The following is a 230,686-nucleotide window of genomic DNA, read 5'->3' as shown; positions in this document are numbered from 1 at the left end:
GAACAGGCCCGTGCACTGATCCGCAAGAACTTCAACGATTTCGACATTGTTCCGGCCGACCTCAACGGTCAACCGGTGCTGCGTCTGGCGATGACCCCGGCCAAGCTGGCGGAAATCCGTGAATACTCCATCAAGCAGAACTTGACCACGGTACGTAACCGCGTCAACGAGCTGGGTGTTGCCGAACCGATCGTGCAGCGTCAGGGCGCCAACCGCATCGTGGTTGAGCTGCCGGGCGTGCAGGACACTGCCGAAGCCAAGCGTATTCTCGGCAAGACGGCCAACCTTGAGTTCCGTCTGGCTGCAGAGCCCGGTGCTTCGAAAGCCACTTCGGAAACCTTTGAGTTCCGTGAGGGCAATCGTCCGCCAGCACAGATCGAGCGTGGTCTGATCATCACCGGTGACCAGGTCACCGACGCCAAGGCCGGTTTCGGCGAGCACGGCACACCTGAAGTGAACATCCGTCTGGATGGTCACGGTGGTGAACTGATGAGCCGCGCTACTCGTTCGAACGTCGGTCGCAGCATGGCGGTGATCTTCATCGAGCAGCGTCCGGTCACCACTTACACCAAGCAAGTGGTCGATGGCGTCGAGAAAGACGTTGCGGTGCAAACGTTCAAGGAAGAGAAGAAGATCATCAGCCTGGCGACCATTCAGTCGCCGCTGGGTGCTCAGTTCCGCATCACTGGCCTGAACGGTCAGGGCGAATCGTCCGAACTGGCGCTGCTGCTGCGTGCCGGTGGTCTGGCCGCACCGATGTACTTCGCTGAAGAACGCACCATCGGCCCGAGCCTGGGTGCTGACAACATCACCAAAGGTATCGATGCGTCGCTGTGGGGCATGTTGTTCGTGTCGCTGTTCATCATCGCCATCTACCGCTTCTTCGGCATCATCGCCACTGTCGCACTGGCGGTGAACATGGTGCTGCTGCTGGCCCTGATGTCGCTGCTGGGTGCAACGCTGACCCTGCCGGGTATCGCCGGTATCGTGTTGACCATGGGTATGGCGGTCGACGCCAACGTGCTGATCTTCTCGCGGATCCGTGAAGAGATCGCCGCCGGCATGACCGTGCAGCGTGCAATCAACGAAGGCTTCGGCCGGGCATTCACCGCGATTCTCGACGCCAACCTGACTACCTTGTTGGTCGGCGGGATTCTCTTTGCCATGGGCACCGGCCCGGTCAAAGGTTTCGCAGTGACCATGTCCCTCGGGATCTTTACCTCGATGTTCACGGCCATCATGGTGACCCGCGCAATGGTCAACCTGATCTTCGGCGGACGTGACTTCAAGAAGTTGTGGATTTAAGGGGCTGCCATGTTACGTACAATCAACTTCATGGGCGTTCGCAACTTCGCGTTCGGCGTCACAGTGTTTCTCACGTTGCTGGCTATGTTCAGTGTCGCTACCAAGGGCATGAACTGGGGCCTGGACTTCACCGGCGGTACGCTCATCGAGCTGACCTACGAGCGTCCGGCCGACGTTACCAAGGTGCGTGAGCAGCTGGCGACGTCGGGTTACCACGAAGCCATCGTGCAGAGCTTCGGTGCGACTACCGATCTGCTGGTGCGGATGCCGGGTGAAGACCCGCAGCTGGGTCATCAGGTCGCGGAAGCGCTGCTGAAGGTCGGCGGCGACAACCCGGCGACGGTCAAGCGTGTCGAGTTCGTCGGCCCGCAGGTCGGTGAAGAGCTGCGCGACCAGGGCGGCCTCGGCATGCTGCTGGCGCTCGGCGGTATCCTGATCTACCTGGCTTTCCGCTTTCAGTGGAAGTTCGCGGTCGGCGCCATTGTTTCGCTGATTCACGACGTGATCGTAACCATCGGTATCCTGTCGTACTTCCAGATCACTTTCGATCTGACCGTGCTGGCGGCGGTGCTGGCGATCATCGGTTACTCGCTGAACGACACCATCGTGGTATTCGACCGGGTTCGTGAGAACTTCCGTGTGCTGCGCAAGGCAACGCTGATCGAGAACATCAACATCTCGACCACGCAGACTTTGCTGCGCACCATGGCGACGTCGATCTCGACTTTGCTGGCGATCGCGGCACTGCTGTTCTTCGGCGGTGACAACCTGTTCGGCTTCTCGATCGCGCTGTTTATCGGCGTTCTGGCGGGTACCTACTCGTCGATCTACATCGCTAACGTGGTGCTGATCTGGCTGAACCTGACTACCGAGGATCTGATTCCTCCGGCCAACACCGAGAAGGAAGTCGACGACCGTCCATAACGGCCATCGTTTTCCCGGCTGTCAGCCCAAGAAAGGCGCGAGTTGAACTCGCGCCTTTTTTTATGCTCCAAGGCTGGGAGAAGCGCGGGCGCGTCCCGCATGTGATGGTCAGGAGGTTCATGTGAACAAGTCGTTGCTGGTTGGTGCGGTATTGGGTGCTGTCGGTGTGACTGCCGGGGGTGCTGTTGCCACCTACAGCCTGGTTAAAAGCGGCCCTGAGTATGCGCAAGTATTGGCCGTTGAACCGGTTAAAACACAGATCAAGACTCCACGTGAAGTGTGCAAGGACGTGACAGTGACTCGTCAGGCACCGGTAAAAGATCAACACCAGATTGCCGGTACCGTCGTCGGTGCGCTGGCAGGTGGTTTGCTGGGTAATCAGATTGGCGGCGGCACCGGCAAGAAGATTGCCACGGTAGCCGGTGCGGTCGGTGGCGGTTATGCGGGGAACAAGGTGCAGGAAGGCATGCAAGAGCGTGACACCTACACCACCACGCAAACCCGCTGCAACACGGTCAATGACATCAGCGACAAAGTCGTCGGTTACGACGTGCGTTACTCGCTCGATGGCAAGGAAGGCAAAGTGCGGATGGATCGCGATCCGGGCAACCAGATTCCGGTCGACAAGGAAGGCAAGCTGATTCTGTCGCAGAATGAGCCGGCTCAGTAATTACCGGCTGTTTTAAAAAGAAGCACCCTGCGGGGTGCTTTTTTTGTGCCCGCCATTTAAGCCACGCAACAAATCCCCTGTAGGAGTGAGCCTGCTCGCGATAGCTATTTATCATTCGATGCAGGTGGTGGCTGATACACCGCTATCGCGAGCAGGCTCACTCCTACATTGGTCCCGTGGTGTGGCGGGTGACGAATTCCAGACATAAAAAAAGCACCCCGAAGGGTGCTTTTTTCGTCTCGCCGGAAGCTTAGCGCTTCAGCGAAGCCGGCAGGTGCGGCTGGATCGCCGTCAGTACTGCCTTGAAGCATTTGGTGTTGCCGGCAACGATGTGGCCTTTTTCAAGGAAATCGTGACCGCCGGTGAAGTCGCTCACCAAGCCGCCAGCTTCTTGAATCAGCAGGGCGCCTGCAGCCATGTCCCACTCGGACAGACCCGATTCCCAGAACGCGTCGAAACGACCGGCAGCTACATAAGCCAGGTCCAGGCTAGCCGAACCGGCGCGGCGGATGCCGGCAGTCTGGCCAACCAGGGCGCGGAACATGCCCAGGTAGTTTTCCAGGTTGTCCATTTGATCGTCACGGAACGGGAAGCCAGTGCCGAGCAGAGCGCCGTCGAGGCTGGTGCGACCGCTGACGCGCAGACGACGACCGTTCAGTTGGGCGCCGCGACCACGGCTGGCGGTGAATTCTTCCTGGCGAACCGGGTCCAGAACCACTGCGTGTTCCAGGCGACCGCGGTATTTGCAGGCGATGCTGACAGCGAAGTGCGGAATGCCACGCAGGAAGTTGGTGGTGCCGTCCAGCGGATCGATGATCCACAGGTACTCTTCGCCTTCGATGCCGGTGCCGGCGTGCAGGCCAGTCTCTTCACCCTGGATCGAGTGATTCGGGTAAGCCTTGCGCAGGGCATCGATGATTTTCTGTTCAGCGGCGCGATCCACCTCGGATACATAATCCTTGGCGTCTTTTTCGTCGACCTTGATGGTATCCAGGCGCTCGATGGAGCGGAAGATCAGTTCACTGGCGCTGCGGGCGGCGCGCAGCGCGATATTCAGCATGGGCTGCATGGATGTGTCACCTAAGGTTGTTAAAGAAAGCCGCGCATTCTATCAGAACTTTTCTTCAGGTGAAGGACGCTGTTCGCTTTCATAGCTTAACGGTAGGCTGTTCTGTAAGATTTGCACCCCTTTCCTGTGTCCGAGAGCGCCTCCCTTGCTGCAGAACATTCGTGTTGTCCTGGTCAATACCAGCCACCCCGGCAATATCGGCGGGGCCGCGCGCGCCATGAAAAACATGGGTCTGTCGCGACTGGTGCTGGTCGAACCGCGCCTGTTTCCGCATCACGAGGCCGATGCTCGCGCCTCTGGTGCCGGTGACATCCTTGAAAACGCGCAAGTCGTCGCCACCCTGGAAGACGCCTTGGTCGGCTGCAATCTGGTGCTCGGCACCAGCGCCCGCGATCGCCGCATTCCGTGGCCACTGCTGGATCCGCGCGAGTGCGGCACCAAAGTGGTTGAGGAAGCCGGGCAGGGCGCCGAAATTGCTTTGGTGTTCGGTCGTGAAGATTCCGGCCTGACCAATGACGAACTGCAGCGATGTCACTTTCACGTGCACATCCCCTCCGACCCGGAGTTCAGCTCGCTGAACCTCGGCGCGGCGGTGCAGGTGTTGAGCTACGAAGTGCGCATGGCCTGGCTGGCCGCTCAAGGTCAGCCGAGCAAGATCGAGAAAGAGGAAGTGGCTTCGGTGAAAAGCGCCGAGCTGGCGACCATGGATGAACTGGAACGCTTTTATGAGCATCTGGAGCAGACGCTGGTCGCCATCGAATTCCTCGATCCGGAAAAACCGCGACACTTGATGGCGCGCCTGCGCCGGTTGTACGGACGCAGCTCGGTCAGCCGGGCGGAAATGAATATTTTGCGTGGCATCCTCACGGAAACCCAAAAAGCGGCCCGTGGTGAGCTTCTTAAGCGGAAGGACTAAATGATGTTTGAGCGTTTGCGTGAAGATATCCAGAGCGTGTTCCATCGAGACCCGGCGGCGCGTAACGCTTTTGAAGTCCTGACCTGCTACCCCGGCATGCATGCGATCTGGATTCATCGATTGGCCGGCATGCTGTGGCGCAACGAACTGAAATGGCTGGCGCGGCTGGTGTCGAACTTCGGTCGCTGGTTGACCGGGATCGAGATTCATCCGGGGGCCAAGGTCGGTCGTCGCTTCTTTATCGACCATGGCATGGGCATCGTTATTGGTGAAACGGCTGAGATTGGCGATGACGTGACCATTTATCAGGGCGTGACCCTGGGTGGCACAAGCTGGAACAAAGGCAAGCGCCACCCGACGCTGGGCGATGGCGTGGTTGTCGGGGCGGGCGCCAAGGTGCTCGGCCCGTTCACGGTCGGCGCCGGTGCCAAAGTCGGTTCCAATGCCGTGGTGACCAAGGAAGTACCGCCGGGCGCCACTGTTGTCGGTATTCCCGGGCGCATCATCGTCAAATCCGACGAAGAGCAGGACGCCAAGCGCAAGGCCATGGCCGAGAAGATCGGTTTCGATGCCTACGGCGTCAGCGAAGACATGCCTGACCCGGTGGCGCGCGCCATCGGTCAGTTGCTCGATCACCTGCAAGCGGTGGACGGGCGTCTGGAGGGGATGTGCGGTGCGCTGAAGGATCTTGGCAGCAATTACTGTGCGAAAGATCTGCCTGAACTGCGTGAAGAAGACTTCGCCTGCGTCAAAGGCAAAGACGAGTCCAAAGCCAGCTAAGCCCTGTTTAGGAGCTGCCGAAGGCTGCGATCTTTTGATCTTATGGAAGGCAAAGTCAAAAGATCGCAGCCTTCGGCAGCTCCTACAGAGGCTTGCGCCGGCCGGTGTGCCATTAGGCCGCAGACCCTGCTATCATTCGCGCGCTCTTTTGCGGGTAATCCTGACTAAAGTACTAGGTCTTAAAGTTGACTTAAATACTCGGGAATTGCATACTCGCCCCATTCTGAACTCCGTGGTAACTGTCCATGCGACTGACTACAAAAGGCCGATACGCCGTGACCGCCATGCTTGACCTGGCGTTGCACGCGCAGCACGGGCCGGTGTCCCTGGCCGATATCTCCGAGCGCCAAGGCATCTCCCTGTCCTACCTCGAACAGCTGTTCGCCAAGCTGCGCCGCAGCAACCTGGTTTCCAGCGTTCGCGGTCCGGGTGGTGGCTACCAGTTGTCCCGCGACATGCAGGGCATCCAGGTCGCCCAGGTGATCGATGCGGTAAACGAATCGGTTGATGCCACCAAGTGCCAGGGCCAAGGCGATTGCCATTCCGGCGACACCTGCCTGACCCACCATCTGTGGTGCGATTTGAGCCTGCAGATTCACGAATTTCTAAGTGGTATCAGCTTGGCTGATCTTGTGACTCGCCGTGAGGTGCAAGAAGTAGCCCAGCGTCAGGACCAGCGCCGTTGCAACAGCAAGGCGCCACGCCTGGACAAGATTGAAGCGTCCGCCGTCGAATGACAGCCAGAGAGCTAGCGGCACGCCAGCCCTGATTTAGGAGATAGTCCATGAAATTGCCGATTTACCTTGATTACTCTGCGACCACCCCGGTTGATCCGCGTGTTGCGCAAAAAATGAGTGAATGCCTGCTTGTCGACGGAAACTTCGGTAACCCGGCGTCCCGTTCTCACGTATTCGGCTGGAAGGCTGAAGAGTCCGTCGAAAACGCCCGTCGTCAGGTGGCCGATCTGGTCAACGCCGACCCGCGCGAAATCGTCTGGACCTCGGGCGCTACCGAGTCCGACAACCTGGCTATCAAGGGTGCGGCACATTTCTACGCCTCCAAGGGCAAGCACCTGATCACCTCCAAGATTGAGCACAAGGCTGTCCTCGACACCATGCGCCAACTGGAGCGTGAAGGTTTCGAAGTGACCTACCTCGAGCCGACCGAAGACGGTCTGATCACTCCGGCGATGATTGAAGCTGCACTGCGTGAAGACACCATTCTGGTCTCCGTGATGCACGTGAACAACGAAATCGGCACCGTCAACGACATCGCTGCGATCGGCGAAATGCTCCGCGCCAAGGGCATTCTGTTCCACGTCGACGCCGCTCAGTCCACTGGCAAGGTCGAGATCGACCTGCAGAAGCTGAAAGTCGACATGATGTCGTTCTCCGCCCACAAAACCTACGGCCCTAAAGGCATCGGTGCGCTGTACGTCAGCCGCAAGCCGCGTGTGCGCATCGAAGCGACCATGCACGGCGGCGGTCACGAGCGTGGCATGCGTTCCGGTACGCTGGCGACCCACCAGATCGTCGGCATGGGCGAAGCGTTCCGTGTGGCCAAAGAAGACATGGCTGCCGAAAACGTCCGTATCAAAGCCTTGAGCGACCGCTTCTACAAGCAGGTCGAGCATTTGGAAGAACTGTACGTCAACGGCAGCCTGACCGCCCGCGTTCCGCACAACCTGAACCTGAGCTTCAACTACGTTGAAGGCGAGTCGCTGATCATGGCGCTCAAGGATCTGGCGGTATCGTCCGGTTCGGCCTGCACCTCGGCGTCGCTTGAGCCTTCGTACGTACTGCGCGCTCTGGGCCGCAACGACGAACTGGCACACAGCTCGATCCGCTTCACCTTCGGCCGTTTCACCACCGAAGAAGAAATCGACTACGCCGCGCAGAAAGTCTGCGAGGCCGTTACCAAGCTGCGCGCTCTGTCGCCGCTGTGGGACATGTACAAAGACGGCGTCGATATCTCGAAAATCGAGTGGGCGGCACACTAAATATAGAAGCCGCCAGATACAGATCCTGTAGCGACGCGGCGGTTTACGCAGCGCAGTTGCAGGGTCTCAAGAGCGGCCCTGATGAGTGAGGATTGAGAATCATGGCTTACAGCGAAAAGGTCATCGACCACTACGAAAACCCGCGCAACGTCGGCAAGATGAACGCGGAAGATCCTGATGTCGGCACCGGCATGGTCGGCGCTCCGGCGTGCGGCGACGTGATGCGTCTGCAAATCAAGGTCAACGACGCTGGCATCATCGAAGATGCCAAGTTCAAGACCTACGGCTGCGGTTCGGCTATCGCTTCCAGCTCCCTCGCCACCGAGTGGATGAAGGGCAAGACTCTGGACGAAGCAGAAACCATCAAGAACACTCAGCTGGCCGAAGAACTGGCCCTGCCGCCAGTGAAGATTCACTGCTCGGTACTGGCTGAAGACGCTATCAAAGCGGCTGTTCGCGATTACAAGCAGAAGAAAGGCTTGATCTGACTTTCAGGATTTGGCGACGAGTAAGGAGTCACCGATGGCTATCAGCATGACAGAAGCGGCTGCTCGACACGTGCGGCGCTCCCTCGACGGGCGCGGCAAAGGTGAAGGGATTCGTCTGGGTGTTCGCACCACAGGCTGTTCCGGCCTTGCCTACGTGCTGGAGTTTGTCGACGAGGTGGTTGCAGAGGATCAGGTGTTCGAGAGTCACGGCGAAAAAGTGATTATCGACCCGAAAAGCCTCGCCTACCTGGACGGCACCGAGCTCGATTTCGTCAAGGAAGGGTTGAACGAAGGCTTCAAGTTCAACAACCCCAACGTACGCGGTGAGTGTGGCTGCGGCGAAAGCTTCAACATCTGAGGCTTGTCGTGGGTATTCCTTGTCATTTCGCTTTATTCGAGCTGCAACCGGGTTTCCGTCTGGATCTCGAGCAGTTGGCCGCGCGCTATCGTGAGTTGGCGCGCGGCGTTCATCCTGACCGCTTTGCCGATGCTTCCGAGCGTGAGCAGCGCTCGGCACTCGAGCAGTCTGCTCGGCTCAACGACGCCTATCAGACGCTCAAGAGTCCGGCCCAGCGCGCACGCTACCTGCTGACCATCAGCGGGCATGAAGTGCCGATGGAGGTCACGGTCCATGATCCCGAGTTTCTTCTGCAGCAGATGCAATGGCGCGAAGAGCTCGAAGACCTCCAGGACAGTGCCGACCTCGACGGTGTCGCGGTGTTCAAGCGGCGCTTGAAAGTGGCTCAGGAAGAACTCAATGAAAGCTTCGCAGCCTGTTGGGATGATGCAGCGCAACGTGAGCAGGCCGAACGCCTGATGCGGCGCATGCAGTTCCTCGACAAGCTCACCTACGAAGTGCGCCAGTTAGAAGAGCGCCTCGACGATTAACCCAGTGCCGCTCCGGTCGCACGCCTGATATACAGATAAGTCCTGATCACGATGGCCCTACTGCAGATCGCCGAACCCGGCCAAAGTCCTCAACCGCACCAGCGTCGTCTGGCTGTGGGGATTGACTTGGGCACTACCAATTCGCTGGTCGCTGCGTTGCGCAGTGGTCTTTCCGAGCCGCTGGCTGACGCAAGCGGGCAGGTCATCCTGCCGTCCGCTGTGCGTTACCACGCCGATCGCGTCGAAGTCGGCGAGTCGGCCAAACTGGCTGCCGCCTCCGATCCCTTGAACACCGTGCTGTCGGTCAAGCGCTTGATGGGTCGTGGTCTGTCCGACGTCAAGCAATTGGGCGAACAACTGCCATACCGCTTTGTCGGTGGCGAGTCGCACATGCCGTTCATCGACACCGTGCAGGGCCCGAAAAGCCCGGTCGAAGTCTCCGCCGATATCCTCAAGGTCCTGCGTCAGCGCGCTGAAGCGACGTTGGGTGGCGAACTGGTTGGCGCGGTGATCACCGTTCCTGCTTACTTCGACGATGCTCAGCGCCAGGCCACCAAGGATGCGGCGAAACTCGCCGGTCTCAACGTGCTGCGTCTGCTCAACGAGCCAACCGCAGCCGCTGTGGCCTACGGTCTGGATCAACACGCTGAAGGCCTGGTCGCAATTTATGATCTCGGCGGCGGCACCTTCGATATTTCGATTCTGCGTCTGACTGGCGGTGTTTTCGAAGTTCTGGCCACTGGCGGCGACAGTGCGCTGGGCGGCGATGACTTCGATCACGCGATTGCCGGCTGGATCATCGAAAGCGCGGGCCTGTCTGCCGATCTCGATCCGGGCGCACAACGCAATCTGCTGCAAACCGCTTGTGCGGCCAAAGAAGCCCTGACCGATGCGGCCAGCGTTGAAGTGGCTTACGGCGACTGGAAAGCACCGCTGACCCGTGAAGCCTTCGATGCGCTGATCGAGCCAATGGTCGCGTGCAGCCTGAAAGCCTGCCGTCGCGCCGTTCGCGATTCCGGCATTGAGCTGGAAGACGTGCACGCCGTGGTCATGGTCGGCGGCTCGACGCGCGTGCCGCGTGTTCGCGAAGCCGTTGCCGAAGCCTTTGGTCGTCAGCCTTTGACTGAAATCGATCCGGATCAAGTGGTGGCCATCGGTGCCGCGATCCAGGCCGATACCCTGGCTGGCAACAAGCGTGATGGCGGCGAACTGCTGCTGCTCGACGTGATTCCGCTGTCCCTGGGGCTGGAAACCATGGGTGGCCTGATGGAAAAGGTGATTCCGCGCAACACCACCATCCCCGTCGCACGCGCACAAGATTTCACCACGTATAAAGACGGTCAGTCGGCCATGGCGATCCACGTCCTGCAGGGTGAGCGCGAGCTGATCAGTGACTGCCGCTCGCTGGCGCGCTTCGAATTGCGTAGCATTCCAGCGATGGTGGCCGGCGCAGCGAAAATTCGCGTGACCTTCCAGGTCGATGCCGACGGTCTGCTCAGCGTGTCTGCCCGTGAGTTGGGTTCGGGCGTTGAGGCGAGCATCCAGGTCAAACCGTCCTACGGTCTGACCGACGGCGAAATCGCCAAGATGCTCAAGGATTCGTTCCAGCACGCCAATGACGACAAGGTCGCCCGCGTTCTGCGCGAGCAGCAAGTCGATGCCCAGCGCCTGATCGAAGCGGTGCAGGGGGCTCTGGAGGCTGATGGCGAGCGTTTGCTCGACGCCGAAGAGCGCATGGTCATCGACCTGCAACTGCAGGAACTGGCCGAACTGATGAAAGGTACCGATGGTTACGCCATCGAGCAGCAGACCAAGCGTCTGTCGCAAGTGACCGATGCTTTTGCTGCCCGCCGCATGGATCTGACGGTGAAAGCCGCTCTGTCGGGGCGCAATCTGAATGAAATCGAGGATATCTGATGCCGCAGGTCATTTTTCTGCCCCACGAGAAGTTCTGCCCTGAAGGCATGGTGGTCGAGGCTGCGCCCGGCACTTCGATTCTCGAACTGGCCCACGAACACCACATCGAGATGGAAAGCGCCTGCGGCGGCGTCTGCGCTTGCACCACTTGCCACTGCATCATCCGCGAGGGTTTCGACTCGATGGAAGAGGCGGACGAGCTGGAAGAAGACTTCCTCGATCGTGCCTGGGGTCTGGAAGCGCAATCGCGTCTGGCTTGCCAGGCTATCGTTGGTGAAGAAGACATCACCGTCGAAATTCCGAAATATTCGCTTAACCATGCGGCTGAAGCGCCGCACTGACTGGTAAGACTGTCATGAGCTACGGTTGGAATGATGTTCAACGTATTGCAGAAGAACTGGCCGAGGCCAAGCCGGGTGTAGATCCGTATTCTGTCAATTTCGTCGAGTTGCAGCAGTGGATCAAAGAGCTGCCTGACTTCGACGCTAACTCTGGCCGTGTCGGCGAGAAGGTGTTGGAAGCGGTTCAGACGCTCTGGGCTGAAGAATTGGACTGATCGTCCTCGCAGGTTAGGCAATACCCAAGAACCCGCGTATAATTCGCGGGTTTAATTTTTCGCAAATTACCGTTTCTGGAGTTACACCATGGCTGTTCAACGCACTTTCTCCATCATCAAGCCTGACGCTGTTGCAAAAAACGTCATCGGCGAAATCACCACTCGTTTCGAAAAAGCCGGCCTGCGCGTTGTAGCTTCGAAACTCAAGCAACTGTCCAAAGCTGAAGCTGAAGGCTTCTACGCTGAGCACAGCGCTCGTGGTTTCTTCGGCGACCTGGTTGCTTTCATGATCTCCGGTCCTGTTGTTGTTCAGGTTCTGGAAGGCGAAAACGCTATCGCTCTGAACCGTGAGCTGATGGGCGCTACCAACCCTAAAGAAGCTGCTGCCGGCACCATCCGCGCTGACTTCGCTGATTCCATCGACGCCAACGCTGTTCACGGTTCGGACTCCGAAGCCGCAGCTGCTCGTGAAATCTCGTACTTCTTCGCAGCTACTGAAGTAACCACTCGCTAAGCATTGGCTTAAGAGTGAAGGTGAATCCATGACTACATCGACTGTAAAAACCAACCTGCTGGGTCTGACTCAACAGGAAATGGAAAAATTCTTCGACTCAATCGGGGAGAAGCGTTTCCGTGCCGGTCAGGTAATGAAATGGATTCACCACTTTGGTGTCGATGATTTCGACGCCATGACGAACGTCAGCAAGGCCTTGCGCGACAAGCTCAAGGCTATTGCTGAGGTCCGTGGTCCGGAAGTGGTCAGCGAGGACATCTCCAGCGACGGCACCCGTAAGTGGGTGGTGCGCGTGGCGTCCGGCAGCTGCGTCGAGACCGTGTACATTCCCCAGGGCAAACGCGGCACTCTGTGCGTTTCGTCCCAGGCAGGCTGTGCCCTGGATTGCAGTTTCTGCTCCACCGGCAAGCAAGGCTTCAATAGCAACCTCACCGCCGCCGAAGTCATCGGCCAGGTGTGGATTGCCAACAAATCTTTTGGCAGCGTCCCGGCAACCGTCGACCGTGCCATCACCAACGTGGTGATGATGGGCATGGGTGAGCCGCTGCTGAACTTCGACAACGTCGTCGCCGCCATGCATCTGATGATGGATGACCTCGGCTACGGGATCTCCAAGCGCCGCGTGACCCTGTCCACCTCGGGCGTGGTGCCGATGATCGATGAGCTGGCCAAGCACATCGACGTGTCCCTGGCGTTGTCGCTGCACGCACCGAATGACGCATTGCGTAACCAATTGGTGCCGATCAACAAGAAATATCCGCTTAAGATGCTGCTCGAGTCGTGCCAGCGCTACATGTCCGCCCTTGGCGAGAAACGTGTGCTGACCATCGAGTACACCTTGCTCAAGGACATCAACGACAAGGTTGAACACGCCGTCGAGATGATCGAGCTGCTGAAGAACATTCCGTGCAAGATCAACCTGATTCCGTTCAACCCGTTCCCGCATTCCGGGTACGAGCGCCCGAGTAACAACGCGATCCGTCGTTTCCAGGATCAGTTGCATCAGGCCGGTTTCAACGTCACTGTCCGCACCACCCGTGGTGAAGACATCGACGCCGCATGTGGTCAATTGGTAGGGCAGGTGCTGGATCGCACCCGTCGCAGCGAACGTTACATCGCCTTGCGCGAGTTGAGCGCCGACAGCGATCTGGCACAGAACGCCGCGAACACTAACTAAGAGAGGATCTCTATGTCCCTGCGCTTTGCGCTGCTGTTGCTGTTGGCCAGCCTGTGTGCTGGTTGTGTCCTGTCGGGTGACTACAACCCGATGAAGACCAGCAAGGGCCGCGATGAAGCGCGGGCTGCCTACGTGCAGCTGGGGCTGGGATACTTGCAGCAAGGCATGACCGAGCGGGCCAAGGTGCCGCTGAAGAAGGCGCTGGACATCGACGGTTCCGATCCTGATGCCAACGCGGCCCTCGGCTTGGTGTTCCAGTCCGAAATGGAGCCTGAGCTGGCCGACGAACACTTCCGCAAGGCTTTGTCCTCCCGTCCCGCCGATGCGCGCATCCTCAACAACTACGGCAGTTTTCTCTACGAACAACAGCGTTATAAAGAAGCCTACGAGCGTTTTGAACAGGCCGCCGCCGATACCCTGTATCCTGAGCGTTCGCGTGTGTTCGAAAACCTCGGCATGACCGCCGCGAAGCTCGGTCAGCGTGATCTGGCGCAGCAACAGCTGGAAAAGGCACTGCGTTTGAATCGTCAACAACCGCGCGCATTGCTGGAAATGGCTGAGTTGTCCTTCGAAGACAGGCATTATGTGCCCGCACGTGACTATTACGACCGTTTCAGCCTGCTGACCGAACAAAATGCACGTAGTCTATTGCTCGGCGTTCGGCTGGCAAAAGTGTTTGAAGATCGCGACAAGGCCGCCAGTTATGGCCTGCAACTAAAACGACTCTATCCCGGTACGCCGGAATATCAGCAATACCTGTCGGAGCAATGATGAAAGCGGCGCATCCCGAAGTTGTAGCAGCGAATCGCGTTAACCCCGGTGAGACCCTGCGCCAGGCCCGCGAAAGCAATGGCTGGTCGCTGGCTGAAGTGGCCCTCAAGCTCAACCTCACCGTGACCTCCCTGAGCAACCTTGAAGCCGGCGCTTTCGACAAGCTGCCGGGGCATACCTTCGCTCGCGGCTACATTCGCGCCTATGCCAAATTGCTCGGCATGGACCAGACCGTTCTGGTTCAGCAGTTCGACCAGTCCACTGGCACCGATTCCCAGGGCAGCAATGTTCACGCCCTCGGCCGTATCGAAGAGCCGGTGCGGGTTTCCCACACCATTTTGCGTATTGTCAGCCTGCTGTTGCTGATTGCGGTCATCGGCGGCGGCTTTGTCTGGTGGCAGGATCAGACGTCGCTACGCACCAAGGATCTGGCTTCTCTTGCGCCTGAGCACGTTGAAGTCGAAGGGGCTGACGGCACCACCCAGATTCACCCGATCGATGAGCCGGAAGATCAGGCCGTCGAGGAAAATCAGACTGACAGTTCGACTGCATTGGCATTGCCGCAGTCTGAAACTACCGCTGAATCGACCGGCGCCGAAGCGGCCTCCCCGGCAACCGCTCCAACTGCACCGGCTGCTCCGGCTGTAACGCCGACCGCCCCGGTTCATACGCCAGCCCCGGTTGTCGTCAATCCGGCCACGCCGGCGCCAAGCGTTCCTGCTACGCCAGCGCCAACCGTTACCGCTCCGGTAGTGCCAGCAACTCCCGCCCCAACCGCAGAAGCGGCCGCTCCCGTTGCTGGCGAAGGCCAGGTGCAATTGCAGTTCAGCGCCGATTGCTGGGCACAAGTCACCGATGGCCGTGGCAAAGTACTGTTCAGTGGTCTGAAGCATAAAGGCGACAACGTATCGGTTTCCGGCAAGCCGCCGCTCAACGTGCGTCTGGGCGTTGCCCGCGCCGCACAGGTCAGCTACAACGGCCAACCGGTCGATATCGCTCCGTTCACCAGTGGCGAGACTGCTCGCCTGAAGTTGGGTCAATAAGTCATGCACGGCGAATCTCCAATCAAACGTCGCGTTTCGCGCAAGATCTGGGTCGGCAACGTACCGGTGGGCGGCGATGCGCCGATCGCTGTGCAGAGCATGACCAACAGCGACACCAATGACGTTGCCGCCACTGTTGCGCAAATCAATCGTCTGGAAGCCGCCGGCGTCGACATTGTTCGCGTTTCGGTACCGGACATGGACGCCGCCGAGGCGTTCGGCAAGATCAAACAACTGGTCAAGGTGCCGCTGGTTGCCGATATCCACTTCGACTACAAGATCGCCTTGCGCGTGGCCGAACTGGGTGTGGACTGCCTGCGCATCAACCCGGGCAACATCGGTCGCGAAGACCGCGTGCGTGCCGTGGTTGATGCTGCGCGTGATCGCGGCATTCCGATCCGCATCGGCGTCAACGCCGGTTCGCTGGAAAAAGACCTGCAAAAGAAATACGGCGAGCCGACGCCAGCCGCGCTGGTCGAATCGGCCCTGCGCCACGTTGAACACCTCGAGCGCCTGAATTTTCAGGACTTCAAGGTTAGCGTGAAGGCCTCCGACGTGTTCATGGCCGTCGAAGCCTACCGCTTGCTGGCGAAAGAAATTGTCCAGCCGCTGCACCTGGGCATCACCGAAGCCGGTGGATTGCGTTCGGGCACAGTGAAATCCGCCGTGGGCCTAGGTATGCTGCTCGCCGAAGGGATTGGCGATACTATCCGCATCTCGTTGGCGGCCGACCCGGTCGAAGAAGTGAAAGTCGGTTACGACATTCTCAAGTCTTTGCATCTGCGTTCCCGTGGCATCAACTTCATCGCCTGCCCGAGTTGCTCGCGGCAGAACTTCGATGTGGTGAAAACCATGAACGAGCTGGAAGGGCGCCTTGAAGACCTGCTGGTGCCGCTGGATGTCGCGGTGATCGGTTGCGTGGTCAACGGCCCCGGCGAAGCCAAGGAAGCCCATATCGGCTTGACCGGCGGTACGCCAAACCTGATTTACATCGACGGCAAGCCGTCGCAGAAACTGACGAATGACAATCTGGTGGACGAGCTGGAAAAGCTGATCCGCCAGAAAGCGGCCGAAAAGGTCGAAGCTGACGCTGCGGTTATTGCGCGCGGCTGAGCCTGACTGAAGCGCCGAACGAATTTAAGGATTTAAAGTGAGCAAGTCTCTGCAAGCCATTCGTGGCATGAACGACATCCTGCCCGAACAGACCCCGCTGTGGCGTTATTTCGAGGGCACCGTCGCGCGTCTGCTGGATAACTACGGTTACAAGCAGATTCGCATGCCGATCGTCGAGTTCACCGAGCTGTTCAAACGCTCGATCGGTGAAGTCACCGACATCGTCGAAAAAGAGATGTACACCTTCGAAGACCGCAACGGCGACTCCCTGACCCTGCGTCCGGAAGGCACCGCGGCGTGCGTGCGAGCTGTGCTCGAGCACGGCATCACCGGCGGTGGCCAGGTGCAGAAACTCTGGTACATCGGCCCGATGTTCCGCCACGAGCGTCCGCAGAAAGGTCGTTATCGCCAGTTCCACCAGATCGGTCTGGAGGTGTTCAACCTCGACGGTCCGGACATCGACGCCGAGCTGATCACCATGACCTGGCGCCTGTGGGGCGAGCTGGGCATTCGTGATGCGGTCAAGCTCGAACTCAACAGCCTCGGCACCAGCGAGTCCCGTGGTCGCTACCGTGAAGCGCTGGTCGAGTATCTCTCGGCGCACCACGACAAGCTCGACGAAGACAGCCAGCGTCGCCTGAAAACCAACCCGCTGCGCGTGCTCGACACGAAAAATGCCGACACTCAAGCGGTGCTGGTCGATGCGCCGAAGATGGCCGACTACCTCGACGATGAGTCCCGTGCGCACTTCGAAGGTTTGAAGTCGCGTCTGGATGCCGTCGACATTCCATACGTGCTCAACCCGAAACTGGTTCGCGGCCTCGATTACTACAGCAAAACCGTTTTCGAATGGGTCACCGACAAGCTCGGCGCTCAGGGCACTGTTTGCGCGGGCGGCCGTTACGACGGTTTGGTCGAGCAAATGGGCGGCAAGCCGACCACCGGCGTTGGTTTCGCCATGGGCATCGAGCGTCTGGTGTTGATGCTGGAAACCCTGGAGCAGATCCCGGAAGAAATCTCCCGTCAGGTCGATGTCTACCTCTGCGCCTTCGGTGAAGAAGCCGAGCTGGCCGGTCTGGCCCTGGCTGAACGTGTTCGTGATCAACTTCCAAACCTGCGTCTGCAAGTCAATGCCGGCGCCGGCAGCTTCAAAAGCCAGTTCAAGAAGGCCGACAAGAGCGGTGCGCTGTACGCACTGATCCTCGGTGACGACGAAATGGCCCAGCAAGTGGTAGGTTTCAAACCCCTGCGTGGCCAGGGCGAACAACAAAGCATTGCCTGGGATGCGCTCGCCGCTCACCTGGCCACCTGCGTCGTGCAGGGTTGAAGCTGTCCAAACAGCCGATTTAGCGATTAAGGAGTATTGGGGTGTCGAGTACCGAAGACGAACAGTTGGCGGATTTGAAGGACTGGTGGACACGCAACGGCAAACCTCTGGTCACCGGCGGCCTGTTGGCGCTGGTCATCGTGTTCGGCTGGCAGGCATATCACAAGTACCAGAGCAACCAGTCGCAAGGCGCCTCGGTGCTCTATCAGCAATTGCTGGAAACTACGCTGACGCCTGACGGCAAGCCTGATGCTGCCCGCGTTGCGGATCTGGCCGGCAAGCTCAACAGCGAATTCGGCGGTTCTGCCTATGCGCAGTACGGCAGCCTGTTCGTGGCCAAAGTGGCCGTGGACAGCGGCAAGCTGGACGACGCCGCTACCGAGCTGAAAGCCATCGTCGACAAACCGGCCAACCCGGCGCTGGGCGAAATCGCCCGTCAGCGTCTGGCGCAGGTACTCGGCGCACAGAACAAGGCTGAAGATGCTCTGAAACTGCTCGACGGCGACGCCGACAAAGCGTTCCTGGCGACTCGCGAAGAACTCAAGGGCGACCTGCTGGTGCAGCTGGGCCGTACCGATGACGCGAACAAGGCGTATCAAAAAGCCAAGGCGGCACTGTCGGATGAAGCGGCGGTCGGTGGCCTTCAAATCAAGCTCGACGACCTGGCCAAAGGGGATGCGTGACGTGATCCGTTGGAAGCATGCAGCATTGCTGGCTCTGGCCCTTCTGGCCGCGGGTTGCAGCAGCAACAGCAAAAAAGAATTGCCACCAGCCGAACTGACCGACTTCAAAGAAGAAGTGGTTCTGCACAAGCAGTGGAGTCGTTCGATCGGTGACGGTCAGGGCGAAACCTACAACATGCTGGTGCCGGCGATCGACGGTGACACCATCTACGCCGCCGATGTGACCGGTGTGGTGATGGCCATGGATCGCGGCAATGGCGATGTGAAGTGGAAGCAGGATCTTGATTTGCCTGTCTCCGGCGCCGTTGGCGTGGGTTACGGTCTGGTTCTGATCGGCACCCTGCGCGGTGAAGTCGTTGCTCTCGACACCAGCAACGGTGAAGAGAAGTGGCGCGCTCGCGTCAACAGCGAAGTCCTCGCGCCGCCGGCCAACAATGGCGACGTGGTGGTGGTGCAGACTCAGGACGATCGTCTGATCGGTCTGGATGCATCGACCGGTACTCAGCGCTGGGTGTATGACAGCACTCCGGCTGTATTGACCCTGCGTGGCACCAGTGCTCCGCTGGTCACCAACCGCCTCGCGGTGGCTGGCCTGTCGACTGGCAAAGTGGTCGCTCTGGACATTTCCAACGGCGTGCCGGTCTGGGAACAACGGATCGCGATTCCACAAGGTCGTTCGGAACTGGAACGCGTGGTCGACATCGACGGCGGTCTGCTGCTGTCCGGTGGCACGCTGTACGTTGCCAGCTATCAGGGTCGCGTGGCGGCACTGGATCTGGAAAGCGGTCGTCAACTCTGGCAGCGCGACGCGTCGAGCTACGCCGGTATCGCCCAGGGTTTCGGTAGCGTTTACGTGAGCCTGTCTTCGGGCACCGTTGAAGGCGTCGACGAACGTTCCACCACTGCATTGTGGAGCAACGATTCGCTGGCTCGCCGTCAACTGTCGGCTCCGGAAGTGTTCTCCAGCTATGTAGCAGTAGGTGACCTGGAAGGTTATCTGCACCTGCTGAGTCAGGTTGACGGCCGTTTCGTCGGCCGTGAGCGCATCGACAGCGACGGCCTGCGTGCCCGTCCGCTGGTGGTGGGTGACACGATTTATGTGTATGGCAACAGCGGCAAACTGGAAGCCCTGACCATCAAGTAACAACTATGCTTGGGGATAACACCCCAGGCAGCTTCACTCGTGGAAGTGGACCTGTTCACTCCCGCAGTGTTGCCCCGAGCACCAGCCGCTGCCTCGCAGCGGCTTTTGTATTTTCTGAAATAACGAAGTGGAGAGCCGCATGGTTCCCGTAATCGCCCTGGTGGGCCGACCGAACGTCGGCAAATCCACCTTGTTCAACCGCCTGACCAGGACTCGCGACGCCATCGTCGGCGACTTGTCCGGTCTGACCCGTGATCGCCAGTACGGTGAGGCCAAGTGGCAAGGGCGTTCCTACATTCTGGTCGACACCGGTGGTATCTCCGGTGACGAGCACGGTATGGACGAAAAAATGGCCGAGCAGTCGCTGCTGGCCATTGAAGAAGCCGATGTTGTGCTGTTCCTGGTAGATGCCAAGGCCGGTTTTACCGCCGCCGACCAGATGATCGCCGAACACCTGCGCAAACGTAACAAGCGTTCCTACGTGGTGGCCAACAAGGTCGACAACATCGACCCGGAAATGGCCCGCGCTGAATTCGCGCCTCTGGGCATGGGTCATGCGATCCCGATCGCCGGTGCTCACGGCCGTGGCATCACCCAGATGCTGGAAATCGCCCTGGGTGATTTCCCTAAAGACGAAGAAGAGCCGGAAGAAGGCGAAGAAGAGATCGTTGCCGAAGGCGAGGAAGCCAAGCGCATTCCTGGCCCGAGCGAAAAAGACGGGATCAAGATCGCGATCATTGGCCGGCCGAACGTCGGCAAGTCGACCCTGGTCAACCGCATGCTCGGTGAAGACCGGGTAATCGTTTATGACCAGCCAGGCACCACGCGCGACAGTATCTACATCCCGTTTGAACGCAATGAAGAGAAGTACACGCTGATCGACACCGCTGGTGTGCGCAAGCGCGGCAAGATCCACGAAGAAGTCGAAAAATTCTCCGTGGTCAAAACCCTGCAAGCGATCAAAGACGCCAACGTAGTGATCTTCGTGATGGACGCCCGCGAAGGCGTGGTCGATCACGACCTCAACCTGCTGGGCTTTGCCATCGAGTCGGGTCGTGCGCTGGTCATCGCGATCAACAAGTGGGACGGCATGACGCCGAGCGAGCGCGACTATGTGAAGGTCGAGCTGCAGCGTCGTCTGTTCTTCGTTGATTACGCCGACATCCACTTCATCTCGGCCCTGCACGGCACTGGCGTAGGCAACCTCTACGCTTCCGTACAGAACTCGTTCAAATCGGCGGTTACCCGCTGGCCGACCAACCGTCTGACCCAGATTCTGGAAGACGCGGTTGGCGAGCACGCGCCGCCGATGGTCAACAATCGCCGGATCAAGCTGCGCTACGCCCACTTGGGTGGTGCCAACCCGCCGATCATCGTGATCCACGGTAACCAGATCGAGAAAGTGCCGAAGTCGTATGTGCGCTATCTCGAGAACACCTACCGTCGTGTACTGAAGCTGGTCGGTACGCCGATCCGCATCGAGTTCAAGGGCGGCGAGAACCCGTACGAAGGCAACAAGACCACGCTGACCGACCGCCAGGTCAACAAGAAGCGTCGTTTGATGTCGCACCACAAAAAAGCTGACAAGAAGCGCCGCGACAAGAAATAAAAGCAGCTGCGAGTTTCGAGCTGCAAGCTTCAAGTCAAAGCAAAAAGGGCTCTTTTCAGAGCCCTTTTTTGTGTCTGACAGTTTGATGCTTGAAACTTGCAGCCTGGCGCTTGAAACTTGCAGCTCACCTGCAAGGGGCTACCGATGATCACCAGTAAGCTGCCGAATGTCGGCATCACGATTTTCACGCAGATGTCTCAGCTCGCGGCGCAGACCGGCGCGATCAACCTGTCTCAGGGCTTTCCTGATTTTGACGGCCCGCAGTCGTTGCGTGACGCAGTCGGTCGACACATCGCCAGTGGCCATAACCAGTATTCACCGATGACCGGTTTGCCGGCGCTGCGCGAGCAGATTGCGGCGAAAATCGCTCGCAGCTATGGCGTACAGGTCAATGCCGACAGCGAAGTGACGGTGACGCCGGGCGCGACCCAGGCGATCTTCTGTGCGATTCAGGCGGTTATCCACAGCGGCGATGAAGTCATCGTGTTCGATCCGTGCTACGACAGCTACGAACCGGCGACAGAGCTGGCGGGCGGTCGCTGCGTGCATGTGCAGTTGAACCCGGACGACTTTTCCATCGATTTCGACCAGCTCGCTGCGGCCCTGAGTCCGCGCACGAAAATGATCGTCATCAACACCCCGCACAACCCCAGCGGCGCGCTGATCAGTCGTGCCGAACTCGATCAACTGGCGGCGCTGATCCGTGATCGCGACATCTACCTGATCAGCGACGAAGTCTATGAACACCTGGTGTTCGACGGCGTGCCCCACGTCAGCGTGCTCGCCCATGAAGAGCTGTATCAGCGCGCGTTCGTGGTCAGCTCGTTCGGCAAGACCTATCACGTCACCGGCTGGAAGACTGGCTACGTCGTCGCGCCGCCAGCGTTGACGGCCGAACTGCGCAAAGTCCACCAGTACGTCAGTTTCTGCGGTGTCACTCCGCTGCAATATGCTCTGGCCGATTACATGGCCGAGCACCCGGAACACGTCGAAGAACTGCCGGGTTTCTATCAGGCCAAGCGCGACCTGTTCTGTGATCTGTTGACGCCGTCGCGCTTCACCTTCAAACGTGTCACCGGCACCTATTTCCAACTGGTCGATTACTCACAGATCCGTCCTGACCTGAATGACGTCGAGATGGCCATGTGGATGACCCGCGAGCACGGCGTGGCGAGTATTCCGGTGTCGGTGTTCTACCAGAATCCACCCGAAGGCCAGCGCCTGGTGCGCCTGTGCTTTGCCAAACGCGAGGAGACGCTGCGCGAAGCGGCGGCAAAACTATGCGTGATCTGAGTGCATTACCCGATCTCAACCTGGCGCTGATCCAGACCAGCCTGGCCTGGCACGATCGTCAGGCCAACTTCGAGCATTTCGAGCAGTTGCTGGAGCAGGCGCAGGGCGCGGATCTGATCATCCTGCCGGAAATGTTCACCACCGGATTCTCCATGGAGTCCGAAACCCTCGCCGAAACCGAGAATGGCCCGACCAGCAAATGGCTGCGGGCACAGGCTGCGAAGCTCAATGCGGTGATTACCGGCAGCGTGATCATCCAGGCCGCTGACGGCAGCCATCGTAATCGCCTGCTGTGGGCGCGACCGGACGGCGAAGTGTTGCACTACGACAAGCGCCACCTGTTTCGCATGGCCGGCGAGCACAACCACTACACCCCCGGCGAACGTCAGGTGCAGTTCGAACTCAAGGGCTGGCGGATTCGGCCATTGATTTGTTATGACCTGCGTTTCCCGGTGTGGAGCCGCGATGCGCAAGACACAGATCTGTTGCTGTATACCGCCAACTGGCCAGGCGCGCGACGTCTGCACTGGAATCGCCTGTTGCCAGCGCGAGCGATCGAAAACCTTTGTTATGTGGCGGCGGTGAACCGCGTCGGCACCGATGGCAAGGGTTTTGCCTACACCGGCGACAGTCAGGTGCTGGATTTCCAGGGGGAAACCTTGCTGGCGGCGGGGGAGGCGGACGGCGTGTTCAAGGCTGTGCTGGAAGCGGCTCCGCTCGCGGCGTATCGCGAGCGCTTCCCGGCGAATCTGGACGCCGACACCTTCGAGTTCACCTGAAAAGCAAAAGATCGCAGCCTTCGGCAGCTCCTACATGGCGTACGACATCACAATGTAGGAGCTGCCGAAGGCTGCGATCTTTTGATCTTCAACAAAAAGGCCCCGGAGTTCAAACGCCGGGGCCTTTAGCGTTTCAGCGATGGCTTACGCCGCTTTCGCCTCAGGCTGGCTCAGCGAGCGGTTCAGCGCGCTGAACAGGGCCTTGAAGCTGGCCGTGGTGATGTTTTCATCGATACCCACGCCGTGCACCGCACGTTCACCGTTCACACGCAGTTCGATATAGGCCGCCGCTTTGGCGTTGGTGCCGGCGCCGATCGCGTGTTCGTTGTAGTCCATGATCTCCACCGGAACTGGCAGGCCGGCCACCAGTGCTTCAAGCGCACCGTTACCCTTGCCGCGCCAGTGCAGGTTGGTTTCGCCCTGACCCTTGCTCGCCACTTCCACTTCAACATTGCTGTTGCCGTTTTCTTCCTGCAGGCGATGGCTGACAAGCGCGTACGGGGTGTTGGCTTGCAGGTATTCGCTGATCAACAGCGAGTGGATCTGCTTGGCGGTCATCTCCAGGCCCAGACGATCGGTTTCACGCTGCACGACCTGGCTGAATTCGATCTGCATGCGACGTGGCAGGCTGATGCCGTATTCCTGCTCCAGCAAGTAAGCGATACCGCCCTTGCCCGACTGGCTGTTGACGCGAATCACCGCCTCGTAGCTGCGGCCAATGTCGGCCGGGTCGATCGGCAAGTACGGCACTTCCCACAGTGCATCGGGTTTCTGCTGGGAGAAACCTTTGCGGATCGCATCCTGGTGCGAGCCGGAGAACGCGGTGTGCACCAGGTCGCCAACGTACGGGTGACGCGGGTGCACCTGAATCTGGTTGCACTCCTCAACCACTTTGCGCACGCCGTCGATGTCGGAGAAATCCAGTTGCGGGTCGAGACCCTGGGTGTACATGTTCAGCGCGACGGTGACGAGGTCGACGTTACCGGTACGCTCGCCGTTGCCGAACAGGCAGCCTTCGACGCGATCGGCGCCAGCCATCAGGCCCAGCTCGGTAGCGGCGACGCCAGTGCCACGGTCGTTGTGGGTGTGCAGGCTGATGATCACGCTGTCACGACGGTTGATGTTGCGGCCGAACCACTCGATCTGGTCGGCGTAGATGTTCGGCGTTGCGCATTCAACGGTTGCTGGCAGGTTGAGGATCATCTTGTGCTCAGGCGTCGGGTTCCACACCTCGATCACCGCATCACAGACTTCCTTGGCGAATTCCAGCTCGGTGGCGCTGAAGGTTTCCGGCGAGTATTCGAAGGTCCACTCGGTGTCCGGCTGCATCGCTGCGTATTTCACGAACAGTTTGGCCGCGTTGACCGCGATGGCCTTGATACCGTCCTTGTCCTGGTTGAAGACGATGCGACGGAAAGACGGCGAAGTGGCGTTGTACAGGTGAACGATGGCTTTCTTCGCCCCGCGCAGGGATTCGAAGGTGCGCTCGATCAGGTCTTCACGGCCCTGGGTCAGCACCTGAATGGTGGTGTCGTCCGGGATATGGCCCTCTTCGATCAGGGTACGCACGAAATCGAAATCGGTTTGCGAAGCGGCGGGGAACGACGCTTCGATTTCCTTCACGCCGACTTGCACGAGGGTTTTCCAGAAGCGCAGCTTCTTCACCGCGTCCATCGGTTCGATCAGCGACTGGTTGCCGTCACGCAGGTCGGAGCTGCACCAGATCGGCGCGGTGTCGATGGTTTTCGACGGCCAGGTACGATCCGGCAGGTTGATGACAGGAAACGCGCGGTATTTCGAAGACGGATCTTTGAGCATGCTCATCGGGAAATTCCTTATTGTCTGGGCCGAAAAGAGGCGGCCTGCCGGTGTTACGAATGTTCAGGGAAAAGCGTGGGACGAGGTGCCGCGATTCAGCCTGGCAGTCGTGCGCTGACGAGGCACAGGCTGCGGTGCTGGCGAAGCTGAATGAGGGTGTGAGAGGTTTTCATGCCTTCAACCCTAACCGCGAGGGGAGAGGATGGCAAGCAGTCGAAAAAAATTGAGAGGAATACTCGGAAAGCGGGTTTTTGCGGGATTTTATTGCGCTGGAGATCGCTGATCGTTGTGATATTTGCGCGAGGTCAGATTGGCGCGCAATTGAGGTCGATGGGGTGTCAGGGGTGGTTGAGTACAGCATAAGCCGCCATCGCGAGCAGGCTCACTCCTACAGTTGATCGTGTTCACAACACCGGTCCAATGTAGGAGTGAGCCTGCTCGCGATGAGGCCATCAGCTTCGCTCTATTTTTTAAGGTTGGAATGCACCAATAAAAATCGCCGGATCCACCCGCGCATCATTCAGGCTGACATTCCAGTGCATATGCGGCCCGGTCGCGCGGCCGGTCATGCCAACCTTGCCGACCACCGCGCCCCGCGCCAGTTGATCGCCGACTTTCACATCAATCTTCGACATATGGCAGAACATGCTGATAAAGCCCTGTCCATGGTCGACAAACACGGTGTTGCCGTTGAAGAAGTAGTTGCCGGTGAGGATCACCTTGCCCGCCGCCGGGGTCTTGATCGGCGTACCCGCCGGCACTGCAAAGTCGAGGCCCGCGTGGGGATTGCGTTCCTCACCATTAAAGAATCGACGCACGCCAAACTTGCTCGACAGCGGCCCGTTTACCGGTTTGTCCAGCAGCAGATTGCTCGGCGTGTTCGGGCTGAAGCTGCGGTAGGCCTTGATCTGCTCAGCTAGCTCACCCTCGATGCGCTTGAGGTTCGACTGATCCGGATTGACCTGCTGCTTGTTCTTCAGAGTAATGCGCTGTTCCGGGTACTTCTTGTTGCCCACGGTGAACGGCAAGTTGCGCCCGCCACTGCTGATCTGTTGCGCGCCTGGCTTCACGGTCAGCGGCACACCGACAATCGCCAGCCAGTTGCTCTGTTCTTTTACCACCAGCACTGGTTTGCCCTGATACGTGGCTTTCGGCGCCTGCGCGGCCGCGCCCAGATCAACCACCGCCACGCCGCCCGGCACCGGTTTGTTCAGCAGCCGGGTGATGTAACTGTCGGCGTGGGCGTTGAAGGTCAGGCACAGCAGAAACAGTGGAGCCAGAAAACGTGGCATGGATCAGTCCAGTAAAGAGAGGGTGACAGGCGTCAGGTGATTGTCCTCGACGCGCACTTGCAGTTCGCCTTCGCCGAGTTTGGCTTTCAGGCGCTGGCCGGTGTGGGTCTGGGCGGCGTTGCGGATTGCGTGGCCACGCTCATCGAGCAGAATGCTGTAGCCCCGTCCGAGGGTTGCCAGTGGGCTGACCACGTGCAGCGTCTGCATCTGGCTGTGCAGTTGCAGACGACGGTTTTTCAGGCTTTCACGCATGGCGCGGGGCAGGCGTTCGGCAAGGCTGTCGAGACGCTGGCGCAACATCGCCAATTGCCGTCCCGGATGCTGGCCGGCGAGGCGCGTCTCCAGGCGGATCAAGCGTTCGCGGCGAGTATTGAGATGGCGCTCGAACGCCCGGCGCATGCGCATGTCCAGATCGTCCAGACGCTGAGCCTGCTGGCGCAGCCGTTCGCCGGGATGGCGCAGGCGACGGGCCATGCCTTCCAGACGCAGGCGATCACGCATCAAGCGGTCACGCATGCGCATCACCAAACGGCGATGCAGGCTTTCGACCTGGCGGATCAGATGGCTGGAATCGGGTGCGAGTAGTTCGGCGGCAGCGGACGGCGTTGGCGCACGGACGTCGGCAACAAAGTCGCTGATCGATACATCGGTTTCATGGCCGACGGCGCTGACAATCGGCGTCACGCAGGCATCGACGGCGCGGGCCACGGCTTCTTCGTTGAAGCACCAGAGGTCTTCCAGCGAGCCGCCGCCACGGGCGAGGATCAACGCGTCGAAACCACGCGCATCGGCCATTTTCAGGGCGCGGACAATTTGCGCGGTGGCTTCTCCGCCCTGTACGGCAGTCGGAATCAGCGTCAGTTGCACCTGCGGCGCACGGCGGCGGAACACGCTGATGATGTCGCGGATTACCGCACCGGTCGGCGAGCTGATGATGCCGATGCGTTGCGGATGCGCCGGCAGCGGCACTTTACGTTCGGCGCTGAACAGACCTTCGGCGCTGAGCTTTTCTTTCAGCGCATCGAAGGCCAGACGCAGTGCGCCGTCACCGGCAGGTTCGACGGTGTCGAGGATCAACTGATAGTCGCCACGGCCCTCGAACAGCGAGACCTTGCCACGCACCTTCACCGCCAGGCCATCCTTCAGCGCCTGACGCACGCGCGCGGCGTTCTGCCGGAACAGCGCGCAACGCACCTGCGCACCGCTGTCCTTGAGGGTGAAGTAGATGTGACCGGACGCCGGGCGGGCGAGGTTGGAGATTTCGCCTTCGACCCAGATGTTGCTGAACACGTCTTCAAGCAACACCCGTGCGCGGCCGTTGAGCTGGCTGACGGTCAGGACTTCACGGTCCAGGCCAAGTCTTGCAAAGGGATCTTTAATCATGGGACGCAGTTTAAAGGCATTTGCTGATCAATCTCCATGAATCACCGCAAATCCCTGTGGGAGCGAGCCTGCTCGCGAAGGCGTCTTATCCTTCGACATCTTCAGTGGCTGACAGTCCGCTTTCGCGAGCAGGCTCGCTCCTACAGGGGGGAGGGGTGAAAGTCCGGAGGAAGTGCTGGATCAACGGGGTGGGGTTCTGGCGATAGGCGAGGGCGACGGTGCTTTGGCAATCGGGATCAGTCAGCGGCAAAAACCGTACGCCGCTCGGGGCGATGTCCTGCATGGATTCAGGCAGCAGGGCAATGCCGAAGCCGGCCTGAATCAACTGTAGCTGCGTGGTTTTGCGCGACATCACCCGCGCAGCTTTCGGAAAGAAGCCCTGACGCATGCACAGATCTGCACACAGATAACTCAAACCGCCGCGTTGCGGATGCGGGATCGAGATAAACGCTTCGTCCTTCAACTGTGCCAGATCGACACGCTCGGCCTCGGCCAATCGATGAGTCATCGGTACCGCCAGCAGCAACCGTTCAGTAAACAGCGGCACAATCTGAATGCCTTCGCGCTGGCGCAAAACCGGCAGGCGCAGCAGGCCGATATCGAGGCGTCCTTCGGCCAATTCTTCCAGTTGCGCCTCGGAAGACAACTTGCCGATGTCCAGCGACACACCGGGTTGTTGCTGCAGATAAGCGCCGATGTCACTGAGCAAACGACCGCTGATCGACACGGTGCTGGAGTGGCTGAGGCGCAGGGTGCCGAGTTGGCCGTTGCCGACTTCGGTGGCCATGGCGCTGGCCTTTCCCAATTCATTGAGCAGATTGCGCGCTCGCGGCAGAAACGCTTCGCCCGCCGCAGTGAGCCGGGGCTGGCGTGCTGTGCGCTCGAACAGCGGCGTTTGCAGACGCGTTTCCATGTCCTTGATCTGCCGGCTCAGCGCCGATTGCGCGATAAACAGGCGCTCGGCCGCCGCACTGAAACTTCCACATTCGGCGATTTCCACGAAGTAGCGCAATTGACGAGTCGAAAGCACAAGCAATGCCTTTTTGAGATGGGTTGGTGGCTTTGAAGATATTAGTCGCAACCCTCGACGCTGGCTAAAGTCATCGCAGGCTTATTAAGGAAGCGAATCGATGAGCGTGGCGGGATTGTTGAGTGAGTGGACATGGGGCGCCGGCGGCTGGGCGGTGGTTGGGCTGGGGATCGCCCTGGCCTATATCGTTTTCGGCATTGCCGGGTTCGGCACGGCGTTAGTGGCCGGGCCGATTCTGATTCTGTTCATGCCTTTGTCGAAAATTGTGCCGTTGCTGGTGCTGCTGGATTTTGTCGCGGCGTTCGGCAATCTGCTGCCGTCGCGGCGGGATGTGGCCAGACCGGAATTGTTACGGCTGCTGCCGTGCATGGCGGTGGGTTGCACATTGGGGGTGATTTTCTTGCTCAACCTCAAATCCGATCTGTTGCTGTTGTTGATGGGGCTGTTTATCAGCGCTTACGCGGTTTACAGCCTGTGGGTGAAAGTTCGGCCGGCGCAATTGTCGGCGGCATGGGCGGTGCCGATGGGCACGGTAGGCGGGTTGTTTGGCGCTTTGTTTGGCAGTGGCGGCTTTCTCTATGCGATCTATCTCAACAGTCGGCTGCCGAAAGATGCGGCCCGGGCCACGCAAAGTGCGCTGATCAGTTGCAGCACGGTGGTGCGTTTGAGCCTGTTCGCCATCGCTGGCGTGTATGCCGAGCTACCCTTGTTGATGCTGGCGCTGTGTCTGTTGCCGGCCATGGCGCTGGGGCTGTGGATTGGCCGGCGGTTGACCATGCGCCTGTCGCGCGAAGCGTTTGTGCGACTGGTGACGTGGCTGGTGCTGGCGAGCGGGCTCGCATTGATCGGGCGCTACCTCAGCACTTGACCGGATTTTGTCAGGGATTAAGCTGCCGGCCGCACTGACGCCATCGCGGGCAAGCCCGCTCCCACAGGTTTCTCTGGTGTACACAACATTTGTGACCGGCCGAGATCCCTGTGGGAGCGGGCTTGCCCGCGATGGCGGCGGAGTGAGCACCGCAGAACTTCCATTTGACGTCGCAGGCTGCACCATGAATTCGCAAAGCATCATCGTCCCGAAAATCTCCACCCTGCCGGTCCACGAACCCCGGGCCCGGGCGATCCTGCGCTGGCTGGTACGCAAGAACATCGTCAAGGAAGAGCTGAGCACCTGCGGCCGTACCGGCAACCGCATGGCTTACGCGATTGCCGATGGCGCGCGCGCCGTGGTCCTGCACCCGCAGGCTTTGCCGTTTGGTGAGCCGATCAACGGCTTGGAGATCGTCACCAAACGCTGCATCTACACGCCGGCCAAGGGCTTTCTCGAAGAGGCCGGTTGTGCTGAGTGCCGTCGTGAAGTCGGCGAAGCGCTGTTCGAAAGCCTCGAAGACTGGTTCCCGGGCCGCACTGACAACTTCACCTGCCCGGAATGCGGGCATGAAGATGACATCAACGGTTTTCTGTTTTTGCAGGAATGTGCGTTTTCCAACCTCGGTTTCATCTTCAACAACTGGCTGGAGGCGGGCTTCAAGCAGAGCTTTATCGATGAGTTCGCCGATTGGCTCGATCAACCTGTCTCTTGGGTCAAGGTGGAGCTGTAACGGCGGGGATTCCCGTACATCAGCAACATTGATATTAAGCTGAGTTTTACATTGAACAGCAGGGGGTGTCTGACTATAATGGCGCGCTTCCATTTTCCCGCTCGGGAGCCCCCGCGATGCTGCGTATCAGCCAAGAAGCTCTGACATTCGACGACATTCTCTTAGTGCCCGGTTATTCCGAGGTACTTCCTAACGAAGTCAGTCTCAAGACCCGCCTTACCCGTGGCATCGAGCTGAACATTCCTCTGGTTTCTGCCGCCATGGACACCGTGACTGAAGCCCGTCTGGCAATCGCCATGGCTCAGGAAGGTGGCATCGGCATTATCCACAAGAACATGACCATCGAGCAGCAAGCTGCCGAAGTGCGCAAGGTCAAGAAGTTCGAAGCCGGCGTCGTCAAGGATCCGATCACCATCGAGGCTGATGCCACGGTTCGTGATCTGTTCGAATTGACCCGCATGCACAACATTTCCGGCGTTCCGGTACTGCACGATGGCGACCTGGTCGGCATCGTCACTTCCCGTGACGTGCGTTTCGAAAGCCGTCTGGAAGCCACCGTCCGTGAAGTGATGACGCCCAAAGAGCGTCTGGTCACGATCAAGGAAGGCGCGAGCAAGGACGAAGCACGCGAACTGCTGCACAAGCACCGCATCGAGCGCGTGCTGATCGTCGACGACAAATTCGCCCTCAAAGGCATGATGACCGTCAACGATATCGAAAAAGCCAAAGCCTACCCGCTGGCCAGCAAGGACGATCAAGGTCGTCTGCGCGTGGGCGCTGCTGTCGGTACCGGTAAAGACACCGGTGATCGCGTCGCTGCTCTGGTCAACGCCGGTGTGGACGTCGTGGTAGTCGATACCGCGCACGGTCACTCCAAAGGTGTGATCGACCGCGTTCGCTGGGTCAAAGAGAATTTCCCTGAAGTGCAGGTGATCGGCGGCAACATCGCCACCGGCGCCGCTGCCAAGGCTCTGGCCGAAGCTGGCGCCGATGCAGTCAAGGTCGGTATCGGCCCTGGCTCGATCTGCACCACCCGTATCGTCGCCGGTGTCGGCGTCCCGCAAATCAGTGCCATCGCCAACGTTGCCGCTGCCCTTGAAGGCACTGGCGTACCGTTGATCGCCGACGGCGGCATCCGTTTCTCCGGTGACCTGTCCAAGGCCATCGTTGCCGGTGCTTCCTGCGTGATGATGGGCTCGATGTTCGCCGGTACTGAAGAAGCGCCGGGCGAAATCGAACTGTTCCAGGGTCGTTCGTACAAGGCGTATCGCGGCATGGGTTCGCTGGGCGCCATGTCCCAGGCTCAAGGCTCTTCCGACCGTTACTTCCAGGACTCTTCGGCAGGCGCCGAGAAACTCGTTCCGGAAGGTATCGAAGGCCGTGTTCCTTACAAAGGCACCCTGAGCGCGATCATTCACCAGTTGATGGGCGGTCTGCGTTCCTCGATGGGCTACACCGGTAGCGCCAACATCGAAGAAATGCGCACCAAGCCTGAGTTCGTGCGGATCACCGGCGCTGGCATGGCCGAATCCCACGTTCACGACGTGCAGATCACCAAAGAAGCGCCAAACTACCGCGTAGGTTGAGCCTTCAAGCAATAAAGTAAGCAACCGGGGCTGTTTGATTCAGCCCCGAGTTGTTTCTGAATCACGACTGTTTCTGAACGACTTAGACGAGACTGAATCATGGCCCTCGATATTCACGCTCACCGCATCCTGATCCTCGACTTCGGCTCGCAATACACCCAACTGATTGCCCGCCGCGTGCGCGAAATCGGTGTGTACTGCGAACTGCACCCGTTCGACATGGACGAAGATGCGATCCGCGAATTCGCTCCTAAAGGCGTCATCCTCGCCGGCGGCCCCGAGTCCGTACACGTCGCCGACAGCCCGCGCTGCCCACAGGCAGTGTTCGATCTGGGCGTACCGGTTTTCGGTATCTGCTACGGCATGCAGACCATGGCCGAGCAACTGGGCGGCAAGGTTGAAGGTTCCGAACTGCGTGAGTTCGGTTACGCCCGCGTTGACGTGGTCGGCAAGAGCCGCCTGCTCGACGGCATCGAAGACCACATCGACGCTGACGGCCTGTTCGGCCTCGACGTATGGATGAGCCACGGTGACAAAGTCACCAAGATGCCGGAAGACTTCCACATCCTCGCCAGCACCCCGAGCTGCCCGATCGCCGGTATGTTTAACGACGACCGTGGCTACTACGGCGTGCAGTTCCACCCGGAAGTGACCCACACCAAGCAGGGCGGTCGCATCCTCTCGCGCTTCGTCCTCGACATCTGCGGCTGTGAAGCCCTGTGGACGCCGTCGAAGATCGCTGAAGACGCCATCGCCAACATCCGCGCACAAGTCGGCACCGACAATGTGCTGCTGGGTCTGTCCGGCGGCGTTGACTCCTCGGTCGTTGCCGCGCTGCTGCACAAAGCCATCGGCGACCAACTGACCTGCGTCTTCGTCGACAACGGCCTGCTGCGTCTGCACGAAGGCGAGCAAGTGATGGCCATGTTCGCCGAGAACATGGGCGTCAAAGTCATTCGCGCCAACGCTGAAGAGCAGTTCCTCAACAACCTGGCCGGCGAAGCCGATCCAGAGAAGAAGCGTAAAATCATCGGTCGCACCTTCATCGACGTCTTCGATGCCCAGTCGAACAAACTGGACAACATCAAGTACCTCGCTCAGGGCACCATCTACCCGGACGTGATCGAGTCGGCTGGCGCGAAAAGCGGCAAGGCCCACGTGATCAAGTCGCACCACAACGTGGGCGGCTTGCCGGAAGAGATGAACCTGAAACTGGTCGAGCCACTGCGCGAACTGTTCAAGGACGAAGTCCGTCGTCTGGGCCTGGAACTCGGCCTGCCGTACGACATGGTCTACCGTCACCCATTCCCGGGCCCGGGCCTGGGCGTGCGTATCCTCGGTGAAGTGAAAAAGGAATACGCCGACCTGCTGCGTCGCGCTGACCACATCTTCATCGAAGAACTGCGCAAAGCCGACTGGTACCACAAGGTCAGCCAGGCATTCGTGGTGTTCCAGCCAGTGAAATCGGTTGGCGTTGTTGGCGATGGCCGTCGTTACGCCTGGGTTGTCGCCCTGCGTGCCGTAGAAACCATCGACTTCATGACCGCACGTTGGGCACACCTGCCTTACGAACTGCTGGAAACCGTTTCCGGCCGCATCATCAATGAAATCGAAGGCATTTCGCGCGTTACTTACGACGTGTCGAGCAAGCCGCCAGCGACGATTGAGTGGGAGTGATCCCGCTGCAGGTTGATTAACGAAAAACCCTTGGCCTGAAGCTAAGGGTTTTTTCGTTTCATACCCTGAAAACAGTTAGCTTGGCAGGCGACTTTGCAGGGTCAAGCCGATCTCTATCAGGCGCTGGGATAACGCGCCGATGTCACGGAACATGATGCCGCTGATCCGCGGCAGCGACTGTGCCCAGATGTAAACCTGACCATCCCTTCTGCAATTCACTATTGTTCGAACAATATTGCCGTCGCTGTTGCGACGCACGAGCGTGTATGCATTCTGCGTTTTTTCGAACATGAACGTGCCGTTGCGATTCAGCAGTGTATTCACCGTTGCCTCCGTCCACTGCGGCACAGGTGTTTCGATCTGCAAGCGCAAATCAGCGAATAGAAAGTCGGATGAGTTGCGCGTCGACGCCCCGTTATCAAACGGGCCCCGAGCGACTTCCAGTCCCGGGTCGATTCTGATGCCGGGCACTTCGGTGGACGCCGCTTCTTCAATGCGTAAACCGATGCCGCCCCTGAGTTCGCTGATGCCTGGCAGATTTCTGAAGTTATTGGTGTTCGTTGCTTCGACCAAAGCAACCCATTTTCCTGGCCTGTTGAGCAGCTCGTCACCCCACATGATTTGCGAGGCAAGCCGGGCATGGATCATCTGCTCTTCGATCGAAGTCAGCGGTACCTTCAGCTTGTAACTGTGCGCGCTTTCAAGACCGTGAGGCCGGATGCCGTTGGCCTGGGCAGCCTTGATCAGTTCAAGCATGTTGAACCGGCCATCAGGGTCGGTACCCAGGCTGGACAGGTAGCTTCGAAGACCCTCTGACATCTCTCCCGACAGGTAAAAGTCGTTGAGATCTGCCTGGGCAAAATCGCTGAGCAAACCACGTACGTAAAGTGTGTCGATATGCCGTGCCAACGCCGGCATGTTTTCGATCATGAATCGCATGCTGGCGATGCGATCCAGCGATTCGCCGACGACCAGTCCATTGGTATTGGCAAAGATGCGATCAATCAACTCAGCCGTCTGCATCTCGGCATCGATTGGCGGGATGACTGGCCGTGCGGGCAGGTTGGTCCAGTTCAGCTCTGAGTAATACTCTTTGGCCTCATTCAGCAGGGACGAGCGTCTGTCGCGAAAATAGGCCGCATACGTATCGGCCGTTGATGGTTTACCGCGGTTTGCACTGGAGAGCTCAGCGAAAGTCTCGGGCAGGTTCATCGCCCATCTTTTCATTTTTGCCATGTCCATTCCTGCGATGTCGTTGAGGGGAGTCACCAGGCGCAGTGGTCGCGCGACCGGTGAAACCGGCTCGACGAGGGGAAGCTCCGCTGACGGCGTTGATGCAGCCGGGGCCGAGGACGAGGAGAAGTCACTGTCGAGGAAACAGGCCTTGCCCATGCATTGGCCGCCTCCCCTGAGACGCAACGCGGGTAGGCGTTCCCACTTGCCGCCCTTACTGAAGCGTACTGGCAATGAGTAAGCGAACTGATTGGGGCGCTCGGGATTGACGATGGCCCAGTTGCCAGCGTCCTCGGATTCGGCAAAGTAGCGCACGTAGTACGCGTCACCGTCCATTTCGATGGCATAGCCCGGCTCCCTGTCCAGGCGGTAAATACCCTCATATTTGCCTGGCACGGCCTCTACAGATCTCTGTGCAAGTAACTCGTTGCATCGATACCTGGCAGGAATCTTTGGAAAAGACCAACCTTGGCGCACAGCAGCCGTGGCCAATTGCCGGGTGGCTGCGATGGTCGTCTCGATGGGGATTTCGTTGGTCAGCTCAACGCTCGCCTGTGTATCAACCGCCGTGACAGGCGCTTGATCTACAGGCGGCAAGAACGGTGCCTCCAGCGATGTGAACTCGAGCAACCCGCGCATTTCTTCAGCTTCGGCAAACTCCACTTGCGGGCCCACTTCAAGTTGCGCGCCAGTGCTGATCAGAAACGGAATGTTGAACACAATGTCGATGGCGTTGAGCACTGCGCCGGTAACACCGGCTTTGCGCTCGGTTAGCGTCGTGCCGTTGATGGCCTGATCGATGTTCAATCCCATGTTCGCGATGCTGGCGCCAATCAAAGGCAACGCCAAAGGCCAGCCTACAGCTGCCATCGGGCCGAATACTTTCAGACCGGCACTCAAATAACCTATCCAGAGTTTTTTGCGCAGGTCACTGTTGGACGTGAGCACCAGGTGCGCCTCGGCAAGCATGCTCGTGCGTGCCGACTCGCTCAACCAAGTGAATGCGTCACCGCTGATCGCGACGTTGCGGCGATTGATCATTTGGTGATCGCTGTGACCCCAGGCGCTCACCAGGCGATTCATCAGATCGGTGAGGTTTTCGCTCAGGTGATTGCGGTCAGCCAGCGGAAAATGTTTGAGAAACGCCGTGCGCTTGTCCTCCGAATTCATCTGTTCAAGCATCCACCAATGCAGATCCGCTTGATCGTCCATCAAGAGGAATGCCGGGGCTTCGCCTGGCAAGTAAAGCGTTTGGCGGCCACTGTCCTCCACCAGACGAAGCGCATTGGAGGCTATGCGGCCATCGAGATCCAGCGTCCGCACTTCAGCACCGACCGGGTGTAACGCTTGCAGCATTGGCAAGGTGACGGGCCAGGTGACGGGCCCGATTACCGCGCTGACGATGCGCTGAAAATCAGTTCCATCAAGGTCACCTTGTTGCAGCGCCTGCACTGCCAGACTGAGAAAGTTGCACTTGGCCAGGGCGCGGAAGTCATCCGACGAGGTTTGCCAGAATGTCGTCAGTTGACCTGTGTAGCGTGCGCTGAAGTCGATGTCCCAGAACGCCTTCAGCACATCGCTGCCGAGCAGCCGCACTTCATTGCGCTGATTGAAGTTTTCCGCCTCCGGGCCATCCGAGTAGAAACCGCAGTAGAGGCCAAGCAGATCTGCGTTGTCTTGATCGGTCGCGCGAAAGCGATGGATCACCAACTGCGTGAGGGTGAGCGTTTCGTAAGGCTTTTCCAGCAAATGTTCCCAACCCGTGAAGGTCAGCGCACTGCTCTGAGCCGCTTTGAAACGGTGGAAGTAAACCCGGTCGGGATCAAGGCTGGACAGTCCTTTATCCGCCAGGATTTCGTTGGCGACTTGACGGGCAGCGTCGTGCAGACTCGGGCAGGTCTGCACGATAGTCGCGGCAATGGCTTTGAGGGCAGTTTTATCCGCTGCGTTTGGCAGGAGACGGCGTTCGGGGGAGGTCATGCGTTCTTCATCCTTGAGAAGCAAAGACTAAGCATGGCCGATTCGCGCAAGGTGAGTGCACTACCCGGCTACCGCATAGTGCCTACTATTGATAATTGCGTGGGGGTGCAGGAGGACGGCTTGTCCGGCGTCTTTCAGGCGCTGGCTGGCTCTACAAGCGCAGAGAAGGGTTGATGAAAAATGCCAGTCAGTGTTGCTGACTGGCATTTTTTGTTGTCGGGTTTCCTTTGCTCCTGCTTAACCGGAGAGCCTCAATCAGGAATCCGGCTACGCAATATCAGTCCGGTATCGGACAACCGCTGAGACATGTCCTTCAGGTTGGCGAACGCGATGTCATTCACACGCTGCCACGCAGGGCGGTGGATGGAGACCTTGCCCTCATTCAAGCGAGCGATCGGTGTGCGTTGCAGCATGCCCTGCTTGCTGCGATGGATCAGCGTGTAACTGTCGCCTGTTTTTTCGAACAGGTACATGCCGCGTCGGTACAAAAGATTTTCCAGCGTCTCATCGGTCCAGGTCACCTCGGGTGCCTGGACTTTCAAGCGCAAGTCGGCGCGCAGAAGATCCGGATTACCTTGCCTGGCGGTGCCACCGGGCGAGCTGCCGCGTGGGACTTCAATACCCGGATCGACATCCACCCCCAGCCCTTCACCGGTGCCTACTTCATCGATTCGCAGGCTGATTCCTCCCTTCAGTTCGCTGATGCCCAGCAGCCCTCTGAAGGTGTTGGTGTTGTGGGCATCCGTCACCACGATCCACTTCTGCGGGCTGTTGAGGTAGACGTCACCGGTCATGATGTCGTTTGTCAGGTAGGTGCTCATCATTTGTTCGTCGACGGAGGGCAGCGGGGTTTTCATTTTGTAGCTTGCCGCGCAGTCGATCGCCTGGACCCGAACCCCGTTCGCTCGCGCGACCTGGACCAGTTCCAGTGGGTTGAATTGACCACCGGGATCGCTGCCAAGACTGATCAGGTAAGCGCGTAAATCCGCGGTCATCTGGCCGCTGGTGAAGTAGCGGTTAAGCTCAACCTGAGCGAAGTCACTGAGCAGACCGCGCATGTACAGGGTCTTCGCGTGGCGGGCCAGCGCCGGCATGTTTTCAATCAGAAAACGCAGGCTGGCGATGCGATCTAGGGTTTCTCCGACCACCAGCCCTGAAGCCCTTTCAAAAATTCCATCGACAAGATCGGCCAATGACATCAGGCGGTTGATCTCTGGCATTGCCGGACGCGCAGGCTGGATGATCCACGGCAGGTTCTTGAAAAAGCCTCTGGCTGAACTCTGCAAGAGTTGGCGCTTACCGGTGGCATATAGCTGGAACGGGTCGTCCATGCCGAAACCGCCATTACCGTCGGGCTGCAACTGGGCATGGGTTTCGTCGAGGTTCAACGCCCAGGCTTTTATCGAACGGCGCACCAGCGGGTCGATGTCGTAGGCGCTGGTCACCGGACGTGCGGGGCGCGATGTTGAAGGTTGCACTTCTTGCGCCGGTTGGGGGGACGCCTCGGGTGATGCAGGTTCGAAGGTGTCGAGTTCGATATCAGGGGCGCATGGCTTGCCCATGCACTGGCCGCCGCCCTTGAGACCCAGTGCAGGCATGCGCTCCCATTGACCTTCGCCATTGAGGCGGATCGGCAAGGCGTGGACGAGCTGGTTGGGGCGCTCCGGGTCAACGATGGCCCAGTCACCACTGCCACGAGAGTTGGCGAAGTAGCGCACATAGTACGGAGCATCGTTCATCAGAATGGCGTAGGGCGGATCGGCGTCGAGACGGTAAATGCCTTGGAATTTCCCGGACTCTTCACCGAGTGCTGTGCCATCGAGCAACTCGTTGCATTGATAACGTTCGGGCACCGGGGGCGGTGGAGTGGTCTGCGCTGGAACCAGCACCGTTTCATCAAGGTTCGGTACGGTGATGTCGACATCGTCTGGCACCATGATCTGCAGTGGGTTGTCGGCCTCGGCCCCGGCGTCAGAGCTCAAGGCTTCGCTGTACTCGGCCATTTCTGCGGCCTCTGCCGCCTCGACCTCGGCGCCAATCTCCAGCATCGGCCCGGTGCCGATCAGCAATGGAAGGTTGAATAACAGGTTGATGCCACTCAAGACCGCACCCAGCACGCCGGCCTTGCGTTCGGCGTTGCTCTTGCCGTTTTGGGCCTGATCGATATTCAGCCCCATGCTGGCAACGGTGGCACCAATCACCGGCAGCGCCAGCGGCCAGCCGACAGTGGCCATCGGTCCAAACACCTTGAGTCCCGCACTCAGATAACCGATCCACAGCTTTTTGCGCAGATCAGCATTAGATGTCAGGGACAGGTGGGCTTCTGCGAACATCGCCTGGCGGGTCGAGTCGCGCAGCCAACTGAATGCATCATCGGTCAGCAGCAGGTTTGTGCGGTTGATCAGGTGATGGTCGGCCCGGCCCCAGGTGCCGACGAGCCGATTCATCAGGTCAGTCACGTTCTCGGTCATCTGCTGACGGTCGGCGAGTGCAAAGTGCTCCATGAAGGCCGCGCGACGGTTCGCGTCGTTCATTTGCTCAAGCACCCACCAATGCAGGTCTGCCGCCGTATCCTTGACCACGAACGCCTCGGTTTCACTGGGCAGGTAGATAATCTGTCGGCCACCGGGATCGACGATGCGCAGCAGCTGCGTGGCGACATGGCCGTCAATGTCGAAGACGTATACATCTCCCGTCGGCGTGTGACTCGCTTGCAGCATGCTCAGGGTTACCGGCCAGCTGACAGGCCCCACTACCGAGTCCAGCAGCCATTGAAAGTCACTGCCGGTGAGTTGCCCAAGGTCCCGCGCCTGCACCGCACGGCTGAGGAAATTGCACTTGGCCAAGGTGCGGAAATCGTCGGCGTGGCTGTTCCAGAAGTCCGTCAGAGTGGCGCTGTAATGACCACTGAAGTCGAGGCTCCAGAACGCTTTCAAGACCTCATTGCCGTGCAGGCGCACTTCATTTTTTTCGTCGAAATCATCGCCCTGTGGGCCTTCCGTATAGAAGCCGCCGTACAGATCGAGAAGATCGGCGTTGTCCTGATCGGTGGCGCGAAAACGATGAATCACCAGTTGTGTCAGCGTCATCGATTCGTAGGGTTTTTCACGGATGTGCTCCCACCCGGTAAACGAGCGAGTGCTGCTCTGGGCAGTCTTGAAACGGTGGAAATACACCTGATCCGGATCAAGGCTCGACAAGCCTTTGGCTTCGAGCAGATCACGCGCGGCTTCACGTGCGGCATCCTGCAGGCCGGGGCAGTTTTGCACGACAGTAAAGGCGATCCGCTTGAGAGCTGCTTTGTCTGCCGGGTTCGGCAGAGGAGGTTGCTGGGCTGCGTTCATGCTTTCTCCATCCTTGAGAAAATGAAGGCCGAGCATGGCCTGTTCACTCAAGGGGAGTGCACTACATATGTACCGCACATTGTCGTTCGAAACGTGCGGGGGTCAGCGTCGTGCCACGTCGGAGAAGTAAAACTTGTCCAGGGTGTGCCGCGACTCGGTGTACTCGAACTGACGACCGTCCTGGAGGAAGGTCTGGTTACTGACCACGATCACATGGCTCTGGCCGTCGAGGTCCAGGTGCAGTTGATCGTCCTTGCTGCGCGGTACGGCTTCGATGGTGCGCTGGGCGTAGGCAATCTGTAACTGCAGGGTCTGTTCGATATGGGCGTAGATCGACTGCTCGGCGATGTCGAGGGACAGCCCGGGAATCACGTCGCTGACAAAGTGGTTGATGTCGAGGATGACCCGTTTGCCGTCGATCCGCCGTACGCGCTTGATCCGCGTGATTAGGCTGCCGGGTTCGGCATGGATGTGTTCGAGCAGGGTGCCTTCGAGCGGGATCTGGCTCAGCTCGACCACTTCGGTGCTGACGTCGTTGCCCAGGCGCGGGTAGGTCTCCTGGAAACTGACGATGCCGCCGAGCTGAAACTCGATCGGGTTGGTCGAAAGCACGAAGGTGCCTTTGCCATGGATTTTCTGCGCAAAACCGCGTTCCTGAAGCAGTTCGATAGCCTTGCGCACCGTGCCGCGACTGGCCTGATAGCTGTCCATCAATTCGGTTTCGGAAGGCAGGCGGGCGCCGCGCTCCAGGCGCTCGGTCGTGATGCTGGCCAGCAGATCGCTATAGATCTGGTTGTATTTGCTCATGGGGAGGCTCGGTGCCGACGGTGCTCAAAGCTTCGAACCTTACGGCCAGGGTAGGGCTTTGTCCATGTGGACGATGGAAATCACCTTAGGGTTCGGTAGGAAAATTCGCCTTCGGTCTGGCGAGAATATACATAAACAAACTCGTCTGTACGAGTTGTTGCATTAACTCGTACAGACGAGTATTTTTCGCTTCGGCGTGCTGCCAATAACAACAATCCACAGCGGAAGAACAAGCATGAGCCACGACTATCCGAACATCGCCGCGCAGTTGCTGCACAGCCTCGGTGGCAGCGACAACCTCGAACAGGCCGCCCATTGCGTCACGCGGTTGCGACTGGCCCTGAAGGACCCGAGTCGGGTCGACAGCGCCACGCTCAATCAGATTGATCTGGTCAAAGGCTCGTTCTTCACCGGCGGCCTCTATCAGGTAGTGATCGGCCCGGGCGAAGTGGAAAAGGTCTATGCCGAACTGCGTCGGCAGACCGGTCTCGCCGCGTCAACCATCGCTGACGTCAAACAGAAGAGCGCCGAAAAGATCAACGCCATGCAGCGGCTGGTGCGGGTGTTTTCCGATGTGTTCATGCCGATCCTGCCAGCACTGATCATTGCCGGCTTGCTCATGGGCATCAACAATCTGCTCGGCGCCAAAGGCATGTTCATCGAAGGGCAGACCCTGCTCGATGCCTACCCGAAACTCGACGGGCTGTGGAGCCTGATCAACCTGATGGCCAACACCTCGTTCGTGTTTCTGCCGGCGCTGGTGGGCTGGTCGGCGGCCAAACGCTTTGGCGGCAGCGAGATCCTCGGCATCGTGCTCGGTCTGATGCTGGTGCACCCGGATCTGCTCAACGCCTGGAATTACGGCAAGGCCGTGGCCGGGCTGGACGGGCAGCAACTGCCGTACTTCGACATTCTCGGTCTGTTTCAAGTGGAAAAGGTCGGTTACCAGGGGCAGATCCTGCCGATTCTGCTGGCGGCCTACGTGATGAGTGTCATCGAAAAATGGTTGCGCGCACGCGTGCCGAACGCCATTCAATTGCTCGTGGTGCCGATCACTACGATTGTCGTCACCGGTGTTTTGGCGCTGGCGGTAATCGGCCCGGTGACCCGCCACATCGGCATCTTCATCACCGAAGGGCTGGTCATGCTGTTTGACCTGGCGCCGATGGTGGGCGGAGCGATTTTCGGTCTGCTGTATGCGCCGCTGGTGATCACCGGCATGCACCACATGTTTCTCGCGGTCGATCTGCAATTGATCTCGACCCAGGGCGGCACCTTCATCTGGCCGATGATCGTCATGTCCAACCTTGCCCAAGGCAGTGCTGCGTTGGCGGTGTTCTGGATGACCCGCAATGCGCGGGACAAGAGCATGGCATCCACCTCGGCGATTTCCGCTTATTTCGGTATCACGGAACCGGCGATGTTCGGCGTCAATTTGCGCTACAAGTTTCCGTTTTACGCCGCGCTGACCGGCTCGGCGCTGGGCTGCGTGTTCCTCTCGCTGAACAAGGTTCAGGCCTCGGCCATCGGCGTCGGTGGTCTGCCGGGATTCATCTCGATCATTCCGCAGTACATCCCGATGTTCGTCATCGGGATGCTGATTGCCATGCTCGTGCCGTTTGTTCTGACCTGTGCACTGAGCATGAAGATTGTCCGGCCCGGTTATCGGGTTGCCTGACATTATTGAAGGAGTTTCGCCATGCAAGACTGGCAGCGTTCGGTGATCTACCAGGTCTATCCGAAGAGTTTTCATAGCCACGCCGGCAACCCGACAGGGGATTTGCTCGGCATCGTCGCCAAGCTTGATTACCTGCAATGGCTGGGTGTCGACTGTTTGTGGATCACGCCATTTCTGCGTTCGCCACAGCGCGATAACGGCTATGACATCAGCGATTACTACGCCATCGATCCGAGCTACGGCAGCATGGCCGACTGCGAATTGCTGATCGCCGAGGCGGGCAAGCGCGGGATCAAGCTGATGCTCGACATCGTGGTCAATCACACCTCGATCGAACACGCATGGTTCCAGCAGGCGCGCAGCAGTCTCGACAACCCTTACCGTGACTTCTACATCTGGCGTGATCAGCCGAACAACTGGGAATCCAAGTTCGGTGGTTCTGCCTGGGAATATGAAGCGCAGACCGGCCAGTATTACCTGCACCTGTTCGACCACACCCAGGCCGACCTGAATTGGGACAACCCCAAGGTGCGCGCTGAAGTGTTCAGGATGATGCAGTTCTGGCGGGACAAGGGCGTGGGTGGTTTTCGTCTCGATGTGATCAATCTGATCTCCAAGCCCGCAGACTTTCCCGAAGACAGCAGCGATGGCCGACGCTTTTATACCGATGGGCCGAATGTCCACACGTACTTGCAGCAGATGCACCGCGAAGTATTCGATGGCCACGACTTGATCAATGTCGGCGAGATGTCCTCGACCAGCCTCGAACACTGCATCCGTTATTCCAATCCGCAGTCGAAAGAACTGTCGATGACGTTCAACTTTCATCACCTGAAAGTCGATTATCCGAACCTGCAGAAGTGGGTGCGCGCCGATTTCGATTTCCTTCAGCTGAAGAAAATTCTGTCTGACTGGCAGACCGGCATGCAGGCCGGTGGCGGCTGGAACGCGCTGTTCTGGTGTAACCACGATCAACCGCGAGTGGTCTCGCGCTTCGGCCATGACGGCGAATACCGCGAAGTCTCGGCGAAGATGCTCGGCACTGCGCTGCATTTTCTCCAGGGCACGCCGTTCGTGTATCAGGGCGAAGAGTTGGGCATGACCAATCCGGGGTTCGAATCGATCGAGCATTATCGCGATGTCGAGACGCTGAACATCTTTCGCCTCAAGCGCGAAGCCGGCAGCAGTGATGCCGACAACATGGCGGCAATCATGCAGAAATCCCGTGATAACGGGCGTACGCCGATGCACTGGGACGGCGGCCCGAACGCCGGTTTCAGCAGCGTCGAGCCGTGGATCGGTGTGCCGGCCAATGCTGCGCAGATCAACGTCGCCCATCAACTCGACGACCCGGACTCGGTGTTGCATCACTACCGCCGTCTTATCGCGCTGCGCCGCAGCGAATCGTTGATCACCGACGGGCTGTACCAACAATTACTGCCTGAACATCCGCAGGTCTGGGCGTATGTGCGTGAAGGTGACGCCGAACGTTTGCTGGTGGTGAACAACTTCTACGGAACAACCTGTGAAGTGCAGTTGCCATCGACGGTCATCAGCGAGTCGATGAGTCAGCGTCTATTGATCAGCAATTATCCGGACGGGCCGTTGCGCAAGCGCCAGATGACGTTGCGGCCTTACGAGTCATTCGTTCTGCACCTGATCGATCCCTGACCTTTAACTAGAAAAACCAGCTTGCAAAAAAACACGCAGAGCACTGCGCGGGGGATTTCTGCGCGCCGAATTCATGCAACCAGACAATAAAAACAATGGGGTGGCTTATGAAAACAACAATAAATCGCAGCCTTGCAGTCGCAGGATTTTGCCTGGCTTTACCGCCGGGTTCACAAGCGCTGGAGTTCGGCGGTTACCTGCGTAGCGGTGTCGGCACGTCGGTCAATAGCAGCGGTCAGTCGTGCTTCCAGTTACCCGGTGCGCAAACCAAATACCGCTTGGGTAACGAATGCGAGCAGTACGGTGAACTGGAGTTGCGCCAAGATCTGTACACCCTCGATGACGGTTCGGTCCTGAGCGTGGATGGCATGGCCTCGCTGTATAACCGCTACGACCGCAGCCCCACGTTCAAAGACGACAATGGCTCGATACGCTTGCCGCAAGCCTATGCACAGTGGTCGGCAATGCCCGCGCTCAATGGCGGTTCTCTGTGGGCCGGGCGCCGTTACTACAAGCGCAATGACATCCATATTTCCGACTTCTACTACTGGAACCAGAGCGCCACCGGGGGCGGGATCGAGGACGTATTGATCGGCGACCTTAAATACAGCTACGCCTTCTCGCGCAAGGACAACCTGTACCAGAAGGACTACATCAATCGGCACGACTTCAACGTCGCTGGTTTCAAGACCAACCTTGGCGGTGAGCTGGAGTTCGGTTTGAGTTATATCGACAAACCCGACAGCCGCGATGCCCACCAGGGCTGGGCGATCACCACGCAACATGTGCAAAAAGATTTTCTCGGCGGCAAGAACAAACTGGCGCTGCAATACGGTGAAGGGCCGGGCACCGGGCTGGGCTACACCGGCAACGTCAAACTGGACGACAGCAATAAAAGTTACCGGATCGTCGAGTTTTTCGACTGGCAGGTGACCCCGCGCTTTGGCGGTCAGATAGAGGCGGTGTATCAGAAAGACATTCGTCCGGACGGGGCGAATCAGAACTGGATTTCCTTGGGTGTCCGGCCTGCCTACGCGCTCAGCGAACACTTCAAACTGGTGACCGAACTGGGCCACGACCAAGTCGAAGCGCCGGGCGGCACGCGCAAGCTGAGCAAGTTCACCTTTGCCCCGACCTGGTCGCCCAAGGGCCCGGAGTTCTGGGCGCGTCCCGAGGTTCGTCTGTATTACACGTATGCCACCTGGAACGAGGCCGCCAAGCGTGCAGCCAATGAACTGGCCAAAGGTTCGGCGTTGTCCGACACCGGCGCCTTCGGTAATGCCCGTCACGGTGCGAATGTCGGATTGCAGGTCGAATACTGGTGGAAATAAGCGATGCTGATGGAGCATCGCGCTCCATCGGCACTTCAAAGCATAAAACTGCAGGTGACGTCATGGCCACACCCCAACAATTGCAACTGCTGGCTCCCTTGTCAGGTGTCCTGATGGCGCTGGACGAGGTGCCCGATCCGGTATTTTCCGGGCGCGTGATCGGTGACGGTCTGTGCATCGATCCGACCTCATCGACCCTGTGCGCACCGCTGGCCGGGATCATCAGCAACGTGCAGGCCAGCGGCCATGCCGTGAGCATCACCGATGACCATGGCGTTCAGGTGTTGATGCATATTGGCCTCGATACGGTGAACCTCGCCGGACAAGGCTTCACTTCTCTGGTCGAAGAGGGGCAGCGGGTTGCAGCCGGACAGGCGCTGATCGAGTTCGATGCCGATTACATTGCCCGCCATGCGCGCAGTCTGATGACCCTGATGTTGGTCGTCAGTGGTGAGCCGTTTACCTGGCTTGGCGCGCCGAGCGGACGGGTCGAAAGCGGGCAGCCGCTGCTTGAGCTCGGCGCAGTGCAGGCCATCAGCGAGGCGCCAGTCACGACCGAGGGGCAGGTGGTGTTTTCGTAAACGTTGAAACTGCCCAACCCCAATGGTCTGCACGCGCGTCCGGCTGCGGTGTTCGCGCAAGCAGCAAAGGGGTTTAGCGCAAACATCTGCCTGCACAAGCAACAGGCCCAGGCCAACGCCAAATCCCTGGTGGCAATCATGGCGTTGCAGACCGCTTTTGGTGACAACGTGCAGGTCAGCGCGGTCGGCGAAGATGCAGACGCTGCAATCGATACACTGACCCGCATGCTGGCCGAGGGCTGTGGCGAAGCGGTGACGGCGGTAGCGCCTGCCGAAATTGTCGCCACTGAAACGCTGACACTTCTGCGTGGGGTCTGCGCTTCACCCGGTTCGGCGTTGGGCCAAGTGGTGCAGATCAGCGAACCGGTCTTCGACGTCAGCGAGTTCGGCGGCGGAGCAGACGTCGAGCGCGAGGCCTTTGCCAATGCGCTGATCGAAGCGGATCTGGCCCTGCAGCATTTGCGTGACACCGCCGCTGGCGAGGCCGAAGCCGAGATCTTCAAGGCGCATCAGGAACTGCTCGAAGATCCGGGTCTGCTCGATCAGGCTCAGGCACTGATCAGCGCGGGCAAAAGTGCGGCGTTCGCCTGGCGCGCAGCCACGGACGAGACGGCGGCCATGTTTCGGCAACTGGGCAGCGCGTTACTGGCCGAACGGGCGGCGGATCTGACCGATGTCGGGCGTCGTGTGCTCAAGCTGCTGTTGGGTGTTGGCGAGCAGGCGCTGGAGCTGCCGCAAGCGTGCATTCTGATCGCCGATCAACTGACCCCATCGCAAACTGCCCGGATCGATACCAGCAAAGTGTTGGGCTTTGCCACGGTCGGCGGCGGTGCGACCAGTCACGTGGCGATTCTCGCCCGCGCCTGTGGCCTGCCGTCGATCTGCGGGGTGCCGGTGCAAATGTTGGCGTTGAGCAACGGCACTCAGGTGCTGCTTGATGCCGACAAGGGCGAACTGCATGTGCATCCGGACCCCACGGCGATCAAACAGTGGCACGCTCGCCACGCGCAGCAGCGTCAACGCCATGAGCATGAGCTGGCCAATGCAACGCTCGCCGCCAGGACCCGTGACGGACACCATGTGGAGGTGTCGGCCAACGTCGCATCCTTGCCTGAAACCGAGCAGGCCATGGCTTCGGGGGGCGCGGGCGTTGGCCTGCTGCGTTCGGAATTTCTCTATCTGGGGCGCAATCATGCGCCGAGCCATGACGAACAGGTCGGCACTTACAGTGCGATCGCTCGCTGCGTCGGATCTGCCCACAATCTGGTGGTGCGTACCCTCGATGTTGGCGGCGACAAACCGCTGGCCTATGTGCCCATGGACCGCGAAACCAACCCGTTCCTGGGTGTACGCGGCATTCGCTTGTGTCTGGAGCGCCCGCAGTTATTGCGCGAGCAGTTCCGCGCCATGCTCGGCTGCTGCGATCTGACGCGTTTGCACATCATGTTGCCGATGGTCACACAACTGTCGGAGCTGCGTCAGGCGCGGCAGATACTCGACGAGGAAATCCACGCGCTGGGGCTAACGCAGCGGCCGAAACTGGGGATCATGATCGAAGTACCGGCCGCAGCACTGATGGCGGATCTGTTCGCGCCGCTGGTGGATTTCTTCTCGATCGGCACCAATGACCTGACGCAATACACCTTGGCCATGGATCGCGATCACCCGCGCCTGGCCAGTCAGGCGGACAGTTTTCATCCATCGGTCTTGCGCCTGATCGCCATGACCGTGAAGGCCGCGCACGCCCATGGCAAATGGGTCGGTGTGTGCGGGGCGATGGCTTCCGAGCGTCTGGCGGTGCCGCTGTTGCTGGGGTTGGGTGTGGATGAGTTGTCGGTGAGCGTGCCGATGATTGCACCAGTCAAGGCAACGGTGCGCGAGCTTGCGCTGGCGGATTGTCAGATCATCGCGCAACAGGTACTCGGCCTGGAAAGCGCCGGGCAGGTGCGCGAGGCGTTGCAGCTGTATCACGAGGCCACCGTCGATACTTTACGGGTTCTGGAGAACTGAACATGTTCGATCAATTGCAGAAGGCATTCTGGAAAGCCCTGACACCGGATCTGGTCGCGGACACACCGAAAGCACCGGCCGAGCCGACTGGCGAGTTGAGCGCCGCTATCGTTGCGGCGCTGGGCGGAGTGGATAATCTTCAATCGCAGCAACCGCTAGCGCTGACGCGGGTGCGGGTTGTTTTGCGTGATGTGTCGAGCATGGATCAACAGGCGTTGAGCGCCGCTGGTATTGCGGGCGTCATGCCCTTGGAGGGTGGTGTGGTGCATTTGATTACCGGGCTGCGACCGTAAGCCGATCAGTGGCGTGCGGCCTCAGGTCGCCCTTACTGTTTCTCAACCGCAGGTGTATCGTATTCGCCTTTTACGGGCCTTCAGGGGTCTGTCGCTGATACGTGAGGTAGTTGAGTTCATGTCCTTTACCCGTCGCCAAATCCTCGGTGGCCTGGCCGGTCTTGTTGTCGTTGGTGTCGGAGCGGGGGGCGCGTCGCGTTATTGGCTCGGGAAAATGGCTGACGCTGAGGCTGGGCACGATTACGAGCTGATCGCCGCGCCACTGGACGTGGAGCTGGTGCCGGGGCACAAGACCGAGGCTTGGGCATTCGGCCCGTCGGCGCCGGGCACCGAGTTGCGCGTGCGTCAGGGTGAATGGCTGCGGGTGCGCTTCATCAACCATCTGCCGGTGGCGACGACCATTCACTGGCACGGCATTCGTCTGCCGCTGGAAATGGACGGCGTGCCGTACGTGTCGCAACTGCCGGTGTTGCCGGGCGAGTACTTCGATTACAAGTTCCGCGTACCGGATGCCGGCAGCTACTGGTATCACCCACACGTCAGCAGCAGCGAAGAACTCGGGCGGGGGCTGGTCGGGCCGCTGATCATCGAAGAGCGCGAGCCCACTGGTTTCAAGTACGAAAAGACCCTGAGCCTAAAGAATTGGCACATTGATGACGAAGGCAATTTCGTCGAGTTCAGCATTCCCCGTGAAGCGGCGCGTGGCGGCACGGCGGGGCGTTTGTCGACAATCAACGGTGTGCCGACCCCGGTGATCGAACTGCCGGCCGGGCAGATCACCCGGGTGCGTTTGCTCAACCTCGACAACACGCTGACTTACCGCATCAACATTCCCGGCGTTGAAGCGAAGATTTATGCGCTGGACGGCAACCCGGTCGAGCCGCGCCCACTGGGCAAGGAATACTGGCTCGGCCCGGGCATGCGCATTTGCCTGGCAATCAAGGCGCCGGCAGCGGGTGAAGAGTTGTCGCTGCGTAACGGCCCGGTGCGTCTGGGCACGCTGCGTTCGGTGGCCAATAACGATGCGCCGACTGACTGGCCGAAAGCGCTGCCGGCCAACCCGGTAGCAGAGCCGGACCTGGCCAAAGCCGAGAAACTCAACTTCAATTTCGAATGGGTCGGTTCGGTGTCGGTCAATGTCGACAACGGCAGGCCGCCGAGCCTCTGGCAGATCAACGGCAAGGCTTGGGACATCACTGACAAGACCTGTGCTGATCGACCGATTGCCAGTCTGAAACTGGGGCAGAGCTACATCTTCGAATTGAAGAACATGACCCAGTATCAGCACCCGATCCACCTGCACGGCATGAGTTTCAAGGTGATCGCGTCGAATCGGCACAAGATTATTCCGTACTTCACCGACACTTATTTGTTGGGCAAGAACGAGCGCGCGCAAGTGGCGTTGGTGGCCGATAATCCCGGTGTGTGGATGTTCCACTGCCACGTGATCGACCACATGGAAACCGGCCTGATGGCCGCCATCGAGGTGAAGTGATGCGCCAGATTCGCCCTGCGGCGATCGTTGACCGCAGCCGTGACCGTGATTTCATGCGCGAAGCCCTGGCCCTTGCCGCGCAAGGTGCTGCGCTGGGTGAAGTGCCGGTGGGTGCGGTGCTGGTGCAGGACGGTGAGATCATCGGGCGCGGTTTCAACTGCCCGATCAGCGCCAGTGACCCGAGTGCCCATGCGGAGATGGTCGCTATCCGCGCGGCCGCGCAAGCGGTGGATAACTATCGGCTGCCGGGAAGCACCCTGTATGTGACGCTGGAACCGTGCAGCATGTGCGCCGGTTTGATCGTGCATTCGCGGGTGGCGCGGGTGGTGTACGGCGCGCTGGAGCCGAAGGCGGGGATTGTGCAGAGTCAGGGGCAGTTTTTCACCCAGGGCTTTTTGAATCACCGGGTGTTGTATGAAGGCGGGGTGCTGGCGGAGGAATGTGGCGCGGTGTTGACCGAGTTCTTCCGCGCCCGAAGAGCCAAAAGCCCCTCACCCTAACCCTCTCCCGGGGGGAGAGGGGACTGACCGAGCTGGATGGGCCAAGTCCGTCGACCTGAGATACCGAGTCGAACTCAAGTTTTGAAAAGCTCAACGATCAGCTCCCTCTCCCAGAGGTACAGGGGACTGACCGAGGTGATTGGTAGAAATATGGCGACCAGGATATCGAGTTGAGCCCAGCTATTGAAAAGCCCAAAAGTCGGCTCCCTCTCCTTGGGGAGAGGGCTGGGGTGAGGGGTGGGCTCAGCGCGGTGTTTGAGAGGTTGGATTACTTCTTCGCGACAATCACCGCACGCATCGGTGCTGGCAATCCTTCAATCGTTTTGCTGTGATCTTCCGGATCAAGGAAATCACTCAACGACTGATACTTCATCCACTCCGTACCACGCTGCTCTTCAACCGTTGTCGTGCTGACATCCACGCAACGAATGTCGGTGAACCCCGCACGACGCAACCACAACTCCAGCGCCGGCACCGACGGCAGGAACCACACGTTACGCATTTGCGCATAACGATCTTCCGGCACCAGCACCTGATGCTTGTCGCCTTCGACCACCAGCGTTTCCAGCACCAGCTCGCCGCCCTTGACCAGGCAATCTTTCAGCGCCAGCAAATGCTCGATCGGCGAACGACGGTGATAAAACACGCCCATCGAAAACACGGTGTCGAATCCTTCCAGATTCGGCGGCAGGTCTTCGAACGGGAAGGGCAGGTGCCAGGCATTTGGCTCTGACAGATAGCGTTGCACGGCCTGGAACTGGCAGAAGAACAGCCAGTTTGGGTCAACACCAATCACGCTGTCCGCACCGGCACCGAGCATGCGCCACATGTAGTAACCGTTGCCGCAGCCGACATCGAGGATGCGTTTGCCTTTCAGATCCAGATGCGGTGCAACCCGTGACCACTTCCAGTCCGAACGCCATTCGGTGTCGACGTGCACACCAAACAAATCGAACGGCCCTTTGCGCCACGGCGACAGGCCCATCAATGCGGTGTGCATCTGCGCGCGGGTTTCATCGTCGCAATCGGTGTCGAGTTTCAAACCGTTGAGCAGATCGATTTCGCTCGGCTGAATCTTCGGCAAGGCATCCAGCGCACTTTGCCAGCGCTCCAGGTCGCCGTGACCTTTCTCCATTTTCTTGTCGAGTTGCGCTTGCAGGGTGTTGGCCCATTCGGCCAGCGGTGTACCGGCCAGACGGCGGGCGAGGGGGGACAGATCAATCATGGCAAGGCAATCAACGAGGCAAAGTTAAGACACTGGAACCACGGCACGACTTTCGAGAACCCGGCGGCCAACAGACGATCGCGGTGTTCTTCGAGGCTGTCGGGCTTCATGACGTTTTCGATGGCGCTGCGCTTCTGGGCGATTTCCAGTTCGCTGTAGCCGTTGGCGCGTTTGAAGGCGACGTGCAGATCGGTGAGCAACGCATGTTCTTCGGCATCGTTGAAGCGCAGCTTCTCCGACAGAATCAACGCGCCGCCCGGCAGCAACGATTGGCGAATGCGCGAGAGCAGCGCAGTGCGTTGATCCGGGGCGATGAATTGCAGCGTGAAGTTCAGCGCCACCACCGAAGCAGGCTGGAAATCGAGGGCGAGGATGTCGCCTTCGATCACTTCCACCGGCAGCAACTCCTGGAACATCGAGTCCTGACCGTTGAGGTACTCGCGGCAGCGTTCGACCATCGCCGCCGAGTTATCCACCGCGATAACCCGGCAACCGTCCGTGCGCACATGACGGCGCAGGGCTTGAGTGACCGCGCCCAGCGATGAACCGAGGTCGTAGAGCACGCTGTTCGGCTGGGCGAACTGCGCCGCGAGCACGCCGAGGTTTTCGACGATGGTCGGGTAACCCGGCACCGAGCGCTTGATCATGTCCGGGAACACCCGCACCACGTCTTCATTGAAGGCGAAGTCAGGCACCTGGGCCAAAGGCTTGGCGAAAATACGATCGGGTTCTTTGCTCACGGCGGTTCCGGCGGTGTCGGGGGAAAAGGCCGGCATTTTAGCCAAAGTGGCGGCGGGATGCTTGGGTTGTCTGATAAAGCGGCAAATCAAAAGATCGCAGCTCTCGGCAGCGCCTACATGGGAATGCGGTTTTCTGTAGGAGCTGCCGCAGGCTGCGATCTTTTAAAGGCTAGCGCGTTTGCTTTGGGAGAACGCGGAGGCCGCAATGCCCCACTGGCCCAGCCAGTAGCTGAGGATGATGATGTATGGCGCGGCGTGGAATGGCGATACAAAGCGATCAACGCCGATCACGCTGTCAGAGAACACAAACGCCAGCGCACCGCCCGCCGCCAACAGTGCCGAGCGTTTCGGCACATCTGTACCGAGGCGGGCAAGGGCGCGCCAAAGCATCGCGCTGATCGCCGTGCCGTAAACAATCACCGGCACCAGCAACGGCCCGAGCCCACTGGAAATCAGAAGCCCCAGCAGCACCGCACCGACTGCGAGGGCAAGTACCAGCGGCAATATCGCCAGACGCTTGCAGTCACTCAGATAAGCCTTCAGGTACGCCAGATGCGCGACCAGAAACGCGCCAAGACCGAATACAAACAAATCCCCCGGCCACGCCAGCAACACATCACCGAGCAGCGAGAAAATCAGGCCGAGGCTGATCCAGCGCCGGTAGTCGCTGGGCGGTGCATCGTGCAGCCAGCCGAGCAGCGCCAGCACCGGCAACGGTTTGACCAACAGACACAGCAACGCTGCATGCGTGCTGACACCGTAGAGAAATGTCACCGCGCCCATCAGCGCCAGAATCAGCCAGCCCACGATCAGTTCACCGAAATGGCGCAGTCAAAGGTTTCCACCGGCAACACTTCTGGTGCCCACGGCTGCTGCGAGGTCAGGCGCAGACGCCCTGTGCCGGGGGCAAAAGCCTGGAAGCGCCAGGTCGACAGACCCGCAGCACCAACGACACCAGCATCTTCCGGATTGCTGTAGACCTCGGGGCTGAGCGCGCGCAGCACGCCACCGGCGGAATCCTGAATGGCCCAGCGATAACCCGTGGTCGGGTTGCTTGGCAGCATGATGATGAGGTTTTGCCCGTTGGTGAGCCGTACGGGGCATTCGCTTTGTTTTTCCACGGTCACGTTGTGTTTCGGTTGCGTGGCGCAAGCGGCCAGCAACGAGAGGGCGAAGGGGAGAAACAGGCGAGTGGGGGACATAAGGTCAGCGGCTCCGGGCGTTCACGACGAACGGCGAGCATAACTGAAGATGAGACAAAGTGTGACAACGCCAAGCCCTCACCCTAGCCCTCTCCCAGAGGGAGAGGGGACTGATCGGGGGATATTGGCGAGGTACGCCGACCTGAGCGTGCGTCAGCGAATCCATAATCGACCCGGTGTTTCAGGTCGGCGCATAGCGCAAGACCGCTCGGTTGGCTCCCTCTCCTGGGGGAGAGGGCTGGGGTGAGGGGCTACCGGCTACCGGTCAGAACAGTACCTTCGCCACATCGGCAAACCGCTTGGCGAAATGCACGGTTATACCTTCCTTCAGATAATCCGGCAGTTCCTCAAAGTTACCCCGGTTCGGTTCCGGCAAAATCAATTCGAAAATCTTCTGCCGCCGCGCCGCAATCACCTTCTCGCGCACGCCGCCAATCGGCAGTACATGCCCGGTCAGGGTCAGTTCACCAGTCATCGCCACACCTTTTTTCGGCGGCTGATTACGCGCAAGCGAGAGCAGGGCGCTGGCCATGGTTACGCCGGCGCTCGGGCCGTCTTTCGGCGTTGCACCTTCGGGTACGTGCAGGTGGACGAAGGCTTCGTCGAAGAACTTCGCGTCACCGCCGAATTGTTTCAGGTGCGAGCTGACATAGCTGTAGGCGATCTCCGCCGATTCCTTCATTACATCGCCCAGTTGCCCGGTGAGTTTGAAGCCACGATTGAGCGTGTGGATCCGCGTCGCTTCAATCGGCAAGGTTGCGCCGCCCATGCTGGTCCAGGCCAGGCCGGTAATCACGCCAGTGCCGGACAGCACTTGTTCGTTGCGGAATACCGGATGGCCGAGTGACGCTTCGAGGTCTTTCGGCCCGAGTTTGATCACCGCTTTCGGCTCGTCGATGAGTTTCATCACCGCTTTGCGCACCAGTTTGCCCATTTGCTTCTCGAGCTGGCGCACGCCGGCTTCACGGGCGTAACCGTCGATCAAGGCTTTGAGCGCGCTGTCGCTGATGCTCAGGCTGCCCTTGGACACGCCGGCCTTTTCCAGCAGTTTCGGCCACAGGTGACGCTTGGCGATGGCGACTTTCTCTTCGGTGATGTAGCCCGACAGGCGAATCACTTCCATGCGGTCGAGCAACGGCCCCGGAATCGAATCGAGGGTGTTGGCGGTGCAGACGAACAGGACTTTCGACAGGTCCATGCGCAGGTCGAGGTAGTGGTCGAGGAATTCGACGTTCTGCTCCGGGTCGAGGGTTTCCAGCAGTGCCGAGGCCGGGTCGCCCTGGTAGCTCTGGCCCATCTTGTCGATCTCGTCGAGCATGATCACCGGGTTCATCACTTCGACATCTTTCAACGCCTGCACCAGTTTGCCCGGCTGTGCGCCGATATAAGTGCGGCGATGGCCCTTGATCTCGGCTTCGTCGCGCATGCCGCCGAGGCTGAAACGGTAGAACGGCCGGCCGAGGGATTCGGCGATGGATTTGCCAACGCTGGTTTTACCCACGCCCGGCGGGCCGACCAGCAGCACGATGGAACCGCTGATCTCACCTTTATAAGCACCAACGGCGAGGAATTCGAGGATGCGATCCTTGATGTCATCGAGGCCGGCGTGGTGTTTGTCGAGGATTTTGCGCGCGTGCTTGAGGTCGAGTTTGTCCTCGCCGTAGACGCCCCACGGCACCGAGGTCGCCCAGTCGAGGTAGTTGCGGGTCACCGCGTATTCCGGCGAGCCGGTCTCGAGGATCGACAGTTTGTTCATCTCCTCTTCGAGGCGTTTCTGCACCTGCGCGGGGAGGACTTTGCCTTCGAGGCGTTGTTCGAACTGTTCGAGGTCGGCGCTGCGGTCGTCTTTGGTCAGGCCGAGTTCCTGCTGGATGACCTTGAGTTGTTCCTTGAGGAAGAACTCGCGCTGATGCTCGCCGATCTTGCGGTTAACTTCCGCCGATATCTCTTTTTGCAGGCGCGCGACTTCGACTTCCTTGCGCAGCATCGGCAGGACTTTTTCCATTCGCTTGAGCATCGGCACGCAGTCGAGCACGCCTTGCAGCTCGGGGCCGGTGGCGGAGGTCAGGGCGGCGGCGAAGTCGGTCAGCGGCGACGGGTCGTTGGGGCTGAAGCGGTTGAGGTAGTTTTTCAGCTCTTCGCTGTACAGCGGGTTGAGCGGCAGCAGTTCTTTGATCGCGTTGATCAGCGCCATGCCGTAGGCCTTGACCTCGTCGGTCGGCTCGGTGGGCTGGTGCGGGTATTCGACTTCGACCAGATACGGTGGGCGGTGGTGTTTCAGCCAGGTTTTGATGCGCACGCGGCTCAGGCCTTGGGCGACGAATTGCAGTTTGCCGTTTTCGCGGCTGGCGTGGTGGACTTTGACCAGGGTGCCGTATTGCGGCAGGGCGCCGGTGTCGAAGTGGCGCGGGTCTTCCTGGGGCGTGTCCATGAAGAACAGGGCCAGGGAGTGGTGTTCGGATTTGCTGACCAGTTCGAGGGTTTCGGCCCACGGTTCTTCGTTGACAATGACCGGCAGGACCTGGGCTGGGAAGAACGGGCGGTTGTGGATCGGGATGATGTAGACCTTGTCCGGCAGGTTCTGGCCGGGCAGGGCGAGGCCTTTGCCGCTGGAGGTGTGTTCGATGTGTTCGGCTTCGCTGTAGTCGTCGGGGTTTTCCGGGAATTCTTGCTGGTCGCTCATGGGGCACCTGCGCAATGGGGTATGGGTCTTAGATGGGGCAGGCTGTTGGTGGTTTCAATGGCGGGGGATGTTTCTGCTTGTGTGTTCAGGGTTTTGACAGGCGTCACGCTTTGGGGTTGGCGGCCTTTGGGCCGACCATGTTCTTTGGGGTTGGTGTGTATATCCGTTGCTGCGGTAACGGCTGCTTAGGGTTTCGCCCTGACGGCGACTCACTTTTTTGACAAACGCCTCAAAAAAGTAAGCAAAAAAACGCTTGCTCCTACGTGCGGCCCGCTCGCTGGGGCTCGGGGTTCCTTCGCTCCGGGATCGATCCGGGGGGCATCGCCTACGGTTTGCTTCGCTGCACCTCCTCTCGATGTGTTTGGCTGCGCCAAACGGTCGCTGCGCTCCCACCCCCGGATCAATCCCTCCACTCAGCCTTCCGACGTCGCTCGTGGATCAAGATCAAAAGCAGGCGAGCTGACACTCGGCCTATTGAGTGGTGAAGAGCGGGTGTTCGGCTTTGGATTTGTGGTGGATTTTCCCCTCACCCCAGCCCTCTCCCGAGGGAGAGGGAGCCGATTGGTGGGCCTCTCAAAATTTGCGTTCAACTCGGTATTGCACGTCGGCGTACCTCCCCCAAACACCTCGATCAGTCCCCTCTCTCTCCGGGAGAGGGCTAGGGTGAGGGGCTTTTGATCTGATTCAGAATCTGAGTTCAACTCGGTATTGCACGTCGGCGTACCTCCCCCAAACACCTCGATCAGTCCCCTCTCTCTCCGGGAGAGGGCTAGGGTGAGGGGCTTTTGATCTGATTCAGAATCTGAGTTCAACTCGGTATTGCACGTCGGCGTACCTCCCCCAGACACCTCGATCAGTCCCCTCTCCCTCCGGGAGAGGGCTAGGGTGAGGGCTTTTAGCTGTGTGGCGGAGGTTGGGATATTTCGTGGTTGTCCAGCACGCGATTCACGGCCAGTTCGGCGAGCATGATGATTTGCTGAATCGCCAGAATCGTGCGCCGTTGCGGCAGGTCGATGTAGGCGGCGATGTCGCTGGTCATGAGGCTGGCCTGGGCCAGGGATTCGCAGGCGTGTACCAGAAGGCTTTCGCTGTCCTGCTCGGGGGCGACCTGGAACATGGTGCTGGGTTTGTGGAAGCGCAGGGTTAAGGCATTGGGCTTGAGGTAGTGGTCGAGGGCGCGTTCGGCGGCTTCATGGAATTTCTTGGAATCAGGGGATTCGTAGGGTGAGGTGTCGTCGGTTTCTGGCGGATTGGGTGTTGGCTTTTTCATAGTGAAACTCCGAATGATAAGTGGGGCTATCACTCTCAATCACCGCGACGCGACGGAGGGTGGCAGCTGTACGCGGGTTCGCGGACCGAGCCATTCGGCAATCTCGGCATACCCGAAGGTATCCCGCGCACAGCCACCATCAAACCAGACAACAAGCACCTGAGCGCTCCAGTTTGGGCCGGCGATTATGCATCAAATCGAATGAACTGCTCGGGCCGCGACGCCCGTTCGCTGAATTTGCAGCGACCCCCCGAGCCTATCCAGCCGATTTCCGAGGCACAACCGACGCGACTTGTCGGAAAACTCCGCGCAATTAGCGGCGTCTGTAGGACGAGCGAAATTCCTACAACCCACGCTGATCAAACTGTGGGAGCTGGCTTGCCAGCGATTGCGGTCTATCAGCCGGCCTATTTGCTGACTGACCCACCGCTATCGCTGGCAAGCCAGCTCCCACAGGTTTCTTTGGTGGACTCAGAAGTTGCGTGCACAAAAAAGGCGATGTCCCTCACGAGACATCGCCTTTTCATTTACCGCCGCTAAATCTTATTCCGGCAGTTTGTACGCAATCACATAGTCACCCATCTTGGTGCCCAGCGAACCGTGACCACCTACAACCAACAGAACGTATTGCTTGCCGTCCTTGCCGGTGTAGGTCATCGGAGTCGCTTGGCCACCTGCCGGCAGACGCGATTTCCACAGCTCTTTACCGCTGTTCACGTCGTACGCGCGCAGGTACTGGTCGAGGGTGCCGCTGAGGAAGCCGACGCCGCCAGCCGTGACCATCGAGCCGCCCATGCTCGGCACGCCCAAGGTGAAGCCGATCGGGATTGGCGAGCTGTCGCGGCTGGTGCCGTTTTTGCGTTTCCACACGACTTTGCCGGTGGTCAGGTCGATACCGGCAACGTAGCCCCAGGCCGGGGCCTGGCACGGTACGCCGAGTGGCGACATGAACGGGTGCATGATCACGGCGTATGGCGCGCCAGTGTTCGGTTGCACGCCAGCGGTTTCGCTTTCGCGTTTGCTGCCGGCGGCGACTTGCTCGCGTGGCACCATTTTCGAAACGAAGGCCATGTAGTTCGGGCTGGTGAACAGCATTTGGCGAACCGGATCGACCGAGACGCCGCCCCAGTTGAACACGCCGACGTTACCCGGGTAGATCAGGCTGCCCTGTTCCGACGGCGGGGTGTACTGGCCTTCATAACGCAGTTCTTTGAACTGGATGCGGCACAGCATCTGGTCGAACGGGCTCGCGCCCCACATGGCTTTTTCGGTGAGTTCCGGGGCCAGCAGGTTGAGGTCCGAACGGGCCTGGGTCGGTGCGGTGTGGTCGCCTTTCACGGCGCCCTGCGGTACCGGGATTTCCTTGATCGGGATGATCGGCGTGCCGTCACGACGGTCGAGGACGTACAGGCTGCCCTGTTTGGTCGGAGCGATCAGCGCCGGTTTCACGCCGTCGGCGGTTTTCATGTCGAGCAGGGTTGGCTGGCTGCCAACGTCCATGTCCCACAGGTCGTGGTGGGTGAACTGGTAGTTCCAGCGCACTTTACCGGTGGCCAGGTCGAGGGCTACGACGCCGGCGCTGAATTTCTCGGCGCCCGGGGTGCGGTCAGCGCCCCACTGGTCTGGGGTCTGGTTGCCCAGTGGCAGGTAGACCATGCCGAGTTTTTCGTCGACGCTGGCCAGCGACCACATGTTGGCCGAGTTGCGGCTGTAGGTTTCGCCCGGAGCCAAAGGCTCGGTGGCGTCTGGCTTGTCGCTGTCCCAGTTCCATACGAGGTGGCCGTCGCGCACGTCGAAAGCGCGAATCACGCCCGATGGCTCGTTGGTCGATTCGTTGTCGGTGACGTGACCGCCCATGATCACCAGATCACGGGTAATCGCCGCTGGCGAGGTGGAGTAGTAACCACCAGCGGTGAACGGGCCGATGCCTTGGGTCAGGTCAACCACGCCTTTGTTGCCGAAGCCTTCGCAGATCTTGCCGGTGTCGGCGTTCAGAGCGATCAGACGGGCATCAGCGGTTGGCAGGTACAGACGACGCGGGCAGGCCTGAGCAACGGCTTTGCCAGCTTCGGAAATCACCGCCGAGGCTGCGTTTTCAGTTTTCGCGTAAGCGGCTTCGTCGTAGTACGACACGCCACGGCAGGTCATGTGCGCGAAGCCTTTGAAGCCGACCGGGCTCTTGATCTGCGGGTCGAAGCGCCACAGTTCTTTGCCGGTGTCCGGATCCAGGGCCAACACTTTGCTGTGCGCGGTGCAGGCGTAGATCATGCCGTTGGCTTTCAGCGGAGTGTTTTCGTTGGTCAGCTCGACCGGGTCATCCGCCGTTGGCAGGTCGCCGGTCTGGATGCGCCAGGCTTCTTGCAGCTTGCCGACGTTGGCCGGGGTGATCTGCTTCAGCGGCGAGTAACGGTCACCGAATTCGGTGCGGCCATAGGCCTGCCAGTCGCCATCCGGCATCGCTGGTGCGGTGCTGGTGGTGTCTGCGGTGTCGCGACCCAGTTCGCCGAAGGTTTCGCCCGGATGGGTGAACAGGCTGATCAGCGCAGTGAGGCCGGCCAGCACCACGGCCACGGTCAGGCCGCGAGTGCCCATCGGCGCCGGGCCGTCAAGCAGCAGTGGACGACGGAACCACGGCAGCAGCATCACGAAGCCGAGGACAAACCACAGGGCCAGACGTGGCACCAGTTGCCACCAGTCCAGACCGACTTCCCACAGCGCCCAAACGGTGCTGGCGAACAGAACGATGGCGTACAGGCCCAGCGCTGCGCGACGGCGCATCAGCAGCAGGATGCCGCTCAGCGCAATGCCAATACCGGCCAGCAGGTAGTACAGCGAGCCGCCAAGCATGCTCAGCTTGACCCCACCGGCCAACATGGCCAGGCCCATCAGTAGAAGCAGAATGCCGAGCAGGCTCGGTAGCAAACGGCCCCGACTCGAAGCACTTTCGGTGCTCATAGTGTGATTCTCCGTGACGTTTTATGTAGTCCCGCGCTGTAGTCACTTTAGATGACGATTTGGCACAGGCATGGTTCAGATAAAAACTTGTCTGGCTAACGAATTTCATGTGGGAGCGAGCCTGCTCGCGAAAGCGGTGTGTCAGACGACTTCTTTGGTGAAGTTGAAATTGCTTTCGCGAGCAGGCTCGCTCCCACATTGGATCTCAGTAATTTTTTAGAACGAGGACTGGATCTTGATCCCGCCGATCAGGGCGTCGTCGACGTTGTTCACGCCACCGGGGTGGCGGATGTATTGCAGGTTGGGGCGTACGGTCAGCCAGTTCGTTACATGCACGCCGTAATACAGCTCGGCGCTGTATTCGGTGTCCTGCGGCGGCAAAAAGGACGGATCGTCATAGTCGTAAACCGCGTTGGCCTGATTGCTCGCTTCGGCGTTTTTGCGGAAGGCCGGGTTGACGTGCACGCGGGCGAGGGCGAAACCGATGTCATCCTTGGCGCGCGCGTCGAACGGGCCTTTGTAGGTGATGCCGGCCTGCACGTAGTTGTCGATCGCGTTGGTTTTCTTGTCGTGCATGGTGCCGTTGGCGAACACGCTCAGACCGCGCGAGTTGTCGCTGGCCATGCTGGTGATCTGCTGCTGAATGCCCAGCCACACACCGTGCTTGCTCGACGCGCTGCGGTAGGCTTCGCCGCTGAGGGCGGCCGGTTGGCCGTGGCTGTCTTTATAGACGTCGCTGGCCTTGGCGTTGCTGTAGTAGTAACCGGCGCGATATTCACCCGGCAGGCCGTTGAGTTTCGGCGTCCACACCAGTTCGATCGGCAGGATTGCGCCCTGGGTGCCGCTGCCGCTGAGTTTGAAGCCATTGCCGCGATCAAGGTTCGAAGGGTTCTGCTCGTACGCGCCGACCTGTGCGTACAGCTCAGGAGTCAGGTGATATTTGACGCGCAGCGCCCATTGGCTGACCGGCCAGTTGTACCAGATGCCGCCGACCCAGTTGCCGACCTGCGAGCCGCAGAACGCGAGGTTCTGGAAGTCGCACGGGAAGCTGTTGAAGTCTTCGCCTTCGCCGAAACGGCCGACTTTGATGTCGAGTGTCTGATCGAAGAATTTCTGCTGGTACCACATCTGCGTCAGACGCGTGGTCTGGCCACGGCCCCAGACTTCCTGCGCCGAGGTGAAGCCACCCACGCGCGGGTCATTGATGCGGTCGTTGCTGATGTTGTTGCCGCTGCGTTTGGTGATGGTCAGTTGAAACTCGGCGTCGTCCCAGCCAAGGATCTTTTCCAGGTCCAGATGCGTGCCCAAGCCGAACTGATCGCTGTAACGCGCAGTGCGGTCGTGGTCGTAGCCGCCGTGCAGGTTGCTGCCCATTTCGCCGGTGTAATCGAGCTTGAAGTCGTAGCCTTTTTCCGAGAGTTCGGTGCGCGTGCCGTTCCAGTCACCGAGCATGTACGGTGATTCGCTGTCGAAGGCGGGCGCCGCTTGTGCGCAAGCAGCGAGGCCGAGGGCGGTGCAGCCACCAAGGATGCGCAGGGTTGAGATAGCGCTGTCTCGGGAGAAGGAAAAATCGGGCATGGCTAAGTCTTTTTTTGGTGTTTTCGGGGTGCGGGCTGAGTGCTTCAATAAGTCGCAGGCAGTGAAGCGATTCAGCGGAAGGGCGGCAGGATAATGATCTGTTACAAAAAGACAAAGGCCTTTTGTGAACATGCAGCATTTCGGATTCGGTAACAGTGCGGCAAACGGGCGCATTGTGAGGCGGGTCGTGGCCTGCGATCTTTTCAGGTTGGCCTACATTTGAAGTCAGGCCTTCCACCCGACCAGCCCCTCGGCTAAGGTGCGCGGCTTCTGCATTTTCACTTCGCCCAAAGGCCTGGCATGAACGAACAAACCCCCGATCCACTGCACGGCGTCACCCTCGAACAGATCCTCAATGCACTGGTGAGCCATTACGAATGGTCGGGGCTGGCCGAGCGCATCGATATTCGCTGCTTCAAGAGCGATCCGAGCATCAAGTCGAGCCTGACGTTCCTGCGCAAAACCCCGTGGGCGCGGGAGAAGGTCGAGCGTCTGTACGTGAAGTTGATGCGCACCAAGCGACCGCTCTGACATGGACGCCGGTTGTTGGCGCCGCCGCCTGATCACCTGCGCAGCCATATTGGGCTGGGCAGGGTTGGGTATTCAGCTGTACCTGATTTTCTTCGCGCGCTTGAGTGTCGGCGCCAGCCTGTTGGGCGGGTTGGTGAGTTTTTTCAGTTACTTCACGATATGGACGAATACGCTGGTGGCGACGGTGCTGACGTGTGCAGTGACCGAGCGTGAGTCCGCTGCACGTCGCTGGTTTTTACAGCCGTGGGTGAGCAGTGGGATTGCTGTGAGCATTGTCGTGGTCGGTCTGGCCTACAGCCTTTTGCTGCGGCATTTGTGGCATCCGCAGGGTTGGCAATTTATCGCTGACGAGTTGCTGCACGACGTGATGCCATTGTTGTTTCTTGGCTATTGGTGGGGATGCGTTCCGAAAGGCACGTTGCGCTGGTGGCATCTGCCAGTGTGGCTGATTTATCCGCTGGTGTATTTCATCTATGCCTTGCTGCGCGGGCATTGGCTCGGCGCGTATGCGTATCCGTTCATTGATGTGGCGGTGTTGGGTTATCCACAGGTGCTGCTCAATGCCGGGGGGATATTGCTGGGGTTTGTGGTGATTGGCTTGATCGTCATCGGTCTGGATCGCTGGCGGCCAGTACGAAGTTAAAGTTCATGTGGGAGCGAGCCTGCTCGCGAAAGCGGTGTGTCAGTCACCATGGATGTTGAAGGTGCTGACGCATTCGCGAGCAGGCTCGCTCCCACAGGGTTCTCATTCCTCTTCGGGAGTGCCTTCGGCGCGCCAGTAGCCGACGGCTTTGATCAGTTGCTCATCCAGCCCGTGCTCATCGATCAGCACCCGGCGAATCTGCCGTGAAACTTTCGTTTCGGTCGCCACCCACGCATACAGACTGCCCTTGGGCACCTGCAACTGCTTCACGGTGGTCAGCAGGTTGTCCCGGCCCCCTTCGCGCAACACCCAGATCACATTGACCTGCGCCGGGCTTTCCAGCACTTGCTGCTCGGCGCCGTTTTCCACCTCAATCACGACCAGCGCCTTGCGATTGGCCGCCAGGCCTTCGAGGCGACGGGCGATGGCGGGCAGGGCGGTTTCGTCGCCAATCAGCAGGTAGCTGTCGAAAATGTCCGGCACGATCATCGAACCGCGCGGGCCGCCGATGTGCAGGAATTGCCCCGGTTTGGCTTGCTCAGCCCAGGTCGACGCAGGGCCGTCGCCGTGCAGAACAAAATCGATGTCCAGCTCCAGCGCATCGAGGTCATAACGGCGCGGGGTGTAGTCGCGCATCTCTGGCTTCGGCCCGTCGTCCTTGCCGGCGCCGAGCACCATGGTCTCCAGCGCGGCCACCTGTTCGGCGTTCTGCGGGAACAACAGTTTGACGTGATCGTCCGTGCCCAAGCTGATAAACCCGGCCAGCTCCGGCCCGCCGAGGGTGATGCGGCGCATGCGTGGGGTCAGGTCGACCACGCGCAGCACTTCGAGCTTGCGGCGTTTGATTTCGTGCATCACGCGGTGAATGGTTTGGGTATCGACTGCAGTCATTCGGCTTTCTCCGGGGCAGGTTGAACGGCAGGGCCGTCGACGATGGCTTTGGCGGTGTCGTTGAGCAGGTCACGCACGCGCAGGATTTCGTCGGCGCTCCAGCGGCCATGGTGCATTTGCAGGGCATGGCGCAGGTTGTGTACCGCTTCGTGGATTTCCGGCGGCCGATCATGGCCACGCAGCGAACGTTTGCTGACGTCGATGCGCATGCGTACACCGTCCAGTGCCACGGCTTGTTCGCTTAACGACAAACGACCGGCCTCGGTGACGCTGTAGCGTTTTTTACCGCCCTCGGCGTCGCCAGTGATCAGCTCGCTCTCTTCAAGAAAGGTCAGGGTCGGGTAGATCACCCCGGGGCTGGGGCTGTAGGCGCCGTCGAACATGCCTTCGATCTGGCGGATCAGGTCGTAGCCGTGGCACGGCTGTTCGGCGACCAGCGCCAGCAACAGCAATTTCAGGTCACCGGGGGCGAACACTCGGGGGCCACGGCCGCCGCGCTCGCGTCCGGGGCGCTTCTCGAAGCCGTCACGGCCATCGCCGTGTTCGCGGTGGGGGGAATGATGGTCTCTCATTTCTGTCTTCTCTCGTCGTGTTTAGATACAACTTAAGATATATCTTTAGCCTTGCGCAAGACGTTTTTCCCGGCGCGATGACCTGGGCTGACGAGCGGCAGCGATCCCTCGAATGCAAGCGATGATTTTTCAGACGGGTTTTGCAAGGGATAACCTGGAAGTTAAAGTCATCGCTCTATTTGCTGTAGAGTATATGTTCTAAATAACTGCAAGTTACCGTGCTCTCGGGGTGAAGTTACTGTATGGTTTTTTAACTTAAACTGTTTGTAGGGCATAACTTACAGTTACTGTTTCGGATATCGTTTTTTTGTTCTTTTTTCTTGCGGGTCATGAGGTTGTTTAACTACGAAGTTGTCGGAAGTTGCCTGCTTACTTTCCAGAGTTAACAGTCGATGATGCTCCGGCATTGAAAGTTCAAGTTCACCTGGTTCAACTCGGGCAGCGACTCGGGCAGGTATTTTCTTGAACTTTCAATGCTCATCCCCCTATCAAGAAAACAGGTACATAACGATGTTCAAGAAATTCGCAATCGCCGCTCCACTGGCTCTTCTGGCACTGGGTTCCACTGGCGCATTCGCCGCGGGAGAAGCGTCGCACTCGATCAGCCTTGTCGCTCATGTGCCGACCAACGGTTTCTATGTGGTGCCGACCGATCCGGATCTTGTCAACAAGGACCAGGACATGAGCTACCAGCCAACCACTGGCAAGATGCGTGATGTCAATGGTTTCTTCGACGTGCGCAACAACAACGGTTCGGTACACGCCAGCCTCGAAAGTCAGCCGAAACTGGTCGCGGGTAATACTTCGATCGACCTGCAAGTCCTGCTCAACAACAAGGAACTGACTCTCACCCCGCAAATGGTGGTGGGTGAGTCCGAGTCCGACGTCAACTACCGCGCACCGCTGAAAATCACCGCACGTGGCAGCAACTTCCAGCCTGGCGATTACACCGGTTCCGTGGCGATGATCTTTGATGCCGTGCCACCGGTTGCGACCAACTGATCACAGTGATCGGGCACTAAGCGTGCACTTTTACACGTCGCGCTGACCGACGGGGCAGGCAGCAGTGCCTGCCCCGGCGGACTTTCCTTGTTTGTAAATCAGAGTACGAGTTCATGTTCCCGATGACACCCATCGCGGCTGCGCTTGCGCTGTTGTTTTGTGCCAGCGCAGCCGTGGCGTCCAACTCCGCCGGTACTACACCACGCAGTCTGCTGGCGCAGGCCAAAGGTTTACCGGCAGATTTCGAAGAGCATTTCTTTGATGTGCCTCTGGCGGTACGGGTCGAAGTCGACCAGCAACCGCTGGGTGAGGCCATGGTGGTGTTGTCCCGCGACGATCGCATCACCCTGCTCGAATTCACCGACACCAGCGAAAACCGTTTTGGTCCCGCCGAACGCGAAAAGTGGGCGAGCTTTCTTAAACCCGGCGCAGCGCTGGGTGCTTGCAGCGGTTCTTGCCCGGACCAGTTTCTGGCGGTGCACTACAACCTGGAGAGCTCGCTGGTCTCGATCGTCACCGAAAACGCCGAGCGCGATGTCGAGGCCAAGCGTTACTACGATCAGCCCGACGGCGGCAGTCATGGCTTGATGGTGCGCAATCAGCTCAATCTCAATGGCGGCCAGGACCAGGATCTCGGCGGACGCTTCGGCCTCGAAGCCACCTCGAGTCTGGGTAATTGGAGCCAGACGCTCAACTTGCAAATGGCCCGTCTCGGCGGTCCGGATGACAAGCTTTATCATGCGGTGCATGAGTTGCACACCCAGCGCGAACTGCAAGGCAGTTTTTTCCGTCTGGGCTATTTCACCCCCAATTCCGAAGGACTGACGCGCCAGCCGCGCACGTTCGGCACCAGCCCCGATACCGCTGTCGGCGTGATGTATGGCAGCTCCGACAGCCTGGCCATCAACAGTGCGATGCCCAGCGTTTATCCGATTTATGTCACCGCCAATCGCCAGGGCTCGGTGGAGATCTGGCGCGATGGCCTGTTGATCAATACCCAATCGGTGCCAGCCGGTTTGCAGACCCTCGATACCCGCCCGTTGCCCGGTGGCATTTATGAGGTGGAAGTACGGCTGATCGAGGACGGCCAGATCACGTCCACCACTCAGGAGCTGGTGTACAAGCCCAACAACTGGCGCAACCTCGATGAACGCTGGCGCTACAACGTGTTTGCCGGCGAAGAAAGCAAGCTGCTGAGCAACTGGGATACACAGTCCAGCGGTAGCCCAACGGCCGGTGCATCGCTCAATTATCTGTTACACCCGCGGGTGATTCTCGGGCTGTCAGCGCGGCATATCCGTGAAAAGCTGCAATACGGCACGTCCATCGACTGGACGCTGGCCAATCACATCAGCCTGTATGCCAACGTTTACAAGACCGAGGACTATGGCACCGGCCTTGACCTGCAAAGCCTCTATAACTATGGCTCTGGCAGCATTGTGGTCAGCCATACCCGCAGCTGGCTCGACACCACCAATACCTACGACACCTTGCCGGACGGCACACGGGTTCGCCCGCGCAATGTGTTTATCGGCCAGACCAGCAATTCGTCGCTGGCGCTCAATCATCGCGTCAACAGCAAGAGTTCGGTCAATGCGCGGGTCTCGCACAGTGAAGGCAACGTCGAAGGCATGGGCGTGGATCTTGGCTGGACCCAGCGCACTGTGTTGTTGGGCAGCGATGCCAGTTGGCGTTTGTCGGTCTTCGACAGGCCTGGCAGTTTCAGCAGTGGCGATGCGCGCAATCGCGGGGTCGACTTGAGTGTCAACCTGGCGCTCGGCGCACCCGGTCAACAGATCACCGGCAGCATCGGTTCACGCACGGCACGTGATGGTGCGCGCGACAACAATGCTTCGCTCGGCTGGCGCAAGGAACTCAAGGATCACGTACTGCAAAGTGTATCCGTCACCGCGTTGACCGACACCTATGGCCTGGGCATGTCCAGCCTGGCGCATTTCCGTACCGATGCGGTCAATGGCGACGGTTTTATTCAGCGCTCCTCCTACAACGGCAACTTCACCGGTGGCCTCAACGTTGACAGCACGCTGGTGGTCGGCGCGCAGGAAATGCTCATGACCAGCCAGAGCGAAGTACGTGGCGCCGGGTTGATCGTTGATGTCGAGTCGGACATCGAAGACATCGTTTTGCGCGCCGACGACTACACCGGCAGCGGCGCGGCGTTGAAGCCGGGACGCAACTTCATTCCCATCACCGCGTACCGGAACAGCTCGGTGAGTTTCGACTTCGAAGGGACGAGTGTCCCGGCAGCCACCATCGAACCGGCGCGCACGCGGTATCACCTGAACAAGGGCGGCGTCGAGTACCGCAAGGTCCGCGTGATGAGAACCCTGACCGTGCTCGGTCGTCTCGTCGACGAACAGGGCCGGCCGCTCAAGGGGCACCACGTGATCAATCACGCCAGCCGTGGTGTCACCGAAGTGGACGGCTTCTTCTCGATGGAGATGAATGCCGGTTCGCCGACGCTGGAAGTGCGCCAGGGCAATCAGTTGCTGTGTCAGTTCCGCCTCAATGCCGACAGTCATCGCAGTGAAAACAACGTGCTGATGATCGGTGACCTGCGCTGTACGCCGGACACCTTGGCCGATGTCACGTCCACCGAACAGAAGGCGGGTTGAATCGATGAACAGAATCACAGGTGGCGTCGGCTTGGCGCTGGCACTGACCATGCCTGCGGCACAAGCGATAAATCAGGAAATCCACGCGTCGTTTCAACCTGATTCGTCGCAGCCGGGTAAAAACGTATTCGTCAACAAGACACCCAGCAGCGGGTATTGCGCGAACTATCCAGCGCAATGTGCCGAAAACAACATGTTCAGCATCGAGTTGCCCATTCGTTACAGTTCAAATCGCGCCCTCATATCCGGTGACGGTGTCTCGCTTAAAGTACCCGCCGGTTGGCGACGATTGACCGTCACCAACCAGGATACCCAGGAAACGGCGATCGTCGAGGTGCGCATCACGGGCATCGGCTCCTCCTTCTTGTTGAGCGATACAGCGTCCAACCTGACCGGTGCCCCGAATGATCGGGAAGGACATGACAAACTCTGGACCTCCGATGGTTGGCTTTATGCCCCATCGCCCTGCATCGGAACCAGCGTATCGGGATATGGCCCGCGCAATTATCGTTTTTTCTGGCGAACGCCGGTGGAGGCGTCATGCACCAAGACCGTCGCTTTCCCTTTCCGCATCCCATCGATGTCTTTTGAAAAGCTCGATTTCGCTTATGAATTGAAAACCCCCAACCCGCTGGACATGTCGAGCGGTCTGTATACCGGGGCCATCGCCTATTCCATGGGCCCCGGTGCGGATTTTCATATGGGGTACATGATGCAACCTGACGACACCAACCTGACCCTGGACTTCGTGCTCGACGTGCAGCACACCCTGAAGGTCGACCTGCCGCCGGGCGGCGACAAGGTGTCATTGGAACCCGCTGGCGGATGGGCGCGCTGGATCGAGGGCGGGCGAAAACCGACGAGGATTTTCCGCGATCAACTGTTCTATCTGTCGGCGTCGTCACGTTTCAAGGTGCTGATGTTGTGCAACTCCACTGGCGGTACAGCTTGCAAGCTGGGCAGCCCGAAAGGCGATACGACCGAGGTTGAAGTTTTCCTGACCTTGCCGCCGGGCATCACGGGCCCCAGTGGAGGCAATGTCACCCGCTTGCCATTGCGCTTCAACGATTGGGCGGGCCCCTTCCAGCCCGGCATCTATGTCGATCGCAAGCCCGGCTCGCTGCTGTTCGAAATGACCCCGTTCGCCATCGATTTTCTGCTCCAGCCCGGCAAGAGCGACCGGCTGCGCGGCAACATCACCATTATCTGGGACTCGGACGTGTGACCGCTCCGGTCAGGGCATTTTTCAATATTCATGGAGTTGAAAACGATGAACCGTGGTTTTTTGCTGAGCGTGCTCAGCGTGTTTTGCCTGACGGCGCAGGCCGGGCCGCAGATCAATGTCGGCACGGTGTACGACTATCTGGATGCCGATAAAAGCACCTACCTCAAACGGGTGTTCAACAGCGGTGACGCCACCGCATTCGTCAAGATCAATGTGCTGGAAATCGTCTACGGCGCCGACGGCACCCCGCAGGAAATTCCTCTGGTGAATGCCGCCGACGGTGCCTCGCGCAATGGCCTGATGGCCAGTCCGGCGCGGCTGATCGTGCCGGCCCAGGGCATGCAGGGTACCCGTCTGCTGTACATGGGCGTACGTGATCGCGAACGTTATTTTCGCGTGCGCTTCGTCCCGGTGGTGCCGGAAAAGGAAGACGATTTTGTCGTCAGTGGCGAAGAGCGTGATGAGTATAAAAAGTCGCTTTCGGCTGGCGTGAACGTGATGACCGGGTTCGGCACGATCTTTTTCGTGCGACCCAAAGACGCCCGTTTCGCCACTGTCATCAATGACACCGACAGTCGTTATGAGCTGCGCAACAACGGCAATACCGTGGTGATCGTCGACGAGTTCAAAAGCTGTTCGCTGATCAAGGAAACCGAGTGCGGCGCGACCACCAAACACCATGTGCTGGCGGGCAAGACCTTCGCTTTCGATAAAGAAAAGGGCCGCGAGTACCGCTTCTTCCTGATCGAAGGCGACGATAAGAAAACCCTCAAGGTCGCTAGCCACTAGGGCTGTTTTCCATTGACGCATCGGGTAACCCAACATGATCAAGCAATGCACCGTCATCGCGCTGATGGCCGCTACCGCTCTGACTGGCGCGGTGGCGTTGGCCGCTCGCGAAGAGCACACCTTCGAGGTGTCCCTGACGATCCCCAGTCGCCCGTTTTACATCATCCCGGCGGAGCCGGACTGGATTCACCGGCCGCAGCAGCTTTTTTGGGATTACCCGCGTGCGACCCTGGGGAGTCTGGAGAGGAATTTCGATGTACGCCACGACAGCAGCGCAATTGAAGCGCGCCTGGCCAACGACGCCTATCTGGAAAATGGCCGGCCCGGTGAGCTGATCGAGTTGCGGGTCACCTTCAATGGCGTTGAGCTGAGTTCGCACGTCATCCCACGCATGGTGCTCACGCAGGAAGAAGCTGCTGCGGGCAAGCGCGTGGCATTGAAGATCGAGCCGATCGAACCGCTGGGGGGTTATCGCTCCGGGGATTACAACGGCAACGTGGTGCTGTTGTTCAATGCCAAGACACCCGGTGCCGAATGAACCCGGTAAATCCGTTCCTCCACAACCAGGATCACGCATGAAACAGTTGAATTGGCTGGGCTTGCTGGTGGCGTTGAGCTTGCCTCAGGCGCAGGCAGCCAATCAGGAGATCCGCGCGCTGTTTCAGCCGGACTCCGCCAAACCGAACAAGAATGCGTTCGTCAACAAAACGCCGAACAGTGGTTACTGTGCGACGTATCCGGCGGAATGTGCCGGATACGGGATGTTCAGCATTCGATTGCCGGTGCGGTTCACCTCCAGTCGCTACGTCTCGACCTTTGATTGGGTGGGCGCCAAAGCTCCCGCCGGCTGGCGGCGCCTGACCGTGACCAACCCCGATACGCAAGCTACGGAAACGGTGGAAGTACGCATCAGCGGGATGGGTTCCAGGTACGTACTGAGTGATGCCGCTACCCGACTGGCCGGCGGCAGCACCAGCCTTGAAGGCCATCGCAGATTATGGACCACGGACAGTTGGGTGCACGGGATACCCGCGCCTTGCCGCTACAGCGGCGTTGGGGCATACGGTGCCGAGGACTTCCGGTATTTCTGGAAAACCCCGACGGAGGGATTCTGCTTCAAGATTCCTACGGCGCACATTTCCTGGATGTACTTCGATACCCTGGATTTCGCCTACGAGCTGCGCACCCCCAATCCGTTGGGCATGTCTTCCGGCCGCTATACCGGTTCAATGGTTTATACCCTCGGCCCCGGCGGTGATTTCGATATGGGGCCACTGATGCAACCGAACGACAGTAACCTGACGCTCGATTTCGTACTGGACGTGCAGCACACCTTGAAAGTGGATATCCCGCCGGGCGGCAACAGAGTCGTGCTGGAACCGCAGGGCGGGTGGCAGCGCTGGCTCGATAGCGGCCGCAAGCCTGTACGTCTTTATCGCGATCAGATTTTCCACATCTCCGCTTCTTCGGCATTCACGATGAAATTCGAATGTGAGCATGGTGTGGGGTGGGGGACTGGCTGTGCCATCGTTAACGACGCGGGTTACGCAGGGCTGGTCGAGGTCAGTGTCAGTTTGCCTGACGGCTTGACCAATAGCGCCGGGCAACCGGTCAAGCGCCAGCTTTTGGAACGCAGTACCAAAACCACGTTTCAGCCCAGCCGCTATGTCGATCGCAGGCCGGGAACCCTGCATTTCGAAGTGAGCGAACAACAAACCGGCTGGATGATAGAAAAATCCACAGACAGGCCCTACAGCGGCAACATCACCGTGATCTGGGATTCGGAAGTCGGTTAGCTCAGTACCGCTTGGCCAGCACGCAGACACTGGCCAAGTCGAGCACCCATCTCGTCAGAGGCCAGCCTTGGCCAAGGCTTGACGGGTCAGTTGGCGGGACAGTTCCTCGCGTTTGTAACCGATCTCGTTCAACAGCTCGTCGTAACGTTTCTGGCTCATGGGGGCGTCGTCAAACAGGCTTGGTTCGTCAGGAATATCCAGCTGGTCAGCCAGTGTCTGGATTCTTCGAGCCAGCGTGTGTGGATTGGTTTGCTCGTTCGGGTTGGCCCATTCGGCTTTTGCTTCGCGCAGTTCATCGAGCAGGCCTTCCATGGGATCGAACCTGCGACTATTGCTCTCGTATTGATCCGGGTACGTCTTGCGCAAATGTTCGTACCAGAAATTATCCGAATACAGGTTGAGCATCCCGTTGACCAGACCATCGCCGCTTTCACCCTTGATGATCGTTGCATAGGCGGCGTCGAGTTTCTTGTCGGTGACACCCGAGCGAGGTCGATAAAGCATGTCCTCGTTTTGCCAAGGCAACTGCAGACGTCCCGCCAGCCCTGTCTCGAACGCCATATGAACTTCGACTTCATCCGGCGGGTCGTTGCTCGGGTCGTTTTTGTTCAGTTGCTCTTGGGTTTTGTATTCAAAAGCGGCTTCGTCGGTCACTCTGTTCAAGCGCGCCGCGCTGCGGGCCAGGCTCACGAGCCTGTCCTCAAGCACTGCCGGTGATGTTGACTCTGCGTAGACTTTGGACACCAGAACCTTCATCCCCAGCGAGTTGAAAAGCTGCGCACCGAGATCGCCACAGTCGTCCGGAGAGACAATCTGCTTGAACAGCGTTTCGCGCAGTTTCGTGTCCACGGCCGCCGCATCGACCATGTCCCAGACGCGTTGGGTCAACCGTCTGCGGCCCTGATCGGTGCGATAGTCGGCGCTTTCCCTTTGTTTGCGGATCACGCTGAAAAAACCGCTGGAATCAGGTTCAGCCATCAGGTCGTGCCAGGATTCTTCGCGATACTTGCTGAGCGATCCGGACGGGCTGAAAGCGATGGATTCGCGGGGGAACAATTGCCAATGACTGATCTCGTCACTGGCCGCCCTAAAATAGTCCTGCACAAACGTAAAGCCTGTGGACTCGCGGTATAGGCCATAACGCACGCGATCTTCGTTGCTCAGTCGGGACGTGTCAAAGCGCGCCCGGCTGAGGATGTACGCCTGATCGGAACCGGCGGTGACCTCCGGCAGGGCTTTGATGGGGGTTCTGCGCATATCCAGCAGGAAGTTACGTGGCCGCTGTTTAGGCACGCCGCCGACCTCGAACAAACCTTCGGGCCAGCTCTCGATACGGCTGTTGGCCAGGCGCAGTTCTGTCAAATGATCCAGCCGCCCGATGTCGGGTGGCAGGTTCAGCGGGTTGCCGTTTAGATTTAGCGTGCGCAGTTGCCGCAGCTCCCCGAACTGTTGGCGGTTGTCGGCGCTCAATTTGATCTCGTTATCGGCCAGATCCAGCGCCTCCAGACGGGGCATCAGCCCGAGGATGGAAGGCGCTTCTTGCAAGTTGCACTGGCGGGCGCTCAATTGGCGCAGGTCACGGAAACTGCTCAGCAGCGCGCTGGGGTCTGGCGCAAGCTTTGCGCGATTCAGGTTCAACGCAGTGATGCGATCGAAGTATTTCTTCATTTTCGGACGCCTGCGCAGATCCCTCCACCAGCGTTCCAGATCGTGCCCGAAGAACTCGGTGGACAAATCCAGCGTATAGCCTTGGTCGGGATGGACGCTGCGCTCGCCAAAGATTTCACTTTTGCGATCGAAGCACTCGATCAATTGACTCTCGATAAATTCGCCACCCTTGTGCAAATAGTCATCTGTGGGGGATATGAAATTGGTATCGGGGTCTGTATAGGCGGGATAACCGTTACGCCAACTCTGCAGTTCTGCGTGCAGTTCCCGGCGTTCGGCTTCAAGCTGTGCGATGGCGTTCAACGGCTCACCCTTGCGCGCCAAGGCCTCTTTGAACGCGGTGACTTCGCGTTCATTCATTTCTGGATAGAGATCCTGGATTCTTTCCTCCGGTGTCGAGGCACGAAGAAACCTTGGCAGGCCGCGTACCAGTGTTTCGGTTTCGATGCTCGCCACCGGGCGAATGGGCGGTTCTGCCAGCACTGTACGGCGATCGGCAGGGGCTGCGGATTTCTCCATGATCCACAGCTTGAACGGACGGCCCTGACCGCGCTGATAACCGACACTCGACAACGTTTTAGCGGGCAGGGCCTGCAGGATCGCTTCGTAGAAATCGTCGGCGCCGTGCAGCGCCTGGTGATTGGCGTCGAGCACTTCGTAGCGACCCAGTTCGTCACGAATCAGACGCCTGACGGTGGTCGCGTCCTCCGCGCCTGCGCTGCACCGCAACGGCCCATCGTAGGTGCCGTCACGCACTTCGATGCGCAGGTCGGCAAAGCTGTCGGTGTTGATTCGCAAGGTATTGAGCGCCAGCCGCTCGGTATCGGCGGTCAGCGATGCATCGCGGTAAAACCCCTCGTAGGCGCGGGCGGTGCACGCTTCAAAAGCCAGCTCCCGCGCCTGAGCCTTGAGCCGCAACGGCAAGCGCTGTTCGCTGACGGTGCGTTGCAGTTCGTCAGCACTGGCCTGCGCCAAGAGCTTTTCGCTGAGCGGCAATGGCAAATCGGGAAAGGTCTTTCGCACAACGCGAACGTCGTCCTTGGTTGCGCGATCGGCCGCTTGATAGAGACGGTTTGCGACGTCCGTGCGGCGCTCGTCGACAGCATCGGCAAGGATATTGCGCAGCGCTTGCGGACGCTCCAGCGAGGGCACGTCGCGTCCCAGCAGCGCGCGCATTTCGCCGTTATCCAGAAACCCTGTCAGACGTTCCGGCAACCGGCCGGCATTGAGTTCGGTCTGGGTAAGGGTCAAGGTGTCGGCTGCGCTGGCGCTCGGGTTGCCGTACTGGCGCGAATACCCATCGAGGTGTTCGTACACCACTTTCATCGCCCGCCTGGGCGGCCAGCCGGGCAAACCGCTGACGATCGGTTCGAACCAGTCCGAATCGGCCGCGATCGACCGCCCCGCGCGGATATTGGCGCTGGCAATCTTTGCATCATCGTCAGCCGTGTAACGCTTGAGACTGTCGGCCAGCAAGGGCGGCGGCGGGCTGCTGTCGTTGTGCATCCGGCGCAGCAGATCGGGCTCGGTGCCACTGCTGATACGGATTTCCTCCAGTTGCGCCGGCGTGAAGCGCTCGGCGCTATGGCCCAGGCGCGGCATCAAGGTGTTGTCTGGCCAGTGCGCCGGGTTTTCCGCTTCATGTCGCCAGGCACCGTGCTCGTTGTGCTCCAGCGTCGGCCGGTACGCGTTCGGGCGTTCTGGATGTTTGATTCGGTGGGTTTTGACTTGCGGGCGATTCGAGGCTTTTTCGACGCTGTAGAGCTTGCCCTCCAACGGCAGAATGCTCTGGCCGCCATGGACATGCAGACCGTGCGGATCGGGTTTCGAGCTGGCGTCCAGTTGCAGGTTTTTTTGTTCATACGGCGTCAGGTCCGGGTGCCACAACGTTGGTTTGCCATCAGGCAAGCGTACCGGCTTCATGTTCTCGACCAGTGGCGACAATTTGATTTTGAAGGCGCTGCCGATTTCGGCGGCGGCACCGAAAGTGGCCAGTTCGATCACGCTGGTCACCACCCCGATCACATGATCGGCCGCCTCCTGCCATAAGCCTTCGGCCAGATCGACAATGCCCTCGATCACCTCGGTGGTCAGTTGATAAGCGGTGTAAGCCATCATCAACTCGCCCAGCCCGGGCACGAAAGGTGTGGCAATCAATAGGGCCACGTTGAAAATGTCCGAGACGATTTTCTTGAAATTGTCCCACCACGCCCAACGTGCCTTGCTGTCGGTGTCGGCGGTGGAGACGGCGATTTCCCGGGCGTCGTTGAGAATCTTGTTGAGCTTTTGCTGATAGGCATGGCGCCAGTAATCGCCTTGTAATTTCAGGCGACTGAATTGCAGGTTGGGGTTGGCCACCGGGTCCTTGCGCCACGCCGGTCGCTGGTCGGTCGGGTCGACGCGCGGGTGATACCTGACGGTGAACAGCCGCTGTTCAAGCTCGGCAAAGAAGTGCCCGCGTTGCTGCTGATCGACAAACTGGCTGAAGAACTGGCGATAGGTTTGTTGGGTCGAGGCGCTGAATCGGTCTTCGCGAAACTGCCGCGCCAGTTCATCCCTGAACGCCCTGAGCGAGTCGTACTCTTTGAGCGGGTGATCCGGGTCGTGAGGGATGTAGACAATCAGGCGCCGAACCCCGCGACTGTCCTGCTGCGCGTGCGTCAATAGCAGGACACCGGTCAGCGCAGTGCCAAGCAGTGACAGGTCAGAGCACAGCATTGAACGACCGTTGAGCAGCAGTTGCGGTTTGTCTTCGGCCAGGCTCAACAGCATTTTGTAGGCGTCGTACTGGATATCTTCCTTGATCAACGCCAACTGCGCCGCGACGGCGAGCGCATCTTTCTGGCTTTCGCTGACTTTGTACCGCAGCACGCTTTCGGCCAGCGGTTCGCCGGGCAGCAGGTAGCTTTCCAAGTGTTTTTTATACTGCGCGCCGATGTCCAGATCCCGGCACAGCGTTTGAAACTGAGTGATCGACATTTGGCTTTTGATCGGTACGACGTCGAACAAGCCTCGCTCATCGGGTTTGCTGATGTAGGTCGAGCCAGGATCGACTGTTTCACTGCTGGCGAAATTGTGCAGCGCCGCATCCAGCAGGGAGACGGTGCGCGTAACGACGCCTGCCGACAGGTCGATTGCGTACCAGGGTTTTTCTTTTGGCAGGTACAGGCGCAGGTACGTGGCTTTGACATCCGGCTCGATGCCGTGTCGTGCCTTGATTTTTGCCTTGAGCAAAGGTTCGGCAAACGCATACAGGTCGGTTTTGGCCAGCAGGTGATCAACCTGGTTCTGCGAATTCCAGGCCTTGAGGTTGGCAGTGGCCAGTTTGTTCAGGTAGGCGGCGGGCGCGGTGGTGTACCAGGATTCATTCTTCAGTGGCGAGGCTGCCAATGCGCGGCCCCGGCTGACGGTGGCGGTTTTGAAACTGTCGTTGACGGCGGATTTGATGAATTCGTAGTGCCGTCCTTTATCCGCGTTTTCCGCAGGCTGGGGAGAGAGAGACATGGCCAATCATCCTTGATTGTTGAGGAGTGATCAGCCTACTCAGGGCAGGGCAAAACAAAAGTTCAAAGATCGGGAGGCAAACAGCGCTACGAGTCAGCAACCCGACGAAAATTCGAATCTGAAAAATACATAAGTACCACCCGCCACACCGAAAAAGCGTCACCCTGATGCAGAAAAGCCCGACACGATTTGTTACCTCGCGGTAGGGCGCGGCGCCTCGAGCATCGCCACGCTGGCGGTTTGCGTTGGCGTGCATTGTGAGGCGCTGCCCGGTTGCAAGTACGGTGTCAGAATCGGTGCCATGCCCTTGAGCACCTGCACTGGCAGGGCCGAAGTGAATTTGAAGTTCTCCGCCGAGCGCCCTGGAACGAATGCGGTGAGGGTGCCGAAATGGTGGTCGCCGATGTAGAACACGAAGGTCGCCGTGCGGTTGATCGACTTCGAACTGAGGATGCGTCCGCCCGAACCGATGGCCTCGATGCGGTTGTCACCGGTACCCGTTTTGCCACCCATGGCCAGTGGGCTGCCATCAGCCAGTTTGAAACTGCCGGAAACACGTTTTGCCGTACCGGCGTCCACTACTTGCGAAAGAGCCTCGCGCATGGCCGTGGCGACCTCTGATGGCATCACTCGTTTGCCGACATGCGGGTCGTTGACCAGTTGCGTTTCGTACGGCGTACCGGCGGCGAAATGCAGGCTGTCGATGCGCAAGGTCGGCATGCGTACGCCGTCATTGAGGATGGTGCCGATCAACTCGGCCAGTGCGGCAGGGCGGTCACCTGAGCTACCGATAGCGGTGGCCAGCGACGGCACCAGGTGATCGAACGGGTAGCCGACTTTCTGCCAGCGCTGGTGAATCTCGAGGAACGCCTCGATCTCGAGCATGGTGCGAATACGGCTGTCGCGGGCGCCCTTGTGTTTGCTCTTGAACAGCCAGCTGTAGACTTCCTGACGTTCGAAATGGCTGGCTTTGACGATCTCGCTGAAGGTCGCGTCCGGGTGGTTCAACAGATAGCCCATCATCCACAAGTCCAGCGGATGCACCTTGGCAATGAAGCCTTGGTCGGGCAAATCGTAGCTGCCAGGGCCGTAGGAATCATAGAGGCGGATGAGGCGATCATCGGTGAGTTTTTCCGTGAGCTTGGCGCCTTTGAGGTGTGAGCGCACAAACGTGTTGAAGTCTTCCTGGCTGGCATCGGGCAGCAGGTAGCGATGCACGGCGGCCATGCGAATCGGCGTCGGGCGCATGCTGTCGAGGAAGGTGTCGAGGCGCGCCTGAGTGTCTTTGTTTTTGTACTTTTTCCAGAACTTGAGCTGGAACGAAGTGCCTTCGCGGTCGGCGAAATTCGCCAGGTATTCCTGACGACGCGGGTCACGATCGTCCTTGAGCAGTTCGGCACTGTTGTTGGGGCCGGAGTAGGTGGTGTAACGCACCAGATCGCGCATCAGCCGAATGAACGGCAGGTTGATCGATTCGCGCAGGGCATCGCGCAAGGTCGGCAAGCGGCCGTTGTCTTCCTTGCGAAAGTTGTGGAACGTGTGCAAGCCGCCGCCGGTGAAAAACGCCTCGCCGGGGCTCGCCGAATACTTGCGATCAAGTGCTGCGCCGAGCAGCTTCGACAGGTCGTGATCCTTGTTCTGGATCAGGTAATCGATGACCCACTGGCTCAGGCGGTCCTGATCGGGGACTTCGACTTTCTTCAGTTCCGGCACGCTCATCGCGCCGTACTTGTCATGCAGTTCGGCAATGATTTGCAGGTACGTGGTGAGCACGCGCATTTTCGCGGTTGAGCCGAGTTCGAGTTTGCTGCCTTCGTTGATATCGAAGGGCTGGTCGGTGCTGTCGGTCTGCACCCGCACGCGGGAGCCGTCCGGGGTCAGTTCGAAGAGGGTGAAGCTGTAGCGCACTTGCGTGGTGCTGGTGGGGGTCAGCAAGCGTTCACCGAGCAGGCCGACTTCGGCGGCGTAGGCAGGGTCGGCGAGTTTCTTCAGGTACGCAGTGGCCTGGGTTTGCAGTTCGCCCTGCAGGGTGCTGGTGGCTGACAGATCGAGGCGGTCGAGATCGTACAGCGGCCGGTTGAGCATGCTCGCCAGACGACTGCGGGCGACGCTGATGCCCTTGTTGGTTTCGATCGGTTGAATGGTCGGCTGGGTCTGCCAGTCGCGATAGGTGACTTTGCTGGTCAGGGCGGCATCGGCCAGCGCGCTGTCGATCACACCGTTCTGCTTGAGCAGGCGCAAGTGGCTGTCGGTGAGGTTGGCGAGTTCTTCGCGGCCCTTGGTCAGATAATGCGAAGGGCGCCGCTGAGCGATCATCAGCGAGAGCATTTCACGCAGGACCAAGCCTTTGGCTGCCATGGTTTTCGCATCCGTGGCCGGGCTGTTCAACTGTGCGTTGGCCTGGTTGAAGTCGCTGCCGTACCAGACGCGCAAGCCTTCCGCCATGCCATGCACTTCACCATGCCCCGGCACCGCCGACAGCGGCACGCTGTTGAGATAATCGCGCACGATGTTTTGCCGTGCTCCCAGGGTTTGCGGGCCGGGCTGATAGGCGCGCACGCTGGCGGACATCATCTGCCGTAGTTTTTCGGCACCGGACACCGTCAGGCCATCCGGTGAGTGGCGGTACTTTTCCAGCTGCGTCGCCAGCGTGCTGCCGCCCGCCGACTGGCCGGGCAAGCGCAGCAATTTCGCCACTTGCGACCACGCCGCCATGCCGAAACGCGGCCAGTCCACTGCCGGGTTGGCCAGCGGTTGTTTCGGGTCGAGCAGGAAACGGTTTTCGATGAACAACAGGCTGCTGACCACCACCGGCGGGATGGATTCGAAGCTTGAGTAAAGCTGTTGCGGGTAGTTGTACTTGTACAGCGGCGCAGCCCGGCAATCGGTGATCGACAGCCCGGCCTGGATCTTCTCGGAGTACGGCACGAACAGGCCTTTATCGGTGTAGCTGAGCAACGCCGGGGAAAAACGCGTCTGCTCGGTAACGACATAGTTGCGTTTGAGCAGGCGTGGCAGGAATTCATCGAGGGAGCTGTAACCCAGGCGCAAGTCGAACGGCCCGTTGCCCGGATAACGAATGGCTTCGCTGGGACCGGGTTCGAGATGGTAAGTCAGCGAAGCAGCGTACTGGCTCAGTTCGCGTGACTGAAAGCGTGAAGTGCGCATTTCCTTGGACGCGGCCAGTCCTACCACGATCGCGATAATCAGCAGCAACAACCAGAAAGCCTTCCACCCGTGCCGATTGCGGCGGGGTTTTTCAGGGACAGGCGCTTCATCCACACGGTCAGTCGGAACCACGGCTTTACTCGAATCGGTTTGCCACAAAGCGCCCATAGTCGATTGATCCATTCACGCAGATTGATCGGACTTGTCTGAAGCTTAGACGGTGGTTGGGGCTGGTGAAAAAAATGTGAAGGGTTGGCCAGGGGGGGGTTGCTGAATAAATCTGAAAGGCTGGCGCCAGGGCGAAGTGAGCCTAAAGCCAACTTTGTGGCGAGGGAGCTTACTCGCCTGAACCTGCCAATCAGAGCGCGCTGCAGGGCAATGCTGCCAAAGCAGGGGCATGACGGTGCACCAATGCTGTGCAATACTCGGCGGCTTTTTCGGTGGCGATTATTCCTACGCAAAGCAGGGAATGCCTCTCCGCAAACCGGGTTATTGCCGAGAGTTGTCGCTGAATGTTGTGGCTTATAGAGTGAAAAATCCTGCCCAAGGCTTTTTATACTGCACGCCCCGCTGATCTTTCAGGTTGCCCTGCAAGACGTGTCTGCCCACGAAGCAGACGCGGTTTCAGTTCAAGCCAAGGCTTATCGGCCGACGCTTCGACACTCGGTGGTCATATCCAATAACAAGACGAGGTTGCACCCCTATGCCAGTCGGCAATCAACTGCCTCACGGCGACACCGCTCAGGGCGGTCCGCTCAAACGCGAACTCGGCGAACGGCATATTCGCCTGATGGCGCTCGGTGCCTGTATCGGCGTCGGTCTGTTTCTAGGTTCGGCCAAGGCCATCGAAATGGCCGGCCCGGCGATCATGCTGTCCTACATTCTCGGTGGTCTGGCGATTCTGGTGATCATGCGTGCCCTCGGCGAGATGGCCGTGCACAACCCGGTCGCCGGCTCTTTCAGCCGTTATGCGCAAGACTACCTCGGCCCGTTGGCCGGCTTTCTCACTGGCTGGAATTACTGGTTCCTGTGGCTGGTGACCTGCGTCGCGGAAATCACTGCGGTGGCCGTGTACATGGGCATCTGGTTTCCCGATGTGCCGCGCTGGATCTGGGCCCTCGCGGCGTTGATCAGCATGGGTTCGATCAACCTGATCGCGGTGAAGGCTTTTGGTGAGTTCGAGTTCTGGTTCGCCTTGATCAAGATCGTCACGATTATTGCCATGGTCATCGGTGGCGTCGGCATCATCGCTTTCGGTTTCGGCAATGATGGCGTGGCGCTGGGGATTTCCAACCTGTGGGCGCATGGCGGCTTCATGCCCAATGGCGTGACCGGTGTGCTGATGTCGCTGCAAATGGTCATGTTCGCCTACTTGGGCGTCGAGATGATCGGCCTGACCGCCGGTGAAGCCAAGAACCCGCAGAAAACCATTCCTGACGCGATCGGCTCGGTGTTCTGGCGGATTCTGCTGTTCTATGTCGGCGCGTTGTTCGTGATTCTGTCGATCTACCCGTGGAATGAAATCGGCACGCAGGGCAGCCCGTTCGTGATGACCTTTGAGCGTCTGGGCATCAAGACTGCCGCCGGCATTATCAACTTCGTGGTGATCACTGCGGCGCTGTCGTCGTGCAACGGCGGTATCTTCAGCACCGGGCGCATGCTCTACAGCCTGGCGCAGAATGGCCAGGCGCCGGCCGGTTTTGCCAAGACCTCGAACAACGGCGTGCCGCGTCGTGCGCTGTTGCTGTCGATGGCGGTGTTGCTCTTGGGCGTAATGCTCAACTATCTGGTGCCGGAAAAAGTCTTCGTCTGGGTGACTTCGATTGCCACTTTCGGCGCAATCTGGACCTGGGTGATGATCCTGCTGGCTCAGCTGAAATTCCGCAAAGGCCTGAGCGCCAGCGAACGTGCCGGCCTCAAGTACAAGATGTGGCTGTACCCGGTCAGCTCGTACTTTGCCCTGGCGTTCCTGGTGCTGGTGGTCGGCCTGATGGCGTACTTCCCGGACACTCGCGTGGCGCTGTATGTGGGGCCGGCGTTCCTGGTGCTGCTGACCGTGTTGTTCTATGTGTTCAAGTTGCAACCGACCGGCGAAACGCAGGGTGCTGTGCGTTCGGCCTCTTAAGTCGTAGCTGCTGAAAAAAACGAAGCCCCGGTCGAGAGATCGGGGTTTTTTTTTGCCCGTGCCGCGGATCGTCTCCAAGGTTGGCCCACCTGCGCTTGCTGCAGTGGCAGTGTGGTGACCACTCGTCGGAAGTGGCCGCCCACCTGTAATTTCTGACAGTAGACCAGGCACCTGCCTTGGCCTAGGTTGAAGCTTCGCCAAACGTGGTAAGGGCAGGGCACCGGCATGAAGGGATTCTCGGCATTGACTGTGATCGAAATTGCCGATGGATTTATCCATTGGCAAATCTTTTTCGTCCTGTACAACGCCATCGAGCTGTCGCAAGCCGCCAGTAACTTTGCCGCGTTTTGCGTTGCAGCTGCGTTCTCTTTTTACGTGAACATGCTGTACACCTTCGAGAGCAGAACGTCGGTGTTCGGCTATCTGTTGTTCATTGTGCTGATGGGCGGAGTCAGTTTCGGCATCGGTTCGATTGCCGATGCGCGTCATTGGCCGGGACTGATGACTGTGGTGGTGTTCACGCTGATCAATTTTCTGGCCGGATACGGCTTTTTCAGGTACGTGCTATTACGTGAGCAACGGTGATGAAGCAATTGTTGGCTATTGGGCTCTTTGGACGGTCTCCTGCGCCAGCGCAATGGGATCGACTGGCTTTGGTTGCGGTGTTGATCATTGCACTGTACGTACGCTTCCACTCCATTACGGTGCCGTCGATATGGGGCGACGAGGCCTATGGCCTCCTGCTTGCGCGGGAAACGCCGGCACGCATCTGGGCGTTGACGAGCCTGGACGTTCATCCGCCGCTCTACTACATGTTCTTGCATTACTGGGGCGCAGTGTGGGGCGATGCCCCATTGCCGGCACGAGCCTTGAGCGTGTTAGCGGATGTCGGCACGTTATTGTTGTGTATCAAGTTGATGAGCCTGATCTCAACGCGTCGGGCGACGTGGATTGCGGCATTGCTGTTGGCGTTGTTACCAATTTCGATACGTTTTAGCCAGGAAGCCAGGATGTACACCTTGCTTGGATTCTGGCTGATGGGAGCTACCCTGGCATTGGTGTGCTGGGCACGGGCGCCGAAGCAAAAACGCTTTGCGGTGATTTACGCGTTGCTGATGGTTGCTGCGTTTTATACGCATTACTTCGCCGGTTTGTGTGTGTTGGTGCATTGGTTGTTCTGGTGGCAGAGTCGCAGTTCCCGGACCGTGGTGACCATTGGGCCTGGGGAGTGGCTAATCACCAACATTGCCGTCGTGTTCTTGTACCTGCCCTGGATTCCCCATCTCTTCAATCAATTGGCTGACACGGGGGTATTGGAGTGGATAGCTCCCGTGACGTTGCAGCAAGCCTTGATGATTGTCTGGCAGTTCTCCGTAATCGGTAGCGACGCCTTCCAGTCGCCGATGTTGAGGCTGCTTCCGTTGGTATTGATGTTGCTGTTTGCTGCGACAATCATTGCGAACAGCTCTGCTGAACAACGCTTCAACTGGCTGCTGGTCAGCTATTTTTTTGTGCCGCTTATTGCTCTCTATCTGATTGCCTTGGTGCATGCGCTATTTGTACCTCGATACCTGTTCTTTTCGGCTCCGGCTTTGGCAATGATGACAGCGGTCGCGCTGGATATCTGGGGGAAACGTCGAATTTGGTTGGCGAGGGCAGTTCTGTTTTTTGTGGTGGTTGTCCAATTGCACGGGCTAACGATGGTGTACCGACAAAACGATGAACTAAATGGTACAGATGTGCGCAAAGACGCTGGGTTTGCTTCATTGGTGATGCAGTTGAATCAGAACGCGCTGTCGGGTGACCAGGTCATCATCGCTTCTGCGTACTGGTTTTCGATCTTCTCTTACTACAGCTCCGCTGGTGTTGATCTGAGGATTGAAGTGCAATCTTCACTGGATGATTTTTTGAAGCTTACCCGTCGCGGTGTTCTGAGTCTGATCAGCGATCCAGTTCGCCTCACCTACATTGACGGCGTGACTGTTCTTGATTGCCGCAACCTAAGAACCTGGTGGGTAACGGATGCTGGTTTACATGGCGAGAGACCACTGTTTGCGAAGGGGCGTTCGCCCCGTCTCACCCTTCATGGGGGGCAAATTTCGGCGTATTTGTTCATCGCAGAGCCAGTACCGAACGCAATAGCGACCGGCACGTACTCCACGCTTGGGCCTACGCTGCAGCCACTTCCTGCGGCTCGAAACTGTCTGCTCGCGCCATCTGCCACATCCGCGAATAGAACTCGCCGTTGACTTCCCCGGTGAGCAATTCGCCCGGTTTCAGGAACACGTGCAACTGCGAGAACAGTTTGATCTCGGTCGCCGACATGCGCCGCACCAGATGCTTGGCCGACAGTTGTGATGGATGTTCAAGCCCGGCCGCTGCAAGCATTTCCGCCAAGGCTTTTAGCGTGTTGCGGTGGAAGTTGAATACCCGCTGCGCCTTGTCTGGCACTACCAGCGCACGTTGGCGCAGAGTGTCCTGAGTCGCCACACCGGTCGGGCATTTGTTGGTGTGGCAGCTTTGCGACTGAATGCAGCCGATGGCGAACATGAAGCCGCGCGCGGAGTTGGCCCAGTCGGCACCGATGGCCAATACGCTGGCGATGTCGAAGGCGCTGACGATCTTGCCGCTGGCGCCGAGTTTGATCTTGTCGCGCAGGTTGAGGCCGACCAGCGTGTTGTGGACAAACAGCAGGCCTTCGCGCATCGGCACACCGATGTGGTCGGTGAACTCGACCGGTGCGGCACCGGTGCCACCTTCCTTGCCGTCGACGACGATGAAGTCCGGGAGGATGCCGGTTTCCAGCATGGCTTTGGCAATGCCCATGAACTCCCACGGATGGCCGAGGCAGAACTTGAAACCCACCGGTTTGCCGCCGGACAGCTCACGCAGTTGCTGGATGAAATGCATCATTTCCAAGGGCGTCGAAAACGCGCTGTGACGTGACGGCGACACGCAGTCTTCGCCCATCATGATTCCACGGGTTTCGGCGATTTCCCTGGTGACTTTGTGCTTGGGCAGGATGCCGCCGTGGCCGGGTTTGGCGCCCTGGCTCATCTTGATTTCGATCATTCGCACTTGCGGATTCTGTGCCTGGGTGGCGAAGCGTTCCGGGTCGAAACGGCCGTCACTGGTGCGGCAACCGAAGTAGCCGCTGCCCAGTTCCCAGGTCAGGTCGCCGCCATGTTCGCGGTGATAGGGGCTGATGCTGCCTTCACCGGTGTCGTGGGCGAAGTTGCCGAGTTTCGCGCCTTGGTTCAACGCGCGAATGGCGTTGGCGCTGAGCGAACCGAAGCTCATCGCCGAAATGTTGAACACCGACGCCGAGTACGGCTGGCTGCACTGCGGGCCGCCGACGGTGACGCGGAAACTGCTCGGGTCGCTCAGTGGCGCCGGGCGCATCGAGTGGCCAATGAATTCGAATCCGGATTGATAGACATCGATCAATGTGCCGAACGGTTTGTCGGCGGTTTCGTTTTTCGCTCGCGAATACACCAGCGAACGCTGGGCGCGGGAGAAGGGCAGGGCGTCGCTGTCGGACTCCAGCAGATACTGGCGGATTTCCGGGCGGATGCCTTCGACCAGATAGCGGATGTTGCCGAGGATCGGATAGTTACGGCGTACGGCGTGCGGGCTTTGCAGCAGGTCGAACAGACCGAGCAGGCTCAGCACGCCGGTGACGGCGGTGATCGGCCACAGCCAGTCGTGTTCGAGGAAAGGCAGGCTGGCGAGGGTGAAAATCACGCAGACGGCAAAGAAGGCGTAGCGGCTCAGGAGTGACAGGCTCATACGGTTTCCTTGGTTCGGACTCAGAGATTTCGGCGAAAAGCTCAGGGATGTAAAAAATCCCTGTGGGAGCGAGCCCTGCTCGCGAAAGCGACCTGTCAGTAGAAAAATTATTGTCTGATCCGACGCATTCGCGAGCAGGCTCGCTCCCACAAAAAACAATTCCACCAAACGATCAGGCGTTTTGTGCCTGAAGAAAAATCGAAAACAGCTCGGACTGGGATTTGATCCCCAGCTTGCTGTACATGTGTTTCTTATGGACTTTCACGGTTTCTACGGAGATTTCCAGCTTACGGGCGATTTCTTTACTGGAGCAACCGCTGAGCATCAAGCGCCCGACATCCAGTTCCCGGGCGGTCAACTGCGCGCCCTTGAGTTGTTGCACCGACGCTTCCAGTTGCACCCGCCAGTCGGCCCGGACAGGGGCGGCGGCGAGGGCCACGGTTTCGTTGATCTCGTACGGCAGGCGCTGGCGCAGCAGGCCCAGCACCCAAGGCTGGATCAATGACAGCAAGGCGATATGTTCGCCAGTGAAACGTTTTTCACTGCCCAGCGACAGACACAACGTGCGCTCGCCTTCGAGCTGACAATTGAACTGGATTTCGTCGGCCACCACATTCAGACGAAAGTATCGCTGGTAATACTCGGTCAGTTCGAAATGCTCCGGCGCTACCTCCGACAGGCGATACAGCCCGGTGCGCGTTTGCTCGCGGCAGGCGATGTAGAACGGGTCGAGCAAGTACAGGCCACGCAGATAATCCTGAAACAACGGGTCGGGACTGCCGTCTGCGCCCGGGCATTCGGCGAAGACTTGCGGGTGCTGGTCGGCGCTGAACAGCAGCACCACCCAGCTATCGAACGGCACGTATTGGTCGAGCAGGCGCAGCAGTTGCGCCCAGAAGTTCGGCTTGTCGAGTGCGTCGATCAATTGCCCGACGGCGCGGTGCCAGGTGATGTCATCAAACGAAAGTGTCATCGATCTACCCCTATCGGGTTACCCCAGCCGCGTAATTCCCTGGCCGGCTGCTTGCTGCGCATACTGGCCCACAGACAGCCACCGGGCAATCTTTCAGCGCCCGACGCTCATCACAAGGAATTCCCATGAAAGTCGAACTCGCCCAATTGGCGGGCCGTGACAATGCCACGGCGTACAACCTCGAACGCGCACTTGCAGCGATTGCCGCGTGTGCGCCGGACACGCAGCTGATCGTGTTCCCGGAAACTCACTTGATGGGTTTTCCAAGTGCTGAAACCGTGGCGCAAACCGCCGAACCCCTCGACGGCCCGACCGTCAGCGCGGTGCTCGCCGCCGCGCGCGAACGCAACATCGCCGTGGTGATCGGCATGGCCGAGAACGACCACGGGCGCTTCTACAACACCACGCTGCTGATCACCCCTGAAGGCATCGCCTTGAAATACCGCAAGACGCACTTATGGGCGTCGGATCGCGGTGTGTTTGAGGCTGGCGACCGCTATGCCACGTGCGCGTGGAACGGCGTGCGCGTCGGTTTGTTGATCTGCTACGACATCGAGTTTCCGGAGTCCGCCCGTGCCTTGGCGCAACTGGGTGCCGAATTGCTCATCGTGACCAACGGCAACATGGATCCGTACGCGTCGACTCACCGCACCGCGATCATGGCCCGTGCTCAGGAGAATCAGGCCTTTGCGTTGATGGTTAACCGCGTGGAGTCGGGGGATGACGGTTTGGTGTTCGCAGGTGGCAGTGCGCTGGTCGATCCGCTGGGGACGCTGCTGTTCGAGGCCGGACGGGAAGAGGGGCAGTTCAGTGTTGAGCTGGATTTCGCTCAACTGGAGATTGCACGCAGGGATTATCGCTATCTGGATGATCAGCGTTTGAAGTTGCCGGGGGAGGTGGTGGAGCGTGGCGATGGTGTTCGTGAGTTGTTGATTCCACGCCGTTGACTGCGGCCCTCACCCTAGCCCTCTCCCAGAGGGAGAGGGGACTGACCGAGTTGATGAATCGAGGTACGCCGACCTGAAGGACCCAGTCGCACTCAGGATTTGAAACTGCGGATTCAAGGTCGTACTCAGCATTTGAAAGCCATGGAGATCGGCTCCCTTTCCCCCTCTACCCCCTGGGGGAGAGGGCTGGGGTGAGGGGGAAAAGATTTCAAGTCGTACAAAAAACTCAAACAACACCAGAACAACAAAGCCACACCCGAAACATTCGCCGAACCCGGCTCTGCCATAAATCCAATAAAATTCGGAGTAAGTCGCCCATGGCTCGTTTGCAACGCACCCTGTCACTAGGCTCGGTGGTGCTGTTCGGTATCGCCTACATGACGCCGATCATTGTCCTCGGCACCTTTGGCATCCTCGCTCAATCCACCGCCGGCATGGTGCCCGCCGCGTATCTGGCGGCACTGATCGCGATGTTCTTCACCGCCATGAGCTACGGCCGCATGGCCGCTGCATTCCCGGTCGCCGGTTCCGCCTACAGCTACGTGCGCAAAGCGATCAGCCCGAAACTTGGCTTTATCGCCGGTTGGGCAGTCTTGCTCGATTACCTGTTTCTGCCGATGGCGATCTGGCTGATCGGCGCGGCGTATCTGGCCTCGGCATTCCCGTCGATCCCGCAATGGATCTGGGTGCTGGCGTTCATCGGCATCACCAGCGCGATCAACATCATTGGCCTGAAACTGGCCAACGGCATCAACGCCTTGCTGATGCTCGTGCAGTTTCTGGTGCTGATCGCCTTCGTCGCGCTGTGCGTGCATTACATCGGTGGCGATGCGAGTACGCCGCTGTGGTCGATCAAACCGTTTTTCAACGGCGACATGCAGATGCCGTTGATCATGAGCGGCGCAGCAATTGCCTGCTATTCGTTCCTCGGCTTCGACGCGGTCAGCACCCTGACCGAAGAAACCCGCGACCCCCGCCGCACCATTCCGCGAGCGATCATGTTGATCACCTTGATCGGCGGACTGATCTTCGTCGGCGTGTCGTACTTCGTGCAGATCGCGCACCCGTCGTTCCAGTTCGACAGTGTCGACTCGGCCGCCTATGAAATCGCGCGCAACATCGGCGGTGATCTGTTTGTGTCGATCTTTCTGATCGGTTTGATTGTCGGCCAGTTCGCTTCGGGGCTGTCGGCACAGGCCAGTGGTTCGCGCCTGTTGTTTGCCATGGGCCGTGACGGTGTATTGCCGAAATCATTCTTCGGCACCTTGCATGCGCGCTTCGGCACGCCGGTCAACAGCATTCTGCTGTGTGCGGTGGTGGCGTTGCTGGCGCTGAAACTCGACGTGACGACCTCGACTTCGTTCATCAACTTCGGCGCATTTCTGGCGTTCAGCCTGGTCAACCTGTCGGTGATCTTTCATTACTGGATCGGCGGCGAGAAAAAAGGCCTGCGTGAGCTGGTGCTGTTTTTGCTCTTCCCGTTCATAGGTCTGGTCGCGGATTTGTGGCTGATGGTCAGCCTCGATCATCTGGCGGTGTATCTGGGTCTGAGCTGGCTGGCGATCGGCGTGGTGTATCTGGCGGTGCTCACCGGTGGCTTTCGCCGGCAGCCGCCGGAGATGGATTTTCAGGAAGCGAGCTGAGCCTTGCGGCTTGGCACACCGTTGACCGGCATGTGATCCTTGGCGCTTTTGCGCCAAAGGACACCCAGCATGCCGACGCCTTCCCAGACCATTCGCATCGCCGCCGCTCTGTTGCTCAATCCTCAAGGGCAGACCTTGCTGGTGCGCAAGCGCGGCACGACGGCGTTCATGCAACCGGGCGGCAAGATCGAAGCGCATGAATTGCCGGTGCACGCGTTGGCCCGTGAGCTGGAGGAGGAGCTGGGCTTGCAGATCGATCCTGCGCAGGCGTCATTCCTCGGGCAGTTTTCCGCTCCCGCCGCGAACGAGCCGGGATTCCTTGTACAGGCGCAAATCTTTCAACTGACGATCGACGCTGCCGTCACCCCGGCGGCGGAAATCGAAGAGGTGATCTGGGTCGATCCGGCCACTGATCCTGAAGTCGATCTGGCACCATTGACACGCGACCTGATCCTGCCGTTTTATCGCAACTCGCTGAGCGCAATCGCCTGATCATCCACGCAAAGGACTTTGCCATGATCCCGCTGCAAGACTTGCTGATCTTCGCTGCCGCTGCCTTGTTGATGGTGCTGACACCGGGGCCGAACATGATCTACCTGATCTCGCGTTCGATCTGTCAGGGACGCAAGGCCGGGGTGACGTCGTTGCTCGGCGTAGTGGCGGGGTTCTTTGTGCATCTGTTTGCGGCGGCAGCCGGTTTGACCGCCGTGTTCCTTGCGGTGCCGATGGCTTACGAAGTGTTGAAATGGGCCGGCGCGCTGTACCTGCTGTGGCTGGCCTGGCAAGCGGTGAAACCGGGGGCGCGCTCGCCGTTCGAAGCGCAGCAATTGCCTGTCGATTCCTCGCAAAAGCTGATCACCATGGGCTTTCTCACCAGCGCCCTGAATCCGAAAATCGCCGTGTTTTATCTGTCTGTTTTTCCGCAGTTCATTACCCCGGAACACGGTTCGGTGTTCAGCCAAAGCATCGTTCTAGGCCTGACCCAGATCAGCGTCAGCTTCTGCGTCAATTTGTTGATCGCGCTGTTCGCGGCGGGCATCGCGTCGTGGTTCGTGCGCAACCCGACGTGGCTGATGCTGCAGCGCTATTGCATGGGATTTGTGCTGGCGGGTCTGGCCGTGCGCCTGATGCTTGAACAACGCAGGACGGTTTGAACATGTGGATAGAAAGGCTGGACGCCACGCATGCCCTGGCTTACCGGGAACTGATGCTCGAAGCCTACGACCGTCATCCGCAGGCGTTCACTTCCAGCGTGCGCGAACGCGCGGTGATGCCATTGAGTTGGTGGGAAGGGCGTCTGACCAGCAAACTCGATGTGGTGCTTGGCGCGTTCGAAGCAGGCACGTTGGCCGGCATCGTCGGCCTGGCTTTCGAGCCGCGCGAAAAGGCCCGCCATAAAGTGACGCTGTTCGGTATGTACGTCTCGGCGGATTTTCGTCAGCACGGTCTGGGCTTCGAACTGGTACAAGCGGCCATTGCCGAAGCGCAAATCCACCCGGCGTTAAAACTCATCCAATTGACCGTCACGGCTGGCAATGACGCCGCGCTCAAGCTTTATCAGCGCTGCGGCTTTATCCAGTTCGGCCTCGAACCGCTGGCAGTGCGGGTGGACGAAGATTATTTCGACAAGATCCACATGTGGCGCGAGATCTGAAATCACACTGATCCCTGTGGGAGTGAGCCTGCTCGCGAAAGCGATGTGTCAGTCAGCAATATTGGCAACTGACCGATTGCATTCGCGAGCAGGCTCGCTCCCACAGAGGTCGCGCTGTACTTGAGTCAGCGCACGGCGCTGACCCCGTCCAGGGTCGAGAACGACGTGTCCTTGGCCGTCAGCAGGAAATCGCGCATGTACGGCGCATCGAGCATGTCGGTGCGAATCGCCGCGTACAACGTCGCAAACAAACCCTTCTCTCCCAGCCGTTTGCCTTTCACGTAACCGCGCGAGCTGTATTCGTGCAGCGCCCAGTGCGGCATGCCGCAGACGCCGCGGCCGCTGGCGACCAGTTGCATCATCATCACCGTCAGTTCCGAGGTGCGCACCTGGGCCGGTTCGATGTCGGCAGGTTCGAGAAAACGCGTGAAGATGTCGAGGCGGTCGCGTTCCACCGGGTAGGTGATCAGCGTTTCCGTCAGCAGGTCTTCCGGGACAATGTACGGCTTGCTGGCCAGTGCGTGCTGGTTGGCCACCGCGAGCATGGCTTCGTAGGTGAACAGCGGGACATAGGTAATGCCGGCGATTTCCAGCGGGTCGGACGTCACCACCAGATCCAGATCACCACGGGCCAGTGCCGGCAGCGGGGCGAAGGCAAAGCCCGAGGCGAGGTCGAGTTCGACTTCCGGCCAGGCATCACGGAACTGGTCGATGGTCGGCATCAGCCACTGGAAGCAGCTGTGGCATTCGATGGCCATGTGCAGACGCCCGGCGGTGCCACCGGCCAGACGGCCGATATCGCGTTCGGCAGCGCGCAGCAGCGGCAGGGTCGCGTCAGCCAGTTGCAGCAGGCGCAAACCGGCGCTGGTGAAACGCACCGGTTTGGTCTTGCGCACGAACAATGCCATGCCCAGGCGCTCCTCCAGTTCCTTGAACTGATGGGACAACGCTGACTGCGTGAGGTGTAAACGATCAGCGGCGTCCACCAGACTGTCGGCTTCGCGCAGGGCGTGCAGGGTTTTCAGGTGACGGATTTCAAGCACCTAGTGGCTCCATGAAAAAAACTTGTGATAAACAGCAAAGTGTTGAGTTTGTCTCATGGCCGCCGGGCTGTCGACCAGCACTCATCTTTTACTCACATGGGCAGCGATATATGCCCGTGATTCATCCCGTGTTTTTTCGCGTATCGGCCTCAGCGAGTTGATGGCAGGGCTTCGAAATGCCGCAGAACAACCGACTGGTGAGTCATCCCGGAGTAGGGCAGTTCGGGGATGTCGGCGTGGGTGAGGAAGCGATGTGCCGGGAGTTTCAAATGGCCCGTTTCGAAGCGGCGGAACACGGCAGTGGCGCTGCGGTAATGAAAGTGGGCGTACCACAACAATCGCGCAGGCTCCAGGGTGATGTTCCAGATCTCATACTCTTGCATGTAGTCATTGCGGCCCTGGTGTTTGCCGAGAAGCTTGATCGGGTTTGTCCGGCGGATCTCCACTGCACCCTGAACAATGAGGTCATCGAGCATGCCGTCAGTCGGCTTCTGGCTGGTCAGTGAGCGTTGGGTGCGGATAGCCCGGCCATCGATCGTCAGTGCGTTGGCCTTGTTGCGCAATTGCTGGATGAGCGGGTGTTGCGCCGCCCTGCTCTCGATCAGGGTTGCGCGTCTATTGAGTTCGGTTGCCTGGCTGTCCATCATGTGTTGCAGATCCACCGGAAGCATCCCCAGGTCAGCGTTTTTTTCGACGGTGGCTCGGTAGGCTGTCAAAGTATCCAGACGCCGTTGCGCGTCGTGCAAAAGTGAGGGCAGGTTTATTTGCGGGGATTCAGGCGGCGCGGCGGCCCGCGGATTGGTCAGACGAAACTTGCCATCGGCGCTTTGCTCCCAGATTTGTTCGTGTCCGCCTCGCCCTGTGATTTTGTATCGGCGTGTCTGGGTCGCTGCGTCCCATTGTTCGACCCCGTACAACAACTGGTTATCGTCCGTCGTGAAGACGCGTTGCACCGGTTGTCCCGCAGTCCTGGGCGAAGGTGGATCGACAATGCCTTTGCGCGCCCGATCTGCAATCTGCTCGATGCCGTCGAGCAGTGGATTAACGGTAGCCATATGAAAGTGTTGCGGGTAGTTGGCCGTCCAGATGGTCATTTCGAGACGAAAGCGGTCGTACAACTCTACGCAACGTTTCAGAATCAGACTGCGCTGATCGGGCGTCGCGGTGATATTCGGCAGGTGATAATGCGTGTGCAGGGCTTGATCGACTTCGATGCGTAATTCCGCCGACTGGTCTATCAGAAAGAACCAGGAAGCGTCATCCGTCTGACCATAGCGTTTGATGATTTCGAGCTGGTGGCTGGTTCTTTGAAACAGCAGCTTGGTGTCGCTGTGCTTGCTGTTTATATCCATCACGGAAACGGTAATTTTCTGTCGGTCGGTTTTGCTGCGGATGCGCTCATACCATTGATTGAGCTGATCTCTGAGCGCCTCGATCTGGTCGAGTTTTTTCACAACATCGGCACGCAAGGTGCGGACTTCTTCAAGGACTCGCAAACGCTCAGTGAGCCGATCGAGCGGTAGAACGTCCAGCGCCAGGTTCAGCTCATCAATCTTTTTCGTCAGGGTCTGGATACGGTATGAAACGTGGTAAGCCCGTCGCCAGTATCGGTCAGTCAACAGCCAGGCGTTTTTGCTTTGTATCTCAAGCAAAGTCCGCTTTTTGTTGCCATGGGTCAAAGGCAACAGTTCGCTCAACTTCTGGTAGTGTCGAGTCGCCATTTGGATATCGCCCAGACACGCCGCTTCGGCGGCCGCGTGCAGGGCTGAGACATCCGCGCCCGTGGGGACTGCGGATCCGTATGCGTTGATCGCGACCTCGCTTACCGGTCCTCGGGCCTGCATTTGATCAGCCAGGTCGTCGGCCTCCGCGGTCAATTGAAGCTGGCGACGCAAATTGCGGTCGGTCCACCAATGGGGCAAGCGTTGCCGAACGGCCGGGGGCCAGTAAGGGTCCAGCGCATCGGCCAGACGCCCGGTGATGTTGCCACCGCCGAGCAGGCCACCCTCCAGCGTGGTCCCGTAGACCCCGAACCAGGTGTCCCACTCGCCGGTTTCGTCCAGGGCGATCGGTTGTTTGTAGGTTTTTCGCGAGTTGCCGGACAAGCGCCAGCTGCGCGAATCCTTGCTCAGTTCGACCTGAAAGAGTCGTCCCTGGCGTTCGATGAAGTCGCCGTCGGCGTGCCGGTAAACACCACGGTAGAGCCCGTGAGTGGCGGGTTCCAGGCCGGTCAGGGAAAGCGGTCGCTCGTATTCGTAATCGACAAAGCGTGCCAGCACATGCCTGACCTGACGCTGACTCTTGCCGTGCAGGGCCGCCACATTGGCGACCAGTCGATGAAGCTGGCGAGCGACGGTGAGCGCACGGGTGGTCTTGGCAAGGGTCGAAGCGACTGCTTCGCCCGGGAGAAAATCCATTAATGCGTCGATCAACGACAGCAGCATGGACTCGATTGCCGCCAGGCCATCCCCCACATCTCCGCGCAGAAAAGCCGTCACAGCCTGATTGGCTGCAGCCCAGGCATCATAGAGAGCAACGGCGGTACCGACGAAGGGCACCATGCCTAGAGCCATTTTTATGTAATTGAAGGCGCGAGGGCCTTTCAATGCCTGGCGCTCGAAAAACAGCTCATCGTTGGAGCGCGACGTGCCGCGATGGGCTTCGATCAGGCGCCCCATATGAGCGTCGAGCAGATGGGTAGCCAGCGACGTGCTGGCTGGCCAGCGCACGCCGACACCGATCATGGCATCGAAATTTTTTTCCACGGCCTGATTGATACGACTGACATGTGCCCTGACGTTACCTTGCAAGGTTTTACCCGCCACATAGGCAATCCACTTGTCATTCCCGCACAAGGTGTAAAGCCCTTTGCGCGCCGCTTCCAGGTTGTCGTACTGGCGGAAAAACTGCTCATCCGGACTGTCCGGCAGGTACAGCAGGGTGACACCGCTGACCTGTTCTTCGATGAAAGTGACGCCCGACAGAGTAACGGGTCCTTCCTGCGGGGTGTCCTTGCCGCCGACTGTCAGGGACACCGGCAGCAGGACAACGCGCTTGCCCTTGCTGAGCCAGGCCTCTGCAGTGGTCGCGTCGATGGCGATGTTCAACACCTCAACGTCATCATCGTTGAGGTGTTTTTGCAGGCGCGCGATATCGCCTTGTATTTTCAGCATCAGGCGCCAGGGCTCGATCAGACTTTCGCGGCGATGCTCTTTGACGAACACCGGTTCGCTCGCTGTGCCTATGAATGCGTCGCGGATCTTTTGTTCGTAGGCCTTGGGCAGATCCAGCTCTGGCAAGACTTTGCGCAGGTAGGTCAGATTGATGCCATTTTGCAGGCGATAGCGATCCTTTGTCTGTGTCGCGGTGACCTCCGCGCGCATGAAGACCAGACGCTGCGACAGCGCATCATTGAGCACCGATTGGACGTTATCGATATTGAGCTGAGCAAGATCTTCGAGCGACATTGTGCTGCGCTTTGCGCTTGGCACGATGACAGTCGTCTTCCTGTTTCCGGCGGGTCCTGATTCATAAAAGGGTTCGGTGCTGGTCGAGTCGGGCAGGCTGACCTGCACGGCAAAATGTCCGCCGGTCGAGAAGTCTTTGCTGAGTCGGGCGTACAACTGTTTGCGGGTGAAGTCGTCGCGGGGCTCCAGCGCGAGGGTCATGAGCTTGTGACTCTTGCGCATGGCCGAGATGTACGCCCCGATGTTCTCTCTCAGACGTTTACGCTCGGTTCCCTTGAGCTTGATCAGCCAGTCCGGAAGATGCGAGGCGAGCTTGCCGCTACGGTCCTGTTCGAGCAAATGGGCAAACGACAGGCTTCTGGCGGCGTGTACCGGCACCTGCACCATGGCGAGGTTTTTTGTGCGCAGGATGTCCAGTGCGTCGGCGTGTTCGGTTTTATCACGCAGCGTGGCGGCTTTCGCGGCAAAGTCGCAAATCAGTTCATGGAGGCTGTGATGCACCGGGTCGGTGGCGATGCTGCTCAGGCTCAGGGTGAGTTCGGTATCCTCTTCCTGAATCATGAACACCTCTCGCTCCAATGCCTTGCGGTTGGCGAAGCGCTGCAAACCACCGCCGTCGCCAGGCCAGTAAAGCATCAGGCTATGGATTGAATCCCTGTCGGACAGCGCATTTTGTCGTGTGATGACAAACGGGCCCTTGAGTGTTTCCGTGTGTGCGGTGGTGATGGCGTTAACCGTTTCTGTCATCGACAGGGTCAGGCTGGCCACGGTGAAATCGCTGTCGCGATCGGCCGCGACGGGCGTGTCGAGCAGCGCTTTGAGCAGATCGTGCTCATCATCCGGCAGATGCCCCAGCGTCCGTTGCAGTTTGGCTTCGGCATACAAACCGTCCTTGTGAGCCTGGTGCATGGCAATGAACGCTTTGTCGGTCGCCACCAGGTCGCAGGTGAGTTCTTGCTCAAGGAGGATGGTGGCCGCTTTGTCGCAGGCTTGTTCCGCCGCCTCCAACGCGTCGAGCGCGTCTTCGCAGTCTTTCTGACGCGTCCCGTCGCGGTCATTCTCCAGCAACTGTGCGAGTGCCTCGCGCTCGCGCTTGAGCACCGCATGCCGCACAGCCAGCGGGACACCGGCAGACAAACTGCCGAACACGGGCTTCTGGTCCATCTCGATTTCGGATGGCGCAGCCGCCGGGTCCGGCGCAGCCGCCACGATGCGCGTGTTGCCGCGTTGGCGATCGATCAGGTCGGCCTGCACCAGCGATTGCGCGCCGTGCGCCATCAGTCCGGGTTTACCTCTGTTGGCATTGCGTAAAGCGCTGATCTGGGCCTGTTGGCGCACCGCGAACAGATCGCTTGAACCTGTGACCATCGGGAGCGTGTCTGCGCTGTACTCAAAGCGCAGCGCTTTGCTGGATAAACCGGTGGGTACCAGTCCCTGAGCCGTCAGCCAGTCCTGCATGGCTTGGCGCGAGTCGAAGGGCTGGATGCATACCGAGCGAGAGGGCAGATAAAGAAGAGGGCTGGCAGTTGCCGGATCACCGACGCTGATGACCCAGGCGCCAGTGAGTTTGACTTTGCTGTGGTTGCTCAGGACCAGCGCAAGTTTTTCCGTATGGATGGGTTGATCGTTCAGCGTTAGCGCCCCGCTGCGGGCGTCGATGATATGTTGCAGCGCTTTGAGCTGTTCAGTGCTCAGGATTTTGCGCGCGAAAGCGACATTGGCAGCGGCTTCGAAATGCTCGCGGTACAGCTGGGTGGCGAGCTCACGTCGCGCCATCGGTGTGCGCGGTGCACGGGCGTCCCAGAAAGCCGCCCAGCGTGTGGCGTGGGCTTGCTCCGGTTCAAGCCGTTTGAGTTTTTCGAGCAATTGCAGCGGTTTCAAGGTGTACAACGGGTGATTGACAGCCAGGCCAGTGACCTGGCTGCGCTGATCGAGCGAGGTTTCCAGCGTCGGATGTTGCACAACGAATGCGCAGGCATCGGTGAGGCTGACGAAGTGTTCCGCTCGCTCATCCGTGGCGGCGAAGCGCAATCCGACGGTTTCGCCGTCGAGTTTCAGCTGTTGTTGCAGCACCTCATTGAGCGTATCGCGCAGCCCAGGGCTGGCCGCAAACAGCTCACGCAAGCCTTCGCTGCTATCGCGCCAGCGGTTGCCGGCCTGCTGCAATAAACTTTCATCGATGTTTTTCGGCAGTCGTATGGCCGCCGCCAGTGACGGTGCGGGTGCGGCGGGTAAATCGAGAGTCAGGCTATCGTGCATGGTGACGTGGCTCGCAAGAAGAGCGGCGGATCCGCTCCTGAGCCAGCCATTGAAGAGAAATTGCGCAAGACGATGGCGGTAGATAGATATCGTATGCAACGGAGAAGGGTGACCGCTCGGCACTCTTCATCAAACTGTCATGGAACTGTGGCAGCGCGCTTGTACAAACTTCATCAGACTCGCGCTCTACTGGGGTTCTGCGTTTCGGTGTTTTTCATGGCTAAGGTTTTTCTGTCTGTCGCGGCTTTGTTGGCCGCGATTTTTTTCGGTCCGTCGTCATGGGCAGCAGCGCGCTGCGATGTGGATGTGCCAACCGAGCATGTCGATCTGCAGCAAGTGAACATTGCTTACCAGAGTATTGGTCGCGCCTCGGATCCGGCGTTGTTGCTGGTCATGGGCCTGGGTGGACAGTTGATCCACTGGCCGGACGAAGTGGTGATCGCGCTGTGTCAGCAGGGCTTTCGGGTGATCCGCTACGACAACCGCGATGTCGGCCTGTCGACCTGGCGTCAGGCGCCGGTTGAAGCCAATCTGACGTTCGAAGTGCTGCGCTACAAGCTCGGTCTGCCAGTTTCGGCGCCGTACAGCCTGACCGACATGGCTGACGATGCACTGGGGCTGATGGATGCACTGCACGTCGAGCAGTTCCACGTGCTGGGCGCGAGCATGGGCGGGATGATCGCCCAGCACATGGCCGCGATGGCGCCACAGCGGGTCGAGAGCCTGACATTGATCATGACCACGTCCGGCGCCGAGGGTTTGCCGGCGCCGAGTGCGGCGCTGGTGCAATTATTGGCACGGCGTGGCGCACCGAATCGGGCAGTGGCACTTGAGCAGCAGGCCGACTTGCTGGCGGCGCTGGGCAGTCCGGCCGTCAGCGATGATCGACAGGCGTTGTTGCATCAGGCAGCGCTTTCGTATGATCGGGCGTTCAACCCCGAGGGCGTCAAGCGACAAATCATGGCGATTCTCGCCGAGCCGAGTCGAGTGGCGTTGCTCAATCAATTGCGGGTACCGACGCTGGTGGTGCATGGCACGGCGGATCCGTTGTTGCCGGTGATGCACGGCGTCCACCTGGCGGCGCACATTCGTGGCAGCCAGTTGAAGCTGATACCGGGTTTGGCCCATCGTTTTCAAGAGGCGTTCAAGGAGCCGTTGCTGGCGGCGGTGTTGCCGTACTTGCAGGCGCATCGTGAAGACACCTCGCATTGGGCGCAGATTGAGCCGGTGGTGGGTACAGGTCTGTTGTAATAAACGAGCTTATAGAATTGGAGAGTTGTAATTAATACATGGGCTTCAATAGAGGGTATGTGTTTGGGTTGAATGGAATAAAAGTATTCATTGATATTTGTAATGGGTCTTTAAAACTGTAATTTCTGACAGTGGTTGAAAAAGGATCGGCAGAATATTCTTGGCTTATGTTCTCGCGAAGCGGGATTGATAGAGTGGAGAATAAAATGAAATGCCAATGCCATAGTCTTGTAGCGGTTATCGCAATATGTTCTCTTTTTGCAGGCTTTGTCACTGCAGACGAATTTGACGATGACATGGCCGTTCGGGATAAGGAAGCCGCTAGAGTGGAGGCTGAGATCGAAGCGTGGAAGGCTAATCGAACATCAAAACCAGATACACCTTGTCAAACCGCCTGGAAAAGCAATAGCGCAAATCATAGCTGTACTTCTTCCACAATATTGGATGAGCCAAACGATCAATGCAGGTTTGTAAGTATCGCCTGCGCGAATACGAGTGCTTCACCCACCGATGATTGGAATGAGTCGGAGAACCAAAAAGGTGAGTATTCAGCGACCTATGTGAAAACATCAAAGGTTTATGAAGATTTTACCGCGCCGCTTAGTGAAGTCGGCAAATACAATAACTGTGATGGAGAATTAACAATAAACGCATGCAATAAATAGGGCTAGGTCATTCGATTAAGGTTTGAATGAAGGTACGGTTAGTTGATATCGGTCAGGAGCCAAAAGCCCCTCACCCTAACCCTCTCCCAGGGGGAGGGGACTGATTGGGGGATGCCGGAGTGATACGCCGACTTGAAAGTGCTTCGCTGAATCCTTAATCGACTCGGTTTTTCAGGTCGATGTAACTTGAACGACACTTCGGTCGGCCCCCTCTCCCTTTGGGAGAGGGCTGGGGTGAGGGTGGCTTTTGAACTTAGCTGTGCAGGCGTACCCAAACAGTCACCAACACAGTGGCGGCCATCAACCATGCTACTGCCGCGACGGCCAGCGACGCCTCCAGTCGCATCCGGTCCACCATCACATACAACGTCGCCAGATACACAAAATACGGAATGATCGACCACATCCCGAACACGATCGTGGTCTTCAGATCCTCAATCGAACGCCCCTTGCCGACGATGTAATGCGCGATCAGCGCAAACGTCGGAAACAGCGGCACTAGCCCCGCGATGTAGTAGTTTTTGGTCTTCGACAGCGCCGCGATGATCAGCACCACCGCGGCGCCCAACAGGGCTTTGAAAAACAGGTCCACATCGTTCTCGCTTAATGGCTCAGGCCGTATTTTTTCACTTTATCGAACAGCGTGGTCTTGGCCATGCCCAGCTCAAGACTGGCCTGAGTCAGGTTGCCACCGCTGCGTTGCAAAGCGTCGCCGAGCAGGTTGCGCTCGAAGGCTTCCACTGCTTCGGCAAACGCCAGCCCTTGGCCGCCCGCGCTGGTGCCGGACTTCTTGAACGCTGGCAGACCGAGGGCAAAACGTTCGGCGACGTTGCGCAGTTCGCGCACATTGCCCGGCCAGTCATGGCTCATCAGGTTCGACAGGGTCTGATTGTCCATCTCCGGCAGTGCGCGGTCGAAGCGCAGTGCTGATTGCTGGGTGAAGTGTTCGAACAGTTGCAGGATGTCTTCGCGGCGCTCGCGCAGCGGCGGCAATTCCAGCGTCACCACATTGAGGCGGTAGTACAAGTCGCTGCGGAACTCGCCGGCCTTGCTCGATTCGTCGAGGTCGGATTTGGTCGCCGCGATCACCCGGCAATCGACCGCCACGCTCTGGTTTGATCCGAGGCGTTCGAGCGTGCGTTCCTGCAACACGCGCAGCAGTTTGATCTGCAATGGCAGCGGCATGCTTTCCACCTCGTCGAGGAACAGCGTGCCGCCGTCGGCGTGTTCGATCTTGCCGATCCGCCGTTTACCCGCGCCGGTGAAGGCGTTGGCTTCATGGCCGAAAATTTCGCTTTCGAAGAGGTTTTCCGGCAGGCCGCCGCAGTTCAACGCGACGAACTGTTTGCTGTGGCGCCGACTGAAATCGTGCAGGCAACGGGCGACCAGTTCTTTGCCGGTGCCGGTCTCGCCTTCGATCAGCACGTTGGCCGAGGTGTCGGCGACGTTGGCAATCAATTCGCGCAGGTTCTGCATGGCTGGCGAGCGGCCGATTATCCGCCCTTCAAGGGAATCGCGCTCGGCCAGTTGCCGGCGCAGCGATGACACTTCGCGGGCGAGACTGCGTTGCTCCAGCGCCCGCCGCGCGACATCGACCAGACGCTCCGGCGAGAACGGTTTTTCCATGAAGTCGTAGGCGCCTTTCTGCATCGCGCCGACGGCCATGGAAATATCGCCGTGGCCGGTGATCAATACTACCGGCAGGCTGCGATCGCGTTGCTTGAGGCGGGTCAACAGTTCCAGGCCATCGATGCCCGGCAGGCGGATATCGCTGATGACGATACCGGCAAAGTTGTCGCCGACACGTTCCAGCGCTTCCTCGGCACTGCCGACGCCGACGCAGGGAATGTCTTCCAGGGTCAGCGCCTGCTGGCAGCCGAGCAGCACATGGGGGTCGTCTTCGACGATCAGCACACTAAGGTCGTGGTTCATATTGGCTCGGCAGGAGTAGGGCTTACCAACGGTAAACTGAGGACGAAGGTGGTGCCACCGCTGGCCGGGTGTTCAACACCCAGGTGTCCGCCGGTGGCGGCCGCGAGGCTGGCGGAAAGGGTCAAACCAAGGCCCAGGCCTTGTTCGCCAGGCTTGGTAGTAAAAAACGGTTCGAACAGATGCTTGCGCGCTTCGGCATCGATGCCGTGGCCGTTGTCGCGTACGCGCAGGCGATATTTGCCGTTGAACTCTTCGCCCTCCAGCCACAGCTCGGGTTGCGGTTGCGCCTGCATGGCGTCGAGGGCGTTGCCGATCAGGTTGACCAGAATCTGTTCGAGGCGGGTCTGGTCGATCTGCACCTGCACATCAATGAACTGCCGATGAATGTTGAGCGCCGAACTCTCCAGGCGTGCACCCAGCAACTGCAGTGCTGCCTCCACGGCTTTGCCGAGGCTGGCCTGGCCCTGATTGTCACCGCGCCGGGCGAACGAACGCAGGCTGGCGGTGATCCGGCCCATACGGTCGATCAATTCGTTGATGGTCTTCAGGTTGGTGCTGGCCACATCCAGCTGACCGCGTTCGAGAAACCGTACGGTGTTGCCCGACAGCGTGCGCATGGCGGCCAGCGGCTGGTTCAGTTCGTGGGCGATGCTGGTCGACATCTGGCCGATGGCGGCGAGTTTGCCGGCCTGCACCAATTCATCCTGAGCGCGGCGCAACGTCTCTTCGGCCTGACGACGTTCGCGGATCTGGCTCTTCAAACGTTCGTTGCTGGCGCGCAAGTCGGTGGTGCGTTCGGTAATCCGACGCTCCAGTTGATTATTGGCTTCCTGCAAGGCTTCACGGGCTGCGAGACGGGTGGCGATGACCTTGCGCCGCTCGTTCCAGGCAATCAACAGGAAGGCCACCAGCGCAAATGCGACCGCGACGAGAATGCCTTGATTGATCGCTTCGCGGCGCAGGTCCTGCAACGGTGTGAGCAGGGTGAAATTCCACGGTGTGTCGCTCAATTGCCGGGTTTGCGCGAGATAGCTGATGTTGTCTGCATCGGACTGCACTTCGCTGTTGGCAGGGAAGGTGAGTTTTTCCACGCCTTCCGCCAATGTTTCTCGAGCCAGCGGTTGCAGTTCATTGAGCGGGAACCAGTAGTACTGCAGGCTGCGCGCGAGTTTTTCCTTGATTTCGTCGGTGAGCGGGATCACTGACTTGAGGCGTCGCGCCGGATCACTGGAAAGAATGATGATGCCGTTCTCATCGCTGACAAAGGCTTCGAGACGCGCGCGTTGCCAGCGTTCCTCCATGGCTTCCATGCGCACTTTGACCACCGCCACACCGATGATCTTGCCGTGCTCTTCGAGGCCATGGGCGAGGTAGTAACCGGGTTCGCCGTTGGTGCTGCCGATGCCGTAGAAGCGTCCGGGCTCGCCGCGTATGGCTTTCTGGAAATAGGCGCGAAAGGACAGGTCTTCACCAAGGTAACTGTCGACATCGCGCCAGTTGCTGGTGGCCATGACGCGGCCGGTGGTGTCCATGACGTAGATGGCCCGACTGCGGCTACGCCGGTTCAAGCCTTCGAGGTAATCGTTGACGGTTCGCCGGTGTTCCGGGGTCGGGTCGGCCAGCAGTTGCGAGACACTCGTCTCAAGCTCCAGCAGGCTGGGCAGGTAGGTGTATTTGCTGATTTCGCTTTCGACGGCGCGGGCGTTCAGTTCGAGCTGGCGCTGACCGTTTTCACTGAGGCTGCGAATGCCAAAATGCTCACTGGTCCAGAAGCCGGCGTAACCCAGCCCGATCATCAGGATGATGACCAGCGGCGGCAGAAACAGATGGCGAATCAGACGAGGCTTCACGGCAAGTGATGGCGGCGCGGCGCGATAGAGAGTGGGGTCGCATTTCATCACAGTTGCCTTGGGTCAACCACCACACTTGCAGGCTCACCGCTGTCCCTGTGGGAGCGAGCTTGCTCGCGAAGGGGGCGGATCAGTCAACATCAATGTTGAATGTCAGTCCGCTTTCGCGAGCAAGCTCGCTCCCACAGGGATCAGTGTGATGGCGCAAGTACTCGGTTTTAGTGCTGCAGGATTTTCTCGAGGAAGTGCTGCGCGCGTTCGGAGCGGGCGCTGATGTCGCCGAAGAATTCCTCTTTCGGGCAGTCCTCGATGATCTTGCCGGCGTCCATGAAGATCACGCGGTCGGCCACTTTACGGGCGAAGCCCATTTCGTGGGTCACGCACATCATGGTCATGCCTTCGTGGGCCAGTTGCACCATCACGTCGAGCACTTCGTTGACCATTTCCGGGTCGAGCGCCGAAGTCGGTTCGTCGAACAGCATGACGATCGGGTCCATCGCCAGCGCACGGGCAATCGCCACACGCTGTTGCTGACCACCGGACAGTTGCCCCGGATGCTTGTGGGCGTGGGCCGACAGACCGACGCGCTCGAGCAGTTGCAGACCTTTCTTGGTCGCCTCTTCCTTGCTGCGGCCCAACACCTTGATCTGCGCGATGGTCAGGTTTTCGGTGATGGTCAGGTGCGGGAACAGTTCGAAATGCTGGAACACCATGCCCACGCGCGAACGCAGTTTCGGCAGGTTGGTCTTCGAGTCGGCAATCGAGGTGCCGTCGACGACGATGTCGCCTTTCTGGAACGGCTCCAGCGCGTTGACGCACTTGATCAGGGTCGATTTGCCGGAACCCGATGGGCCGCAGACCACGATCACTTCGCCTTTTTTGACCTCGGTGCTGCAATCAGTCAGCACCTGGAAGTCGCCATACCACTTGTTGATGTTCTTGATAGAGATCATACGGCAAACCTTTTTTGCAGACGCTTGACCAGCAGCGAGGCGGAAAAGCTGATGATGAAGTAGACGACACCGGCGAAGATCAGGAACTCGTTGGAACGACCGATGATGTCGCCGCTGGAGCGGGCGGAGTTGAGGAAATCCACCAGGCCCACGGTGTAGACCAGCGAGGTGTCCTGGAACAGGATGATCGACTGTTGCAGCAGCAATGGGGTCATCTTGCGGAACGCCTGGGGCAGGATGATCAGACGCATGGTCTGGCCATAGGTCATGCCCATCGCTTGCGCGGCGGCCATCTGGCCTTTGGGGATCGACTGCACACCGGCCCGGACGATTTCGCAGAAGTACGCGGCTTCGAACATCATGAACGCCACGACGCAGGAGGTGAACGCACCGATCGGCGTGTCTTCGCCAGTGATCCAGCGCAGCACGAACGGTACCGCCAGGTAGAACCAGGTGATCACCAGCAGCAGCGGGATCGAACGGAAATAGTTCACATAAGCGCCGGCCACCCGCGACAGCAGTTTGCTGGATGACAAGCGCATCAGCGCGAGGATCGTCCCCAGCACGATGCCGCCGACCACGCCCATGACCATCAACTGCAAGGTCATGACCATGCCGTTCCACAGGCCCGGGATAGCGGGGATGATGCCGCTGAAATCGAAGTCCATTATTTACCCCCCACGGAGATCAGGCCGGGCACGGCGACTTTCTTCTCGACCATGCGCATCAGCAACATCAGGCTCATGTTCAGGGTGAAGTAGATCAGCGTGGCCAGGGTGAAGGCTTCAAACAGGTTGGCCGAGAATTCGGCGGTCTGTTTGGTTTGCGCCAGCAATTCCATCAGGCCGATCAGGGACGCCACGGAGGAGTTCTTGAAGACGTTGAGGAATTCCGAGGTAAGCGGCGGAATGATGATCCGGTAGGCCTGGGGCAGCAGCACGTTCCAGTAGATCTGCGGCAGTTTGAAGCCCATGGCGCGCGCAGCGGATTCCTGGCCGCGTGGCAGCGCCTGAATACCGGTACGCACTTGTTCGCAAACGCGGGCAGCGGTAAACAGACCCAGACAGACGACAACGCTCAGGTAAGCCGAGGTGGTCGGGTTGAGGTCCTGTTTGTACCAGTCCTGCAGGTTTTGCGGCAGCAGGTCGGGTACCAGGAAGTACCAGATGAACAGCTGAACCAGCAGCGGCACGTTACGGAACAGCTCGACGTAGCAGGTCGCGATGCCCGATACGATGCGGTTCGGCACCGTGCGCATGACGCCCAGAATGGAGCCCAGCAGCAAGGCGATGATCCACGCCACGATGGCGATGGCAATGGTCCAGCCCAAACCGGTGACGTACCAGTCGAGATAAGTCTCGCTGCCGACGCCGGTGGACTTGAAGAACACGCCCCAGTCCCAGTTGTAATTCATTAGGGTCTCCCCTCGAGATCGATCGATGTACAAGCACCCGCTTGGGGAAGATCCTTTCCCGCCTGACGTTGAACGTCAGGCACACGCGATCGGCTCGAAAACCGCCAGGTCGAGTGTTCCACAGTACAGCCCGCAGGTAGTAACAGACGCCTGAGGGAAAGTGGCCCCTCAGGCAATAAGGTTAGTCAGTAATCAGATTTTTACGTCAGGCGCCGGCTTGTCGCTCGGGTTGGCGATCAGATCTTTCACCTTGTCGCTCATCGGGAAGTTCAGGTTCAGACCTTTTGGCGGGATCGGGCTCTCGAACCACTTGCTGTAGATCTTGTTGATCTCGCCAGACTTGTACAGCGCAACGATGGCGTCATCGACGGCCTTCTTGAAGGCCGGGTCGTCTTTACGAACCATGCACGCATAGGCTTCGAAGGACTGTGGAGTTCCGGTGATGATCCAGTCGTTCGGCTTCTTCGCCTTGGCTTCTTCGCCGGCCAGCAGAGCGTCGTCCATCATGAAGGCAACGGCGCGACCGCTTTCCAGCATGTTGAAGGATTCGCCGTGGTCTTTGGCGGAGATGATGTTCATGCCCATCTGCTTGTCGGCGTTCATCGCTTTGATGATGCGCTCTGACGTGGTGCCGGCGGTGGTCACGACGTTTTTGCCTTTCAGGTCGGCAAAGTCAGCGTAGGACGGCTTGCCATCCTTGTCTTTCTTGACCAGCAGACGGGTGCCGATTTCGAAGATGTTGACGGTGAAGTCGACTTGCTGAGCGCGTTCGGCGTTGTTGGTGGTGGAGCCGCACTCGATATCCGCGGTGCCGTTCTGGATCAGCGGGATTCGGGTTTGCGAGGTGACGAGGTTGTACTTGACCTGCAGATCCGGCTTGTTCAGGTCTTTTTTCAGGGCTTCAACGATGGCCACTTGAATGTCGTGGGAGTAGCCCACTGGTTTGCCGGAAGCATCCGCGATGTAGGAAAACGGAATGGAGCTGTCGCGGTGAGCGAGCGTGATGGTGCCCGAATCGTTGATTTTCTTCAGGGTGCCGGTGAGTTCGGCGGCGAAAACTGGCGTGCTGATCAGAGCGGCCGCAATGGCTGCGCCCAGGATATGGGGAACGATGCGCATCAAATTTTCCTCGAATTGTTTTTTTTATGGAGCCAGTTCGTCGGCCCTTTTGTGCTTCGAATGCCTGACGGCTCCTGAAGTGTTGGCGCAACAGGCATTCGTCGAGAGAGTGTAGAGCATGAGTCGTGCCATACCAGTCGCCAATGATTAACTCGTTGTTTTATAACGTTATTAAGCTTTTGTGGCGGTGTTTTTCTGCCGGACTGATCCGGTTATCCGAATCGACTACAAGGTCGCGTTCGGAAAACCGAACGCGACGCCTCAGCGCCACACCGGCAGGTAATCAAACACGAACAGCAGATGAGCGACCGCGCAGAGCACGCCGAAAAACAGCACCAGCACGATCATCGGCGTGCCGCCCCACACGCGATAGCGCGGGCTGCCAAAGCGCTTGCGCGAAGCCCGCGCCAACAGCGCCGGGGTGATCACCGCCCACAATGTCGCCGCCAACCCGGCGAAACCGATGGCATGCAGAAAACCTTCCGGCCACAGAAAACCACCGAGCATCGGCGGCCCGAACGTCACGGCCGCCGTCTGCAGACGACCGACGGGGCTGTCGTCGAACTTCAGCACATCGGCCAGGTAATCAAACAAACCCAGAGTTACCCCGAGAAATGAACAGGCCACGGCGAAGTTGGAGAAAAACGTCAGCAGCAGATCTACGTTGGCGCTGTTGAGCCGTGAACCCAGCGCGCTGATCAAGACATCGATGTTGCCGCCGCGCTGAGCAATGTCCTTGAACGCGTCGCGGGGAATGTTGCCCATGCTGCACAGCATCCACACCAGATACAGCGCCAGCGCGATCAGGGTGCCGCCGACCAGGCAGGCGCGAATCCGTTGCGGATCCTTGCCGTAATGCTTCATCAGGCTCGGTACGTTGCCGTGAAAACCGAACGAGGTCAGGCAGAAGGGCAGGGTCACCAGCAGATAGGGCCAGTAATGGCTGTCGCCGTTGTTCAGATTGAGCAGCGTGGTGCTTTGCACATGGCCGAGCAAACCGCCGAAGGTCAGGAAGAACGCGAGGATTTTTGCCCCGAACACCAGCGTGGTCATGCGGCTCACCGCCGTGGTGCTGAGCCAGACAATGAACGCCACCAGCAGGGTGAAACACAGGCCACCGGCGCGCGATGACAACGCCAACCCAAGCGATTGCGCGGTGTGATGAATCACCGAACCGCTGGCTGAAATGTAGGCGTAGGTCAGGGTGTAGAGGACAAACACGATGCTCAAGCCGTTCAAACGGTTCCAGCCACGCCCGAGCAGATCGCCGGTGATCGTGGAGAAACTCGCGCCTTCGCGGTAGTTGAGGTTGGCTTCAAGAATCATCAGGCCTGAGTGCAAGGTGCAGAACCAGGCAAACAGCAGCACGGCGACCGAGCCGTAGAACCACAGGCCGGACATGATCACCGGCAGCGAAAACATACCGGCACCGACGATGGTGCCGCCGATGATCATGGCGCCACCGAGGATCGATGGTGCACGCTCGACAGCGGGAACGGAGGATATTGAGGTGGAACGCATGGCAAGGCCCGCAATTTGAATTGTTATATGGCTGTGGTTGCACGGTTCCTGTGGGAGCGGGCTTGCCCGCGATAGCGGTTGTTCAGTCAACAGTGATGTTGATGCTGATGGCCTCTTCGCGGGCAAGCCCGCTCCCACAGGGTTTTGTACAGGATGGCGGGTCAGCGGATAGCCAGCAGACGCCGCACGTTGGCCAATAGAAAGTCGTCCTGCCCCGGCAACGCATCGAACGACAAACCCACTGGCAACTCATCCGCCGCTGCCACCGGAACGCTGATACTCGGCGCCGCCAGATTGCTCGCCGGGTCGGTATTGCGCACGAACGTTTCAAAGTTGCTCTCGTCCGCGCAGGCGCTCAGCAGCGGTGCGCTGCACGTGACGGTCGGGTAAGCCAGCAGATCCAGTTGATGGCGGCTGAAGAGGGCGCGGTACTCCTTCTCCAGACACAGCTTGCTCATCAGTGCCTGCACGTAGTCGGTGTAGGAAATCGCTGGGCTTTCCAGTTGGGCGGTGAGGATTTTCTTGATCGCCGGATCGCGAATCTGCGCGAGGATGTCGAAAAACTGTTCACCGCGTCCGGCTTTCATCAGGAACCGTGGAAAGTCGATAAAGAACTCGTAGATCGGCAGCGGAAACTGGATGCGCTCGTTGATCTCGCCAATCATGGCGTCGTCGACCGGCACGATGATCGCACCGCGATCGGCGAGGGTATCGATGGCCGCGCGGCAGTCACGCTGCACATTGTCGGCGAGCTCGGTCCAGAGGAAACGCTCGGGAATGCCGATACGCAACGCCCGCGTTTCTGCCTGATGCAGGCTGCCGCTCAGTTGCGTGTGAACGAACTGGCAATCTTCCACCGTGCGGGTCAGCAGGCCCGGGGTGTCTTTGGTTTGCGACACCGGGACGATGCCGTCGACCGGATAAACGCCGGTGGTGGGGCGAAACCCGACAATCCCGCAGAACGCCGCCGGGATACGCACCGAGCCGCCGGTGTCGGTGCCGACCGCGCACGCCACCAGCCCGGCAGCGACAGCCGCGGCACAACCGCCGCTGCTGCCGCCGGCACTGTGGCGCTCGTTGGCGGGGTTGAGCACGGCGCCATGAGCATGGTTGGCCGAGGTCACGCCGAACGACAGTTCATGCATGTTGTTCTTGCCGACGATCTGCGCGCCCAATTGGCGGAAACGCTGAACGATGCCGGCATCGGCCGGCGGCACATAGTCGGCCAGCCCGGGGGTGCCGGCGGTGGTCGGCATGCCGCTGACGTTGATGTTGTCCTTGAATGACACCGGCAGGCCATACAGTGCGCTGTCGCGTTCGGCAGCATTCGCCTTGAACGCTGACGGGTCGAAGGTGATGAAACTGTTCAGGTGTTGCAGGTGCACATGACGCTCGCGCAGGGCGTGCTGCCAGGTGTCCGGGCAGTGTTGACCACTGCGAAATCCGTTGACGAGCTGTTCAATGGAAAGCTGGCTGTACATGGATGATTCTCGGCGTGGAAAGGGACAGGGTCAGCAGTAGCGGTACTGCGAGTGCAAGTCGTCGAGCGGGTTACCGGCAATCAAATCGCCGCCCAGACTGCTGATCACCGCACATGCGCCATTGAGCGCAGTTTGAATCGCGCCTTCGGCCCAGCCGCCGGTGAACGAGGCGCCGCAACCGGCGAGGTACAAACCGGTGTCCTGTTTCGGATCGAGGGCGGTGCGGAACTGGTAGAACAGGCGCTCGGAGTAAATGTCGTCGCCGGGGAAATTCAGCTTGAAAGCGCCGAGTGCGTGCTTGTCGGTCAGCCAGTCGTATTCCAGAACGTAGCGCTGGTAGTCGCCGTCGAGCGGGAGCAGGTGGCTGGCAAATTCCGGCGCGCTCATCGCCAATTCATCGACCAGACGCAGGCAGCGTTGCACCTTGTCGGTCATCGAAACCATCTTGTGCGAGTCGTCTTCCCAGGTGTAACTGATCAGCACCACGCCCCAGGAGTCCGGATCGTGCGGTGCGTAGTCGAGGCAATACACGCCCTTGACCAGGGTGTCGGTCTGGATGTTGTGCGCCAGGCCATGTTTGAGCCAGAACTTGTCCTTGGTCAGGATAAACAGCTTGGATGAGCCGACCATGTGCGTTTCATTGATCGCCCGCGCCACGTCGCGATTAACGAAGGCCTGGTTCTGCGTGAGCTTGAGGTTCACTTGCAGGGCGCGGGTCGTGGTAGTGGTGATGACGCGATCACAGGCATAGGTTTCGCCGTTGCTGCCGGCCAGCAGGATTTCGCCTGTGGGCCCTTTGTTGATCGATTCAATGCGCGTGCGACAGATCATGTCGCGCACCTGAATGCCGTTGAAGGAGGTGTCGGCAATGCGCTCGGCCAGCGAGGAAATACCGTTGGGCACCAGACGCTGATTGACCTCCAGCGCATTCACCACCAGGCGCAGGATCTCGGTGAACGAGGCACGGTACACCGACTGGAAACCGCCGGAGCCAATGCCCAGCGAGCCGAACAGATGGAAGTCTTCAGGCTTGCGCCACGGCTTGCCGCCCGGCGGGTTTTTGCCGGTGAAGATGCGCACCATCGCCGAGTAAAAGGAGCTGTCGCCGAAGCAGTCCAGATAGCGTTGCCACTCGGGCTGCACTTCGCAGTAATTGTGCTGCTTGAGCAATTCGGTGATCAACAGCGGTGGCGCCAGGCACGTGCCGTCATCGAGGGTGACGCCTTCGCTGAGAAAGGCGATCCAGCCCTGGTGCACGGTGCTGAACAGCGCCGGCGGCGGCTGCATAGCCGCCCAGTGATGAGCCTCGCCACGGTAGTGGATTTCGGTGTCGACGACGCCTGGGTCGGGAAACGCTTCGGTGGTCTGGATGCCGAAACGATTAAGGTAGTGAAACAGCCCGACCTCACTCGGCGGAAAGCGCATGGCGCCCATTTCCGCGATGAATTGTGGCTGTTCCTCATCAAAACACTGGGTCAGCAGACGCCCGCCGACATGCGCAGGTTCGGCTTCAAACAGGGTGACGCGACGTGCCCCGGCGCGCAGCAATTCGTAGGCGGCGACCAGCCCGCTGAGGCCGGCGCCGACGATGCCGATGTGTTTCTCGGCAGTTTCCGCTGGCAGGTAACCGATGGCTTCATCGGCACTGCGCAGGAACTGGCCATAGTCATACAGCAGATCGACGTAGGGAAAAGACAGGCACGCGGACGCCTGACTGACATCATGGGAAATAGGTTTCACAGGGGGACTTCTCGATCGATCAGATAATGAGCTGCAGGCTTTCAAGGGCGCGTGCGGGGTTGAGCAACAGGATTTTCTTGCCGTGAATCTTCCAGGTGCCATCGATATTGATCAGTTGATGTTCGACGGTCACCGGGTAGTGCCATTCGCTGTCGCCGCGCGCTTCGCAATAAAGCATGTTGGAGCTGGCGAAAGCGCTGAACGAGGCTGCGTCGAGGGTGATGCGCGGGCGCTGGGCGATGTGCAGGCTGCGACTCTTCGGCTGCTGGGAAAAGTTGCGCGCGTTGGCCAGCCGATTGATCCGCAGCGTGGTCAGAAAGCGGTCCTCATACACCAGCGATGATTCGTGCAACGGGCTGACCTGTTCGCGGGTCATCGGGATCCAGTAGTGGTAGTCATCGCTGAGCAATTGCTGCCAGGCGGCGAAATCCTGCTGGTCGAGCAAGTGCAGTTCGGTCTCGATCAGTTGCTCGATGGCGTGGTGATTAGATTGATCGTGTTGCATGGTCGTCCCGCATCAAGTGCTGCCAACTGTTATAGAAATTACGCATGGCCATTTCGCTGGTGCCGGACACCACTTGGCTCTGCGCGTAGGATTCGTTCGGGCTGAACAGGCGGGCGACGTTGACCCATTCGTTGGCGTCGCTGCCCAGGCCTTCCATGGCCCGTTCGTACATTTCCACGTCGTCGTGGGCGACCATCGAGCAGGGCGAGTTGATCAGGTTGTTGTACTGCACGGTTCTTTCCAGCAACTGCACGGGCGCGCCTTGCAGTTCGAAGATCCACGACTCGACGATGGTCTCGCGGGCGCTGACCGGTTTGATCACGCGCAAGGTCTGGATCGGCCCCTTGACCATCAGGTTGGGGAAATACACGGTGTTGTGGCGGGTGTCGTCGAGGATCGCCCGGGCCTGCTCTTCACCGTAGTTTTCGACCATCAATTCCCAGTAACCGGGGATGTCGGTGTAGGCCTTGTGGATCGAATTGCTGACCCCGGTGTGCCCGTGGCCATTGGGCCAGACCCGAATGCCCATGCCGGCGAAAAACTCGTAGGAGGCCATGAACGGCGAGAACAGTTCGACGGCCATCGGTGGCTTGCCCTGATCGCCGGATTCCTGCCACAGGCGTATCGCTTCGCCGGCCGAAGATTCGTGGGCGATCATCGGATGGCAGGTGTCGGTCTGGTTGTCGACGACCATTTTCCAGTTGCAGCGATGACGGTGCAGCAGCGGCTGGCCGATCACTTTCAACTGACCCAGCGGCGAGCGCATGACCATGTTGTCGAGCGTCGACAGCGACTCACCGAAAAACGCCTCGAAGCCGATGCCGTCTTCCGTCAAACGGACAAACACGAAGCCGCGATAGTTGTGCACCGCGTTCACCGGGCGCATGCCCTTGTGCGCGGAACAACTGCTGAGGTCGCAGTCGTCGTACTCCTTTTTCACCGGAATGCTCAGCAACTCGCCGTCAGTCTTGAACGTCCAGGCGTGATACGGGCAACGCATGAAGCGGCCGACATTGCCGCGCGCTTCGGCGAGGACTTTCACACCTTTGTGCGGGCAGCGGTTGTGCAGCACGACGATGGTGCCGTTCTTCTGCCGAACCATCGCCAGTGGCTGTTGTGCGAGGGTGGTGGTGAAGTAGTCACCGGTTTCGGGGATCAGGCTGTCGTGACCCAGGTAACACCAGCTCGCGGCGAACACGCGCTGCTGTTCCTGTTCGAAAAGCGCCTGATCAAGGAACAGAGATTTATGCACTTCCCTGCCATTGAAATAGTTGTCCAACGGGGTGTCCTCTCTCAGATCGCCAGTTTCAGGCGCGGGCTTTTTGCGCGCGAGACGCAGGGGTAGATTCGTGCACTGCAGGCCGCTTCCTGTTCGCTCATGATGAAGTCGCGGTGATCGACTTCGCCTTCCAGTACATCCAGCGCACAGACGCCGCATTCACCACGACGGCAGTCATAGAGCGGATCGAGTCCGGCCGCTTCCAGGGCTTCGAGCAACGACTGTTGCGGGCCGACATTGACGCTGACGCCGGAGTCTGCCGCCTCGATGACACAGCCTTGTGCGGCGTCATCGCGGGCAACGTTGAACACTTCCAGATGGATCTGCTCACGGGCCAGGCCAGCGTTTTCGGCGTGGCTGAGCACTTCACCGAGCATTGCCGCCGGGCCGCAGACATACAGACGGTCATCGGCGCGCAGATCGGCGAGCACTGCGCTGATCGCCGGGCGACTGCCGGAGAGGTGCAGTTGCATGCGTTCCTGCAACTGGTCTTGCAGGTATCGGGCATAGACCGCGTCGTCGGCGCTCTTGGCGAAATAATGCAACTGCGCCGGGCGGTTCAACACGCTCAGGTGGCGCAGGATGCCGGTCAGCGGCGTGATACCGATGCCGCCGGCAATCGCGATATCACGCCCGCTGTCAGCGTCGAGCGGGTAGTTGAAGGTGTTCAACGGACCTTCAAGTTCCACGCTGTCATTGACCGCCAAGGTGCGGATGTACTGGCTACTGATGGAGTCTGGCGAGAGGCGGATGGCGAAGGTGAACCGGCCATCCGCAATCTCGTCCACGTGCACCGTCGAGTAATGCCGACAGTCGTCCAGGCCCGGAATCAACCATTTGAAGTGCGCACCGGCATGAGTCATGTCCGACAGGGAGGCGGGACCGCTGACGGTGACTTCCTTGATCGATGCCGAGAGCATCCGGCAGTGGGTGACGGTGTACTTCATGCAGGTTTTTCCTGGTTGATCGGTGTTTCGTGCAGGTACAACCACTGAACGTCGTGGTGCTGGACACGCAGGATCGCCAGCGAAATACGTGAGGTTTCACTGTGGTTCAGGCGATGGGTTTCCTTGTAGCGCAGGGCCACGGTCGAACCTTCGTGCCAGACCGTGTGCAGGTCGCTGATCAGAATCTCCAGACCTTTGCGGGCACCGACGGCGCCGTTGAACAGTTGCTCGACTTGTGCCCGACCGACCACGGCGGCCGAGGTGGTGACCATGCTGAAGTGCTCGGCGAACACCTCCATCAGCGGCGCGATGGCGTTTGCGCCGGCACCGTCGGCGTCGGTGAAGACGCGGTGAATCAGTTCGTGCACGTGGTGAATACTGTGTTGCGCTCGTTCAACCAGGTTGTTGTTCATGGCATTCCTTTGGAGGGTTCAATTGACTCATCTGAAACAGCGGGAACAGCCCGACCAGAGCGGCAATCGCGAAGGTCGCGTGGTAAGCCTGTGTGGTATCGAACTGCTTGAGCAGCACATTGAAGATCATCAGAAACAACGCGGCACCGAGGCTGAACGACATCTGCCGATTGATGTTCCAGATCACGCTGGCCTTGTGCGTATCGCCGCCGGCAAAGTCCATCAGCGAGGTGGTCTGCGCGGTGTTGGCGCCGATGCCGCCACCAATGCCCATCAGGCTGTAAGCGATGACGATCACCCACAGGTCCGCCGGGTCATTGACCAGCATCAGCGTGGCGATACCGGCGCTGTGCAGGAGCATGCCGAGGGTGAACAGGCGTTTCGCGCCGACGCGGTTGTAGACCCGACCACAAATCGTCATCGCAATGAACGCGCCGATGGCGTAGAGGATCATGAACATCCCGGTCAGCCGGGCGCTGAAGTGCAGGGTGTTCTGCAGGAAGAAAATGCTCATCAGGTTGACCCCGGTGAACACGCCGGGAATCGCGTAATAGATGAAGATCGAGGTGCTGAGCTTTTTGCTTTTGAGCAGGCTCAATTCGATGATCGCGTTGCTGCAGCGGCGGTAGTGCCGCAGGTACAGCACGATGAACAGCAAGCCTGCCGCGACACAGCTCAACGCGGCCAGCGCCGGGTAGTCGCCGCCGTACAACGACATGCCCATCAGCAGGCTGGCGAGTGCGGCACTGACCAGCAACAAACCTTTGATGTCCGGGCGTGGCAGGTGCGCTGGTTTGCTTTCCTTGATCCACAACCACGACAGCCCGGCCGCGATCAACGAAAACGGGATGTTGCTGTAGAACACCCAGCGCCAGGAGCTGCTGTCGACAATGATGCCGCCGACCGTCGGTGAAATGGCCGGAGCAATCAGCGCCACGGCCATCACCAATGTGGAGATTTTGGCGCGTTGTTCACCCTGAAACAGGTTGAAGGTCAGCGCCTGACCGACCGGAATCAGCAGCCCGCCACCGATGCCCTGAACGAAACGCCAGATCACCAGTTCGTGGAAACTGTCGGCCATGCCGCACATCCACACTGAACCGCTGAATACCAGCATCGATGCGGTAAGAATATCGCGGCTGCCGAAGCGCCCGGCCAGCCAGGTGCTCACCGGAATAATCAGGGTCAGGCCAAGAATATAAGCGTTGGCGACCCACGCCACCGATGAAGTACTGACTTGCAAAGTTGCCGATATACTCGGCAATGCCACCGCCGACATAAATATGTTTATACAGTCAATAAAGAAGCCGATCAGAAAGATCAGCGCGATCTTATAGCGATAGTTCATGTTGAATCCCCTTTGCCGCGCAGCATAGGGGCGATGGACTTGAAGTGTCGATACGACTATGCTTAAAACAATGTTTGACAGGATTTAACAGTGAGCCATAGCGCCATGCACTCTCATCTTAATCGGGTTCAGACCTTCCTTGCGGTGGTGGATTTTGGTTCTTACACCAAGGCTGCGAATTATCTGAGTATCAGCAAAGCCATGGCCAGCCTGCATGTCAAGGCGCTGGAAGAAGTTTTGTCGGCAACCTTGTTGATCCGCAATACCCGCAATATTTCGCTGACCGAAATAGGTCAGGAGTTTTATGAAGAGTTCAAGGGCATTGTCGCAGACATCGACAATGCCTTTGATAATGTCCTCAAAGGTAATAATCGGGTGTCCGGAAAGTTACGGATTAGTTCGACCAGTGAGTACGGTGAGAAGTATATTCTGCCGTTGATTCCGTTGTTCTCCGAGCGTTATCCGGAAATTCGTTTGTGCTACAACTTTAACTCTTCATTGAACGATCTTGTCGCGGAAAAGCTTGATCTGGTGATTCGCCTGGGCAACTTGGCGGATTCGGCATTCAAGAGTCGCAAGTTGGCCGATTATGAAATCGTGCTGGTGGCCACCGAGCAATTTCTCGCCCGACATCCGGTGCGTGAACCGCAGGATCTGAACAATGTGCCGTGGATTGCCAACAGCAATTTACAGGCGCCGACCCAGTGGACATTGCGCCTTGGGCAAGGGCAGGGTGCCGAGGTCGGCGGCACCAGCCACTTTGAATCGAATTCTTCGACGGCGATTCGTTCGATGACGTTGTCGTCGCTGGGGGTATCGGTTTTGCCGGCGTGGGTGGTCGCAGAAGACATCGCCGCCGGGCGTTTGGTGCGCTTGCTGCCGGAGTATTCGCTGCCTTCGCAGTCGATCAATGTGGTGTTTCCCAATACTCCGCACCTGCCCCACAAGTCGCGGGCGTTCATTGATTTTCTGTTGTTGCATTTGGCGCAGTGATGCAGCCCTAAAAGCCCCTCACCCTAGCCCTCTCCCAGAGGGAGAGGGGACTGACCGCGTCGTCCTTGCGAGTTACGCCGACCTGAAATATCGAGTCGACCTCAGAGTTTGAAAAGCCCTGATCGACTTTCCCTTTTCCCCTCGCCCCCTTGGGGGGAGAGGGCTGGGGGGAGGGGGGCCTGGATCTTGTTGGCACAACAAAAAGCCCCTGAATCTCACAATTCAGGGGCTTTCGTTCAAGCGACGGTGCGAAGATCAGGCCGCTTCAGTCTTGCGGTTCTGTTCAACCTTGCCCAGATAAGCCGCCAGTTTTTCCTGCTCCGCCGGGGTGGTGAACAAACCGAGTTTGCTGCGGCGCCAGAGAATGTCATGCGCCGTGGTCGCCCACTCTTCGCTGCACAGGTAATCAACTTCGCGGGTGTAAAGCCCGCCACCCAGGTGTTCGCCCATGTCGGCCAGGGTTTCCACCCCTTCAAGCATGCGCCAGGTGCGGCTGCCGTAAGTGGTGGACCAGCGACGGGCGATCTCGGTCGGCACGAAGTCGAACTTGTCGCGGATCAGCGCGCTCAAGGCTTGCGGGGTGGTCATGTCTTCGCCGCCGGGCAGGGTGGCGGTGGCCGTCCAGCTCGGGCGCATCTGGGTGAAGAATGGCAGCAACTGCGCCATCGCCGACTCGGCGAGTTTGCGGTAGGTGGTCAGCTTGCCGCCGAACACCGACAGCAGTGGCGCTTCTTCCGTGTTGCCGGACAAGGCCAGGGTGTAATCGCGGGTGACCGCCGACGGGTTGTCGGATTCGTCGTTGCACAATGGGCGCACGCCCGAGTAGCTGTGCTGGATGTCGTCGCGGCTCACCTGTTTCTTGAAGTGGGCGTTGACCACTTTCAACAGGTAATCGGTTTCACCGTCAGTAATCGCCACTTTCGCCGGATCGCCGGTGTATTCGCGGTCGGTCGTACCGATCAGGGTGAAGTGGTTCAGATACGGAATGGTGAAGACGATGCGCTGATCTTCGTTTTGCAGAATGTGCGCGTGATCACCTTCGTACAGTTTCGGCACGATGATGTGGCTGCCCTGAATCAGGCGGATGCCGTACGGCGATTCCATCTTCAGGTCGTCACGGATGAACTTGGCAACCCATGGGCCGGCGGCGTTCACCAGCGCTTTGGCGGTGATCGAAAACAGGCTGCCGTCGGCGCGCTCCAGATTCAGGTGCCACAAGCCTTTGGCACGACGGGCGCTGACGCAACGGGTCTGAGTATGCACGTGGGCGCCTTTTTCGCGGGCGGCCATGGCGTTGAGTACCACGAGGCGGGCATCGTCGACCCAGCAATCGGAATATTCGAAGCCTTTCTTGATTTCGCTTTTCAGCGCGCTGTCGGCGCCGAACTTCAGGCTTTTCGAACCTGGCAGTTTTTCGCGCTTGCCGAGGTTGTCATACAGGAACAGGCCCGCACGAATCATCCACGCAGGGCGCAGGTGCGGACGGTGCGGCAGCACAAAGCGCATCGGTTTGACGATGTGCGGCGCTTTGGCCAGCAGCACTTCGCGCTCGGCCAGCGCTTCACGCACCAGACGGAATTCGTAATGTTCGAGGTAGCGCAGACCGCCGTGGATCAGCTTGCTGCTGGCTGACGAGGTGTGGCTGGCCAGATCGTCCTTTTCGCAAAGGAACACCGAAAGCCCGCGACCGGCGGCATCCGCTGCGATCCCCACGCCATTGATCCCGCCGCCAATAACGGCGAGGTCGTAGATCTCGGAGAGAGGGGGCGTACGCAAGGTAGAGGTGGACATCGGCTGGCCTCGGGCTCTTTGATTTTCTATATTGGAAATCGAACATGAATGTTCATTTGCGAAAATGGTAGCCCATAAAGACGCGCGCAGCCAGTCGCATTCGATTGAAAAAACTCATCGAAGGGCGGTTAAAAGAAAATTTTCGAACATTAAAAGCAAAAGATCGCAGCCTTCGGCAGCTCCTACAGGTCAAGTGAACCCATGTAGGAGCTGCCGAAGGCTGCGATCTTTTGATCTTGAGGGTTTTTAAACGACTTCCAGGCGAATCTTGTGCTGACTCAACAACTGCGCCAACGCCGGCACCGGCTGCTGATCGGTCACCAGGCAATCGATCAGACTGATCGGCCCCAACCGGATCATCGCGTTACGGCCGAACTTGCTCGAATCCGCTGCCAGAATCACCTGTCGCGCATTGGCAATGATCGCCTGCGAAACCCGCACTTCCTGATAATCGAAATCCAGCAAACTGCCGTCTTCATCGATCCCGCTGATCCCGACCAGGGCGAAATCAACCTTGAACTGATTGATGAAATCCACACTCGCCTGGCCGACCACACCGCCGTCACGGCGCACATTGCCGCCGGTCAGCAGCACATCGAAATCATCCTTGGCACTGAGCATCGACGCTACGTGCAGGTTGTTGGTGATGATTTTCAGGTGATTGTGATTGAGCAGGGCGCGGGCAATCGATTCGGTGGTCGTACCGATATTGATGAACAGCGAGGCGTGATCGGGAATCTGTGCCGCGATGGCTTCACCGATGCGTTGTTTTTCATCGCGCATCTGGTCGGCGCGCATTGCATAAGCGGTGTTTTCGACGCTGGAATCGTAAGCGGCGCCGCCATGATAACGGCGGAGCAGATTGGCTTCGGCGAGCTGATTGATGTCGCGGCGAATGGTTTGCGGGGTAACAACGAACAGCGTAGCCATTTCCTCGATGCTCACATAGCCGCGTTCGCGGACCAGCTCGAGGATTTGCTGCTGACGGGGAGGCAGATTCATGGGGCTTCCTTTGGGCTGCCGTGCAAAATTTGCCCATGATGCCGCAGGAATCCGCTCCCGACCAGTTAGTTACCTGTCAGTCTCTGCAGGTTGGCTTATTCGGCGTCCTCACGCGCCCAGTCACGGGTGCGGCTGACGGCTTTTTTCCAGCCTTTATAGAGTTTCTCTTTCTCCACTTCGTCCAGGCTCGGTTCGAACTCGCGCTCGATTACCGCTTTGCCGCGCAGTTCTTCCAGGCTGCCCCAGAAACCGCACGCCAGGCCGGCCAGGTACGCCGCGCCGAGTGCCGTGGTCTCGCGCATTTGCGGGCGCTCGACTTGCGTGCCGAGGATGTCGGCCTGGAACTGCATAAGGAAGTTGTTGGCCACCGCACCGCCATCCACGCGCAGGGCTTTGAGGCGTTCGCCGGAGTCCTGCTGCATGGCGTCGAGCACGTCGCGGGTCTGGTAGGCGATCGATTCCAGCGCAGCACGGATGATGTGATCGACGCGCACACCGCGCGTCAGGCCGAACAGCGCGCCACGGGCATACGGGTCCCAGTACGGAGCGCCGAGACCGGTGAACGCCGGTACCAGGTACACGCCGTTGCTGTCCTTCACTTTGTTGGCGAAGTATTCGGTGTCGTGGGCGTCGTTGATGATTTTCAGCTCATCGCGCAGCCACTGCACGGTCGAACCGCCGTTGAACACTGCGCCTTCCAGCGCATAAGCGACTTCGCCACGCGGGCCGCACGCGATAGTGGTGAGCATGCCGTGCTGGGATTTCACCGCTTTGTCGCCGGTGTTCATCAACAGGAAGCAGCCGGTGCCGTAGGTATTTTTCGCCTGACCCGGCTCGACGCACATCTGGCCGAACAGGGCGGCCTGCTGGTCGCCAGCGATACCGCCGATGGCAATGCCGCTCTTGGTGCGACCGTAGATTTCCGAGGAGGCCTTCACTTCCGGGAGCATTTCGCGCGGGATGTCGAGGATCTCCAGCATCTTCGAATCCCACTCCAGCGAGTGGATGTTGAAGAGCATGGTGCGCGAGGCGTTGGTGTAGTCGGTGACGTGCACCTTGCCACCGGTGAATTTCCAGATCAGCCAGCTATCGACGGTGCCGAACAGCAGTTCGCCGTTACGCGCACGTTCGCGGCTGCCTTCGACGTTGTCGAGGATCCACTTCAGTTTGGTGCCGGAGAAGTACGGGTCGGTGACCAGACCGGTGTTGTCGCGGATGTACTCTTCGTGGCCGTCACGCTTGAGCTGCTGGCAGATCTCGGTGCTGCGGCGGCACTGCCAGACGATGGCGTTGTACACCGGCCGGCCGGTGGTCTTGTCCCAGACCACGGTGGTTTCACGCTGGTTGGTGATGCCGATGGCAGCAACCTGGTCGTGGTGCAGACCGGCCTGGGCCAGCGCTTCAACCATCACTGCGCTCTGGGTGGCGAAGATTTCCATCGGGTCGTGTTCGACCCAACCGGCCTGTGGGTAATGCTGGGCGAATTCGCGCTGCGCGGTGCAGACCACGTTCGCATCGCGGTCGAAAATGATCGCGCGGGAGCTGGTCGTACCCTGATCGAGGGCAATGATGTAGTTCTTATTCTGAATGTCGGTCATGTCGATTGCCTTGGACGAAATAAGGGAGAGTGGGCCGTGGCGCAGGCTCTATTGGGCAGGAGCCTGCGCCGACTGTTTCAAGAAGTTCTTGGTTTGCCGTCAATGGCCGGTTCTGCATCCTTTGTAGCAGGTGTGGCGCCGGTCAGGTGACGGGCGATGAGCCCGCGATACCCGGCAGCGCCGAGGCAGGCACCGACAATCGGTGCAAAAATCGGAATCAGGAAGTACGGAATATCGCGACCGCCAGTGAAGGAAATTTCACCCCAGCCGGTGAAGAAAGTCATCAGTTTCGGGCCGAAGTCACGCGCCGGGTTCATCGCGAAACCGGTCAGCGGGCCCATCGAGCTACCGATCACGGCAATCAGCAAACCGATCAGCAGCGGCGCCAGCGGGCCTTTCGGCAAACCGTTGTTGTCGTCGGTGAGGGACATGATCACGCCCATCAGGATCGCGGTGATGATCATCTCGACCAGGAACGCCTGGGCGGTCGACAGCACAGGATTGGGGAAGGTCGAGAACACCGAGGCCAGCTCAAGGCTGGCAGCCGAGCCGCGAACCATTTGGTGAGTTTGTTCGTAATCGAAGAAAAGATTGCTGTACAGCGTGTAAACCAGCAATGCACCGCAGAACGCTCCAGCGATCTGCGACAGAATATAGAACGGTAGTTTGCGCTTTTCGAAGTCGGCGAAAATGGCGAGTGCGATGCTCACGGCCGGGTTCAGGTGCGCGCCGGAAACACCGGCGGTGAGGTAGATCGCCATGCTCACGCCGACGCCCCAGATGATGCTGATTTCCCACAGGCCAAAGCTGGCGCCCGCGACTTTGAGCGCGGCGACACAGCCTGTGCCGAAAAAGATCAGAAGAGCAGTACCCAGAAACTCGGCCATGCATTGGCTCGAGAGCGTTGGTTGCTGTAAAGCAGTTGTCATTGAAAACCTCGGTTTTTGTTGTTGTCTGGCGTCGTGCCGATAGGGCAGGGCGCGATTTTCACCAAGTAGGAATCCCCATTCCGTTCCCGGTTTACTGCTGGGTGCTGCGATGACGATAATTCTTACATTATTCAGATTCGAAAAAATATAGACAAGAAACAAACCTGTCAAAGGTCGAAAGTGAACCGTCGGTCACAATAAAACTATTCGCTGTGTGAATGATCCTCTGTCATCGGCGCGAGATGGTGCTTGTGGAATGCCTGCAAGCCGCGGGAATCGTGGCTTGGGATAGAGCCTTTTGGGGGCTGATCGCCTAGAATCCGACGCAGCATTTTTCTGTCACTGCCGAGCCTGGAGCTGCCATGACCCCTGCGTTGGACTTGTTGAAAAAAGTTCGTGCCGAACATCGCGTGCACAGTTACGAACATGACCCCAAAGCTGCCTCCTATGGGCTGGAGGCCGCTGAGAAACTGGCGCTGGAGCCGGCGCAGGTGTTTAAAACCTTGCTGGCGGCCAGCGAAAAAGGTGAGTTGCTGGTGGCGGTGGTGCCGGTCGTCGGAAGCCTCGATCTCAAAGGTCTGGCGCATGCGGCGGGAGTGAAAAAAGTCGAGATGGCTGACCCGGCGGCCGCACAGCGCTCCACCGGTTATCTGTTGGGAGGCATCAGTCCGTTGGGGCAGAAAAAGCGCCTGCGCACCTTCATTGATAACTCGGCTCAGGGTTTTGCGACTATTTATGTCAGCGCCGGTCGGCGAGGCCTGGAGGTCGAACTGGCACCCGCCGTGCTCGCCGAGCATACCCAGGCGAAATTTGCCGATATCGGCCGCGCGTGAACGTGATCGCTGTATGCAGAAAATTCGCCGGTTCTGTCACTGGCGCTGATCGCCTCGTGGTTGCATGCTCTGGCGACTGACTTAGGGAGAAGGTTATGCAGCTCGAGTTTCATCAGGTTGACGCGTTCAGTGATCGGCCGTTCAGTGGCAATCCGGCGATGGTCTATCGGCTGGACGCCTGGCTCGCGGATGAGCTGATGCAGAAGATCGCCGCCGAACACAATCTGGCGGAAACTGCGTTTCTGGTACGCGAAGGTCAGGCCTGGCATATCCGTTGGTTCACCCCGACCACCGAAGTGCCATTGTGCGGGCACGCTACGCTGGCCAGTGCTTATGTGCTGTTCGAGATTTACAAGGAAAGCGCCGAACGTATCGACTTCACCTGTAAATCCGGTCCGCTGAGCGTCACACGGGAAGGTGATCGGTTATGGCTGGATTTCCCGTCGATCGTGCCGTCTGAGATTGGTGTGACTGTCGACGTTGAGCGGGCGCTGGGTGTCGAAGCGGTCGATGTACTTGGCTCCAACGAACTGTTTGTGGTGCTGGAATCAGAGCAGGCCGTGCTCGATTGCCAGCCGGACATGGTTGCCTTGGCCAAGCTGCCGTGGCTGGGCGCGATCGTTACGGCGCGCGGCAATCAGCACGACTTCGTCTCGCGCTATTTCGCACCGGCAATCGGTATCAATGAAGACCCGGTGACCGGCTCGACGCATTGCAGCCTGATCCCGTATTGGTCCAAGCGTCTGGGCAAGTCGAGCCTGACTGCTTGCCAGCGTTCGGCACGGGGCGGGGAGTTGTTTTGTCGGCTAGAGGGCGAGCGGGTGAAGATTGGCGGCAATGCGACACTGGTTGCCAGCGGCACATTGTTGTTGGGCTAGTTCAAAAACACCTGTGGGAGCGAGCCTGCTCGCGAATACGGTCGGTCAGTCAAATCATCTGTGACTGATACATCGCATTCGCGAGCAGGCTCGCTCCCACAGTGTTGATCCGGGCTGGATCAGAGGGCGGTACTGTAGCGGCGGACGCCGTTTTCCACTGCCGGGATTTGTGCGGCGGTGCTGCCCGATGCCTGGAACAACACCAGATGTTCAGCGGCTACGCGAATCCCCACCTCCGCCCCCACCTGATGATCAGCATGGCTGGGGAATATCGATTCCAGCTGCGCACCCGTCGGCAGCTGCAGGCGATACAGCGTCGAAGCACCCAGGAAGGTCTTGCCGACAATCCGTGCTTTCAAGCCACTGTCCGGCGCATAAACGATGTCATCCGGGCGCAGCAATACATCCACCGCCCCGCCAATCGGCCAGGTATAAGCCCGATTGCCACGCAGCTCACCCAGTTCGGTCTGCACCGATTCCGGGCTGTCGAGCTGGCCGCGAATGAAGTAACCCTGACCGATGAAGCTGGCCACGTACGGCGTTGCCGGTTCGTGATACAGGTTGTACGGCGTGTCCCACTGCTCCAGGCGACCTTCCTTGAACACACCAACGTGGTCGCTGACAGCGAAGGCTTCTTCCTGATCGTGGGTCACGAGGATCGCGCTGGTGCCACGGGCCTTGAGAATGTCGCGCACTTCATGACTGAGCTTGCGGCGCAGTTCGCCATCGAGGTTGGAGAATGGCTCATCGAGCAGCAGCAATTGCGGTTCCGGCGCCAAGGCTCGGGCGAGGGCGACACGCTGTTGCTGGCCGCCGGACAATTCGTGCGGGAAGCGCTTGCCGAGGTTTTTCAGGTTGACCAGTTCAAGCAGCTCTTCGGTGACCCGCTCTTTGTGCGGGTGCTTGCGAATGCCGAAGGCAATGTTGTCGGCAACGCTCAAGTGCGGGAACAGCGCGTAGTCCTGGAACACCATGCCGATCCGGCGTTTCTCCGGCGCCAAGGTGAAACCGGCGCTGGAGATGGTTTCGCCGCCGAGGGTGATTTCGCCCTCGTGCACCGGTTCGAAACCGGCGATGGCGCGCAGGGTGGTGGTCTTGCCGCAGCCGGAGGAGCCGAGCAGGCAACCGATGTCACCGGCGTTGAGGTGCAGATTGAGGTTCTGCACCACACGTTGATCTTGATAACCGCAAGCGAGGTTGCGCAGGTTCAGCAGTAATTCATGGCTCATGCGTGGTGATATGCCGGTTCAACGAGGAACTCGAGCAGGGCCTTCTGTGCGTGGAGACGGTTTTCTGCCTGATCCCAGGCGACGGAGCGCGGGTCATCAAGCAGGTCGAGACTGATTTCTTCGCCACGGTGCGCCGGCAGGCAATGCATGAACAGCACGTCCTCGGCAGCGAGGTCGAGCAGTGCACGGTTGACCTGGAACGGCGCGAACAGCTTGAGGCGCTTGGCAGTTTCCTCTTCCTGGCCCATTGAAGTCCAGACATCGGTGCTGACCAGGTGCGCGCCACGTACGGCGTCTTGCGGGTCGCGAACGATGGTCACGCGATCACCGGCCTTGGCGACGAATTCAGGGTTGGGCTCGTAGCCTTCCGGGCACGCGATGCGCAACTGGAAGTCGAACTGCATCGCGGCTTCTATATAGCTGTTGCACATGTTGTTGCCGTCGCCAATCCAGGCCACGGTCTTGCCCTGAATCGAGCCACGATGCTCAAGGAAAGTCTGCATGTCGGCCAGCAACTGACACGGGTGCAGATCATCGGACAGGCCGTTGATCACTGGCACGCGCGAGTTGGCGGCGAATTCGGTCAGGGTGCTGTGAGCAAAGGTACGGATCATCACCGCATCGAGCATGCTCGACATGACGATGGCGCAATCGCCGATCGGTTCGCCACGGCCCAGTTGGGTGTCACGCGGCGACAGGAAGATCGCCTGACCGCCGAGCTGGATCATGCCGGCCTCGAAGGAGATGCGCGTACGGGTCGAGGACTTCTCGAAAATCATGCCCAGTACGCGGTTTTTCAGAGGCTCGAACAGTACGCCGCGGTTACGCAGGTCCTTGAGCTCAACGCCTCGACGGATCACGCTGACCAGCTCTTCGGGCGTGCAATCCATCAGGGAGAGAAAGTGCCTTGCGCTCATCATTGACTACCTTTTGCTACAAACCGCAGATGCTCAAAGCCTTGTTTAACGGAACAACGGGCGAGACCTGCGGCGTAAGCCGCACGGGGCGACGAAATAGGGGGAGGCGCGATATTGACACTAAATGTCGCGTTACGCCAATAGGCTACGGTTTTTGCGGGATTCGGAGGGCGCACCGGATGTTGCAGTCGCGCATTTGAAGCCGGGTTCAGGACAGCAGCGAGTCCCTTTGTACACTGGCCTCGCAGGGCTTGGCAATGCGGTGTGGCGGGGATGGAGCACGCTGAGTCGGTTTACGACCGTGGCGCCATGCCACCACTTGGTCGGATGCTCGAGCTGAAACATTTGCTAAAGCAAAGTGCTGGGTTATAAATAAGTTTCGAGCGACGCAGGAAGCCTCCGCATGGAATCGAAAGAAAAACTGTTAATGGAATTGCTGGGCCACACGGCTCGCTCTCTGACCCATCTCACCGCGTCGGTCACCTCAATGTCGTTCGAACTGCTGCGCAGCGAAGACGAAGTCGTCAAGAGCGCCGGCCGCCACATGATCGATCGCATGGCAACCATCAGCGCCGGGCTCGACGAGCACTGGCGATTGATCGGCGAACTCACTGGCGTTCACGTCGCCCATGAGCAGATCGAAACCATCCAGGAAATCCAGCTGGCAGCACCTCCGCAGCTTCCATCGAGTTGAGCGCGGCGGTCTATCGGCTCGCCTGATAACCGTCGATTCACAAGACGAACGTCGCTGGCGCCGGACCTGCGCCGGGGCCATAGTTTTGTTCCCGCGGGCGTGATTGCCCGCCCAGAACAAGACAGAGACTGGCCATGACCAAGACTCTCCATCACCGTGCCTGCCACCTGTGCGAGGCCATTTGCGGGCTGACCATCGAGACTACCGAAACCGATGGCAATGTCGCGATCACCTCGATCAAAGGCGATGCGCTCGACACCTTCAGCCGTGGCCACATCTGCCCCAAAGCCGTGGCGCTGCAAGACATTCAGAACGATCCGGATCGCCTGCGTCAGCCGATGCGCCGGGTTGGCAGCGAATGGTTGCCAATCGAGTGGGACGAGGCCTTTGCGCTGGTGGCCGAGCGGCTGGCGGCGATTCAGGAGCGTCATGGGCAGAACGCCGTGGCGGTCTATCAAGGCAACCCGAGCGTGCATAACTACGGGCTGATGACCCACAGCAACTATTTCCTCGGGCTGTTGAAAACGCGCAATCGCTTCTCGGCGACCTCGGTCGATCAGTTGCCGCATCACCTGAGCAGCTATCTGATGTACGGCCACGGCCTGCTGCTGCCGATTCCGGACATCGACCACACCGATTTCATGCTGATCCTCGGCGGTAATCCGCTGGCGTCCAACGGCAGCATCATGACCGTGCCGGATGTAGAGAAACGTTTAAAAGCGATTCAGGCGCGTGGCGGCAAAGTGGTGGTGGTCGATCCACGGCGCAGCGAGACGGCGGCGATAGCCGATCAGCATTTGTTCGTGCGCCCGGGTGGCGATGCTGCATTGCTGTTTGGCGTGCTCAACACACTGTTCAGCGAAGGCCTGACTCGCGAAAGCCATTTGCCCGTTGATGGGCTGGATGAGGTTCGCGCGGCCGTCGCAGGTTTCACTGCTGAAGCCATGAGCCCGCTGTGCGCCGTGCCTGCCGAACAGATCCGCCAACTGGCCCGCGACTTCGCCGCCGCGCCAAGCGCGGTGTGCTATGGCCGTATGGGCGTGTCGACGCAGGCTTTCGGCACGCTGTGTCATTGGGTGGTGCAGTTGATCAATCTCGTCACCGGCAACCTCGATCGCGTTGGCGGGGCGTTGTGCACAGAGCCGGCGGTGGACCTGGTGGCATCCACCTCGGGCGGGCATTTCAACAAATGGCAAAGCCGTGTTTCCGGGCGTCCCGAGTACGGCGGTGAGTTGCCAGTCTCGGCGCTGGCCGAAGAGATGCTGACTGAAGGCGAGGGGCAGATTCGCGCGTTGATCACCGTCGCCGGCAACCCGGTGTTGTCGACGCCGAACGGGCGGCAACTGGAGCAGGCGCTGGACGGTCTGGAGTTCATGCTCAGCATTGATCTGTACATCAACGAGACCACGCGTTACGCCGATCTGATTCTGCCGTCGACCTCGGCCCTGGAAAATGATCACTACGACACCACGTTCAACCTGTTTGCGGTGCGCAATGTCACCCGCTTCAACCGTGCAATCCTCGCCAAACCCGAGGGCGCGTTGCATGACTGGGAGATCTTTGTGGGCCTGGCCAAGGCCTTCGCCGAGAAAACCGGCAAAGAACTGAAGCCGACCATGCCGCCCTCGAAGATGATCGACATGGGCCTGCGCATGGGTATGTACGGTGACGCGTGCGAACAAAAACTCTCGTTGGCGACGCTGTTTGATCATCCTCACGGGATCGATCTCGGCGCGCTGAAAGCGAATCTGGCGCCGCGTCTGAATACGCCAAACCAGCATGTACAGGCCGCGCCGCCAGAGATCCTTGCCGACCTCGCACGGTTTGCAGCGTTGCAGGCGCCTGCTGCTGATGAGCTGTTGATGATCGGCCGTCGCCATGTACGCAGCAACAATTCGTGGATGCACAACTATCACCGTCTGGTGAAAGGCAAGCCGCGCCATCAGTTGCTGATGCACCCGGACGACCTCGCCAGCCGTGGACTCAACGATGGTCAACGGGTGCGCGTCAGTTCACGGGTCGGGCAGATCGAGGTGGAAGTGCTCGGTAGCCTCGACATGATGAGAGGCGTGGTCAGCCTGCCGCATGGTTGGGGCCATGCGCGTCCGGGCGTGCAGATGGCGATTGCCAGCGGTCAGCCGGGGTCGAGTGCCAATGACCTGACCGATGAGTGTCAGCTCGACGAGTTGTCCGGCAATGCGGCGCTGAACGGCGTGCCGGTCACTGTGGCGGCGGCTTGAGCGTGACCGTCGGGGAGACCGAGCATGGCGCTCGGGATTCCGTTACAATGCGTCACCGTGCCGACCCATGAGTCGGAAAGTTCAGCCGAGGTGCTCCATGGATATCATCGAAACGATTAAAGAGCAGATTGCCAACAACACCATTCTGCTTTACATGAAAGGCTCGCCGAATGCCCCGCAGTGCGGCTTCTCCGCGAAAGCTGCGCAGGCTGTAATGGCGTGTGGCGAAAAGTTTGCGTACGTGGACATCCTGCAGAACCCGGAAATCCGCGCCAACCTGCCGAAGTACGCCAACTGGCCGACTTTCCCGCAACTGTGGGTTGGCGGTGAGCTGGTCGGCGGTAGCGACATCATGACCGAGATGGCTGCAGACGGTTCGCTGCAAACCACCATCAAGTCTGCTGTTGAAGCGGCAGCGGCGAACAAGTCCGAAGCTTGATCAGCGAGGTTTCATGCGACAGCTGCTGGTGTAGGAGCTGTCGAGTGAAACGAGGCTGCGATCTTTTGATCTCCAGCCAATAAAAAGCCCCGCCACTCGAAAGAGGGCGGGGCTTTTTAGTGCGTTCGAAACGTTACTGCAAGTTGCCGGTGCAATCTGAAAAGATCGCAGCCTTCGGCAGCTCCTACTCTTCGCCCATCTGCGATTGCAGATAGTTCTCAAGACCGACTTTATCGATCAGGCCCAGTTGGGTTTCCAGCCAGTCGATATGTTCTTCTTCGGATTCGAGAATGTCTTCAAGCAGTTCACGGCTACCGAAGTCACCGACGGTTTCGCAATGCGCAATCGCGGTCTTCAGGTCAGCGTGGCCGGTCTTCTCGATACGCAGGTCGCACTCCAGCATTTCCTTGGTGTGCTCGCCGATGTGCAGCTTGCCCAAGTCCTGCACGTTCGGCAGGCCTTCGAGGAACAGGATGCGCTTGATCAGCTTGTCCGCGTGTTTCATCTCGTCGATGGATTCTTTGTATTCGTGCTTGCCGAGCTTGTTCAGACCCCAATCTTCGTACATGCGCGCATGCAGGAAGTACTGATTGATCGCGACCAGCTCATTGGCAAGGATCTTGTTGAGATGCTGGATGACTGTAATGTCGCCTTTCATGATCGGAGTCCTGCCCTGTATTCGCTGTATATACGGCAGAGTTTGAGCTTCGTACTTATAAGTGTCAAACCTAAGTTATTGAATAATATATGAAAATTAATCGGAATAAGAATGTTTGTGTTCCGCGTCTGGAGCCTAAGCAATTGATTTTCAGGCATAAAAAAACCGGACATAAGTCCGGTTCTTTGAAATAGGGGTTATTACGCGGCAGTAAATTCTACCGGATAAGGGATCGCAGCCTGAGCGGTTTGCAGCTTCGTCAGGGTTTCGCGGACGACTTCCTTGGCAAGGCAGGCACATTTGCCGCATTGGCTGGCGACGCCGGTGGCCTGGCGGACTTCTTTATAGCTGCAGCAACCTTCATAGATCGCTTCGCGGATCTGTCCGTCGGTGACGCCAGTGCAGAGACAAACATACATAAGTGAGAACCGTCGCTGGTTGTGACTCAATTGCGATGGATCTTAATGTTAACGAGAATGATTGTCAAAGTGCTTTCGGAAGGCTTTTGCCGATTGACAGCGGTGACTGACGAACGGTGATTACTGGCGATTTGCCTGGCCCCGGAAATGCAGCGCCGTTCTGCGCCTGCTTTGAAAAACCGTTAAGGACAGGCCAAATTCGCAGTGTATGATGGTCGGCCCTTGCGAAGGGGGTTCGTGTCACAGGGCTGTCGCCTGAGGGTGGCAGGCTGGCGCGGACCCTGAACTTCAAGTTTTTACACCAGGAGATATCAATGAGCGTACTCGTAGGCAAACAAGCCCCTGACTTCACCGTCCCGGCCGTACTCGGCAATGGCGAGATCGTTGACAGCTTCACCCTGTCCTCGGCCATCAAAGGCAAATACGGCCTGGTGTTCTTCTACCCACTGGACTTCACCTTCGTCTGCCCGTCCGAGCTGATCGCTCTGGACAACCGCATGGCTGACTTCAAGGCACGCAACGTTGAAGTGATCGCTGTGTCGATCGACTCGCACTTCACTCACAACGCATGGCGCAACACCCCAGTGAACAATGGCGGCATCGGTCAGGTGAAATACACCATGGCTGCCGACATGAAGCACGACATCGCCAAGGCTTACGACGTTGAATCCGAAGGCGGCGTAGCCTTCCGTGGCGCGTTCCTGATCGACGACAAAGGCGTTGTCCGCTCGCAGATCATCAACGACCTGCCACTGGGCCGTAACATGGAAGAGCTGATCCGTCTGGTCGACGCTCTGCAATTCCACGAAGAGCACGGCGAAGTCTGCCCTGCCAACTGGAAAAAAGGCGACAAAGGCATGAACGCTTCGCCAGAAGGCGTTGCGGCTTACCTGACCGAGAACGCTGCTGCCCTGTAAGGCGCAACGTTGAGGTAGAAAAAAACCGGCCCATGTGGCCGGTTTTTTTATGCGCGGGATTTACTTAGCGAGGATCAGTCGTCGAAATCTTCCCAGCCGCCCATCTGTTTCCAGCGATTGACGATGCCGCAGAACAGCTCAGCGGTTTTCTCGGTGTCGTAACGCGCGGAGTGCGCTTCACGGCCATCGAAATCGATGTCGGCGGCCTGGCAGGCTTTTGCCAGTACGGTTTGACCGTAGGCAAGACCGGCCAGCGTCGCGGTGTCAAAGCTGGAGAACGGGTGGAACGGGTTGCGCTTCATGTCCAGTCGCGCGACGGCGGCATTGAGGAAGCCGAGGTCGAAGCTGCTGTTGTGGCCGACCAGAATCGCGCGCTTGCAGCCGTTGGCCTTCAGCGCTTTGCGGATGCCACGGAAGATGTCGGTCAGCGCGGTTTCTTCGCTGACGGCCATGCGCAGCGGGTGATCGAGCTTGATCCCGGTGAATTCCAGCGCTGCTGCTTCGATGTTGGCGCCTTCGAAAGGCTCAACGCGGAAGAAGTAGGTGTGATCGGGGTAAACGAAACCCTTTTCATCCATGGCGATGGTGGTCGCAGCAATCTCCAGTAACGCATCGGTGGCCGAGTTGAAGCCGCCGGTTTCTACGTCGACGACAACCGGCAGGTAGCCGCGAAAGCGTGCTGCCATCGGGTGACGAGAACCGCCGCCGCCACTTTGACCGTCCAGTTCGTCGTCGAAATGGTCTTCACTCACGCGTGTTCCTCCAGCAGGCGCCAGCGCAGTTTTTCACCGGCGCGCAGCGGGATAACGGTCAGCTCGCCGAATGGCAGGCTGGTCGGGGCGGTCCATTCTTCACGAACCAGGGTGATGCGATCGGTGTTTGCCGGCAGGCCGTAGAAACGTGGGCCGTTGAGGCTTGCGAAGGCTTCGAGTTTGTCCAGCGCATTACGCTGTTCGAAGGCTTCGGCGTACATCTCGATGGCGGCGTACGCGGTGTAGCAGCCGGCGCAGCCGCAGGCGGCTTCCTTGGCGTGCTGGGCGTGCGGCGCCGAGTCGGTGCCGAGGAAGAACTTCGCGCTGCCGCTGGTGGCGGCGTCGAGCAGGGCTTCCTGATGCGTATTGCGCTTGAGGATCGGCAGGCAATAGAAATGCGGCCGAATTCCGCCAACCAACATGTGGTTGCGGTTGTAGAGCAGGTGGTGCGCAGTGATGGTCGCGCCGACGTTGGCCGAAGCCTCGTTGACGAACTGCACGGCGTCGCCGGTGGTGATGTGTTCAAACACCACTTTCAGCGTCGGGAAGCGCTCGACCACACGGCGCATGTGTTCATCGATGAAGATTTTTTCGCGGTCGAACACATCGACGTCGCCACGGGTGACTTCACCGTGGATCAACAGCGGCATGCCGACTTCGGCCATAGCTTCGATCGCTGGCAGAATCTTGTCGATGCTGGTCACGCCGGAATCGGAGTTGGTGGTCGCGCCGGCCGGGTACAGCTTGGCGGCGTAGACAAAACCACTGGCCTTGGCTTCACGAATTTCTTCGGGCTGGGTGCGGTCGGTGAGGTACAGCACCATCAGCGGCTCGAAGCGACTGCCGGCCGGGCGGGCAGCGAGAATCCGCTGGCGATAGCCGTCGGCTTCAGCGGCGTTGCGCACCGGAGGTACCAGGTTGGGCATGATGATGGCGCGGCCAAAAGTGCGCGCAACATCGGCAACGGTATTGGTCAACACGGCACCATCGCGAAGATGAATGTGCCAGTCGTCGGGACGCAGCAGGGTCAGGCGGTCGGACATGAGGGGATTCCAGGCGGGTCAAACTGAGGCGAATGCTACCGGAAAAGACTCTTGCAGGCACTCGCTATCAAGTTTTGCCAGAACCTTCCGATATCCCGTAGGTATGCCGTAAACATAGTGTGAATCGGTCTTTGTGTTTCAGAAGCCAATGGAGCCTCCCGTGCGCCAGCGTTATTTAGCCTTGCTCAGTGTGTTTGCCAGCCTTCCCGCGATGGCGCTCACGTACCAGACCCGTCTGGAGAACATTGAGTGGACGGTCGCCGGGGACAAGTTCGAATGTCGTCTGACCCAGCCGATCACTGATTTCGGCTCGGGTGAGTTCGTGCGCAAGGCCGGTGAGCAGGCGATATTTCGTCTGAATGCTTACAACGCCATGCTTGGCGGCGGTTCAGCGACCTTGCTCGCGGCGGCGGCGCCTTGGCAACCGGGGCGGGGCGACATCAATCTCGGATCCGTGAGGCTCGGCAGCGGCAACGTATTGTTTAACAGCTCGCAGTCCCAGGCCGGTGGTCTGATCAGTGGCCTGCTGGACGGTCGCAGCCCGGTAGTACGTCGCGCGTCGGGTGATGGTCGGGTATCGGAAGTCCGCTTGCTGCCGGTCAAATTCAGCAAGGCCTTCAACGATTACCAGACGTGTGTGGCGAAATTGCTGCCGCAGAATTTCGAGCAGATCAAACAATCGCAGATCGGCTTCCCCGGCGAGGGCGTTGACCTCGATTCCGCCGCCAAGGCCAAGCTGCAAGTGATGCTCGAATTCATGAAGGCCGACCCGACGGTCAATCACATCGAACTCGACGGCCATTCCGATAACAGCGGTAATCGCCTGACCAACCGCGAACTGTCGCGGCGCCGCGCGCTGGCGGTGGTCGACTTCTTCAAGGCCAATGGTATTCAGGAATCGCAGATCACCGTGCGTTTCCACGGCGAGCAATATCCCATTGTGCCGAACACCAATGCGGCCAATCGCGCGAAGAACCGTCGGGTCAATGTAAAACTGGCACGCGTGGCGCCGGTCAGCCCCGCACCTGCGCCTCAAGCGAGCACGCCAGCCAGCACTGCAGCGACTTCCTGACCCGTCGGTCATCGTCGCGCTCTCGACAGATTCTGTCGCTTTGTCGTCTTAAGCTGTCGCGCCTCTGTAAATTATCGCGTTTGAGCGGTAGACTCCTCGGCTTTCCGTAGAACCCCGTGGAGTGATGGCATGGCGGACGTAAACAAGGTCGTTCTGGCGTATTCCGGCGGCCTGGACACTTCGGTGATCCTCAAGTGGCTGCAGGATACTTATAACTGTGAAGTGGTGACTTTCACCGCTGATCTCGGTCAAGGCGAAGAGGTCGAGCCGGCCCGCGCCAAGGCTCAGGCCATGGGCGTCAAAGAAATCTACATCGACGATCTGCGCGAAGAATTCGTGCGTGATTTCGTGTACCCGATGTTCCGCGCCAACACCGTTTACGAGGGTGAGTACCTGCTGGGTACTTCCATCGCACGTCCGCTGATCGCCAAGCGTCTGATCGAAATCGCCAACGAAACCGGCGCTGATGCCATTTCCCATGGCGCCACCGGCAAGGGCAACGATCAGGTGCGTTTCGAATTGGGTGCCTATGCACTCAAGCCTGGCGTAAAAGTGATTGCCCCTTGGCGCGAGTGGGACCTGCTGTCCCGCGAGAAGCTGATGGACTACGCCGAGAAGCACGCGATCCCGATCGAGCGCCACGGCAAGAAGAAGTCCCCGTACTCGATGGACGCCAACCTGCTGCACATCTCCTATGAAGGCGGCGTGCTGGAAGACACCTGGACCGAGCACGAAGAAGACATGTGGAAATGGACCGTCTCCCCGGAGAACGCTCCTGACAAACCACAGTACCTGGAACTGACCTACCGCAACGGCGACATCGTTGCACTGGACGGCGTTGAAATGACTCCGGCCACCGTGCTGGCGACGCTGAACAAGATCGGTGGTGCTCACGGTATCGGCCGTCTCGACATCGTCGAAAACCGTTACGTCGGCATGAAGTCCCGTGGCTGCTACGAAACCCCGGGCGGCACCATCATGCTGCGCGCTCACCGCGCCATCGAATCGATCACCCTGGACCGGGAAGTCGCTCACCTCAAAGACGAGCTGATGCCGAAATACGCCAGCCTGATCTACACCGGTTACTGGTGGAGCCCTGAGCGTCTGATGCTGCAACAGATGATCGATGCCTCGCAGGTCAACGTGAACGGCGTTGTGCGCCTGAAGCTGTACAAAGGCAACGTGATCGTTACCGGCCGCAAGTCCGACGATTCGCTGTTCGATGCCAACATCGCGACCTTCGAAGAAGATGGCGGTGCGTACAACCAGGCTGACGCGGCGGGCTTCATCAAGCTCAACGCGCTGCGCATGCGCATTGCTGCCAACAAGGGCCGCAAGCTGTTCTAAGCGTTGCAGACTGACGTGTAATGAAAAGGGCGGCCTTGTCATCGAGACAAGGTCGCCCTTTTTGCATGATTCCTGGTCTGGATCTGATTGAGCCGTGTTTGTGGTCTTCGCGCTTGTCGCCAAGACTCATCTTTCATGTACGTGCCATCAGCGTCACTGCTTGCGAACACAGGTTATAGACGATACAGAGCGTCTTGCTCGAGCCCTTTTTTACCTGCTTGCTTTGCAGCAGTGCGTTTTTCGTCAGTAAAACATCCGACACGTGATTGGAAAGGAAGACCACTACCCGGGCAGTTTTTCTGTCGAGGGTTCGGATGTTTTCCAGAATCGTGGCTAACTCCCTCGCCTCATCGACATCCCTCGCATCAATGAGGTGCAGGTTACTGATCCATGCAGGTAACTGAATGTTGTGCTGAACAATCAGGTTCGGCTTTTTGTTGATGTCCGTCGGTGGGTCAGGTGCGTTGTGGATCTTGCACGAATCTTGCCGATCGGCAGTGTTTGACTCACTTGGCACGATACATCTTGATAGTCCAAATACACCCTGCGTGGCAGGTTCCTGGGACGAGGTGTGTCGTTTGTTTTCGCGATCGTTGTTATCGATTACTTTTAGAAAGTTTTTGTCTTTACCGAAGTCGGAGGGTGAGTAGAGGGAGCGGTAGTTGAAGTTAAGTGTGATAAAGAAAAGAAATAACAAGTAAAACGGAAAGCTGATCAAAAACCACACGTATATTTCCCGGTCCTTATTGTCGAGAAACGGTAGCGAGATCGCGGCTGATGTTTCCGAGATAGCGGCAAATATGGCAATGACGGTCATTGGGCTGGTGATTTTGTTTTTTATTTTCAACATGCTTTGGCTCTTCTGTCTGGTCTTTCTCATAGTTATCGAGTTGGTGGGTGTTGAGTTGTTGTTTGGTAGTTGTTTTCCGAGATGTTTGTTTTTATAGCAAAAACAAATCGTCAGGTATAAATATCTTGTTTCAGGTGTTTATATTTTGGCTAAGCTGGTGTGTTTCTCTCTAGCTGATATTGCTTGATGTTTATAATGTGAATTCGTGTTGCTTTGATCCGCCATTTGAGTTTGTTCAGCGCGGCTCGGGCGTTATTGATCGCAGTGGCGAGTCACGATTTCAGCGCTGCTGGAAGTAGCCTGTAACAATGTAAACAGGGAAGTATTGCTGCTTGCACAGGAGGCAATGGCGTGGGTTTTTTCTAGGGGTAGCGGTTTTTTGTAGGATTAATCCGCAATGATTGTAGGGCATGTCTTTCGATGCAAGTGCATGATTATCCTGGCATGCCATCGAGCAAGTGGCTGGGATATTGTGCGTGTTCTAAAAATTCGAACAGCGAAACTGGACTTGCCCATGAATAAAGTGCTGATCGTAGATGATCATCCTGTCATTCGTCTTGCGGTGCGTATGCTGATGGAGCGTCATGGCTACGAAGTCATCGCAGAGACTGATAACGGTGTGGATGCGTTACAACTGGCTCGAGAACAAATGCCGGATATTGTTATTCTGGATATTGGAATACCGAAGCTTGATGGTCTGGAAGTTATCGCGCGTCTGACTTCGACGGCCATGCCTGTTAAAGTCCTGGTATTGACTTCACAGGCTCCCGGGCATTTTTCAATGCGCTGCATGCAGTCGGGGGCGGCCGGCTATGTCTGCAAACAGCAGGACCTGACCGAATTGCTCAGTGCAATAAAGGCGGTATTGTCAGGCTACAGTTATTTCCCCAATCAGGCTTTGCATACGGTGCGAACCAGTCTGGGCAATGCCAGTGAGGCCGACATGGTGGATCGTCTGTCCGGTCGGGAAATGATGGTGTTACAGCAGTTGGCACGGGGAAAGACCAACAAGGAAATCGCCGATGGCATGTTTTTGAGTAACAAAACCGTGAGCACTTACAAGACACGCTTGTTGTTGAAGCTTAATGCACGTTCCCTGGTTGACCTGATCGAGTTGGCGCAGCGCAATGGTCTGGTCTGAATACCTGTAGTAGCTGACAGGGTCATGGGCCGATCGAATCCAGCTAGCTGCAGAAAGTAAAAAGCCTCCGGTTCGGGAGGCTTTCAAATATCAGTCATCAAAATCGAACTCGGCCAATTGTTTTTGCAGTCGACGCTCCTCAAGCAGGTTATCGATGGTGCGGCGCTTGCTCAGATTGGTCTTGGCGACTTCGACCACAGGTTCGGCGTCATCAGTTTCTGCAGCGATATCGTCATCTACATCCAGTTGGTCTTTGTCGCTACTCATAAGCTGACTCCCGGCTAAGAATGCCTTTGGCGCTCCTTATATCGACATTCCAGCGGCGGGTAAAAAAGATTTTTTCAATCGACTCATCAATTATTCCAATAGCCGGTCAATCGTCCGAAGTTTTGTCTTTGTATTCGCACAAGTCTTCGATGCGGCAACTGCCGCAGCGCGGCTTGCGGGCCAGACACACATAGCGGCCGTGCAGAATCAGCCAGTGATGAGAGTCGAGCAGGAATTCTTTGGGTACAAACTTCATCAGCTTTCTTTCTACCTCGACCACGTTTTTGCCCGGGGCAATGCCGGTGCGGTTGCTGACCCGAAATATGTGGGTGTCGACAGCCATGGTCAGTTGCCGGAAAGCCGTGTTGAGCACTACGTTAGCGGTTTTGCGGCCCACTCCGGGCAAGGCTTCGAGCTCTTCACGGGTTTGCGGAACCTCGCTGCCATGGCGTTCAACCAGCAAACGGCAGGTTTCGATGACGTTCCTGGCCTTGCTGTTGTAGAGACCGATCGTCTTGATGTATTCGGATAGACCGTCGACACCCAAGGCGTGTATCGCGGCCGGTGTATTGGCAACCGGGAACAGCTTCGCCGTGGCCTTGTTGACACCGACGTCGGTCGACTGCGCTGAAAGAATCACGGCGATCAACAACTCGAACGGCGAGGAGTAGGCCAGCTCGGTCTTCGGCTCCGGATTGTCTTCGTGCAGGCGGCGAAAAATCTCCAGACGTTTTGCAGCATTCATGGACGATGTGTTTCCTTGGAAATTGAGTTCGGGCGAATCAACGCCTGGCGCGCCGCAAGCAGCAGTGCCAACAAAATAAAAGCGCCGGGTATCAAGGTGATCAAATGCAGCCCTTCGCTGAATACAACAATACCTGGCCATGATTCGGCGAGTCCCCGGCCCAGGCTACCGTGACCGATGAGCTCACGCAGTCCGGCGAGCATCAGCATTAAACTGCCGAACATAACGCAAAGCTTGAAGCGCGCGGTCAGCGACTGGTGCCAGAAACCATTGTGCTCCAGCACCACGCATTGCAAGGCGAACAGGCTGGTATAGAGGCCGAATGCTTGCTGCCAGGGTAGAAACCAGCGTTGCACCATAAGCTCTGCGCAACTGGTGAAAGTCGCGGCGAGCAGCAGGCTTGCCAGCAATACACTTGTGCCTGTGAGTCGTGAGCGTAAAGCGGACATGCACAGGCCATAGAGGCTCACCACCGTGGCGAACATCAATAATGTACCCAGCGCACCTGCCAATGACTCGCTGGTGCCAAGCAGCAGGGTCAGCATCAAGGCGTTCGAAATAGCCGCCGACCGGTTCATGTGCCGCTCCCCAGCAGTGCCGCACGATGTTCATCGAAATAGCGCAATGCATCATGGATCGCGCTGATTGCGGCGCGAGAGGTGATGGTTGCTCCGGCCATTTGGTCGAACTGTCCTTGATCTTTTTTCAGTGCCCAGCCCGCCTCTGTCGGCTCATTGCCCGATTTGCCGATAAACGTCTGCAGCCAGGCATTCGGCCAGTCACCGAGATGCCCGCCGAGTGCTGGCGTTTCGGCCTGTTTGAGGGTTTTGACACCCAACAATCTGCCGTTGGCATCCACAGCGATCAACAACTCGATGGCGCCCGCATAACCCTGGGCCTGACTTCGCAGCAGTATCGCTACAGTCTTGCCGCCCAGGGTCGCGCGATAACCGCCCGTCAACGTGCTATGGCGCAAGGCAATGTCGGCCACGGCCAAAGGTTGTTCCAATGGTTGATTGTCGTAGGTTTGAAGCGGCAGCAAATCAAGCAGTTTGCGGGTTTCGATCAAGCGCTGCGCGGCGGCAATCTGCGGTGCGTTAATGCGTTGTACAACGTACGTCGCAGCGATGCCGATGACGGCCAGCAAGACAACAGTCACCGCGCTGACCGTGCGATTCATGGGCTCACCTCTGACTGACGAGCAGCGGCAAATCGCTCCAGCGCCGGTACGCCAAGATTCATCAGCAATACCGCAAACGCCACACCATCCGGGTATCCGCCCCAGGCGCGGATCAAATAAGTCAGCAGCCCTGTGCCGACACCGAACAGCAGACGGGCGAGCGCGGTTTTCGCGCCGGAGACCGGTTCAGTGATGATGAAGAACGCGCCCAGCATGGTTGCGCCGCTAAGCAGATGAAACAGCGGCGATCCATGCGAGTTCGACCCTGAACCATTCCAGCACAGCAGGCTGACGACAAACAGGCTGGCAAGCATGCCCACTGGAGCGTGCCAGGCAAAGACCTGGCGTTTCAGCAAAAACAGCCCGCCGGCAAGAAACGCCAGATTCACCCATTCCACACCGTGTCCGCCAAAGCGGCCGAAGGCCGGGTTGCTGGCGAACAATTCGTCCATGGTCAGGCTTTTGTTGATGCGCAGGCTGTCCAGCACGGTGGCCTGTGCCCAGGCGTCCGGTGCCACACCTGCGCCGAACACCTGTTGAAAAGCGGCGGTCAGATCCACGCCGTGGGCCGGCCAATGGGTCATCGGCTGCGGGAACATCACCATGGCCAGCGCGAAGCCGAGCATTGCCGGGTTGAAGGGGTTTTTCCCGACGCCACCGTATACATGCTTGCCGAACAGCAAACCCGAGGCAATGGCCGTCACCGTCAGCCACCAGGGGCAGTAGGGTGGCAGGGCGGCAGCCAGCAACGTCGCGCTCACCAGCGCACTGCCGTCGCTCAGCGTCGGCTGCATGGGTTGTCGACGCAGACGGAGCACCGCAGCCTCGACAATCAGCGCGGTGAGCAGAGACAGCAGCAGATTGATCAACACGCCCCAACCGTAAAACCAGAACAGCGCCAGCAGCCCCGGCAACGTCGCCAGCAGTACCAGCTTCATCGCCTGTTGCAGGCGATTGTCCGGCGTTTCAAGGGGCGACATGGTCTTGCACCTGGCGCTCGGCGTCTTGCAGGCGGGCGCGGGCCTTGTCGAGCATTTCTGTGGGCGTGTCGGCGCGCCGTTCGAGTTTATTGAGGTCCGCGCGGGCGTAGGCCAATTCGGTTTTCAGCTGGCGAAGCTGGCTGTCGATCGGACGTTTTTCGACGCGCACCAAGTCAGGCAATGGCTGCTCGCTGATGGCTTCGGCGGCGTGCAGGGCCTGCTCGGCGTCGCGCAGCGCTTGTTCCAGCGCGGCGATCTGATCGGGCGCCGCTTCGGCGGTTTGTGCTTTTTTCAGTTCAGCGCGGCGCATGGCCAACTGGATCTTCGCGCGTTTCAGATCGGCGTCTTTGGCGGGAGCGGGCACTATGGGCGCCGGCGTTGCACTGCTTTCAAGTTTCGCCAAGGCCAGTTCTGCCGCTTCGAACTGCTGCTGCAACACGATCAGTTGCGACTGCTGCTCGAATGTCGGCGGATGGCCGAAGGCTTTCAACGATTTGTGCAATTGCGCACGGCTCATCGCCACATCGATCTTGGCTTTCTTCAGTGCTGCATCTGCGGTCGCTGCTTTCTGCGCACGCACTCGCTCCAGCGCCGCCTGCACCGGATCGGTGGCGGTCACTTCAGGTTGCGCCGCCCGTTTTGCCCGCGCCTCTCGCTCAGCCTGTTTGTGCTGTTCTTCGCGTTGCAGACGCTCATTGCGCCGCTCGAAGCGCTGACGCGCGTGATCACGTTTGGCGGCGCGGGCGCGTTGCTCGTCGAGGCTCAAGGCCAGACCGCCGACCACCGGCAATGTGCCGAGCGGCAGCGGGTGCATTTCAATGCAATCCACCGGGCACGGCGCGACACACAGGTCGCAACCGGTGCATTCATCGATGATCACGGTGTGCATCAGTTTCGCTGCGCCGACAATTGCGTCGATCGGGCAGGCTTGGATGCACTTGGTGCAGCCAATGCATTCGGCTTCGCGGATATAGGCGACTTGAGGTGGCGCCGAACCGCGACTGATGTCCAGTTCCAGCACCGGCACTTTCAGCAGTTCAGCCAGTGCAGCGATGGTTTCGTCACCGCCCGGCGGGCACTTGTTGATCGGCTCGCCCTCGGCGATGCCTTGTGCATAGGGCTTGCATCCGGGATGGCCACACTTGCCGCATTGGGTCTGCGGCAGGAGGGCATCGATGCGTTGAATCAGACTCATGTTTTGATCAGTCCACTGAATCCGAGAAAAATCACTGCAATCAGTCCGGCACCGATCAGATCGATCGGCAAGCCGCGAAAGGGCAGTGGAATATCGTTGTCGGCCGTACGCTCGCGCAAATCACAGAACAGGCTCAGCACCAGCCAGAAGCCCAGCCCGGCGCCGAGACTCAGCGCAGTGGCCTGCAGCAGGCCTCGATCGTTTTGCGCGTTGATCAGCGCCAGCCCGAGTACACCGGCGTTGCCCAGCAACAACGGCCACAAACCTTCGAAGGGCAGATTCGGCAGCCCGCGCGCCAGCATTTTCAGCAGTGGCGCGATCAGTAAAACGCTCAATGGCAGAAATACCAACAACCGCAGGGCTTCAAGGTGAAACGGCACCAGCAACCAATGCCAGATTACGTAACCGATCACGCCAACGATCAACATCAGACACAACGTCGCCAAACCCAGCGCGTGCACCTGGCGACGATTGCCCGCCAACAGCGGATCGACGCCCAGCGGCCAGTGCAACACGAAGTTGTTGAGCAGCGCAGCACTGACAAGCGTTAGCACGAGTTCGGTCATGATTCTGTCGGCGAAACGGGCAGGTGTCTCATAAGGTTAGGCAGTATCCGCCCAGATATGAAAAATCCCACCGGCATGCGGGGCACGTCGGTGGGATCGATTTTGTTGCCGTCGCTTACTTGATGCGCTGACCCGGCTTGGCGCCGCTGTCCGGGCTCAGCAGGTAAATCTCTTCACCGCCAGGGCCGGCCGCCATCACCATGCCTTCGGAAATACCGAATTTCATTTTCCGTGGCTTGAGGTTGGCGATCATCATGGTCAGACGGCCGTCGAGTCTGGACGGATCCGGATAAGCGCTCTTGATGCCCGAGAACACGTTGCGTTGCTCGTCACCGATATCCAGTGTCAGGCGCAGCAGTTTGTCGGCACCTTCCACGTGCTCAGCCTTGACGATCAGCGCGACGCGCAGGTCGATGGCCGCAAAGGCGTCGAAGTCGATTTCCGGCGACAGCGGATCCTTGGCCAGTTCGCCATTGCCGGCTGGAGCAGCGGCACCGGTGTCGGTCTGGCTGGCGGTCAGGTCTTCCTTCGAGGCGTCGCTCATGGCTTGTACTTTTACCGGGTCGATGCGGGTCATCAACGGCTTGAATTCGTTGAGCTGATGGTTGGCCAGCAGGGTGGTGTGGTCGTTCCAGGTCAGCGGGGCAACATTGAGGAACGCCTCGGCATCGGCGGCCAGTAGCGGCAGCACCGGTTTGAGGAAGATCACCAGTTGGCGGAACAGGTTGATGGCGGTGGCGCAGATCGCCTGGACTTCATCCTGTTTGCCTTCCTGTTTGTTCAGCGACCATGGGGCCTTGTCGGCGATCCAGGCGTTGGCGCGGTCGGCGAGGGCCATGGTTTCACGCATGGCGCGGGCGAAGTCGCGGGCCTCATAGGCGTCGGCAATGCTTGGCGCGGCGGCGAGGAACGCCTCGGTCAGCTCTGGCGCGGCATTGGTGTCGACCAGCAGGCCGGCGTTGCCTTTTTGAATGAAACCGGCGCAACGGCTGGCGATGTTGACCACTTTGCCGACCAGGTCGGAGTTGACCTTCTGCACGAAGTCTTCGAGGTTCAGGTCGAGGTCGTCAACGCCACGACCGAGTTTGGCCGCGTAGTAGTAGCGCAGGTATTCCGGCGACAGATGATCCAGGTAGGTACGGGCCTTGATGAAGGTGCCGCGCGACTTGGACATCTTCTGGCCGTTGACGGTCAGGTAGCCGTGCACGTTGATGCCGGTCGGCTTGCGGTAGCCCGCGCCTTCGAGCATCGCTGGCCAGAACAGCGCGTGGAAGTTGACGATGTCCTTGCCGATGAAGTGGTACAGCTCGGCAGTGGAGTCTTTGCCCCAGAACGCGTCGAAATCCAGTTCCGGTGTGCGGTCGCAGAGGTTCTTGAAGCTGGCCATGTAGCCGATTGGCGCGTCCAGCCACACGTAGAAATACTTGCCCGGCTCGCCCGGGATCTCGAAACCGAAGTACGGCGCATCGCGGGAGATGTCCCACTGCTGCAGGCCGGCATCCAGCCATTCGGCGATCTTGTTGGCGACGGCGTCCTGCAGGGTGCCGCTGCGGGTCCAGGTCTGCAGCATTTGCTGGAAGTCCGGCAGCTTGAAGAAGAAGTGCTGGGAATCCTTGAGCACCGGGGTGGCGCCAGAGATCGCCGACTTCGGATCCTTCAGGTCGGTCGGTGCGTAGGTCGCGCCGCATTTTTCGCAGTTGTCGCCGTACTGGTCTTCAGTGCCACATTTCGGGCAGGTGCCCTTGATGAAGCGGTCGGCCAGGAACATTTTCTTTTCCGGGTCGAAATACTGGGTGATCGAGCGCTGGGCGATGTGCCCGGCGTCACGCAGCTTGAGGTAGATCTGGCTCGACAGCTCACGGTTTTCTTCAGCGTGAGTGGAGTGGAAGTTGTCGAAATCAACGAGGAACTCGGCAAAGTCGGCGCTGTGTTCAGCCTGCACGTTGGCGATCAGTTGTTCCGGGGTGATGCCTTCCTTTTCCGCGCGCAGCATGATCGCCGAACCGTGGGCGTCGTCGGCGCAGACATAAATGCATTGATTGCCGCGATGCTTCTGGAAGCGCACCCACATATCGGTCTGGATATATTCCAGCATATGGCCAAGGTGAATCGAACCGTTGGCGTAGGGCAGGGCGCTGGTGACGAGGATCTTGCGTGGTTCGGACATGTGGGGCTTCGCTACTTGATGAAACGGAGGTCGGCCACTATAAAGCGCCGGGCAAGATATTTCACCCCTGCAAATCGTTGCCGGGCATGCCGTCCGGAGGATAGAAGGGGTAGGATACCCGCCATCTTTTCCCAGTCTTGTTATCGGAGTTGCCCATGAGTGCCGTCACTCGCGCAGCGGTGGAAGCCGTCCTCAGCCAATACACCGACCCTTACCTGAACCAGGATCCGGTCAGCGCCGGTTGTGTGAAGAACATCGAGATCGTCGGTGACCGCGTCAACGTGCAGCTGGAAATCGGATACGCCGCCGGTCTGTTCAAGAGCGGCTGGGCGCAATTGCTGCAACTGGCCATCGAAAACCTCGACGGCGTGGTGATCGCCAAGGTTGAAGTGAACAGCGTGATCGCCGCGCACAAGGCCCAGGCGCAGATTCCGGGGCTGGCCAACGTCAAGAATGTGGTCGCCGTGGCGTCCGGCAAGGGTGGCGTGGGCAAGTCGACCACTGCGGCCAACCTCGCCCTGGCCCTGGCCCGTGAAGGCGCCAAGGTCGGCATTCTCGACGCCGATATCTACGGCCCGAGCCAGGGCATCATGTTCGGCATCCCCGAGCGCACTCGCCCCGAGGTCAAGGATCAGAAGTGGTTCGTGCCGCTCAAGGCCCATGGCGTTGAAGTCATGTCGATGGCGTTCCTGACCGACGACAACACGCCGATGGTCTGGCGCGGACCGATGGTCTCCGGCGCCTTGCTGCAACTGGTCACGCAAACCGCGTGGGGCGATCTCGATTATCTGGTTATCGACATGCCGCCGGGCACTGGCGACATTCAGTTGACCCTGGCGCAGAAAGTCCCGGTGGCCGGCGCGGTGATCGTCACTACTCCGCAGGATCTGGCATTGCTGGATGCACGCAAAGGCGTGGAAATGTTCCGCAAGGTCAACATTCCGGTGCTGGGCGTGGTGGAAAACATGGCCGTGCACATCTGCTCGAACTGCGGGCATGCCGAGCATCTGTTCGGTGAGGGCGGCGGTGAGAAACTGGCGACCCAGTACGGTGTGGAGCTGCTGGCTTCACTGCCGCTGTCGATGCTGATCCGCGAGCAGGCCGATGGCGGCAAGCCAACGGTGATCGCCGAGCCGGACAGCCAGATTGCCATGGTCTACCAGGAACTGGCCCGCCACGTCGGCGCACGGATTGTGTTGCAGGAAGCCGCTACCCCGGCGATGCCGAACATCACCATCAGCGACGATTGATACATCAGCAACACCGATAACCCTGTAGGAGTGAGCCTGCTCGCGATAACGGTCGATCATTCAACACATTTGTTGAATGTTGATCCGCTATCGCGAGCAGGCTCACTCCTACAGTTGTTTTGTGTTGGCAGTCAGATACGCAAGCCGCCATCCATCTCCAGAATCCGCCCGGTGTAGTAGTCGTTCTCGAAGATATACGCCGCCGAATGGGCGATCTCTTCCGGCTTGCCCATGCGCTTGAGCGGAATTCCCGAGGTCATTTTCTCCAGCGCTTCGGGCTTCATGCCCAAGGTCATCTCGGTCTCGATGAAGCCCGGCGCGATACCCGCCACACGAATGCCATAACGCGCCAGCTCTTTGGCCCAGGTCACGGTCGCCGCAGCAACACCGGCCTTGGCCGCGGAATAGTTGGTCTGGCCAACGTTACCGGCACGCGAGATCGACGAGATGTTGATGATCGCGCCGCTGTTCTTCAGCTCGACCATTTTCGCCGCCACCTCACGGGTGCAGAGGAACACGCCGGTCAGGTTGACGTCGATCACCGCCTGCCACTGTGCCAGGCTCATCTTGGTCATTTCGCCGTCCTTGACCTTGAGCAGCAGGCCGTCACGCAAAATCCCGGCGTTGTTGATCAGGCCGTGGATCGCGCCGAAATCAGCGGCAACCTGGGCGACCATGTGCTCGACCTGTTCTTCATTGGCGACGTTGCACAGATAGCTGCGCGCCTCGACGCCTTTGGCCTTGCAAGCCGCGACCGCGTCGTTGAGCTTTTCCTGATTGAGGTCGACGAGGGCGAGCTTCGCGCCCTTACTGGCGAAATACTCGGCCATGGAACGGCCCAAACCCTGGCAACCGCCAGTGATAATGATTACTTTGTCGTTGAGTTGCATTCGCATGTCCCGATAGCAGGTCTGAGTTGTTTTTGTTATCAGCGCCTCTCGATCTGCACCGGCCGAGGCGGGTTTGCACATGAGAATTTCCCGATGGCGTGACTGGGACCTAATCCCTGGCGCCTGTCCGTTTTTTCGACGGATTCTATTTAAGGAGTCATAAATTGAGCGTTGAAGTGGCCAAGAATGCCCGAGAATTGCTTCTCAAGGAATACCGTGGAGTGCTGTCGACCCACTCCAAATCGATGCCCGGTTTTCCCTTTGGCTCCGTCGTGCCGTACTGCCTCGACGAGCAGGGCCGGCCGCTGATCCTGATCAGTCGCATCGCCCAGCACACCCACAACCTGCAAAAAGATCCGAAATGCTCGATGTTGGTGGGGGAGCGCGAAGCCGATGACGTGCAAGCCGTTGGTCGCCTGACTTATCTGGCCGAAGCGCAGAAGCTTGAAGATGCCGCTGCCATCGAGGCCGCCGCCGAGCGTTACTACCGTTATTTCCCGGACTCGCAGAACTACCACAAGGCCCACAATTTCGATTTCTGGGTGCTGACTCCGGTGCGTCACCGCTACATCGGCGGTTTCGGGGCGATTCACTGGGTCGATCAGTTGACCTTGGCCAACCCGTTTGCCGGCAAGGCTGAAATCAGCATGGTCGAGCACATGAACAGCGACCACGCCAAAGCCATCGCGCACTACGTCGACCTCGCCGGTCTGCCGAAAAGCGTGCCGGCGCAACTGGCCGGGATCGACACCGAAGGCCTGCATCTGCGCATCGGCCAGGCGCTTTACTGGTTGCCGTTCCCGGCACCTTGTAATACGCCGACACAAGTGCGCGAAGCCTTGGTTTCATTGGCTCATGCTGAGGTCTGGCCAAAAAATGAGGGTGTCGGCGCTTGAATTCACGAAAGGGCGACGTCATCTAAGGCTTACTGCAAGGCATTTCTTGCGTTGAGGAAACTTTGATGCGCCCTTTTCTGTTGCTCTTTCTGCTGTTTCCAGTGCTGGAGCTGTTCGTATTCGTCAAAGTGGCAGGGGCTATCGGGTTCTTCCCGGCCCTGCTGCTGATCATTCTCGGCTCGATGTTCGGCGTGTTCGTGCTGCGCGTCGCCGGTCTGGCCACGGCACTGCGTGCCCGTGAAAGCCTGAACCGCGGCGAACTGCCCGCGCAAACCATGCTCGAAGGGCTGATGCTGGCTCTGGCCGGTGGCCTGCTGATCCTGCCGGGCTTTATCAGCGACGTGGTCGGTCTGGTCATGCTGCTGCCGTTCAGTCGTCGACTGCTGGCGAACAAAATGCGCCAGCGCGCCGAAGAACAGGCCATGCGCCAGCGTGCGTTCGCCGATGACCTGCAACCCCGTGGCGGTCCTGCACCGCGTCAGCCTCTGGGCCGCGAAGGTGATGTGATCGAAGGCGAGTTCGAACACCGCGACACCAAGTAACTGCACTGTCTGCACGGCACCTTCGGGTGCCGTGTTCATTTTCGGGGTGCTGAAGTGAAAAATTTTCTGCCCCCGCCCTTGTAATAAGCTTATGCGCCCTTATGTATCGGTCACCGCAAGGTTTCCGGTATTTGCACCGGACAGACTTCCGCGACTCGCTCGACGAGCCGCAACCGGCGCAGGCCGGATTTGTTAAACCCGCCGGGACTACACCGGCCGATGAAAATCACAATTAGGAGAGATCGACAATGAAGCTTCGTCCTCTGCATGACCGCGTCGTAATCCGTCGCAGCGAAGAAGAAAAGAAAACCGCTGGCGGTATCGTCCTGCCAGGTTCGGCTGCTGAAAAAGCCAACCACGGTGTGATTCTCGCTGTAGGCCCGGGCAAAGCTCTGGAAAACGGCGAAGTGCGCGCACTGTCCGTTAAAGAAGGCGACAAGGTTGTGTTCGGTCCTTACTCCGGCAGCAACACTGTGAAAGTCGACGGCGAAGACCTGCTGGTAATGAGCGAGAACGAAATCCTCGCTGTTATCGAAGGCTGATATCCCCGTTCATTTTCCCGCTACTACAAAGTATTTAAGGAATATCGATCATGGCTGCTAAAGAAGTTCTGTTTGGCGATTCCGCCCGTAAAAAAATGCTCAAGGGCGTCAACGTCCTGGCTGACGCGGTAAAAGCGACCCTGGGCCCGAAAGGCCGTAACGTGATCATCGAGAAGAGCTTCGGCGCTCCGACCATCACCAAGGACGGCGTTTCCGTCGCCAAGGAAATCGAACTCGAAGACCGTTTCGAAAACATGGGCGCGCAGCTGGTCAAAGACGTTGCCTCCCGTGCCAACGATGACGCTGGTGACGGTACTACCACCGCTACCGTTCTGGCTCAGTCGATCGTCAACGAAGGCCTGAAAGCCGTCGCTGCCGGCATGAACCCGATGGACCTGAAGCGCGGCATCGACAAGGCGACCATCGCCATCGTCAAAGAGCTGAAGAACCTGTCCAAGCCATGCGCTGACACCAAGGCAATCGCTCAGGTAGGCACCATCTCCGCCAACTCCGACAACTCCATCGGCGACATCATTGCCGAAGCCATGGAAAAAGTCGGTAAAGAAGGCGTGATCACCGTTGAAGAAGGCACTGGCCTGGAAAACGAACTGTCGGTTGTTGAAGGCATGCAGTTCGACCGTGGCTACCTGTCCCCGTACTTCGTCAACAAGCCAGAGACCATGGTTGCCGAGCTGGACAGCCCGCTGATCCTGCTGGTCGACAAAAAGATCTCGAACATTCGCGAAATGCTGCCAGTGCTGGAGGCCGTTGCCAAAGCCGGCCGTCCACTGCTGATCGTTTCCGAAGACGTTGAAGGCGAAGCCTTGGCGACTCTGGTTGTGAACAACATGCGTGGCATCGTTAAAGTCGCAGCCGTCAAGGCACCGGGCTTCGGCGACCGTCGCAAGGCCATGCTGCAGGACATCGCTGTTCTGACCGGCGGTACCGTTATCTCCGAAGAGATTGGCCTGAGCCTGGAAGCCGCTACCCTGGAAAACCTGGGCAGCGCCAAGCGTGTGACCATCTCCAAGGAAAACACCATCATCGTTGACGGTGCCGGTGCAGAATCCGACATCCAGGCGCGCATCACTCAGATCCGTGCTCAGGTTGCCGAGACTTCGTCCGACTACGACCGTGAAAAACTGCAAGAGCGTCTGGCCAAGCTGTCCGGCGGCGTTGCAGTGATCAAGGTTGGCGCTGGTTCCGAAGTAGAAATGAAAGAGAAGAAAGCCCGCGTTGAAGACGCCCTGCACGCAACTCGCGCAGCCGTAGAAGAAGGCGTGGTACCTGGCGGTGGCGTTGCGCTGATCCGCGCTCTGCAAACCCTGGTTGACCTGAAAGGCGACAACGCTGATCAGGACGTCGGCATCGCAGTTCTGCGTCGCGCTGTTGAAGCTCCGCTGCGTCAGATCGCTGCCAACAGCGGCGACGAGCCAAGCGTTGTGGTCAACGAAGTCAAGAACGGCAAAGGTAACTTCGGTTACAACGCTGCGACTGGCGAATACGGCGACATGATCGAAATGGGCATCCTGGACCCAACCAAGGTGACCCGTTCCGCTCTGCAAGCTGCATCGTCGATCGGCGGTCTGATCCTGACCACCGAAGCAGCAGTAGCTGACGCGCCGAAGAAAGACGGCGGTGCTGGCGGCGGTATGCCAGACATGGGCGGCATGGGTGGCATGGGCGGCATGATGTAAGCCAGCCTCGCCCCTGTAACGCAAAACCCCGCTGGCGAAAGTCAGCGGGGTTTTTTATTGCCCAAGTTTCAGCTTCACACGTAACCCTTGTAGGAGTGAGCCTGCTCGCGATAGCGGTGTGTCATTCAACATGATTGCGACTGACAGACCGCTATCGCGAGCAGGCTCACTCCTACATTGGACCGTGTTTCAGGCGCTGACCGGTTGTGCCTTGACCACGGCCTCGGCTTTCACCGCCGGGCGATACAGCACCCAGTAATACGACCCCAGACAAATCAACCAGCAGAAAATCGCCGTCCACACGTTGTGCGAGAAGAAGTGTGCACCCTGCATCATCCGGCTGATCGAAAACACCGAACCCAGCGCAAAGGCAAAGACAAACGCCTGACGCGCCAGACGCGGACGGCGATCACGCAGGACAAAGAACAACGCAAACAAGGTGAACCCCGTCGCCGCATGGCCACCGGGCCAGCAACGGCCGGGCTTGTTGGTCTCTGGACGATGTTCCATCAGTTTGCTGTAAGTTTCATGCCCACCGAATTGCTCCAGGCTCCAGGGGCACTGCACCGCCGTCACGGCTTTGACCGGGGTGACGAATGAGGTCGCCAGGCCCAGCGACAGCACCAGGCAGCCCAGCTCACGCTTGAATGGTTTGAGTCGAACAAAGAAGAACGCGCCGATGAAGCCGATGATGGCAAACACCGAAAAGGCGATGACCACCTGTTTGGCCCGGTCATGCAGGATGTCTTCGAGGAAGTAGCTGTGGCGTCCGATAAAGTCGCCTGCGACCGGGTCGTAGAACAAGCGGGCCAGATTCATATCCAGATCGGTCAGTTCGAGCAGTACCAGAACGATCGCCGCGACAGTGGGTATTCCCAGGCACAGCCAGAAGTTTAGCGGTCTGGAAGCGGGGCGGGCAGAAGTCGACACCATGGGCAATTCCTTGGGCATAAGTAGTATCTGAGGAGCGCAACCGCGCGGAGTCTGCGCGCGCTTGCGTCGCTGATTTGTTAACCGAAAGTGAAAAAAACGTTGGCATGCACAATGAACGTTTTTCTCGCTAAACAACCCAACGCACGCCTAGCCCTGAGCCACACTTGACCGTAAGCTGCGCGGGCCAAGACGGCCGTTACCCCGTACGGAGGAGGTGCCCATGCGAATTCTGCTGGTCGAAGACAACCGCGACATCCTGGCCAATCTGGCTGACTATCTGGGCCTTAAAGGCTATACCGTCGATTGCGCCCAGGACGGTTTGTCGGGGCTGCACCTGGCAGCCACCGAGCATTACGACCTGATCGTCCTGGACATCATGCTGCCCGGGATCGACGGCTACACGCTGTGCAAACGCCTGCGAGAAGATGCCCGCCGCGACACGCCGGTAATCATGCTCACTGCTCGTGATCAGCTCGATGATCGTCTGCAGGGCTTCAAGTCCGGTGCTGACGATTATCTGATCAAGCCATTTGCTTTGTCCGAGCTGGCTGCGCGGGTCGAAGCGGTGATGCGCCGTGCGCAGGGCGGTGGCCGCCGTGCGTTGCAGGTCGCCGATCTGAGCTATGACCTCGACACGCTGGAAGTAACCCGCGACGGCAAACTGCTCAAGCTCAATCCGGTCGGCCTCAAGTTGCTGGCGGTGTTGATGCAGAAAAGTCCGCACGTGTTGCGTCGGGAAATTCTCGAAGAAGCGCTGTGGGGCGATGATTGCCCGGACAGTGACAGCCTGCGCAGCCACGTGCACCAATTGCGTCAGGTGATCGACAAACCGTTCGCCAAGCCACTGCTGCACACTGTGCACGGCGTGGGTTACCGGCTGGCCGATGTGTAATGGAGTTTAAGCAAAGCCTATCCCAGCGGATCATTATTGCTTTTGCGTTGATGAGCGCATTGGTGGCCGGAGCCTTTGCCATGGGCATTGTCGCGACGGTACACCTGGTGGAAGAAAAACTGATTTCGGCGGGGCTGGGCGGCGATCTGCAGCGCCTGCTGTTGATGGACAACGTCTCGGACTGGAGCCATCGTCCGGAACCGGATCAGTTGTTCTATTTCAGCGGTGGACCGGGCGATTTCGAGTTGCCCAAGGATCTGCGTCACCTCGATTCAGGTTTCCATGAAGTGTTTCGCGAGCAGCTGTCGTATCACGCGATGGTCGAAATCGTCGACGGTCGACGTTACGTATTGCTGCAGGATCAAAGCGATTTCGAAGAGCGCGAGCGTGTGCTGTTTGCCGTGGTGCTGGTGGGTTTCGTGCTCAGTCTGGCACTGGCGGTGTTCCTCGGCTGGGTGCTCGCGCGCAAAGTGATGGCGCCGGTGGTACGCCTGGCGCGTCAGGTGCGTCATCGCGATCAACTGCTCGGGCTGGCACCACCGCTGGCTCCGGATTACGCGGCGGACGAAGTCGGCGAATTGGCGGTGGCGTTCGATGCCACGCTGGGGCGTCTGCGCCAGGCGCTGACGCGCGAGCGCTTGTTTACCAGTGATGTCAGCCATGAGTTGCGTACGCCACTGATGGTGTTGGCCAGTTCCTGTGAACTGTTGCTGGAAAACCCGGGGATTGACCAGCGCGGTCGTTCGCAAGTCGAGCGCATTGCCCGCGCGAGTGAAGAGATGCGCGAGCTGGTGCAGACCTTCCTGATGCTGGCGCGCGCTCAGCACGAAGATGCGGGCATGGCGCTTCAGCAGGACCTCTCGCAGGTGGCCGAAAGCCTGTTATGTCTGTGGCGCGGGCCGATCGAGAGCAAGGGGCTGAAGCTGGTCTTTGAGCCCGGCAATCCGTCGGATACTCGTTACAACGCGACCCTGTTGAATGCCGTGATGGGTAACCTGTTGCGTAACGCGCTGCATTACACCGAAAACGGCTTCATTCGCCTGACACTCACTGCCAACGGCTTTGTAGTGGAAGACTCCGGTGTCGGTATTCCGGAAGAAAAGCGCGAAGCCATGTTCGAACCTTTCGTACGTGGCAGTGAAAAGCGCGGTGAAGGTCTGGGACTTGGGCTGTCACTGGTTCAGCGCATCTGCGAGAACCAGGGCTGGACCGTCAGTCTCAGCACGATGGAGCCCAATGGCTGCCGCTTCGAAGTGGATCTGGGCAAAATCTGACGCACGGGGGTGGCTCGATGCTACTCCCTCTCACCTGTCTAAATCCTGTATAACGCTGTAATAATTTGGCTATTTACCGGACATTTTTTTCACAAATGGATGACCTGACGCTGACACGCCTCTCCTTAAGGTGGTGCCATCAGTTATTCAGGAGTCCAAGTGATGGCCGGCCCGATCAAACTCGATTTTTCCGAGAAATACGACGATCAACATGCGCAGAAATACCTGCGCAAGCACAAAGAGAGCCTTGGACGTCGGCTTTCTCACTGGCGTGACGAACAACTGGCCCGCAAGGCGCTGGCGTTGGTCGGTGAGCCAGGGCTGGTGCTGGATCTGCCTTGTGGTGCCGGGCGGTTCTGGCCATTGCTGGGTGAAAAGACCAACCGGGTGATCATTGGCGCGGACAATTCCGAGTCGATGATCAAGACGGCCATGCAGGCGCAACCGGCCGATGTGGTGAAACGGGTACAACCCTTGCACACATCTGCGTTCGACATTGCCTTGCCTGACAACGCCGTCGACAGCATTTTCTGCATGCGTCTGCTCCACCACATCGGTGAAGCCGAGCATCGCCGGGCGATTCTGCGCGAGTTCGAGCGCGTCACCCGTGACAGTGTGATTGTTTCGCTGTGGGTTGACGGTAATTTCAAGGCCTGGAAGCGCGAGCGTGCGGAGAAAAACCGTGACAAGCGCGAGTACCAGAATCGCTTTGTGTTACCGGCCGCTACGGTGGAAAAGGAGTTCGAGGAAGCAGGTTTTCGGATTCAGGAACAACTGGACTTTATTCCGCTCTACGCCATGTGGCGGGTTTACGTATTACGCAAGAGGTAACAGGATGGCAGTGCAATTTGCAGCAGAAGCGGATGTCGCTCCGCAAGATCGCTTTGACTTTTACTGGAACCAGCGTGGCGAGTGGGTGGAAGAACCCAACGTTCGACGCGGCGGGGAAAGTGGCGTGCAAAGGATCGTGGGGCGCGATGGTCAACTGCTGTATGCCAAGCGCCAGACCGGTCATATCTACCGCAGCTGGCTGCACCCTTTCGGCCGTCCTACTGTTCTGCGTGAACTTGACGCGCTGACTGGCGTGAGCAAGCTCGGTGTGCGCGTGCCCGAGATCGTCTTTTGCGGTGCCCAGCCTGATCCGCAACACAAGTGGCGTGCACTTTTGGTCACCAAGTCCCTGGACGGTTTCCAGGAACTGGAACACTGGCTGGCGGCTGCCGGCGGTCGCGATCATTGTGGCGATGTGGTTTACGAGCGTGTGCTCAAGGACCTCGCCGAGAATCTGGCGCGTATGCACAAGGGTCGTTGGCAGCACAGCTGCATCTACATCAAACACGTGTTTGTGCGTGTGACGGGCGAAGGCGAGTCGGCCAAGGTTGAGGTCGCCTTGATCGATCTGGAGAAGTGCCGCCAGCGTCTGACCGCCTATCGCGCCGCCTCCCATGACATGAAGCAATTGCGCCGCCATTCGTCGTTCCGCGACGCGGACTGGAAAAAACTCGTCTACTTTTATGAGACGGCGTTTGGCAGCGCTATCAAAGGTTTATAGCGATGAAACTAGAAATTGCACGAGGTTTGTTTTTGGTTGGAGCCTTGGCAGTTGCGTCATTGGCGGTGGCTGCCTGGGAGCAGCCCCGCATGCAGGTGGTTGGCGCGTCCGTAGACGACGCCCACTGCGCAGTCCCACGGGTGGCAAAAGCCTCCGTGGCGACCAAACCCGATCATGATCTGTTGTTGTTCATGTTCGGACTTTCTCAAGGGATGAGGCCGCAAAGTTGAACCGATTGAAGCCGACATAAAAGGCCTCGCAGTTGCGAGGCCTTTTTTTATGCCCGGAGCAACGCAGATCCCTTGTAGGAGTGAGCCTGCTCGCGATAGCGGTCTGTCAGTTGATAATGATTTGAATGACACACCGCTATCGCGAGCAGGCTCACTCCTACAGGGGGTTATGCGGGTTGTTTGGGCTCGGGTTTCGCCAGCAAGGTGTAAACGCACGGCAGCACAAACAGCGTAAACAACGTGCCAATCGACATCCCTGTGGCAATCACCATGCCGATATCAAAACGGCTGACCGCACCGGCACCTGTGGCCAGAATCAGCGGCACCATGCCAAACACCATCGCCGCTGTGGTCATCAACACCGGCCGCAAGCGAATCGCCGCCGCTTCCTCAACGGCTTCGCGCGCCGTCAGGCCCTTGTCCTTGCGCAACTGGTTGGCGAACTCGACGATCAGGATGCCGTGCTTGCTGATCAGCCCGATCAGCGTCACCAGCCCGACCTGGGTGTAGATGTTCATGCTCGACCAGCCGAGGAACAGCGGAATCAACGCCCCACAGATCGACAAGGGCACCGTCACCAGAATCACCAGCGGATCGCGGAAGCTTTCGAATTGCGCCGCCAGCACCAGAAAGATAATCGCCAGGGCCAAGGCGAACGTTACCCACAACGCGCTGCCCTCCTGGACGAACTGACGTGACGCACCGCCATAGTCAAAGGCGAACCCGGCCGGCGCTTCTTCGCGAGCGATCTGCAAGACCGTGTCGATGGCTTCGCCCATGCTGACCAGCGGGAACCCGGAAATCTTCGCCGCGTTGAGCTGTTGGAACTGGTTGAGCTGACGCGGTCGTGCGCGGTCGCTGACCTTGATCAGCGTCGACAGTGGCAGCAACTCACCCTGAGTGTTTTTCACGTAGTAATTGTTCAACCAGTCCGGATTATCGCGATACGGCCGTTCAACCTGGGCGATGACCTTGTAGCTACGACCTTCAATGGTGAAACGGTTGATTTCCGCCTCACCCAGCAGGGTGGCGAGAGTCCCGCCGAGGTCCTGCATCGACACGCCCATCTGCGCCGCTTTCGCGCGGTCGATATCGACGACGACTTCGGGCTTGTCGAACGCCAGATCGAGATCGACGAAGGCGAACTTGCCCGACTCCATCGCACGTTTCTTGATCCGGTCAGCCACTTGCAACAGCAGTTCATAGTCGTTGGCGGTGTTGACCACGAACTCAAACGGCAGGCCTTCACCGGTGCCGGGCAGGGAGGGCAGGTTGAAACCAAAGATCTGCAAGCCCGGAATGCCTTCCAGTTTGCCTTGCACCTCCGGGAGGATCTGCATCTGCGTGCGACTGCGCTCGTTCCACGGCTTGAGCAGGAAACCGCCGATACCGGCCTGCACACCGTTGTAGCCGTTGATCTGGAACGAGGAGTAGTACTCGGGGAATTCCTTGAAGATCTTGATGAATTCGTCGGTGTAGGTGCTCAGGTAATCAAGGTTGGTTGGCTGCGGCGCAGTGGCCATCATGAAAATGATGCCCTGATCCTCGTCCGGGGCCAGTTCCGACTTGGTGAACTTGAGGAACACCGGGATCAGGCACAGCACGATCACCGCGAACACCAGCACCACCGGGCGTGTGTTCAGCGTGCCGTGCAGCATGCTTTGATAGCGGCGCTTGAGACCATCGAAGATGCGGTCGAGGCGATGCGCCAGGCCACTGGGGTTTTCCTCGTGGCGCAGCAAAAACGCGCACATCATCGGCGACAGGGTCAGTGCGACGATCCCGGAAATCACCACCGCACCGGCCAAGGTCAGCGCAAACTCCTTGAACAGCGCCCCGGTCAGCCCAGTGAGAAAACCGATCGGCGCATACACCGCCGCCAGGGTGATGGTCATCGACACCACGGGCATGGCAATTTCCCTTGCGCCTTCCAGCGCCGCATCAAACGGCGTCTTGCCTTCCTCGATGTGGCGGTGAATGTTTTCCACCACGACAATCGCATCGTCCACCACCAGACCGATCGCCAGCACCATTGCCAGCAGCGTCAGCAGGTTCATCGAGTAGCCCATCATCTGCATGAAGAACATCACGCCGATCATCGACAGCGGAATGGTCACCACCGGGATCACCACCGAACGCAGCGCGCCGAGGAACAGGAACACCACGACGATGACGATCAGCACTGCTTCGAACAGGGTTTTCACGACTTCATCGATCGAAGCCTGGATAAACAGCGTGGCGTCGTAGGCGATCTCGCTCTTGAGGTTCGGCGGCAGTTGCGCTTCCAGCTCCGGCATCAGCTTGCGCACTTCCTTGATCACGTCCAGCGGGTTGGCGCCCGGTGTGGCTTTGATGCCGATGTACACCGACGGCGTGCCGCCGAACGAGCTGATCGAGTCGTAGTTTTCCGCGCCCATTTCCACCCGCGCGACATCACTGAGCAGCACGCGACTGTCGCCGCTGACCTTGAGCGGAATCGCCGCGAAGGCCTCAGCGGATTTCAGTTCGGTGTTGGCGTTGATGCTGGTGACCACGTACTCGCCTTTCACTTCGCCGGCGGCGGAGAGGAAGTTGTACTGGCGCACGGCGTTGGTCACATCGCTGGCGCTGAGGCCAAAACCGGCGAGTTTCACCGGGTCGAGCCACAGGCGCATGGCGAACACCTGATTGCCGAGAATCTCCGCCTCGGCCATGCCCGGCAGGGTCGCGAGCTTTGGCTGGATCACCCGTGACAGATAGTCGGTGATCTGCGGGTTGCTCAAATCCTTGCTGAAGAAACTGATGTACATCAGCGCCGAGGCATCGGCGGACTCCTTGCTCAGCACCGGGTCTTCGGCGTCCTGCGGCAGCTTGTTCTTCACCTCGTTGGCCTTGGCCAGCAACTCGGTGAACAAACGGTCGGTGTTGGAGCCGATGCGCGCGTAGATCGAAATCACCGAGAAGTTCTGCCGACTGACCGAGGTCATGTAGTCGATGCCCTCGGCGCTGGCCAGACTTTGCTGCATCGGCTGGGTGATGTAGCCCTGAATGGTTTCGGCGTTGGCCCCGGGATAAGCGGTGGTCACCGTGATCAGGGCGTTTTCCATTTGCGGGTATTGGCGCAGCGGCAACTTGCTCCAGGCCTGGAAACCCAGCAGCACAATCAACAGGCTGACCACAGTGGCGAGCACCGGGCGGCGGATGAACGGATCAGTAAAAGCCATGGGGATTCCTTGATCAGTCGGCGCGAGGCGGACTGTTCTGCTCGCCGAGGGTCTTGTCGTCGCTGATGGCAATGTGGGCGCCGTTGTCCAGTTTGATCTGGCCAGCCGTCACCACTTGTTCGCCGCTCTGCACGCCCTTGTTGATCATCACCAGGCCATCGCGGCGTTCACCGGTTTCGATGAAGCGGCGTTCGGCGATCAGCACCGGTTGGCCCTTGTCATCCTTTTCGAGGCTGCCGTCCTCGGCTTTCTTCTGCCCGACCACGTAGATCGAGTTGCCGTACAGGGTATAGGTGATCGCGCTCTCCGGCACGACGATGTGTTTTTGCGGATCGGGCAGCAGCACTTCGAGGCTGGTAAACATGCCCGGCAGCAGTTTGCCGTCGGGATTGGCCAGGGTGGCGCGGATCAGAATGTTGCGCGTAGTGCTTTCGACGATCGGGTTGATCGCGCTGATCTTGCCGGCGAAGTTTTGCCCGGGGTAAGCGGAGACCGAGATTTGCACCGGTTGACCGATGGCCAGTTTCGGCACCGATTGCTCGGGCAGGTAGAAGTCGGCGTAGAGACTGCTCAAATCCTGCAAGGTGGCGATTTTGCTGCCGCTGGCGAGGTAGTCGCCGACGTCGACCTGACGGATGCCGATGGTGCCGCTGAACGGCGCGAGAATGCGTTTTTTCGCCAGCGAAGCGTTGAGCTGATTGACCGTGGCCTTGTTCTTTTGCAGCACGGCGGAGAGGCGGTCGTATTCGCCTTTGGAGATGGCACGGCTGTCGACCAGTTGCGCGCCACGGCCGAAGTCCAGTTGCGCCAGGCCCAGATCAGCCTTGGCGGTTTCCAGCAGGGCGGTTTCGACGGCGCTGTCGAGTTGCAGCAACGGTTGCCCGGCCTTGACCTTCTGCCCGGACTCGAACTTGAGTTCAGTGACGGTGCCGGCGACTTCCAGGCTCAGCTCGACACCTTGCAGCGCCTTGAGAGAGCCGACGGTGGGCAAACGCATCTGCCACGGCTGCTCGGTGGCGTTGGCCACGGCGACGCTGATCGGCGGTTTCGGCTTGGAAAAGCCCTGGATCATCGTATAGATCGAAAAGGCTTTGTACCCGCCCAGCACCAGGACGATCAGCAAGACAACACCCAACATGATCAGCATGCGGCGACGCAGCATATTTCCAGTTCCTTGGATAAATCAGGTGAGACAGGCGGGCACATTACTCCGAGTACAGGGGGGATTCCAACTGACAGTTCTTACAGGGGGGGCAAAAAGATCGCAGCCTGCGGCAGCTCCTACAGGGGAATGCATTCCAAATGTAGGAGCTGCCGCAGGCTGCGATCTTTTAAGGCTGTTTTACGCCATCAGATGAAGATGGTTGTCCCAGAGCCCCGCCGGCAATTCCAGCGGTTTGGCCAGCAGCTCATCCTGACGGCAATCGTAGTAACGGCAACGCCCTTGCCCGGAGGTCACGACAAAACCGTCCTTCACCGCACCCACACCGGCGCAATCTGGTAACGGCGCATCGAGGCGTACTTCACCGCTGTCCAGATCCCAGATAAAGAAGCGGTTGCCACGCGGCGCCGTCAGCGCAACCAGACGCAAGTCGCTGTGCACGGCAACGCTGGCGGTGTAATGCCCCATCGACTGCAACTGATGCTCCGGCACCGGGAACGCCACGAACGGCTGCCCCGGACGCTTGATTGCCAGCAACTCCGAGCGCTCATGCGAGGCGCCCATAAACTGTTGGCCGGCAACGATGGTGCCGTCGCTGGCGATGCCCAGATGGCGCACGCTGTTCATCTGCTGGGCGAGGGTTTCCTTGCTCAGCAGGGTGCCGTCACGTTGCATCAAGACCAGGCTTGGCTCCATGGCGTTGAGGTTCATATCGACGCGGCTTTCCGCCTCGGTACGAATCCCGCCATTGGCCACCACCAGCGTCTCGCCATCGGGCATCCACGACACCTGATGCGGGCCGAGGCCATGAGTGGAAATCTCGCCGCTGTGCACCAGCCGCTCGCCTTCGAACCTGTACACGCCGAGCAAGCCGCGACCCGGATCGGTGGTGTCGTTCTCGGTGGCGTACAGGTATTCGCCGTCCTTGTGCACCACGGCGTGGCCGTAGAAGTGCCGGTTCGGCTGCGAGCTCACCGTCTGCAGTAACTGACCGTCGCGCAGGTCGATCAGGTAACTCTCGGTGCCCGGACGCCGCGCGACGAACAGCGCAATCGGCTGCGTCGGGTGATTGATGATGTCGTGGCAACGCTGGCCGACTTGCGTGGCGAACACCCGCGTGCCGTCCAGCCGATAACCGACGGCGTAGTGCTTGCCGTCGGTGTCGTCGCGCGCTGACAGCAACAGCGGGCTCTGATCCTTGCGTTTGAACAGCGTCCAGCCGCCCAGCGTCACTGCTCCCAGCAGTGCACTACCTAAAGTCAGAACCTGACGTCGCAGCATGGCACTTGCCCTCATCAGTCACCGTCGTTGGCGTTGAAGCCCAGTTGGATGCCCAGCGCCTTGGCCAGTTCGCCTTCGTGCAGGCGATGGACGACGTTGAGGCTGTCGTAGATATCGTTGAGTTGCTGACGACCGGCGTCGTCTTCAAGCATTTCGCCGAGCGAACGCTGGGTGCTGTCGAACAGTTTCAGCGACGCGGCGTAAGCGGCATCGATCTTGTCGGCCAGTGGCTTTTGCTCAGCCGGCAACAGACCGCGCAGGCCTTTGTTGTCTACGCCTTCCCATACGGTTTTGGCGGCGGCGAGGCTGGCTTCAAGTGCAGTCAGCGAAGACTGGCTGCGCCATGCATCGGCCTGGAACGGCTGTGGTACGCCCTTGCTCTGGCGGCCCATTGGCGTGCCGAGTTTTTTCTTCAGGGTGTCCAGCGCGGTGACTTGCACACGCAACAGATCGGCGATCGCTTCGTGGGAGTCGGCATAGCGCTGGTTGGGGAACTTGGTCATCTGCGCGAGCATGCCGTCGGTGTTGTTCCAGTTCTGCAGAATCTCTTCGGCCAGCTGCTTCTGACGCTCGCCGATGGCGATCAGCAGCGGGCAATACTTGGCTTTCTGCTCGGCGTTGGCCACGTCAGGCTTGGCGTCGAACAGGATGTATTCGTAAGCCGACAGGCCTTGCACCACGACGCTCGATTTGGCCAGTGCGGCGGCATCGATCTGCGGCTGCGCGATAACCAGTTGCTCGACCTGACGGCCGACGAGGTTCTTCTTGTCCGGCCAGAACTGCACCTGCCACGAACGGTTGCCCTCGGCCAACGGACCGATCAGCAGCGGTTGCAGCTCGGCCCAGGCCTTCTGCGCGTGGAGGAAGTCGGCGCGGGCGGTTTCCAGGGTTTCTTTACCCTGGCAGTAGGCGAGGGCGCTGACGGCCAGTTGCTTGTCGGCCTCGACCCAGCGGGTGTAGGTCGGCAGGATCACCGATTTGGCGATGGCCGCCGAGGTGACCGCTTGCGGATCCTGCGGCGAGCAGGCGCCGAGGGCGAGCGCGGCAAGGCTGGTGAACAGTAGCTTGGGACGGAACATGTCGGGCTCCCGATTCTTTATCAGTGTTTAAAGTGAGTTCAAAAACGCCAGCAGCGCGGCACGCTGCTCGGCATTGAAAGACAAAACCTGTTGCTGCGCGGCTTTAGCTTCGCCGCCATGCCAGAGCACCGCTTCGAGCAGATTGCGCGCGCGACCGTCATGCAAAAACTGGGTGTGGCCACTGACCGCTTGCGTCAGGCCAATCCCCCACAACGGCGGCGTGCGCCAGTCGCGGCCGGAGGCCTGGAATTCCGTGCGGTTATCGGCCAGACCGTCGCCCATGTCATGCAGCAGCAGATCGCTGTACGGGCGAATCACTTGATTGGCCAGTTCAGGTTCGGCGGCGTTGGCGGCGGTGGTGTATTTCGGTGTGTGGCAGGAATCGCAGCCAGCCTGGAAGAACAGGTTCTTGCCAGTGATGACCTCTGCATCGTTAACGTCACGGCGCGCAGGTACGGCGAGGTTGCGGCTGTAGAACAGCACCAGACGCAGGATGTTATCGCTGACTTCCGGTTCGCCGTTCGGGCCATTGCCGTTCGGTGCCTGTTTGCAGGCGGTTTGTGCATCGGTGCAGTCATCAAAGGGTCTCAGGCTGGTCGTGAGGCCCATATCACCCGAAAACGCGTGAACATTCTGTTGATTCAGGTTCGGTTGCCCGGCTTTCCAGCCAAATCGGCCCATGACGGTTTTTTGCAGCGCGTCATCCCAGACCTGATTGGGCCGGCCATGGATGCCGTTTTTCGCTTTGGCTTGCGCAGCGGCGTTGGCGAGGATGGCCTCTTCGGGGATGGCTTCAAGCAGGCCCAGACCGATCATTGGCGGGGCAACGCGGGCTGAGAAACGCGTGTCCGGGTGCATTGGGCCATAGCCGAGTTGAGTGATCTGCAACAGCGGTTTGCGCAGTTCGACTTCGGTGCCGTCCTTGAAACGAATCGGCACCGGCGTGTAATCAACGCGCACCTTGCCTTCGGGGGCGACGCCGGGCACGGCCATGTCCTGGAACTGGCCGCCGTATACCGGCTCCGGCACCACGCCGACCTGTTCGATGAGCCGGGCATATTCCGGCGCGTCGGGAATCGACAACCTGACCAGCATCGACACCGCGTTGGCGGCATCCGGCGTCGGCGGATGACCGCGGCCATCCTTGATGTGGCAGTTCTGGCAGGCGTTGGTGTTGAACAAGGGGCCGAGGCCATCGCGCGCCGTGGTGGTCGACGGCGCAATCACCCACGGGCTGCGAAAGAAGCTGTTGCCGACACTGAAATCGACCCGTCGCGAGGGCGGCAGGTTGGCCGAGGGCAGGGAGAACGCGTTCTGATCGGTCTTGCGCACGGTCGCTGCACCGCCGGAACGCGCTTCACCAGGCTCGGCCTTGGTGAAACGCGGGGCGTCATCGCAGGCACTCAGGCCCAGGGCCAGCAACAGTGCGGACAAGCGAAGAGGCAGCGAGGGCATCAGACATCCTGCGGACGGGCAAAATTAAAGGCGCAAAGTCTAACAGGGCGAGGGGGTTTGAATAAGAGGAATTATCGTTTGCTTGATACAGCGCTAGCCAAGAGTTCATGCAAAACCCCTGTAGGAGTGAGCCTGCTCGCGATAGCGTAATGTCAGCCAACTAATTTCGGGCTGACCCACCGCTATCGCGAGCAGGCTCACTCCTACAAAGGGCCGTGTACGGCTCATATGAAAAAGGCGACCCTAAGGTCGCCTTTTTTTGGCGCAGACGCGGTTGATCAGAACTCGTGATCAGCGTTGTCCGGGTTCAGGTCGCTGATGCCCAGTTTGCCGGCAGCGGCTTCGATCGAACCGGTCTGCTTGACCAGGGAAGCGATGGCGTCGCGAACGATCTGGTTGCCAGCGGTGTTACCGGCGGCGATCAACTGGTCGTAGTGCTCACCCTTGTTGGCGTGATCGACCATGACCTGGATCTTGGCTTCGGTGGCAGCCAGATCGGCTTTCAGCGCGGTGTCGGCAGCCGGGTCGGCCTTGGCCACCAGCGACGACAGGCTGGCGCCGGTCATTTTGGTGCCGTCAACACGGGTGTACTCGCCCAGGTAAACGTTACGAATGCCTTTGGCATCGTAGAAGTGCGAGTTGTGGGTGTTGTCGCTGAAGCAATCCTGCTCGTCTTCAGGGGAGTTGGCTTCCAGGGAAACCTTCATGCGCTCGCCCGCCAGTTCACCCAGCGACAGGCTGCCCATGCCGAAGAGCATTTTGCGCAGACCGGTTTCGCCCGGCTCGGCTTCCAGGGTGGCGCGGTAGTTGTCAGCCACGTTAGGCTTCCAGTTACCGACCATTTCTTCGAGGTCGCTGACCAGCAGTTGGGTCACGGATTTCAGGTAGGCACGACGACGATCGTTGTGACCGCCAGTGGCGCCGGCGCCTTCCAGGTAGTCCGACGCAGGACGGTTGCCAGCGCCAGGGCCGGTGCCGTTCAGATCCTGGCCCCAGAGCAGGAATTCGATGGCGTGGTAGCCGGTGGCGACGTTGGCTTCGGAACCGCCCAGCTCGTTGAGGCTGGCGAGTTTTTCCGGGGTGATGTCTTTGACGTCGACCTTGTCTTCGCCGACCTGAACTTCGGTGTTGGCGATGATGTTGGCGGTAGCGCCCGGGTTACCCAGTGCGTGCTCGTAGGATTTGTCGACGTAGTCGATCAGACCCTCGTCCAGTGGCCAGGCGTTAACCTGACCTTCCCAATCGTCGATGATGGTGTTGCCGAAGCGGAACACTTCGCTCTGCAGGTACGGAACGCGCGCGGCGACCCAGGCAGCCTTGGCGGCTTTCAGGGTGTCTGCGTTCGGCTTGGCGAGGAAAGCATCGACGGCGGTTTGCAGGGTTTTCGCGGTGGATTCGGCATCGCTGTAAACGGCGAAGACCATGTCGGCGTAGTGCGCAACCACAGCCTTGGCGGCGGCTTCGTCGACTTTACCGGCAGCAGCAGGCGCCGCCGCTGGTGCGGTGGTGCTGGCGGCTGGCGTCGGTGCGGCCGGAGCGGCAGCCTTGTCTTTGCCTTCGCCGCAACCGGCGAGGGAAATAGCGATGGCCAGCAGACTGGCGGTAGCCAGAGGCATACGAATCATGGCGAACATCCTGCTTCGATAGTTGAGTGGACTCGCGCTGGGGGTGCGCAAAACTGCGACATAATGCAAATCTTTCGCATTATGTGTAAAGGGTTGTGGCTGGAAATATTTCTTATTTACGCAGATCAAAAGATCGCAGCCTGCGGCAGCTCCTACAGGGGGAACGCATTCCAAATGTAGGAGCTGCCGCAGGCTGCGATCTTTGCTTTTATAAAATAACCGCGTTACTGCGCTGCGCCTGCTTGAGATAGGCACTCAACTCGCGGGCCGGCAGCGGTTTGCTGTAGTGGTAACCCTGACCCTCGTGGCAGCCTTCGGAGATGATGTAGGTCTCCTGCTCAGCCGTTTCCACGCCCTCGGCAATCACCTGCATGCCGAGGCTCTTGCCCAACTGAATGATCGCGCGAACGATGGTCGCATCGTCGTCGTCATCGAGCAGATCCTGCACAAAGCTCTTGTCGATCTTGATCTTGTCCAGCGGCAGGCTTTTCAGATAGCTCAGGGATGAATAGCCGGTGCCGAAGTCATCGATGGCGATCAGTGCGCCGGAGCGACGCAGGCTGAGCAAATGTTGGGCGGCGGTGCTGATGTCTTCCATCAGGCCGGTTTCGGTGACTTCCAGTTCCAGGCTGCGCGGTGGCAGGCGATACATCTGCAGCAGGTTGTTGACCACCCGCGGCAACTCGGCGTGGTGCAATTGCACGGTGGACAGGTTCACTGCCATGCGCAGGTCGGCGAAACCCTGATCGTGCCATTCGCGCAATTGCTTGCAGGCCTGATCGAGCACCCATTCGCCAATGGCGATGATCGTGCCGTTCTGCTCGGCCAGCGGAATGAACAGGTCCGGCGGCACCAGACCGTGTTCCGGATGCTGCCAGCGAATCAGTGCTTCGACGCCGACCACGCGGTGATCGCGATAGCTGATCTGCGGCTGGTAGACGAGGTAGAACTGATCGCGCAGCAAGGCGTCGCGCAGGTCTTTTTCCAGTTCGCGGCGGCGACGCATCTCGCTGTCGACGCTGGCGATGTAGAACTGATAGCGGTTGCGCGAACGGGTCTTGGCCAGCGTCATGGTCTGCTCGGCCTTCTGCAACAGCTTCTCGGTGCTGTCGCCGTCCTCGGGGAACAGGGTGATGCCGATGGTCGCGCGCAGGCGGATTTCCTGATGGTCGAGGGCAAACGCCGCTTCCAGATCATCGAGAATGCTTTGCGCCAGCTCCGCTGCTTCGTAAGGTTGTTCGATATCCGCTTGTACCAGTGCGAACTGGTCGCCGCCGAGGCGGGCGAGGGCGCCGAGGCGGCCGCTGTGGGCACGCAGGCGGTCGGCCAGGGCCAGCAACAATTGATCGCCGGTCTGGTAGCTGAACTGCTCGTTGATGCCTTTGAAATCATCCAGCCCCACGCACAACACCGCGACCCGGCGTTGCAGCTTGCCGGCGTCGACCAGAATCTTGTCCAGTTGCTGCTGTAATTGCTGGCGATTCGGCAGGCCGGTGAGGAAGTCGTACTGGGCCATACGCAGCAGGCTGTTTTCCGCTTCGTGGCGCAGATGGGTGTTGCGCTCGATTGATTCGAGCAACTGGTTGGCAGTGTTGATCCAGATCCCCAGTTCGTTTTTCTCATGGCCCTTGAGCTGCGGAATCTTGTGCTCACTGGGACGATCCGGGTTGATCTCGGTGAGATGTTCGATAATCCGCGACAGTGGTTTGGTCAGCAGCCAGTGATAGACCAGATACAGCACCAGGCCCATGGCCAGTGCACGCAACACGCCGGAAATGAAAATGATCACCGAACTGACGATAAACCCCTCGCCATAGGTGGCGGTGTCGAGGGTGATGCTCAGGTCGCCGTAATATTCGCTGTACGGCCCACGTCCCACCAGTTGGGTGGTGAAGGTGCGTTCCTGGCCGAGGATCAGGTCGGTCAGCCAGCGACTGTTGGAATGCTGCAGGTCGCGGGATTTCTGCGCGAGCATGGCTTCGTTGGGATGGCCGATGGAGGCCTGACGCACGGCATCATCCTGGAACAGGCCTTCGATCACCTGCATGCCCATCTCCCGATCGAGGCTGTAAACGGCCTGGGTCGAGGGATCGCGGAACATGTCGAGGATGCGTTCGGCGTCGCCAGCCACCGCCTGACGGGTTTTGTAGGCATCGAAAACAATCTGCGCGCAGCTCAAGACTACGCCGACGATCAATGCCGACAGGAGCACGACCCGGAGCAACTTCACCGACAAGCTGTTCTTGAGTTCCAGCTTCAAAGGTTTATTCCTTGTTCCGTGCGGGTAGCGTCAAGTTGCCATGAGTATTGGCAATCCCGTGTTGGCAGTCAAAGGGACAATCAGGCCCGGGATGATTTGCCCGTGGCCTTGGCCGAAATGCGGCTGTCTGGAGTATTAGCCCTATTTGTACTATGTCGGTAGTTTCGACCCGCAACTTGAGCGGTTCGGCACAATTTTTCGCCTGATTTGATGTTAGCCCGCTGTGGCACGGCAGCAAGCAGCGGCAGACGGCTTTCATCGTGAGAGAAACGCCATTCTTATGTAGGCGCTGCCGAAGGCACGTTCAGCGTGGGAACGATCATCAAACGCCCACAAAAAAACCCGGCAATAGCCGGGTTTTTTGACTGGCGCGCAGCTTAAGCGGTGAAGGTTTTACCTTCGAACTGCTCAGCAACGAACTTCCAGTTGACCAGGTTCCAGAACGCTTCGACATATTTAGGACGAACGTTGCGGTAGTCGATGTAGTAAGCGTGTTCCCAGACGTCGCAGGTCAGCAGCGGGGTGTCGCCGCTGGTCAGCGGGTTGCCGGCGCCGATGGTGCTGGCCAGAGCCAGGGAGCCGTCAGCCTTTTTCACCAGCCAGCCCCAGCCGGAACCGAAGGTGCCGATCGAGGTTTTGCTGAACTCTTCCTTGAACTTGTCGAACGAACCGAAAGCAGCGTTGATGGCTTCAGCCAGCGCGCCGGTTGGTTGACCGCCGGCGTTTGGCGCCAGGCAGTTCCAGTAGAAAGTGTGGTTCCAGACCTGAGCGGCGTTGTTGAAGATACCGCCCGAGGAAGTCTTGACGATTTCTTCCAGGGTCTTGCCTTCGAACTCGGTGCCTGGCACCAGGTTGTTCAGGTTCACGACGTAGGTGTTGTGGTGCTTGTCGTGGTGGTATTCCAGGGTTTCCTTGGAAATGTGCGGCTGCAGGGCATCGTGTGCGTAAGGCAGCGGCGGCAATTCGAAAGCCATGATGATTCTCCTAATCAGGTCTGTTGCGGTGAGCGCAAGGCCGATCACGGGCGGCCAGAAATGCACCGGCGAGTTTTTACTCTTTGCGGCGCAGGGTTTCGATCATAGCACCCGGGTTGCGCCATAACCACGCAACAACTGTGTGGGATAGAGGTTCCAGAGCCTTTTGGAATAAATCAGCTCGCGAGAATTAACTGCCCCGCAACCGTGAACATCATCAGCGCTACCACCAGATCGAGAATCCGCCAGGTACTCGGGCGTGCCAACCAGGGCGCGAGCCATGCCGCACCCAGCGCCAGCGTAAAAAACCACAACAGCGAAGCACTCGCAGCACCGACCACATAAGCGCCCGGCACCGATTGCTGCGCGCCGAGAGAGCCGATCAGCAACACCGTATCCAGATAAACGTGCGGGTTGAGCAGCGTCACCGCCAAGGCACTGAGCATCACCGCGCGCAGCGAACGTACGGTCTGGTTTTCGCCTTGATCCATGCTCTGTTTCGAACAGGCCCGGCGCAATGCCTGACTGCCGTACCAGATCAGAAAGGTCGCGCCGCCCCAACGGGCAATCGCCAGCAGCGTCGGGTTCTGCGCGAGAATCGTCGCCAGGCCGAATACCCCGGCCGCCACCAACAGCGCGTCACAGACCACGCACAACGCCGCCACGGGCAAATGGTGTTCGCGGCGCAAGCTCTGCGCCAGTACAAACGCGTTTTGCGTGCCGATCGCCATGATCAGGCCGAACGCCACCAGCAGGCCGTTCATATAGCTTTGCCACATAAGATCTACTCCGCGTTGGCTGCGAGATCGCGCAACACTTGCATGGCGCGGTCGGCGTCGGCCTGGCCGACAAGCAAATGGTCGTGGTAATAACCTGCGATCACGTTGCAACTGATCCCGGCCTTGCCCAGTGCTGTGGCAAACGCGGCGGTGAGGCCGACCGCTTCCAGCGCCGAATGCACGTTCAAGGTGATCCACGCGGCGATGTAATCGAAACTGAAACCGGCCTGTTCGGCGCGGGCACGTTCGACAATCACGGTCAAACCTTCCTGTTCACGGAAGCTGCCGATGATTTCCACACCGCTCGGCAACTGACCGTCACGCAGGGTGCAGAACACGTATTCGCCGGCGTTGAGTTGCGGGCTCATGCTGCGTAACAGGGTCGTCAGTGAGGTTTCGCCAGCCATTGCAGTGTTCCTTGATCAAGAGTGCTTGCTGGCTATTCTCCGGGCGAAACCTGTATAAGAAAAACCAATAGTGCTGATCGCTCATTAGGAAAACTGATGTTCGACTACAAATTGCTTTCCGCTCTGGCCGCCGTGGTCGAGCAGGCCGGCTTCGAACGGGCCGCGCAAGTATTGGGCTTGTCGCAATCGGCGATCTCGCAGCGGATCAAACTGCTCGAAGCGCGGGTCGGCCAGCCGGTGCTGATTCGCGGCACGCCGCCATCGCCGACCGAGATTGGCCGGCGCCTGCTCAACCATGTGCAGCAGGTGCGTTTGCTTGAACGCGACTTGCAAACTCTGGTGCCGGCCTTGGATGAAGAGGGTTTGCCGGAGCGTCTGCGCATTGCGTTGAATGCCGACAGCCTCGCCACGTGGTGGGCCGAAGCGGTTGGCGATTTTTGTGCCGAGCAACATTTATTGCTTGATCTGGTGGTCGAGGACCAGACAGTCGGCCTCAAACGCATGCGCGCCGGTGAAGTGGCCGGGTGCCTTTGTGCCAGTGAACGACCGGTCGCGGGTGCGCGCAGTGTGTTGCTGGGGGCGATGCGTTATCGCGCGCTGGCCAGCCCGGCGTTCATCGAACGGCATTTTCCCGACGGCGTACGCGCCGAACAACTGCCGCGTACCCCAGCATTGGTGTTCGGCCCGGATGATTTCCTCCAGCATCGCTATCTCGCCGCGCTGGGCGTCGATGGTGGATTCGAACACCATTTATGCCCGTCCTCGGAAGGTTTTATCCGCCTGACCGAAGCCGGGCTCGGCTGGGGGCTGGTGCCGGAACTGCAAGTGCGCGAGCAGTTGCAGCGCGGGGTGCTGCGCGAACTGTTGCCAGATAAACCGATCGACGTGCCGTTGTACTGGCATCATTGGCGCAATGGCGGTCAGCTGCTGGGCTTGCTGACCGAGCAATTGGTGCGTTCATCGGCGCAATGGCTAGTGCCTTTAAAACAGCCATAAGCGTCAAGCTGCAAGCGGCAAGTTGTGGGCTTGCGCACCGTTTTTACTTGCAGCTGGAGGCTTGATGCTTGCAGCTGCTTTTTGTTGGAGTTTTGCATGAAAATTTTGGTCACCGGCGCAAGCGGCTTCATTGGCGGACGCTTTGCGCGTTTCGCTCTGGAGCAGGGCCTGGACGTGCGGGTCAACGGTCGCCGGGCCGAAAGCGTCGAGCATCTGGTGCGCCGGGGTGCCGAGTTTGTGCCCGGCGATCTGACCGATCCCGACCTGGTCCGCGAACTGTGTTCGGATGTGGAAGCGGTGGTGCACTGCGCCGGTGCCGTTGGACTGTGGGGTCGCTATCAGGACTTCCATCAGGGCAACGTGCAGGTCACCGAGAACGTCGTCGAAGCCTGCCTTAAGCAGCGCGTCCGCCGTTTGGTGCATCTGTCGTCGCCATCGATCTATTTCGATGGTCGCGATCACTTCAATCTGACCGAAGAGCAAGTGCCCAAGCGCTTCAAGCATCACTACGCCGCGACCAAGTATCTGGCCGAACAAAAGGTTTTCGGTGCACAGGAATTCGGCCTGGAAACCATCGCCCTGCGCCCGCGTTTCGTCACTGGTGCTGGCGACATGAGCATCTTCCCGCGTCTGCTCAACATGCAGCGCAAGGGCCGCCTGGCGATCATCGGCAACGGCCTGAACAAGGTCGATTTTACCAGTGTGCACAACCTCAACGAAGCGCTGCTCAGCAGTTTGCTGGCGGCAGGCTCTGCACTGGGCAAAGCCTACAACATCAGTAATGGCGCGCCGGTGCCGCTGTGGGATGTGGTCAATTATGTGATGCGCAAGATGGAAGTGCCGCAGGTCACCAAGTACCGTTCCTATGGTCTGGCCTACAGCGTCGCGGCGCTCAACGAAGGCGCGTGCAAGCTTTGGCCGGGGCGTCCGGAGCCAACTCTGTCGCGTCTGGGCATGCAGGTCATGAAAAAAAATTTCACCCTCGACATCAGTCGCGCCCGGCATTATCTGGACTACGATCCGAAAGTCAGCCTGTGGTCGGCGCTGGATGAGTTCTGCAGTTGGTGGAAAGCTCAGGACATTCGTTGAAACGATTCGGCCGGGCGGCAATGAACCGTGTCGCCGCTCGGGGGTCAATCCCTGCGGCTGCGGCGGTTATACTTCGCAGCATTTAGCCATCACCGCGTTTCACAAAGGTTGCCTCAATGTCCATGCGTAATGATGCCCACGACGATTTCGATGATGTCCCGAGCCTGCGGGCCGACGCCTTCGACGACGATGACATTCCGACCACTGCGCGCACCTCCGTACACTCGCGCACGCCGCCGGTGGTCAAGGTCAAGGCCGCGAGTACGGGGCCGTTGTGGGCCTTGGTTGGCGCACTGTTCTTTGCCTTCGTCGGTCTCGCCTGGTGGAGCTTTCAGCAGATCTCGCTGATGGAGCAGCAATTGGTCGCGACCCAGGAAAGCTTTGCGCGGATCAGCGAAGAAGCGGCCGGGCGCTTGCAGGACATTTCCGGCAAAGTCGTCGCCAGTCAGTCCAACGTCACCAGCGACAGCGAAGCCCTGAAGCTGCAAATCAAACAGCTCGAAGGCAAGCTGCTCGATCAGAGCAAACAGCAGCAAGGCGTCGCGGGGCAGGCCAGTGATCTGGACAAGCGTCTGGCACAGATGACCGCGCAGACCACCGAACAGCAGAACGCCAATACCCAGTTGCAGGCGCAGGTCAAAGCCTTGACTGCGGAACTGGCAACGGTGAAAAGCACGCCGGCCGACACCAGCAAGGTCGACGCGCAGTTGAAAGCCTTCGATGCGCAATTCAAAAGCCTTGGCGCCGATATCGCTGCATTGAAGAAGCAGGGCAACCCGAGTGCGGCGATCGATCGACTTGAGCAGGAAATTGTCGTGCTCAAAAGCGAACAGGACAATCGCCCGGCGGCTCCTCAGGGTGGCGGCAATACCGCTGAGTTCGATGCCTTCCGTGGCCAGATGACCCGCAACATCAATACGCTGCAGGCACAGATCCAGAACCTGCAGCAGCAAATCAATGCCCGCCCGTAAAGCCTGAGCAAGGGTGGTGAGGCTGGCCTCACCACCCAATCCGCGAAACGTTCAGAAACTTCCTGAATATCCATACATGACCCCAAGCCGTCTACGCTCTTGAAACACCAACAAGAACGGGGGATGCGCTATGGGGTTTTTGCATAAAGTGGCCTGGTTGGGCGTGATGTTACTGGCCGGTTTCGGCCAGGCCAGCGCCGCCACTGCCGCCAAGGATGACAGTCAGGCCGCCATCGCTTTGCTGGAAAAAGCCCTGGCCTATTACCACGACAATGGCGACAAGGCGTTCGCCGCGTTCAGCCGTCAGGGCGAGTTTGTCGACAAGGATCGCTATGTATTCGTGGTCGATACCAAGGGCGTGATGCTTGCCAGTGGCGGGCCTTCATCGGCGTTGATCGGTCGTGACGTCAGTGAAGTACTCGGCCCGGATTTGCAGAAGGCGTTCAAGGAAGCGTTGCTGGTGCCCGAGGGCAATGGCATTCAGCAAGCCGAGTACCGTTGGCAGAACCAGACTGACGGCAAGGTCGAGCGCAAGCATGTGTATTACCAGCGCATCGGCCAGCGGATTCTGGCGGTGGGTTACTACTTGCCGCGAGCGTCCGCCGAGCAGGCCAAAGCCTTGCTCGATAAAGCCGCTGCCGATTTAGGCAAGGACGAGAAGGGCACGCTGACCGCGATCAACTCGCTCAAGGGCGGCTACTTGCAGGATGACTTGTACGTATTTGTGGTCGATCTGAATACCCAGCGTTATGTCGCCCACGGCACCAACCTGCGCTTGATCAATACCGACTTCGGCAAGGTCAAGGACCCGGAAGGCAAACCAGTGGGCGAGCCGATTCTGGCGCTGATCGGCAAGCAGGATGAGGGTGAATATGAATACCGCTGGAAAAACCCGGTGACCGGCAAGGTCGAGGACAAGCATGCCTACCTGAAGAAGGCCGGGCATTTCCTCGTTGCAGTCGGTTACTACAGCCCTTGAAGATCAAAAGATCGCAGCCTTCGGCAGCTCCTTGGGTTATGCATTCCCATGTAGGAGCTGCCGCAGGCTGCGATCTTTTGCGGTTATTTTGCGCCGTGTTCGCGCCCGCGCAGCAGGTTGTTCGGCATCGCGATCGCTGCCGCCAATCCCAGCAACGACACCGCCGCACTTACCCACAGCAAATGCCGGAACGTGACCAACAATTCCGCGCGCAAAGCATTTTGCGCATCCCCCGGCGCGGCGTTCAGACCATCCAACAGGACGTTGCCCGAATGCCCTTCGCTCATCAGCGAACTGCTCGCCAGATGGGCAAAACTGGAATCCTGCAGCAACGCCAGCAGCAACGCCGACATCAACGCCACGCCCACTGCGCCGCCGAGGGAGCGGAACAGGTTGGTGGTGCTGGTGGCCACGCCGATATCGCGTTGCTCCACAGAGTTCTGTGTACCCACCAGCGATGTCGGGAATTGCATGCCACCGGCAATCCCACTGAGCAGCATGAACAAGCCGCTGAGCAGCGTCGCCTCTGGCGGACTGAATGCCATGCCGAGTATCGAAATCGGCATCAGGATCGCGCCGCTCAGGATCTGCGGCTTGTAACGCCCGGTAATCGACGTGCGACGACCAGCGAAATACGCACCAATCGGCAAGCCCATCGCCAACGGCAGCAAGTGCAGGGCGGCGCTGTCGGCGCCAGCACCGGTGACGCTCTGGAAACGCAACGGCATCAGCACAATCAGCGAAATCGCCTGGAAACTGGTGAAGAAAATCGTGCACCAGCACAGCAGCGCATTGCGGTTGGCGAACAGGTGCATCGGCAGCAATGGCTCACGGGCACGCCGCTCATGCCAGACAAACACCGCCAGCACCACCACCGCACAAGCGAACAAACCGAGTACTTCAGCGCTGCGCCACGAATGACCCTGGCCGACCTGAGTAATGCCCAATAGCAGGGCGGTCAGGCCGATGATCATCAACAGTGTGCCGAGGTAGTCGATGACCGGTTTGCGTTGCGGAATCGGCAAGCCGCGCAGATTGCGTCGCGCCACCCAATACGCGCCAAGTCCCAGCGGCAGGTTGATCAGAAATACCCAACGCCAAGACAGATATTCGGTCATGTAACCGCCGAGCACCGGACCGGCGACACTGGCCACCGCATACATGCTGCTGAAGTAACCCTGATAACGCCCGCGTTCACGCGGCGGCACGATGTCGCCGATGATCGCCTGACTCACCGAGATCATTCCGCCAGCGCCGATACCCTGAAGGATCCGCGCCAGCACCAGTTGCTCCATACTCTGCGCCATGCCGCAAAACAACGAGGCAAGGGTGAACAGGCCCATGCCGAACAGCATCAGTTTGCGCCGCCCGTACAAGTCACCGAGCTTGCCGTAGATCGGCACCGCCACGGTCATCGCCACCATGTACCCGGAAATCACCCAGGCCAGCAGGCTGACGTCCTTGAACTGAGCAGAAATGGCCGGCATCGATACGGCAACGATGGTCTGGTCGAGCGCGCCGAGAAAGATCGCCATCATCAGCGCGACCAGCACGCTGCGAATGGCCGGTTTGGGCGTTTCAGGTTGATTGAGATTGGTCACGGGCAAAACCTGCGGGCAGTGAGAGTCCCGCAGATCGTCAGGCGAGCGGGGATGCTCGCCAGTGTAAGTCGGTAGCAGGCTATTCGATAGCCTCATAAGGAAGTCCGACGTAATTTTCTGCAATGGTTTTTCGCCCTGCTTCTGAACTGACAAAGTAGTCGAGTTCCGAGGCGCTGATGCGTTGGCTGAAGTCATCGTGATCGTCGAAGCGATGCAGCATCGAGGTCATCCACCAGGAAAAACGTTCGGCTTTCCAGACGCGGCGCAGGCAGATTTCCGAGTATTTTTCCAGCAGCTCGGTACGCCCGTCGCGGTACACCTTCAGCAGAATATTGAACAGCGTGCTGACGTCACTCGCGGCCAGATTCAAACCCTTGGCGCCGGTCGGCGGGACGATATGCGCAGCGTCGCCGACCAGAAACATCCGCCCATACTGCATCGGTTCAACCACGAAGCTGCGCAGCGGTGCGATGCTTTTTTCAATCGACGGGCCGGTGACCAGTTTCTCGGCAAGCTCTATCGGCAGGCGATTTTTCAACTCATTCCAAAAGCGCTGATCGCTCCAGTCATCGACGTTTTCTTCCGCCGGCACTTGCAGGTAATAGCGGGTGCGGGTGGCCGAACGCATGCTGCACAAGGCAAACCCGCGTTCATGGCGGGCGTAGACCAATTCGTCATGCACCGGCGGCGTGTCGGCCAGAATGCCCAGCCAGCCAAACGGATAGACCCGCTCGAACACTTTCAGACAATCGGCGGGAATTGACTGCCGAGCGACGCCGTGGAAACCGTCGCAACCGGCGATGTAATCGCAATCGACGCGAAAGATTTCGCCGTCCTTTTCGAAGGTGACAAACGCCTCGTCGCTTTTCATGCCATGAGGAACGACATTGCTCGCCTGGTAAATTGTTGGTGCACCAGCCTCCCGACGAGCGGCCATCAGGTCACGAGTCACTTCAGTCTGACCGTAGATCATCACCGTCTTGCCGCCCGTCAACGCGTGCAGATCGATGTGCACCTGGCGTCCGTCCAGAGCCAGATCGAAACCACCATGCACCAGCCCTTCGGCGTCCATGCGCTGACTCACGCCGGCGTGACGCAACAGCTCTACCATGCCTTGTTCAAGCACACCGGCGCGGATGCGCCCGAGGACATAATCGGGGCTCTGACGTTCGAGGATTAGGGTGTCGATGCCGGCGTTGTGCAACAGCTGGCCGAGGAGCAATCCGGACGGACCGGCGCCAATGATGGCGACTTGGGTTTTCAGCGTTTTCATTGTTTTTATGACTCGCAAGCTTCACGCGGCCAAGACCGGTGAATGATTTTTATGGATCGAGTGCTTGCATTTTTCCCTTGCGGGTCTGTCAATTGAAGGTGAAAACTGAGCCGATACCTGTACATTCTGCCAATCGGTGCGATTATCGCCCACAACCCCGAGGCCTGGATTGAAGTGATGAACAAGCCTGAGCTGCCTTCGATTCCAGTGTTCAAGCTCTACGGTGAAAGCCTGGACTGGCCGACCCCTGACTTGCTGCACTGTGAAACCATTTCCTCCCGCAGTCGCGAACACGAGTGGGAAATAAAACCCCACCGCCATGCTGATTTGTGCCAATTACTCTTCGTCTTCAAAGGTCAGGCAGAGCTTGAGATCGAAGGGCAACGCACGCAACTCCAGACCCCGGCGATTCAGGTGCTGCCACCGTTGTCGGTGCACGGCTTTCGTTTTTCCGAAGACGTCGAAGGGTTCATCGTTACCCTTGCCACACCGCTGATCACTCACCTGCAGGCGCAGCTGGGTGAGGCGGTGCATGCCTTGGCCCAAGCGGAAAACTACCCTGCCGGCCACGACGGTGAATATCTAAACAGCCTGTTTTCGGCGTTGCAGGCCGAGTACAACGGCCACCAACCGGCGCGGGAAATGCTTATGCATTCGCTGGTCAGCGTGATCATGGTCTGGGTCAGCCGTCAGGCCATCGTGCGCCACAAAGCCAGTCAGCGCCCGCAACGTCAGCGCGAATACCTCAACGGCTTTATCCAGTTGGTGGAGGAGACTTATCGCCAGCACGTGAAGGTCGAAGACTTGGCCCATCGGCTGGGGATTTCGGTGTCGCACCTCAACGGCACCTGCCGTGAGCTGGCGGGACAACCGGCGTTGCAGATCATGCACGAACGCCAATTGCTGGAGGCCAAGCGCTTGCTGACCTACACCAGCATGACGATTTACGAGATGTCGGAGTTGTTGGGGTTTTCCGATCCGACCAACTTCACGCGCCTGTTTCGGCGCCGGGTGGGGATATCGCCAAAGGCTTTCCGCGACAGCCTCAAGGCCGATCAATAACTCACAGATACCACAAAACCCCTGTAGGAGTGAGCCTGCTCGCGATAGCGGTGTGTCAGTCAAACTTTATCTGAATGACACACCGCTATCGCGAGCAGGCTCACTCCTACAGTTGAATATCAGCGCAATGCGTTGAGCGTGGCATTGTGCGGAATACAACGCTCAAAGTTGCAGCTCGCATACTCGCGCGGCAGCTGTCGCAGCTGTTCGACCCGCCAGGCAGCGGTGCCGTACAGCGCCAGCGTGGCGGCGCAGGTAATGAAAATCGCGACGTACCTTCTTGTTTTGATGTTCATGGCGAAGACCTCTGAACGACATACCCTGCGGTATTACTTTCAGCATAGGTCAGGTAGGGGCAGCTGCAAGCTTGGAGCTGCAAGCGTCAAGATGAATTGCGGTGCAGCTAGCTTGCAGCTTGTGGCTTGACGCTTGAAGCTGCTTCATCCCATTCGGGGTTTTCGGGAAATCTGAGCACCAGAAAATCCAGCATACTGCGCAGTGCCGCCGGCATGTGTTTGCGTGAGGCGTACACCGCGTAGATGTTCATTTGTCGTGGCTCGGCATGGGGCAGCAGGCGGACCAGTTCACCGCTGTGAATATGCACCCCGGCCTGATACGTCGGCAGCATCGCCACCCCGGCGCCGGCCAGTGTTGCGCGCAATAATGTGCTGGCCTCGTTGGCGCTGATATTGCCCTGCACCGCTACTGAAACCGGTTCGCCATCCTCCTCGAAATGCCACAGGCTCTTGCCGAAATAGGAGTGTGTCAGGCAGTTGTGTCGGCTCAGTTCCTCGACCCGCAACGGCGCCGGCTGCTCCAGCAGATAAGCCGGCGCGGCGCAGACCACCGAACGACAAACGGTCAGGCGTCGGGCGATCAGATTGGGGTCGAGATCGTTACTGGTGCGAATTGCCAAGTCGATGCGCTCATCCACCAGATTCACCGTGCGATCGAGCATTTGCAGATCGATACTCACACCCGGATAGCGTTTGACGTACGCAGCCATCGCATCGGCCAGTTGCGCTTGCCCGAACGAGGTGCTGACGCTGATCCGCAGCAAGCCGCGCGGGGCATCGTGGGGTTCGCTGACGGCGGCTTGCATGTCCGTCGAGAGTTCGATCATTTGCCGACAGCGCGGCAGAATTTCACTGCCGGCGGCGGTCAGGCTCAACTTGCGCGTGGTGCGGTGCATCAGGCGGGCGCCGACCCAGTCTTCCAGTTCTGCCAGATAACGTGAAACCACCGGCCGCGAAAGATCCAGATGATCAGCCGCAGCCGACTGGCTGCCCAGATCCACCACGGTGACAAATACCCGCATTGCTTGGAGACGATCCATGATTTGCCCGCTTTCAGAAACAAACTATGTTCAAGCATCGCATTTTTTGTACTGAGTCAGGCAACTAAGCTCTGTTCCATCGCCTAACACGGCATTCGGACACCGGAGCAACAGATGATCGGCTTCACCACACTCAAACGCGTTCTGCTCGCCACCGCTTCACTGGGTTTCGCCGCGCATGCCGCTGCCGCTAACCTGACCCTCGACGTTTACAACCCAGGGACCAATGCGATTTTTCCGGTGACCTCGGTGCTGGTCAGCGGTGAGAAAGACGCGATCCTCGTCGATGCGCAATTCGGTAAATCCCAGGCTGAACAAGTCGTGGAGAAGATTCGCGCCAGCGGCAAGCACCTGACCACCATTTACATCAGCCATGGTGACCCGGATTACTATTTCGGCCTCGACACCCTGACCCAAGCCTTCCCCGACGCCAAGGTGCTGGCTTCCCAGCCAACCGTTGATCACATCAACAAAACCGTCGCCGGCAAGCTCGCCTTCTGGGGCCCGAAAATGGGCGCCGACGTTCCGGCCAAGACCATCGTGCCGGGCGTGCTCAAGGGCGACAGCCTGATGCTCGAAGGGCAGAAATTGCAGGTGGTCGGCCTTGAAGGCAAACAGCCGGATCGCAGCTTTGTGTGGATCCCGTCGCTCAAAGCCGTGGTCGGTGGCGTGGTCGTCGCCGAGAACATTCACGTCTGGATGGCAGACACCCAGACCGCACAATCCCACGCCGACTGGCTGGAAACCCTGCACTCGATCGAAACCCTGAAGCCGAACACCGTGGTGCCGGGTCATTACCTTGGCAACAGCAGCCGTTCGCTGGCCAGCGTGAAGTTCACTGCCGACTACATTAAGGCTTTCGACGCTGAAACCGCCAAGGCCAAAGATTCCGCCGCACTGATCGCCGCGATGAAAAAGCGCTACCCGAAACTCGGCGAAGAAAGTTCGCTGGAGCTGAGTGCGAAAGTCGCCAAGGGCGAAATGCAGTGGTAAGCCGATTTACGAAACCGCAGCACTCTCAAGCCAACTGGAGAATGTCATGAGCAAGATCGCAATCATTGGTGCCACCGGCCGTGCCGGTAGCCAACTGCTGGAAGAAGCCCTGCGTCGCGGCCATAGCGTTACCGCTATTGCCCGCGATACCTCGAAGATCGGCGCCCGTGCCGGTGTGGTCAGCAAGAATGTCGATGTGCTGGATTCAGCCGCGTTGCAAGACGCGGTAGCCGGTCACGATGTGGTGATCACCGCTGCGCATTTCGCTACCGTGCCTGCGGCGGCGATTGTCGGGCCGGTGAAACAGGCGGGTGTGCAGCGTTTGCTGGTGGTGGGCGGTGCCGGTTCGTTGTTGCTGCCGGACGATACGCGAGTGATCGACAGTGCGGGTTTCCCGGCGGAGTACAAAGCTGAAGCCAGTGCCGGTGCGGCGTTTCTTGAGGCTTTGCGTCAGGAGCAGGATCTGGACTGGACCTTTCTGTCGCCTTCGGCAGAGTTTGTCGAAGGTGAGCGCACGGGGAGTTTCCGTGTCGGCAAGGATCACTTGCTGGTGAGTGCCGAGGGGCGTAGCTGGATTACCTTTGCTGATTACGCGATTGCGCTGATCGACGAAGTGGAAACGCCGAAGCATTCGCGTCAGCGGTTTACGGTCGGGTATTGAGTGAATCCTCGCCCCTCACCCCAGCCCTCTCCCGAAGGAGAGGGAGCCGACCGAGGTGTCTGGCGATGTACATCGACCTGAATCATCGAGTCGATTATGGATTCAACACAGTAATTTCACGTCGGCGTATTTCTAGAGCATCCCCCAATCAGTCCCCTCTCCCCCTGGGAGAGGGTTAGGGTGAGGGAAAAGGCCTCACCGCAAATGCGCCTGCTCCACCAGCCAGATCATCAATTCCTCCAGCTGCGGCGAAGGCTCGGTTCCCGCAGGCACCACCACGTAATACGCCAACCCCGTCCTCACCTTCAATTCAAACGGCATCACCAGCCGCCCGGCGCGCAAGTCATCACCAATCAACGACCAGTCGCCTATCGCCACCCCGGTCCCATGCGATGCCATCGACATCGCCTGATCCAGCGTTTCGAAATGCTGGCCCATGTTGACGTTATTCAACTGCAGTTCGGCCGCCGTCAGCCAGACCTTCCAGTCCTGAGTGTCGCGGGTGGGATGCAGCAATAGGTGCTGTTGCAGATCAGCCGGCTCGGACAACATCGGCGGGCCTTTCAACAGTGCCGGTGAGCAGACCGGGGTCAGTTGTTCATCGAACAGATGCAGCGCGGTCGATGAGTTGTCCGGTGGCGTTCCATAGATCACCGCCGCATCGAATTGCTCGCGCTGAAAGTCCACGCCATGGGCCAGGGTAGTCGTCAGTTTGACCGGCACATCCGGGCGTTCCTTTTGCCATTGCAGCAGACGCGGCACCAGCCAGCGCATCACGCAACTCGGCGCTTTGAGTTGCAGGGTTTCGCGCTTGAGACCGATCTGCTCGGTCGCCTCGCTGATCAGACCGAAGACTTTCTCCACCCGTGGCAGCCACTCACGACCTTCGGCCGTCAGCTCCAGACCACGGGCCAGGCGGATGAACAATTCATACCCCAGATGATCTTCCAGCCCGGCGATCTGCCGGCTCACTGCGCCTTGGGTGATGTGCAACTGCTCGGCGGCCCGGGTGAAGTTGCAGCACTGCGCGGTGATCAGAAACGTATGCAGGGCGGGCAGGGGAGGCAGTCGTTTCATGTGGATCCAAGGTATGACGTGAGGACATGGCTAGTATGACTTTTAATCGATTGTTGCCGCTACCTGCCGACCGTTCAATGAGCCCATTCCATGGCCTGCAAAAGGCCTTGTGTCTCAAACGAACAAGAAGGGCAATGACATGGCGACGTGTGGCGAAGTACTGGTCAAGTTACTCGAAGGTTATGGGGTCGAGCAGGTGTTCGGCATTCCCGGCGTGCACACCGTAGAGCTGTATCGCGGGCTGGCCCGTTCGAGCATCAACCACGTCACCCCACGGCATGAGCAAGGCGCCGGTTTCATGGCCGACGGTTATGCGCGCACCAGTGGCAAACCGGGTGTGTGCTTCATCATCACCGGGCCGGGCATGACCAACATCACCACGGCAATGGGCCAGGCCTACGCCGACTCGATCCCGATGTTGGTGATCTCCAGCGTGCAGAGCCGCAATCAGTTGGGCGGCGGGCGCGGCAAGCTGCACGAGTTGCCGAACCAGAGCGCATTGGTCGCTGGCGTTGCGGCGTTCTCCCACACGCTGATGTCGGCGGCGGAATTGCCCGACGTGCTCGCTCGCGCATTCGCCTTGTTCCAGGCCGGGCGTCCACGTCCGGTGCACATCGAAATTCCGCTGGACGTGCTGGTGGAAGACGCTGATGCGCTGCTCGCCAGCGTCCCGGTCAACATCGACCGCGCCGGTGCCGCACCGGCAGCCGTCAGCCGCATGAGCGAGTTGCTCGCGGGCGCCCAACGGCCATTGATTCTCGCCGGTGGCGGTGCGATCGATGCCGCTGCCGAGCTCACTGAACTGGCCGAACTGCTCGACGCCCCCGTGGCGCTGACCATCAACGCCAAAGGCATGCTGCCGTCGACGCATCCGCTGTTGATCGGCTCGACGCAAAGTCTGGTCGCCACTCGTGCACTGGTCGCCGATGCCGATGTGGTGTTGGCGATCGGCACCGAACTGGCGGAAACCGATTATGACGTGACCTTCGCCGGTGGCTTCGAGATTCCCGGCAAACTGCTGCGCATCGACATCGACGCCGATCAGACGGTGCGTAACTATCCGCCCCACGTCGCCCTGGTTGCCGATTCGCGCAACGCCGCGCAGGCATTGCTCAGCGCCTTGTCGCACAAACCTTTGGCCGAGCGCCGCAACGATTGGGGCCAAGTGCGCGCCGCGCGTCTGCGTGATGATCTGGCCGCGAGCTGGGATGCACCGACTTTGGCGCAGACCCGTTTCCTCGAAACCGTGCTGCACGAATTGCCCGATGCGGTGTTCGTCGGCGACTCCACGCAACCGGTGTATACCGGCAACCTCACTTTTAACCCGGAGCGTCCGCGCCGCTGGTTCAACTCGTCGACCGGTTACGGCACGCTTGGTTATGCGTTGCCAGCCGCGATTGGCGCATGGCTCGGTGGACAGCTCGACAAAGGCGCGCGGCCACCGGTGGTGTGCCTGATCGGCGACGGCGGTCTGCAATTCACCCTGCCGGAACTGGCCAGCGCCGTCGAAGCGCGCACGCCGGTGATCGTCCTGCTGTGGAATAACCAGGGCTACGAAGAGATCAAGAAGTACATGGTCAACCGCGCCATCGAGCCGGTCGGCGTCGACATTTACACCCCGGACTTCATCGGTGTGGCCAAGGCCCTCGGCTGCGCTGCCGAAGCGATCAGCTCGGTGGAGCAATTGCGCGGCGCACTGCGTGCGGCGAGCGATCGCCAAGGCCCGACGGTGATCGAAATCGACCAGCACCAGTGGATGCAGGCGGTGGCCCAATGATCAGTTTCCCAACCACACTCGATGGCCTCTACATCAACGGCCAATGGTCGGCCGGCCGCGAACATCTGCGCGTGATCAACCCGGCCACCGAGGCGCTGCTGACCACGGTCAATGGCGGTGACGAGCAGGCGGTCGAGCAAGCGGTTGCTGCTGCCGCTGCAGCGTTCAGGGACTGGTCGCAAACCAGCGGTGCCGAACGCGGCGCGATCCTGCGCAATATCGCCAATGGCGTGCGCAACGGTCGCGATCATTTGATGAACCTGCAATCGAGCAACAACGGCAAACCGCAGTTCGAAGCGGCCATCGACGTCGACGACGTGATCGCCACGTTCGAGTATTACGCCGAACTCGCCGAAGGCCTCGACGCGAAGCAGGACAGCAACGTGCCGCTGCCCAGCGATGATTTCAGCGCACGCCTGCGCCGCGAACCGTGCGGTGTGGTCGGGCTGATCGTGCCGTGGAATTTCCCGATGGTCACCACCGCGTGGAAACTCGCGCCGGCCCTCGCCGCCGGTTGCTGCGTGGTGCTGAAACCGTCGGAAGTCACGCCGCTGCCAGAGCTGGAGCTGGCGGCGATCATCGCCGAAGCCGGCCTGCCCAGAGGCGTGTTCAACGTCGTTTGCGGTACTGGTCTGGCGGTGGGTGCGCCACTGTCGGCGGATCCGCGCATCGCCAAGATTTCCTTCACCGGCAGCAACGCCGTCGGTGTCCAAGTGATGCAGCGCGCTGCTGAAACGGTGAAGGGCGTGAGCCTGGAGCTGGGCGGCAAATCTTCGTTGCTGGTGCTGGACGATGCCGATCTGGAGCTGGCGGTCGAGTTGGCCTGCGGTGGCGGTTTCTTCAACGCCGGCCAGATGTGCTCGGCCACCAGTCGCGTACTGGTGGCCGATGAACTGGCGGATGAATTCCTCGAACGTTTGCAAAAGCGTGCGCAAGCAATTCGCGTGGCGGATCCGTTCGACCCGGACGTGGAGATGGGCGCACTGGTCAATCAGGCGCAATACCAGCGTGTGCTCGGGCACATCGATCGTGGTCTGAGCGCCGGGGCGAAGCTGCTGTGCGGCGGTAATCGTCCGGCGGATTTGCCGCGCGGATATTTTTTGCAGCCGACGGTGTTCACCGACGTGCCCCTCGACAGTGCGCTGTGGTGCGAAGAGATTTTCGGTCCGGTGCTGTGCGTGCGCCGTTTCAGCAGCGAAGCCGAGGCAATCGCCTTGGCCAACGACAGCCAGTTCGGCCTCGTCGCCAGTGTGGTGACGCGTAACGCCGAAACGGCTGACCGAGTCGCCAACGCCCTGCAGGCGGGGCTGGTGTGGCTCAACGCGCCGCAAGTGATCTTCCCGCAAACCGCGTGGGGCGGTTACAAGCAGAGCAGCATCGGCCGCGAATTGGGGCCGTGGGGCCTGGCCGCGTTTGAGGAAATCAAACACGTGATCCGGGCGCTCTGAACGCCCGAAAAAGGTCAGCGCATGCCTCGCAACGAGGCATGCGTCGGCGTCATGGCTTCAATGAGTTTTTATCGATAGTCAGGTGTTTTGCACGACCTCAGGATGAACCCGTCGGCAGCGCTCAAGCCCTTGTAAATCGGGGTTTGGCGCGGATCCGGCCGCGCGGATGCAACGGTTGCGACCAACCTCATACTTAAAAGAACAAAGGGAGTCCGTCATGGGCGAGCACGATCTGAACAGGCGTCAATTCATTAAAACCGTCGGCGTCGCCTCGGTGGCGGCGGCCGCCCTGAGCATGCCCTTCATCCGGGCGAGCGCCAGCGACACGCGGTTCGCCGGCAAGACCCTGCGCTTGCTGACCTGGTCGGATGACACCGGTCTCGCCGCACTGCGCAATATCGCTGCGACGTTCGAAGCCAAGACCGGCGCCAAGGTCATCGCTGACCGCACCGGCAGCACCTCGGAAATGGTCGCCAAACTCAAGGCCGGCGGTGATCGTCCGCAGTACGACATCATCACTCTGGCCGGTGTCGGCGCCGAAGGTCTGGCCGCCGCCGGACTGCTGGAAAAACCCGACCTCAACCGCATTCCCAACCTCGTCGACGTTCCGGAAAAATACCGCACTGGTGCCAATGGGCACGGCATCGGTTACCTGTTGTGGTGCAACAGTCTGGTTTACAGCACCCGCACCCAAAAAGAAGCGCCAACCAGTTACGCCGCGCTGTGGGACGCCGATCTGGCACCGAACATTTTCCTGCCGCCGCCGAACTGGACCGAAGCGATGGACCTGATCATCATTGCCGCGAAACTGGCCGGTGGTGACGAACACAACATCGAGCCGGGTTTCAAGAAACTCGCCGAGCTCAAGGATCGCGTGGTGACCCTGGGCGAAAACCCGAACCAGATTGCCGAGCTGTTCCGCACCGGTTCACTGGACATGGGCGGCCTCTATGCGCCGGCATTTTTCCCCAAGCAGATTCGCGATCCGAACTACGGCCTCGGCGCCACTTTCGGCATGAAGGAAGGTTTTTACACCGACTTGATGTTGTCAGTGATGCCGAAGAATCGTCCCGGCGATACTGATCTGGCTTACGCGTTTATCGACCACTCCCTCGATCCGCTGGTGCAAGGCAAGATGGCCGAGGACATCTTCAACGGCCCGGTCAACGCCAAGGCGATCATCTCCGCCGAAGCGCGCAAGAGCCCGTTCATCCTCACGCCGGAGCAGATTGCCGAGAAGGCGATCATGCACGACAACGCCTTCCTGGCCACCGTGCATGACCAATGGATTCGTCGCTATACGGAAATCTTTTCTTCCTGAGCCGAACACACATCTTCAAAACACCAAAAAACCCTTGTGGGAGCTGGCTTGCCAGCGATGACGGCCTACCTGTCGACAATGATGTCACTGACAGATTGCTATCGCTGGCAAGCCAGCTCCCACAGGGGCTCGGTGGTTTGGAGAGTTGTGTTCGTCAGTTGTTTTTCCATTGACGAGATCATTGCTATGGAACATCAATCCCTGACCCAAGCGGTCGGCGCCGCTGACGTGCGCCCGGCACGCGGTGTTTCTCCGACTGCACGGGCGTGGCTTTTTCTCACGCCGTCGATGCTGTTTCTCGGCGTGCTCATCGCCGCCAGCCTGCTGGTGCTGCGCATGAGCGTCGGCACCAAAGGCGCGGAGTGGACGGGTTTCAGCCTGGCCAGCTACGCCCAGTTGCTTGAACCGTACTACCTGAAATCCTTGCTGCTGACCTTGCGTCTGGCGCTGATCAGCGCGGTGATTGCCGTGCTGCTGGCGATCCCGGTGGCGTACACCATGTCACGGCTGACCTCGCCGTTCCTGCGGCGGATTTTCCTCGCCGCCGTGCTGCTGCCGTTGCTGGTCAACCTGTTGCTGCAAAGCTACGGCTGGCTGGTGATCCTTGGCCCCGCCGGCATGCTCAACCAGGCGCTGATGGGCCTGGGCCTGATCAAACGGCCGATCATGTTGCTGTACAACCAGAACGGCGTGTTGATGGGCCTGGTGCAAACCGCGTTTCCACTCGCGGTGTTGCCGATTGCCAGCGCCATGCGCGGCGTCGCCCGCACCTATGAGGAAGCGGCCGCGACCCTCGGCGCCAGCCGTTTTCAGGTGTTCCGCCAAGTGGTGTTGCCGATGAGTTTGCCCGGGATCATCACTGGCGCGACGCTGGTGTTCGCTTACAACGCCAGTAGCTTTGTAGTGCCGTTGCTGCTCGGTGGCCGGCGCGTGCCGATGCTGGCGGTGATGGTGCATGACCAGATCGCCCCGCTGATGAACTGGCCCGCCGCCTCGGCTGCCGGCGTCGTGCTGATCATCACCACGCTGGCGATCATGACTTTGTCCGAATACATCACTGGCCGTCGTCGGCGTCTGCTGGAGGCTTCGCAATGAGTGCCCTGACCAACAAGCGCATGGCGCTGCTGCCCGGCGAAACCGGCAAGTTCGCCGGCATCCTCTCCGGCTTCATTTTGCTGCTGGCGGTTTTGCCGATCCTGACCATGATCGTCATGTCGTTCAGCGGCGCGTCGAACCTCGACTTCCCGCCGAGCAGCTACAGCCTGCAATGGTACAAAGCTGCCTGGCACACGTTTGTTTCGCCGGATGCCAGCGACGTGCTCAGCCTCGGCCAGGCGATGGCCACCAGCCTGCTGGTGTCGTGCCTGACCATGGTCTTCGCCACGCTGATTGCGGTGCCTGCGGCCTATGCGCTGACCCGTTGCGAGTTCCGTGGCAAAGCCGTGGCATTGCAACTGATGTCGCTGCCGCTGGTGTTTCCGATGGTGGTGTTGGGTCTGGCCTTGCTGCTGGTGTTCGACAGTTTGCCGTTCCACATGACCACCTCGCGGCTGGTGATTGCCCACGTGATTCTAGCCTTGCCGTTTGTGGTGAAGAACTGCACGGCGGCGATGCTTTCCATCGGCAGCGAAGTCGAGGAAGCGGCGCGGATGCTTGGCGCTTCACCGCTGCGCGCGATTGTCGATGTGGTGGTGCCGTTGATGAAGTCGGGGATTCTGGCTGGCATGCTGCTGGCGTTCATCGTCTCGTTCAACGAATTCACCGTGACCTATTTCCTCTACACCATCGACGTCATGACCGTGCCGATCTGGATGTACAGCCGTACCGTGTCATCGCTCGACCCTACCGTATTCTCGTTTGCCGTGCTGATCGTGCTGATCGACTTCGTCCTGATCTGGGCGCTGGAGAAGCTGGTGGGCGAGGGCGGCGTTTCCTTTTGATTTGAGGTGCAATATGACTGGTCTGATTCTGGAAAACGTCGAGAAATTCTACGGCTCGGCGTGTGCGGTACAAGACGTCAACCTGCATTTGCCGGAAGGCAAACTGGTGTGTTTCCTCGGCCCGTCCGGCTGCGGCAAAACCACTTTGCTGCGGATGATTGCCGGGTTGGAAACCCTCAGCGGTGGCGAGATTCGTCTGGACGGCGAGGACATCGGCCACACCCCGGCGCATCTGCGCAACTTCGGCATGGTCTTCCAGTCGCTGGCGCTGTTCCCGCACATGACCGTCGGCGAGAACATCGCCTACCCGCTGAAGTTGCGCGGCGTGAGTAAGGCTGATCAGCAGAAACGGGTGGTGGAGTTGCTGGAGCTGATCCAGTTGCAGGCGATGATCGATCGCCCGGTGGCAAAACTCTCCGGCGGCCAGCGCCAGCGCGTGGCGATTGCCCGGGCGATCGCTTCGCACCCGAAAATCCTTTTGCTTGATGAGCCGCTGTCGGCGCTCGACGCCAAATTGCGCGAGTCGATGCAGGTGGAAATCCGCCAACTGCAGCAACGCCTGAACATCACCACGATCATGGTCACCCACGATCAGCGCGAAGCCATGACCATGGCCGATATCGTCGTGGTGCTGGGCGAGCATAAGGTGCAGCAGATCGGTACGCCGATCGAAATCTATCGGCATCCGGCCAACGAGTTTGTCGCTGACTTCATTGGTTCGGGCAACATCTTTCCGGCCACGGCACTGGGCGACGGCAGGGTCAGCCTGCCGGGCGGCGATGCGCTGCAAGTGCCGATCTGCAGCAGCATTGTCGTCGGTCAGAAAGTGAAGATGCTGATTCGTCCGGAAGACTTGCAACTGTCCGCAGCGCAAGCGACGGCGGGCAATCGCCTGCTCGGCAAGGTGACGTTTGTGCGCGATATCGGCGCGACGATCGAGACCACGGTGGAGTGTTCCGGGGTGACGTTTACGGCGTTGAGTACGCCGTGTCAGGGGATCGGCTTGGGGATCGGGCATCCGGTGTCGGTGACGTTGCCGGCAGAGGCTTGTCGGGTGTTGGGGGCTTAGAGCGAGGACTGACTCCGAATCGCCCCTCACCCCAGCCCTCTCCCGGAGGGAGAGGGAGCCGACCGAGGTGTCTGGCGTTTTCCATCGACCTGAGAGATCGAGTCGATTATGGATTCGGCAAAGCAGGCGATATCCGTCGACCTGAGAGACCGAGTCGATTATGGATTCGGCAAAGCACTTTCAGGTCGGTGTACTTCTTCAATATCCCCCAATCAGTCCCCTCTCCCTCTGGGAGAGGGCTAGGGTGAGGGGCTTCTAAAAGGTCACACTGAAAGCCGCAACCGCGCCAGATCCCTTAACGGCGGCGCACCAAACAGCCGGCTGTACTCACGGCTGAACTGCGACGGACTTTCATACCCCACCCGATACCCCGCCGCCGAAGCCTCCAGCCCCTCCGCCAACATCAAGCGCCGCGCCTCCTGCAAACGCAACTGCTTTTGATACTGCAGCGGACTCATCGCCGTCATCGCCTTGAAGCGGTGATGCAAGGTCGACACGCTGAGGTTCACTTCTTTCGCCAGATCATCAATGCGCAGCGGCTGCTCGAAGTTGCCGTTGAGCCATTTGATCGCCTGGCTGATGCGATGGCTCTGACTGTTGGCGATCGCGATTTCATACAAACGATGCCCCTGCGGACTGCGCAGCAGGCGATAGAGAATCTCCCGGCGAATCAGCGGCGCGAGCATGGCGATGTCTTTCGGCGCATCGAGCAGACGCGCCAGACGCAGCACCGCATCGAGCATTGAACTGTCGATCTGTTCGACATACAAACCGCGCCCGGTCGGCCGGGTCGGCACGCCCATGGGGCCGGCGTCGGCGATCAGTGCGGTGATTTCGGTCGGGTCAATGTCCAGGCGCACGGCGAGGATGGGATCTTCCGGCGAGACATTCACCACGCGTCCGCTCAGCGGCATCGATACCGATACCACCAGATAATTCAACGGGTCGTAATTGAAGTACTCATCGGCCAGCCGCACCTCTTTGCGTCCCTGCGCCATGATGCACAGCGCCGGTTGCGCGAGCACCGGGGCAAAGTCGTGGGATTTTGTGTGGCGCGACATGAACAGTGAGCCGATGGCGGTCTCGTAGCTGCCATCGTCGGTGGTGTTGCGGCGGATGATCGCCGCCAGTTCCGCACGCTGTTTTTCCATGTCAGCGGTGGGTTCGGCTTGAAAACGATCGAATGACGTCATGCACGGCATCCTCGGCAGAGAGGTGGAATGGAGCAGAGCATATGTTTGTGCAAGCGCCAGCGGTAGACACATCCTGCGAAATGCTTGCCTGATTCTGCCCCGGGGTGTTTCCGCGCCTGTCGCGATTCAACCCTGTAGGAGCTGCCGAAGGCTGCGATCTGTTGATCTTCAAGGCGAAATCAAAAGATCGCAGCCTTCGGCAGCTCCTACACAAAACGCGTATGACAACCGTGTGACGCAGTTTTACAGGTTGTTACAGGTTCTGGATGCAGTCTCGCAGGATTGTGCAACGCGGCGACAGGAATCGACTAACGGCGTCTTGCGCGTGGCCCTTAACCTTTGATCCTGTCGCAGCCCGTCCCCCGGCTGCCACGCGACTCCCTGGGAGGGTTGAACATGTCCAAGCAGATTCCCGTCAGTCATATGGCCTTCGTTCGAGCGCGCGCCGGGCGTTCGGCGGAACTCGGTGTACGCCTCAGCGCGTTGATCGATCCGTCCCGCGCCGCCCCCGGTTGCCTGAGCTTCGCCTTGCAGCATTCGCAGTGTGATCCCGAGTTGTGGCTGGTCTCCGGGTTCTGGAGCAGCCAGCAAATGATGACCAACTATTTCAACAGCCCGTCGATGGAAATCTTCGCCGAGCTGGTGCAGGAGCTGGTGGTCAACAGCCTCGACTTCCACACCTTCAAGGACGTGTCGGTCGCGCAAGCGCTTGGCCAATGTCCGGCGCCGGTACACAAACTCGTCGGTTGAGGGTTTAATGTCCGGCTTAATTTGTCTGAGCCGGGATGTGTGACATGGCACGTAAAGAGTTCGAACACTTCGAAGCAGTTTCCGCAGTCGTTCCCGTCGAGTTGGGCGGCAACAAGGGCTACCACGCGGCAATCGCGGTCAAGGCCCTGGTCGATGGCGGTGCACCACGCTTTCACAAATTGCTGAATGATCAGGTTTTCCCTGGCGCTATTGCCGCCGACGAAGCCGCTATCAATGAGCTGGATAACCTCAAGGGCGTCACTGAAGACGCCGAGTTGATCTGGTAACGCGTTACTTGCTGGCGCCCGGACGCCACATCTTGAACAGGGCTTCAGGCCCCAACTGGAAATAATCCGCCGGCCCGCCGCCGCGCAGAATCGGTTCTGCCGCGGCGGTGTCGTAGATGCCGTCCTTCAACAGCCACTTGGCGATATGCACGGCGACCACTTCGCCGAGGATCAGCCAGCTCGGCACCGTCTCGCCATCGGCGCGCTGCAACTGAATGATCTGCGTGACCTTGCACTCGAAGGACACCGGGCTTTCGGCCACTCGCGGCACCGAAATCACTTTCGACGCGACCGTCGTCAATCCCGCCAATTCAAACTCGTTGACCTCAGGCGCGACCATCGCGCAGCTCTGGTTCATCTGCTCGGCCAGCGGGCGGGTGGCGAGGTTCCAGACAAATTCGCCGGTCTGCTCGATGTTGTTCAGACTGTCTTTGCGCCCGACGCTGGAGAAACCAATGATCGGCGGAATGTAGTTGAAGGCGTTGAAGAAACTGTACGGCGCCAGGTTGAGCTGGCCGTTGGCATCCTGCGAGGAAATCCAGCCGATGGGGCGCGGACCGACGATGGCGTTGAACGGATCGTGGGGCAGACCGTGGCCGTTGGCGGGTTCGTAGAAATGGATGTCATCGGGCATGTCTGAAGTTCCTGGAGGGCATGAGTCAGTGGGCAATAGTGCAAGTGCCGTCAAACAATTTCCAGTCAGTCACTGATATTCCATCCAATGGAAAACCTGTGGGAGCAGGCTTGCCAGCGATGGCGGCCTGTCAGTCGACAATGACGTTGAATTACAAAATGTCATCGCTGGCAAGCCAGCTCCCACAGGGTTTTGTGTCGGTTTTAAAAAAATGTCCTGCCCCAGAAATGACTAAGCCCGGCCTAGGCCGGGCTGTGGAAGGACTGCTGATACTTAGCTGATGGCAGCAGCAGTACCGGTTTTATCGAAGCCGTCAGCCGCGACGGTTTTACCCAGGTTGGTTTTATCGAAACCATCGGCAGCCACAGCTTTGCCAAGGGTGGTTTTATCAAAACCGTCAGCGGCATAAGTACCGGTGTGGCTGGTTTCGATGGCGGCGCTGGCGCCGCTGATGAAGTCGGCGGATTTGGTGCGATCCGAGCCGTCGGCAGCGAAGGTATTGGCAGCCAGTACGGACAGGGTCAGGGCGAGGATCAGTTTGGTTTTCATGTCGGTTGCTCCAGATTCGTTGGCGGTGTGTCTTGCATGGGTTTAATGCTACGCCAACTAAATTGATTAAAAAGCGCAAATTGATGCTAGAAACTATCGATTAACTTGATGTTAAGGGCGACGCATTGAATTCGCTTTCGTCGTCGGAGCGAGCGTCGCGCAGGTCATCGATCAGGTGATTGCAGAATGCAGGGGCAGCATTAATTAGCGATTAATCGCTTGGCGGCGGATGTGAGGAATTATTCATGCAGGTCTGGGTAACGCGGTGACCCCAATCGCGAGCAGGCTCACTCCTACATTTGGAATGTTTTCCCCTGTAGGAGTGAGCCTGCTCGCGATAGGGCCAGAACAGCCACCGTTGCAGTGGCTGTGAAAACCCGATCAGTCAGTGACGATACGCGAATGCTTCTGGGTGTCTTTCATGGTGATGTACACCAGCAACGACACCGCGATGCACGCCGTCACATACCAGTAGTAACCGGTTTCCATGCCGATGCTCTTGAACCAAAGTGCGATGTATTCAGCGGTGCCGCCGAAGATCGACACGGTCAGCGCATACGGCAGGCCAACGCCGAGGGCGCGGATTTCGGTCGGGAACAGTTCGGCTTTCACCACCGCGTTGATCGAGGTGTAGCCGCTGACGATGATCAGCGCCGCCATGATCAGGAAGAACGCGCCCCACCAGGTCTGAATGGTGTGCAGGGTCATCAGGATCGGCACCGTGAAGATCGTGCCCAGTACGCCGAAGGCAATCAGGATCGGACGACGGCCGATCTTGTCCGACAGGCCGCCGATGATCGGTTGCAGGCACATGAACAGGAACAGTGTGGCGGCAGAAATGGTGGTCGAGTCGGAGATGCTCATGCCGACGGTGTTCACCAGGTACTTCTGCATGTAAGTGGTGTAGGTGTAGAACGCCAGGGTGCCGCCCATGGTCAGGCCGACCACGGTCAACAACTCTTTCGGGTGGCGCATCAAGGTGCGCATCGCGCTTTCCTTGGACTTCTCTTTCTTGGTGAACGACTCGGTTTCTTCCATGCCGCGACGCAGGTACAGCGCGACGACTGCGCACAGCGCGCCGATGGCGAACGGAATGCGCCAGCCCCACGCGTACAGCTGTTCAGTGGTCAGCACGTTCTGCAGCACGATCAGTACGCCCAGCGCGATGAGCTGACCGGAGATCAGGGTCACGTACTGGAAGCTGGAGAAGAAGCCGCGACGTTCCTTGGTCGCCATCTCCGACAGATAGGTCGCCGAGGTGCCGTATTCGCCACCGACCGACAGGCCTTGCAGCAAGCGCGCGAACACCAGCAGGATCGGCGCGCCGATGCCGATGGTTTCATAGTTCGGGCTGAGGGCGATCAGCAGCGAGCCGAAGCACATCAGGTAGACCGACGCCATCAAGGCCTTTTTACGTCCGACTTTGTCGGCGTACATGCCCATCAGCCAGCCACCGATCGGACGCATCAGAAAGCCCACGGCGAAAATCGCGGCGGTGTTCATCAGTTGGGCGGTGGTGGAACCGGCAGGGAAGAAGGTTTTCGCGAAGTACAGGGAGAAGGCGGCATACACATACCAGTCGTACCATTCGACCATGTTGCCGACGGAGCCGCTGAAGATCGATTTGATCCGGCTGGCGGTGGTTCTTTCTTTGGCGGGCGCGGCAGCCGACCCCAGAGGCAGGGCGTTGGAGTTATCCATTGAAGGATCCTTCGTTTAATTGTTTTTGTGGAGCGCGTTGGAACGCAGCCTGCGAGGGCTATAGCAGGAGGTGTGCCAACGGGGGGAGGGCCGGTTTAGAGGGGTTGACGGGATTGGGTGGGCGGTTTTATGCCGATGGAATTGATCTTGTGAGCGGATTTCCGCTTATTGGCGTGAAGATCAAAGGCCCCTCACCCTAGCCCTCTCCCGGGGGGAGAGGGGACTGATCGAGGTGCTTTTGATAGTTACGCCGACCTGAGATATCGAGTCGAACTCAGGTTTCGAAAAGCATGAAGATCGGCTCCCTTTCCCCCTCGCCCCCCAAGGGGAGAGGGCTGGGGTGAGGGGGATGGATTTCAGCCACGGCAAAAATCTCGAGCCAGCCTCACTCAGTCAAAAACATCTCCCGACTCAACCCATGCCGCTGCAGCTTTTCATTGAACGTACGGCGCGGCAGTTGCAGTTCTTCAAGCACCGCTTTCACATCGCCCTTGTGCCGCGTCAGCGCCGCACGCAAACACTGCGCTTCAAACGCCTCCTGCTGCGCCGCCAGCGACTGGCCCGGATCAATCCCCGGCGCCGGCTCGTCCAGCCCTAACACCTGGCGTTCGGCAACGTTCGCCAGTTCGCGCACGTTGCCCGGCCAGTCGTGGCTGAGCAGATGACTCAATTGCGCGCCACTCAAGGGCGGAAAGGTTCGGCCCAAACGTTCAGCGGCGTTGTGGGCGAAGGTTTCGAACAGCAACGGAATGTCTTCGCGGCGATCGCGCAACGGCGGCAAACGCAGTTCGGCGACGTTCAGGCGATAGGCCAGATCCTCGCGAAAACGTCCCGCTCGGGCTTCATCGAGCAGATCCGGTTTGGTCGCCGCGACAATGCGCAGGTCGACGCGAATGCTCTGGTTCGAGCCCAACCGCTCAAGCTTCTGCTCCTGCAACACGCGCAGCAGTTTCACCTGCTGGGCCAGCGGCATGCTTTCGATTTCGTCGAGAAACAAGGTGCCGCCATCGGCGTATTCCAGCTTGCCGATGCGCTTGCCCGAGGCGCCGGTAAACGCACCGCTCTCGTGCCCGAACAACTCGGCTTCGAACAACTGCTCAGGTATCGCCGCGCAGTTCAGCGCCACAAATGGCTTGGCCGCGCGCGGGCCGAAATCATGCAGGCACCTAGCGACCAGTTCCTTGCCGCTGCCGGTTTCGCCACGGATCAACACATTGACCGGCAATGCCGCCAGGTCCAGCACTTGCCGCCGCAGCGTCTGCAAACCACGGGACACACCGAGCAACGTCGCATCGAGTTTCGCGCGGTTGTCGGCCTGCTCGTGCAGGGCGCGGTTTTCCAGAATCAGCCGGCGTTTGTCCAGCGCCCGGCGCAAGCTACCGAGCAGGGTTTCCGGGCTGAACGGTTTCTCCAGAAAGTCATAGGCACCGTCGCGCATCGCCTCGACGGCCATCGGTACGTCGCCATGACCGGTGAGCAGAATCACCGGCAGGTCAGCGTCGCGTTTCTGCACTTCGGCCAATAACGCCAGGCCGCCCATGCCGGGCATGCGCACGTCGCTGAGGATCACCCCGGCAAAGTGCGCGGGCAGGGCGGCGAGGCACTCTTCGGCGCGGCTGAACAGTTGAACTTCGAACCCGGACAGGCTCAGCCACTGCTCGACGGCGCTGCGAATGCTGCCTTCGTCGTCGACCACCATTACCGAATTGAGCATCAGATGTGTGCCTCCAGATCGATTGGCAAAGTCAGGCTGAACACCGCGCCGCTGTCGCCATTCTCGGCGCTCAGACGCCCGCCGGATTCATGCACGATAGCGAAGGATACCGCCAGCCCGAGGCCCAGGCCGTCACCCACCGGCTTGGTGGTGAAGAACGGGTCGAAGACCTGGCCCAAATGGTCTTCGGCGATGCCGCCGCCATTGTCGCTGACGCTCAGGCGCCACAGTTGTTCGTCGGCTTCGAGGCGAATTTCCAGGCGCTTGCACGCTTTACCGTGCATGGCATCGAGGGCGTTGCGCAGCAGATTGATCAGCACCTGTTCGAGACGAATCGCGTCACCGCGCACCCACGCCGGACGGGTCAGGTGCAACACCAGGCTGACCTGTTCGTCGCGCAGCCGTGCATCGAGCAACTGCAGAGACTGATCGACCACCGTCGCCAAGTCCAGCCGTTCGCGCAAGCCGCTGGGGCTTTTGCGTGCGAAGGTTTTCAGGTGGCCGGTGAGGGCGGCCATGCGCGTGAGCATCTCGTCCACCGGTTTCAACGCTTTATAGGCATCGTCGACGCGACCATGCTCGAGCAACAGGCGCAAGGTCGCCAGTTGCATGCGCTGAGCGGTCAGCGGCTGATTGATTTCATGGGCCAGCGCGGCGGACATTTGGCCGAGCGCGGCGAGTTTGGCTGATTGCACCAGACCGTCCTGCGCGGTGCGTAAATCGCGGGTGCGCTCTTCGACCAGTTGTTCCAGTTCCTCGCGGTTGCGCTGGCGGATTTTCGACAGGCGCCAGCGCTGGTTGAGAAACAGCAACAGAAACACCAGCGCCAGCCACACCCCGGCGGCGGCCAGCCCGGCATTGCGCAGGTCTTCGAAGGCCACTTGCGGATGGCGCAGCAGGTGCAGTGTCCAGCCTTCGGCGCTCAGGGGCAGCGATTCCCATAGATAATCCGCGGTGCCCTCGGGGCCTTCGACGCGGCGCAGATCGCTGTTGTCATCAAAACTGCGCAGCGACAAATGGGTCAAGGGCAGCAGTGATTGCTTGTCGTACTGCCGGGTGGCTTTGATCTCATCCATGTCGCGGGCGCTCAATGGCCGCAGCGCGCGATAACGCCAGCCGGCCTGATTGGCGATGAAGATGATTCCGCGCGCATCGCTGACCAGCAGCGTGTCATTGCCCTGACTCCACTCGCGCTCCAGTTCGGGGAATTCCAGCTTGACCACCATCGCGCCGAGGAACTCATCGTTATCACCGAGCACCGCGCTGGAGAGGAAGTAGCCGGGAATCCCGCTGGTCACGCCCACCGCGTAAAAACGCCCGGTGCCCTGGGTGCGGGTCTGGCTGAAGTAGGGGCGGAAACCGTAATTGTGGCCGACGTAACTGCTCGGCAAGCGCCAGTTGCTCGCCGCCACGGCCAGACCGGTGTGATCGAGCAGTTCAAGAGTCGAGGATTGCGCCGCGCCGTTGATCTTTTCCAGCTTGAGATTCAGCGCCGCCTGTTCGTCGGCATCGACCGGCCCGGCCAGCGCCGAACGCAATTGCGGGTCGAGCGCCAGTACGGCGGGCAGGGCGCGGTAGCGGTCAATCAACGTGTGCAGAGAATTGGCGTATAACGCCAGTTGCTGGTTGGCACGGGCGGCGTCTTCTTCCAGTGCCTGCCGTTCGGCGTGGCGGATCGCAAGTGTGGCGGCAAGCGCCGCGCCGGCGATGATCAGCAGGGTATACAACGACAGACGCAGGGTACGGGAAGTCGGCAGCATGCTGGGCAGATGGATGGCAGGTCGGGCGGGCAAGATAGCATGGGCCGGGCCGGCCCGGCGTGCTGTTCGCGCCGGGCACTTGGGTCACACAAACGTTTCGTCAGTACTTTGTCGGCGTGGCAGATTCGACCGGCGTTTGCTGTTCTCTCTGGTTCTCGGTTCGTCGGCGATCGAGCGTTCCAGTTGTTGCAGGCGTTCGGTCACCCCTTCTGCCGCGCTGGGGGCGTCGAGAAGCGCCTGAGCTGTCTCCATGACCTTGTCGATGGCGTCGAACGGGTCGAGACCGGTCCTCGCCAGCTTCATTACCTGGCGTTGCTTTTCCGCGTCCAGTGCCTTCAGCTGCTTATAGAACAGTTCCTGTAAGGGTGCAGCGTAGGTGCTGAGGTTATCGGTGAAGTTTTTGATGCCGTCGATCACGGCTGCGCCCCTGTTGATCAGATCTTTTGAACCGTCGACCACGTTTGAAAATGTCTCGTCGACAGTATTGAAGGCATCCTTGAGTTCCTGGGTGTGCAGCGTTTGCGCCAGCTTCAAACCTTTCTTGAAAAAGTGGTAACGCAACAGCGGCATCGCCACGGCTCCGACAATCGCACCGACTATGGCACCGATGATATTGCCTGCACCCGGCACCACGCTGCCCAAGGCACCGGCTAGCGCAATCCCTGCGAATACGCCCTTTGCTACTGATTTGATGCCGTGTTTCGACTTGAGGAATTTGCCGAAGGTCATACTTTCACGCAGCTTATTGATGTCGGCGGTTTCCGAAACCAGACCATCGAACTCATTAGCCAGATTGTGTATCTGAGTCGCCGCCGTTTTTGCCTTGTCCAGCAGCCCGACAAAGTCGCCAAGCAATTCGAATACGACTTTTTTGCCACCGGTTCTGTCGACATACAGTAGTGGGTTGTTGCCGACCATGGCGTACAGATTCAGGCCATCTACTTCGCCATTCGGATCAGCGCTGAGCCAACGTTGCAACCACGCTGCGTAATAGCGTTCGCCGTAATAATACAGCCCACTGACATCCATCTCCTTGCCCGAATAACGAACGAACCTGTAGCTGACCTCAATCGTCGATCGGGCTGCCATCCACGCGGTTTCGCCGAAGGGGTAATAACCTTCCTGACTGATCAGCTCTGCCTGTTGATCGAGCTCCATGACACAGGAGCCAAGGTGATCTTCAAGGCTGTAACGCAACTGGTCGTTGTCGATCGCATCGGGTTTGTTCGCTACCCAATGCAGGCAACGGGCGTTGCCGAGGGTGATGACGTGCAGCTCTTCGCCGTTGTCGCGGGTGCGGATTTCCAGCCCCGGCAGATAGCGCACCTGCTGGAAATTTTCGGCATTGGCACCGAAGGTCTCGTGGCGTTTGAACACGCGCACGCCCTGGCTGTAGCGGTAATACTCGGCATCACTGGGGTTTTTTTTCGCGCTGGACCAGGATGACGCTCGTCAGCTCATCGCGGGCGTTCCAGTGCAGGGGATGGCCCGCTTGTACGGCCAGTTGATTACCGTGACAGTCGAACAGATCGCCGAACACCGGTTCCGGTTCGCCTGTTTTCCAGCGCACCCCGCGATTACTGTTCGGGTCGATGCGCATTTGCCGCGTGGAATTGTTGCCCTCTCGTATATGGCGCAGTTCGATCAGGTTGCCGCCGCTGTCGTACTGGTAGGTCTGGGTGTAATTGAGGCGATTGTTCGGGTCGCCCGGTTGCGGCAGGCCGGGAATGTCCGGCGGCGGGGCGTCGTCGTAACCGGTGGCGCTGGTCAGCCGATAGAGCGAGTCGTAGGTGAAATCGCGGTGGCCGTCGACTAGTTGGTTGGCGAAGTATCGTGGCTGAAAGGCGTAGTCTGCGATGCGGGTAATATTGCCGACGCGGTCGTAGAAATATTCTAAGTCCTGCAGGACCTTACCGTCGTCCTTGAAGCAGGACTGGGTGTGCAAACGAGCGTCGGCCGGATCATACGTCCACTGACTGTGTACGCGATTGCCGGCCAGTTGCTCGATGATCTGGTCGTTGGCGTTGTACTGCGCGTCCAGTAACACCGGTTGCCATTCAGACGTGCCACTGACCAGCAGATCCGCTTTGCGCAGTTGCCCGGCCAGGCCGTAGTGCGAGCGGCGCTGATGGCCGCCGGCGTCGGTCTGCTCCAGCAGCGCGCCGAGCGGGCTGAATACATGTTCGCTGGTGAACGGTTCACCGTCGTGGAAAGTGCGGGTTTCGCTCAGCGGCTGGCCGGTGAGGGCGAAGCTGTCGGTGCGCAGTGAACCCGACCGATCTTTCTGTTCCAGCAACTGGCCGCGCTGGTTGTATCCCGCCTCGGCCGAGGCGCCGGCGTAGCTGAAAACCTCCACATCAGGCGCGCCATTTTCATCGACTGCCACTACCCGCAACTGGTCATCGAAGCTCGACTGCCAATGGCTGCCGCGCTGATCCCAGCGTCGCAAAGGTTCACCGGCCAGCCCCGGCAGGCTCAGGCGCCAGCCGGCGTCGACGCTGTCGGACTTCAATACCGCACCGCTCAGGCTGTAAACCGTGGTCAGGCAAGGATCGGACAGGCGCGGGTCCCACTGTCCAACCACGCGGCCGGCAGTGTCGTGTTGTTGGCGGCTGATCTGACACTCGACGTCAGCGCCGGCCATGGTGCGCAGGTAGGCGACCGTTCTGACCGGCAGCGCTCTGGGGTCGTGAACCTGCAGCGCTGGCGTACGCCAGTGCACTGACTGTTTCATGCAATCGCACCGTTGCTCATTTCAGGCAGCCTTGCTTTTTTTGGCCCGCGGCTGTTTCAGCAGAAACTGATTGTCCGTGGTGCCCATTTCTTTGTACAAGGCGATCATCGCCTGGTTGCGTGAAATGTGGCCCAGAGTGGCACGGGTCTGATCGCGCATGGCCGCGCGACTGATCGGCGCCAGGGTTTCGCTCGATGTCATGTGGTTGATATTGGTCAGTACATTGGCCGGGTAAACGGTGTCAGCTCCGAGTGCATCAAATGCGTTCTCGGCCCAGACGGCGCGTTGTTCGACCGCCGCTTTCCAGTCGGCGAGCATTTTTTCGATTTTTTCGATCTTCACTGGATCCAGCCGATTCTTGATGTCCTCGGCTTCGACGGCTCGGGTAAACAGCGTGAGGAAATGCGGAATGATGGATATCCAGGAAGCCACCACTCGGTTCATGACGAAGTCGGGATTGAGTACGGAGTCGAGCGCCGGGTTGATCAATTGCTCTTTCATGTCTGTCCACGACTTGATTTCCTTGACGGCATCACCGGCGCCCAGCCGTTCGTCAATGGCGCTGACTGACATTTTTGAGGTTTGAGGAATCAAAGGACCAAACCCGAATCCGAACCCTTCGGCTACCGGGGCGATCATGCCGCCGGCAACGTCGCCAGCGACATTGCCGCCGATAACCCCGCTGCCGGTCAGATAGGGGGTTGGTTGAGGCAAACCGGGCACGGCGAGGTCGAACAGTTCGGCACCGACATTCCCTCCCTGATAAGTTGCGGTAAACCAGTTAACGCCTTCGGCAACGGTGTTCAGCGCCATGGTTTTCGCAAAGCCCTGGGGGTGGAGAATGTTATGCAATTGATCCATGACCTCTAGGGCATGCGCATTGACGGCCGACTGAAACTGAGACGTCAGCATGATCACGGCTTCGGCTCGTGTGTTGCCATCAGGATCGACATAACGCAGTGGGCTGTTGCCCACGAACCTATACAGGTTCAGTCCGTCCGCCTGCGTTGCGTCGGTACTGACCCAACGCTGCAACCATGTCGCGTAATACCGCGCGCCGTAGTAATACAGCCCACTGACATCCATCTCCTTGCCCGAATAACGAACGAACCTGTAGCTGACCTCAATCGTCGAACGGGCTGCCATCCACGCGGTTTCGCCGAAGGGGTAATAACCTTCCTGGCTGATCAGCTCTGCCTGTTGATCGAGTTCCATGACGCAGGAGCCGAGGTGATCCTCAACGCTGTAACGCAACTGGTCGTTGTCGATCGCATCGGGTTTTTTCGCTACCCAATGCAGGCAACGGGCGTTGCCGAGGCTGATGACGTGCAGTGCTTCGCCGTTGTCGCGGGTGCGGATTTCCAGCCCCGGCAGGTAGCGCACCTGGTGGAAGTGCTCGGCGTTGGCCGCGAAGGTCTCGTGGCGTTTGAACACGCGCACGCCCTGGCTGTAACGGTAGTGCTCGGCATCATTGGAGGCGTTTTTGCGCTGGACGAGGGTCACGTTCTCCAGCTCGTCACGGGCATTCCAGTTCAGCGGTTTGCCTGGGTGCATCGCTTTCTGATTACCGTGACGGTCGAACAGCTCGTCGAACACCGGCTCGGCATCACCCGGTTTCCAGCGCACCCCGCGATTGCTGTTGGGGGCGATGAACAGGTTGCGAGTGGTGTTGTTGCCGTCCCGTATATGGCGAAGTTCGATCAGGTTACCGCCGCTGTCGTACTGGTAGGTCTGGGTGTAATTGAGGCGATTGTTCGGGTCACCCGGTTGTGGCAGACCGGGAATGTCCGGCAGCGGGGCATCGTCGTAACCGGTGGCGCTGATCAGGCGATAGAGCGAGTCGTAGGTGAAATCGCGGTGGCCGTCGATCAGTTGGTTGGCGAAGTAGCGCGGCTGAAAAGCGTGGTCTTCGATGCGGGTGATATTGCCGACGCGGTCGTAGAAATATTCGAGGTTTTGCAGGCTACCGCCGCCCTTGTGGCTGGTCTGGATGTGCAGACGACCGTCCGCCGGGTCATACGTCCACGTGCTGAGTACGCGATTGCCGGCCAGTTGCTCGATGATCTGGTCGTTGGCGTTGTACTGCGCGTCCAGTAACACCGGTTGCCATTCAGACGTGCCACTGACCAGCAGATCCGCTTTGCGCAGTTGCCCGGCCAGGCCGTAGTGCGAGCGGCGCTGATGGCCGCCGGCGTCGGTCTGCTCCAGCAGCGCGCCGAGCGGGCTGAATACATGTTCGCTGGTGAACGGTTCACCGTCGTGGAAAGTGCGGGTTTCGCTCAGCGGCTGGCCGGTGAGCGCGAAGCTGTCGGTGCGCAGTGAACCCGATCGATCTTTCTGTTCCAGCAACTGGCCGCGCTGGTTGTATCCCGCCTCGGCCGAGGCGTCGGCGTAGCTGAAAACCTCCACATCAGGCGCGCCATTTTCATCGACTGCCACTACCCGCAACTGGTCATCGAAGCTCGTGCGCCAATGGCTGCCGCGCTGATCCCAGCGTCGCAAAGGTTCACCGGCCAGCCCCGGCAGGCTCAGGCGCCAGCCGGCGTCGACGCTGTCGGACTTCAATACCGCACCGCTCAGGCTGTAAACCGTGGTCAGGCAAGGATCGGACAGACGCGGATCCCATTGCTCGATCAGTCGTCCTGCCCGGTCATGCTTTTGACGGTCAACCAGCGCGACGGGTGTGTCTGTGGCCACGTTACGCAAGTAAGCGACCTGCCGCAGCGGCAGACCGCGCGCATCGCTCACCACCAGCGCTGGCGTCCGTCGATGCAGGTTGGCAGTCACAACCGTGGTGCCTTTGTTGGCGAGGAGGTCTCGGCGGTGTCGTTGAAGTCTTCGCTGGCGTGATACCACGGGTGATACATCTCGCGAGAAAAGTCGCCTTTGGCATTGACCACTTTGATCTGCCGGCCCAGGGCGTCATAGAACACCTGGTCGAAAAAGCCCGGTTCGCGCAGGGACTGATCGTTGACGTAGCGGTAGGTATCGGCGAAAAACGGCCGGAACTGACGAACCGGCAAACCTTTGTTGTTGTACTCGACCCGTTCGCTGATACGCCAGCGATGGTCGGCTTGCACTTCGACGTACTCGCCGTTTTCGACGATAAGCGAACCAGCGTCGTTGACCGCGTACGCCTTGCCCGGATCGACCAATTGCTGGGTTTGCAGGGCACGGCCAAAGCCGTCGACGCAGGCTTTGATGATCTGGATCTGTGCCGGCACCGGATCGTCGGGGTAGCGGTCGGCACTGAGGATCACGCTATGAACCGGTTCGCGATCCACCGCTGCGATCGCCTCGTGCAATGCCCGCTCATCAAGCGTCAAGGCGCCATTGCGGCGGGACAATTCTCGGCGCGCGCTGGCCCTGATGTGGCCGCTGGGCAGCAGATAACCTTGGGCAATCCATGCAATGGCGGCGCTGGTGTCGTTCGCCATTTGCCCCATCCAGCTGAACAGATCCTTGCGCAGGGTACTCGCAGCTTTTTGCACGGCATCAACCGGGTTGGCAATCGCCGCAACCGGACTGCGGTCCTCGGGAGGTTGGTATTCGCTCAGTGGCTTGAAACCCGCAACCCTGTTGTTCTCGGTGCCATGGAAACTGGTGGCCAGCGGCTGACCGGACGGTTCGTACATCGCTTCCTGAATGTTTTCGTTGGCATCGATGATTTCCAGCGGTTGCAGCGCGTGGTAGTCGTACTGGATGCGCGTGGTGCAGCCATCCGGCAATTCGACGAGGGTGACGGCCAGCGTGTAGGCGTCGTATTCGGCGCGGGTGTAACCGTGGCTCAGGGTTTCGCGATAACGCTGTACCTTGTAGAAACCGTCGAGGCTGGCGTACTCGGCGTAGCCGAAATTCGCTGACCACAGGTCCTGCTCGGTGCTACCCAAGGCGTGTACCCAGAACAGAAACGGCATCGGTCTGTAACCGATTTTCTCCAGCTCGTCCCGTACGTTGAATTCCGGAGACAGCACGCTGTAAGCGTCCAGCGCGGTTTTGTCCAGTTGTGCCACTTCCAGTGGGCCGACCAAGGCTTCGAAGCCGGCAACCCCATCGTTCAGCAACTCGCCATCCGTACTCAAGTAACGTTGCACGGATTGGGTGGTCAGTACTCGTTCGGCGTTCCAGTATCCAGAATCCTCATGCTCCATCAGGCTCTCATAGGACACCTGCACGGGCGAAAGCCCGGTGGGCAGGCTGCCTTTGGGCAAGACCAGTGCGTTGCCACGCTGTTGATAGGGCAAACCCAGGCGCCAGTGTTGCAGGTCCTTGTTCAAATCGATGAACGCTGCACGGCTTTCACTCAGGTAGAACGATTGCTGCGCCGGATCATGAGCGTCGCGCCACCATTGCTGTTCGTCGGGATCGTCGAACGGCGGCGTCTGCTCTTTGGTTAGCCGACGGGCGTAGCTGACTGCCAGTGAGTGCGTGGGCTGGCCGTAGGCGCTCCAGCGCAGGTTCAGCTCTTTGCGGCACAGCGGGTCGTCAACGAAACCGTCGTACTGACTGCTGATCGTTTCCACTATCAGGGGCAGCAAGACTGCAGCGTTATAAGGGCCTTGCTCGCGCACTTCGCGCACCAGGTATCGCAACTCTTCGACTGTGTAGGGCGTGGCAATCCCGGGGGTGTCCACGTCTGCATCGGCATAGGTTTCGATGCGCGTCACTGAGCCAACCAGCGCTCGGGAGATCTGGTATCGGGTGTCTGCATCGTGCGCAGGAATTATTTCATCGATATCGTCATCTGGGTGATGCCGGCTGAACAGGGTGATGCCCAGGTCCACTGCGTGTGCATCTTCGTTGAAATAGGCGTCGCGCGGCCGGTCCATCGATTGCCCGGTATGAAACCACGTGCAGACCCGCACCGGCTCACTGAAACCGACGTCATCATCGCCGCTGGCACTCTCGCTGTCGGTTTGCTGCAACAGGCCGAAACCGCGGAACTCGCGCTCGCGACCGTCATAGACGCCTTCGCGCCAAGTGAACGCCTGGGTCAGGCAGTTGCCAGTGATTTCATCCAGTTGCTGTTGTTTCTTGACCACCGCCACCGGGAACGGCAAGTGGCAGACCGGCAAACGCTTGAGTGTGAGCAAACGCTGTTTTTCATCCAGCCATTCCTGCGCCGAGCTTCGGTAGACCACACTGGAACTGCAGCCCATGTTGTTGTCACTGCGGGTCAGCAGATACGGCTTGGCCGCGACGAAATCGTAGCGCCAGTGCTGCGGCTGCATGTGCGTCACTGTCAGGATCAGGCTGGCGCAGCCCAGACCTTGCAGATCAGCGAAAATCACCAGGCAGGAGGGGTCGTAACGCACGCCTTTTGGCCACGGCACGCTGAGCGGTATCTGTTGCAGGCCATTGCCGCCGCGATTCAGGTAGATGTCGAACGTATCGGATTGCAGGTAGATCAGCGCTGGCGCACCGGAACCATCGAGGTCGGCGAGACGTACCCGCGATGAGTCGAATTGCTCGTAGGTGAACGGCAGTTCGCTGATCTTGCGGCCCTTGCCAAACCTGCCGTGACCCAGGTTTGGCCAGCAACGGATTTCGTCATGACGGATCCGGCACAGGTCGGGCATGTCACTGCCCAGCAAGTTGCCGAGCAACACCAGTTCAGTGGGTGAGTTGCTGAACAGCGGCAAACGGTCATCGTCGGGTTCATGAATCACCTCTTCGGGCGCGGCAAAGCCTTCACGCAGGTTGGCATAGAGGCGTACCGAGTTGGGGCCGATCAATGCCACGGAACTCAAACCGTCACCGCTCAGATCACCGAGGGTCGAAAGCGTATTGAAAAACTCCAGCGGGAAGGTGTTGAACGGGATGAAATCGGCAAAGTTGCGCTCTGCCTGCAGCGTGCGAAAGCCACTGTTCCCGGGCTGTGCGCTGACCCAGTCGAGTCGCCCGTCGCCGGTCAGGTCGGTGAGCAGTTGTTGTACCGGACGTTTGCGGTCGGCCACCGGGATCTTGTCCAGCATCGTCCATGGCCCATAGCCGACTTCATCGGTACCCTTTGTGACGCGCAACGGTTCGCGGTAGTACCAGCTCTGGTCATAACGGCAGAGAAACCCCGGCAGCCCTTCGCCATAAAGATCGACGCACTGGTAAAAACCACCGTCCTCGATACCCGGCTGTACATCGAGTTCGAAGAAGCGAGCCGGGGTTTTATTGATGTCGAAAGGGGTGTAGTCGAACTCGATCGGCGGTGTGTTTTCGACAACGCCGTTGGCATCGAATGCCTGATAGTGCGCCGCGCTGATCTGGCTGTGAGCCCACTGCGCAATGTTTTGCGGTTGGCGATATTCCAGCAGCAGGCGGCGCACCAGTTTCGGAGTCGACTGCGCAGGGAAACGATGGAACAACAACGCTTGCTGGCAGAGTCGGCGAGTGCCCAGTTCAAATCCCTGACCATGGCTCAAAAATCTGTCCGGGCGCACCGTCCAGGGTTTCAGGGTGTCACCGTTGTACGCAGGGATATCGGTCAGTGAGGTGCTGCGCTCGCCGTAATCGAACAGCAGATGAAAGTGCCAATCCAGTTCGGCGGGATTATCCGTTGTCCAGCTGTAGAGATCGCTGCTGGCCGTACAGTTGCCGTAACACACGCGGCGCAGATAGCGCTGCGCGCGGTAGTCATGCAGCGGGTCGGGGTCCTGCTCATCGGCGTTGTATTCGCAGCAGATGTGTTCGCCTTGCGCATTCATGCTTTCGCACAGCAGCCACGTGGCGATGCGTCCGGGAGCGTCGGGATCGGCAATTCGTGTGGCTTCGGTTTTGCCGTAAAGGTGCAGCGAGCCGTCGGCGCCATGGATCAGCCAGAACACGGTTGGATCGGCTTCTCCAGTCTGCCGCTGCCAACGCTCGCGCAAGGCGAAATCACTTTCCACTTGAGGCCAATAGCGCACGACTCTGTGCGGGCCGATGTCGACGCCGTTGTAGACGCTTTCCTCACGGAATTTGAGCTCGCCCTGCTCATCCAGCTCTGGCATCCACACTTCGCCATCGACACCGATGATCTCGTCGTGGTCGGTGTAACGCGGCACGCCTTTGTGGAGGCGGCGGCTGATCTGACCTGCACCGGCCAACTGCCAGGACAGACCGAACGGTCCGTTGCCGCTCTGACTGCTGTAGCTCAGCGAAAACTGCGGATCCCAGCCCCGACCGGCCGACGTCGGAATCGGCAGTTCGAACGATGCCGCCCCGGTCGGCCCCACCGCGCCCCAGCTTTTGCCGATAGTGGCGATCGATGCGCTCTTGGCGATGGAGGGGGTGGTGATGCTCAGCTCTTGTTGATCAGGCATGGTCGAATCCATTGCGCACGGGGTGGGCGTGAATGGACTGACGCTAACAAGAATGGCGTGTAAATGAACCTGTCAGATCTGACAGGTGCGCAAGATCATTTTGTGTGCTTCGGCAGGTTTTTTATCGCGATCGGGTTGCGCATGCAAAAACGGCCGGGTCATCCCTGAGGATGAACCGGCCGTTTTCATGCAGGCGAAGGGCTTACTGCACTTCTACCGCCAGGCTTTCGCTGATCTTCTGTTGCCAGATCGCAGGACCGGTGATGTGCACCGACTCACCTTTGCTGTCCACCGCAACGGTGACCGGCATGTCCTTGACCTCGAACTCGTAGATCGCTTCCATGCCCAGTTCGGCAAACGCCAGCACTTTCGACTTCTTGATTGCCTGCGCCACCAGGTAAGCCGCGCCGCCGACAGCCATCAGGTACACGGCTTTGTTGTCCTTGATCGCTTCGATCGCGGTCGGACCGCGCTCGGATTTGCCGATCATGCCCAACAGGCCGGTTTGCTCAAGGATCTGACGAGTGAACTTGTCCATCCGCGTTGCGGTGGTCGGGCCAGCCGGGCCAACCACTTCGTCACCGACCGGATCAACCGGACCGACGTAGTAGATGAAACGACCTTTGAGATCGACCGGCAGGGTTTCACCCTTGTTGAGCATCTCGACCATGCGCTTGTGCGCGGCGTCGCGACCGGTGAGCATTTTGCCGTTGAGCAGGACGGTTTCGCCCGGCTTCCAGCTCTGCACGTCTTCCGGGGTCAGGGTGTCGAGGTTGACGCGACGGGCCGACGGACCGGCCTCCCAGACGATTTCCGGGTAGGCGTCCAGCGGTGGCGCTTCGAGCGAGGCCGGGCCGGAACCGTCGAGCACGAAATGCGCGTGACGGGTGGCGGCACAGTTCGGGATCATGCACACCGGCAGCGAGGCGGCGTGGGTCGGGTAATCCATGATCTTCACGTCGAGCACGGTGGTCAGGCCACCGAGGCCCTGGGCGCCGATGCCCAACTGGTTAACTTTCTCGAACAACTCCAGACGCATTTCTTCAATGCGGTTCTGCGGGCCACGGGCCTTCAGTTCGTGAATGTCGATGGATTCCATCAACACTTCCTTGGCCATGACCGCGGCTTTCTCGGCGGTGCCGCCGATGCCGATGCCGAGCATGCCCGGTGGGCACCAGCCGGCGCCCATGGTCGGAACAGTCTTCAGTACCCAGTCAACGATCGAGTCGGACGGGTTGAGCATGGCCATTTTCGACTTGTTCTCGGAACCGCCGCCCTTGGCCGCCACGTCCACTTCCACGGTGTTGCCCGGGACGATGGAGTAGTGAATCACGGCCGGGGTGTTGTCCTTGGTGTTTTTCCGAGCACCCGCCGGGTCGGCGAGGATCGAGGCACGCAGGACGTTTTCCGGCAGGTTATAGGCGCGACGCACGCCTTCGTTGATCATGTCGTCCAGGCCCATGGTGGCGCCATCCCAACGTACGTCCATGCCGACGCGCACGAACACGGTAACGATACCGGTGTCCTGGCAGATCGGGCGATGGCCGGTGGCGCACATGCGCGAGTTGATCAGGATCTGCGCCATCGAGTCACGGGCCGCTGGCGATTCTTCGCGCAGGTAGGCTTCGTGCATCGCCTGGATGAAATCCACGGGGTGGTAATAGGAAATGAACTGCAGGGCGTCGGCAACGCTCTGAATCAGGTCGTCTTGCTTGATCACGGTCATGAGTCGCGCTCCTCTAAAAGACGGGAACATTTTAATAGGGCAGCTTTGAGCTTCTAGCTTCGAGCGGCAAGTTGGAGCAGTACGCGGACTGTTCGAGCTTGCGGCTTGGAGCTTGCAACTTGAAGCTGGCCCTTTGGGCCGGGCACGCCGGGGCTGCTGGCGCGACGCTAAAAAGGCGCGGCAGTATACCGCGCCTCGATGGGGCGTACACGCGTCGGCAGTCATTCGTTGGTCGCATGGGTGGGCGAATATCGGACAGCGGGTTTGCACTTCAAGATTCACCCCCTCACCCCAGCCCTCCCGAAACGTCGGATCGCCCCCAAGGGGGCGAGGGGGAAAGGGAGCCGATCTTCATGTTGTTCAAACCGGAGTTCAGCTCGGTATTTCAGGTCGGCATCTCTCGAACAGACAACTCGGTCAGTCCCCTCTCCCTCTGGGAGAGGGCTAGGGTGAGGGGCTTTTCAGGTCATGCATTTGACGTCAAATTTCGAGCCCGAAAATCGGTGGTCATTTATCGACTACGTCTCTAAAGTGGCAGCCGGTCTGTAGAGTAGGACACTCGGTCAGCCTCTTATCGCACGGTGAGTCAACGATTGACCCATAACGCCATTCAACGTCTTTTGCTCAAACGCTTTGCCCTCGCTGCGGCCACCTATGGATTGGCTTTGCTGCTGCTGTGGCTGGCGTTTTTCACCGGGCATTACGCCCAATCCCTGAGCTCCGTGGCCATTGGCAGTGCGCTGGTCGTCATCAGCCAGTCGGTGCTGTTCGCGCTGTTCTGGAGCGGGCGCAACGTGCGCTTTGCCGATCCCAGCCTGACCGAAGCGCAGGTATTGGTCGGTCTCGGCTGGCAGACCTGGCTGATCGCCCATCTGGATGAAGCCCGCGGCGCCTTTCTGGTGTTCTACGTGTTGATCCTGCTGTTCGGCCTGTTCCATCTCAGTCGACGTGCGTTCATCCGCTGTGCACTGCTGGTGTTCTTCAGTTTCTGCGCAATCACGCTGTGGGACGGTTACCACTTCCGTTTGCGCGAACCTGCGCTCGCGGCTTTGCAGGTGTGCATTCTGGCGATGGTGCTGGCGTGGCTGGTGCTCTATGCACGCTTCGTCCAGGTGTCGCGACAACGCCAGCGCCAGCGCCGGTTTGCCTTGCAGGCGCATCAGGACACCCTGCGCGGGATGATGCGTCAGCTCGAAGATCTGGTCGCCACCGATGAATTGACCGGGCTGTTCAATCGTCGGCATTTTCTGCGTCTGGCCTCGCGTGAGCTGAATGCGATGGACGATGATGTCGTGCACGGTCTGGCACTGATCGACCTCGACCACTTCAAACGCATCAACGACCTGCACGGCCACGCCGCCGGCGATCAGGTATTGCAGGCCTTCGCCGGCGTCGCTCAGGCGTGTCTGCGCGACGGCGATGTGCTGGCGCGTTATGGTGGTGAGGAATTCGTCGTGCTGTTGCCCGATTGCGACGCCGAACGGCTGACCGCTTGCTGTGAGCGTCTGCGTATCGCCTTCACCGACGTTGAACTGGTCGGCCTGAATGTGCGCAACCTCAGCCTGTCGGCCGGCATGACGCTGTTGGCGTTGGGCGATGATCTGGACGACGCCTTGCAGCGTGCCGATCAGGCCTTGTACCGGGCCAAGCGCGACGGGCGTAATCGGTGTGCGGCCGCGTGGGAGAACGTTGATGCCTGAACTTCGCGTCGGTGAACGGCAATGGTCGGTGGCGACAGGTAGCAACCTGCTCGATGCCCTCAACCAGCATGGCGTTGCCGTGCCTTACAGCTGCCGCGCCGGCAGTTGTCATGCCTGTTTGGTGCAATGCGTGCAAGGCCTGCCCGCCGACAATCGACCGGACGCCTTGAGCGCTGAGCAGCGCCAAGAGGGCTGGCGTCTGGCCTGTCAGTGTCAGGTTGTCGAAGATTTGCAGGTACACACCTTCGACCCGATCACCGACGGTCGCCCGGCGGTGGTCGAAGCGCTGGACTGGCTCAGCGCAAGCGTGCTGCGCCTGCGCCTGACCCCGCAACGGCCGCTGCGCTACAGCGCCGGGCAACATCTGGTTCTGTGGATTGACCACATCGCCCGCCCGTATTCGCTGGCAAGCCTGCCGGAAGAAGACCGTTTTCTCGAATTCCATCTCGATTGCCGCCAGCCTGGCGAATTCAGCGATGCCGCGCGGCGTTTGCAGATCGGCGACCCGGTCCGCCTCGGTGAACTGCGCGGCGGTGCCTTGCATTACGACCCTGACTGGCACACTCGACCGTTATGGCTGCTCGCCGCCGGCACGGGTTTAGGCCCGTTGTTCGGCGTGCTGCGCGAAGCCTTGCGCCAGGATCACCAAGGCGCCATTCGTGTCATTCACCTGGCCCATGACGATCGCGAGCACTATCTGGCCAAACCCCTGGCAGCGTTGGCCGCGCAGCGGGAAAACCTCAGCGTCGAGCTGTGGACGGCGGCCGAGGCAGCCGCCGCTTTGGCGCAACTGCGCCTTGTTTCCCGGCAAACCCTGGCCTTAGTCTGCGGCTCGACGGCCAGTGTCGACGCCTTCTCAAGGCGTCTGTACCTGGCCGGATTGCCGCGCAATCAACTGCTGGCCGATGTGTTTGTGAGCCGTGGTTGAGCGCTGATATTTCAGACGCGAGACACGCCATGACTGATGCCATCCTGCTGGAACGCGAACGCGGTTTGCTGACCCTGCGCCTCAACCGCCCGGACAAGAAAAACGCCCTGACCCGCGCCATGTACAGCCGTCTCGCCGAGGCGCTGAAGCAGGCCGACAGCGACCCCGAGATCAACGCCGTGTTGATCTCCGGCAGCGCCGAGTGCTTCACCGCCGGCAACGACATCGCCGACTTCATCCAGCAACCGCCGAGCGACCTCGACAGCCCGGTATTTCACTTCATGCTCAACCTCCTCGAGTGCCGCAAACCGGTGATCGCCGCTGTCGCCGGCGCGGCGGTGGGTATTGGCACCACGTTGCTGCTGCATTGTGATCTGGTCTATGTCAGCCGCGATGCGCGATTGCGCATGCCGTTCGTCAATCTTGGATTGTGTCCGGAGTTCGGCTCCAGCCTGATTCTGCCGCGTCTGCTCGGGCATGCCAAAGCGGCGGAGTTGTTGTTGCTCGGCGAAGGCTTTACCGGTGAACAAGCAGCGGCGTGGGGCATTGCCACCGAGGCGTTGGGCAGTGGCGATGCGGCGTTGAGCAAGGCGCGGGAAGTGGCGTTGCGTTTCGACGAATTGCCGGGCGAAGCGGTGCGTATCAGCAAACAATTGATGAAAGCGCCGGATCGCGAGTTGATTCGTAAGGTGATCGAGGAGGAGGGCGCATTGTTTACCCAACGCCTGAAGTCGCCGGAAGCGTTGGCGGCGTTGACCGGGTTTATCAAACGACATTAAAAGATCACAGCGCGCGGCCGCAGTTGCTGCGCGTTGCGATCTTTTGCTTCGGAAAATGAATCTGGCCATCCACACTGAAGCGCCTGTTTCATTCTCGGTACGGCTGTCAGCGATCAGCCATGGTAACGCAACAGTGCAGATTGACCGTTCGGCAATTTCGCACAGATCAGTATTTTGCCGTCCTCCTGCAGCGTCAGGCCGTTGGCATATTCCGTACCGTCTTGCAGGTGAGTGGCGACCCAGCCCTTGCCGTCATTAAAGGCTGGATCAAATTGCGCATCGATAAACCTCGCCACAACGATATCAACTTGATTGTTTGGCTCGCCGAGGCCGCCGGCCACGACAATTTTTCCATCCTTTTGAATGGCCGCGTCAAACCATAAGGTGAGGGCACCCGGGTTCAGATCGGTGTAGAGCGGTTTACCGCCATTGAATTGAATATTGGGGCTGCCGTCCGGTTCGATGCTGATCAGCAAAGCCTCATCGCCTTGCGTACTGCCTCCCCCCAGAATGCGCTGGTTGGGTTGCTGAACCATAAAATTGACAAAATGCTCTATGCCTTCACCGGTGACCGTGACGAAACCATTGGCTCCGAATGTCGGGTCTGGTTTGCCGGTATCGTCGTATCGCACGAACATGGCTGCGCTGGCAGTGGATGGGCCAAATACCCAACCGCAGCCTAGGTACTTGCCATCGGCCTGTACCATGAGATTACTGAGTACGGTGACGTCAAGTAAGTAATCGGGGTGAATCACGGTGATGTAACCGATCTGGTTGAAACTGAGATCCAGAGATCCGTTTTTGTTCAGACGAATAAGTAACCCGTGGACTTGACTGAAGTTAAAGAAATAACTGAAAGATGCCAGAATCTTCCCATCCTTTAATATTTCAACTCCATTCCTGGATCCGCCTGGGCCGTTCGCATGCAGTGACCTGTTCTCTTGCTTTGCAGCGAGGTTTATCGGCGCCGTACGCTTCGCCGGCGGCGATAGCTCGATATTCAGAACAGTGTGGCCGTTTGTGCCGAAATCGAGGTCGATCCAGCCATCCACCCCCACGCGTGAGAACGCCGCAACCTGCTGGCCTACGGAGTTTCGCACCGTGCAATTGACCACTACTTTTCTATCGGCCTGAAAAGCAAAAGACTCGACTCCGTCGATATCGAAGTCGTCATAAACCCAGTGGGCAAAGCCTGAAACGCCATAATCAAGGTCGAGAGTGCCGTCTGCATCGAAGCGACCCAACACAAAGGCGCTCTCGGGGTCGGAGCCACCTTCGACCTTGCCCGCTACATAGATTTTTTTATCCGGGCCAATTTGTACACCAGTGATGTTGATCGATGGGTAGTTGAAATTAATGATCGATACAACACCTGCTGTTCCAAAGTCCAGATCCAGCTTCCCTGCATCATCAAGAGTTTGCATGTTCATAATGTGTTCCATCTGCAATCGAGTGGGTCAGGCAAACCGCAACGCATGGCTCGCCGAATGAGCGCTCATTGGATGCCGTGCAAATGGAGGCGTCTACTGTAAGACCTGACAGTAGACATCCGGTGAATATTGGTTTTCATGACTGCGCAGACGAAAAAAGCCCCGGCACTCACATGCCGGGGCTCTTGTTTTTCAGCGCGTCACTCAGACCTGCGGATCGCCCACGTGCAGGATCTTCATGCCGTTGGTGCCGCCGGTGGTGTGGTAGCTGTCGCCCTTGGTCAGGATGACCCAGTCGCCTTTTTCCACAACGCCGCGCTTGACCAGCTCGTCGATGGCTTTCTGGCTGACTTCGTGCGGTTCCAGCGAAGCCGGGTCGAACGGTACGGTGTACACACCACGGAACATGGCTGCGCGCGCTTGAGTTTCACGGTGCGGCGAGAACGCATAGATCGGCACCGAAGAGCGGATGCGCGACATGATCAGCGGGGTGTAGCCACTTTCGGTCAGTGCGATGATCGCTTTGACGCCCGGGAAGTGGTTGGCGGTGTACATGGTCGCCAGTGCGATGCTTTCGTCGCAGCGGGTGAATTCCTTGCCGATGCGGTGGCTGGAGGTCTTGCCCGTTGGGTGCTTCTCAGCGCCGACGCAGATGCGCGCCATTGCCTGCACAGCTTCCAGCGGATACAGACCAGCAGCGGATTCAGCGGACAACATCACGGCGTCGGTGTAGTCGAGCACGGCGTTGGCGACGTCGGACACTTCGGCGCGGGTCGGCATCGGGTTCTGGATCATCGACTCCATCATCTGGGTCGCGACGATCACAGCCTTGTTGTGGCGGCGTGCGTGCAGAATGATTTTCTTCTGAATGCCCACCAGCTCGGCGTCGCCGATTTCCACACCGAGGTCACCACGGGCAACCATCACTGCGTCGGACGCCTTGATCAGACCGTCGAGGGTTTCGTCGTCGGCCACGGCTTCTGCGCGTTCGATCTTCGCTACCAGCCAGGCAGTACCGCCGGCTTCGTCGCGCAGTTGACGGGCGTATTCCATGTCGGCAGCGTCACGCGGGAAGGACACCGCGAGGTAGTCGACTTCCATTTCTGCGGCGAGCTTGATGTCGGCCTTGTCTTTTTCAGTCAGGGCCGGTGCGGTCAGGCCGCCACCGCGACGGTTGATGCCTTTGTGGTCGGACAGCGGACCGCCGATGGTCACGGTGCAATGCAGTTCGGTTGCGGTGGCGGTATCAACGCGCATCACCACGCGGCCGTCGTCGAGCAGCAGCTCGTCGCCCACACCACAGTCCTTGACCAGATCCGGGTAGTCGATGCCGACCACTTGCTGGTTGCCTTCGGTCAACGGATGGCTGGTGGAGAAGGTGAACTTGTCACCGATCTTCAGCTCGATCTTCTTGTTGGCGAATTTGGCGATTCGGATTTTCGGGCCTTGCAGGTCACCCAGCAGGGCGACGAAGCGACCGTGCTTGGCAGCGAGGTCACGCACCAGCTTCGCGCGAGCCTTGTGCTCGTCGGGGGTGCCGTGGGAGAAGTTCAGACGGGCAACGTCCAGACCAGCCAGAATCAGCTGTTCGAGAACTTCCGGCGAGTTACTGGCCGGGCCAAGGGTAGCGACGATTTTGGTACGACGGACGGACATGCAAAGACTCCTGAGTTCAAGCGCTAGCGAAGGCTACTATGCTCGAGGGGTGTAGTCATTGTTCGTTTGCACTACTTAATGTTTTCTTTATTGAACGCAGCGTTTTTCAATTCGACGTCCCAGGCAATACACCGTTCATCAGAACTGGTATTTCTTACAGGTGTCACCCTGTTTTCCTGTCTGTATAAAAAATCGCATCTCGCCAATGGTTGGCGAGGCGAAGAGGCATGACGACATGAGCGCAAAAAAAGACGCATCTGAAGCACTCGAGCCACCAGTGATTACTTCACCGCAAAATGGGGATAGACCAGGTGCATGGTTTGCCGTGAAGGGGACCGCTACCCCTGGCAGTACCGTGCGCGCTTACAGCACCAAGGATTCTTTGAATCCGCTTTTCGGTCAAGCTGTTGGCCCTGGTGGCTACTGGTCGAATTTGATAGACCTGCGGCAGTTCGGATTCTACGTTGTCGAGGTCACACCCGACGGCGAAGTCTCGCCACGTTCACCCGTCGTCACAATCCATCTCGCGTCCGAGCTGTCCGCGCCGCACAACGATGCCGTCGAATCCTGACGACTCAGATTCACTGAAGCGCGCGAGGCGGCATTGAAGATTTCCAGTCGCGGGTCGATAAAGAGCACAAGACAGGAGAACCCTCATGCGATTCGTACCCATTGCCGCCCTTGCCCTCAGCGTCCTCGCCGTCACGGGCTGCACCCGTTGGTCGATGAACCATCATTTGAACAACGCCTACAGCGCCTATGACCGCGGCAATTGCGAGCAGGTCATGCTCGAACTGTCCAAGGTCGAACGCGCCAGTCGCGCCCGCCCGTACGTATGGCCGGAAGTGTCGATGATGCGCGGCCAGTGCCTGGAGCGGCAGAAAATGTTTGTTGATGCGGCGCAGACCTACCAGTTCATCATCGCCTCGTACCCCAACAGCGAATATGCCTACCGCGCCCGCGCTCGTCTGGAAACCTTGCAGAGCCTGGGCCATTACCCGACGCGCAGCGCCGCTGCCGTGGTGCGCCCAACGCGCTTCTGATGACAGTTGTCATACAAAATCTGGCCGTGTGTACAAGCTGAGCTATAGTCGAATAACCCGGGTTTAGCGCTGAATCTGTAAACCCGGAGCAACACCTGCGACTGGCAAGTGGTCAGGTGACGGCGACGTAGCGACCGTCACACCGGAAGCGGGGAGAGCGAGCCTGCGATACAGGCACGTTCCGAAGCAAAGGTGCGGCTCTGTGACGGAGCCTTGCATGGCGAACTGCGCATGTTTACCGACCGGATCGAACGGCATCAGTTGCCGTATTTCCTCAGAGTGTTCAACAGCGTTACTGATAAACCCATAGGTTTTCTGGGCAATGTCTCCGAAGACGGACTGATGCTGATCAGCCAATTACCGATGATGATCGGGGTGGACTTCCAGTTACGCCTGAAAATCCCCGCCAGCGATGGCTGCCAACAGGCGATCGACTTCGCCGCATGCTGCGTGTGGTGCCATGAAGACGCTACGCCGCTGCATTACGACGCCGGCTTCATCGTGCAGCGCCCGCCGCCGGAATTCGGGCAACTGGTGCAGGCGTTGCAGCAGTACTTCAGTTTTCAGCCGATGCCGGCTTCTGCCTGAATTCAAACCTACAAGCTTCGTGAGCAGGCTCGCTCGCACATTCGATTGCATTCCACCTGAAGGAATATTGACAAATGTCGGAGCGAGCCTGCACGCATAAGCATCAGTTGCGGCAAACCATTTCTACGGTCAGCCCATCCCGATAGCCCGCTCCTGATCCAGCATCTTCTCCGCTAGTAACACCCCCCCCCATCTCACTCAACTGATAGATCGCTATCGCCAGCAGGATGCTGACCGAAGAAAAGGTTTCGCAAGTTTGAATGGCTTTGCTTCAAGGGCAGCACCATCGAGTGCGGGGTTCAGCGCAGCTTCAAAGCGCACAAGTCGGCGGGGTCTGAGTGATGTGTAGGCAACGGCGCTCCCCATCGTAGCCGCGTGTGTGCGGCGGAAGGATGCCAGCAGGCTGCATTGTGGGAAATGTTACCGCTCGTCGGAACTGTCAGGTTTTACAGGTGTGGTGATAACACGCAATGGAATTGAATGGCACTGGTACTGCCAACGCAGTCCCTGCCCATTCTCGTGAAGCCTGGAGTCAATCGATGGATACGGATGAAGAGGTCGAAAATCTGCCACCGCAGATCTTGGAATTGCACGCCTCCAAAGACGAGTATGACGCGCGACTTCGGGTCAGCTGTTCATGGAGCGCCGATGGCAAACGGTTCTCCTGCCATGCGCGTGAGTATTGGGCAAAATATAACGGGCGAACCAGCGGCAATATCATCTTGGGTTTTTCTTCGTTGTTTGGGTCTTGGTCTGATGAACTCACGGACGAAGCCCTTCAATTCGGTCTTTGGAACGGAGTTGGGGGGGGAGGAGAGATATCAACAGGTTCTTCGGGCATCGCAACAGTCTACTTCACTTACATTTATGACCGTGCGAATACGCCTGACGTAGAAATGTTTACGTCACAATTGGTCGTTTATAAGCCGCCTGCGCCCGAAATCGATGTTTATCAAAATTTTGTCGGGTCAACCTTCAATGTAACGGGTAATGGCGGTATCAACGGAGCCACATTGGTCTTGGACAACGGCGACGGAACCATAGGGTCTGCAGTTTTGATATCTAACGGGCGTTGGTCTGTGCCTGTCACGGTTGCAAATCATCAGATGTCTCAGAAAGTTCAGGCATACCAAATGGTGAGCCCTTTCAACTCTGAGCGAACCCGCTTCGTGACGGGAATTCGGGCGCGGATCACCTCGCCGAGCCCTGGCTCATTGCTGACCATCAAAGACTTGGTGTTCAAGGGCGCTGCCGCTCCAGGTTATGGCATCAGGGTAGTGAATGATGAAAATCGTCAGGAGTATTTAACCGGCTCTGCGATTATGGATCCTGGCACCTCGACTTGGCAGGCTAACCCCTCCAAAACACCGCCCAGTGGACTGGTTTCAGCTACGGCTCGACTTACGGCGCCGTATGCAATGGATCTCTTTACCGAGGTCATCAGATTTGGTTTCATGGGTTTACCGGAAATTCAGAATCCACCGCCTTCAAGTGTCCAGGATCAAAGCTTCCTTCTGGAGGGAGGCAACGGACTGCATAGAGCGCGACTCAGAGTATTGCCCGATCTGGCGGATGCTCCGGTGCTTGGCTCGGAGATCGTTGGTGATGATCGCGGGGCGTGGACAGGGCTTGTCGAAGTACCGCCGGGGCCGATCAGCCTCGTTGTCGAACAGGATCTGAATGGAGTGTCGTCCGGACGCAGTGCGCCGCGCGCCTTCCGAATCCGCCCTCCCAAACTGGAAAAACCTGAGGTTACCTTTCTCCCGGATACAAGCTTGAAGTTCTCCGGCACCGGCCATTTCGATCAAAACCTCTCGACCGAAATCCAGTTCTCTGCCAGCAACGGCTCGCTGCCTTTGCCTCCCAATATCCGCGTCGATGGGCAGGGCCAGTGGGAAACTGCCCCCGTTGTCTGGCCTCTGGGCAGCTACAAGATGAAGGTGATTCAAAAGATTGCCGACAACGCCAATGGCTGGATCGATTCACATCCTCTTGAATTCGAAGTCGACAATGACCTGCCGGATATCACCGAGGCGACTTACACCGAGGACTATCAACCCACCTTCAGCGGAAAAGGATACACAGGGGCCACTGTCTCTCTCAGAGATTGCGATGAAAACGAGGTTGCACGAAGCGTCCTGGTCGTGAATGGTCAATGGTCGACCCGGGCGCTGGTGGAGTGGGGGCCAACCAGTAATCGGGCAGTCCACATAACACAACATTTAGAGGCGCATTCATCGAAAAAAGCTTACGTCCTGAACGTTACGATTGCGCCGCTGGCGCCCGGTCTGGACGATCCTCCCGAGGAGGGCCTGGAGCCCATATTCCGCGGCACTTGCTTGACGGGGGCCACGGTGAGTATCAAGTTTCTTGGCGATGCCGAGGAGCACTTGGCGACAGTAACGGGTGACACTTGGGAGTTTCAGCGAAAGACCCCGTTCCAGGAGAATGTCGAATACACCGTCGAGGTCACCCAGAAAATCATCGATCTCACGTCAGCGCCCGCATCGAAAACCTTCACTCTTCACAGAGTCCTGTTGCAACCGCTTATTACCGTGCCGGTCTCCGGTTCGGACGTGGGGTATGACGTCACCATTGAAGGTGATAACGGCCTGCAGGGCGCTGTCATGCAATTGCATGACAGCCAGTTCGGAAGACCGTTAGGTGCTCCGCTCGAGTTGCTTGACGATGGCAAATGGTCGATCGACCTGCGTGATCTGGACCTGAGAAAGTATTTCCTCCACGCGCAGCAGACGCTCAACGGGCGAGATTCGGCCAACAGTGCTGAGCACAACTTCAATGTGGTAGTGCCGCCGCCTCGATTCACGACGCCGATCCCCGGCGGGAAGGCGTCGCGCATTTCGAAGATTGCAGGCACCGGCAGACCGACCGCGCACGTGGAGGTCTGGCTGGAAGACGCGACTGAGCCATTGCTGACGGCTATCGAGGTGAACGCCTTGGGCAACTGGGAAGCCGAAGTGAGTTTGCCGGTGGGAAACAAAACCATCTGGGCCTTTCAGACCTTCGTCTACAACGGTAGCCCACAGCGTTCCCAAGCCAATGAGCGTTTGCGTTACAAAGTCGTGCCGGCGGCCCCGTTTATCGAAACCCCGACCGCCGATGACCATGTTGGCCGACGGGTTGTGGTGTCGGGTTTTGCGACGCCCGGTGACACCGTGACAGTGACGTTGGGCAGCGGCCAGGCCAGTGCCGAGGTGCGGGAAAACCGAACATGGTCGGTAACGCTGGAGCCCGGACCGGCCGAGGGCAATCATGAACTGGAAGCCGTGGCGGCTTACGAAGGGTATGAATCCGATAGCGCCAATCGCTCAGTTCAGTTGGCCACCTATTTACCGACTATTGATACGCCAGCGCCAGGGCGCTGGGTCAGCACGCCGGTGACCTTTGCCGGCAAGGGCCGTCCGGGCGTCGGTGTTCTGGTTGACCCGTTCAACCCGGACAAGACATGGATAGCGTTGCTTCCGGTTATCGACACTGAATGGCAGGGCGAGTCTGACCAGGCGCTGCCTTCGGGCGGCAACTGGTGCCGTTTCAGGCTGCAGCCAAGTGACAGCGACCCGACAGGTTCTGATTGGGTGGTCAGCGCGCGTTTTGAAGTCGAATCGGCGCTGGCTGAAAAAACGATCAGACAAAACCGATAGACGGTCATAAAACCTGTCAGTTCTGACAGTTGGCGATTGCCGTTTCAAAGCGCTAAATCCTTATTGAACGCTGGGTCGCCTGACACCACTGTCAGGCAGCCCGGGCCAGTTATCGACTCAAGGAATGTGATCATGGCTGATTCGCTCCGTCCCGCTGCACAGTTGTTCGTTCAGCTGTTTGGTGAACAACCGTCCGCGTCGCAAAACCGGCTTCAGAAGCTCTGGAGTTACCTTGAACAGGGTGGCTCGATTTTTCCCCTGGTCGAAAAAGGTGTCCCGGCGCTGGTCCGCGAATATGGACTTGATCAGCAAGAGGCCCAACGCTTTTTGCGCCGGGCCAACAGCCTGGCGACGTATGTGCGGCGTCGGTATATCGAGCAGGATTCGCAGGGGGACGAAACCGGGTCGACAAGAGTGTCCAGCGGGTTGATGTCGCTCATTGACGGACCGCGACTGGACAAATTATTCGAGTTGGATTTGCAAAAAAAATGCCCCCCGGATTCATTGGAGTCCATGTTCGCGCCTCCGGCGTATCTGGTCTTCCTGTACCGTTTGATCGACTTGATCGAATCCGTCGGTGACAGCACCCAGCTGCCACTGCATGAGCGCCGTACGGATTTGATGGACTTGGTGGTCGACAGCAAAACGGTGAATGCGCCGGAGTCATCGGTCGACGTCATTGTCCGCGTGTTGCAGGCGTTCATCGACGCGAACACGAAGGTTCCGCTTGAACAGGCATTGATCGAAGCACGCTATCCCAACGGTCTGCCGTATTACCAGCACTGGGTCACAATTGATGGGGTGGCCGGTTTCAACGGGCGATCGGTGGGGGATTTTGCCAACATCGTTGACGTGATGTACCCCAGTTTCCTGCACTCCGGGTCCCTGACGACGCTTGCCGCTGCCGCTCTGGCTCATGCTTCTCGGCTTGGTCCCTATCAACAGCAGTTGCTGACTGAGGATTACAAACAAATCGAGGAGATTGATCCGTTCTATCGAGAAAATTTTGGTGCCGAAGGCGTGAATGTTCTGAATCTAAGCCAAATATTTTATTTGGCTCAACAGGCCAATCTTGTGGCCGAGGAGGTTACAGGTCTTATTTCGGTTGGGGACCACTCGCCGCGGCGATCGGTCAATGTGCGCTACTCAGATGAGACTGACGTCCCGGAAAGCGGACGATCCGGTTCGGTTTACATCAATGACAATAGCCACCCGGCGATCGGTGTTACCACTCAGACGGGGAATTACTTCCATCGGATAATCGTTAATCCCCAAACCCCCAAAGGCCTCAATACATTTGACCGACTGAACCGCAAGTTACGCCTCGACAAGTGGCTGAATCTGCCCAGTGAGCAGACCGACGCCCTGCTTGTGGCGGCGATCAGGGCCGAGGCACGCGGCGCCGTAAAGCCAGAGATATGGGCAATCTCGGTCAACGTGATACATGCATTGGGTCTGTTTCAAAGACTGCGGGAACGCCACCATTGCACGGCAGCGGATTTCGCCGTGTTTCTTGATGAACTGTCGCTCTACGGTCGCGGCGATGCGTTGTCGCAGTTCGATCAGGTCTTCAACAACCAAGGCAATTATCGCGAGCCGCTGAAACTCGATGGCACACCGTTTGCGCTGATACCTGAATCAGACAAAGACAACCTGACGGTCAGTCAGTTGTGCAGTGGACTGGGGATCGACCTGCAGACGTACCACTACTTGGCGCTGGCGATAGCCAAGGCTCATGGCTTTGGCGATAAACTGGAGCGCAGTTCGGCAGTCATTTCCAGTTTTTACCGCTTGGTCAAACTGCCCCGTCTATTGAATATCACGCCTGTCGAAGGCGTACTGATGCTCAGTGTGCTGGGGGGCGAATCATGGCTCAACGGGCTGGCGGGCAAGCCGCGTATTGTCAGCGTCGCCGATGACGACAGCGGAATCGACAGCACGGCTGGCGGCCCGGGCGTTCTCAGCCTGATCGAAGCCATGCAGGCCTGCGTGCAATGGTGCGAAAAAAGCGATCTGTCGGTGCTGTGGATGTTGCAGCACGTCAGTGCACCACAGCGGCTCAGCGAGATATCCCAACAGGATCAGCAATTTTTCGACAAGATCGGCACCCTGCTGCCCAGCGCGCGGTTGTCCAACAACTCCTTTCTCGTGGCCGGCGTGCCACCCGCCGGAGAAAGCGACTGGCTGGATTATCTGGTGATTGACAGTGAAGGTCTGGCGCCCGTGGTCGACGCCAACGGCCTTGTACTCGCCCCGCCAGGAACCTTGGAAGAGTATTTGATTTTTGTCCGCGCGAAGCTTCTATGGGCGGTCGAGAACGGTCTGGGTACCGTCGAGGAGGCCGTGGCTGAATCTCTGGTTACAACCATGCTCAATGTTCTCCTGCAAGCCATCGACGCGCAGGTGTCGCTGGTCAGAGAGTCGCTGGCAGTTTACGCCGGCATCAATGCCGAACTGGCCATTCAGGTACTGAACTGGGTCGATTCCTCGGTGTACCAACTGCTACGCCAGGTGCATGACCGCACCGCCCGCGAATCGCCAGCGACAGAGCGCCTGCGCGATGAACCGTCAGATTCGTTACTCGAATTGCTGGCCATTGTGCGCCAGCGTACTGAAGTCGTTTCGGTGCTGGGCTTGAGTACGGCACTGGTCCGGGATTATCTGGATTATGGGTACGAAGCCTGGGTCGGTCGCCCCGGGAAAATCGATATCAATCAAAAAACTGCGTTCTCGGTGCGTACACTTTACTCGCTGACAACGCTGACCCGCGCTTTCAGCCTGAGCGAGCAGCCAGACCAGCATTTGCTGGACTATCTGCGTCAAGTCCATTCGCTACCGACCAGTCCCGAGCCCAGCGAGGATGCATTGCGCGTGGTGCAGCAGGCCGCAGCCATCAAGCTGGCCGAGTTCTTTGCCTGGAGCGCGCAGGAAGTCAGCGAATGTGTTCGCCATATCAATCCTGACCCCCTGGTGCTGAAAACCCTGGATCAACTGGATCTGCTGATGCGCGTTTACGAGTTGTCGATGCAAACCGGTATGGATGCACGGACCATCTTGCAGATCGGCACCTTGCCGGAGACAACTGATAATAAAGAGGCCTATGCCCAGGCGGCTGAACTGGCCTTGCTCAGTGAGACGCAAACGCGCGTGCCGGTCGTGCAAATGCCGGGCGAACTGAAACAGTTGGTCAGGATGACTTGCACCGTAACCCCTACGGAAGTCATCGCTCGTAAAAAGGACGAGAAAGCGATCATCACGATGACACTCACCGATTCCCAAGGCGCACCGTTGAAAGGTGTCTCTGTTGACTGGCACACCGATCTCGGCACGATCAAGTCGCAGAAAACCAGTACCGAGGGAGTGCTCACGGCTGAGTATTTACCGGGCGAAGTGCTGGGTATCGATAGCCTCTATTTTTCCATGAGCCTGCTCGAGCCTGAGTGGGCGGTGAACATCAACGTCATCGCCGACGCCAAAACCATGAGTTTCCCGGCCGCGTTCATGTCTACGGTGCCGACAGGGGTCGTGCCGCTGGGACAGGAAGTCGAACTCTACGCCACGATGATCGACGCGCATGGAAACCTTGGGGCCAACATGCTGGTGGACTGGGCCTGGAAGGAAAGTATAGATCCAGGCGACAGGCCGACGATCCGCCCGGCCCACGGTTTCACCAATCAGCAGGGTGTTTCCCGGGTACATGTTTCCAGCGCTGTCAGCGGCACGTTCATCGTCGGTGTAAGCAGCCTGTCAAGCGGGAAAGGGAGTTACTTCGAACCCATCACGTTTGGTGCGACGAAAGTCAACAGCAGCCCCCCATCTGAACAAGCAGCATTGCCTTCCGACAGTGACACCGGAGCCTCTTCCACGGAGCAGCAATCATGACATCGAACAACATCGGCCTGTTGCAGGAAAAACGTCGTTCAGCATTGCTTGAGTATTGCATCGGGCAAGTCGAATTGTTGGGCTATCCGCCTTTGCAGACGCCGGAGGACGTGTTCGAATTGTTGCGAATTGACCCGCTTGACAGTGCTCGGGTGCAGACGTCGCCGGTGGCCGAAGCGATCAGTTGTGCGCAGCAATACATCAGTGCGGTGTACAACAAAATGGAACCCGGTTTCGAAAAACACGAGTTTCCCCCCGAAGAACTGGAACGCTGGGCGCTGTACAACAACTACTCGGACTGGGCAGCGGTGCAGATGATCACGCTGAACCCGGAAAACTTCATCCATCCATCGGTGCGTCAGGGCAAGACGGAGCTGTTCAGGACCCTGGAAAACAACCTCAATCAGGCCCGGCTGAGTAGCGACTCGGTGCTGGCCGCGCTGCTGGATTATTTGCAGGCCTTCGAGCAGATCTGCGATCTGGATGTCATCAGTGGCTACATGGATGGCACCACCCCCGAGCGCGCCGATTATTACTTCGTCGGACGTCAGCGGATCGCGCCGTTCCAGTACTACTGGCGCAAGGCACAAATCGAGATCACGCCCAGCTGTGTTGCCGTCAACCCGGCGGCGTGGAGTGAATGGAAAGCGGTGGACATTCAACCCGCCGGGCGGGTGCTGGACATGCGTCCAGTGGTCTGGAACGGCCGGCTGTGTCTGGTCTGGGCGGAGTGGCGGGACAAGGTTGGCGAGATCATCGAAGCCGTTCCTCCGGATCCTTTGAAGGACGACCGATCCCGGTTCGTTCCCCATCAACTGGATATCAATGTCGCGTTCATGAGGCAGAACGGGCAATGGTCGGCGCCGTTGAGTTTGCGCCATAGCGAGTTTGATGAAGATCGCTCCGCCGGTGCCCGGCTGGTTGCAACCGTGTGGGTCGATTATCAACACCCCAAAGGCAAACTGGGGGTGTTGCTGGACAGTGATGACGACCTGGAAGAGATCGCGGTCATCGATGTGCTGATGCGCCCCGATGTCAGTGACAGTGGTGGCTGGCTGATATTGGCTCTGGAGAAACGATTTGTTTCTGTCTTGACGATTCAGCATCCGCTGGGTCTTGAGGTTACGGTGGTCCCAAGTGAGTCGCCTTCAGGCCCTATGGAGCCTTTTCTGGGGCTGAACGTCTTTGCCATGCGAGCGGGTGAAAACGATGTGTTGACCGTTGAGGGCTTTTGCAGGGCCACGGGGTTAGCAGAGACCAAGGATACAAACTTCACTTTGCAACTGGAAAATGCTGCCGACGGTGACCCTGCGCCGGTGAAGCTTGCGGTTTCTACAGCTGGCGGTTGGACAATGAAATTTTCCGGGACCTTCACTCGGCCAAAAGGGTCCTGGGGTAACGTCAGGTTCACGCTAAAGAATGATACAGATGGCTTTGGCGGCAAACAGTTTGACCTGACGATTGTCGACCTCTTGAAGGGCCTGGCACCAACGCTGAGGAAAAATGACACGGATGCTGCCCAGTTCCTCTTTTTCATGCTGGGTGTTGGCTGGGAACTCCAGTGCGTTCGGCTCAACTCGCTGTTTGGCCCCGAGCTGGTAACACGTTCGACGGTCTCTCCAGCGACGTTACTGAATTGGAATTCCCAGCATCTGTCCGAACCACCACCCACCGGGGTTGTTTTCGAGGAGCGCAATGGCGCTTTCGATGGCGCCAACGGTCGGTTTTTCTGGGAGCTGTTTTTCCATTTGCCGCATTTGATTGCGACGCGGTTGCGTGATGAAGAGCGTTTTGCTGAAGCACAGATGTGGTTGCATTTCATCTTCGATCCACGGGCCGCAGCCGACGAAAGTTCGGTGCCCAGCAAACCCAGTTACTGGGGCTGCCGACCGTTGATCAACGAGCCGGGCAATCCCGGCTGTGAAGCCGTGGCGCCCGCCGACCCGGATGCCATCGGATATTCTGCACCCAGGCACTTGAGGCTGCTGATATTCACCGACTATGTGAAGAACCTCATGGCCTGGGGCGACTGGCACTACCGTCAACTGACCCGGGAGAGTCTGGTGGCGGCCAAGTCATACTACGTGCAAGCGGCAACATTGATGGGCAAGCCGCCTTTGACTCAGGCGGTGAACCTGTGGCGGACAGCGACGCTCGGCAGCCTTCTGGAACAGAGCTGCACACGCACGGCACTCGAAGCCTTTGAGAAGGAATCGAATTTCACCTTGGCGGATGTTCCGTCCGGCTCCGATAGCGCTCCCATGCTGGGCATGTTGGCCTGCGCGCCTTTTCGCGAGCCGATCAATGAGCAACTGCTCGATCTGCTCAACTATCCGCAGTACCGCATGAGTAACTTGCGCAACAACCTGACCATTGATGGCAAGCCCATGGTCCTGCCGTTGTTCAATCCACCGACTGATCCGAACCAATTGCTGCGCGCGTTGGCAGCGGGGGGGGGCGGCGGCGCAAGACCGATGGGCGGACGGCTGGTAGTCATCGCGTTTCGTTGGCGCGTGATCTACGAGGTCGCCTTGCGCGCCGTGCAGACCTTGCAGGATTACGGCAGCCAAGTGCTCAACCTGCTCGAGCGACGCGACCGTGCCGAGCAGGAAGAGCTGCAGCAAAACCATCTGGTGGAGTTGGGCAACTACGCTAAAACCGTGCAGGAGCAATCCATCGCTCAGTTGGAAGCGAGCAAGACGGCGCTTGAACAGAGTCGGGTAGTGGCCCAGGAACGGGCTGATGCTTACGCAGCACGCTATAACGAAAACGTCTCGGCGGTCGAATATCAGGTCATGGCCAACCTGGACCAGTCCAAAGGGCTGGCGCTGACCGCCAAAATCCTCAAACCGGTAGGCGCAGCCGTGGCGGCTGCACCCAATATCTTCGGCATGGCGAACGGCGGTTTTCGGATCGATAAAGTGACTGATGCCATTTGCTTCGGCCTGGAAATCGCCTCGTCGATGTTGCAGATCGATGCCGACAAGCAAGCCACCACCGAAGGCTATCGCCGCCGTCGCAATGAATGGGGGCTGCAACGCGATCAGGCGCTGGCAGAAGTCGCCGCCATCGATGCGCAAATCGTTGCGCAGAATCATGCGGTCGATGCAGCCAGAACCAACCTTGCGCAAACGCTGCGAGCTAATGCTCAGGCGTTGACGATGTACAACTATCTGAAAAAGCGCGCGACCAATGCCGAATTGTTCGGCTGGATGTTGGGGCAGCTCAAGGCCTTGCACTATCAGGCTTACGACGCGGTGGTCAGTCTGTGTCTCAGCGCGCAAACGGCAATGAGTGCTGAAACCGGCGATTACGATTCACATATTCCGTTGCCTCAGGTCTGGCTGGATCAACGTCACGGTTTGACCGCTGGCGAGCATCTGCGCGCGCACCTGCTGCGCATGGAGCATGAATACCTGCTGCGCACCGAGCGAAGACTGGAGCTGGTGAAAACCATCTCCTTGCGGCGCTTGTTCAATGATGCCTTGGACCCCCAGGGCGTTGGCAGCTGGGACGCTGCATTGTTGCAATTGCAGACCACCGGCGCGCTGGAGTTCAAACTGACACAATTGCAGTTCGATCGGGATTATCCGGGGCATTTCTGCCGGCAGATCAGTTCGGTGGAAGTCGACTTGCCCGTTCTGACGGGACCTTTCGAGGACGTGCGCGCGATCTTGCTACAGGTCGGCAGCATGACCGCAAGCCGGGCTTCGGTGCAGTCGGTGCAGTATCTGCACGATCCTGATCTTGCTCAGATCGCCCCTTCCGATTTGCTGTTCAACTTGCGCCCAGGCCAGCAGATTGCCCTGTCGGTGGGTATTGCCGACAACGGCATGCCGACGGTGAAGCCGGATGAAGGCTTGCTCAATCCGTTTGAAAACACCGGTGTGGTGTCCGCCTGGGAACTGAAATGGCCTTGGCACGAAGAGCCACCGCAGGCGGCCATGCTGCGTTCGATGAACGATTGCATCGTGCGCATTCGTTATACGTGCAAGAGCGGTGATCAGTCGTTTACCGATTCGGTGAAGGAATTGGTCAAGGTTGCCGAAGAAAGCAGGCTGGCAAGCCAGGGCAAGGGAGCGCGCGGCCATGAATGATCCGATTGTTCACGCGAACGAAAACCTGGTGCGCAATGGTGACTTCGAAGAAGCGTTCGAAGGTTGGGCAAAGACGGGGAGGGTATTCATAGGAACGGCGTATTACGACAACTCACCTGTCAAGCACATCAAAGCGCCAAAACAGACGGGAGTCAGTCAGGACGTCACCATTCCCCGGGATCCTGATGGCAATGGCGTTTATTGGCTGAGCTTTCTATGGGAAAGCAGTCTTGATCAATCGGGCTGGGTGAAGATTTCACAGGGGGGAGAGGTGCTTCACCTCATCGAACTAACAGCCGTCGGCAAACGCGATCATGAACAGGATCAGGATCGCCTCGATTCAGGGTCAGAGAGACGATTCAGTCCGACGCCGCATGAAATGGAACTGACGTCGGATATTTCAAGCTCAAAGCCGCTGCACATCGAAATACGCAGCTCGAATGAGTCTTCGCATCCTGCCGGGGAGCTCTGGGTTACCCGCGTCAAGCTCGAGTTGAGACTTGCGCCGCTTGAGTTGCAGGCAATAGAACTCGACGGCATGTCGTTACC

General features: G+C 59.1%; 185 protein-coding genes and 1 pseudogene (2 of these 186 cut by a window edge). 98 read left to right on the top strand and 88 right to left on the bottom strand.

Going from position 1 to position 230,686, the window contains the following annotated elements:
* The 3 genes from secD to U6037_RS23520 form a co-directional block, all read left to right on the top strand.
* On the top strand, positions 1–1,305 hold the 3' portion of the coding sequence (gene secD / locus U6037_RS23530; protein WP_322844707.1) for a protein translocase subunit SecD. Its footprint begins 564 nt before the window's first position; only the last 1,305 of its 1,869 coding nucleotides appear in the window; its start codon lies beyond the left edge, outside the window; its stop codon occupies positions 1,303–1,305.
* 9 nt (positions 1,306–1,314) lie between these two features.
* The gene (gene secF, locus U6037_RS23525) at positions 1,315–2,229 is read left to right on the top strand and encodes a protein translocase subunit SecF (protein WP_007916909.1); all 915 of its coding nucleotides are present in this window, start codon (positions 1,315–1,317) and stop codon (positions 2,227–2,229) included.
* A 121-nt stretch (positions 2,230–2,350) separates the two neighbouring features.
* A complete protein-coding gene (locus U6037_RS23520) occupies positions 2,351–2,899 on the top strand; it encodes a glycine zipper 2TM domain-containing protein (RefSeq protein WP_007916907.1) in 549 nt (182 codons plus the stop codon).
* A 250-nt stretch (positions 2,900–3,149) separates the two neighbouring features.
* Here U6037_RS23520 and suhB read toward each other — a convergent pair whose 3' ends face one another.
* Complete coding sequence (suhB, locus tag U6037_RS23515; RefSeq protein ID WP_322844706.1) at positions 3,150–3,968, bottom strand: inositol-phosphate phosphatase; 819 nt, start codon at positions 3,966–3,968, stop codon at positions 3,150–3,152.
* A gap of 145 nt (positions 3,969–4,113) precedes the next feature.
* Between suhB and trmJ the strand changes: the two genes are divergently transcribed.
* The 21 genes from trmJ to U6037_RS23410 all read left to right on the top strand — a co-directional run bounded on the left by trmJ (position 4,114) and on the right by U6037_RS23410 (position 22,965).
* A complete protein-coding gene (trmJ, locus tag U6037_RS23510; RefSeq protein ID WP_008084663.1) occupies positions 4,114–4,884 on the top strand; it encodes a tRNA (cytosine(32)/uridine(32)-2'-O)-methyltransferase TrmJ in 771 nt (256 codons plus the stop codon).
* A gap of 3 nt (positions 4,885–4,887) precedes the next feature.
* Positions 4,888–5,664 (top strand): serine O-acetyltransferase, encoded by a 777-nt coding sequence (gene cysE, locus U6037_RS23505; RefSeq protein ID WP_007916901.1) that lies wholly within the window; start codon positions 4,888–4,890, stop codon positions 5,662–5,664.
* Between the two features lie 245 nt (positions 5,665–5,909).
* Positions 5,910–6,401: a Fe-S cluster assembly transcriptional regulator IscR gene (gene iscR, locus U6037_RS23500; protein ID WP_003227911.1), complete on the top strand. Its 492-nt coding sequence runs from the start codon at positions 5,910–5,912 to the stop codon at positions 6,399–6,401.
* 47 nt (positions 6,402–6,448) lie between these two features.
* On the top strand, positions 6,449–7,663 hold the full coding sequence (locus U6037_RS23495; protein ID WP_158960936.1) for an IscS subfamily cysteine desulfurase: 1,215 nt from the start codon (positions 6,449–6,451) through the stop codon (positions 7,661–7,663).
* A gap of 101 nt (positions 7,664–7,764) precedes the next feature.
* Positions 7,765–8,151 (top strand): Fe-S cluster assembly scaffold IscU, encoded by a 387-nt coding sequence (gene iscU / locus U6037_RS23490; RefSeq protein ID WP_007916892.1) that lies wholly within the window; start codon positions 7,765–7,767, stop codon positions 8,149–8,151.
* Between the two features lie 34 nt (positions 8,152–8,185).
* Positions 8,186–8,509, top strand: a complete 324-nt coding sequence (gene iscA / locus U6037_RS23485) for an iron-sulfur cluster assembly protein IscA (protein ID WP_003227904.1) — start codon at positions 8,186–8,188, stop codon at positions 8,507–8,509.
* An 8-nt stretch (positions 8,510–8,517) separates the two neighbouring features.
* A complete protein-coding gene (hscB, locus tag U6037_RS23480; RefSeq protein WP_108226534.1) occupies positions 8,518–9,039 on the top strand; it encodes a co-chaperone HscB in 522 nt (173 codons plus the stop codon).
* Positions 9,040–9,090: 51 nt separating this feature from the next.
* Entirely contained in the window at positions 9,091–10,956 is a 1,866-nt protein-coding gene (gene hscA, locus U6037_RS23475) for a Fe-S protein assembly chaperone HscA (RefSeq protein ID WP_322844705.1), read from the top strand.
* Positions 10,956–11,297 (top strand): ISC system 2Fe-2S type ferredoxin, encoded by a 342-nt coding sequence (gene fdx / locus U6037_RS23470; RefSeq protein ID WP_007916885.1) that lies wholly within the window; start codon positions 10,956–10,958, stop codon positions 11,295–11,297. The genes hscA and fdx overlap by 1 nt, the downstream gene beginning before the upstream one ends.
* 14 nt (positions 11,298–11,311) lie before the next feature.
* Positions 11,312–11,512 (top strand): Fe-S cluster assembly protein IscX, encoded by a 201-nt coding sequence (iscX, locus tag U6037_RS23465; protein WP_322844704.1) that lies wholly within the window; start codon positions 11,312–11,314, stop codon positions 11,510–11,512.
* A gap of 88 nt (positions 11,513–11,600) precedes the next feature.
* Positions 11,601–12,026, top strand: coding sequence for a nucleoside-diphosphate kinase (gene ndk, locus U6037_RS23460; protein ID WP_007916882.1), 426 nt, complete (start codon positions 11,601–11,603; stop codon positions 12,024–12,026).
* Between the two features lie 28 nt (positions 12,027–12,054).
* Positions 12,055–13,203: a 23S rRNA (adenine(2503)-C(2))-methyltransferase RlmN gene (rlmN, locus tag U6037_RS23455; protein WP_322844703.1), complete on the top strand. Its 1,149-nt coding sequence runs from the start codon at positions 12,055–12,057 to the stop codon at positions 13,201–13,203.
* Between the two features lie 12 nt (positions 13,204–13,215).
* Positions 13,216–13,974: a type IV pilus biogenesis/stability protein PilW gene (gene pilW, locus U6037_RS23450; protein ID WP_242206759.1), complete on the top strand. Its 759-nt coding sequence runs from the start codon at positions 13,216–13,218 to the stop codon at positions 13,972–13,974.
* On the top strand, positions 13,974–15,017 hold the full coding sequence (locus U6037_RS23445) for a RodZ family helix-turn-helix domain-containing protein (protein WP_322844702.1): 1,044 nt from the start codon (positions 13,974–13,976) through the stop codon (positions 15,015–15,017). The genes pilW and U6037_RS23445 overlap by 1 nt, the downstream gene beginning before the upstream one ends.
* Before the next feature lie 3 nt (positions 15,018–15,020).
* Complete coding sequence (gene ispG / locus U6037_RS23440) at positions 15,021–16,130, top strand: flavodoxin-dependent (E)-4-hydroxy-3-methylbut-2-enyl-diphosphate synthase (RefSeq protein ID WP_003227888.1); 1,110 nt, start codon at positions 15,021–15,023, stop codon at positions 16,128–16,130.
* Between the two features lie 37 nt (positions 16,131–16,167).
* Complete coding sequence (gene hisS / locus U6037_RS23435) at positions 16,168–17,457, top strand: histidine--tRNA ligase (protein WP_322844701.1); 1,290 nt, start codon at positions 16,168–16,170, stop codon at positions 17,455–17,457.
* Between the two features lie 41 nt (positions 17,458–17,498).
* Positions 17,499–18,140, top strand: a complete 642-nt coding sequence (locus U6037_RS23430) for a YfgM family protein (RefSeq protein WP_038362971.1) — start codon at positions 17,499–17,501, stop codon at positions 18,138–18,140.
* Positions 18,133–19,284 carry an outer membrane protein assembly factor BamB gene (gene bamB, locus U6037_RS23425; protein ID WP_034156262.1) on the top strand — a complete coding sequence of 384 codons (1,152 nt, stop codon included), beginning with the start codon at positions 18,133–18,135 and terminating at the stop codon, positions 19,282–19,284. Before U6037_RS23430 ends, bamB begins: the two co-directional genes overlap by 8 nt.
* Before the next feature lie 139 nt (positions 19,285–19,423).
* The gene (gene der, locus U6037_RS23420) at positions 19,424–20,893 is read left to right on the top strand and encodes a ribosome biogenesis GTPase Der (protein ID WP_016984367.1); all 1,470 of its coding nucleotides are present in this window, start codon (positions 19,424–19,426) and stop codon (positions 20,891–20,893) included.
* A 144-nt stretch (positions 20,894–21,037) separates the two neighbouring features.
* Positions 21,038–22,186 carry a pyridoxal phosphate-dependent aminotransferase gene (locus U6037_RS23415; RefSeq protein WP_322844700.1) on the top strand — a complete coding sequence of 383 codons (1,149 nt, stop codon included), beginning with the start codon at positions 21,038–21,040 and terminating at the stop codon, positions 22,184–22,186.
* Positions 22,174–22,965, top strand: a complete 792-nt coding sequence (locus tag U6037_RS23410; protein WP_322844699.1) for an amidohydrolase — start codon at positions 22,174–22,176, stop codon at positions 22,963–22,965. The genes U6037_RS23415 and U6037_RS23410 overlap by 13 nt, the downstream gene beginning before the upstream one ends.
* Positions 22,966–23,109: 144 nt before the next feature.
* Here the strand turns inward: U6037_RS23410 and leuA are convergent, their stop codons facing one another.
* From leuA to U6037_RS23390, 4 genes are all read right to left on the bottom strand, one after another.
* Positions 23,110–24,789 (bottom strand): 2-isopropylmalate synthase, encoded by a 1,680-nt coding sequence (gene leuA / locus U6037_RS23405; RefSeq protein ID WP_008082522.1) that lies wholly within the window; start codon positions 24,787–24,789, stop codon positions 23,110–23,112.
* Positions 24,790–25,253: 464 nt separating this feature from the next.
* On the bottom strand, positions 25,254–26,075 hold the full coding sequence (locus tag U6037_RS23400) for a peptidoglycan DD-metalloendopeptidase family protein (RefSeq protein WP_322844698.1): 822 nt from the start codon (positions 26,073–26,075) through the stop codon (positions 25,254–25,256).
* A gap of 3 nt (positions 26,076–26,078) precedes the next feature.
* Positions 26,079–27,458: an exodeoxyribonuclease VII large subunit gene (gene xseA, locus U6037_RS23395; protein ID WP_322844697.1), complete on the bottom strand. Its 1,380-nt coding sequence runs from the start codon at positions 27,456–27,458 to the stop codon at positions 26,079–26,081.
* Positions 27,459–27,543: 85 nt separating this feature from the next.
* On the bottom strand, positions 27,544–28,488 hold the full coding sequence (locus tag U6037_RS23390) for a LysR family transcriptional regulator (RefSeq protein ID WP_322844696.1): 945 nt from the start codon (positions 28,486–28,488) through the stop codon (positions 27,544–27,546).
* 100 nt (positions 28,489–28,588) lie between these two features.
* On the opposite strand from U6037_RS23390, the gene U6037_RS23385 reads away from it, so the two are divergent.
* The 4 genes from U6037_RS23385 to guaA all read left to right on the top strand — a co-directional run bounded on the left by U6037_RS23385 (position 28,589) and on the right by guaA (position 33,352).
* Complete coding sequence (locus U6037_RS23385) at positions 28,589–29,356, top strand: sulfite exporter TauE/SafE family protein (protein ID WP_322844695.1); 768 nt, start codon at positions 28,589–28,591, stop codon at positions 29,354–29,356.
* A 184-nt stretch (positions 29,357–29,540) separates the two neighbouring features.
* Positions 29,541–30,089 carry a sugar ABC transporter ATPase gene (locus U6037_RS23380; RefSeq protein ID WP_007964454.1) on the top strand — a complete coding sequence of 183 codons (549 nt, stop codon included), beginning with the start codon at positions 29,541–29,543 and terminating at the stop codon, positions 30,087–30,089.
* 116 nt (positions 30,090–30,205) lie between these two features.
* A complete protein-coding gene (guaB, locus tag U6037_RS23375) occupies positions 30,206–31,675 on the top strand; it encodes an IMP dehydrogenase (RefSeq protein WP_007916845.1) in 1,470 nt (489 codons plus the stop codon).
* Between the two features lie 99 nt (positions 31,676–31,774).
* Positions 31,775–33,352: a glutamine-hydrolyzing GMP synthase gene (gene guaA / locus U6037_RS23370; protein ID WP_127929653.1), complete on the top strand. Its 1,578-nt coding sequence runs from the start codon at positions 31,775–31,777 to the stop codon at positions 33,350–33,352.
* Positions 33,353–33,427: 75 nt separating this feature from the next.
* Here the strand turns inward: guaA and U6037_RS23365 are convergent, their stop codons facing one another.
* The 3 genes from U6037_RS23365 to treR form a co-directional block, all read right to left on the bottom strand.
* Positions 33,428–36,565, bottom strand: coding sequence for a membrane-targeted effector domain-containing toxin (locus U6037_RS23365; RefSeq protein ID WP_322844694.1), 3,138 nt, complete (start codon positions 36,563–36,565; stop codon positions 33,428–33,430).
* A gap of 251 nt (positions 36,566–36,816) precedes the next feature.
* Complete coding sequence (locus U6037_RS23360; protein ID WP_322844693.1) at positions 36,817–39,909, bottom strand: membrane-targeted effector domain-containing toxin; 3,093 nt, start codon at positions 39,907–39,909, stop codon at positions 36,817–36,819.
* A 102-nt stretch (positions 39,910–40,011) separates the two neighbouring features.
* Positions 40,012–40,716 carry a trehalose operon repressor gene (gene treR / locus U6037_RS23355; protein ID WP_322844692.1) on the bottom strand — a complete coding sequence of 235 codons (705 nt, stop codon included), beginning with the start codon at positions 40,714–40,716 and terminating at the stop codon, positions 40,012–40,014.
* A 235-nt stretch (positions 40,717–40,951) separates the two neighbouring features.
* Here treR and treP point away from each other — a divergent pair, with 235 nt between their 5' ends.
* From treP to tadA, 7 genes and pseudogenes are all read left to right on the top strand, one after another.
* Positions 40,952–42,394 carry a PTS system trehalose-specific EIIBC component gene (gene treP / locus U6037_RS23350; RefSeq protein WP_322844691.1) on the top strand — a complete coding sequence of 481 codons (1,443 nt, stop codon included), beginning with the start codon at positions 40,952–40,954 and terminating at the stop codon, positions 42,392–42,394.
* Between the two features lie 21 nt (positions 42,395–42,415).
* On the top strand, positions 42,416–44,065 hold the full coding sequence (gene treC / locus U6037_RS23345) for an alpha,alpha-phosphotrehalase (RefSeq protein WP_322844690.1): 1,650 nt from the start codon (positions 42,416–42,418) through the stop codon (positions 44,063–44,065).
* Between the two features lie 107 nt (positions 44,066–44,172).
* A complete protein-coding gene (locus tag U6037_RS23340; protein WP_322844689.1) occupies positions 44,173–45,396 on the top strand; it encodes a carbohydrate porin in 1,224 nt (407 codons plus the stop codon).
* Between the two features lie 62 nt (positions 45,397–45,458).
* Positions 45,459–47,987, top strand: a pseudogene (ptsP, locus tag U6037_RS23335) (phosphoenolpyruvate--protein phosphotransferase).
* A 2-nt stretch (positions 47,988–47,989) separates the two neighbouring features.
* Positions 47,990–48,280, top strand: coding sequence for a PTS transporter subunit EIIB (locus U6037_RS23330; protein WP_150775817.1), 291 nt, complete (start codon positions 47,990–47,992; stop codon positions 48,278–48,280).
* Between the two features lie 118 nt (positions 48,281–48,398).
* A complete protein-coding gene (locus tag U6037_RS23325; RefSeq protein WP_322844688.1) occupies positions 48,399–49,775 on the top strand; it encodes a multicopper oxidase family protein in 1,377 nt (458 codons plus the stop codon).
* Complete coding sequence (gene tadA / locus U6037_RS23320) at positions 49,775–50,275, top strand: tRNA adenosine(34) deaminase TadA (protein ID WP_322844687.1); 501 nt, start codon at positions 49,775–49,777, stop codon at positions 50,273–50,275. Before U6037_RS23325 ends, tadA begins: the two co-directional genes overlap by 1 nt.
* 268 nt (positions 50,276–50,543) lie before the next feature.
* On the opposite strand, the gene cmoB is transcribed toward tadA, so the two are convergent.
* The 8 genes from cmoB to U6037_RS23280 all read right to left on the bottom strand — a co-directional run bounded on the left by cmoB (position 50,544) and on the right by U6037_RS23280 (position 61,928).
* Positions 50,544–51,500 carry a tRNA 5-methoxyuridine(34)/uridine 5-oxyacetic acid(34) synthase CmoB gene (cmoB, locus tag U6037_RS23315; RefSeq protein WP_322844686.1) on the bottom strand — a complete coding sequence of 319 codons (957 nt, stop codon included), beginning with the start codon at positions 51,498–51,500 and terminating at the stop codon, positions 50,544–50,546.
* On the bottom strand, positions 51,497–52,276 hold the full coding sequence (gene cmoA / locus U6037_RS23310; protein WP_322844685.1) for a carboxy-S-adenosyl-L-methionine synthase CmoA: 780 nt from the start codon (positions 52,274–52,276) through the stop codon (positions 51,497–51,499). Before cmoA ends, cmoB begins: the two co-directional genes overlap by 4 nt.
* A 126-nt stretch (positions 52,277–52,402) precedes the next feature.
* Positions 52,403–53,047 (bottom strand): lysoplasmalogenase, encoded by a 645-nt coding sequence (locus U6037_RS23305; protein ID WP_322844684.1) that lies wholly within the window; start codon positions 53,045–53,047, stop codon positions 52,403–52,405.
* A 2-nt stretch (positions 53,048–53,049) separates the two neighbouring features.
* Entirely contained in the window at positions 53,050–53,442 is a 393-nt protein-coding gene (locus U6037_RS23300; RefSeq protein WP_322844683.1) for a protease inhibitor I42 family protein, read from the bottom strand.
* A gap of 265 nt (positions 53,443–53,707) precedes the next feature.
* The gene (gene lon, locus U6037_RS23295; RefSeq protein ID WP_322844682.1) at positions 53,708–56,125 is read right to left on the bottom strand and encodes an endopeptidase La; all 2,418 of its coding nucleotides are present in this window, start codon (positions 56,123–56,125) and stop codon (positions 53,708–53,710) included.
* An 895-nt stretch (positions 56,126–57,020) separates the two neighbouring features.
* On the bottom strand, positions 57,021–57,395 hold the full coding sequence (locus U6037_RS23290; protein WP_322844681.1) for a DUF6124 family protein: 375 nt from the start codon (positions 57,393–57,395) through the stop codon (positions 57,021–57,023).
* Positions 57,396–57,938: 543 nt separating this feature from the next.
* The gene (locus U6037_RS23285) at positions 57,939–60,350 is read right to left on the bottom strand and encodes a glucose/quinate/shikimate family membrane-bound PQQ-dependent dehydrogenase (RefSeq protein ID WP_322844680.1); all 2,412 of its coding nucleotides are present in this window, start codon (positions 60,348–60,350) and stop codon (positions 57,939–57,941) included.
* 216 nt (positions 60,351–60,566) lie between these two features.
* Positions 60,567–61,928, bottom strand: coding sequence for a carbohydrate porin (locus U6037_RS23280; RefSeq protein WP_322844679.1), 1,362 nt, complete (start codon positions 61,926–61,928; stop codon positions 60,567–60,569).
* A gap of 300 nt (positions 61,929–62,228) precedes the next feature.
* On the opposite strand from U6037_RS23280, the gene U6037_RS23275 reads away from it, so the two are divergent.
* Positions 62,229–62,459 (top strand): VF530 family DNA-binding protein, encoded by a 231-nt coding sequence (locus U6037_RS23275; protein WP_007916799.1) that lies wholly within the window; start codon positions 62,229–62,231, stop codon positions 62,457–62,459.
* 1 nt (position 62,460) lies between these two features.
* On the top strand, positions 62,461–63,102 hold the full coding sequence (locus U6037_RS23270) for a Pr6Pr family membrane protein (protein ID WP_322844678.1): 642 nt from the start codon (positions 62,461–62,463) through the stop codon (positions 63,100–63,102).
* A 102-nt stretch (positions 63,103–63,204) separates the two neighbouring features.
* Here the strand turns inward: U6037_RS23270 and U6037_RS23265 are convergent, their stop codons facing one another.
* Both U6037_RS23265 and U6037_RS23260 read right to left on the bottom strand, forming a co-directional pair.
* Positions 63,205–63,993 carry a siderophore-interacting protein gene (locus tag U6037_RS23265; protein ID WP_322844677.1) on the bottom strand — a complete coding sequence of 263 codons (789 nt, stop codon included), beginning with the start codon at positions 63,991–63,993 and terminating at the stop codon, positions 63,205–63,207.
* The gene (locus U6037_RS23260) at positions 63,990–64,565 is read right to left on the bottom strand and encodes a PadR family transcriptional regulator (RefSeq protein ID WP_322844676.1); all 576 of its coding nucleotides are present in this window, start codon (positions 64,563–64,565) and stop codon (positions 63,990–63,992) included. Before U6037_RS23260 ends, U6037_RS23265 begins: the two co-directional genes overlap by 4 nt.
* Positions 64,566–65,075: 510 nt before the next feature.
* Between U6037_RS23260 and U6037_RS23255 the strand changes: the two genes are divergently transcribed.
* The 6 genes from U6037_RS23255 (at position 65,076) to U6037_RS23230 (ending at position 72,013) form a co-directional block, all read left to right on the top strand.
* Positions 65,076–65,567 carry a CS1 type fimbrial major subunit gene (locus U6037_RS23255; RefSeq protein WP_322844675.1) on the top strand — a complete coding sequence of 164 codons (492 nt, stop codon included), beginning with the start codon at positions 65,076–65,078 and terminating at the stop codon, positions 65,565–65,567.
* A gap of 113 nt (positions 65,568–65,680) precedes the next feature.
* Complete coding sequence (locus U6037_RS23250; RefSeq protein WP_322844674.1) at positions 65,681–68,203, top strand: CS1-pili formation C-terminal domain-containing protein; 2,523 nt, start codon at positions 65,681–65,683, stop codon at positions 68,201–68,203.
* A 4-nt stretch (positions 68,204–68,207) separates the two neighbouring features.
* A complete protein-coding gene (locus U6037_RS23245) occupies positions 68,208–69,428 on the top strand; it encodes a hypothetical protein (protein ID WP_322844673.1) in 1,221 nt (406 codons plus the stop codon).
* Between the two features lie 45 nt (positions 69,429–69,473).
* Complete coding sequence (locus U6037_RS23240) at positions 69,474–70,217, top strand: molecular chaperone (RefSeq protein WP_322844672.1); 744 nt, start codon at positions 69,474–69,476, stop codon at positions 70,215–70,217.
* Between the two features lie 34 nt (positions 70,218–70,251).
* Positions 70,252–70,755: a CS1 type fimbrial major subunit gene (locus U6037_RS23235; RefSeq protein WP_322844671.1), complete on the top strand. Its 504-nt coding sequence runs from the start codon at positions 70,252–70,254 to the stop codon at positions 70,753–70,755.
* Between the two features lie 37 nt (positions 70,756–70,792).
* Positions 70,793–72,013 carry a hypothetical protein gene (locus U6037_RS23230; RefSeq protein ID WP_322844670.1) on the top strand — a complete coding sequence of 407 codons (1,221 nt, stop codon included), beginning with the start codon at positions 70,793–70,795 and terminating at the stop codon, positions 72,011–72,013.
* Positions 72,014–72,067: 54 nt separating this feature from the next.
* On the opposite strand, the gene U6037_RS23225 is transcribed toward U6037_RS23230, so the two are convergent.
* Complete coding sequence (locus U6037_RS23225; protein ID WP_322844669.1) at positions 72,068–77,185, bottom strand: dermonecrotic toxin domain-containing protein; 5,118 nt, start codon at positions 77,183–77,185, stop codon at positions 72,068–72,070.
* A gap of 192 nt (positions 77,186–77,377) precedes the next feature.
* Positions 77,378–80,521, bottom strand: coding sequence for a transglycosylase domain-containing protein (locus tag U6037_RS23220; RefSeq protein WP_322844668.1), 3,144 nt, complete (start codon positions 80,519–80,521; stop codon positions 77,378–77,380).
* Between the two features lie 535 nt (positions 80,522–81,056).
* Between U6037_RS23220 and U6037_RS23215 the strand changes: the two genes are divergently transcribed.
* The 3 genes from U6037_RS23215 to U6037_RS23205 all read left to right on the top strand — a co-directional run bounded on the left by U6037_RS23215 (position 81,057) and on the right by U6037_RS23205 (position 84,727).
* Entirely contained in the window at positions 81,057–82,478 is a 1,422-nt protein-coding gene (locus U6037_RS23215; RefSeq protein ID WP_322844667.1) for an amino acid permease, read from the top strand.
* A gap of 225 nt (positions 82,479–82,703) precedes the next feature.
* Positions 82,704–83,063: a GtrA family protein gene (locus U6037_RS23210; RefSeq protein ID WP_322844666.1), complete on the top strand. Its 360-nt coding sequence runs from the start codon at positions 82,704–82,706 to the stop codon at positions 83,061–83,063.
* On the top strand, positions 83,063–84,727 hold the full coding sequence (locus U6037_RS23205; RefSeq protein WP_322844665.1) for a glycosyltransferase family 39 protein: 1,665 nt from the start codon (positions 83,063–83,065) through the stop codon (positions 84,725–84,727). Before U6037_RS23210 ends, U6037_RS23205 begins: the two co-directional genes overlap by 1 nt.
* Here the strand turns inward: U6037_RS23205 and U6037_RS23200 are convergent.
* Both U6037_RS23200 and U6037_RS23195 read right to left on the bottom strand, forming a co-directional pair.
* Complete coding sequence (locus U6037_RS23200) at positions 84,648–86,267, bottom strand: FMN-binding glutamate synthase family protein (RefSeq protein ID WP_322844664.1); 1,620 nt, start codon at positions 86,265–86,267, stop codon at positions 84,648–84,650. The genes U6037_RS23205 and U6037_RS23200 overlap by 80 nt on opposite strands.
* Before the next feature lie 172 nt (positions 86,268–86,439).
* A complete protein-coding gene (locus tag U6037_RS23195) occupies positions 86,440–87,240 on the bottom strand; it encodes a helix-turn-helix transcriptional regulator (protein ID WP_322844663.1) in 801 nt (266 codons plus the stop codon).
* A gap of 125 nt (positions 87,241–87,365) precedes the next feature.
* Here U6037_RS23195 and U6037_RS23190 point away from each other — a divergent pair, with 125 nt between their 5' ends.
* The 5 genes from U6037_RS23190 to U6037_RS23170 all read left to right on the top strand — a co-directional run bounded on the left by U6037_RS23190 (position 87,366) and on the right by U6037_RS23170 (position 91,484).
* The gene (locus tag U6037_RS23190) at positions 87,366–88,187 is read left to right on the top strand and encodes a carbon-nitrogen hydrolase family protein (protein WP_322844662.1); all 822 of its coding nucleotides are present in this window, start codon (positions 87,366–87,368) and stop codon (positions 88,185–88,187) included.
* Positions 88,188–88,504: 317 nt separating this feature from the next.
* Positions 88,505–89,830, top strand: a complete 1,326-nt coding sequence (locus U6037_RS23185) for an APC family permease (protein ID WP_322844661.1) — start codon at positions 88,505–88,507, stop codon at positions 89,828–89,830.
* A 69-nt stretch (positions 89,831–89,899) separates the two neighbouring features.
* Entirely contained in the window at positions 89,900–90,322 is a 423-nt protein-coding gene (locus tag U6037_RS23180) for an NUDIX domain-containing protein (protein WP_322844660.1), read from the top strand.
* Between the two features lie 23 nt (positions 90,323–90,345).
* Positions 90,346–90,984: a LysE family translocator gene (locus U6037_RS23175; protein WP_322844659.1), complete on the top strand. Its 639-nt coding sequence runs from the start codon at positions 90,346–90,348 to the stop codon at positions 90,982–90,984.
* 2 nt (positions 90,985–90,986) lie between these two features.
* The gene (locus U6037_RS23170; RefSeq protein ID WP_322844658.1) at positions 90,987–91,484 is read left to right on the top strand and encodes a GNAT family N-acetyltransferase; all 498 of its coding nucleotides are present in this window, start codon (positions 90,987–90,989) and stop codon (positions 91,482–91,484) included.
* Between the two features lie 125 nt (positions 91,485–91,609).
* Here U6037_RS23170 and metR read toward each other — a convergent pair whose 3' ends face one another.
* Entirely contained in the window at positions 91,610–92,527 is a 918-nt protein-coding gene (metR, locus tag U6037_RS23165; RefSeq protein ID WP_007916739.1) for a transcriptional regulator MetR, read from the bottom strand.
* A gap of 149 nt (positions 92,528–92,676) precedes the next feature.
* Positions 92,677–98,253 carry a dermonecrotic toxin domain-containing protein gene (locus tag U6037_RS23160; protein ID WP_322844657.1) on the bottom strand — a complete coding sequence of 1,859 codons (5,577 nt, stop codon included), beginning with the start codon at positions 98,251–98,253 and terminating at the stop codon, positions 92,677–92,679.
* Between the two features lie 216 nt (positions 98,254–98,469).
* Between U6037_RS23160 and U6037_RS23155 the strand changes: the two genes are divergently transcribed.
* A complete protein-coding gene (locus tag U6037_RS23155) occupies positions 98,470–99,504 on the top strand; it encodes an alpha/beta hydrolase (protein ID WP_322844656.1) in 1,035 nt (344 codons plus the stop codon).
* A gap of 206 nt (positions 99,505–99,710) precedes the next feature.
* The gene (locus U6037_RS23150; protein WP_322844655.1) at positions 99,711–100,169 is read left to right on the top strand and encodes a hypothetical protein; all 459 of its coding nucleotides are present in this window, start codon (positions 99,711–99,713) and stop codon (positions 100,167–100,169) included.
* A 253-nt stretch (positions 100,170–100,422) separates the two neighbouring features.
* On the opposite strand, the gene U6037_RS23145 is transcribed toward U6037_RS23150, so the two are convergent.
* From U6037_RS23145 to U6037_RS23075, 15 genes are all read right to left on the bottom strand, one after another.
* Positions 100,423–100,761: a GlpM family protein gene (locus U6037_RS23145; protein ID WP_008079444.1), complete on the bottom strand. Its 339-nt coding sequence runs from the start codon at positions 100,759–100,761 to the stop codon at positions 100,423–100,425.
* A gap of 11 nt (positions 100,762–100,772) precedes the next feature.
* Positions 100,773–102,053: a sigma-54-dependent transcriptional regulator gene (locus tag U6037_RS23140; RefSeq protein WP_242206859.1), complete on the bottom strand. Its 1,281-nt coding sequence runs from the start codon at positions 102,051–102,053 to the stop codon at positions 100,773–100,775.
* 44 nt (positions 102,054–102,097) lie between these two features.
* Positions 102,098–103,999, bottom strand: a complete 1,902-nt coding sequence (locus U6037_RS23135; RefSeq protein ID WP_322844654.1) for a sensor histidine kinase — start codon at positions 103,997–103,999, stop codon at positions 102,098–102,100.
* Positions 104,000–104,169: 170 nt separating this feature from the next.
* Positions 104,170–104,904, bottom strand: coding sequence for an amino acid ABC transporter ATP-binding protein (locus tag U6037_RS23130; protein ID WP_007963947.1), 735 nt, complete (start codon positions 104,902–104,904; stop codon positions 104,170–104,172).
* Positions 104,901–105,572 (bottom strand): amino acid ABC transporter permease, encoded by a 672-nt coding sequence (locus tag U6037_RS23125; protein ID WP_003227756.1) that lies wholly within the window; start codon positions 105,570–105,572, stop codon positions 104,901–104,903. Before U6037_RS23125 ends, U6037_RS23130 begins: the two co-directional genes overlap by 4 nt.
* Entirely contained in the window at positions 105,572–106,318 is a 747-nt protein-coding gene (locus U6037_RS23120; RefSeq protein WP_016986630.1) for an amino acid ABC transporter permease, read from the bottom strand. Before U6037_RS23120 ends, U6037_RS23125 begins: the two co-directional genes overlap by 1 nt.
* A gap of 192 nt (positions 106,319–106,510) precedes the next feature.
* Positions 106,511–107,437 carry a glutamate/aspartate ABC transporter substrate-binding protein gene (locus U6037_RS23115; protein WP_322844653.1) on the bottom strand — a complete coding sequence of 309 codons (927 nt, stop codon included), beginning with the start codon at positions 107,435–107,437 and terminating at the stop codon, positions 106,511–106,513.
* Positions 107,438–107,698: 261 nt separating this feature from the next.
* A complete protein-coding gene (gene mtr / locus U6037_RS23110; protein ID WP_322844652.1) occupies positions 107,699–108,958 on the bottom strand; it encodes a tryptophan permease in 1,260 nt (419 codons plus the stop codon).
* A gap of 161 nt (positions 108,959–109,119) precedes the next feature.
* Positions 109,120–110,439, bottom strand: coding sequence for an amidase family protein (locus tag U6037_RS23105; protein ID WP_322844651.1), 1,320 nt, complete (start codon positions 110,437–110,439; stop codon positions 109,120–109,122).
* Positions 110,440–110,469: 30 nt separating this feature from the next.
* Positions 110,470–112,179, bottom strand: a complete 1,710-nt coding sequence (locus tag U6037_RS23100) for an NAD(P)/FAD-dependent oxidoreductase (RefSeq protein WP_322844650.1) — start codon at positions 112,177–112,179, stop codon at positions 110,470–110,472.
* A 19-nt stretch (positions 112,180–112,198) separates the two neighbouring features.
* Positions 112,199–112,684 (bottom strand): aromatic-ring-hydroxylating dioxygenase subunit beta, encoded by a 486-nt coding sequence (locus U6037_RS23095; protein ID WP_322844649.1) that lies wholly within the window; start codon positions 112,682–112,684, stop codon positions 112,199–112,201.
* Positions 112,665–113,963 carry a Rieske 2Fe-2S domain-containing protein gene (locus U6037_RS23090; RefSeq protein ID WP_322844648.1) on the bottom strand — a complete coding sequence of 433 codons (1,299 nt, stop codon included), beginning with the start codon at positions 113,961–113,963 and terminating at the stop codon, positions 112,665–112,667. Before U6037_RS23090 ends, U6037_RS23095 begins: the two co-directional genes overlap by 20 nt.
* Before the next feature lie 14 nt (positions 113,964–113,977).
* Positions 113,978–114,910 carry an iron-sulfur cluster-binding domain-containing protein gene (locus tag U6037_RS23085; RefSeq protein WP_322844647.1) on the bottom strand — a complete coding sequence of 311 codons (933 nt, stop codon included), beginning with the start codon at positions 114,908–114,910 and terminating at the stop codon, positions 113,978–113,980.
* Positions 114,907–115,323: a DUF4440 domain-containing protein gene (locus U6037_RS23080; protein ID WP_322844646.1), complete on the bottom strand. Its 417-nt coding sequence runs from the start codon at positions 115,321–115,323 to the stop codon at positions 114,907–114,909. The genes U6037_RS23085 and U6037_RS23080 overlap by 4 nt, the downstream gene beginning before the upstream one ends.
* Positions 115,304–116,671, bottom strand: a complete 1,368-nt coding sequence (locus U6037_RS23075) for an MFS transporter (RefSeq protein WP_322844645.1) — start codon at positions 116,669–116,671, stop codon at positions 115,304–115,306. Before U6037_RS23075 ends, U6037_RS23080 begins: the two co-directional genes overlap by 20 nt.
* Positions 116,672–116,776: 105 nt before the next feature.
* On the opposite strand from U6037_RS23075, the gene U6037_RS23070 reads away from it, so the two are divergent.
* On the top strand, positions 116,777–117,664 hold the full coding sequence (locus U6037_RS23070) for a LysR family transcriptional regulator (RefSeq protein ID WP_064118987.1): 888 nt from the start codon (positions 116,777–116,779) through the stop codon (positions 117,662–117,664).
* Between the two features lie 255 nt (positions 117,665–117,919).
* Here U6037_RS23070 and glpD read toward each other — a convergent pair whose 3' ends face one another.
* From glpD to U6037_RS23050, 4 genes are all read right to left on the bottom strand, one after another.
* Complete coding sequence (gene glpD, locus U6037_RS23065) at positions 117,920–119,455, bottom strand: glycerol-3-phosphate dehydrogenase (RefSeq protein WP_322844644.1); 1,536 nt, start codon at positions 119,453–119,455, stop codon at positions 117,920–117,922.
* A 246-nt stretch (positions 119,456–119,701) separates the two neighbouring features.
* Positions 119,702–120,457, bottom strand: a complete 756-nt coding sequence (locus U6037_RS23060) for a DeoR/GlpR family transcriptional regulator (protein ID WP_007916700.1) — start codon at positions 120,455–120,457, stop codon at positions 119,702–119,704.
* 95 nt (positions 120,458–120,552) lie between these two features.
* A complete protein-coding gene (gene glpK / locus U6037_RS23055) occupies positions 120,553–122,055 on the bottom strand; it encodes a glycerol kinase GlpK (RefSeq protein ID WP_007916698.1) in 1,503 nt (500 codons plus the stop codon).
* 77 nt (positions 122,056–122,132) lie between these two features.
* Complete coding sequence (locus tag U6037_RS23050; RefSeq protein ID WP_064391976.1) at positions 122,133–122,984, bottom strand: MIP/aquaporin family protein; 852 nt, start codon at positions 122,982–122,984, stop codon at positions 122,133–122,135.
* 362 nt (positions 122,985–123,346) lie between these two features.
* Here U6037_RS23050 and ybaK point away from each other — a divergent pair, with 362 nt between their 5' ends.
* Positions 123,347–123,817: a Cys-tRNA(Pro) deacylase gene (gene ybaK, locus U6037_RS23045; RefSeq protein WP_003227741.1), complete on the top strand. Its 471-nt coding sequence runs from the start codon at positions 123,347–123,349 to the stop codon at positions 123,815–123,817.
* Between the two features lie 95 nt (positions 123,818–123,912).
* Positions 123,913–124,695, top strand: coding sequence for a PhzF family phenazine biosynthesis protein (locus tag U6037_RS23040; protein WP_242206654.1), 783 nt, complete (start codon positions 123,913–123,915; stop codon positions 124,693–124,695).
* A gap of 119 nt (positions 124,696–124,814) precedes the next feature.
* On the opposite strand, the gene U6037_RS23035 is transcribed toward U6037_RS23040, so the two are convergent.
* Positions 124,815–125,924 carry an ABC transporter ATP-binding protein gene (locus tag U6037_RS23035; protein WP_322844643.1) on the bottom strand — a complete coding sequence of 370 codons (1,110 nt, stop codon included), beginning with the start codon at positions 125,922–125,924 and terminating at the stop codon, positions 124,815–124,817.
* Positions 125,921–126,841 carry an ornithine carbamoyltransferase gene (argF, locus tag U6037_RS23030; RefSeq protein WP_242206651.1) on the bottom strand — a complete coding sequence of 307 codons (921 nt, stop codon included), beginning with the start codon at positions 126,839–126,841 and terminating at the stop codon, positions 125,921–125,923. Before argF ends, U6037_RS23035 begins: the two co-directional genes overlap by 4 nt.
* Before the next feature lie 403 nt (positions 126,842–127,244).
* Between argF and U6037_RS23025 the strand changes: the two genes are divergently transcribed.
* The 3 genes from U6037_RS23025 (at position 127,245) to grxD (ending at position 130,214) form a co-directional block, all read left to right on the top strand.
* Positions 127,245–127,535, top strand: a complete 291-nt coding sequence (locus U6037_RS23025; protein ID WP_007916677.1) for a hypothetical protein — start codon at positions 127,245–127,247, stop codon at positions 127,533–127,535.
* A gap of 134 nt (positions 127,536–127,669) precedes the next feature.
* On the top strand, positions 127,670–129,775 hold the full coding sequence (locus tag U6037_RS23020) for a molybdopterin oxidoreductase family protein (protein ID WP_322844642.1): 2,106 nt from the start codon (positions 127,670–127,672) through the stop codon (positions 129,773–129,775).
* A 97-nt stretch (positions 129,776–129,872) separates the two neighbouring features.
* On the top strand, positions 129,873–130,214 hold the full coding sequence (gene grxD, locus U6037_RS23015) for a Grx4 family monothiol glutaredoxin (protein WP_007916674.1): 342 nt from the start codon (positions 129,873–129,875) through the stop codon (positions 130,212–130,214).
* A gap of 184 nt (positions 130,215–130,398) precedes the next feature.
* Here grxD and bfr read toward each other — a convergent pair whose 3' ends face one another.
* Positions 130,399–130,872, bottom strand: a complete 474-nt coding sequence (bfr, locus tag U6037_RS23010; RefSeq protein ID WP_007916671.1) for a bacterioferritin — start codon at positions 130,870–130,872, stop codon at positions 130,399–130,401.
* 200 nt (positions 130,873–131,072) lie between these two features.
* Positions 131,073–131,291, bottom strand: coding sequence for a bacterioferritin-associated ferredoxin (locus tag U6037_RS23005; protein ID WP_003227725.1), 219 nt, complete (start codon positions 131,289–131,291; stop codon positions 131,073–131,075).
* A gap of 314 nt (positions 131,292–131,605) precedes the next feature.
* Here U6037_RS23005 and U6037_RS23000 point away from each other — a divergent pair, with 314 nt between their 5' ends.
* On the top strand, positions 131,606–132,208 hold the full coding sequence (locus tag U6037_RS23000; protein ID WP_003227723.1) for a peroxiredoxin: 603 nt from the start codon (positions 131,606–131,608) through the stop codon (positions 132,206–132,208).
* 74 nt (positions 132,209–132,282) lie between these two features.
* On the opposite strand, the gene rnt is transcribed toward U6037_RS23000, so the two are convergent.
* The gene (gene rnt, locus U6037_RS22995) at positions 132,283–132,960 is read right to left on the bottom strand and encodes a ribonuclease T (RefSeq protein WP_007916667.1); all 678 of its coding nucleotides are present in this window, start codon (positions 132,958–132,960) and stop codon (positions 132,283–132,285) included.
* On the bottom strand, positions 132,957–134,003 hold the full coding sequence (gene pyrC, locus U6037_RS22990; RefSeq protein WP_007916661.1) for a dihydroorotase: 1,047 nt from the start codon (positions 134,001–134,003) through the stop codon (positions 132,957–132,959). Before pyrC ends, rnt begins: the two co-directional genes overlap by 4 nt.
* Before the next feature lie 160 nt (positions 134,004–134,163).
* Between pyrC and U6037_RS22985 the strand changes: the two genes are divergently transcribed.
* Together U6037_RS22985 and U6037_RS22980 are read left to right on the top strand one after the other, a co-directional pair.
* Entirely contained in the window at positions 134,164–135,075 is a 912-nt protein-coding gene (locus U6037_RS22985) for a flagellar protein MotY (protein ID WP_322844641.1), read from the top strand.
* A gap of 129 nt (positions 135,076–135,204) precedes the next feature.
* Complete coding sequence (locus U6037_RS22980; RefSeq protein ID WP_016986656.1) at positions 135,205–136,422, top strand: argininosuccinate synthase; 1,218 nt, start codon at positions 135,205–135,207, stop codon at positions 136,420–136,422.
* A 133-nt stretch (positions 136,423–136,555) separates the two neighbouring features.
* Here the strand turns inward: U6037_RS22980 and U6037_RS22975 are convergent, their stop codons facing one another.
* The gene (locus U6037_RS22975) at positions 136,556–137,272 is read right to left on the bottom strand and encodes a hypothetical protein (protein ID WP_322844640.1); all 717 of its coding nucleotides are present in this window, start codon (positions 137,270–137,272) and stop codon (positions 136,556–136,558) included.
* 514 nt (positions 137,273–137,786) lie between these two features.
* Here U6037_RS22975 and U6037_RS22970 point away from each other — a divergent pair.
* Entirely contained in the window at positions 137,787–138,413 is a 627-nt protein-coding gene (locus U6037_RS22970; protein WP_122598861.1) for a response regulator transcription factor, read from the top strand.
* A gap of 90 nt (positions 138,414–138,503) precedes the next feature.
* Here the strand turns inward: U6037_RS22970 and U6037_RS22965 are convergent, their stop codons facing one another.
* The 8 genes from U6037_RS22965 to metG form a co-directional block, all read right to left on the bottom strand.
* The gene (locus tag U6037_RS22965) at positions 138,504–138,680 is read right to left on the bottom strand and encodes a PA3496 family putative envelope integrity protein (protein WP_322844639.1); all 177 of its coding nucleotides are present in this window, start codon (positions 138,678–138,680) and stop codon (positions 138,504–138,506) included.
* A 106-nt stretch (positions 138,681–138,786) separates the two neighbouring features.
* Positions 138,787–139,425 (bottom strand): endonuclease III, encoded by a 639-nt coding sequence (gene nth, locus U6037_RS22960; RefSeq protein ID WP_322844638.1) that lies wholly within the window; start codon positions 139,423–139,425, stop codon positions 138,787–138,789.
* The gene (locus U6037_RS22955; protein ID WP_322844637.1) at positions 139,422–140,003 is read right to left on the bottom strand and encodes an Rnf-Nqr domain containing protein; all 582 of its coding nucleotides are present in this window, start codon (positions 140,001–140,003) and stop codon (positions 139,422–139,424) included. The genes nth and U6037_RS22955 overlap by 4 nt, the downstream gene beginning before the upstream one ends.
* Positions 140,000–140,605, bottom strand: a complete 606-nt coding sequence (locus U6037_RS22950; protein WP_322844636.1) for an RnfABCDGE type electron transport complex subunit G — start codon at positions 140,603–140,605, stop codon at positions 140,000–140,002. Before U6037_RS22950 ends, U6037_RS22955 begins: the two co-directional genes overlap by 4 nt.
* Complete coding sequence (locus U6037_RS22945) at positions 140,602–141,585, bottom strand: RnfABCDGE type electron transport complex subunit D (protein WP_322844635.1); 984 nt, start codon at positions 141,583–141,585, stop codon at positions 140,602–140,604. The genes U6037_RS22950 and U6037_RS22945 overlap by 4 nt, the downstream gene beginning before the upstream one ends.
* On the bottom strand, positions 141,572–142,780 hold the full coding sequence (gene rsxB, locus U6037_RS22940; RefSeq protein WP_322844634.1) for an electron transport complex subunit RsxB: 1,209 nt from the start codon (positions 142,778–142,780) through the stop codon (positions 141,572–141,574). The genes U6037_RS22945 and rsxB overlap by 14 nt, the downstream gene beginning before the upstream one ends.
* Positions 142,777–143,346 (bottom strand): electron transport complex protein RnfA, encoded by a 570-nt coding sequence (locus U6037_RS22935; protein WP_322844633.1) that lies wholly within the window; start codon positions 143,344–143,346, stop codon positions 142,777–142,779. Before U6037_RS22935 ends, rsxB begins: the two co-directional genes overlap by 4 nt.
* Before the next feature lie 115 nt (positions 143,347–143,461).
* Positions 143,462–145,513, bottom strand: a complete 2,052-nt coding sequence (gene metG / locus U6037_RS22930) for a methionine--tRNA ligase (RefSeq protein WP_242206627.1) — start codon at positions 145,511–145,513, stop codon at positions 143,462–143,464.
* Between the two features lie 155 nt (positions 145,514–145,668).
* On the opposite strand from metG, the gene apbC reads away from it, so the two are divergent.
* Complete coding sequence (gene apbC / locus U6037_RS22925; RefSeq protein WP_008079385.1) at positions 145,669–146,763, top strand: iron-sulfur cluster carrier protein ApbC; 1,095 nt, start codon at positions 145,669–145,671, stop codon at positions 146,761–146,763.
* Between the two features lie 131 nt (positions 146,764–146,894).
* Here the strand turns inward: apbC and U6037_RS22920 are convergent, their stop codons facing one another.
* Positions 146,895–147,653: an SDR family oxidoreductase gene (locus U6037_RS22920; protein ID WP_322844632.1), complete on the bottom strand. Its 759-nt coding sequence runs from the start codon at positions 147,651–147,653 to the stop codon at positions 146,895–146,897.
* Between the two features lie 164 nt (positions 147,654–147,817).
* On the opposite strand from U6037_RS22920, the gene U6037_RS22915 reads away from it, so the two are divergent.
* The 4 genes from U6037_RS22915 (at position 147,818) to groL (ending at position 151,330) form a co-directional block, all read left to right on the top strand.
* Entirely contained in the window at positions 147,818–148,549 is a 732-nt protein-coding gene (locus U6037_RS22915; RefSeq protein ID WP_322844631.1) for a HugZ family protein, read from the top strand.
* Positions 148,550–148,614: 65 nt separating this feature from the next.
* The gene (locus U6037_RS22910; protein ID WP_283439307.1) at positions 148,615–149,091 is read left to right on the top strand and encodes an FxsA family protein; all 477 of its coding nucleotides are present in this window, start codon (positions 148,615–148,617) and stop codon (positions 149,089–149,091) included.
* A gap of 248 nt (positions 149,092–149,339) precedes the next feature.
* On the top strand, positions 149,340–149,633 hold the full coding sequence (locus U6037_RS22905) for a co-chaperone GroES (RefSeq protein ID WP_007916610.1): 294 nt from the start codon (positions 149,340–149,342) through the stop codon (positions 149,631–149,633).
* A gap of 50 nt (positions 149,634–149,683) precedes the next feature.
* On the top strand, positions 149,684–151,330 hold the full coding sequence (gene groL, locus U6037_RS22900; RefSeq protein WP_175553332.1) for a chaperonin GroEL: 1,647 nt from the start codon (positions 149,684–149,686) through the stop codon (positions 151,328–151,330).
* A gap of 189 nt (positions 151,331–151,519) precedes the next feature.
* Here the strand turns inward: groL and U6037_RS22895 are convergent, their stop codons facing one another.
* Complete coding sequence (locus U6037_RS22895) at positions 151,520–152,263, bottom strand: phosphatase PAP2 family protein (RefSeq protein WP_322844630.1); 744 nt, start codon at positions 152,261–152,263, stop codon at positions 151,520–151,522.
* Between the two features lie 220 nt (positions 152,264–152,483).
* Between U6037_RS22895 and colR the strand changes: the two genes are divergently transcribed.
* The 5 genes from colR to U6037_RS22870 all read left to right on the top strand — a co-directional run bounded on the left by colR (position 152,484) and on the right by U6037_RS22870 (position 156,211).
* Complete coding sequence (gene colR, locus U6037_RS22890; protein ID WP_064119015.1) at positions 152,484–153,155, top strand: two-component system response regulator ColR; 672 nt, start codon at positions 152,484–152,486, stop codon at positions 153,153–153,155.
* On the top strand, positions 153,155–154,429 hold the full coding sequence (locus tag U6037_RS22885; protein WP_322844629.1) for a HAMP domain-containing sensor histidine kinase: 1,275 nt from the start codon (positions 153,155–153,157) through the stop codon (positions 154,427–154,429). Before colR ends, U6037_RS22885 begins: the two co-directional genes overlap by 1 nt.
* 162 nt (positions 154,430–154,591) lie before the next feature.
* Positions 154,592–155,260, top strand: a complete 669-nt coding sequence (locus tag U6037_RS22880; RefSeq protein ID WP_322844628.1) for a class I SAM-dependent methyltransferase — start codon at positions 154,592–154,594, stop codon at positions 155,258–155,260.
* Between the two features lie 4 nt (positions 155,261–155,264).
* A complete protein-coding gene (locus U6037_RS22875) occupies positions 155,265–155,981 on the top strand; it encodes a lipopolysaccharide kinase InaA family protein (RefSeq protein WP_322844627.1) in 717 nt (238 codons plus the stop codon).
* Positions 155,982–155,983: 2 nt separating this feature from the next.
* Positions 155,984–156,211: a hypothetical protein gene (locus U6037_RS22870; RefSeq protein ID WP_034153490.1), complete on the top strand. Its 228-nt coding sequence runs from the start codon at positions 155,984–155,986 to the stop codon at positions 156,209–156,211.
* 167 nt (positions 156,212–156,378) lie between these two features.
* Here the strand turns inward: U6037_RS22870 and U6037_RS22865 are convergent, their stop codons facing one another.
* The 10 genes from U6037_RS22865 to U6037_RS22820 all read right to left on the bottom strand — a co-directional run bounded on the left by U6037_RS22865 (position 156,379) and on the right by U6037_RS22820 (position 170,436).
* A complete protein-coding gene (locus U6037_RS22865) occupies positions 156,379–159,414 on the bottom strand; it encodes a multidrug efflux RND transporter permease subunit (protein ID WP_322844626.1) in 3,036 nt (1,011 codons plus the stop codon).
* Positions 159,415–159,427: 13 nt separating this feature from the next.
* Positions 159,428–160,576, bottom strand: coding sequence for an efflux RND transporter periplasmic adaptor subunit (locus U6037_RS22860; protein WP_322844625.1), 1,149 nt, complete (start codon positions 160,574–160,576; stop codon positions 159,428–159,430).
* Positions 160,577–160,756: 180 nt separating this feature from the next.
* Positions 160,757–161,857, bottom strand: coding sequence for a DUF1513 domain-containing protein (locus U6037_RS22855; protein WP_322844624.1), 1,101 nt, complete (start codon positions 161,855–161,857; stop codon positions 160,757–160,759).
* Between the two features lie 14 nt (positions 161,858–161,871).
* Positions 161,872–162,936, bottom strand: coding sequence for an imelysin family protein (locus tag U6037_RS22850; protein WP_034153486.1), 1,065 nt, complete (start codon positions 162,934–162,936; stop codon positions 161,872–161,874).
* Positions 162,937–162,963: 27 nt separating this feature from the next.
* Positions 162,964–164,391: a di-heme oxidoredictase family protein gene (locus U6037_RS22845; RefSeq protein ID WP_322844623.1), complete on the bottom strand. Its 1,428-nt coding sequence runs from the start codon at positions 164,389–164,391 to the stop codon at positions 162,964–162,966.
* A gap of 278 nt (positions 164,392–164,669) precedes the next feature.
* On the bottom strand, positions 164,670–166,016 hold the full coding sequence (locus U6037_RS22840; RefSeq protein ID WP_007918935.1) for an imelysin family protein: 1,347 nt from the start codon (positions 166,014–166,016) through the stop codon (positions 164,670–164,672).
* 208 nt (positions 166,017–166,224) lie between these two features.
* Entirely contained in the window at positions 166,225–168,276 is a 2,052-nt protein-coding gene (locus tag U6037_RS22835; RefSeq protein ID WP_322844622.1) for a putative bifunctional diguanylate cyclase/phosphodiesterase, read from the bottom strand.
* Positions 168,277–168,653: 377 nt separating this feature from the next.
* Positions 168,654–169,250, bottom strand: a complete 597-nt coding sequence (locus U6037_RS22830; RefSeq protein WP_007918933.1) for a superoxide dismutase — start codon at positions 169,248–169,250, stop codon at positions 168,654–168,656.
* A 176-nt stretch (positions 169,251–169,426) separates the two neighbouring features.
* On the bottom strand, positions 169,427–170,029 hold the full coding sequence (locus U6037_RS22825; RefSeq protein WP_322844621.1) for a LysE/ArgO family amino acid transporter: 603 nt from the start codon (positions 170,027–170,029) through the stop codon (positions 169,427–169,429).
* 5 nt (positions 170,030–170,034) lie between these two features.
* A complete protein-coding gene (locus U6037_RS22820; protein ID WP_322844620.1) occupies positions 170,035–170,436 on the bottom strand; it encodes an ACT domain-containing protein in 402 nt (133 codons plus the stop codon).
* Positions 170,437–170,532: 96 nt separating this feature from the next.
* Between U6037_RS22820 and U6037_RS22815 the strand changes: the two genes are divergently transcribed.
* The 4 genes from U6037_RS22815 (at position 170,533) to U6037_RS22800 (ending at position 174,471) form a co-directional block, all read left to right on the top strand.
* A complete protein-coding gene (locus tag U6037_RS22815; protein ID WP_322844619.1) occupies positions 170,533–171,432 on the top strand; it encodes a LysR family transcriptional regulator ArgP in 900 nt (299 codons plus the stop codon).
* Positions 171,433–171,528: 96 nt separating this feature from the next.
* On the top strand, positions 171,529–172,521 hold the full coding sequence (locus U6037_RS22810; protein ID WP_322844618.1) for an NAD-dependent epimerase/dehydratase family protein: 993 nt from the start codon (positions 171,529–171,531) through the stop codon (positions 172,519–172,521).
* A gap of 116 nt (positions 172,522–172,637) precedes the next feature.
* Positions 172,638–173,492: an ATPase gene (locus tag U6037_RS22805; RefSeq protein ID WP_322844617.1), complete on the top strand. Its 855-nt coding sequence runs from the start codon at positions 172,638–172,640 to the stop codon at positions 173,490–173,492.
* Positions 173,493–173,622: 130 nt separating this feature from the next.
* Complete coding sequence (locus U6037_RS22800) at positions 173,623–174,471, top strand: cache domain-containing protein (RefSeq protein WP_322844616.1); 849 nt, start codon at positions 173,623–173,625, stop codon at positions 174,469–174,471.
* Between the two features lie 83 nt (positions 174,472–174,554).
* On the opposite strand, the gene U6037_RS22795 is transcribed toward U6037_RS22800, so the two are convergent.
* Entirely contained in the window at positions 174,555–176,072 is a 1,518-nt protein-coding gene (locus tag U6037_RS22795; RefSeq protein ID WP_322844615.1) for an MDR family MFS transporter, read from the bottom strand.
* Positions 176,073–176,151: 79 nt separating this feature from the next.
* Positions 176,152–177,336, bottom strand: coding sequence for a 4-hydroxybenzoate 3-monooxygenase (gene pobA, locus U6037_RS22790; protein ID WP_322847356.1), 1,185 nt, complete (start codon positions 177,334–177,336; stop codon positions 176,152–176,154).
* A gap of 186 nt (positions 177,337–177,522) precedes the next feature.
* Between pobA and U6037_RS22785 the strand changes: the two genes are divergently transcribed.
* Entirely contained in the window at positions 177,523–178,407 is an 885-nt protein-coding gene (locus U6037_RS22785) for a helix-turn-helix domain-containing protein (protein WP_322844614.1), read from the top strand.
* A 119-nt stretch (positions 178,408–178,526) separates the two neighbouring features.
* Here the strand turns inward: U6037_RS22785 and U6037_RS22780 are convergent, their stop codons facing one another.
* Together U6037_RS22780 and U6037_RS22775 are read right to left on the bottom strand one after the other, a co-directional pair.
* The gene (locus U6037_RS22780) at positions 178,527–178,703 is read right to left on the bottom strand and encodes a hypothetical protein (protein ID WP_007912636.1); all 177 of its coding nucleotides are present in this window, start codon (positions 178,701–178,703) and stop codon (positions 178,527–178,529) included.
* Between the two features lie 107 nt (positions 178,704–178,810).
* Positions 178,811–179,743: a LysR family transcriptional regulator gene (locus U6037_RS22775; protein ID WP_322844613.1), complete on the bottom strand. Its 933-nt coding sequence runs from the start codon at positions 179,741–179,743 to the stop codon at positions 178,811–178,813.
* Between the two features lie 114 nt (positions 179,744–179,857).
* On the opposite strand from U6037_RS22775, the gene U6037_RS22770 reads away from it, so the two are divergent.
* Entirely contained in the window at positions 179,858–180,736 is an 879-nt protein-coding gene (locus U6037_RS22770) for an MBL fold metallo-hydrolase (protein WP_322844612.1), read from the top strand.
* Between the two features lie 46 nt (positions 180,737–180,782).
* Positions 180,783–181,397: an NAD(P)-dependent oxidoreductase gene (locus tag U6037_RS22765; RefSeq protein WP_322844611.1), complete on the top strand. Its 615-nt coding sequence runs from the start codon at positions 180,783–180,785 to the stop codon at positions 181,395–181,397.
* A gap of 195 nt (positions 181,398–181,592) precedes the next feature.
* Here U6037_RS22765 and U6037_RS22760 read toward each other — a convergent pair whose 3' ends face one another.
* Complete coding sequence (locus tag U6037_RS22760; RefSeq protein WP_322844610.1) at positions 181,593–182,474, bottom strand: LysR substrate-binding domain-containing protein; 882 nt, start codon at positions 182,472–182,474, stop codon at positions 181,593–181,595.
* A 139-nt stretch (positions 182,475–182,613) separates the two neighbouring features.
* Here U6037_RS22760 and U6037_RS22755 point away from each other — a divergent pair, with 139 nt between their 5' ends.
* The 6 genes from U6037_RS22755 (at position 182,614) to U6037_RS22730 (ending at position 190,029) form a co-directional block, all read left to right on the top strand.
* Positions 182,614–184,251 carry a 5-guanidino-2-oxopentanoate decarboxylase gene (locus tag U6037_RS22755; protein WP_322847355.1) on the top strand — a complete coding sequence of 546 codons (1,638 nt, stop codon included), beginning with the start codon at positions 182,614–182,616 and terminating at the stop codon, positions 184,249–184,251.
* Complete coding sequence (locus U6037_RS22750; protein WP_322844609.1) at positions 184,248–185,699, top strand: aldehyde dehydrogenase family protein; 1,452 nt, start codon at positions 184,248–184,250, stop codon at positions 185,697–185,699. Before U6037_RS22755 ends, U6037_RS22750 begins: the two co-directional genes overlap by 4 nt.
* Before the next feature lie 217 nt (positions 185,700–185,916).
* Positions 185,917–187,020: an ABC transporter substrate-binding protein gene (locus U6037_RS22745; protein ID WP_242210021.1), complete on the top strand. Its 1,104-nt coding sequence runs from the start codon at positions 185,917–185,919 to the stop codon at positions 187,018–187,020.
* 186 nt (positions 187,021–187,206) lie between these two features.
* The gene (locus U6037_RS22740; RefSeq protein WP_322844608.1) at positions 187,207–188,115 is read left to right on the top strand and encodes an ABC transporter permease; all 909 of its coding nucleotides are present in this window, start codon (positions 187,207–187,209) and stop codon (positions 188,113–188,115) included.
* Positions 188,112–188,960, top strand: coding sequence for an ABC transporter permease (locus tag U6037_RS22735; protein ID WP_311882821.1), 849 nt, complete (start codon positions 188,112–188,114; stop codon positions 188,958–188,960). Before U6037_RS22740 ends, U6037_RS22735 begins: the two co-directional genes overlap by 4 nt.
* 13 nt (positions 188,961–188,973) lie before the next feature.
* Positions 188,974–190,029 (top strand): ABC transporter ATP-binding protein, encoded by a 1,056-nt coding sequence (locus U6037_RS22730; protein ID WP_322844607.1) that lies wholly within the window; start codon positions 188,974–188,976, stop codon positions 190,027–190,029.
* Between the two features lie 263 nt (positions 190,030–190,292).
* Here U6037_RS22730 and U6037_RS22725 read toward each other — a convergent pair whose 3' ends face one another.
* Positions 190,293–191,222, bottom strand: coding sequence for an AraC family transcriptional regulator (locus tag U6037_RS22725; protein ID WP_034153465.1), 930 nt, complete (start codon positions 191,220–191,222; stop codon positions 190,293–190,295).
* 396 nt (positions 191,223–191,618) lie between these two features.
* On the opposite strand from U6037_RS22725, the gene U6037_RS22720 reads away from it, so the two are divergent.
* Both U6037_RS22720 and U6037_RS22715 read left to right on the top strand, forming a co-directional pair.
* A complete protein-coding gene (locus U6037_RS22720; protein WP_242210015.1) occupies positions 191,619–191,972 on the top strand; it encodes a putative quinol monooxygenase in 354 nt (117 codons plus the stop codon).
* A gap of 44 nt (positions 191,973–192,016) precedes the next feature.
* On the top strand, positions 192,017–192,259 hold the full coding sequence (locus U6037_RS22715) for a hypothetical protein (protein WP_038366794.1): 243 nt from the start codon (positions 192,017–192,019) through the stop codon (positions 192,257–192,259).
* 4 nt (positions 192,260–192,263) lie between these two features.
* Here U6037_RS22715 and U6037_RS22710 read toward each other — a convergent pair whose 3' ends face one another.
* From U6037_RS22710 to U6037_RS22665, 10 genes are all read right to left on the bottom strand, one after another.
* Positions 192,264–192,893, bottom strand: a complete 630-nt coding sequence (locus U6037_RS22710) for a flavin reductase family protein (RefSeq protein ID WP_122598824.1) — start codon at positions 192,891–192,893, stop codon at positions 192,264–192,266.
* 273 nt (positions 192,894–193,166) lie between these two features.
* Positions 193,167–193,442 (bottom strand): hypothetical protein, encoded by a 276-nt coding sequence (locus U6037_RS22705; protein ID WP_322844606.1) that lies wholly within the window; start codon positions 193,440–193,442, stop codon positions 193,167–193,169.
* 381 nt (positions 193,443–193,823) lie between these two features.
* Entirely contained in the window at positions 193,824–195,143 is a 1,320-nt protein-coding gene (locus U6037_RS22700; RefSeq protein WP_093430526.1) for an MFS transporter, read from the bottom strand.
* A 385-nt stretch (positions 195,144–195,528) separates the two neighbouring features.
* Positions 195,529–196,857 (bottom strand): sigma-54 dependent transcriptional regulator, encoded by a 1,329-nt coding sequence (locus tag U6037_RS22695; protein WP_322844605.1) that lies wholly within the window; start codon positions 196,855–196,857, stop codon positions 195,529–195,531.
* Positions 196,857–198,617 (bottom strand): ATP-binding protein, encoded by a 1,761-nt coding sequence (locus tag U6037_RS22690; protein ID WP_322844604.1) that lies wholly within the window; start codon positions 198,615–198,617, stop codon positions 196,857–196,859. The genes U6037_RS22695 and U6037_RS22690 overlap by 1 nt, the downstream gene beginning before the upstream one ends.
* An 84-nt stretch (positions 198,618–198,701) precedes the next feature.
* Positions 198,702–199,994 carry an RHS repeat-associated core domain-containing protein gene (locus U6037_RS22685; RefSeq protein WP_322844603.1) on the bottom strand — a complete coding sequence of 431 codons (1,293 nt, stop codon included), beginning with the start codon at positions 199,992–199,994 and terminating at the stop codon, positions 198,702–198,704.
* 34 nt (positions 199,995–200,028) lie between these two features.
* Positions 200,029–201,351, bottom strand: a complete 1,323-nt coding sequence (locus U6037_RS22680) for a hypothetical protein (protein ID WP_322844602.1) — start codon at positions 201,349–201,351, stop codon at positions 200,029–200,031.
* Between the two features lie 21 nt (positions 201,352–201,372).
* The gene (locus U6037_RS22675) at positions 201,373–204,138 is read right to left on the bottom strand and encodes an RHS repeat-associated core domain-containing protein (protein WP_322844601.1); all 2,766 of its coding nucleotides are present in this window, start codon (positions 204,136–204,138) and stop codon (positions 201,373–201,375) included.
* Complete coding sequence (locus tag U6037_RS22670; protein ID WP_322844600.1) at positions 204,135–208,646, bottom strand: SpvB/TcaC N-terminal domain-containing protein; 4,512 nt, start codon at positions 208,644–208,646, stop codon at positions 204,135–204,137. The genes U6037_RS22675 and U6037_RS22670 overlap by 4 nt, the downstream gene beginning before the upstream one ends.
* 202 nt (positions 208,647–208,848) lie before the next feature.
* A complete protein-coding gene (locus U6037_RS22665) occupies positions 208,849–210,372 on the bottom strand; it encodes a fumarate hydratase (protein ID WP_007916251.1) in 1,524 nt (507 codons plus the stop codon).
* A 593-nt stretch (positions 210,373–210,965) separates the two neighbouring features.
* On the opposite strand from U6037_RS22665, the gene U6037_RS22660 reads away from it, so the two are divergent.
* From U6037_RS22660 to U6037_RS22650, 3 genes are read left to right on the top strand one after another with little or no spacing between them, the layout of a single operon-like run.
* Positions 210,966–212,072, top strand: a complete 1,107-nt coding sequence (locus U6037_RS22660; protein ID WP_322844599.1) for a GGDEF domain-containing protein — start codon at positions 210,966–210,968, stop codon at positions 212,070–212,072.
* Positions 212,065–213,000: an iron-sulfur-binding ferredoxin reductase gene (locus U6037_RS22655; RefSeq protein ID WP_322844598.1), complete on the top strand. Its 936-nt coding sequence runs from the start codon at positions 212,065–212,067 to the stop codon at positions 212,998–213,000. Before U6037_RS22660 ends, U6037_RS22655 begins: the two co-directional genes overlap by 8 nt.
* Before the next feature lie 29 nt (positions 213,001–213,029).
* On the top strand, positions 213,030–213,779 hold the full coding sequence (locus U6037_RS22650) for an enoyl-CoA hydratase-related protein (RefSeq protein WP_322844597.1): 750 nt from the start codon (positions 213,030–213,032) through the stop codon (positions 213,777–213,779).
* A 113-nt stretch (positions 213,780–213,892) separates the two neighbouring features.
* Here the strand turns inward: U6037_RS22650 and U6037_RS22645 are convergent, their stop codons facing one another.
* Both U6037_RS22645 and pyk read right to left on the bottom strand, forming a co-directional pair.
* The gene (locus U6037_RS22645; RefSeq protein WP_322844596.1) at positions 213,893–215,209 is read right to left on the bottom strand and encodes a hypothetical protein; all 1,317 of its coding nucleotides are present in this window, start codon (positions 215,207–215,209) and stop codon (positions 213,893–213,895) included.
* Positions 215,210–215,413: 204 nt separating this feature from the next.
* A complete protein-coding gene (pyk, locus tag U6037_RS22640; RefSeq protein ID WP_016983110.1) occupies positions 215,414–216,865 on the bottom strand; it encodes a pyruvate kinase in 1,452 nt (483 codons plus the stop codon).
* A gap of 235 nt (positions 216,866–217,100) precedes the next feature.
* Between pyk and U6037_RS22635 the strand changes: the two genes are divergently transcribed.
* From U6037_RS22635 to U6037_RS22605, 7 genes are all read left to right on the top strand, one after another.
* A complete protein-coding gene (locus U6037_RS22635) occupies positions 217,101–217,436 on the top strand; it encodes a hypothetical protein (protein WP_322844595.1) in 336 nt (111 codons plus the stop codon).
* An 85-nt stretch (positions 217,437–217,521) separates the two neighbouring features.
* Positions 217,522–217,908, top strand: coding sequence for a tetratricopeptide repeat protein (locus U6037_RS22630; protein WP_007951249.1), 387 nt, complete (start codon positions 217,522–217,524; stop codon positions 217,906–217,908).
* A 231-nt stretch (positions 217,909–218,139) separates the two neighbouring features.
* A complete protein-coding gene (locus U6037_RS22625; protein ID WP_322844594.1) occupies positions 218,140–218,496 on the top strand; it encodes a PilZ domain-containing protein in 357 nt (118 codons plus the stop codon).
* Positions 218,497–219,035: 539 nt separating this feature from the next.
* Complete coding sequence (locus U6037_RS22620; protein WP_322844593.1) at positions 219,036–222,158, top strand: hypothetical protein; 3,123 nt, start codon at positions 219,036–219,038, stop codon at positions 222,156–222,158.
* A 132-nt stretch (positions 222,159–222,290) separates the two neighbouring features.
* Positions 222,291–226,040 (top strand): Tc toxin subunit A, encoded by a 3,750-nt coding sequence (locus U6037_RS22615; protein ID WP_322844592.1) that lies wholly within the window; start codon positions 222,291–222,293, stop codon positions 226,038–226,040.
* Positions 226,037–230,137 carry a neuraminidase-like domain-containing protein gene (locus tag U6037_RS22610; protein WP_322844591.1) on the top strand — a complete coding sequence of 1,367 codons (4,101 nt, stop codon included), beginning with the start codon at positions 226,037–226,039 and terminating at the stop codon, positions 230,135–230,137. Before U6037_RS22615 ends, U6037_RS22610 begins: the two co-directional genes overlap by 4 nt.
* A protein-coding gene (locus tag U6037_RS22605) for a hypothetical protein (protein ID WP_322844590.1) crosses the window boundary here: on the top strand, positions 230,130–230,686 show its beginning. The gene runs 3,484 nt beyond the window's last position; 557 of the gene's 4,041 nt are visible here — the first part of the coding sequence; it begins with the start codon at positions 230,130–230,132; its stop codon lies off the right edge, out of view. The genes U6037_RS22610 and U6037_RS22605 overlap by 8 nt, the downstream gene beginning before the upstream one ends.

Origin of the sequence: Pseudomonas sp. B33.4 (genome assembly GCF_034555375.1) — a bacterium.
Classification (GTDB): domain Bacteria; phylum Pseudomonadota; class Gammaproteobacteria; order Pseudomonadales; family Pseudomonadaceae; genus Aquipseudomonas.
This window is presented reverse-complemented; position numbering and strand designations above follow the sequence as displayed.

Excerpts from the sequence above, each read along its gene's own strand:
- secF (WP_007916909.1), top strand. The coding sequence starts at position 1,315 with ATGTTACGTACAATCAACTTCATGGGCGTTCGCAACTTCGCGTTCGGC.
- suhB (WP_322844706.1), bottom strand. The coding sequence starts at position 3,968 with ATGCAGCCCATGCTGAATATCGCGCTGCGCGCCGCCCGCAGCGCCAGT.
- cysE (WP_007916901.1), top strand. The coding sequence starts at position 4,888 with ATGTTTGAGCGTTTGCGTGAAGATATCCAGAGCGTGTTCCATCGAGAC.
- iscR (WP_003227911.1), top strand. The coding sequence starts at position 5,910 with ATGCGACTGACTACAAAAGGCCGATACGCCGTGACCGCCATGCTTGAC.
- U6037_RS23495 (WP_158960936.1), top strand. The coding sequence starts at position 6,449 with ATGAAATTGCCGATTTACCTTGATTACTCTGCGACCACCCCGGTTGAT.
- iscU (WP_007916892.1), top strand. The coding sequence starts at position 7,765 with ATGGCTTACAGCGAAAAGGTCATCGACCACTACGAAAACCCGCGCAAC.
- iscA (WP_003227904.1), top strand. The coding sequence starts at position 8,186 with ATGGCTATCAGCATGACAGAAGCGGCTGCTCGACACGTGCGGCGCTCC.
- hscA (WP_322844705.1), top strand. The coding sequence starts at position 9,091 with ATGGCCCTACTGCAGATCGCCGAACCCGGCCAAAGTCCTCAACCGCAC.
- fdx (WP_007916885.1), top strand. The coding sequence starts at position 10,956 with ATGCCGCAGGTCATTTTTCTGCCCCACGAGAAGTTCTGCCCTGAAGGC.
- iscX (WP_322844704.1), top strand. The coding sequence starts at position 11,312 with ATGAGCTACGGTTGGAATGATGTTCAACGTATTGCAGAAGAACTGGCC.
- ndk (WP_007916882.1), top strand. The coding sequence starts at position 11,601 with ATGGCTGTTCAACGCACTTTCTCCATCATCAAGCCTGACGCTGTTGCA.
- rlmN (WP_322844703.1), top strand. The coding sequence starts at position 12,055 with ATGACTACATCGACTGTAAAAACCAACCTGCTGGGTCTGACTCAACAG.
- pilW (WP_242206759.1), top strand. The coding sequence starts at position 13,216 with ATGTCCCTGCGCTTTGCGCTGCTGTTGCTGTTGGCCAGCCTGTGTGCT.
- U6037_RS23445 (WP_322844702.1), top strand. The coding sequence starts at position 13,974 with ATGAAAGCGGCGCATCCCGAAGTTGTAGCAGCGAATCGCGTTAACCCC.
- ispG (WP_003227888.1), top strand. The coding sequence starts at position 15,021 with ATGCACGGCGAATCTCCAATCAAACGTCGCGTTTCGCGCAAGATCTGG.
- bamB (WP_034156262.1), top strand. The coding sequence starts at position 18,133 with ATGCGTGACGTGATCCGTTGGAAGCATGCAGCATTGCTGGCTCTGGCC.
- der (WP_016984367.1), top strand. The coding sequence starts at position 19,424 with ATGGTTCCCGTAATCGCCCTGGTGGGCCGACCGAACGTCGGCAAATCC.
- U6037_RS23415 (WP_322844700.1), top strand. The coding sequence starts at position 21,038 with ATGATCACCAGTAAGCTGCCGAATGTCGGCATCACGATTTTCACGCAG.
- U6037_RS23410 (WP_322844699.1), top strand. The coding sequence starts at position 22,174 with ATGCGTGATCTGAGTGCATTACCCGATCTCAACCTGGCGCTGATCCAG.
- leuA (WP_008082522.1), bottom strand. The coding sequence starts at position 24,789 with ATGAGCATGCTCAAAGATCCGTCTTCGAAATACCGCGCGTTTCCTGTC.
- U6037_RS23400 (WP_322844698.1), bottom strand. The coding sequence starts at position 26,075 with ATGCCACGTTTTCTGGCTCCACTGTTTCTGCTGTGCCTGACCTTCAAC.
- xseA (WP_322844697.1), bottom strand. The coding sequence starts at position 27,458 with ATGATTAAAGATCCCTTTGCAAGACTTGGCCTGGACCGTGAAGTCCTG.
- U6037_RS23385 (WP_322844695.1), top strand. The coding sequence starts at position 28,589 with ATGAGCGTGGCGGGATTGTTGAGTGAGTGGACATGGGGCGCCGGCGGC.
- U6037_RS23380 (WP_007964454.1), top strand. The coding sequence starts at position 29,541 with ATGAATTCGCAAAGCATCATCGTCCCGAAAATCTCCACCCTGCCGGTC.
- guaB (WP_007916845.1), top strand. The coding sequence starts at position 30,206 with ATGCTGCGTATCAGCCAAGAAGCTCTGACATTCGACGACATTCTCTTA.
- guaA (WP_127929653.1), top strand. The coding sequence starts at position 31,775 with ATGGCCCTCGATATTCACGCTCACCGCATCCTGATCCTCGACTTCGGC.
- U6037_RS23365 (WP_322844694.1), bottom strand. The coding sequence starts at position 36,565 with ATGACCTCCCCCGAACGCCGTCTCCTGCCAAACGCAGCGGATAAAACT.
- U6037_RS23360 (WP_322844693.1), bottom strand. The coding sequence starts at position 39,909 with ATGAACGCAGCCCAGCAACCTCCTCTGCCGAACCCGGCAGACAAAGCA.
- treR (WP_322844692.1), bottom strand. The coding sequence starts at position 40,716 with ATGAGCAAATACAACCAGATCTATAGCGATCTGCTGGCCAGCATCACG.
- treP (WP_322844691.1), top strand. The coding sequence starts at position 40,952 with ATGAGCCACGACTATCCGAACATCGCCGCGCAGTTGCTGCACAGCCTC.
- treC (WP_322844690.1), top strand. The coding sequence starts at position 42,416 with ATGCAAGACTGGCAGCGTTCGGTGATCTACCAGGTCTATCCGAAGAGT.
- U6037_RS23340 (WP_322844689.1), top strand. The coding sequence starts at position 44,173 with ATGAAAACAACAATAAATCGCAGCCTTGCAGTCGCAGGATTTTGCCTG.
- U6037_RS23330 (WP_150775817.1), top strand. The coding sequence starts at position 47,990 with ATGTTCGATCAATTGCAGAAGGCATTCTGGAAAGCCCTGACACCGGAT.
- U6037_RS23325 (WP_322844688.1), top strand. The coding sequence starts at position 48,399 with ATGTCCTTTACCCGTCGCCAAATCCTCGGTGGCCTGGCCGGTCTTGTT.
- tadA (WP_322844687.1), top strand. The coding sequence starts at position 49,775 with ATGCGCCAGATTCGCCCTGCGGCGATCGTTGACCGCAGCCGTGACCGT.
- cmoB (WP_322844686.1), bottom strand. The coding sequence starts at position 51,500 with ATGATTGATCTGTCCCCCCTCGCCCGCCGTCTGGCCGGTACACCGCTG.
- cmoA (WP_322844685.1), bottom strand. The coding sequence starts at position 52,276 with ATGCCGGCCTTTTCCCCCGACACCGCCGGAACCGCCGTGAGCAAAGAA.
- U6037_RS23300 (WP_322844683.1), bottom strand. The coding sequence starts at position 53,442 with ATGTCCCCCACTCGCCTGTTTCTCCCCTTCGCCCTCTCGTTGCTGGCC.
- lon (WP_322844682.1), bottom strand. The coding sequence starts at position 56,125 with ATGAGCGACCAGCAAGAATTCCCGGAAAACCCCGACGACTACAGCGAA.
- U6037_RS23290 (WP_322844681.1), bottom strand. The coding sequence starts at position 57,395 with ATGAAAAAGCCAACACCCAATCCGCCAGAAACCGACGACACCTCACCC.
- U6037_RS23285 (WP_322844680.1), bottom strand. The coding sequence starts at position 60,350 with ATGAGCACCGAAAGTGCTTCGAGTCGGGGCCGTTTGCTACCGAGCCTG.
- U6037_RS23280 (WP_322844679.1), bottom strand. The coding sequence starts at position 61,928 with ATGCCCGATTTTTCCTTCTCCCGAGACAGCGCTATCTCAACCCTGCGC.
- U6037_RS23275 (WP_007916799.1), top strand. The coding sequence starts at position 62,229 with ATGAACGAACAAACCCCCGATCCACTGCACGGCGTCACCCTCGAACAG.
- U6037_RS23270 (WP_322844678.1), top strand. The coding sequence starts at position 62,461 with ATGGACGCCGGTTGTTGGCGCCGCCGCCTGATCACCTGCGCAGCCATA.
- U6037_RS23265 (WP_322844677.1), bottom strand. The coding sequence starts at position 63,993 with ATGACTGCAGTCGATACCCAAACCATTCACCGCGTGATGCACGAAATC.
- U6037_RS23260 (WP_322844676.1), bottom strand. The coding sequence starts at position 64,565 with ATGAGAGACCATCATTCCCCCCACCGCGAACACGGCGATGGCCGTGAC.
- U6037_RS23255 (WP_322844675.1), top strand. The coding sequence starts at position 65,076 with ATGTTCAAGAAATTCGCAATCGCCGCTCCACTGGCTCTTCTGGCACTG.
- U6037_RS23250 (WP_322844674.1), top strand. The coding sequence starts at position 65,681 with ATGTTCCCGATGACACCCATCGCGGCTGCGCTTGCGCTGTTGTTTTGT.
- U6037_RS23245 (WP_322844673.1), top strand. The coding sequence starts at position 68,208 with ATGAACAGAATCACAGGTGGCGTCGGCTTGGCGCTGGCACTGACCATG.
- U6037_RS23240 (WP_322844672.1), top strand. The coding sequence starts at position 69,474 with ATGAACCGTGGTTTTTTGCTGAGCGTGCTCAGCGTGTTTTGCCTGACG.
- U6037_RS23235 (WP_322844671.1), top strand. The coding sequence starts at position 70,252 with ATGATCAAGCAATGCACCGTCATCGCGCTGATGGCCGCTACCGCTCTG.
- U6037_RS23230 (WP_322844670.1), top strand. The coding sequence starts at position 70,793 with ATGAAACAGTTGAATTGGCTGGGCTTGCTGGTGGCGTTGAGCTTGCCT.
- U6037_RS23225 (WP_322844669.1), bottom strand. The coding sequence starts at position 77,185 with ATGTCTCTCTCTCCCCAGCCTGCGGAAAACGCGGATAAAGGACGGCAC.
- U6037_RS23220 (WP_322844668.1), bottom strand. The coding sequence starts at position 80,521 with ATGGGCGCTTTGTGGCAAACCGATTCGAGTAAAGCCGTGGTTCCGACT.
- U6037_RS23215 (WP_322844667.1), top strand. The coding sequence starts at position 81,057 with ATGCCAGTCGGCAATCAACTGCCTCACGGCGACACCGCTCAGGGCGGT.
- U6037_RS23210 (WP_322844666.1), top strand. The coding sequence starts at position 82,704 with ATGAAGGGATTCTCGGCATTGACTGTGATCGAAATTGCCGATGGATTT.
- U6037_RS23205 (WP_322844665.1), top strand. The coding sequence starts at position 83,063 with ATGAAGCAATTGTTGGCTATTGGGCTCTTTGGACGGTCTCCTGCGCCA.
- U6037_RS23200 (WP_322844664.1), bottom strand. The coding sequence starts at position 86,267 with ATGAGCCTGTCACTCCTGAGCCGCTACGCCTTCTTTGCCGTCTGCGTG.
- U6037_RS23195 (WP_322844663.1), bottom strand. The coding sequence starts at position 87,240 with ATGACACTTTCGTTTGATGACATCACCTGGCACCGCGCCGTCGGGCAA.
- U6037_RS23190 (WP_322844662.1), top strand. The coding sequence starts at position 87,366 with ATGAAAGTCGAACTCGCCCAATTGGCGGGCCGTGACAATGCCACGGCG.
- U6037_RS23185 (WP_322844661.1), top strand. The coding sequence starts at position 88,505 with ATGGCTCGTTTGCAACGCACCCTGTCACTAGGCTCGGTGGTGCTGTTC.
- U6037_RS23180 (WP_322844660.1), top strand. The coding sequence starts at position 89,900 with ATGCCGACGCCTTCCCAGACCATTCGCATCGCCGCCGCTCTGTTGCTC.
- U6037_RS23175 (WP_322844659.1), top strand. The coding sequence starts at position 90,346 with ATGATCCCGCTGCAAGACTTGCTGATCTTCGCTGCCGCTGCCTTGTTG.
- U6037_RS23170 (WP_322844658.1), top strand. The coding sequence starts at position 90,987 with ATGTGGATAGAAAGGCTGGACGCCACGCATGCCCTGGCTTACCGGGAA.
- U6037_RS23160 (WP_322844657.1), bottom strand. The coding sequence starts at position 98,253 with ATGCACGATAGCCTGACTCTCGATTTACCCGCCGCACCCGCACCGTCA.
- U6037_RS23155 (WP_322844656.1), top strand. The coding sequence starts at position 98,470 with ATGGCTAAGGTTTTTCTGTCTGTCGCGGCTTTGTTGGCCGCGATTTTT.
- U6037_RS23150 (WP_322844655.1), top strand. The coding sequence starts at position 99,711 with ATGAAATGCCAATGCCATAGTCTTGTAGCGGTTATCGCAATATGTTCT.
- U6037_RS23135 (WP_322844654.1), bottom strand. The coding sequence starts at position 103,999 with ATGAAATGCGACCCCACTCTCTATCGCGCCGCGCCGCCATCACTTGCC.
- U6037_RS23130 (WP_007963947.1), bottom strand. The coding sequence starts at position 104,904 with ATGATCTCTATCAAGAACATCAACAAGTGGTATGGCGACTTCCAGGTG.
- U6037_RS23125 (WP_003227756.1), bottom strand. The coding sequence starts at position 105,572 with ATGGACTTCGATTTCAGCGGCATCATCCCCGCTATCCCGGGCCTGTGG.
- U6037_RS23120 (WP_016986630.1), bottom strand. The coding sequence starts at position 106,318 with ATGAATTACAACTGGGACTGGGGCGTGTTCTTCAAGTCCACCGGCGTC.
- U6037_RS23115 (WP_322844653.1), bottom strand. The coding sequence starts at position 107,437 with ATGCGCATCGTTCCCCATATCCTGGGCGCAGCCATTGCGGCCGCTCTG.
- mtr (WP_322844652.1), bottom strand. The coding sequence starts at position 108,958 with ATGCGTTCCACCTCAATATCCTCCGTTCCCGCTGTCGAGCGTGCACCA.
- U6037_RS23105 (WP_322844651.1), bottom strand. The coding sequence starts at position 110,439 with ATGTACAGCCAGCTTTCCATTGAACAGCTCGTCAACGGATTTCGCAGT.
- U6037_RS23095 (WP_322844649.1), bottom strand. The coding sequence starts at position 112,684 with ATGCAACACGATCAATCTAATCACCACGCCATCGAGCAACTGATCGAG.
- U6037_RS23085 (WP_322844647.1), bottom strand. The coding sequence starts at position 114,910 with ATGAAGTACACCGTCACCCACTGCCGGATGCTCTCGGCATCGATCAAG.
- U6037_RS23080 (WP_322844646.1), bottom strand. The coding sequence starts at position 115,323 with ATGAACAACAACCTGGTTGAACGAGCGCAACACAGTATTCACCACGTG.
- U6037_RS23075 (WP_322844645.1), bottom strand. The coding sequence starts at position 116,671 with ATGAACTATCGCTATAAGATCGCGCTGATCTTTCTGATCGGCTTCTTT.
- U6037_RS23070 (WP_064118987.1), top strand. The coding sequence starts at position 116,777 with ATGCACTCTCATCTTAATCGGGTTCAGACCTTCCTTGCGGTGGTGGAT.
- glpD (WP_322844644.1), bottom strand. The coding sequence starts at position 119,455 with ATGTCCACCTCTACCTTGCGTACGCCCCCTCTCTCCGAGATCTACGAC.
- U6037_RS23060 (WP_007916700.1), bottom strand. The coding sequence starts at position 120,457 with ATGAATCTGCCTCCCCGTCAGCAGCAAATCCTCGAGCTGGTCCGCGAA.
- glpK (WP_007916698.1), bottom strand. The coding sequence starts at position 122,055 with ATGACCGACATTCAGAATAAGAACTACATCATTGCCCTCGATCAGGGT.
- U6037_RS23050 (WP_064391976.1), bottom strand. The coding sequence starts at position 122,984 with ATGACAACTGCTTTACAGCAACCAACGCTCTCGAGCCAATGCATGGCC.
- ybaK (WP_003227741.1), top strand. The coding sequence starts at position 123,347 with ATGACCCCTGCGTTGGACTTGTTGAAAAAAGTTCGTGCCGAACATCGC.
- U6037_RS23040 (WP_242206654.1), top strand. The coding sequence starts at position 123,913 with ATGCAGCTCGAGTTTCATCAGGTTGACGCGTTCAGTGATCGGCCGTTC.
- U6037_RS23035 (WP_322844643.1), bottom strand. The coding sequence starts at position 125,924 with ATGAGCCATGAATTACTGCTGAACCTGCGCAACCTCGCTTGCGGTTAT.
- argF (WP_242206651.1), bottom strand. The coding sequence starts at position 126,841 with ATGAGCGCAAGGCACTTTCTCTCCCTGATGGATTGCACGCCCGAAGAG.
- U6037_RS23025 (WP_007916677.1), top strand. The coding sequence starts at position 127,245 with ATGGAATCGAAAGAAAAACTGTTAATGGAATTGCTGGGCCACACGGCT.
- U6037_RS23020 (WP_322844642.1), top strand. The coding sequence starts at position 127,670 with ATGACCAAGACTCTCCATCACCGTGCCTGCCACCTGTGCGAGGCCATT.
- grxD (WP_007916674.1), top strand. The coding sequence starts at position 129,873 with ATGGATATCATCGAAACGATTAAAGAGCAGATTGCCAACAACACCATT.
- bfr (WP_007916671.1), bottom strand. The coding sequence starts at position 130,872 with ATGAAAGGCGACATTACAGTCATCCAGCATCTCAACAAGATCCTTGCC.
- U6037_RS23005 (WP_003227725.1), bottom strand. The coding sequence starts at position 131,291 with ATGTATGTTTGTCTCTGCACTGGCGTCACCGACGGACAGATCCGCGAA.
- U6037_RS23000 (WP_003227723.1), top strand. The coding sequence starts at position 131,606 with ATGAGCGTACTCGTAGGCAAACAAGCCCCTGACTTCACCGTCCCGGCC.
- pyrC (WP_007916661.1), bottom strand. The coding sequence starts at position 134,003 with ATGTCCGACCGCCTGACCCTGCTGCGTCCCGACGACTGGCACATTCAT.
- U6037_RS22980 (WP_016986656.1), top strand. The coding sequence starts at position 135,205 with ATGGCGGACGTAAACAAGGTCGTTCTGGCGTATTCCGGCGGCCTGGAC.
- U6037_RS22975 (WP_322844640.1), bottom strand. The coding sequence starts at position 137,272 with ATGTTGAAAATAAAAAACAAAATCACCAGCCCAATGACCGTCATTGCC.
- U6037_RS22970 (WP_122598861.1), top strand. The coding sequence starts at position 137,787 with ATGAATAAAGTGCTGATCGTAGATGATCATCCTGTCATTCGTCTTGCG.
- U6037_RS22965 (WP_322844639.1), bottom strand. The coding sequence starts at position 138,680 with ATGAGTAGCGACAAAGACCAACTGGATGTAGATGACGATATCGCTGCA.
- nth (WP_322844638.1), bottom strand. The coding sequence starts at position 139,425 with ATGAATGCTGCAAAACGTCTGGAGATTTTTCGCCGCCTGCACGAAGAC.
- U6037_RS22955 (WP_322844637.1), bottom strand. The coding sequence starts at position 140,003 with ATGAACCGGTCGGCGGCTATTTCGAACGCCTTGATGCTGACCCTGCTG.
- U6037_RS22950 (WP_322844636.1), bottom strand. The coding sequence starts at position 140,605 with ATGAATCGCACGGTCAGCGCGGTGACTGTTGTCTTGCTGGCCGTCATC.
- U6037_RS22945 (WP_322844635.1), bottom strand. The coding sequence starts at position 141,585 with ATGTCGCCCCTTGAAACGCCGGACAATCGCCTGCAACAGGCGATGAAG.
- rsxB (WP_322844634.1), bottom strand. The coding sequence starts at position 142,780 with ATGAGTCTGATTCAACGCATCGATGCCCTCCTGCCGCAGACCCAATGC.
- U6037_RS22935 (WP_322844633.1), bottom strand. The coding sequence starts at position 143,346 with ATGACCGAACTCGTGCTAACGCTTGTCAGTGCTGCGCTGCTCAACAAC.
- metG (WP_242206627.1), bottom strand. The coding sequence starts at position 145,513 with ATGTCCGAACCACGCAAGATCCTCGTCACCAGCGCCCTGCCCTACGCC.
- apbC (WP_008079385.1), top strand. The coding sequence starts at position 145,669 with ATGAGTGCCGTCACTCGCGCAGCGGTGGAAGCCGTCCTCAGCCAATAC.
- U6037_RS22920 (WP_322844632.1), bottom strand. The coding sequence starts at position 147,653 with ATGCAACTCAACGACAAAGTAATCATTATCACTGGCGGTTGCCAGGGT.
- U6037_RS22910 (WP_283439307.1), top strand. The coding sequence starts at position 148,615 with ATGCGCCCTTTTCTGTTGCTCTTTCTGCTGTTTCCAGTGCTGGAGCTG.
- U6037_RS22905 (WP_007916610.1), top strand. The coding sequence starts at position 149,340 with ATGAAGCTTCGTCCTCTGCATGACCGCGTCGTAATCCGTCGCAGCGAA.
- groL (WP_175553332.1), top strand. The coding sequence starts at position 149,684 with ATGGCTGCTAAAGAAGTTCTGTTTGGCGATTCCGCCCGTAAAAAAATG.
- U6037_RS22895 (WP_322844630.1), bottom strand. The coding sequence starts at position 152,263 with ATGGTGTCGACTTCTGCCCGCCCCGCTTCCAGACCGCTAAACTTCTGG.
- colR (WP_064119015.1), top strand. The coding sequence starts at position 152,484 with ATGCGAATTCTGCTGGTCGAAGACAACCGCGACATCCTGGCCAATCTG.
- U6037_RS22885 (WP_322844629.1), top strand. The coding sequence starts at position 153,155 with ATGGAGTTTAAGCAAAGCCTATCCCAGCGGATCATTATTGCTTTTGCG.
- U6037_RS22880 (WP_322844628.1), top strand. The coding sequence starts at position 154,592 with ATGGCCGGCCCGATCAAACTCGATTTTTCCGAGAAATACGACGATCAA.
- U6037_RS22875 (WP_322844627.1), top strand. The coding sequence starts at position 155,265 with ATGGCAGTGCAATTTGCAGCAGAAGCGGATGTCGCTCCGCAAGATCGC.
- U6037_RS22870 (WP_034153490.1), top strand. The coding sequence starts at position 155,984 with ATGAAACTAGAAATTGCACGAGGTTTGTTTTTGGTTGGAGCCTTGGCA.
- U6037_RS22865 (WP_322844626.1), bottom strand. The coding sequence starts at position 159,414 with ATGGCTTTTACTGATCCGTTCATCCGCCGCCCGGTGCTCGCCACTGTG.
- U6037_RS22860 (WP_322844625.1), bottom strand. The coding sequence starts at position 160,576 with ATGCTGCGTCGCCGCATGCTGATCATGTTGGGTGTTGTCTTGCTGATC.
- U6037_RS22855 (WP_322844624.1), bottom strand. The coding sequence starts at position 161,857 with ATGCTGCGACGTCAGGTTCTGACTTTAGGTAGTGCACTGCTGGGAGCA.
- U6037_RS22850 (WP_034153486.1), bottom strand. The coding sequence starts at position 162,936 with ATGTTCCGTCCCAAGCTACTGTTCACCAGCCTTGCCGCGCTCGCCCTC.
- U6037_RS22845 (WP_322844623.1), bottom strand. The coding sequence starts at position 164,391 with ATGCCCTCGCTGCCTCTTCGCTTGTCCGCACTGTTGCTGGCCCTGGGC.
- U6037_RS22840 (WP_007918935.1), bottom strand. The coding sequence starts at position 166,016 with ATGATTCGTATGCCTCTGGCTACCGCCAGTCTGCTGGCCATCGCTATT.
- U6037_RS22830 (WP_007918933.1), bottom strand. The coding sequence starts at position 169,250 with ATGGCTTTCGAATTGCCGCCGCTGCCTTACGCACACGATGCCCTGCAG.
- U6037_RS22825 (WP_322844621.1), bottom strand. The coding sequence starts at position 170,029 with ATGTGGCAAAGCTATATGAACGGCCTGCTGGTGGCGTTCGGCCTGATC.
- U6037_RS22820 (WP_322844620.1), bottom strand. The coding sequence starts at position 170,436 with ATGGCTGGCGAAACCTCACTGACGACCCTGTTACGCAGCATGAGCCCG.
- U6037_RS22815 (WP_322844619.1), top strand. The coding sequence starts at position 170,533 with ATGTTCGACTACAAATTGCTTTCCGCTCTGGCCGCCGTGGTCGAGCAG.
- U6037_RS22810 (WP_322844618.1), top strand. The coding sequence starts at position 171,529 with ATGAAAATTTTGGTCACCGGCGCAAGCGGCTTCATTGGCGGACGCTTT.
- U6037_RS22805 (WP_322844617.1), top strand. The coding sequence starts at position 172,638 with ATGTCCATGCGTAATGATGCCCACGACGATTTCGATGATGTCCCGAGC.
- U6037_RS22800 (WP_322844616.1), top strand. The coding sequence starts at position 173,623 with ATGGGGTTTTTGCATAAAGTGGCCTGGTTGGGCGTGATGTTACTGGCC.
- U6037_RS22785 (WP_322844614.1), top strand. The coding sequence starts at position 177,523 with ATGAACAAGCCTGAGCTGCCTTCGATTCCAGTGTTCAAGCTCTACGGT.
- U6037_RS22780 (WP_007912636.1), bottom strand. The coding sequence starts at position 178,703 with ATGAACATCAAAACAAGAAGGTACGTCGCGATTTTCATTACCTGCGCC.
- U6037_RS22775 (WP_322844613.1), bottom strand. The coding sequence starts at position 179,743 with ATGGATCGTCTCCAAGCAATGCGGGTATTTGTCACCGTGGTGGATCTG.
- U6037_RS22770 (WP_322844612.1), top strand. The coding sequence starts at position 179,858 with ATGATCGGCTTCACCACACTCAAACGCGTTCTGCTCGCCACCGCTTCA.
- U6037_RS22765 (WP_322844611.1), top strand. The coding sequence starts at position 180,783 with ATGAGCAAGATCGCAATCATTGGTGCCACCGGCCGTGCCGGTAGCCAA.
- U6037_RS22760 (WP_322844610.1), bottom strand. The coding sequence starts at position 182,474 with ATGAAACGACTGCCTCCCCTGCCCGCCCTGCATACGTTTCTGATCACC.
- U6037_RS22755 (WP_322847355.1), top strand. The coding sequence starts at position 182,614 with ATGGCGACGTGTGGCGAAGTACTGGTCAAGTTACTCGAAGGTTATGGG.
- U6037_RS22750 (WP_322844609.1), top strand. The coding sequence starts at position 184,248 with ATGATCAGTTTCCCAACCACACTCGATGGCCTCTACATCAACGGCCAA.
- U6037_RS22745 (WP_242210021.1), top strand. The coding sequence starts at position 185,917 with ATGGGCGAGCACGATCTGAACAGGCGTCAATTCATTAAAACCGTCGGC.
- U6037_RS22740 (WP_322844608.1), top strand. The coding sequence starts at position 187,207 with ATGGAACATCAATCCCTGACCCAAGCGGTCGGCGCCGCTGACGTGCGC.
- U6037_RS22735 (WP_311882821.1), top strand. The coding sequence starts at position 188,112 with ATGAGTGCCCTGACCAACAAGCGCATGGCGCTGCTGCCCGGCGAAACC.
- U6037_RS22730 (WP_322844607.1), top strand. The coding sequence starts at position 188,974 with ATGACTGGTCTGATTCTGGAAAACGTCGAGAAATTCTACGGCTCGGCG.
- U6037_RS22725 (WP_034153465.1), bottom strand. The coding sequence starts at position 191,222 with ATGACGTCATTCGATCGTTTTCAAGCCGAACCCACCGCTGACATGGAA.
- U6037_RS22720 (WP_242210015.1), top strand. The coding sequence starts at position 191,619 with ATGTCCAAGCAGATTCCCGTCAGTCATATGGCCTTCGTTCGAGCGCGC.
- U6037_RS22715 (WP_038366794.1), top strand. The coding sequence starts at position 192,017 with ATGGCACGTAAAGAGTTCGAACACTTCGAAGCAGTTTCCGCAGTCGTT.
- U6037_RS22710 (WP_122598824.1), bottom strand. The coding sequence starts at position 192,893 with ATGCCCGATGACATCCATTTCTACGAACCCGCCAACGGCCACGGTCTG.
- U6037_RS22705 (WP_322844606.1), bottom strand. The coding sequence starts at position 193,442 with ATGAAAACCAAACTGATCCTCGCCCTGACCCTGTCCGTACTGGCTGCC.
- U6037_RS22700 (WP_093430526.1), bottom strand. The coding sequence starts at position 195,143 with ATGGATAACTCCAACGCCCTGCCTCTGGGGTCGGCTGCCGCGCCCGCC.
- U6037_RS22695 (WP_322844605.1), bottom strand. The coding sequence starts at position 196,857 with ATGCTCAATTCGGTAATGGTGGTCGACGACGAAGGCAGCATTCGCAGC.
- U6037_RS22690 (WP_322844604.1), bottom strand. The coding sequence starts at position 198,617 with ATGCTGCCGACTTCCCGTACCCTGCGTCTGTCGTTGTATACCCTGCTG.
- U6037_RS22680 (WP_322844602.1), bottom strand. The coding sequence starts at position 201,351 with ATGAAACAGTCAGTGCACTGGCGTACGCCAGCGCTGCAGGTTCACGAC.
- U6037_RS22670 (WP_322844600.1), bottom strand. The coding sequence starts at position 208,646 with ATGCCTGATCAACAAGAGCTGAGCATCACCACCCCCTCCATCGCCAAG.
- U6037_RS22665 (WP_007916251.1), bottom strand. The coding sequence starts at position 210,372 with ATGACCGTGATCAAGCAAGACGACCTGATTCAGAGCGTTGCCGACGCC.
- U6037_RS22655 (WP_322844598.1), top strand. The coding sequence starts at position 212,065 with ATGCCTGAACTTCGCGTCGGTGAACGGCAATGGTCGGTGGCGACAGGT.
- U6037_RS22650 (WP_322844597.1), top strand. The coding sequence starts at position 213,030 with ATGACTGATGCCATCCTGCTGGAACGCGAACGCGGTTTGCTGACCCTG.
- U6037_RS22645 (WP_322844596.1), bottom strand. The coding sequence starts at position 215,209 with ATGAACATGCAAACTCTTGATGATGCAGGGAAGCTGGATCTGGACTTT.
- pyk (WP_016983110.1), bottom strand. The coding sequence starts at position 216,865 with ATGTCCGTCCGTCGTACCAAAATCGTCGCTACCCTTGGCCCGGCCAGT.
- U6037_RS22635 (WP_322844595.1), top strand. The coding sequence starts at position 217,101 with ATGAGCGCAAAAAAAGACGCATCTGAAGCACTCGAGCCACCAGTGATT.
- U6037_RS22630 (WP_007951249.1), top strand. The coding sequence starts at position 217,522 with ATGCGATTCGTACCCATTGCCGCCCTTGCCCTCAGCGTCCTCGCCGTC.
- U6037_RS22625 (WP_322844594.1), top strand. The coding sequence starts at position 218,140 with ATGTTTACCGACCGGATCGAACGGCATCAGTTGCCGTATTTCCTCAGA.
- U6037_RS22620 (WP_322844593.1), top strand. The coding sequence starts at position 219,036 with ATGGATACGGATGAAGAGGTCGAAAATCTGCCACCGCAGATCTTGGAA.
- U6037_RS22615 (WP_322844592.1), top strand. The coding sequence starts at position 222,291 with ATGGCTGATTCGCTCCGTCCCGCTGCACAGTTGTTCGTTCAGCTGTTT.
- U6037_RS22610 (WP_322844591.1), top strand. The coding sequence starts at position 226,037 with ATGACATCGAACAACATCGGCCTGTTGCAGGAAAAACGTCGTTCAGCA.